Origin of the sequence: Paraburkholderia monticola, from assembly GCF_001580545.1 — a bacterium.
GTDB classification, from domain to species: Bacteria; Pseudomonadota; Gammaproteobacteria; order Burkholderiales; family Burkholderiaceae; genus Paraburkholderia; species Paraburkholderia monticola.
The window spans coordinates 57,452-224,903 of sequence record NZ_LRBG01000011.1 but is presented as its reverse complement, the minus strand read 5'-3'; the positions used below and the strand labels follow the sequence as shown (position 1 = coordinate 224,903).

Sequence of the window (167,452 nt, the reverse complement as noted above, 5' to 3'; positions counted from 1 at the left end):
TTGTTGTCACAGAAAAAAACCCCAAAAGCATGGACGGGTGTCCAACTTTTGGGGTTCATTTCAGTGAGGCGCCGTTTGCATTTCAATGGCGAATCATTCTCCAAGCGTGATGCCGCAATTGCAGCATCACGGCACGCTCAGAACTGATCCTCCGACAAGGCCAGCACGCCCTCGCCGCCCTTCGCGTTGACGATCGCCACTTCGAGCGCCGCCGCCTGCGGCAGCACGTGCTCGGCGTAAAACCGCGCGGTCGCGATCTTTGCGTCGTGGAACGCGGGATCCTCGTCGCGCCGGGCGGCCGCGGCAAGCTGCGCACGTGCCATCTGCCAGCCGCCGAGCACGATACCCGCGAGCTTCAGATAAGGCACGCTGCCCGCGAACACCGCGTTCGGATCGCCCTTCGCATTGGCGACAACGAAATCGACGACCGCGCCGAGCGCGCGTTGGCCCTGCGCGAGCTGCGTCTTCATCGACGCGAACGCCGCGCCCTGCTGCGCGCCAAGCGCCTCGACCGTTTCGGCGATACCGGCAAGCAGTTCCTTCGCGACCTTGCCGCCGTCGCGCAGCGTCTTGCGGCCGATCAGGTCGTTGGCCTGGATCGCGGTCGTGCCTTCGTAGATCGACAGAATGCGCGCGTCGCGGTAGTACTGCGCGGCGCCGGTTTCCTCGATGAAGCCCATGCCGCCGTGCACCTGCACGCCGAGGCTCGTCACGTCGATCGACAGCTCCGTGCTCCAGCCTTTCACGATCGGCACCAGGTATTCGTAGATCGCCTGATGCCGCGCGCGCGTCGCCTCGTCCGGATGACGATGCGCGAGGTCGCAATGCGAAGCCGCGACATACGCGAGCGCGCGCGACGCCTCGGTGAGGCTGCGCATCGTCGACAGCATGCGGCGCACGTCCGGGTGCTGGATGATCGCGACCGACTGCTTCGCGGAGCCATCCACTGGACGGCTCTGCACGCGCTCCTTCGCATACGCGACCGCCTTCTGATACGCGCGATCCGAGATCGCGACACCTTGCATGCCGACCGCGAAACGCGCGGCGTTCATCATGATGAACATGTACTCGAGGCCGCGATTTTCTTCGCCGATCAACTGACCGATCGCGCCGCCGTGATCGCCGAACTGCAGCACCGCGGTCGGGCTCGCCTTGATACCGAGCTTGTGCTCGATCGACACGCAATGCACGTCGTTGCGCTCACCGAGCGAGCCGTCCTCGTTGACGAGGAACTTCGGCACGAGGAACAGCGAAATGCCCTTCACGCCTTCGGGCGCGTTCGGTGTGCGCGCAAGGACGAGATGGACGATGTTCTTCGCCATGTCGTGCTCGCCCCAGGTGATGAAGATCTTCGTGCCGAACAGCTTGAACGAACCGTCGCCCTGCGGCTCGGCGCGCGTGCGCACGAGCGCGAGATCGGAGCCCGCTTGCGGCTCGGTCAGGTTCATCGTGCCGGTCCATTCGCCCGAGATCAGCTTCGGCACGAAGGTTTGTTTCTGCGTTTCGCTGCCGGCCGTGAGCAGCGCCTCGATCGCGCCATCCGTCAGCAGCGGACACAACGCGAACGACAGGTTCGACGCGTTCAGCATCTCGATGCACGCCGTCGCGATCAGCTTCGGCAGCCCCTGCCCTTCGTAGTCGAGCGGATGCTGCACGCCTTGCCAGCCGCCCTCGGCGAACTGGCGGAACGCGTCCTTGAAACCGGGCGTCGCGGTGACGACGCCATCCTTCCAGCTGCTCGGATTGCGATCGCCGTCGACGTTCAGCGGCGCGAGCACTTCGCCGCAGAGTTTCGCCGACTCGTCGAGCACGGCTTGCGCGGTGTCGAGGTTCGCGTCTTCGAAGCCGGGCAGCTTCGCGATGTCTTCGAGTCCGGCCAGTTCTTTCATCACGAACAGCATGTCCTTGATGGGTGCCGTGTAGCTCATTTCCGTTCTCCTCCCTTGATATAAAAAAAGGGCGCGGGACTTGGTCGGTCCTGCGCCCTTCGCTTGCTGTCGGCGACTTCTGCGAGCCGCCGCGGCGCTTAGCCGAGTTCGCTCACGAGCTCCGGCACGACGGCAAACAGATCACCGACGAGGCCGTAGTCCGCCACGCTGAAAATCGGCGCTTCCGGATCCTTGTTGATCGCGACGATGACCTTCGAGTCCTTCATGCCGGCGAGGTGCTGGATCGCGCCGGAAATGCCGACCGCCACGTACAGTTGCGGTGCGACGATCTTGCCGGTCTGGCCGACCTGATAGTCGTTCGGCACGAAGCCCGCGTCGACGGCCGCGCGCGATGCGCCCAGCGCCGCGTTCAGCTTGTCGGCCAGTGGCTCGAGCACCTTCGTGTAGTTTTCGCCATTGCCCAGACCACGGCCACCCGACACGATGATCTTTGCGCTCGTCAGTTCCGGACGATCGAGCTTCGTCACTTCGCGGCTCACGAACTGCGAGATGCCGGCATCCGCTGCCGCTTCGATCTTTTCGACCGCTGCGCTGCCGCCTTCGGCCGCTACCGCGTCGAAGCCCGTCGAGCGCACCGTGATGACCTTGATCGGATCTTGAGATTGAACCGTCGCGATCGCGTTGCCCGCGTAGATCGGACGCTCGAACGTGTCGGCGGAATCCACTGCGGTGATGTCGCTGATCTGCGCGACGTCGAGCTTCGCGGCGATCCGCGGCGCGATGTTCTTGCCGTAGGCGGTCGCCGGCGCGAGGATGTGCGTGTAGTTCTTCGCGATGTTCAGCACCGTGGCTTCGACGTTTTCCGCAAGGCCCGCTTCGAGCTGCGGCGCGTCCGCGAGCAGTACCTTGCTCACGCCAGCGATCTTCGCTGCGGCATCGGCCGCGGCCTGCGCGTTGTGACCCGCGACCAGCACGTGAATGTCACCGCCGATCTTCTGTGCCGCTGCGATCGTGTTCAGCGTCGCGGCCTTGATCGAGGCGTTGTCGTGTTCTGCAATTACCAGGTTCGTCATTTGCTCTGTCTCCGCGTTCTACTTAAAGCACCTTCGCTTCGGTCTTCAGCTTCTCGACCAGCGTCTTCACGTCCGGCACCTTCACACCGGCGGAGCGCTTCGGCGGCTCGACCACTTTCAGCGTCTTCAGACGCGGCGTGACATCGACGCCGAGGTCTTCAGGCTTGATCGTTTCCAGCGGCTTTTTCTTCGCCTTCATGATGTTCGGCAGCGTCACGTAGCGCGGCTCATTGAGGCGCAGATCGGTCGTGACGACAGCCGGCAGCGTCAGCGACAGCGTTTCCGCGCCGCCGTCCACTTCACGCGACACCGTCGCCTTGCCGTCAGCAACAACGACCTTCGAAGCAAACGTCGCCTGCGGCAGGTTAGCCAAAGCCGCGAGCATCTGGCCAGTCTGATTGGAGTCGTCGTCGATGGCCTGCTTGCCGAGGATCACCAGTTGCGGCTGCTCCTTATCGACCAGCGCTTTCAACAGCTTCGCGACCGCCAGCGGCTGCAGATCTTCACCCGATTCGATCAGGATCGCGCGATCCGCGCCGATTGCCAGCGCGGTGCGCAGCGTTTCCTGCGCCTGCGTCACACCCGCCGACACGGCGATCACTTCGGTCGCGACGCCCGCTTCCCTCAGACGCACGGCTTCTTCAACCGCGATTTCGTCGAACGGATTCATCGACATCTTCACGTTGGCGATGTCGACGCCCGTGCCGTCCGATTTCACGCGGACCTTCACGTTGTAGTCGACCACTCTTTTCACTGGCACCAGAATTTTCATGCACACGCTCCAAAGTTACGAATACGTCAACCCGACGAACATTATAGCGACTGCCCTCGTGACAGCCCTGTCGCGGGCGCTTTGCGGGAGGATATCGCTCCTCAGCGGCGTGACGGCAATATCGAACGATCGTTCTATTTTAATCTCGAAAAAACCCGGGAGACAACCCCGGGTTCCGACTCAGACCTCTAATTTCGCATTGCCGTCGTGTTCTGCGAGGTCCGTGGGCCCTTGCCTCACCAGGCGGTGATCACCGAGCCGCCGAATTTGCTGTCGATGAACTGCTTCACTTCCGGCGAGTGGTACGCCGCGACGAGCTTCGCGACCCAAGGCTTATTCCTGTCCGCCTCGCGAATCGCGATGATGTTCACGTACGGACCTTTCGGGTCTTCGATCGCGATGGCATCCTGCTTCGGCTTCAGGCCCGCTTCCATCGCGAAGTTGGTGTTGATCGCGGCGGCGTCGACATCGCCGAGCGAACGCGGAATCTGCGCCGCGTCGAGCTCGACGATCTTCAGCTTGCGCGGATTGTCGACGATGTCGAGCGGCGTCGCCTTCAGGCCCGCATCGGCGCGCAGCTTCAGCAAGCCCAGCTTCTGCAGCAGCAGAAGCGCGCGGCCGCCGTTGGTCGGGTCGTTGGGCACCGCGATCTTCGCGCCCGGCTGCAACTCGGCGAGCGACTTCACCTTCTTCGAATAGATGCCCATCGGGTACGTGACCGTGTCGGCAATACGGATCAGCTTGTAGCCGCGATCCTTCACCTGCGCCTGCAAGTACGGGTCGTGCTGGTAGCTGTTCGCGTCCAGGTCGCCGCTTGCGAGCGCCGCGTTCGGCTGCACGTAGTCGGAGAATTCGACGATCTTGATGTTGAGACCGTTCTTTGCGGCAACCGTCTTCACGACGTCCATGATCTGCGCATGCGGGCCGCCTGTCACGCCGACCTTGATCGTGTCTTCGGCATGCGCCGCAGTGGTGGCGAAGAGCGTTGCCGCGCCAAGCGCGGCGGCCAGCTTGAGAATGAAGCGACGTTGCATGGTGGACCTTTTCCGAATCTCTATGAGCGGGCTTCCGATCGCCCTTGTTTATTTGTGGCTCAAACGACGCACGAGCCAATCCCCGAACGACTGCACCAGTTGCACGAACACGATCAGGATCAGCACGACCGCGAGCATCACTTCCGGCAGGAAGCGCTGATAGCCGTAGCGGATGCCGAGGTCACCCAGACCGCCGCCGCCGATCGCGCCGGCCATCGCCGAATAGCCGACCAGCGACACGAACGTGATCGTCAAACCGGCGATCACACCCGGCAGCGATTCCGGCAACAGCACCTTGAAAACGATCTGGCTGGTGGTCGCGCCCATCGCCTGAGCGGCTTCGATGAGCCCGCGATCGACCTCGCGCAGCGCCGTCTCGACCAGACGCGCGATGAACGGCGCGGCGGCGATCGTCAACGGCACGATCGCCGCCGCGGTACCGATCGACGAACCGACGACGAGCCGCGTAAACGGAATCACCGCGACCAGCAGGATGATGAACGGCGTCGAGCGCACCGCATTGACGATCACGCCCATCACGCGATTCACCGCGACGTTTTCGAGCACGCCCTGGCGGTCAGTCAGATACAGCAGCACACCGAGCGGCACGCCGACCACAGCGCCAATCAGTCCGGAGATGCCCACCATGATGAGCGTCTCCCAGAACGACTGGACGAACATATCGAACATTTCACTCAACATGCGAGAGCTCCTCTACCACGACACCCTGCTCGCGCAGAAACGTGATCGCCTGCGCGACCTGTGCCGGATCGCCGCCCGCGAGCACCGCGAGCGAGCCGAACGCCTGGCCCTGGATCTCGTCGATCTGGCCGTGCAGGATGTTGAAATCGAGCTCGTAGCGGCGAATCGTTTCCGACAGGATCGGCTGATCGACGCCCGAACCGGTGAACGCGAGGCGCAACAGATGGCCGTTGCCGGTCTTCAGGCGCTGCGCGACGCGCGCCTTCATGGCGGGCGGCAGCTCCTGCGCGATCACGTCGCCGATCAGCGCGCGCGTGACTTCATGGCGCGGCTGCAGGAACACGTCGATCACCTTGCCCTCTTCGACGACGCGGCCCGCGTCGAGCACCGCGACGCGATCGCAGACCTGCTTGATCACGTCCATCTGGTGCGTGATCAGCACGATCGTCAGGTTCAGTTCGCGATTGATGCGCTTGAGCAGATCAAGAATGGCGCGGGTGGTTTCGGGATCGAGCGCGGAGGTCGCCTCGTCCGAGAGCAGCACCTTCGGCTTGCTCGCAAGCGCGCGGGCGATGCCGACGCGCTGCTTCTGGCCGCCGCTGATCTGCGCCGGATAGCGGTCCTTCTGCGCCGACAGGCCGACGAGTTCGAGCAGCGGCAGCACGTTCGCCTCGATTTCGTCGCGCTTCATGCCCGCCAGTTCGAGCGGCAGCGCGACGTTCTCGTACACGGTGCGCGAGGACAGCAGATTGAAGTGCTGGAAGATCATGCCGATCTCGCGACGCGCGTCGCGCAATTGCGCGGTGGGCAGCGTCGTCAGATCGCGGCCGTTGACGAGGATGTTGCCCTCGGACGGACGCGTCAGCAGATTGATCGTGCGAACCAGCGTGCTCTTGCCCGCGCCGCTGCGGCCGATGATGCCGAACACCTCGCCGGCCGGAATCGACAGATTGACGTTGTGCAGCGCCTCGACCCAGCCCCGAGGTCCGGCGAAGCGCTGGGAAACATTGCGTATTTCGATCATGGACAAACAAAAACGGCGGAGGCTGCCGGCGAGCATGATGCTCCCGACAAGCGGCCGCCGTTTCTTTTATTGGGATTTGAGGTCGCCATTCTACCGCAGCGGCGACATACCCTTTAATAATCAATTCCGATCTTTTCATAACCTGAGGGCATTAGAGGCATCCCTTGTGAGCAAAGCTCACGCGCCTCGCGCCGCTACGACTATGATCGGGCCACCTTCCTAGCGCACAGACCGCCGCCATGCAGACTTCCCCGGGCCACACCGTGCGCGCGAGCGCCGGCAGTCTCAACAAGGACGCACCGCAGCTCGCCTCGGTCACGACCGCCGATGGCATTTCGTTGCCGCTCTACCGCTGGCGGCCGAGCGGGCCGACACGCGCGACGGTCGCGCTGCTGCACGGGCTCGCCGAGCACGCCGGCCGTTACGCCGCGGTGGCGGGCCGGCTCAACGCGGCGGGCATCGAGCTCGTCGCGATCGATCTGCGGGGCCACGGCCACGCGCCAGGCAAGCGCGCCTATGTGAAACGCTTCGACGACTACCTGCTCGATGCGCAAGCGCTGCTCGACGCCGCCGCGCAAAGCTGCGCGCCGCTCTTCCTGATGGGTCACAGCATGGGTGGCGCGGTGGCCGCGCTGTATGCGATCGAGCGTCTCGACGCGAGCGGCCGGCGCCTGAGCGGCCTGATCCTGTCGAGCCCCGCGCTCGCGCCGGGCCGGGACGTGCCGAAGTGGATGCTCGCGCTAAGCCAGGTGATCAGCCGCCTCTACCCCGGCTTCCCGGCGATGAAGATCGACCCCGCGCTGCTCTCGCGCGTGCAGCCGGTGGTCAATGCCAACCGCAACGATCCGCTCGTGCATCACGACGCGATTCCGGCGCGCACCGGCGCCGAGCTGCTGCTCGCGATGGCGCGCATCGAACGCGGTCGCGCGGGGCTGCGCATGCCGCTGCTCGTGTTTCATGGCACCGCCGACAAACTGACCGAGCCCGACGGCAGCCGCGAGTTCGGCAAGCACGCGGGCTCGCCGGACAAGACGCTCACGCTGCACGAGGGCAGCTATCACGAGACGATGAACGATCTCGATCGGGATCGGGTGATCGAGGCATTGGTCGAGTGGATCGAAAAACGGGCGCTGGGACGCAGTTAGGGACTCAGTGAAGGGCACAGAGCGGGCAGCCGCCCGCTACCGCTTCCACTCCGGCGCGCGTTTGTCGATAAAGGCCTGCACGCCTTCGAGCGCCGAGTCGTCCATCATGTTGCACGCCATCGTCTGACCGGCGAGCTGGTATGCGGCCTCGATGCCCATTTCGAGCTGCCGGTAGAACAGGCCCTTGCCCGCGCTGACCGCTTCGACCGGCTTCGCGCAGATGCTCGCGGCGAGCCGCGCGACTTCGTCGTCGAGCGCATCGGCTGGAGTAACGCGGTTCACGAGCCCCTGCTTGCGCGCTTCGGCGGCGTCGATGAAATCGCCGGTCAGCAGCATTTCGAGCGCGGCCTTGCGCGACAGGTTGCGCGACAGCGGCACCGACGGCGTCGCGCAGAACAATCCCAGGTTCACGCCCGACACGGCGAAGCGCGCGGTATCGGCGGCAACGGCGAGATCGCACATCGCGACGAGCTGGCAGCCGGCCGCCGTGGCGATGCCATGCACGCGCGCGATCACCGGCTGCGGCATGCGCTGGATCGTCATCATCAGCTTCGTGCAGCGCGCGAATAGCTGCTGGTAATACGCGAGCGACGGCGCCGCGCGCATTTCCTTGAGATCGTGTCCCGCACAGAACGCGCGACCCGCGCCGGCAATGACGACCACACGCGCAGCGGTCTTCGCGAGATCGGTCAGGGTCTGCTGCAGTTCGTCGAGCAGCGCTTCGGACAACGCGTTGAACGCATCGGGCCGGTTCATCGTGACGCGCACGACGCCCGGCACGCGATACGCGTCGGGTTCGACCGTAACTAGCGACGCGGCGCCGGTGTTGGCAGGGGTGGCGCTCATGGTTTGCTCGCTCCTCGACCTCAAATCCCGGCCAGTGACCGCACGTGCGCGACCACGCTGCGCCCGAGCGCCGACAGGTTGTAGCCACCCTCGAGACAACTGACGATGCGCCCGCGCGCATAGCGTCGCGCGATCTCGCGCATCTGGTCGGTGATCCACGCGTAATCGTCTTCGACGAGCCCCAGGTTGCCGAGGTCGTCCTCGCGATGCGCATCGAAGCCCGCCGAGATGAACAGCATCTCCGGCCGGAACTCGTGCAGACGCGGCAACCACAGCATATCGACCGCCTCGCGCACGGCCATGCCGTTCGAGCGCGCCGGCATCGGCACGTTGCACATGTTGGGCGCCTGGTTGTCGGCGCCCGTGAACGGATAGAACGGATGCTGGAAGATGCTGCACATCAGCACGCGCGGGTCGCCCGAGAACGCGGCCTCGGTGCCGTTGCCGTGATGCACGTCGAAGTCGATGATCGCCACGCGCGCGAGGCCGTGCGCCTCGAGCGCGTGGCGCGCGGCGATCGCCACGTTGTTGAAAAAGCAAAAGCCCATCGCGCGGGCCGGCTCCGCGTGGTGACCCGGCGGGCGCACGCTGCAGAACGCGTTGTCGTAGCGGCCTTCGATCACCGCGTCGGTGGCGGCGACCGCCGCGCCCGCCGCACGCAAGGCGGCCTGCCACGTGTGCGGGTTCATCGTCGTGTCCGGATCGATTTCGGCGGTGCCCTCGACGGGCGCGCGGCCGCGGATGTAGTCGACATGCGCCTGCGTATGCACGCGCAGCAGCGCGGCCTCGTCGGCGAGCGGCGGCGATTCGCGCTCGATCAGCGCGTCGATGCGGCTCGCGATCAGTTGATCCTCGATCGCCTGCAGGCGCGCGGGACATTCGGGATGCCACTGCCCCATGTCGTGCAGCAGACAGTCGGGGTGGGAATAGAAGCCTGTTGCCATAGTTCGTATTGTGCGTCTCGTCTTCGGCGCGGCGCATGGACTGCGCGCGCGGCGTGTCTCCGTCGAGCGGCGCGCGCCCTGGCGCGCCCACATTCGTCAAGTTACCACACGACGCCACTGTCGCTGATTCGGCACGGTTTTGCGAAAGCCGTCGGGTATACTTCCCCGACCCGTTACTCGCCGTTTCGTTCCTGCCGCTTTCCGACTGCTTCCAGCCTTTCACGCATCGCGCTCACTGCTCACTATGACCGTCAAGCTTGCTCTGTCCGCACGATCCCCACGCAACCGGCTTTACCTCGGCACCCTCGCCGCCTCACTGACCGTCGCATCGTGCATGTTCATCGCAGCAAGTCCCGCGAGCGCCCAAAGCGCCACGAAGAAAGCGCCGCTGCTGGTCGCGCAGAGCCAGCCGCAGCAGCCGGTGCCGCAAGGGCAAACGTTTGAGGAAGAGATCATTCCGCAGCGCTACGCGAACAACGCGAACGTCGATGCGTTCATCAACGAGATGGTCGCGCGCTACGATTTCGACGAAGCGTCGCTGCACGCGCTGTTCGCCCGCGTCAGCTACTCGGCGACCGCGGTGAAGCTCGTCACGCCGTCGCCGACGCCGTCGATCAAGAACTGGCGCTCGTATCAGGCACGCTTCCTGGACCCGGTGCGCATCAATGCCGGCGTGCAGTTCTGGCGTGAAAACCGGGCCACGCTGCAGCGCGCGTATCAGGAGTTCGGCGTGCCGCCCGAGATGATCGTCGGCATTATCGGCGTCGAGACGATCTACGGCCGCTACATGGGCAACTTCCGCGTGCTCGATGCGCTGACCACGCTGAGCTTCGATTATCCGAACACCGCGAATCGCGCGGACCGCCAGGCCACGTTCCGCAAGAATCTCGAAGACTACCTGGTGTGGACGCGCGACGCGCAGATCGATCCGACCTCGGTGCTAGGCTCATACACCGGCGCGATCGGCATTCCGCAGTTCCTGCCGAGCAGCATCGTGCAATACGCGGTCGACTACGAAGGCAACAAGCGCATCGATCTGCGCACGAGCGAGGCCGATGCGATCGGCAGCGTCGCGAACTATCTGCGGCAGAACGGCTGGGAAAGCGGCCGGCCCGTGGTGTGGCGCATCGGCTCGGACGCGGGCAGCCTCGGTGTCGCGCAGGCGGCGGCCAATGGTGAGCCGGAGCCGCACTGGCCGCTCGATCAGTTGCTGCGCGCCGGGCTGGTGCTGAACGAACCGAACGTCGACATTGCTGCCGAAGCGGGCACGCCCGTCACGGTGGTCGATCTGCCGTCGCCGGGACGCGGCACCGAGTTCGTGCTCGGCCTGAAGAATTTCTATGTGCTCACGCGCTACAACCGCAGCTTCTTCTATGCGCTCGCGGTGTACCAGCTCGGTCAGAAGGTCAAGGCGCAGATGGAAGCGATCGATGCCGCAAAGGCGGCCAACAACGGCGGTGCGTCGCAAGGTCAGGCGGATCAGTCGAACTCTGATTCGCAGTGAGTCACGCCGCGAGTCGCTGTGCGCGCCTCGCGGTGAATGAAGTAAAAAAGCGCCGGCTCTGAACAGCACCGGCGCTTTTTTGATTCGCGCGCCTGCGAAGGCGCCCGGCGAGCCGCTTACGCGGGAAACACTCCGGTGGACAGATAACGATCCCCGCGATCGCAGACGACGAACACGATCGTTGCGTTCTCGACCTGACGCGCGATGCGCATGGCGACTTCACACGCGCCGCCCGACGAAATGCCCGCGAAGATGCCTTCGACCGATGCCATGCGGCGCGCCATCGCCTCGGCCGCGGCTTGACTGACGTTCTCCACGCGGTCGACGCGGCTGCGATCGAAAATCTTCGGCAGATACGCTTCCGGCCATTTGCGGATGCCCGGAATACGCGAGCCCTCTTCCGGCTGCGCGCCGATGATTTCGATTTGCTGGTTCTGCGTTTTCAGGTACGTCGACACGCCCATGATCGTGCCGGTCGTGCCCATCGACGACACGAAGTGCGTGATGCGCCCTTCGGTGTCGCGCCAGATTTCCGGTCCCGTGCCTTCGATATGTGCGGCCGGATTGTCCGGGTTCGCGAACTGATCGAGGATGATGCCCTTGCCTTCGCGCTGCATCTGCTCGGCCAGATCGCGCGCGTACTCCATGCCGCCCTTAACCGGCGTCAGAACGATTTCCGCGCCGTAGGCGGCCATGCTCTGACGGCGCTCGACCGACAGATCCTCCGGCATGATCAGCACCATCCTGTAGCCGCGGATCGCGGCGGCCATCGCGAGCGCGATGCCGGTGTTGCCGCTGGTCGATTCGATCAGCGTGTCGCCCGGCTTGATGCGTCCGCGCGCTTCCGCCTTCTTGATCATCGACAATGCCGGACGGTCCTTCACCGACCCCGCCGGATTGTTGCCCTCGAGCTTGGCGAGGATCACGTTGTTGCGGCTGCGGATCTCGTCGTCGGGAAGCCGGACGAGTTGCACGAGCGGCGTATTGCCGACTGTGTCTTCAATCGTTTTGTATGCCATATCGGGTCTATCGATCGATGCGCGAATGAGTGTCTTCAATCTATCGATTCTAAACCACGATGTCCGGCGCTGCCCTGCAGCCCTTCTGTTCGCATGGATGCAGGCGGCTTGGAACGCAGAAAACCCGCGGCTGCGAGCCGCGGGAACTCGTGTGTACCCATCGAGGTAGTGGAGCGTTCGCGAGCCCCGCGCGCCGCAAGCCGCCCGTGGGCGTCGCACACGCAAGGTTCGCGACGGCTTATTTCTTCACCGCCACGGCGGGAGCGCTTTTCTGCGTGGCGGCGGCAGCGGCCGCAGCGGCCGGCTCCCTGTTCGATGCAGTTGCCGCAACTTGCGTGCTAGCAGCCGCGCCAGCCGGTCCGACAGCGAGACCCTCCGCCTGCAGGCGCTCGACGGTATGCCCGCCCATGCCCTTGACGCGCTTGCCGAGATCGCCCGCATCCTTGAATGGGCCGTGCGCGTTGCGTTCGTCGAGAATCGCCTTGGCTTTTGCCGCGCCGATGCCCTTGATACTGCGCAGCGCGTCTTCGTTAGCCGTGTTGACGTCGACCGCCGCATACGCGTGGCCGAAAGCGGCGAGCATCGCCGCGGTAACCAGTACTTTTCGAAACATATTGGAATCTCCCTGTTGCCACTGGCCGGCGACCATCACCGGCCAGGAGATTCCAGTTTAAAGAGGATGCCGTACTAATCACACCTGGCCGAACAGCCAGCGCACGTAACGATCGACCCCTTCCTGCACGCTCAGGAACGGCGCATCGTAGCCGGCGGCGCGCAGCTTCGACTGATCGGCCTGCGTGAAGCACTGGTACTTGCCGCGCAGCGCGTCCGGGAACGGGATGTATTCGATCAGCCCGCGCTGCACCTGATCCGCGAGCGACAGCGCCGGCTCGTTGTTCAGTGCGCGCAGCGTGTTGACCACGGTGCTCGCGATGTCGTTGAACGGCTGCGCGCGGCCGGTGCCGAGATTGAAAATGCCCGATTTCTCCGGGTGATCGAAGAAGAACAGGTTGACCTTGACGACGTCTTCGACCGAGATGAAATCGCGCGTCTGCTCGCCGGCCGCATAGCCGTTGTACTCGCCGAACAGCTTGACCTTGCCCTCGGCCCGGAACTGGTTGAAGTTGTGAAACGCGACCGACGCCATGCGCGCCTTGTGCGTTTCGCGCGGCCCGTACACGTTGAAATAGCGAAAGCCCGCGATCTGGCTCTTCGCGCCCGGCAGCACACGGCGAATCACCTGGTCGAACAGGAACTTCGAATAGCCGTACACGTTGAGCGGCTGCTCGACCTCGCGCTCCTCGACGAAGCGGCTCGAGCCGCCATACGTCGCCGCCGACGACGCGTACAGGAACTGGATGTTCTGCGCGAGGCAGACGTCGAGCACGTCGCGGCTATAGCGGTAGTTGTTGTCCATCATGTAGCGGCCGTCGGTTTCCATCGTGTCCGAGCAGGCGCCTTCGTGGAAGATCGCGCGCACTTTGCCGAAGTCGCCGCGCCTGAAGCGCTCGACGAATTCGGTTTTGTCGAGATAGTCGTCGATCTCGCAGTCGACCAGGTTCTTGAACTTGTCCGCTCGTGTGAGGTTATCGACGGCGATGATGCGTTGTTCGCCGCGCTCGTTGAGCGCCTTCACGAGATTGCTGCCGATAAAACCGGCCGCGCCGGTGACGATGACGGTCATGATGATCCTGCCGTAGTGAGCTTTGTAATGAGCTTCGTTCGATCAACGCCGCGCGGGGGCCGCTGGTCCGTCAGGACGACGGGGCCCGCGGGCTGCATCAGGAAAAGAGTTCGTCGTAGTCGACGGTGGCGGTGCCGAGCTTGCCGACCACGATGCCGGCCGCGCGATTCGCGAGCCCGACCGCGTCGACGAGCGAAAGACCCGCGCCGAGCATCGCGGCGAGTGTCGCGATCACGGTGTCGCCCGCGCCCGACACATCATACACTTCGCGTGCAACGGCCGATGCGTGCAGGATGCCGTCGTCCGAGAACAGTGTCATGCCCTCTTCCGAGCGCGTCAGCAGCAGCGCCTTGAACTGCAGTTCGGCGCGCAGCTTCGTCACGCGCGCGATCAGATCTTCCTCGGACTTCCATTGGCCGACGACCTCGCGCAATTCGGCGCGATTCGGCGTGATCAGCGTCGCGCCGCGATAGCGCTCCCAGTCGTCGCCCTTCGGATCGACGAGCACCGGCTTGCCCGCGGCGTGCGCCTTCGCGATCATCTGCGTGACGTGCGTGAGGCCGCCCTTCGCGTAGTCGGACATCAGGATCACGTCGTGCGACGGCAGCAGTTCGTCGAAACGCGCAAGACCCGCGAGCAGCACCTCGTGCGCCGGCGAGTTTTCGAAGTCGACGCGCAGCAATTGCTGCTGCCGCGACAGCACGCGCAGCTTGATCGTCGTCAGCAAGGCCGGGTCGCGTTCGAGATGTGGCGTGACACCGCTTTCGTCGAGCAGTTGCACGATGCGCTCGCCGGGCTCGTCATGACCGACCACGCACAAGAGACCCGCCTGCGCGCCGAGCGCGACCGCGTTGCGCGCGACGTTCGCCGCGCCGCCGAGGCGATCTTCCTGGCGCTGCACGTGCACGACCGGCACCGGCGCTTCCGGCGAAATACGGTTCACGTCGCCGAACCAGTAACGGTCGAGCATCACGTCGCCGACCACCAGCACGCGCGCCGCGCCAAGCTGGGCGCGCGGCACGACCGTCAATTTCTGCCCCGGCGTGGCGGCGGGCATCGCGGGCTTGACCTCAGGCATCGGCCGGAAGTTCAGAGGGTTGGGCATAGGGGCGTCCAATGGCGTGATAGTCGATACCGAGCTCGGTCATCGCGTCCGGTTCGTACAGATTGCGGCCGTCGAAAATCAGCGGCGTCTTCAGCACCGATTTAAGATGCACGAAATCAGGACTCTTGAACTCCTTCCATTCGGTCACGATCACGAGCGCGTCGGCGCCGGTCAGCGTTTCGTCCTGAGTGCCCGTGAACGTGAGGCGCGCGAGCTGCTCGGGCGCCGCATGCAGATCCATTGCGAACACGCGACGCGCCTCGGTCACGGCGACCGGATCGTACGCGCGCACCTTCGCGCCGCGCGCGAGCAGCTCGCCGATCACGCGGCGGCTCGGCGCCTCGCGCATGTCGTCGGTATTCGGCTTGAACGCGAGCCCCCACACCGCGAACGTGCGGCCGCTCAGATCGTCGCCGAGCTTCGCGGCGATCTTGTTCACGAGCACGTCCTTCTGCTGGTGGTTCACTTCCTCGACCGCTTCGAGAATGCGCAGATTGTGGCCGCTCTCGCTCGCGGTGCGGATCAGCGCCTGCACGTCCTTCGGGAAGCACGAGCCGCCATAGCCGCAGCCCGCATACAGGAAGTGATAGCCGATGCGCGGATCGGAGCCGATGCCGCGGCGAACGGCTTCGATATCGGCGCCGACCTTGTCCGCGAGATTCGACATCTCGTTCATGAACGAGATGCGCGTTGCGAGCATTGCGTTGGCCGCGTACTTCGTGAACTCGGCCGAGCGCACGTCCATATACAGCGTGCGTTCGTGATTGCGGTTGAACGGCGCGTACAGGCGTTTCATCATTTCGCGCGCGCGCATGCCCGGTTCGTCTTCGTCGATGCCGATCACGATGCGGTCCGGACGCATGAAATCGTCGACGGCGGCGCCTTCCTTCAGGAACTCGGGGTTCGACACGACCGAGAAGCGATGCTGCGCGCTGCCGGCGAGCCCGCGCTTCGCGAGTTCTTCGTCGACTACCGCGCGCACGCGTTGCGCGGTGCCGACCGGCACCGTCGATTTGTCGACGATCACCTTGAAGCCGTTCATCGTGCGGCCGATGTTGCGCGCCGCCTCGAGCACGTATTGCAGATCGGCGGAGCCGTCTTCGTCGGGCGGTGTGCCGACCGCGATGAACTGCACGTCGCCGTGCGCGACGCTCGCCGCGACATCGGTCGAGAACGTGATGCGGCCAGCCGCGCGCGTGCGGGCAATCATCTCCTGCAGGCCCGGTTCGTGAATCGGCACGCCGCCTTTGTTGAGGATGTCGATCTTGCGCTGATCGACGTCGAGACAGAAGACGTCGTTGCCGATCTCGGCGAGACATGCGCCGGTGACAAGGCCCACATAGCCGGTGCCGATAATGGTGATTTTCATACGCTTTCCGGTAGATGGTTCCGGTGATGAATGCCGCTCATGAGACCGGCGATAAACTCGTTGCGATATTCACGGGCGGGTGGTTACGTGGCAACGAACACCGACGCGGCCAGCGCCGCCCGTGCGGCGTCAGTTCGACGCGGTAATCGGCTCGATGCGGCGCGGTGCATAGGTTTCCCAGCCGCTGCAACCCGGGCACTGCCAGTAGAAAAGCCGCGCCCTGAAACCGCAATTCTGGCACGTATAGCGCGGCAGATTCTTGGTGCGCTGACGGATCAGCGTGCGCATCAGTTCGAGCTCGCTGCGCCGTGGCTCCTCTGCGACGGCCTGCTGCGCTTCGAGCAGGCGCGTCATGCCGGCCAGATTCGGCGACTTCTGCATCTGCGAGCGCGCGAGCGCATGCGCGGCATCGGTACCGCGCAGTGACGCGACGTGCTGATACGCGACGTCGAGAAGATCGTTGCTCGGATGACGGTCAACCCACGTGGTCAGCAGATCGGCACCCTCCTGCGCGCGACCGAGTGCTTCGTACGCCTTCATGATCTTCTCGGCGACGAGCGGCAGATACGCGGGGTTCTGCTCCTCGACGCGGCGCCATTGCCCGATCGCCGCATCAGGCGCGGCGCCGGCCGCGTCGACATCGCCGAACAGGATCGTCGCGCGGACGTTGGTCGGATTCGCCTTCAACGCGAGACCGAGTTGACGACGCGCTTCGTCGGGCTTCTTCTGCTGCAGCGCTTCCTGCGCAAGTTCGCAATGGAACTGCGCGATTTCCTTGTCGAGCGACGGGGCGCCCATCGTTTCGAGATGGCGTGCGGTATCGATCGACTTGACCCAGTCCTTCTCGATCTCGTAGATCGTCAGCAGCGCGCGTTGGGCGCCCAGTGCGTAATCGCCGGCCTGCAGCGAGCGGAAAGTTTCCTCGGCACGGTCGAGCAGACCCGCTTTCAGGAAGTCCTGGCCGAGCTCGTACAGTGCATGGTCTCGCTCGCTGACTGGCAGGTCCGCGCGGCTCAACAGATTTTGATGCACGCGGATCGCGCGGTCGGTTTCGCCACGCCGGCGGAACAGATTGCCGAGCGCGAAATGCAGTTCGACCGTTTCAGGGTCGAGCTTGACGACTTCGATGAACGCGTCGATCGCCTGGTCGGGCTGCTCGTTGAGCAGGAAGTTCAGGCCGCGAAAATACGAACGCGGCAGGTTGGCGCTTTCGGACAGCAGCGTCTTGAGGTCGTAGCGCGCTGCCATCCAGCCGAACGCGAACGCGACGGGTATGACCAGCAGCCACCAGAAGTCTAGATCCATGCGATTAATGCAAATGTGCGGGAAAGCGGAAACGAAAAGCCGCGCTCAGAGCGCGCGGCGCAAGACATGTCAGATCAGCGGCGGCATCGGCGGCTGCTCGACGACGGCCGGGGTCTCGCGCGCCACGCGCAACTCCCGCCTGAGTCGGCCATTCTCCATACGCAGACGCACGACCGCCGGCATCGCCGACACGAGACCTGCCAGCAAACCGATTACGAAAAACGCCAGGCCAATCAGAATCAGGGGCGCCGACCAGACATAGCCGGCGAGGAAATTCAACGTAGCGGGTTGCGTGTTGGAGAGCGCCAGCACCAGCAGCAGCACGAACACCAGCACACGGATCAGCCAGACGATAAATTTCATGAATAGATCTCTTGACGGCAGTTGCGGGGTGACGCCGGCTTGATGACGCGTCGCGCCACGGTGTTGCCCGCGCCGAAGTGACCCGTATTGTAATGGATGCCCTCGCGGCTGGGCAGCAAGTGGCGGGACACGGCGCTTACCGGCGATTCGCGACAGGCAGCGGCCGCAGCGGCATGCCCCCGAAGCATGGACGAAAAAAAAGCGCCCGAAGGCGCTTTTCCTGGTCTTTTGCCGACTGGCTTTGGCCGCTGACGCTAGCTATGCCACGCTGCAAGACGCACAGCGGACTCTTTAAAGGTCGTCATCCGGCCCCTCGGCCTTCAGCGGCTCGCCCGCACGACTATCCACCCGCTCGCGCAATTCCTTGCCCGGCTTGAAGTGCGGTACGTACTTCTCAGGTACCAGCACCTTCTCGCCCGACTTCGGATTGCGTCCGACGCGGGAGGGACGGCGGTTGAGGCCGAAGCTGCCGAAGCCACGAATTTCAATGCGATGGCCTTTGGCAAGCGCCTCCGACATCGCATCGAGCATCGTCTTCACCGCGAAATCCGCATCTTTGAGAACAAGTTGCGGAAATCGCGCAGCCAGTTGGGCGACCAATTCCGATTTGGTCATACTGCAGCAGACCTCTCAGGCTTACTGGTTCTGGCCGTCGAGCTTGGCCTTCAGCAACGCGCCGAGGTTCGTCGTGCCGGTAGCGGCTGCGCTCGAATCCGAAGCAGCGAGGCCGCGGATGGCTTCCTGTTGCTCAGCCGAATCCTTCGCCTTGATCGACAGGTTGATGCCGCGCGACTTGCGATCGATGTTGATGATCATCGCGTTGACCTTGTCGCCTTCCTTCAGCACGTTGCGAGCATCTTCCACGCGGTCTTGCGCGATTTCCGAAGCACGCAGGTAGCCTTCGACTTCACCCGACAGCTGGACCACAGCACCCTTCGCGTCCACCGACTTGACGGTACCGTCGACGATCGAGCCCTTGTCGTTCATTGCAACGAAGTTGCTGAACGGGTCGCCTTCGAGCTGCTTGATACCCAGCGAAATACGTTCTTTCTCGACGTCGATGCCGAGAACGATCGCTTCCACTTCGTCGCCCTTCTTGTACTTGCGAACGGCTTCCTCGCCGGTTTCGCTCCACGACAGATCCGACAGGTGAACCAGACCGTCGATGCCGCCCGGCAGACCGATGAACACGCCGAAGTCGGTGATCGACTTGATGGCGCCGCTGATCTTGTCGCCCTTCTTGAAGTTGCGGCTGAAGTCGTCCCACGGGTTCGGCTTGCACTGCTTCATGCCGAGGCTGATACGGCGGCGGTCTTCGTCGATTTCGAGAACCATGACTTCGACTTCGTCGCCCAGCTGGACAACCTTCGACGGAGCAACGTTCTTGTTGGTCCAGTCCATTTCCGACACGTGGACGAGGCCTTCGATGCCCGATTCCACTTCGACGAACGCGCCGTAGTCGGTGATGTTGGTGACCTTACCGAACAGACGCGTGCCCGACGGGTAACGGCGCGAGATGCCTTCCCACGGATCGTCGCCCAGTTGCTTGATACCGAGCGAAACGCGGTTCTTTTCCTGGTCGAACTTGAGGATCTTCGCGGTGACTTCCTGGCCAACCGACAGAACTTCGCTCGGGTGACGCACGCGACGCCATGCGATGTCGGTGATGTGCAGCAGGCCGTCGATACCGCCGAGGTCCACGAATGCGCCGTAGTCGGTGATGTTCTTGACCACGCCTTCGACGATCGCGCCTTCCTTCAGCGTTTCGAGCAGCTTTGCGCGCTCTTCGCCTTGCGTTGCCTCGATGACAGCGCGGCGCGACAGCACGACGTTGTTACGCTTGCGGTCGAGCTTGATGACGCGGAATTCGAGGGTCTTGCCTTCGTACGGGGTCGTGTCCTTGACCGGACGCGTATCGACCAGCGAACCCGGCAGGAACGCGCGGATGCCGTTGACCATCACGGTCATGCCGCCCTTGACCTTGCCCGTGATCGTGCCGGTCACGAGTTCGTTGTTGTCCAGCGCCTTTTCCAGCGACAGCCACGAAGCCAGACGCTTCGCCTTGTCACGCGACAGGATGGTGTCGCCATAGCCGTTTTCCAGCGCGTCGATCGCGACGGAAACGAAGTCGCCCGCCTGCACTTCTACCTCGCCCGCGTCATTCAGGAACTCTTCGAGCGGGATGTAGGCTTCGGACTTCAGACCAGCGTTCACGACCACGAAGTTGTGGTCGACACGCACGACTTCGGCGGAGATCACTTCGCCAGCGCGCATGTCCTGCTTGGTCAGCGACTCTTCGAACAGAGCCGCAAAAGATTCGGTATTCGGGGTAGAGGTTTGCAGGTCGGACATAAAAATCAGAGTTTGCATGGTTTTCGCAGCGCCTGGCTCACCGGAATGGTCAGCAACTTCGGCATGAACGCGAATGCCACGCGTGGTTAAAGGGTTAAAAACAACGCTTCGCGACCATCGCGAAGCACCTACCAGCAATGGAACTGCCGCTCTCTGGCCACTGCGGCGTTACTGTGTTCAGTTACGCCTGCTGGACCAGCGCTTCATACCATCGCACCACCTGCTCGACCGCCTGGTCGACCGACAATGCGGAGGTATCAAGCAGTTTTGCATCTGCCGCGGGCTTGAGCGGCGCGGCCGCGCGCTGACTGTCACGCTCGTCGCGCTCACGCAAATCCCGGAGCAAGTCATCTATATTAGCAGAAAATCCTTTTTGGATCAATTGCTTATGCCGGCGCGTCGCGCGGGCCTCGACGCTCGCGGTCATGAACACCTTCAGCACGGCATCCTGGAAGATCACGGTGCCCATGTCGCGCCCGTCGGCGACGAGCCCCGGCTCCTTGCGAAACGCCCGTTGGCGCGCCACCAGCGCGGCCCGCACCGGCGCGTGCACGGCAACCGCCGAGGCCCGGCTGCCCACGTCCTCGGCGCGAATTTCGGTCGATACATCGACGCCGTCGAGCTGCGCCAGTCCCTCGCGGAAGGTGATATGGAGGTCGTCGATCAATTTGACAAGTGCGTCGACGTCATCCGCGGCAATGCCGTAACGCAGGCTCGCGAGCGCCGCGAGCCGGTACAGCGCGCCGCTGTCGAGCAGGTGAAAGCCGAGGTTGGCGGCCACCATCGCGGCCACGGTGCCTTTGCCGGAGGCGCTGGGGCCGTCGATCGCAATGACGGGCGTCTGGTGAAAGGGACGGGTCGGTTTCATCGAAAAAGTCGCACTTCAGGCGATTCGCACGCGAATCTGGGTTGCATCAGGATTGCGCAAGCGCGGTGAAGCGCTCGAAATAATCAGGGAACGTCTTGCCGACGCACTTCGGGTCGTTGATGCGGATCGGCACACCGCCCAGGCTCACGAGCGAAAAGCACATCGCCATGCGGTGATCGTCGTAGGTGTCGATCGCGGCATTCGGGATCAGCTTTTCCGGCGGCGTGACGACGAGAAAGTCCTCGCCCTCCTGAACCTTCGCGCCCACCTTGCGTAGCTCGGTCGCCATCGCGGCGATGCGGTCGGTTTCCTTCACGCGCCAGCTCGCGATGTTGCGCAGTGTGGTCGTACCGTCCGCAAACAGCGCGGCAACGGCGATCGTCATCGCGGCGTCGGGGATCAGGTTGAAGTCCATGTCGATCGGATCGAGCTTGCCGTGATCGTTGCCGACCCCGCGCACTTCGATCCAGTCGTCGCCCATCTGCAGGTTGGCGCCCATCTTGATGAGCGCATCGGCAAAGCCGACGTCGCCCTGAATGCTCGCGCGGCCCACGCCTTCCACTTTCAGCGGGCCGCCGCCAAGCGCGCCCGCAGCGAGGAAGTACGACGCGGACGACGCATCGCCCTCGACCATGATCGTGCCCGGCGACTGGTAGCGCTGCCCCGCCGGCACGACGAACTGGTGCCAGCCGTGACGCTCGACCTTGATGCCGAAACGCTCCATCAACTTGATCGTTATCTCGATGTACGGCTTCGAGATCAACTCTCCGTCGACCTGCACCGTGGTGACGCCGCTTGCGGTGCGCAGCAGCGGCAGCGTCATCAGCAGCGACGTCAGGAACTGGCTCGACACGTCGCCGCGCACGCGGATCGGCGCGTCGGCCGTGATCTGTGCGGGGCGGATGCGCAGCGGCGGATAGCCTTCGTTCTGCTCATAGTCGATCCTCGCGCCGATCTGGCGCAGACCGTCGACCAGATCGCCGATCGGCCGCTCATGCATACGCGGCACGCCGTGGATCCGGTAGTCGCCGCCGTTCACGGCAAGCGCGGCGGTCAGCGGCCGCACCGCGGTGCCCGCGTTGCCGAGGAACAGGTCGGCCGTGCGCGCGGTGAACGCGCCGCGCGTGCCGGTCACGACGCAGGTATCGCCGTCGCGCTTCAATCGCACGCCGAGCTTTTCCAGCGCGTCGAGCATCACGCGGGTGTCGTCCGAATCGAGCAGATTCGTGATCGTCGTGTCGCCTTCGGCGAGCGCGGCGAGCAGCAGCACGCGGTTCGAGATGCTCTTCGAGCCGGGCAGACGAACCGTGCCAGACGCACGGGAAAAAGGTCCGAGATCGAGGAATTCCATGATGAGTCCAGTTTTCCGGTTATTTCGACGCGTCGCTGCCGGCCCCGCCGGCCGCGCGCTGCTCCTGCCACTGACTGCGGGCGACCCGCGAGCGGGCGAACACGGCTTCGAGCGCGGCACCGTCGCCGGCTTCGATCGCCGTGCGCAGGCGCGCGAGCACTGCGGTGTACGCGTCGAGCTCGTCGAGCAGCGCTACACGATTGGCGACGCATACGTCGCGCCACATCTCCGGACTCGACGCGGCAATGCGCGTGAAGTCGCGAAAGCCGCCCGCCGCGAACGAGAACTTCAACGCGGCATCGGGCGAGTTGAGAATCTGTTCGACGAGCGCGAACGACAACACGTGAGGCAGATGACTAACCGACGCGAACACGCGGTCGTGCTGCTGCGGCGTCATGTCCCGCACCAGCGCGCCGGTGGCGCGCCACATCGCCGCGACGCGCTGGACCATTTCGGGCCGGTTCTCCGGCAGCGGGCACAACACGACGTTGCGGTTCACGTACAGATCGGGCAATGCGGCATCGACGCCGCTCGACTCGCGGCCCGCGATCGGATGGCCCGGCACGAATTGACCGATCCGCGCGCCGAGCGCCGCGCGCGCGGCGGCGACCACGTCGGACTTGGTGCTGCCCGCGTCGGTGACGATCGTGTTCGCCTCGAGATGATGTGCGATGCGTTCGAGCAGCGACTGCGTCTGCGCGACCGGCGCCGCGAGCAGCACGAGGTCCGCGCCCGCGAGCGCGTCGCGCAGCGCGAGTTCGTCGTTGAGCGCCGCGGCCCCGTCGATCACGCCGAGCGCCAATGCGCGCTCGCTCGACGCGGAGGTCCGTCCGACGCCAATTACAGTGCGCGCGCCGTCGGCCTCGCCGCGCTCACGCAACGCGCGCGCGAGCGATCCGCCGATCAGGCCGACACCGAAAATCACCAGCTTGTTAAAAGAAAACGCGGCCACGTCGGTCACACAAAATGCGCGCCGCTCCTGCCGGCCGGACGCGCGGGGTCAAGGATTAATGCTTAGGCTGTGGCAGTCTCGGCAAGCGTCTTTTCGAGCGCCGCGAGGAATGCTTCGTTTTCGTCCGGCAGGCCGATCGTGATGCGCAACCACTGCGGCAAGCCGTAGTTGTCGACCGGTCGCACGATCACCGCCTGCTTGAGCAGCGCGAGGTTCACACGGGCGCCGGCTTTGTCGTCGCCGCCGACGCGCACGAGCACGAAGTTACCTTCGGAGGGCACGTATTCGAGGCCGAGCTTGTCGAACGCCTCGGTCAGAAGCCTGTAGCCTTGCGCGTTCAGCGCCGCGCTCTTCTCGAGAAACGCGCTGTCGTCGAGCGCCGCAATCGCCGCGGCTTGCGCGAGCGTATTGACGTTGAACGGCTGACGCAGGCGATTCAGCAAATCGGTCAGGTCGGGCTGCGCGATCGCGAAGCCGATGCGCAGGCCCGCGAGGCCGAACGCCTTCGAGAACGTGCGCGACACCAGCAGGTTCGGATAGCGGCGCACCCAGTCAATCGAGTCGTAGCGCTTGTCCGCCGACAGATATTCGGTGTACGCCTCGTCGAGCACGACGACCACATGGGGCGGCACCCTGGCGAGAAACGCCTCGAGCGTCGGACCGTCGATGAACGTGCCGGTCGGATTGTTCGGATTCGCGACGAACACGAGACGCGTGTCGTCGTCGATCGCGGCGAGCATCGCGTCGAGGTCATGACCATAGCGCACGGCCGGCACGACGATCGCGCGCGCGCCGACGCCCTGCGTCGCGAGCGCATAGACCGCGAACGAATACTGCGAGAACACGACCGCCTGACCCTGCTCGACGAACGCATGCGCCGCGAGTTCGAGGATGTCATTGCTGCCGTTGCCGAGCGTGATCCACGCGGCCGGCACGCCGTAGCGCGCGGCGAGCGCCGCCTTCAGCTCGAAGCCGTTCGAGTCCGGATAGCGGCCGAGATCGGCGATCGCCTGCGCCATCGCACGTTGCGCCGACTCCGGCATGCCGAGCGGATTCTCGTTCGATGCCAGCTTCACGATGCTCGCCTCGTCGAGACCGAACTCGCGGGCCACTTCCGAAATCGGCTTGCCGGCAATGTACGGCGCAATCGCACGCACATGGGAGGGGCCGAAAGACGCTGTCATGAAAAATCTCCGAACGACGATGGATGGTGAAATATGCGCTCGGGCAGCACGCGGTGCCGCCCGGACTCCGCTAGCCGCCCCTAGCGGGCGCGCGGATATGAGCCGAGTATCTTCAGGAACGCGGCCTTCTCGCCGAGTCCGGCGAGCGCGGCGGCCACGGCCGGGTCGTCGCGATGGCCTTCGACGTCGATATAGAAGTAGTACTCCCACGTGCCGACACGCGCCGGACGCGATTCGAAACGCGTCATCGACACGCCGTGGCGCGCGAGCGGCTCGAGCAGCTTGACCATCGCGCCCGGCTCGTTGACGACCGACACGATCAGCGAGGTCTGGTCGTAGCCGCTCGGACCGGTCGGCTCTTTGCCGATCATCACGAAGCGCGTGCGGTTGTGCGGATCGTCCTGGATCAGCGCGTTGGTGACCTGCAAGCCGTAATGGATCGCGGCGCGATCGCCCGCGATAGCCGCGACGCTCGGATCTTCGGCCGCCATGCGCGCGGCTTCCGCATTGCTCGACACCGCCTGGCGCTCGAGATGCGGCGCGTTGGTCGACAGCCAGCGCTGGCACTGCGCGAGCGCCTGCGCATGCGCGCACACGCGCGTGACGCCCTCGAGCCCGTTTTGCGTGAGCAGATTGTGATGGATCGGCAGCGCGAGTTCGCCGCCGATGGTCAGTTGCGTTTGCAGCAGCAAATCCAGGGTGCGCGACACCGCGCCTTCGGTCGAATTCTCGACCGGCACGACGCCGTAGTCGGCGGCGCCCGCCTCGACCGAACGAAACACTTCGTCGATCGACGGACACGGCAGCCCTTCGATCGACTGACCGAAGTACTCGTGCATCGCCTGCTCGCTATAGGTGCCGACGGGTCCGAGGTACGCGGCCTTGATGGTCCTTTCGAGCGCGCGGCTTGCCGCCATGATCTCGCGCCAGATCGCACCGATGTGTTCGTCCGCGAGGGGGCCCTCGCTCATTTCCTGCAGGCGCGCGATCACCTGCATCTCGCGCTCGGGCCGGAACACTGGCGCGTTGAAGTGCTTCTTGACCTCGCCCACTTCCAGCGCAACCGACGCGCGTTGGTTCAGGAGCGCGATCAGCTGCGCGTCGAGCGCGTCGATACGATCGCGCAGAGGTTTGAGTCGTGTATTGAGTTCGTCGTCCATGCGTGAAAACGGCCCTGCCGGGTAACTGCTGGAAAAGATGCGCGCGCCTGCCGATCAGTGTGACTCAGGCGCTGCGCTGCTCGAATTCCTTCATGTATTCGACGAGCGCTTTGACGCCTTCGAGCGGGACGGCGTTATAAATCGACGCCCGCATGCCGCCGACGGACTTGTGGCCCTTTAGCTGCACCAAGCCCCGCGCTTTCGCGCCGGACAGGAAATCTTCGTTGCGCGACTCGTCGGCGAGGAAGAACGGCACGTTCATCCGCGAGCGCGAGCTACGCTCGACCTTGTTCAGATAGAAGCTGCTCGCGTCGATCGTGTCGTACAACAGCTTCGATTTTTCGAGGTTGCGCGCCTCGATCGCCGTGAGGCCGCCCTGCTTCTTCAACCACTTGAACACGAGCCCGGCGATATAGATCGCATAGGTGGGCGGCGTGTTGTACATCGAATTGTTTTCGGCGACGGTCTTCCATTCGAACGCCGACGGGCAGATCGGCATGGCGCGGTCGAGCATGTCCTCACGGACGATCACGACCGTGACGCCGGCCATGCCGATATTCTTCTGCGCGCCGCCGAACAGCACACCGTATTTGGCGATGTCCATCGGACGCGACAGGATATGCGACGACGCGTCCGCGACAAGCGGAATGTCGCCGAGGTCCGGAATCTCGAACGTTTCGACGCCGTGAATGGTCTCGTTCGTGCACAGGTGCACGTAGGCCGGATCGTCCGAGAGCTGCCATTCCGAGTGCGCCGGGGCGCGGGTATAGCCCTCGGCCGTCTTGCCGGTCGCGGCCAGATGCACGCTGCCGTACTTCTCCGCTTCCTTGAACGACTTCTGGGACCACGAGCCGGTCACGACGAAATCCGCGCGCGGTTTCGAGCCGAGCAGATTCATCGGCACGATCGCGTTTTCACCGAGGCCGCCGCCCTGCAGGAACAGGATGCGGTGGCTTGCCGGCACCTGCAGTAGTTCGCGCAGGTCGGTCAGCGCTTCCTCGTGAATCGACATGAATTCCTTGCCGCGATGGCTCATTTCCATCACGCTCATACCGCTACCATGCCAGTTCAGCATCTCGTCGGCTGCCTGGCGCAGCACTTCTTCGGGCATGGCCGCCGGGCCGGCGGAGAAATTAAAGACGCGCATGTGATTTCCTGGAAGCGGGCGCGAGAAAACGGAGTCGCGCGAAAATCGGCGAAAAGTGTTGCGAAATAATTCGCCGAAAAAAGAAAATGGCCGTCTGCGCCAGTGCGCAAACGACCATTATCGCATTGTCGCCGCCAACCCGCCACGCCGGGCGGCCCGGTGGGTGCGGCGGCAGGCTCGCTGTAATCAGCGCAGCCCGCGAGCGGAATTTACTTGGCAGCCGGCTTGACCGATGCGACTTCCTTGTCGGCCTGGTCACGCGTTGCCTTGATCGATTCCGGCATGTACTTCTGCATCAGGCCATTCACGACGTCGCGGCCAACCTGGTCTTGCACCTGGATGAACTTGCGGCCGGTCGGGCTCTTGTAGAACGCCGTCAAATCCTTGATTTCCGACGTGCTGTAGTACTTCGCGTACGCGTCGTACTGAGCTTGCATCGCGTCCTGACGGAATGCGTCGGTCGCGAACACCTGGCCCGCGCCGTCGACCAGCTTCGGTACCGCGTTCTTCTGCAACGTCGGGACAGCCGCCTGCTTCTGCTTGTCCGTCATCGTTTTGTTCTCGGTCAGCGCGTCCGACAGGATTGCCGGCACGAGCTGCTTGGCCTGCATCTGCGCGCTGTTGCCGATTGCACCAACCAGCTTCTGCGCGTCGATGGCGTCGAGCAGGTCCTTGATGGCTGCCTGCTTGGCCGGATCAACCGGTGCTGCTGCGGCAGCCGGAGCTGCAGGCGCCTGGTTCTGCAGCGCTTGAGCCATGGCGAAGGTCGGCACGATGGCAGCCAGCAACATCAGTTGTTTGAATCGTTTTTGCATCATTACTCCCTAAGAGAAATTAACTTGAACTGCACGCCGCACGGGAAAGCGTACCGACCCGATACGCGGTGACCCGCAGCGTAGCTTCAACTAATTAACTGAGACTGAAAGCTGCAGGCACGGATCAAGCCGCGCCGCCACTCTCGCCGCCGTTATCACCTTCAGCGGAGCCGTCGGAATCGCTTTCCGACTCACCCTCGGCCTCAGCAACCTGTTGCAGACCAGACAGCTTGGTCCCTTCGTCAAGGCTGATGAGTGTAACACCTTGCGTTGCGCGTCCCATTTCGCGAATTTCCGACACGCGCGTGCGAATCAGCACGCCCGTCGTGGTAATCAGCATGATCTGCGCTTCCTGGTCGACCAGCGTCGCGGCGACCACCCGGCCATTACGCTCCGAGGTCTGGATCGCGATCATGCCCTTGGTGCCGCGGCCGTGACGGGTGTATTCGGTGATCGGCGTGCGCTTGCCGAAGCCGTTTTCGGTTGCAGTGAGCACCGACTGTTGCTCGTCGCCGGCCACCAGCAACGCGATCACGTTCTGGCCGTCCTCGAGTTGCATGCCACGCACGCCGCGCGCCTCGCGGCCCATCGGACGCACGTCGTTCTCGTCGAAGCGCACTGCCTTGCCCGAATCCGAGAACAGCATCACGTCGTGCTGACCGTCGGTGATCGCAGCGCCGATCAGGTAATCACCCTCATCGAGACCGACCGCAATAATACCCTTGCGCAGCGGCCGGCTGAATGCTTCGAGCGGCGTCTTTTTTACCGTTCCTAGCGCGGTCGCCATGAACACGAACTTGTCGGCCGAGAATTCCTTGACCGGCAGCACGACCGTGATCTTTTCGCCTTCCAGCAACGGGAACATATTGACGATCGGCCGGCCGCGCGAATTGCGCGAGCCCTGCGGCACTTCGTAGACCTTGACCCAGTACACGCGGCCGCGGTTCGAGAAGCACAGGATGTGGTCGTGCGTATTGGCGATGAACAGCGTGTCGATCCAGTCGTCTTCCTTCATGGAAGTGGCCTGCTTGCCACGACCGCCGCGCTTCTGAGCCCGATATTCGGACAACGGCTGCGATTTTACGTAGCCCGCGTGCGACATCGTCACGACCATTTCCTGCGGCGTGATCAGGTCTTCGGTGTTCAGTTCGGTGGCGTTCAGCTCGATCTTCGAGCGGCGCGCATCGCCGAATTCCGACTTGATCGACGTGAGTTCCTCGACGATGATCGCCGAAATGCGTTCCGGGCGGGCCAGAATGTCCAGCAGGTCGGCGATTTGCGCCATCACTTCGCGGTATTCGCCGATGATCTTGTCCTGCTCGAGACCAGTCAGGCGCTGCAGGCGCATCTGCAGGATTTCCTGCGCCTGGGTGTCGGAGAGACGGTAAAGTCCGTCGGCCTGCATGCCGAACGACGGATTCAGGCCCTCCGGACGGTAGGCTTCACGACCACCTGCCGTCGCATTCTCCGACTCGGCACGCGACAGCATTTCGCGCACGAGCGACGAATCCCACGCGCGCGCCATCAATTCCTGCTTGGCGATAGGCGGCGTCGGCGCGGCCTTGATGAGCGCGATGAACTCGTCGATGTTCGCGAGCGCGACCGCGAGGCCTTCGAGCACGTGGCCGCGTTCGCGCGCCTTGCGCAGTTCGTAGACCGTGCGCCGCGTCAGCACTTCCCGGCGATGCGACAGGAAGCACGTCAGCATTTCCTTCAGATTCAGCAGCTTCGGCTGGCCGTCGACGAGCGCGACCATGTTCATGCCGAAGGTGTCCTGAAGCTGGGTCGCCTTATACAGATTGTTCAGTACGACTTCCGGCACTTCGCCGCGCTTCAGCTCGATCACGACGCGCATGCCGCTCTTGTCGGACTCGTCGCGAATGTCGGAAATGCCTTCGAGCTTTTTCTCGTTGACGAGCTCGGCGATGCGCTCGAGCAGCGAGCGCTTGTTCACCTGATACGGCAGCTCATCGACGATGATCGCCATGCGCTGGCCGCGGTCGATTTCCTCGAAGTGCGTGAGCGCGCGCATGACGACGCGCCCGCGACCGGTGCGATAGCCGTCGCGCACGCCGGCCACGCCATAGATGATGCCGGCGGTCGGGAAATCGGGCGCGGGGATGATCTCGATCAGCTCGTCGATCGTCGCCTCGGGGTTCTTCAGCAAATGCTGACAGGCGTCGACGACTTCGTTGAGGTTGTGTGGCGGGATGTTGGTCGCCATGCCGACCGCGATGCCGGACGAGCCGTTGATCAGCAGGTTCGGGATGCGCGCGGGCAGGATGGCCGGTTCGTTTTCGCTGCCGTCGTAGTTCGGTACGAAGTCGACCGTTTCCTTGTCGATGTCGGCCAGCAGCTCGTGGCCGATCTTCGCCATGCGGATTTCGGTGTAACGCATCGCCGCGGCGTTGTCGCCGTCGACCGAACCGAAGTTGCCCTGGCCGTCGACGAGCATGTAGCGCAGCGAGAAGTCCTGCGCCATCCGGACGATCGTGTCGTAGACGGCCGTGTCGCCGTGCGGGTGGTATTTACCGATGACGTCGCCGACGATACGCGCCGACTTCTTGTACGCGCGATTCCAGTCGTTGTTCAGCTCGTGCATCGCGTACAGCACGCGCCGGTGCACCGGCTTCAGGCCATCGCGGACATCGGGAAGCGCTCGCCCTACGATCACGCTCATCGCGTAATCGAGATACGAACGGCGCATTTCCTCCTCTAGGGAGATTGGCAGAGTCTCTTTGGCGAATTGATCCATTATCCGTATCTTTTACGTGCGAAGGCGGGAGGTTCGCCGCATCTTCGCGTAAGCATTGCAGGCGCAACGCATCACGCGATTCTAACATGCCGCGCATCCGCCCCCGACGGAGCTACGTATACATATTAGAGGGGCACCCGCCAACACCTCGCCAATCGCTCATTTTGCACACCATCAGGCTCGATTCCTGCGTGGGGCCAATTCGCCGCTCAGCCAGAGCCGGCGGACCGCTCAGCCGAAAACATTTGTTGCGCATGCACCACAATTGGAAGGGGATTTGATAGGGGACAGATTTTTTTTTCGTCGGAGGGGAACGATATGGCAAAATGCCAACGCACAAAGAGTCAGACATTGCTCGAAGTCTACACAGACGGTTTTTGTTCCGCACCAATGTTATACTCCGAGCAATGTATGACTTGTCTTCGTCAACAGGCTCGCAGTAAACCTGCGGTAATCTCAATTTCGAGAGGAGAAATATGAATAAACTTTCAAAGCTCGCGTTCATTGCAGCTACCGCGGTTATGGCTGCATCCGCCATGGCGCAGTCGGTGCCGGCGTCGCGACAAGCTACCAACGACAACTGGGTGAATGGTACTGGCGAATACGTGTGGATGAACGGCACGAACGAGCTTTGCTGGCGCGATGCATTCTGGACGCCCGCAACGGCTAACGCCAAGTGCGACGGCGCTCTGGTTGCTCAGGCTCCGACCCCGCCGGCTCCGGTCGCTCCGCCTCCGGCTATCTCCAGCGAAAAGATTACGTATCAAGCTGACGCGCTGTTCGATTTCGACAAGGCAATCCTGAAGCCGGCTGGTAAGGAACGCCTGAGCGAACTGGCATCGAAGATCCAGGGGATCAACCTCGAAGTCGTCGTCGCAACGGGCCACACCGACCGCATCGGTTCGGACGCCTACAACGACCGTCTGTCGCTGCGTCGTGCTCAAGCTGTGAAGGCCTTCCTGGTCAGCAAGGGCGTCGAAGCCAACCGTATCTACACGGAAGGCAAGGGTCGTCGCAACCCGGTTACCACCGGTTGCAACCAGAAGAACAAGAAGCAACTCATCGCCTGCCTCGCACCGGACCGTCGCGTGGAAGTCGAAGTTGTCGGTACGCCGAAGCAGTAAGCTGCAAATTACCGCAGAATCGAAAGCCCCGCTCCGGCGGGGCTTTTTTTATGCACGGCCGCCGCGTCGAATGCGTGACGCGCGATGGCCGCTCGCAGATTGCGTCGGCGCCGGCTGTCCGCCGCGTTTTTGCCGCCCTTTCTCTCGCCCTATATACTCAGGGTTTATCCTCGAGCGTCCGCTCACCGCTTTCATCGAGGCAGCCTTCGCCATGACCAACGCCGATCCCCACGAACTACAGAAATTCAGCGACCTCGCACATCGGTGGTGGGACCCGAACGCCGAATTCAAACCGCTGCACGAACTGAATCCGATTCGGCTGAGCTGGATCGACGCACACGCGCATCTGGCCGGCAAAAAGGTGCTCGATATCGGCTGCGGCGGCGGCATTCTGTCGGAATCCATGGCAGGTTTGGGTGCCCATGTGAAGGGCATCGACCTGTCGACGCAGGCATTGGGCGTCGCCGATCTTCACAGCCTTGAAAGCGGTGTAACCGTCGATTACGAAGAAATCGCCGCCGAGGCGCTCGCCGCGCGCGAGCCGGGCACCTACGACGTGGTCACCTGCATGGAAATGCTCGAGCACGTACCCCAGCCGGGCGCGATCGTCGAGGCCTGCAAGAACCTCGTGAAGCCAGGTGGCTGGGTGTTTTTCTCCACGCTGAACCGCAACGTGAAGTCGTATCTTTTCGCGGTGATCGGCGCCGAATACATCGCGCGCATGCTGCCGAAAGGCACGCACGACTACGCGCGCTTCATCCGCCCGTCCGAACTCGCCAGCTTTGTGCGCGACGCCGACCTGCGCACGGCCGACATCAAGGGCATCGTGTACAACCCGCTCAGCAAGCATTTCGCGCTGTCGTCCGACACGAGCGTCAACTATCTGCTCGCCTGCCGCCGCGACGCCTGAACTGCCAAAACCGCCCGCCCCCGCATCCGACACGAACAATGAGCGACCCGACTCCCCTGCCCCAACGCGAAGACAACGACGACGCACTCGGCTTTTGCCTCGCCGTGCTTTTCGACCTCGATGGCACCTTAGCCGACACGGCGCCGGACCTTGCGGCCGCCGTCAACAAGATGCGCCATGACCGCGGACTCGAGATGGTGCCGCTCGAAAAGCTGCGCCCGCTCGCTTCGGCGGGGGCGCGCGGACTGATCGGCGGCGCGTTCGGCATTGGGCCCGATCATCACGAATTCGCGTCGATGCGCGAGGAGTTCCTCGCGAACTACGAAGCGGATCTGTGCATTGAAACGACGCTCTTTCCGGGCATCGCGGAGGTGCTCGACGAACTCGACGCGCGCGACGTGCGCTGGGGCATCGTCACGAACAAGGTCGCGCGGCTCACCGAGCCGCTCGTCGCGCAGCTCGGGCTCGAGGAACGCGCCGGCTGCGTGGTCAGCGGCGACACGACCCCGCATTCGAAGCCGCACCCTGCGCCGCTGTTGCACGCGGCGCGTGAGCTGGACGTGCCGCCGGAGCGTGTCGTCTATATCGGCGACGATCTGCGCGATGTGCAGGCGGGTTTTGCCGCCGGCATGAAGACCGTCGCCGCGGCGTATGGATATTGCGGCGACGACATTCCGCCGACACGGTGGCACGCTCAGCACGTCGTGCAATCGCCTGCCGAGTTACTGACGCTGCTGCGCGACATCGGCTGAAAGGCGCGTCCCGCACCTTCTAACCAACTCAAATGATTCCACGGCCACCGAAGACTCACGACGCAGCCGTCGATCTATTGTAAAATCCCCGTTGGCTCATAGATATCTGAGCAACGAACCGCGGGGGCGACCTGGTTTCGACAGGGGTTGCGAAGCGGCTAGGGCATGTCGAGGACCCGTCACCTCGTTAATCAATGGGAAAAACGTAACTGCAAACGACGATACGTTCGCACTGGCAGCCTAAGGGCCGCCGTCCTCTGCCTAGTTCACTGACGGGCTAGTGTCGCAAGACCGGTAGCAATACCGACAGAGGTCATATACGTCAGTTAAGCCTTGGCGGCGTCACGACGTCCGGGTCGAAAAATTAGTGAATCGCCGTAGTGCAGCGTGTTCGTCCGCGTCGCTGCGGTTAAATCAAAAGACAGAACTAAACATGTAGAACTGGTCGTAGAGGACTTCTGGACGCGGGTTCGATTCCCGCCGCCTCCACCAAACACTTGGGACGTTCGCGATGAACGCCCCCAAGAAACCCCGGCAGCTGGCGCTGCCGGGGTTTTTTATTTTGGCGTCGTCCGCAACGCCCCGTGGACGAGACGAGTGCCACCTTCACCCGGCCGCACTCACGACCCCCACCAGCAAAACGGCCTCCCCTGCCTATACTCGAAGCGCGTCGTCGCTCGTCAACCACGCCGTCAACAAGGGAGCCCGCATCATGCGCAAGACAATCGCCTTAGTGGCCCCGCTCGCGCTGGCCGCGCTGCACGCCAGCGCCTTCGCCGATCCGCCCAAACTGTCCGACGGCCGCTTCGTCACCGCCGACGGCATGACGCTCTACACGTTCGACAAGGACACCACGCCCGGCGTCAGCGCCTGCACGGGCGGCTGCATGAGCAACTGGCCGGCGGCCACGGCATCGCCGACCGACAAGCCGACGGGCGACTGGACGCTGATCCCGAGCGCGGACGGCAAGCAGCAATGGACGTACAAGGGCCATCCGCTGTATCGCTACGCCGCCGACAAGCAGACGGGCGATACAAAAGGAGACGGCTTCAAGGAGATCTGGCACATCGCCAGACCTTGAGGAATCGAACCAACCGGCCGAAATAGACCATATCTCGGCGCCGTAAAGCACAACGCCGACCCAAGGGTCGGCGTTGCGTCAAACCTCGAAGCTCGAGCAAGCTCGAGCGGAGCTTTATTCGTCTTTCGGGCACTGCAGATTACAGCCGTTCGGATCGCCCATGTCCCCGCGCTTGCGCGCGTCCGAACGTTGGCCGTGCTGATACTTGGCCGACGGCGCGGATGCGGCGAACGGCATCTGCGGATGCTCGTTCAGGCGGAATTCGTCGTTCAGGATGCCGCCTGGCACGCCAGGCGAATTTTGCGCGAAAGCGACGGAGACGGTGGCGCAGAGCACACCAGCCGCGGCAGCGGCGGCACATGCGTGGAGAAGAGCTTTCATGTCGGTTCAGCGCGGTTTGGCGCGCGGTTAAGGCGGAAGCGAAGCCAAGAGAGTAGCCGAAACCGGCGCGCCGCGCAGCGGCGTGCGCCGAGCGCCAGCGCTTTTCTGATTACAGGCTCTTACGCCGACGTTACGCGAGCGTGCCGCTGAGCCCCTCGTCCAGGTCGACGAGCCTGCCGCAGTAGCGCGGATCGTAGCCGGCGAGCTGTTCGACGCGATGGTGAAACGCACTGCCGCGCAGCAGCTCGATGACCGTCGCGAGCGGCGCGCGCGACAGATACGCGCGATCGCACGCGAAGAAATAGTCTTCGTCGACGATCGGAATGAAGTCGAGCCCGAAATGATGCGCGGCCGGCTCCACGCCGAAGCCCACGTCGGCCATGCCGCTCGCGACGAACGCCGCGATCGCCGAGTGCGTCAGTTCGGTCGACGCATAGCCGTTCACGCGATCCGGGTCTACGCCCAACTGTCGCAACGCGAGATCGAGCAGCATGCGCGTACCGGAGCCCGGCTGGCGGTTGACGAAACGGATGTCGTCGCGCGCGAGATCGCCGAGCCCGATGATCCGCTTCGGATTGCCCTTGCCGATGAACAGCCCCTGCTTGCGCCGCGTCAGATGCACGAGCACATGGCGCTGCGGATCGAGCCAGCGCCGGTAGGTATTGGCGCAGGTCGCGCGAAACTCGTTGAGCGGCAAATGAAAGCCCGCCAGATCGCACTCGCCGCGAGCGAGCGCGCTGACCGCATCCGCGCTGTCGCGATACTTGATTTCGACCGGCAGATCGGTGGCGACCAGCGCGGTCACGAGCGCGGCCACCGCATAACCGTGTGACGCGTGGATGCGCAAGTCGTCGGTGGGCCGTGCGAGCCAGCGGTTCAGTTCGCTCGCCACTTCGCTCGCGAGCGCCTGCAGATTGCCGTCGAGCCGCTCGCCGCAGAGCCGCTGCCCGCGCAGCACCGCGTGACCGAGTTCGGACAGCACCGAGCCGCGCCCGCGCTCTTTCGAGATCAACGGACCGCCGAGCCGCTCCTCGATGCTGCGCAGCAAACCCCACGCATGCCGGTAGGACAAACCCTTAAGCGTCGCGGCCTGCGCAATGCTGCCAGATTGGTCGACGAGCGCGAGCAGCGGCACCACGTCCGACAGGCTGGCCTCGCGGCCGTCGGCGCCCTTCACCATCAGCTCCACCTGACACTCGATCCTGACCATATATGTTTGGTTGTTTCCTATTGCACGCGCCGGTTGGCCCGCCTATCTTTCGGGCATACCATATCGAATAAGCGAAGCATACGTGCACGTATTATGAATAACAAGTGCATATATCGCTTTGGAGGAGCCCCACATTGGACGATTCTCACGCCACGGCGCCGGATCAGCTCGTGCAGCGTCACGCGCAGCCGGGCCGCTCGCTCATCGCGATCCTGCACGCGATCCAGGACGAACTGGGCTATGTGCCACCCGCCACGGTCGAGCCGCTCGGCCGCGCGCTGAACCTGTCGCGCGCGGAAGTGCACGGCGTCATCACCTACTACCATCATTTCCGCACCACACCGGCGGCGTCCGTCACCGTGCAGCTTTGCCGCGCCGAAGCGTGCCGCAGCATGGGCACCGAGGCGCTCGCGCGGCATATCGAGGGGCACACCGGTTGCCGCTTCGACGCCGGACATGAGGACGGCGCAAAGGTCGAGCTTGAATCGGTGTACTGCCTGGGACAATGCGCGCTGTCGCCGGCGCTGATGCTCAACGGCACGCTGCACGCGCGCATGACGCCGCAGAAGTTCGACACGCTATTCGCCGCGGCTTGCAAATGCGTGGAGGTGCCGGCATGACACGCATCTATGTTCCGCGTGATTCGTCGGCGCTGGCGCTCGGCGCCGACGCACTGGCTGAAGCCATCACGAGCGAAGCCGCGCGCCGCGGCATGGCGATCGAACTGATCCGCAACGGTTCGCGTGGCTTGCTGTGGCTCGAACCGCTCGTCGAAGTCGCCACACCGGAAGGCCGCATCGGCTATGCGAATGTCGACGTGGAAGACGTCGCCGCCTTGTTCGATGCGGGCTTGGTCGACGGCGGCGAGCATGCGCGGCGCGTCGGCGTAGTCGACGAGATTCCTTATCTGAAGAAGCAGCAGCGCCTGACCTTCGCGCGGATCGGCATCACCGACCCGCTTTCCATCGACGACTACGTCGCCCACGGCGGCCTCGAAGGCCTACGCCGCGCTCTGCAAACCGACGGCGACGCCGCCTGCGAAGCCTTGATCGAATCGGGCCTGCGCGGTCGCGGCGGGGCGGCCTTCCCGGCTGGCATCAAATGGCGCACGGTACGTGGCGCGAAGGCCGCACAGAAATACGTCGTCTGCAATGCCGACGAAGGCGATTCGGGCACCTTCTCCGATCGTCTCGTGATGGAAAGCGATCCGTACATGCTGATCGAGGGCATGATCATCGCGGGCGTCGTGACCGGCGCGACCGTCGGCTATATCTATGTGCGCAGCGAATATCCGCACTCGATCGCGACGCTTGAGGCGGCCATCGCCCGGGCGCGTGCAGCCGGCTGGCTCGGCGACAGTGTGCTGTCGAGCGCGCACCGTTTCGAGCTGTTCGTCGCGAAAGGCGCGGGCTCGTATGTGTGCGGCGAGGAAACCGCGCTGCTCGAATCGCTCGAAGGCAAGCGCGGCATCGTCCGCGCGAAGCCGCCGGTGCCCGCGCTCGCGGGTCTCTACGGCCAGCCGAGCGTGATCAACAACGTGATCACGCTCGCCACCGTGCCGATCATCTTCGCGCGCGGCGCGGCGTTCTATAAAGACTTCGGCATGGGCCGCTCGCGCGGCACGCTGCCGTTCCAGCTGGCTGGCAACATCAAGCGAGGCGGCCTCGTCGAACTCGCGTTCGGCGTGACCTTGCGCGAACTGCTCGACGACTTCGGCGGCGGCACCGCGAGCGGCCGCCCGGCGCGTGCGGTGCAGGTCGGCGGTCCGCTCGGCACCTATCTGCCGCAAAGCCAGTGGGACATTCCGATGGACTACGAGGCGTATGCGGCGGTCGGCGCGGTAATCGGTCACGGCGGTCTCGTCGTGCATGACAACACCTCGAATCTCGCCGAGCTCGCCCAATACGCGATGCACTTCTGCGCGCTCGAATCGTGCGGCAAGTGCACGCCGTGCCGGATCGGCTCGACGCGCGGCGTCGAGGTGATCGCACGGATTCGCGATGGCGACACGTCGACGCGTCAGGTGCAACTGCTGCGCGATCTGTGCGACACGATGGTGTCCGGCTCGCTGTGCGCGATGGGCGGCATGACGCCGTTTCCGGTGCTGTCCGCGCTCGATCATTTCCCTGAAGACTTCGGTCTCGCCGCCGATTCCACTGCCGACCACGCCACCAAAGCGGCCGCGGCCTGACTCCAGGAGTTCACCATGTCCGATCACTTCAACTCTCCTGCCGGCGCCCCGAAGGAAGTCCCCTTGGGGGGCGGATGCGGCTCAGGCAACTGCGCGTGCAAGTCGCAAGCCCAGGCACGCGCCGCCAACCCATTCTTCGACGACACCGACTACGGCACCCCCGCCCGTCACTCGGACGTCGACGTGACGCTCGAAATCGACGGCCAGGCGGTGACGGTCCCGGCCGGCACGTCGGTGATGCGCGCGGCGGCCGAGGCCGGCGTCAACGTTCCGAAGCTGTGCGCGACCGATTCGCTCGAACCGTTCGGCTCATGCCGTCTGTGCCTCGTCGAAATCGAAGGACGGCGCGGCTATCCGGCGTCCTGCACGACGCCGGTCGAAGCCGGCATGAAGGTGCGCACGCAGACCGACCGTCTGCAGACGCTGCGCCGCAATGTGATGGAGCTGTACATCTCCGACCATCCGCTCGATTGCCTGACCTGCCCCGCCAACGGCGACTGCGAACTGCAGGACATGGCGGGCGTGACGGGCCTGCGCGAAGTGCGCTATGGCTTCGACGGCGCGAATCATCTGAAGGACAGGAAGGACGAATCGAATCCGTACTTCACGTACGACCCCTCGAAGTGCATCGTCTGCAACCGCTGCGTGCGCGCCTGTGAGGAAACCCAGGGCACATTCGCGCTGACGATCACCGGACGCGGCTTCGAATCGCGCGTCGCGGCCAGCGAGAACCAGCCGTTCATGGACTCGGAGTGCGTGTCGTGCGGCGCGTGCGTCGCCGCGTGCCCGACCGCGACCCTGCAGGAGAAATCCATCGTGATGCTCGGCCAGCCCGAGCACTCGGTCGTCACGACCTGCGCGTATTGCGGCGTCGGCTGCTCGTTCAAGGCCGAGATGAAGGGCAATCAGGTCGTGCGGATGGTGCCGCACAAGAACGGCCAGGCCAACGAAGGCCATGCGTGCGTGAAGGGCCGCTTCGCGTGGGGCTACGCGACGCACAAGGACCGCATCAAGAAGCCGATGATCCGCGCGAAGATCACCGACCCGTGGCGCGAAGTCAGCTGGGACGAAGCGATCTCGTATGCGGCGTCGGAATTCCGCCGCATTCAGGCGAAGCATGGGCGCGACTCGATCGGCGGCATTACGTCGTCGCGCTGTACGAACGAGGAAACCTACCTCGTGCAGAAGCTCGTGCGCGCCGCCTTCGGCAACAACAACGTCGACACCTGCGCACGCGTCTGCCATTCGCCGACCGGCTATGGTCTGAAGACGACGCTCGGCGAATCGGCAGGCACGCAGACGTTCGCCTCCGTCGACAAAGCCGACGTGATCATGGTGATCGGCGCGAATCCGACCGACGGCCATCCGGTGTTCGGCTCGCGTCTGAAGCGGCGCGTGCGCGAGGGTGCGAAGCTGATCGTCGTCGATCCGCGCCGGATCGATATCGTCGATACGCCGCACGTGAAGGCCTCGCACCATCTGCAATTGCGGCCCGGCACCAACGTCGCGATCGTCAACGCGCTCGCGCATGTGATCGTCACGGAAGGCCTGCTCGACGAAGCATTCGTCGCCGAGCGCTGCGAAACGCGCGCGTTCGAGCAATGGCGCGATTTCGTCGTGCTGCCGGAAAACTCGCCCGAAGCGACCGAAGCAGCGACCGGCGTGCCCGCGCAACAAGTGCGCGAAGCCGCCCGCCTCTATGCGAGCGCAGGCAACGCAGCAATCTACTACGGCCTCGGCGTCACCGAACACGCGCAAGGCTCGACGATGGTGATCGGCATCGCGAACCTCGCGATGGCGACCGGCAACGTCGGCCGCGAGGGTGTCGGTGTGAATCCGCTGCGTGGCCAGAACAACGTGCAAGGCTCGTGCGACATGGGCTCGTTCCCGCACGAGTTGCCGGGCTATCGGCACATCGGCGACACGCTCGTGCGCACCCAGTTCGAAAACGCATGGCATGTCACGCTGCAACCGGAGCCGGGCCTGCGCATTCCGAACATGTTCGACGCCGCGCTGCACGGCAGCTTCAAGGGCCTCTACTGCCAGGGCGAGGACATCGTGCAGTCGGATCCGAACACGCATCATGTGGCGGCGGCGCTGTCGTCGATGGAATGCATCGTCGTGCAGGACATCTTCCTGAACGAGACCGCCAAGTACGCGCACGTGCTGCTGCCCGGTTCGTCGTTCCTCGAAAAGGACGGCACGTTCACCAATGCCGAGCGACGCATCTCGCGCGTGCGCAAGGTGATGCCGCCGCTCGGCGGCTACGCGGACTGGGAAGTGACCTTGCTGCTGTCGCGCGCGCTCGGCTACGAGATGGACTACACGCATCCGTCCGAAATCATGGACGAGATCGCGCGGCTCACCCCGACCTTCCACGGCGTGTCGTATCAGAAGCTCGACGAAATGGGCAGCATCCAGTGGCCCTGCAACGAAGACGCGCCCGATGGCACGCCGACGATGCACGTCGATACCTTCGTGCGCGGCAAGGGCAAGTTCGTGATCACGAAGTTCATCGCCTCGCCGGAGAAAGTGACGCGCAAGTATCCGCTGCTGCTGACGACCGGCCGCATCCTGTCGCAGTACAACGTCGGCGCGCAGACCCGTCGCACCGAAAACTCGCGCTGGCATGACGAGGACCGGCTCGAACTGCATCCGCACGACGCCGAGGAGCGCGGCATCAAAACCGGCGACTGGGTCGGCATCGAATCGCGCGCGGGACAGACCGTGTTGCGTGCGAAGGTGACCGAGCGCATGCAGCCGGGCGTCGTCTATACGACGTTCCACTTCCCCGAATCCGGCGCGAACGTGATCACGACCGACAGCTCCGACTGGGCGACCAACTGCCCCGAATACAAAGTGACCGCGGTGCAGGTGATGCCGGTCGAGCAGCCCTCGCAATGGCAGAAAGACTATTCGCGCTTCAGCAGCGAACAGCTCGAACTGCTCAGGCAGGGCGAGTTGGCCAATGCGGCCGCGGCCGTCACTGCGGGCAAGTGAGGCGAGCGATGGATAAACGGAATCTGATCGACATGGCGAACCGGATCGGCGACTTCTTCGAGTCGATGCCCGATCACGAGGAAGCGCTGACCGGCGTCGCCGAACACATCCGCCGCTCCTGGGAGCCGCGCATGCGGCGCGCGTTGCTCGCGACGCTCGACGAAGCGCCGGACACGTATGGCATTGCGCTGTCGGATTTCACGCGCGAGGCGATCGTCAGGTATCGCGAGAAGTTGACGCCGGCGCAGGCGTCGACGGCTTAGCTTCAGGCTCGGGCCGTTTCCCCCGATCAACCCGGCGCGGCGGCGCTGCTCACAAGGTCGCCTGCTCCGGTATCTCTCCCCCCACCGCAAACCACGCCTCGCAGTGCCTCACGAGACCGTGCAGGTCCGAGCCGGTGCGTCCGCGCGCGCTGATATAGCCGTCCGGGCGCACCAGATAAAACGACGGCCGCGTGCGCCCATACGATTCGGACAGCGCCGGGCCGCCATCGCCGCTCGTATCGGTGATGCGCCAGACACGCACCGCGTTCGGCAGCAGCCGCTCGACCTCGGCGGCGAGTTTCTCGACCTCCGGGTCCGGCGGCGGCGCATGCTTCGCGGCGGGATCGAGCGGCGTGTCGTCGACGGGCAGCGGCGGCACCAGCAGGAACAACGAGAAGAACGCCGGATCGTGCAGATCGAAAATGCAGCCGACGCCGGGTGCGCGCCCCAGCGGACCGTCGATCACATGCACGAGCGCGTCCGGCGCGCGCTCGCCCGCGCGCGGGCCGCCGTCGAGCACGCGTTCGAGTGTGAGCGGACTGCGCCGGTACTGGATCGCCAGTTCGCTGATCGTCGCGCGCGCGGCGTCGCGCAGCGGACCGAGCGCGGCCAGCACCGGCATCACGCGCTCGCGCAGCAGCTTCAGCGGACCGTGACCGGCCTCGGCCATCTGCGTGATGAAGCCGGTCTGGCGCAGCACGTCGCGCTCGATCGGATGCCGTTCGGCGTGATACGTATCGAGCAGGCGATCCGGCGCCGCGCCGCCGATCACGCGCGCGAGTTTCCAGCCGAGATTGAGCGCTTCCTGGATGCCGGTGTTCATGCCCTGCGCGCCGGCGGGGCTGTGCACGTGCGCCGCGTCGCCGGCGAGGAAGATGCGGCCCACGCGCAGCCGATCGACCATCCGGCTATTGACGCGGAAATACGACGACCACGCGAGATCGGACACGTCGACGCGCTCGCGCACGCGTCGCGCGATCAGCGCCTTGCATTGCTCGAGCGACGGCTCCGGCGCCGGGTCCAGCGGGGGCTCGGGCGCATGATCGGCGATCAGACGATGACGGCCGTGACCCATTGGAAATAGCGCGACTAGACCGTCGCCCGAGGCGAAGATATGGAACTCGTCGTCGGGCCAGTCGGTTTCGGCGTGCAGGTCGGCGAGCAGGAAGGTCTGCTCGAAGGTCTTGCCCTCGAAGTTCAGGCCGAGGCGACGGCGAATCGAGCTGTGCGCGCCGTCGGCCGCGATCAGATAGGACGGGCGCATGGCTTCCGTGCGGCCGTCCGCGCGGCGCAGCGTCGTTTGAATACTCGCGGAGCCTTGCATGAACGCCATCAGCTCGACACCGCGCTCGACCTTCACGCCGAGCGTCGCCAGATGCTCGGTCAGGAGCCGCTCGGTCACCGACTGGTCGAGAAACAGCAGATACGGATAGCGCGTGTGCAGCGGATCGAAATCGAGTTGCGCAAGCCGCATGCCGTTCGAAAACAGATTCGCAACGCGCGCGCGATGGCCGAGCTCCAGAAACGGTTCGACCAGCCGATGCTGCTCGAGCAGTTCGAGCGTGCGCGCCTGGATGCCGATCGCGCGCGAGTACGGATTCGGCTGCGGCGCTTTGTCGATCAGACGCACGGGGATATGGGCGCGCGCGAGACTCATCGCTGCGGCAAGTCCGGTGGGACCGGCCCCGACGATCAGCACCGGCGACGCGTCATAGGCGGCAGCGTCCATGCGGAACTCCGGAGGCAACAATGCGTTCTAGTGTACGCCGCCGCTCATGGGCACACGGGTGCGCTGCATCAATCGCGCGCCGGGAGAGTCGCACGCGGGTGTGACGCCCGACGTTCACGACAGGCTCACGATCCCCTCAAATCCGGGCCGCTTGCGCAAGTGTGGGAAAATGCGGCCTCAGTCTGATTGATCCGAATGCCCTCCCCGTCATGCAACCTGTATTTGACCGCGCGTTCGCGGCACATCGTGACGGCCGCCTCGACGACGCCGAACGCGACTACCGCGCCACGCTCGACCACGACCCCAGCCACGTCGATGCGCTGCATCTGCTCGGCGTGCTGCGCCATCAGCAAGGCCAGCACGCCGAAGCCGCAGCGCTGGTGCGGCGCGCGGTCGACCTGCGCCCTGAAGACGCCGCGCTGCAGTTGAACCTCGGCAATGCGCTGAAGGCGCTCGGCCAGATCGACGCCGCGATCGAGCAGTTCCGCAACGCACTGACGCTCGCGCCGACGTTCCCGATGGCGCACTACAACCTCGGCAACGCGTACGCGTCGATGGGCCGTCACGAAGACGCCGCCGATGCGTTCGAGCGCTCGCTGCGCCTGCAGCCGAACGACGCGTCGTCGCACAACAATCTCGGCAACGCGCTGCACGCGCTCGGCCGTCACGCGGACGCGATCGCGTCGTTCCGGCGCGCGCTCGAACTGCGCCCCGGTCATGCGGGCGCGCTGAACAACATGGGCATGTCGCTGAACGCGCTCGATCGGCCGGAGGAGGCGATGCCCTGCTTCGAGGCCGCGCTCGCCGCCGAGCCGCGCTTCGTCGCCGCGCACTTCAATCTCGCGAACACGTTCGATGCAACCGGCCGCCATGCGCAAGCGGTCGCGTCCTTCGAAGCGGCGCTGCGTCTGCAGCCGAACCTGCCGCCCGCCATCTACGGCATGGGCAACGCGCTCGCGGCGATCGGCCGGGCCGAACAGGCGCTGCCCTATCTCGAGCGCGCGGTCGGGCTCGATCCGCAATTCGCGCTCGCATGGCTCGCGCTCGGCACCGCGCATCAGGCGCTCGGCGCGCACGCGGCCGCGGTGCGCGCGCTCGATCAGGCGCTGCGGCTGCGTCCCGATCTTGCGTCCGCGCATATGAACCGTGCGCTCGCGTGGCTGGCAATGCGCGACTTCGAGCGCGGGCTGCCCGAATACGAATGGCGCCTGCAAACCGTCGCGGAACCGGCCATCCAGACGCTGCCGCGCTGGCACGGCGAATCGATCGACAAGCACACGCTGCTGATCCATGCCGAACAGGGTCTCGGCGACACGCTGCAGTTCGTGCGCTTCGTACCGCTCGCAGCGCTTCGCGCCGCACGCGTCGTGCTCGAAGTGCAGCCGCAGTTGTTGCCGCTGATCGCGCCGGTCGCGCAGGCGTGGCGTGTATCGCTGATCGCGCAAGGCCAGCCGAGCCCCGCCGCCGATCTGCAGATTCCGCTGCTGAGCTTGCCCTTGGCGCTCGGCACGACCTACGAAACGATTGCCGCCCGCACGCCGTATCTGAACGTGCCGCCGTCCTATAGCCGCAAATGGCGCGGCTCGCTCGGCGGTCAGGCGAAGCGCAAGATCGGACTCGCGTGGTCGGGGCGCATCCAGCGCAACGAGACCCGGACGATGCCGCTCGCCGCGCTCGAACCGCTGTTCGCGCTCGACGGCATCGACTGGATCGTATTGCAGCCCGATCTGTCCGCCGAAGAACGCGCGGCACTCGACACGCATCCGCGTGCGGCCACGATCCATCGCTTCGACGATCGCATCGGCGACTTTGCCGATACCGCGGCGATCGTCGAACGGCTCGACGCGGTGGTGTCGATCGACACCTCGATCGCGCACCTCGCGGGCGCGCTGCGCAAGCCGCTCTGGCTGATGCTGCCGTTCGCCGCCGACTGGCGCTGGTTCGACGGCGATTCGCGCAGTCCGTGGTATCCCGGCGCGACGCTCGTGCGTCAGCCGCAGCCGGGCGCGTGGGAGGAAGTCGTCGAGGTGGTCGCCAACGAATTACGGCACGCTTAGCGACCGCTCACAACGCGCCACGCGCCACCAACAAAAAGCCCCGCTTTCGCGGGGCTTTTTGTTTTCAACAGGAGGCTGAGCCGTCAGGCTGCCCGATACTGATTGCGCGACTCCGGCGTGCGATACAGGAACAGCGTCGCGAGCAGACCGCAGATCGCCGCCACGCCGAGCACCAGACCCGGCGCCGCCTTGTTGCTGGTCACGTGGATCAGCAGCGTGGCGATAGCCGGGGTGAAGCCGCCGACCGTCGTCGCGAGACTGTACGCGAGCGAGAAGCCTGCCGTGCGCACCTCGACCGGCATCACTTCGGTCAGCGCGACGACCATCGCGCCGTTGTAGCTGCCGTACAGGAACGACAGCCACAGCTGCACGGCGAGCAGACGCGCGAACGACGGTTCGGCGACGAGCCATTGCAGCGCCGGATACGCGGTGAGGATCGTCAGGATCGTGAATACGAGCAGCACTGGACGGCGGCCGATGCGATCCGACAGCGCGCCGGACAACGGCAACCAGATCAGGTTCGAGATACCGACGCAGACGGTGACGACGAGCGTGTCGATCGCCGACAGCTTCAGCACTTCCTTGCCGAAGGTCGGCGTGTAGGCGGTGATCATATAGAACGACACGGTCGTCATGATGACCATGCCCATGCCACCCAGCACGATCGGGTAGTTCGCGAGCATCGACTTCATGATCTCGCCCATGCTCGGACGATGCTTGCGCTTCGTGAACTCCTCGGTTTCCTGCAGCGAGCGACGGATGATGAACAGGAACGGCACGATCAGACAGCCGATCAGGAACGGCACACGCCAGCCCCACGCGAACATCTGGTCAGCAGGCAGCAGCTTGTTGAGCATCACGCCGATCAGCGCGGCGAACACCACCGCGACCTGCTGGCTGCCCGACTGCCATGAGCAGTAGAAGCCCTTGTTGCCCTTCGTTGCGATCTCCGACAGATACACGGAGACGCCGCCGAGTTCTACGCCGGCGGAGAAGCCTTGCAGCAGCCGGCCGAGCAGCACCAGCACCGGTGCCACGAGCCCGATGGTCGCGTAGGTCGGTACTACCGCGACCGTCAGCGTGCCGAGCGCCATCAGGCCCAGCGTGAGGATCAGGCCTTTGCGGCGGCCGTGATGGTCGATGTAGGCGCCGAGCACGATCGCGCCGAGCGGACGCATCAGGAAGCCTGCGCCGAACACCGACAGCGACAGCATCAGCGACGCGAAATCGCTGCCGCTCGGGAAGTAGGCCTTGGCAATCGCCGAAGCAAAGTAGCCGTAGACCATGAAGTCGTACATTTCAAGAAAGTTGCCGCTGACGACGCGGAACACTGTCTTGAACTTGGATTCTTCCGTGGTGGAAGCGGCGTGGGTCGCAGTAGACATGACACTCTCGGATAAGCCCGTCGCCCTGTCGGACGGATCGACGCGAACGATGACGAGCGGGCAGTTGAAACGATCCACTGCGTTGGCAAGCGGATGCCGCTGCCGGACGCGCGGCTATAAACGTAGCGCGCCTGGGGGCGCCGCATTTTGCTGCACACGGCGTTTACCCGGTATCAGGGTAAACGCTGTGCTTGTTGCGGAGCCCAAGCCACGTAATGTTACTGCTGATATCGTCTACGCGAAATGCATACAGTCTGTTTACGCGCGCCAGATGCCGGCGGGCGGCGCGGTAGACTGTCCGCGCAAGGCCATTCAGTTGATGACTCCGATGCGAACCACCCCCGCGCTTTCCCTGCGCCCCGCCACGCTCGAGGACGCCGAGCTGATTGCGTCGATCCACAGCGTCAGCTGGCAAGCCACGTATCGCGGCCTGCTGCCCGACGCGTTCCTCGACGGCGAAGTCACGCGCGAGCGCGCGGCCTATTGGGCAGCGCGTCTCGGCGCGCCGGGCGGCGAGCGCCGCATCGTGCTGATCGCCGAGCTGGGCGCCGAGCCGACCGGCTTCGTGTGCGTCGAGCGTCAGCCCGAGTCCGCGTGGGGCGTGCTGCTCGACAACCTGCATGCGCTGCCCGGTTATCAAGGGATCGGCGTCGGCAAAACGCTGATGCGCGCGGCCGTCGAGTGGGCGCGCGAGCTGGGCGAGACGCAGCTCTATCTGTATGTGCTCGAGGGCAATACCGCGGCGATCGGATTTTACGAGCGGCACGGCTGGCAGTTCGTCGGCGCGGAGCCCGACTATATGGGCGGCGTGGACATCACCGCGCTGCGTTATGTGTATCGGTTGAAGCCTTGAGCACAGCGGCGCCCGGTATGGACTCGGCGTACGGTCGCGGCAATTAAGACATGCACTGCCGCATGACGCGGCAGTGCATCAGTGGGATGGAACAGCCGACGCCTAGAACCGCGTCTCCCGCGCGACCCGCAGGAACGTATCGAGCAACGGCGTGCAGTCGAGCAGTTCCGGCCCGCCCGCGCGATGAAACTCCGGATGCCACTGCACGCCCATCACGAACGGCGCGCGCCGGTAGCGCACGGCCTCGATGATGCCGTCCGACGCCGACACCGCCTCGATATTCAGATCGCGGCCCAGCGTCTTGACCGCCTGATGGTGGATCGAATTGACGATCGCGTCGCGCCGCCCGGGGAACATGTTCAGCAGCGTCGAGCCATCCGGAAAGTGCACGCCGTGCCGGTGCTGATCGTATTCCTCGTTGACGTGCGCGTTGGCGGTCGGCACATCGGTTGCGATGTCCTGGTACAACGTGCCGCCGAACGCGACGTTGATCAGCTGGCAGCCGCGGCACACGCCGAGCACCGGCTTGCCCGACTCGATGAACTCGTGCAGCAGCTCGAGCTCGTACATATCGCGCACGCGGTCGCCGGGCCACTCGGGACTCGACGCGATTTCCTGGTACGACTGCGGCGACAGGTCGGCGCCGCCTTGCAGCAGCAAGCCGTCGAGATGCTTCGCGTAGTCGCGCAAACGGATGTTGCTCGGGTGCAGCATGCCCTGATGGCCGACGGTCGGGATCATGAACACCAGCACGTCGCGCGACATCACCCAGTGCGCGACCGACTCTTCCAGATACTGCAGCGTCTTGCCGCGCAAGCCCTTCGCGCCCGGTTCCGGGTGGAAGATGCGCGCCGACACGCCGATGCGCAGCGTGCGCTGCGTGATGCGCTGCCCCGCGCGATCGAACAGCTGCCGCGCGCGCGCCGCGATGATGCGGCCGAACACGCTCCACGCCGAATCGCTCTGGCGCAGATAGCGCGGCGGCGAAGGCGGAAGCGCGTTGGGCGGCGGCGGATTGGTGGCGCTGAAATCGGGTGCCGCGCCGAAGCCGGGCGGCGGCGAGCCGGGCGCGCGCCTGGATGGCGCGGAGGTTTCGTCGGTGGCGATTTCGTCGTCGGTGGCGAGCTCCGCGGCGCCGATGGTGCCTGCGTGCGGCGCGCCGGCGGCCACCGTCGGTTTCACGACCGGCTCGGGCTTCAGCGTCGGCGCGCGGGTGCGTCGCGCTTCGCGTTCGTGCGCCGCCGCTTCCTGCCGCGCGGTCGATTCGGCGGCGGCGCTGCGCGCCTCGGCCGCGTCGCGCAGCCGCGCGGCGCGCGGATCTTCGGGGGTGACTGCCGATGCGCTGAGCGGATCGTCGGTCGACGATCTCACCGTCGCCTCCTCGGCGGCCGGACTCGTGTCTCTGGCGGCCGACTGGATGGCGTCTTCATGCGAAGGAGGAAGCGCCGCGACCGGCTGGACCGGCGCACTGCCCGGCGTGGACGGAGCCGGCTGCGGAGTGCCGGTCGCGCCGGCGTTTTCGGGTTTGTTTTCGCTCATGACTGTCGGACAGGCGCCTTCCCCGCGAACGAATGAATATGCCCTGATTATCCGTCAGCGCGGCAGGCCCGGCAAACCCGCACACAATTGCTCACATTGTTATGCAGCGCCACACCAATCCCGCTGACTCAGGGGACTCAGGGGTCGGGCTGCTCTTCGAAAGTTTCCCGCAAGGCGATCTGCATCGACGCGTGGATCTTCACGCACCAGCGCCAGACGAGCGCGAGCAGCAGCGCCGCACACACGAGCACCGCGACGAGCAGGCCCGTCGGCGGCAGGATGCTGCCCGAGAGCGCCGCCACCAGCAAAAACACGCCGATCATGGAGACGATCGGCACGAGGTCAGCAATCGCGTAACGCAGCGCCCGAGTGAAGCGTCCGGCGGTAGTCGGCTGCACGCTGACTTCCGCGAGCAGCATCGCGAGCGACTTGGTCTTGCGATACACGGCCACGAGGAACGGCAGCGACACGACGAGCGCGACACTCCATTGCACGACGCGTTGCAGCGACTCGTCGGCGAGCCAGTGGGCGAGCAGCCGGCCGCTATACGGCGCGGTATACGACACGGCGAGAAAAATCGCCGCGACGAGCGCGAGATTGACCGCGATCTGCACTACGATGCGCCGCGTCATGCCGACCAGCGTCGGCTCGCCGCGCGCCGCGATCAGGCTGCGCAGCCATTGCCCGTACATGCCGAACGCGTTGGAAAACGTCTCGGGCATCGCGCGCGCGATGCGGCGCGTGAGCGGATCGGCGACGCGAATCAGATACGGCGTCGTCAGCGTGGTCAATGCCGACACGGCGACCGCGATCGGATACAGAAACCCGCTCGTCACCTTCAGCGTCACGCCGAGCGTCGCGATGATGAACGAGAACTCGCCGATCTGCGACACGGTCATGCCGACGCGCATCGAGGTGCGCGCGTCCTGGCCCGACAGAAACGTGCCGAGCCCGCACGACACGATCTTGCCGACGATCACCGCGAGCGTGATCAACGCGATCGGCCATGCGTAGTCGAGCATCACGGACGGGTTCAGCATCAGTCCGATCGTCACGAAGAAGATCGCGGAAAAGGCGTCGCGCAGCGGCGCGATCAGATGCTCGATCCGATGCAGATGACGCGACTCGGCCATGATCGCGCCGATCAGGAACGCGCCGAGCGCGATGCTGTAGTCGAGCTTGACGACCAGCAGACAGAAGCCGAAGCAGAACCCGAGGACGGAGACGAGCAGCATCTCGTCGCTGCCGGTGCGCGCGACGTAATTCAGCGCACGCGGCACCAGCAGCACGCCGACCAGCAGCGACACCGTCATGAACAGCAGCAGTTTGCCGAGCGTGATCGCCGCGAGCCCGGCGGACAGTTGCCCGGTTTGCGCGATGCCGGTCAGCAGCACGAGCATCGCGATGCCGAGAATATCCTCGACGATCAGGATGCCGAACACCAGCTGCGCAAAGCTTTCGCGCTTGAGCCCGAGGTCGGACAGGGCCTTCACGATGATCGTCGTCGACGAGATCGCGAGGATCGCGCCGAGGAACAGCGAGTCCATGGGACTCCAGCCGAACGCGCTGCCGATCTCGTAGCCGATCCACAGCATCAGCACGATCTCGGACAGCGCGGCGACGATCGCCGTCGCGCCGACCTTGAAGAGCTTGCGCAGGCTGAATTCGAGACCCAGCGAAAACATCAGGAACACGACGCCCAGCTCGCCGAGCGTCTGGATCGTCTGTTCGTCGTGGATCAGCTGGAAGGGCGGTGTGTACGGTCCGATGATCACGCCAGCCGCGATATAACCGAGCACCACCGGCTGCTTCAGACGATGGAACAGCACGGTGACGACGCCGGCCAGCGCCATCACGACGGCCAGATCCTGGATGAAGCTGATGCCGTGGTGCATAAGCGCTTTCCTTACAAAACAGTAATCTCAGAAAGCGCAGTGTAACAAACGGACAGGGGCGATTTGCAGGGTTTTCGCACAGGGCGTGGCACCATCCGTCCAGGCAAAACCTTGCTCTACAATGCGGACGGACCTTTCCCGTTGGCTCGACACTGCCCCGCTCATGCGCCCGACCGGCGCTCTACCGGATTCCTACCGACATCATGGCCACCGAATTCGCCCCCTTCCCGCCGCTTACCCAGCTTGCCGCCGATCTCGCCGCCGGGCGCACCACCAGCCGGGCGCTCGTCGAAATCGCGCTCGACCGGATCGCCGACCCGGCCGGCCAGGGCGCGACCGTCTTCATGCACGTCGACGCCGACGCCGCGCGCGCCGCCGCCGACGCGCACGACCGCCTGCGCGCGGCCGGCACCGTGCTGTCGCCGCTCGCCGGCATTCCGGTCTCGGTCAAGGACCTGTTCGACATCGAAGGCCAGGTGACCCGCGCGGGCTCGGTCGCGCTCGCCGGCGCGCCCGTCGCCAAGGCCGACGCGGTCGCAGTGGCACGTCTGAAGCGGGCCGGCGCCGTGATCGTCGGGCGCACCAACATGAGCGAGTTCGCGTTTTCCGGGCTCGGTCTGAACCCGCACTACGGCCATCCGTTGTCGCCGTACCGGCGCGGCGTGAAGGGTGACGAGCGGATTTCGGGTGGCTCGTCCTCGGGCGCGGCGGCCTCGGTCGCCGACGGCATGGCCGCGATCGCGCTCGGCACCGACACCGGCGGCTCGATCCGCATTCCGGCCGCGTTGTGCGGGCTGACCGGCTTCAAGCCGACCGCCGCGCGCATCCCGAAGCAGGGTGGCGTGCCGCTGTCGTCGACGCTCGATTCGTTCGGGCCGATCGGTGTATCGGTCGCGTGCTGTGCGCTGGTCGACCGGATGCTCGCCGGGCTCGAGCCGCGCATCCCGGCGTCGCACCCGCTCGAAGGCGTGCGCCTCGGCGTGCTGACCAACTACGTGACCGACGGCGTCGAGCCCGAAGTCGCGCGCGCGATCGATACCGCGCTCAAGCATCTGGAGGCGGCCGGCGCGATCGTCAGCGAGGTGCGCTTCGCGCCGCTCGACCGCCTGCCGGAGATCAACCGCTTCGGCTTTTCGCCGATCGAGGCGTATGCGTGGCATCGTCCGCTGCTCGAGAAGCATCGCGAGCAGTACGATCCGCGCGTGCTCGTGCGCATCATGAAGGGGCAGCCGGCCAGCGCGGTTGACTATCTGGACTTGGTCGCCGAGCGCGAGGCGATGCTCGACGAAGCCGCGCGCACGCTGTGGCAGCGCTTCGACGCGGTCGTCGCGCCGACGGTCCCGGTCGTGCCGCCGCGCCTCGCCGACCTGCTCGATGACGACGACACGTTCGGCCGCACCAATGCGCTGATCCTGCGCAACCCGAGCGCGTTCAACTTCCTCGATAGCTGCGCGCTGTCGCTGCCGTGCCATCTGCGCGGCGACGCGCCGGTCGGCCTGACGCTGGCGGGCGCCCCGCACGCCGACGACGCGCTGCTTGCGATCGGCCGCGCGGCCGAGGCAGTGCTGAACTCGATCCGCTAACGCGCGGCGGGGCGCGCCGCCCGGCCGTGGCCGTGGCCGCTGCCGCCCCGCGGCACTGGTCAGGCGACAAGCGGCGGGAAAGGGGTTCGCGCTAGAATCGCGGGCACCCTTTCGTCTCCATACAAACGAAGATCCATGAATAACGACTCCGCGATGCTGCGCCGCGAGCGCACCCTGCTGGTTTTGCTCGGCCTGATCTGCCTCGCCCTCGTGGGCGGTGCGTTGTACCTGCAGTTCGGCCTGCGCGAAGACCCGTGCCCGCTGTGCATCATCCAGCGCTATTTCTTCCTGCTGATCGCGATCTTCGCGTTCCTCGGCGCGCGCTTCAACAACTGGCGCGGCGTACGCCTGCTCGAAGCGATGGCGGCGCTGTCCGCGCTCGCCGGCATCGTGACCGCGGCACGCCACGTGTACATCCAGGCGAACCCGGGCTTCAGTTGCGGCTTCGACGCGCTGCAGCCGGTGGTCGATAGCCTGCCGCCCGCGAAGTGGCTGCCGAGCGTGTTCAAGGTCGCGGGCCTGTGCGAAACCGCGTATCCGCCGATCCTCGGTCTGACGCTGCCGATGTGGTCGGGCGTCGCATTCGTCGTCGCGTTCGTCGCGCTGGTGCTGAGCCTCGTGCGCAATCGCCGTCGGGTGGCCTGACGGGGCTCAAGCCTCTCTCCCGTGCGTGGCGAACACCGCTCGACCGCGGACTACCAGGCACGCCGGACTTCACGTCGCCCATGCGGGGACGACCGAAGTCCGGCGTTTTTTCTGCGCGGCGTTCCGCCGATCACGCGCCATCCTCTCCGGTCGCGAGCCCATCCACGCAACTTCCCGCCGCCGCGCGAATCGTAGCTGGATCATGACCCCCGTCGCATAAGCTTCATGTGACGCGGGAAATCTTTTCGGCGCGGCGTAGTGCTATCTTCGGGTATGGATGGCGATCTACGTGCGCGAGGACGGCTTTTGCACCCCCTGCGTAACGCGCGCCCGGTCCGCACTGTCTTTCGATTCGCCATGACAACGCAAACCATCCGCTTCTACCACCAGGGGTCCGTCCGCGAGGTTGCGGGCGTACCGGCGACGCGCACCGTGCTGCAGCACCTGCGCGAGGACCTGCGTTGCACCGGCACCAAGGAAGGCTGCGCGGAAGGCGATTGCGGCGCGTGCACGGTCGTGATCGGCGAACTCGACGCGCGCGGCGGCCTTGCGTTGAAGGCCGTCAACGCCTGCATCCAGTTCCTGCCGACACTCGACGGCCGCGCCCTCTTCACCGTCGAAGACCTGCGCGCCGCGAACGGCGCGCTGCATCCGGTGCAGCAGGCGCTGGTCGACTGCCACGGATCGCAATGCGGTTTTTGCACGCCCGGCTTCGTGATGTCGATGTGGGCGCTCTACGAGAACCAGCCCGCCGGCGCAGGCCTGCCGACCCGCGACCAAATCGACGCCGCGTTATCCGGCAATCTGTGCCGCTGCACGGGCTACCGGCCGATCGTCGAGGCCGCGCAAAAGATGTTCGACTACGCGCAGCATCCGCGTGTCGCGCTCGATCGCGAGACGATCGCGGCCACGCTGCGCACGCTGCAACGCAAGGACACCTTCGAATACAGCGCGCCCGACGCACGCGGCGCCGCGTTCGGCTCGGCCACCTTCCACGCCCCGCTCACACTCGACGCATTCGCGACGCTGCGCGCGCGCCACCCGGATGCACGCATCGTCGCGGGCAGCACCGACGTCGGCTTGTGGGTCACCAAGCAGTTCCGCGATCTCGGCGACCTGCTTTACACGGGCAACGTGGCGGAGCTGAAGACGATCGCGCACGATGCGCAAACGCTGACGATCGGCGCCGCGGTCACGCTCGAAGACGCGTACGCTGCGCTCGCCGCCGACTACCCCGAGCTCGCCGAACTCTGGACGCGCTTCGCCTCGCTGCCGATCCGCAACGCGGGCACGCTCGGCGGCAACGTCGCGAACGGCTCGCCGATCGGCGATTCGATGCCGGCACTGCTCGCGCTCGGTGCCGAGGTCGTGCTGCGCCACGATCGCGCGAGCCGCACGCTGCCGCTCGATGCGTTCTACCTCGGCTATCAGAAAACCGCGCTCGCGGCCGGCGAATTCGTAAGCGCGCTGCGCGTGCCGCGCCCTGCCGGCGCGCTGCGGTTTCGCACCTACAAGGTCGCCAAGCGCTACGACCAGGACATCTCGGCGGTGTGCGCGGCGTTCGCGCTGCACGTCGCGGCAGATGGCACGATCCGCGCGCCGCGCGTCGCGTTCGGCGGCATGGCGGCGACGCCGAAGCGCGCCGCGCACGCCGAAGCCGCACTGAACGACGCGGCGTGGAACGAAGCGACCGCCCTGCGCGCGATGGACGCGCTCGCCGCCGACTACCAGCCGCTCACCGACATGCGCGCGTCGAGCGCGTACCGGCTGAAGGTCGCGCGCAATCTGCTGTGGCGCTTCTACCTCGAAACGCGCGACGACGCGCCGCTCGCGCTCTGCGACGTGAACGCGTTCGCCTTCGAAGCCAACGCCATCGTCGCGAAGGAGTCGCCGTAATGAACCGCACCGATGCCTTTATCGAACGCGCGGACGAGCAAGCGTCGCCGAACGACACCACGAGCGACGCGTCGATCGGCGTGCCGCTGCCGCACGAATCCGCCGCGCTGCACGTGAGCGGCGAAGCGACCTACACCGACGACATCACCGAGCTGCACGGCACGCTGCACGCGGCGCTCGGCCTGTCGCGCCATGCACATGCGCGCATCGTATCGATGGATCTCGACGCGGTGCGCAACGCGCCCGGCGTGATCGCGGTGCTGAGCGCCGACGATATCCCCGGCGAAAACAATTGCGGCCCGGTGCTGCACGACGATCCGATTCTCGCCGACGGCGAAGTGCTGTACCTTGGCCAGCCGGTCTTCGCGGTGATCGCCGAAACTCACGAGCTCGCCCGCCGCGCGGCCGCGCTCGCGAAAAGCGACGACGTGATCCGTTACGAACCGCTCGAGGCGATCCTCACCGCCGCCGACGCCAAAGCCGCCAGGCAGTTCGTGCTGCCGCCGCTGCATCTGCGGCGCGGCGATCCCGACGCGAAGATCGCCGCGGCGCCCCATCGCCTCGCCGGCACGTTCGAGGTCGGCGGCCAGGAGCAGTTCTATCTCGAAGGCCAGATCGCCTATGCGCTGCCGAAGGAAATGGACGGCATGCTCGTCTATAGCTCGACGCAGCATCCGAGCGAGATGCAGCAGGTCGTCGCGCATATGCTCGACTGGCCCGCGCACAACGTCGTATGCGAATGCCGGCGCATGGGTGGCGGTTTCGGCGGCAAAGAATCGCAGTCGGCGCTGTTCGCTTGTGTGGCCGCGCTGGCCGCGCAACGCTTGCGTCGGCCGGTCAAGCTGCGCGCCGATCGCGACGACGACTTCCTGATCACCGGCAAACGTCACGACGCGGTCTACGAATACGAAGCGGGCTTCGACGATCAGGGCCGTCTGCTTGGCGTGCGCGTCGAAATCGCCTTGCGTGCGGGCTATTCGGCCGATCTGTCGGGTGCGGTCGCGACGCGCGCGGTCTGCCACTTCGACAACGCGTACTACCTGTCCGACGTCGATATCGTTGCGCTGTGCTGCAAGACCAACACGCAGTCGAACACCGCGTTTCGCGGCTTCGGCGGACCGCAGGGCGCGCTCGTAATGGAGGTGCTGCTCGACAGCGTCGCGCGCGAGTTGCGGCTCGATCCGCTCGACGTGCGGCTCGCGAATTACTACGGCGTCGGCGAACGCGATACGACGCCCTATGGACAACACGTCGAAGACAACGTCATCGCGCCGCTGACCGACGCGCTGCTCGATTCGAGCGACTATCGCGCACGTCGCGCGGCGCTCGCGGAATTCAACGCGACGAGCCCGGTGCTCAAGCGCGGCCTCGCGTTTTCGCCGGTCAAGTTCGGCATCTCGTTCAACGTGCCGTTCCTGAATCAGGCCGGCGCGCTCGTGCACGTGTACAAGGACGGCTCCGTGCTCGTCAATCACGGCGGCACCGAGATGGGCCAGGGGCTCAACACGAAGGTCGCGCAGGTGGTCGCGAATCAGTTCGGCTTGCCGTTGTCGCGCGTGCGGGTCACCGCGGCCGATACGTCGAAAGTCGCCAACACGTCGGCGACCGCGGCCTCGACCGGCAGCGATCTGAACGGCATGGCCGCCGAAGACGCCGCGCGGACGATCCGCGCGCGGCTCGCCGAACTCGCGGCGCGCCAGCTCGGCGGCGCCGCGAACGAGGTGCGGTTCGCGCACGGCAGCGTGTCGGTGAACGGCGGTGCGCTGCCGTTCGAACAGCTCGTCAACGCCGCGTATCTCGCGCGCGTGCAACTGTGGTCGGACGGCTTTTACGCGACGCCGAAAGTGCATTGGGACGCGAAAACGCTGACCGGTCATCCGTTCTATTACTTCGCCTATGGTGCGGCGGTGTCGGAGGTCGTCGTCGATACGCTGACCGGCGAGTGGAAACTCGTGCGCGCGGACGTGTTGCACGACGCGGGCCAGTCGATCAATCCGGCGATCGATCTCGGCCAGATCGAAGGCGGCTTCATTCAGGGCATGGGCTGGCTCACGAGCGAAGAGCTATGGTGGAACCGCGACGGCCGCCTGATGACGCACGCGCCGTCGACCTACAAGATTCCCGCGGTCAGCGACACACCCGCCGCGTTCCACGTGCGGCTCTACGAGAACAGCAACGCGGAGCCGACCGTGTTCCGCTCGAAGGCAGTGGGTGAGCCACCGCTATTGCTGCCGTTCTCGGTGTTTCTCGCGATTCGCGACGCGATCGCGGCCGCGGTGCCGGGCGCGCCACATGCTCCGCCGTTGCGCGCACCGGCAACGCCCGAGGCGATACTCGATGCGCTGGACGCGCTGCACGACGCCAACCCGGCCGAGCCCGCCGCGCGCCTGCCAGGCGCCGACACCCGCACGCAACCCGCCGCACCAGCACCTCAAGCGGCCACGTATGGAGAATCGCCGGATGCAAGCCTGGCTCACTGACCTGCAACATCTGCTCGCGCACGGCGACGCGGCCGTGCTGGTGACGGTCGCGCGCGTCGAAGGTTCGGCGCCGCGCGAAGCCGGCACGAAGATGATCGTCACGCGCGAGGCGGCCAAACATACGATTGGCGGCGGCCATCTCGAATGGAAGGCGATCGAGACCGCGCGTCAGGTGCTGCGCGACGGCATGCGCGCGCCGCACATGCGGCGGCTCGAACGCTTCGCGCTGGGACCGAGCCTCGGCCAGTGTTGCGGCGGCGCCGTGGTTCTCGCATTCGAGCGGCTCGACGTCGGCGATCTCGGCTGGATCACCTCGCTCGTCAAGCGCCTCGCGGCGGGTCAATCGACGGTGCGTAGCGTATCATTCGGCCCCGCCCCGGATGCGGTGATGCTGTCCGAGCCCGAGCCCGGCATCGACGCCGCCGACTGCCTGCTGTGGGACGGCGCCGGTTTCGACGACAGCAGCGCGCTCCTGACCGAAACGATCGCGCCGGGCGAGTTCGCCGTCGTGCTGTTCGGCGCGGGCCACGTCGGCGCGGCGCTCGTGCGCGTGCTTGCGACACTGCCGTGCACGGTGCGCTGGGTCGACGAACGCGACGCGCAGTTTCCGGCGCTCGATACGCTGCACGCGCCGAACGTGACGATCGACGCGAACGACGCGCCCGACGAGGCGATCGATCAGGCCGCGCCGCACACGTACTTCGTCGTGATGACGCACAACCACGCGCGCGATCTCGAACTGGCCGAGCGCATCCTGCGGCGCCGCGATTTCGCGTTCTTCGGCATGATCGGCTCGCACACCAAGCGCAAGCAGTTCGAGCACCGGCTCGCCGCACGCGGCATCGATCCGGCGTGGATCGCGCGCATGAAGTGTCCGCTCGGCGTCGACGGTATCGTCGACAAGTCGCCCGAGATCATCGCGATCTCGGCGGCCGCGCAGGTGCTGCAGGCCGTCGAAGCGAACGCGGGCGCGCGCCACGCGACCCAGGCGCTCTGACACGCGATTCGTGCCGGTCGGCTACCCCGGCTACCCCGGCTACCCCAATAAACACACAATTCCAAATCACCATGAATACGACAACCGCTACCCCCGTTTCTTCCAGCACGCTCGCCGACAAAACCACGCGCGCGCCGAAGGCCGAACTGCATATCCACATCGAAGGCTCGCTCGAACCCGAGCTGATTTTCGCGCTCGCGCAGCGCAACGGCGTGAAGCTCGCCTACGACTCCGTGGAAGCATTGCGCGCCGCCTATGCGTTCACCGACCTGCAATCGTTTCTCGACATCTACTACGCGGGCGCGAGCGTGCTGCTGCACGAGCAGGACTTCTACGACATGACGATGGCCTACGTCGAGCGCTGTCTCGCCGACAACGTCGTGCATAGCGAAATCTTCTTCGATCCGCAGACGCACACCGAACGCGGCGTGCGGATCGCCACCGTGGTGGCGGGCATCGAACGCGCGCTCGCCGACGCGGAACAGCGCGGCATGTCGAGCAAGCTGATCCTGTGCTTCCTGCGCCACCTGTCCGAGGACGATGCGCTCGCCACCTTCGACGAAGCGCTGCCGCTGTTCGAGCAGTACAAGCACCGGCTGATCGGCGTCGGTCTCGATTCGTCGGAGCGCGGCCATCCGCCGTCGAAGTTCGAGCGCGTGTTCGCGAAGGCGCGCGCGCTCGGTCTGAAGCTCGTCGCGCATGCGGGCGAGGAAGGCCCGCCGTCGTATATCTATGAAGCGCTCGACGTGCTGAAGGTCGACCGCGTCGATCACGGCGTGCGCAGCATCGAGGACCCGGCGTTGGTCACGCGCCTCGCCGACACACGCGTCGCGCTGACCGTGTGCCCGCTGTCGAACCTGAAGCTGTGCGTGTTCGACGACCTGACCAAACACACGCTGAAAGACCTGCTCGATCACGGCGTCGCGGTGACCGTCAATTCCGACGATCCGGCCTATTTCGGCGGCTACGTGAACGCGAACTATCTGGCGACGATCGACGCGCTGAAGCTCGACGACGCCGAGGTCTACACGATCATTCGCAACGGCTTCGAGGCGTCGTTCGTGACGCCCGAGGAACGCGCAACGCTGATCGGCAAGCTCGACGCGCATTGGCGGCAGTAAGCCGCGCGCTGACGGATTTCAACTGACGGGCCTCGACTGACGTCGTCGGCCGCCGGCTTCGCTTCGTTCGGGCCTCGACCACGACCCGAACCGGCGAGCCGTTGCCGCTGGCTTCGTCGCCCAGCTTTTAACATTCGGAGACAGCTTTTCCATGACTGAATCGGCTCATAGCGCGCCAGCGGCACAAACGGCGCAAACGGCATTCCGTGCGCAACTGCTGACTTTCAACGGCGACCCGGCGCATGCGCCGAACGCCGCGGTGTTCCACGAGGACGGTCTGCTGATCGTCGAAAACGGCCGCGTCGTCGCGGCGGACGCGTACGCGGCGCTGGCGCCGCGACTCGCGCCCGGCACCCAGGTCGTGGAGCGGCGCGACAAGCTGATCGTGCCGGGCTTCATCGATACGCACATCCACTATCCGCAGACCGACATGATCGCCTCGCCGGCGCCGGGTCTGCTGCCGTGGCTCGACACCTACACGTTCCCGACCGAGCGCCGCTTCGCCGATCCCGCGCACGCGCGCGACACCGCGAGCTTCTTCGTCGACGAACTGCTCGCCTGCGGCACCACGACCGCGCTCGTGTACTGCACGGTGCACAAGGAATCGGCCGATGCCCTCTTCGCCGAGAGCGAAGCGCGCAATCTGCGCATGGTCGCGGGCAAGGTGCTGATGGATCGCCACTGCCCCGAGTTCCTGCGCGACACAGCGCAATCGGGCTACGACGACAGCGCCGAGCTGATCGGCCGCTGGCACAATCGCGGGCGGCAACTGTACGCGCTCACGCCGCGCTTCGCGCCGACCTCGACCGAAGCACAACTCGAAGCGTGCGGCGCGCTTGCGCAACTTCATCCGGACGTGTTCATCCAGAGCCATGTCGCGGAGAACACCGACGAAGTCAAATGGGTCGCCGATCTGTTCCCCGGCCACCGCAGCTATCTCGACATCTACGATCACTACGGCTTGCTGCGCCGTCGCGCGGTGTACGGCCATTGCATCTACCTCGACGACGAGGACCGCAAGCGCATGGCCCAAACCGGCGCGCTTGCCTCGCACTGCCCGACGTCGAACCTGTTCCTCGGCAGCGGCCTGTTCGACTTCGAGAAGGCCGACTCGGCCGGCATGCCGATCGCGCTCGCGACCGACGTCGGCGGCGGCACGTCGTTCTCGATGCTGCAGACCATGAACGAGGCGCACAAGGTCGCGCGCCTCGGCGGTCATCATCTGACGGCGACGCGGATGTTTTATCTCGCCACAGCCGGCGCGGCCGAAGCACTCGATCTCGCCGATCGGGTCGGCACGCTGAGAGACGGCTCGGAAGCAGACTTCGTCGTGCTCGATCCGCAGGCGACGCCGCTGCTCGCGCGCCGCACGGCGCGGCGCGAATCGCTGGAGGAGTTGCTGTTCGCGTTCGCGTTGCTCGGCGACGATCGCGCGGTGTACGAAACGTATGCGGCCGGCAAACGCGTGCATCGCCGCGACGACGCGCGCCAGCATGTGCCGGGGCGCGCGAAGATCGCGGCGTGACGCTGGTTGGGGCTGAGGCGCGCCTCAGCCCTGCTTGCACACCTCATACAACGTGTTGAGCCGCCGCACCGGGTCCGCGACATACGGATTCGACTCGTCCCACGCATAACCGGCGAGCACCGCGCAGATCATGCGACGGATCGTCGGCGTCTGCTCCGGGTAATAGATGATGTCCTGCAATTCGCCCGTGTACCAGCGCTCGACGAACGCACGGAACGTATCGATGCCCTTGCGCAACGGCGCGTCGTAATCGGCTGACCAGTCGACCGTCTCGCCGTCGAGTTGGCGGTTCAGCGCGCGCGCCGCCAGATGCGCGGAGCGCAGCGCAATCGTCACCCCCGATGAGAACACCGGATCGAGAAACTCGCCCGCATTGCCGAGCAGCGCGTAGCCCGGCCCATGCAGACTCGCGACGTTCGCCGCGTATCCACCGATCTGCCGCACCGGCATCAGGAACGGCGCCTGCCCGATCAGCCGGTTCAGCGTCGGCTCCTGCTGGATCAGCGCGCGCAACGTCGCCTCGCGCTGCGCTTCCGGCACATCGAGAAAGCTCGCCTCGGCGACACATCCGACCGACGAGCGGCCGCCCGCAAGCGGAATCATCCAGAACCACACGTCGCGACGCTCGGGATGCGTCGCGATGCAGATCTTGTTGCGATCGATGTCGTCGAGCGCGAGGCCGTCGCGCACGTGCGTGAAGAGCGCGGCGCGCGTCGGCATGCCGGTCGGCGCTTCCAGCTTCAGCAGGCGCGGCAGCACGCGCCCGAAACCGCTCGCATCGAGCACGAAACGCGCTTCGACCTGATACGCGCTGGCGCTTTCGTCAACCACGTCGAGCACCGGCGCCGCACCCGTCCGCACTGCGCTCACCGTGTGGCCAAACCGCACGTCGGCGCCCTGCCCGGCCGCGCAGCGAATCAGCACGTCGTCGAACAACGCGCGCTCGACCTGATAGGTCGTGCCCCAGCCCGGCGAATGTTTGTCGCGAAAGTCGAACGACGAGCACTGATCGCGATACACGAAGCACGCGCCGTTCTTGTACTGGAAGCCCGCCTCGACGACGGCCTGCAACATGCCGGCCTCTTCGAGATAGGCCATGCTTTGCGGCAACAGGCTCTCGCCGATCGAAAAACGCGGAAAGTGCTGACGCTCGAGCACCAGCACCGAGCGGCCGGCTTTGCGCAACAGCGCGGCGGCCACCGCGCCGGCCGGACCCGCGCCGATGATCGCGACGTCGACTACGGTCCGTCTTGAAGAATCGCTATTCAACTCACTGCTCCAACGGTTTGCATGCGTTGCTGCGACGCATGCGGGGTTTCATGCAGCACGCAACATCGCGCGATGCACGGTCTTGTCGCTACAATCCTGCCTCCACAGCAAGAACAACGTTTCGCCGGGGAGTGCAGCGTGTCGTCATCCGAACAACCCAGCGTGCCCTTCGTGCCGGAGACGGCCTTTGGAATCTGGTTCCTGCGCACGCACACGTGGGAGCACCACGTGTTGCGCGTCGCGATCAATGACCTGAAGCGCCTGATCGATGCGCCCTTGCCCGACGCGCCGGTCATCGTCGATGTCGGCTGCGGGCAAGGTATTTCGTTTCGCCTGCTCGCCGCTGCGTTCAGGCCGCGCCGCATCGTCGGCGTCGATTTTCATGCGCCGTCGCTGGCGCTCGCCGCCCGCGCCGCGCAAGCGTGCCGCGATGCGGTCGCCGACATCGAAGTGATGCACGGCGACTGCGCGCAACTGCCGTTGCCCGATGCGAGCGCCGACATCGTGTTCTGCCATCAGACCTTCCATCATCTCGTCGAGCAGGAACGCGCGCTCGCCGAGTTCCGCCGCGTGCTCAAACCCGGCGGTGTGCTGCTGTTCGCCGAATCGACCGATGCGTACATCAAGTCGTGGGTGATCCGGCTGTTGTTCCGTCATCCGATGCAGGTGCAGAAGAGCGCCGACGGCTATCTCGACATGATCCGTCAGGGCGGCTTCAGCTTCGCTCCTCGCAACGTATCGTTGCCCTACCTGTGGTGGAGCCGCGCGAAAGACTTCGGTCTGCTCGAGCGGCTCGGCCTGTACCGGCCGCAACCCGGCAAGCGTCGCGAGACGCTCGTCAATGTCGCGGCCGTGAAGAAGACCGACGAAGCCTAGCGCAACCTCAACCCGCGTCCAGCACCACCAACTGGCCGCGCACCGCGATCGCGGCCGCGCTCGGGCTCACGCCGCAGGTGAAGTCGGTCGACGAGTTCGTTTCGGTGCTATGAAAGCGCGTCGACACCTCGATCACCGCATTCGCATGACGCTCGCGCGCCGCCGCGCGCAGCTTGCCGACCGCTTCGGCGAGCGCCAGGTGGCACGCTTCATTCTGGTCCGACACCTTGCGCGCGATCCGCACCGAGTACGAGACCTCGCCGAGCCGCGTTTTCACCGGCTGATGATTCTGAGCGCCGAAATACACCGGCACCTCGCCGCGCGATTCGGCCCCCGACGCCGCGAACGGCAGCGACTTCACTTCCGTGGCGCAGCCAGCCTGCGTCAAGACCACCACCGACATCGCTGCCACCAAAGCAAGCTTTTTCATTCTTATCCTCTTCCCTGTTTGCGGATTAGCGGCCGCTTCCATGTTGCGCGGCCAGGTGTCGTGGCGAACCGCCGCGTCCGACTCAAACGCCTCGCCACGTTTCGAACATCAGGCTTGCGCAACTGCCGCCAAAGCCGAATGAAACCGACATCGCCGTGTCGATGCTCGCCGCGCGCGCGGTGCGCACGAGCGGCATGTCGCGCACCTGCGGCTCCGGCGTATCGAGCTGGGCCGTCCCGGCGATAAAACCATCGCGCATCATCAACAGCGTATAGATCGCTTCGTGCGCGCCGCATGCGCCGAGCGAATGCCCGGTCATGCCCTTGGTCGACGAAAACGCGGGCACGCCCTCAGCCGATGCGCCGAACACGTCGCGCAACGCTTGCAGCTCTTCGAGATCGCCAAGCGGTGTGGACGGCGCATGCGTGTTCACGTAGTCGGGACGGCGCCCCGCCGCTTCGAGCGCACCGCGCATCGCGCGCGCGATGCCGGCCGCGCGCGGCGCGACCATGCCCGCGCGATCGGTGCAATCGCCGAAGCCCGTCAGCTCCGCGTGGATGCGCGCGCCGCGCGCGAGCGCGTGATCGAGCGCTTCGAGCACGAGCACGCCGCCGCCCGACGCGATCACAAAGCCGTCGCGCTGCGTATCGTACGGACGCGAGGCGCTGTGCGGCGTGTCGTTGAAACGGCGCGACAGCGCGCCCATCGCGTCGAACATCAGCGTCATGTTGTCGTGCAGCGCTTCGCTGCCGCCCGCCAGCACGATCTGCTGACGGCCGGTCTGGATCAATTGCATCGCCTGCCCGATCGCGAGTGCCGAGGTCGTGCATGCCGACGACGGCGAATAGCTGACGCCTTCGAGCCCGAACATCTGCGCGACGTTCGCCGACGCGGTGCTGCTCATCGCATGCGGCACCGTGTACGGGGGCACCTTGTCGACGCCGCGTGTTTGCGCGATTGCCAGCGCCGCGTCGTAGCTCGCCATCGTGCCGACGCCCGAGCCGATCACGACGCCCGCGCGCGGCGACTGCAGCGCTGCCAATGCGAGCCCCGCATCGTCGATGGCACGTCTCGCCGCGTGGCACGCAAAGCGCGCGGTGTCGCCCATGAAGCGTTCCAGCTTGCGCTCGAACGGCGGCTCGTGCGCAACCGACGCGACGCCCGCGACCTGCGACGCGAACCCGCGCTCGCGCCATGCATCGATACGCTCGACGCGCGAACGTCCTTCACGCAAGGCAGCCGACACTTCGTCGAGCGTATTGCCGAGACACGACACGATGCCCATGCCGGTCACGACCACGCGTTGCAGGCCGACGCTCATCGAACGCGCCGGAAAATCAGCGACGTGTTGATGCCGCCGAACGCGAAGTTGTTGCTCATCACATACTCGGCGTCGATCTCGCGCGCGCCGCCGACGATGTAATCGAGCGGCGCACAGGCCGGATCGATGTGGTCCAGATTCAGCGTCGGCGCGTACCAGTTGCGCTTCATCATCTCGATCGTCCACCACGCCTCGATCGCGCCGCACGCGCCGAGCGTATGGCCGACATAGCTTTTCAGCGAGCTGATCGGCATGCGCGCGCCGAAGGTCTGCGCGGTCGCCTGGCTTTCGGCGATGTCGCCGCGATCGGTCGAGGTGCCGTGCGCGTTCACATAGGCGATCGCCTCGGGCCGCAATTGCGCGTCGCGCAGCGCGAGCTGCATCGCGAGCGCCATCGTGTCGGCGGTCGGCTGCGTCATGTGCGCGCCGTCCGAGTTGCAGCCGAAGCCGACCACCTCGGCGTGAATTCGCGCGCCGCGCGCGAGCGCGTGTTCGTACTCTTCGAGCACGAGCGTCGCCGCCCCCTCGCCGACCACGAGGCCGTCGCGCGCGGCGTCGAACGGACGCGGCGTAAGCTGCGGCTCGTCGTTGCGCGTGCTGGTCGCGTACAGTGTGTCGAACACGGCGACCGCCGGGCCCGACAACTCTTCCGCGCCGCCCGCGAGCATCAGCGTCTGCTTGCCGGCCTGGATCGCCTCGAAGGCGTAGCCGATCGCCTGGCTGCCCGATGCGCACGCGCACGAGGTCGGGATGATGCGGCCTTTCAGATCCCAGAACAGGCTCACGTTGACGGCCGTCGTGTGCGGCATCATCTGCACGTAGCTGTTCGAGGTGACGTTGGTCATCGTGCCGGTTTCGAGCATCGTGCCGAACGCGCGGATCGGCTGCACGGAGCCCGACGACGAACCGTACGCGACGCCCATGCGGCCGTCGGCGATGCTCGGGTCGTCCGCGAGCCCCGCGTCGGCGAGCGCAAGTTCGCTCGCGCGCACCGAGTACAGCGACACGGGGCCCATCGAGCGGACCTTCTTGCGTGGATAGTGCGCGGGCGTCGCGAACGCTGGTAGGGGGCAAGCCAGGCGCGTATGCAGCGACTCGAAGTAGTCCCACTCGGGCATGCGCCGCACCGCGTTCTCGCCGCGTGCGAGGCGCTTCTCGACCGCATCCCAGCTATCGCCGAATGCGGTCACGCCGCCCATGCCGGTAATGACGACGCGCTTCATCAGATCATCCCGCCGTTCACGCCGATCACCTGGCGCGTCACATACGACGCGCCATCCGACATCAGAAAGCTCACGACCGAGGCGACCTCGGCCGGCTGGCCGACGCGGTTCATCGGCACGGTCTTCAACGCGTGATCGAGCGTCATCTGTTCGAGCATGCCGGTTTCGATCAGCCCCGGCGCGACGCAGTTGACGGTGATGTTGCGCGACGCGAGCTCGACCGCGAGCGCCTTGCTCGCGCCGATCAGTCCCGCCTTCGCCGCGCTGTAGTTGACCTGGCCGCGATTGCCCATCACCCCCGACACCGACGCGATCGTGACGATGCGCCCGCCCTGGCGCGCGCGCACCATCGGCATCGTCAGCGGATGCACGACGTTGTAGAACGCGTCGAGGCCAGTTTCGATCACGACGTCCCAGTCTTCTTCGGTCAGCGCCGGAAACGCGGCGTCGCGCGTGACGCCCGCGCTGCACACGATGCCGTAGTACGGACCGTTTGCGGCGACGTCCGCTTCGAGCGCCTCGCGGCACGCGGCACGCTCGCGCACGTCGAATTGCAGCACGCGCGCCGTGCCGCCCTGCGCGGCGATGCCCGTCGCGACCGCGTCGGCTTCGCTGCGTCCCGTGCGGCAATGCACGGTCACGGCAAAGCCGTCGGCGGCCAACTTGTACGCAATCGCGCGGCCGATGCCGCGGCTTGCGCCGGTAACGAGAACTCGCCGGCTCATGAACTGACACTCCCTTCGATGAATGACTGGAAATCGGGTGGTTGAAATACCTTGACGACGGCTTCGGCGCAGCGCGTGTCGCCATCGTCGATCGTGCATTCGTAGGCGGCGTGGCCTGCCTCGCTGCGCAGCAGCTCGCTCACGTGAACGCGCAAACGCGCGCCGCCGCGGAACGCCGGCTGCAGCGCCTGATAGCTGCGCGAGCCGAGCAGCACGCCGGGACGCGCCTGACCGCCGCCGCGCATCGCGACCAGCGCGATTTGCGCGGCGATCGCCTGCGCCATCAGCTCGATGCCGATCCACGCGGGCATCGCGCCGGCCGCGTCGGCATACCATGCGTGCGGGTCGACGTTGGCGAAGGCGCTCAACGTGGTGTCGGCGAACGAATCGATCGCATCGAGCAGCAGCATGCTGCCGCGATGCGGGATGATCGCTTCGATCGGCTGCCGCACGAGTTGCTCGACGGTGAGTGGCTCAGTCGTCATGCGCATCACCGGGCGAGGATCAGGCTGACATTGCTGCCGCCGAATGCGAACGAATTGCTCATGACGTACTGCGTGCCCGTGCCGCGCGGCAGAGCGCGCGCGCCATCCACGAGATCGAGCGCGGGCAGCGCGGGATCGGCCTCGCCGTCCCACAGATGCGGCGGCAGCGTCGAGTTCTCGCGCGCTAGCGTGAGCCACGCGAAGCCGAGTTCGGTCGCGCCGGCCGCGCCGAGCTGGTGGCCCGTCAGCGGCTTGGTGCCGCTCGCGGCGACGCCGTCGGGGAACACGCGCGACATCAGATGCGCTTCCATTTCGTCGTTCTTCTGCGTGGCGGTCGCGTGCAGATTCACATAGCCGACCGCCGAGGCCGCGATGCCCGCGTCCGCCAGCGCCTCGCGCAAGGCCATTTCGCCGCCGACGCCCTGCGGGTCCGGCGACGAGATATGGTGCGCATCGCTCGATTCGCCGAGGCCCGCGAGCCGCACCGCCGCTTCGTCGCGGCTCATCAGGAACACGGCCGCGCCCTCGCCGACGTTGATACCGCGGCGATTGCGGCTCATCGGATTGGTGCGCGCGTTACTGGTCGATTCGAGCGAGGCGAAGCCCTGCACCGTCAACTCGCACAACGAATCGACGCCACCGACCACAACGGCATCGCACAACTGCAATTGCAGCAGCCGGCGCGCCGAGGCGAACGCCTTGGCGCTCGAGGTGCACGCGGTCGAGATCGTGAAGGCCGGGCCCTGCACGCCGAGCGCGGCCGCCGCAAACGGCGCGGCCGTGCCGATTTCCATCTGCCGGTAGTTGAAGCTGCCCGGCAACTCGCCGGCCTGGGCGTGATAGACGAACGCGGTTTCGGCCGCCTCGATGCCCGACGTGCTGGTGCCGAGCACGACGCCGATGCGCTCCGGGCCGTAGCGCTCGCGCGCGGCCTCGAGCGCGGGCGCGATCTGCGCGAGCGCGGCGAGCAGCAAGCGGTTGTTGCGACAGTCGTAGCGGGCGAGATCGGCGCGCGGCGCGAGATCGAGCGGCGCAAGCACGCTGCCGACGAACGCATCGCCGATGCCGGTATGCACGTTACCCATGCCGGGCGAGCGCGCGGCGGCGAGCGCCGGCACGATCTCGTCGACGTCGCCGCCGAGTGCGTTGATCATGCCGAGTGCGTGCAAATAAACTGATGGCGCTTTCATGCCGCCCTCCGTGATTCCGATGGCCTGCCCGCGGTCTTGCCCGCGGTCTTGCCCGATGACTTGCCCGTGGGCATCCCGATAGGTGCGAGCAGCACCGCGACCGCGATGCCGAGCGCGAGCGTCGTGCCGAAGCTTTTCAGCGCGGGCATCGCGCTGATCCCGAGCATGCCGAACGACAACAACGCGGTGGCCGCCGACAACAACACGCCGGTCCACACCGCGCCGAGATCCGCAGCGTCGCGCGCACAGCCTTCGCGCAGAAACACCGCATAGTTTGCGCCGACGCCGAGCACCAGCATCAGCGCGAGCCAGTTGAACAGATTGAGCGTTGCACCCGCGTAGCCGAAGATCGCCAGCGCGACGCCGACCGCGAGCAGCACGGGCAAGGTCGTGGCGACGCCGCCGCGCGCCCCGTAGCGCAGCATCAGCAGCACGCACACGAGCGCGAGCGTGCCGCCGAGCCACCAGCCGGTATCCACGCGATACTCGCCGAACAGCTTCGACACACTCGCGGCCTTGTCGACGAACACGACGCCGGGCAGACCGTGCGCGAGCGCGATCAGCGCGGGCTCGTTGCGCGGCGTCACGCCCTGCGGGATCACGACGGCCGCATACCCTGTAGCCTGCGTTGCATTGGCTTCGCTCGATCCCACCGCGCCGAGCCACAAATGCCGATACGGCTGCGACCAGGGCGCCGCGAGCCAGCGCTCGACGGTGAACGGCACCGGCGGCTTCGCGAAAGCGCCGAGCCACGCGTCGGCCACTTCATCCTTGAAGCCCGCCTGCAGCAGCGTCGCGCGCAAGGCAGCGGGGTCGTTGAACACTTGCCGCGCGAGCAGCGCGCGAGCTTCGCTCTGGCGCTGCGCGGACGGCACGAACTGCACGACCGACTGATAGCCGCCGACGCTATCCGCGGTGCCGTTCAACGCATCGAGCTTGGCGCCGAGCGCTTCGGCGCGTTGCAGCACCGCTTCCTCGGTCGCGCCGCGCACGACGAAAAACTGCGCGCTGTTATCGACGCCGACCGCCGCGCGCACCGTGTCTTCCTGCGCGACCAGCGACGCGTCGCGCTGGATCAGCAGATGGATGTCGTCGTCGCTGGTTAGACGTAGCCAGCCGGGCACGCAGACGATCAGCAGCAGCGCCGCGACGAGCCACGCGCGCTTGCCGCCGAGCGCATGCTGCCAGCGCGCGAGCAGCCACGCCGCGCCCGTGAACAGGCGTCGCGGGTTGCGCTTCGGCGCGCGCGTGAGCAACGCGGGCAGCAGCCACAGCACCGACGCGAACGCGGTCGCGATGCCCACCATCGCGAAGCACCCGATCTGTTTCAAGGCCGGGAAAGGCACCCACATCAGGATTGCGTAGCCGAGCAGGCTCGTCGTCAGCGCGACGCCGAGCGCGGGCCGCACCATGCGCGCGCCGCGCCGCGCATCCCAGTCGCGGCCCGCGCCGAGATAGACGACGAAATACTGGATCGAATAATCGACGGCCTCGCCGATCAGGCTCGCGCCGAACACGAGCGTCAGCAGATGCAGCTTGCCGAAGATCAGCAGCGTCGCCGCGAGCGCACAGACGATGCCGAGCGCGGTCGAGACGAAACCGAGCAGCAATAGACGCGGCGAGCGGAACACCCACATCATCAGCAACGCGATGCCGGCGAGCGAGGCGATGCCGATCACGTGCACCTCGCGTTCGGACGCGCTGCGCGCCGCCTCGGCGTAGAACACGGCGCCGGCGCGCGCGACGGCGAGATCAGGGAACGCCTCGCGCAACGCGCTTTCCGCGTCGGCGAGCGCCGCGTGCACCGCGCGCTGCGTCTTCGTTTCGTAGGCGGAGCCCGGCAGCGTCGCGACGAGCAGCACGCTGGTCGTGTCGCCCTGCGCGTCGTGACGATGCGACACCAGCAGGTTGTCCTCGACGTCGAGATTCGACGTCGCGAGCGGCAGATTGCCGAGCCAGCGTTCGAGCCAGCCGAACGGATCGTCGGCAAGCTGGGTGCTCAGGCCGCCCTGCAGCGGGCTGTAGATGCGTTGCGCGAGCATGTCGTGCAGCGTCGTCGGGCTTGCGTTCGTGAGCGCAGTGCGATCGGCCGGTCCGAGCAGGCCGAAGCGATACGGCTGGTACAGCGCCGCGATCTGCGACAGATCGAACGGCGGCAGCTCGGTCGTCACCGAGGCGAACGCCCCGCTCTTTTGCAACGACGCGCCCAGTTGCTTCGCTGCCGCTTTCGCATGCGCATCGTCGCGGCTCGTGACGAGCAGCACGGTGCGATCCCCGAGCGCGCTCGCGAGCGTGTCGACCGCTTTTTCGGCGACCGGGTCCGCTTCGGTCGCGGGCAGCAGCGCGAGCAGATTGGTTTCGAGCGGCGACGCTCCCGCGAAGCGCCAGCCGCAATAAAGCGCCGCCAGCAGCGCGAGCACGAGCCATGCGGCACGCACGCCCCATGCGCATTTCGCGGATCGCTGCTGCAGCATGTCCATCACGGCGCTCCGAACAGGTTGCGCTCGTCCGGCGTCGGCTCGGCGACGGCCGTGCTGTTGGCGAATTCGAGCTTCGTCACGTCGCCGTTCGCGAGCGTGATGCGCAGGGTTTGCAGAAAATCGCCGCCGCTCATGTCGAGGCCCTTGATCGATTGCGCGAGCTGCGGCTGGTTCGGCGTGAGCCGCAGGCGCCATTGCGCGGCACTGCCTTCGGCGCTCACGTCGAACTGCGAGTACAGCGCCGATAGATCGCCGCCCAGCATCGCGCGCATCATCTTCGAGACCTGGGCGACGCCGCGCGTGCCCTGTGCGCCATGCGTGCTCACGCGATGGCCGCCGGCGTCGACCTGCGCGACGCCCGCATCGGTGATCACGTAGGTGGCCTTGTACGGTGTGTCGATCTGCCAGATCACGCCGCGCTCGCGGAAGAACAGCAACGTGCCGTTGCTGACGAGCGGCTGCTTCATCGCGGCGAGCGTCTGGGTCTGCGTGAATTGCGAGCGCACCCCCTTGGCCTGCGCGAGATGCGCGGCGATCTGCGAGACGAGCGCGGCGTTGGCGTTGGCGTTGTTCGTGCTAGCAGCCGCGTTGCTTGCGGTGGCCGCATCGACCGATGCCGTTGACAATGCAAGCGCTCCGATCACTACCGCGAGCCGCGACACGAGCGCCGTTGCCGCACGCCGATTCATCGTGCCCATACGCGCTCCAGCTTTTCGAATACGACCGGCGGCGACACGAACTGCAATTCCTCGGTGGCGGCATCGACGGCGACCTGGATCGTATAGCCCTTCGTGAGCCGCGCGCCCGATGCGCAATCGACGATTTCATAGCCTATTTTCAGGCGGTTTTCGTATTCGAGCAGTTCCGCGCGCACTTCGAGCTTCTGCCCGTACACGGCCGGCCGCACGTACTTCAGATGCGCCTCGACGATCGGCCACACATAGCCGGACGCCCGCATCTCGCGATAGTCGTAGTCGAACGCGCGCAACAGCGCCGCGCGCCCCATCTCGAAGTACTTCAGATAATTGCCGTGCCAGCACACGTTCATCGCGTCGACGTCGTGAAACGCCACTTCGACGATCGCGCTCGCGACGAGCACGTGCTGAGTTTTCGCGGGCTCGCTCATGCGTCGGCTCCCTGACGATCGTCGTCCATGTCCAGCAGATCGCACGCGGCAATGCGCGCGCACAACGCGCGCAGTTCGCCTTCGAGCGCTCGGTCCTCGTCGACGAAGGGCGAATGCGTGCCCACCTCGTCGATGAATACGCGCAGCGGCGCCGGCACCGGCGTCGTGCCGTCGATGCGCAAGCGCAGCCGCACGGCCTGCACCGTCGCGAGCGTGTGCGCGGCGGCGACCTGCTCCGTCAATTCGAGCACGCGCAGGCAGTCGCGCGCGGCGATCGTGCCCATGCTGACCTTGTCCTGATTGTGCGCCTCGGTCGAGCGCGAAAACACGCTCGCGGGCATCGTGTTCTTCAGCGCCTCGGCGGTCCATGCGGACGACGAAATCTGCACCGCCTTGAAGCCGTGATTGATCGCCGCGCGTGCGGGCGCCGCGCCCGACAGGTTGCGCGGCAAGCCGTTGTTGAAGTTGACGTCGACGAGCAACGCGAGCTGCCGGTCCATCAGATCCGCCAGATTGGCGACGGCGACCTTCAGTGCGTCCATCGCAAACGCGATATGGCCGCCATAGAAGTTGCCGCCGTGCAAGATGCGTTCGTTGTCGGGATCGACGAGCGGATTGTCGTTCGCGCTGTTCAGCTCGTTTTCGACGTCGCGGCGCACCCAGCCGAGCGCATCGCGCGCGACGCCGATCACGTGCGGCGCGCAGCGAATCGAATAGCGGTCCTGCAGACGATGCCCCGGCGTGTCGGCGCGGCCGGCCAGATCGGCGCGGATCCATGCGGCCGCTTCGGCCTGGCCCGCGTGCGGCTTGACCTCGAACAGCGTGGCGTCGAAGTGCGCGGCACGGCCGTCGAGCGCGACGGTCGACAGCGCGGTCAAGCGCGCGGCAAGCCGCGTCAGATGCTCGGCGCGCGCCACCGCGAGACACGCGAGGCCGGTCATCACGGCCGTGCCGTTCATCAGCGCGAGGCCTTCCTTCGGCGCGAGCGTCAGCGGCTCGACACCGAGCTCGCTCCACACGTCGCGCGCCGCGCGCAAGTCACCGGCGTACTGCACGTCGCGCTCGCCCACGAGCGCGGCCGCCACATACGACAGCGGCGTCAGATCGCCGCTCGCGCCGACCGAGCCCTCGGACGGAATGCGCGGCAACACGCGATGATTGATCAAGTCCACGAGGCGTTCGAGCAGCACCGTACGCACGCCCGAAAAACCATACGCGAGCGAATTGAGACGCGCAGCGATCACCGCGAGGGTTTGCATGTCGTCGAGATATGCGCCCATGCCGCAGCCGTGATAACGCGTCAGTTGCAGCGGCAAGGCCTCGACGAGCGCCATCGGCACGTCGACCACGCAGGCGTCGCCGTAGCCGGTGTTGACGCCGTACACGGTCGCGCCGGCGGCCAGCTGGCGGCGCAGGAACGCCGCGCCGCGCTCGATGCGCGCACGCCACGCGGCGTCGTCGCTCAGTGCGACGCACGCACGCTGCCGCGCGATCGCGACGACCTCGTCGATCGTCAGCCGGCGCGCGCCGAAGACCACAGGCGCAAGGTCGGCATCGCCGGCGGTATTCGCCACGACGCCCGCATACCGGGCATCGTTCAGATCATGTTCGGCCATTTGCGCCTCGTTTGGAGCTGGCCCAGAAATCGAAGAAGTTGAACCATTGATAGGGAGCCTTGCGGCAATAGTGTTCGAGGCGCAGCGCGTAGCGTTGCGCCCACGCAGCCAGATGCTGCGCGCGCTCGCGGCGTGGCAGTTCGATGCGCTCCGCGAACGGCTCGAAATACATCCGGTAGCCGTCGCGTTCCTTCAGGCAGAAGAACAGATAGACCGGGCAGCCTAGCGCATGCGCGAGCACATAGGGCCCTTGCGCGAACGGCGCGCTCGCGCCGAGGAACTGCGCGTCGGTGGTGCGTCCCACTTCGCGCGCCGGCACCCGGTCGCCGACGATCACCAGCAGTTCGCCCGCATCGATGCGCTGCTGCATCAGCACCGCGGTCTCGGGACCGAAGTCGCCGACTTCGAGCAGATGCCGCGCGAAGTCGCGATTCGACGACGCCAGCACCTGATTGAAGCGGCGCGCGTGCTCGGTGTAGACGACCGCCGTGACCTTCGCGTGGTCGCCCCGCACGGCGAGCGCGCGCATCATCTCCAGATTGCCGAGGTGCGCGCCGATCACGAGCGCGCCCTTGCCGCTCGCGATCAATGCTTCGAACGCCGAAGGATCGTCGAACGTGACGTCGGTGTCGTCGACGCGGCCGGTCCACGCGGCGAGCTTGTCGAAGCCCGATTGCGCGAACGCGAGCATATGGCGATACGCCGACAGCCAGCCCGGCCGCGGCGTATCCGCGGACGGCGCGACCGCGTGCAGATGCGTAAAGTAGTCGTCCGACGCGGCGCGCGCGGCGCGGCCCGTCAGCAGGAAATACGCGACCACCGGATGCAGCCACAGCGCCGTGAAGCCGCGCCCGAACAGCTTGCAGCTCAGCGCGAGCAGGCTCATGCCGAGATGGCTGCCGCGCTCGGCGATGCGCCACCAGGCTTCGGGGCGTGGCTCGACGGCGCGCTTTTCCGCGCGCTCATTCGCCGTTTCATCCACCACGCCACGGCGCGGCATCACCTTGTGCGCGAGCAGCATCGGCAGACGCCACAGCATCCCGAGCACGAGCCGCGTATGGCTGCGGCTGATGCGCACGTTGTCCCACAGCACGTCGAAATGCGAGACGCCGTCGGCAGCATAAGTCACGCGCGTCGGGATCGAGCGGAACGCGGCGCGCCGCCAGTGGAGACGCACGAGGATCTCGATGTCGAAGTCCATGCGCGTCGGCAATTGCACGCTGTCGATCAGCTCGCAGGCGAGCGCGAGCGGATACAGCCGGAAGCCGCACATCGAATCGCGGATCGTCAGCGACAGCGTCTCGATCCACACCCACACGTGGGTCAGATAGCGGCCATAGAGACGTGCCTTCGGTACGCTGTCGTCATAGACCGGACGGCCGAGAATCACCGCGCCCGGTTCGGCACGCGCGGCATCGATGAAGCGCGGCACGTCGGTCGCGTCGTGCTGGCCGTCGGCGTCGATCTGCAGCGCGTGGGTGTAGCCCGCGGCGCGCGCGGCGCGTAGGCCCGCCATCACCGCCGCGCCTTTGCCGCCGTTTTCAGGCAGGCGCAACAGCGTCATCTGCCGCGCGTACTGCAGCGCGAGCGCGGCGAGCACCTGCTGGGTCGGCGCGTCGCTGCCGTCATCGACGACGAAGATCGGCAGGCCGTGCACCGCGAGATGCGCGACGGTCGCGCCGATCGCGTCCTTGTGGTTGTAGATCGGAATGACGATGCAGGGCGCGAATTTCATCAGGCGTCCTCCCGATGCACCAGCACGCCCGATGCGCATTCGCGTCCGTCGAGCCGGTACGCGAACTGCACGCGCCGGCGCGCGACGTCATAGGCGAGTGTGAGCTCGAGCACCGCACCGGGCGACACCGGCGCCATGAACTTCAACCGATCAACCGACGCCACCTCACGCACCCGCGGCCAATGCCCGGCCGCGAGCCGCACCGCCCAGTCGACCTGGACGACGCCCGGCAGAATCGGCAGGCCCGGAAAGTGACCGGCGAAATGCACCAGCGAGAGCGGCACGCGCAGCACGTAGTGCAGCGTCTCGCCTGCGCGCGTTTCGGCCAGCACCTCCATGCCCTCGGCGCGCGGCGCGAACGCCGCTGCGACCGCGCTCGCGGGCAGCTTGCCGCGCGCGTCGAACGGCAGGCTCACGCGAAAACGCCAGTGACGCGGCAGCACGACCGCATCGAAGTAATTGGCCAGGTGCCGCCGCAGCGTTTTCGCGAGCGCCACGCGGCCTTCGTCGCGCAACGCCGTGCTGCCCGCTTCGGTCAGCGCGACCACCGCGCCGACGCGTTCGCGCGACGCGCCTTCGAGCGCCACCAGCGCCGCCTGCGCAACATACGGATGCAGCGCGAGACGCGCTTCGAGCTCGGGCAGCGAGACACGTTTGCCGCCGAGCTTCAGCACGCGATCGAGGCGCCCCTGCAAACGGAAGCGCCCATCGGCATCGAACGCGATGCGGTCGCCCGTGCGGTGCCAGCCGTCGTGATCGAGATGCGGCGAGCGCACGCACAGCGCGCCATCGTCGTCGCCTCTTACCTCGGCACCGGCGACCGTCTGCCACGCGTCGCCCTGATCCTGGCGCCGCCACGCGATGCCGCCGGTTTCCGTGCTGCCGTAGATTTCGAGCGGCGCCGCACCGAAGGTCTGCGCATAGGGCTGCGCGGCATCGGCCGAGAGCGGACCGCCCGACGAAAAGAACGCGCGCGGCGCGGGCATCAGTGCGGCGAAGCCTGGCAACGCAGGCCAGCGCGACAGTTGCGCGGGCGTCGAGACGATCGCCGTCGCGCCGCATTGCGCGATGCGCGCCTGCAATTGCAACGGCTCCATGCCGATCGCGCGATCGAACGCGCGGCCGGCCGCGAGCGGCCACAACAGGCGAAACAGCAGACCGTAGATATGGTGATGCGGCACGCTCGCGAGCATCGTCGCGTCGCCGATCAAGGCGCCCCACTGCTGTTCCAGCGTGTGGACTTCGGCGTTGAATTGCGCGAGCGTCTTGCGGATCGGCTTCGGCGTGCCGCTGCTGCCGGACGTGTAGAGCGTGAGCGGCGCGTGCGGGTCGATCGGGTAAGCGGTATGGATGGCGGCATGCGCGTGCCCATGCCCCGCCGCGACGAACGGCGGCAGGTCCGCATCCGTCAGCAGGAAGTCGTACGCGCCCGCGAGATCGGCGAGATAGCCCGGCGTTGCGTTGGCTGGAATCACCGGCTCCTTGCCGCACGCGAACAGCGCGAACAAGGCGCACGCGAACTCGAACGGATCGTCGATACACAGTGCGCAGCGCGACGCGTCGTGCGTTTGCACGAGCGCGATCAAGCCCACGACGCGCGCGCGAAACGCCGCCCGATCGAGTAGCACGGCACCGTCGCGGCACACCGGTGCGGCAAGCTCGGCCTCGGCCGACAACAGATCATGCAACGCGATCATGCCGCCCCCGATCCCGTCCGCGCCGCGCGCGGCAGCACGATGAGGCGCCGCCAGACGTACTCGGCCGCCAGCAGCACGCCGATCAGCCCATACGCGATGATGCCGTTGTACAGCGACCAGCTCGCACGGCTCCAATACAGCGCGGTATAAGCGGAAAACGCGCCGTTCAGCACGAAGAACGCGCACCACACCTGCGTGACGCGCCGCGTATAGCGCACCGCGCCCGGCGGCAGATCGGGACTGCCGAGGCGCGCGAATTTTTCGATCATCGACGGCCCGCGCACGAGCGTCGCACCGAACGCGATCAGCAGGCCAAGATTGACGAGCGACGGATAAAAGCGCAGCAGCAGCTCGCTATCGGTGACGACGATCGCCACCGACGCGCCGCTGAGCAGCACCACCACGGCCCAGTCGAGCGCGGAAAACTGCCGCAACGGCATCGCGACCGGACCGCCGCCGACCCAGCGTTGCAGCCACAAAGTCACGAGCAGCAAGCAGCCGACGAGGCGTGGCGCGTCCCAGTGCCAGGCGCACAGAATCAGCGCGGGGTACGCGAGTTTCAGCAGCACCTGCACGACGGTCCTGCTCCAGTGAGGCCGCGAGCCGGATTCGCTGGCGGCGGGATGTGGCTCTGACATTTGCGTGCGCGAGCGCGCGGCCGGCATCAGCCCTGCGCCGCGAGCAGCGATTCGACCGCGCCGATCACGTCGCCGACCGTGCGCACGGTCTTGAAGTCCTCGGGCTTGATGCGGCGACCGGTCATTTCCTGCAGCTTGATCGCGAGATCGACCGCGTCGATGCTGTCGAGATCGAGGTCTTCGAACAGGTGAGCGTCGGGCGTCACGCGCTCCGGCTCGATCGCGAAGTTCTCCTTGAAGATCGCGCGGATGCGCTCAAGAATCTCAGTCTCAGACACGGTTAATCCCCCTTCCTTGTGGTTTCGTTCGCAGCGTGCGTCGCTTCGCGCTGACTCTCGACCAACGCGGCGAGCGTGTTGATCGAGCGAAAGTGCTCGCGCGTGCGATCGTCGTTCGCCGCGATGGTCAGTTGGTATTGTTTGCGCAGCACGATGCCAATCTCGAGCGCGTCGATCGAATCGAGACCGATGCCGTCCGAACCGAACAACGGTGCGTCGTCGTCGATATCGGCGGGGCTCAGGTCTTCGAGATCGAGGGCCTCGATCAGAAGCTTTTTAATTTCCAGTTTTAAAGAATCCATAATCGAACAGGTGCTGGGTAATGTGGGCTTCGACGGCATTCGTCACGCTGCGCGCCGCGATGGCCGTGGTGGTGTCGTGCGCGGCCAGCTCGGCGACGCCAAGCGGCGCGAGCACGTTCACGCGCATCCGGAACGCGCGCGCCGGCACGTTGTACCAGCGCATCTGCCGCGTGAACGCGGGCGGATCGCAATCCATCAACACCGGCACGATCGGCGCGCCGGCCTTGAGCGCCATATGCGCGAAACCGCGCGAAAACGCGTGCAGCCGGTTCGGCGCGGGGCTGCGCGTGCCTTCCGGAAAAATGATCATCGTATAGCCGGCCGCGAGCTGCTTCGCACCCGCCTCGACGAGCGCGATCGCGTCCGCGTTGCTCACGTATTCGGCCGCGCGCACGATGCCCCAGAAACACGGATTGCGCCAGTGCGCGTTCTTCACGACGCAGCATGCGCGCGGCGCAAGCGACAGCAGAACCATCACGTCGAGGTAAGTCGGGTGATTCGCGACGACGATCGCGGGTCGCCCCGCGCGCAACGCCTCTTCACCGGACACCTCGAGCTGCATCACGCCGAGCGCGCGCAGCACCGCGACGAGCGCGCGGAAAAACCGGTGGATCACCGCGGTCACCGCGCGCTGCCGCGACGCGCGATGCGGCCACAGCCACGCGAGCGGAAACACGAGCACCGAAAACAGCACGCCGCACACGCCGAACCCGACAAAGGCGAGACCGGTCGCGGAGAAACGCCAGGCGTAATCAAGCCGCGCGATCATCCCACCTCCAGTGCCACAGCGCGCCGGCACCTTGCCAGCACGCGGGCTGGCCGGTCTCGAGGCAGTGCAGCAGTGCCTGGCTCTGGGTCGGGAAGCTGGCGGCGTCGCTCGCGGCGCTCCGGCTGGCGTCCCGCGGGTCGCCGGCCTCCTCGTGCGCGCGGCTGAGCGAGCAAACGATGTGCCCGGCCGACGCCTCTTTTTGCAGCAACACCGCGATCGCGCCGCCCTGCACTTCGTCCTCGATCGTGCCGTACGCGAGATCGGCCGGCTCGTCGGCATACACGAGCAACACCGGCGCATCGGGCTGGGTCGCGTATTGCGCGTACGCTTCGAGCAGCGCATAGCCGAGCGTTTGCGCGCCGGCCGACACCGCGCTCGCGGCCGAACGGTCGCCGCGAGCAATCCCGAACACCCCGGTCATCGCATTCAACACCGACAGGCTGAACGCCGTCGGCGACACCGGCTCGCCCGCGCTGATGCTGCGCAGGATGTCGGTGGTACGCCGCAGTTCCCCGTGGCGCGACGCGAACACGACGCGCACCGGCTCCTGGGCGACGCAGTCGTGCGCGACCTTGAGCGCCACCTTGGACAGCGTGCTGAGACGCCGCCGCACGATCGGCTCGATAAAGCCGATATCGGGTGCGGCAGATGCGGCAGCCGGCCAGCTAGACCAGCGACCGACCGGAATGGTCCAGTGCAGATCGGGCATACGGTGTTCGCGCGTAGAAACGGGGAAGGGGCTCAAGCGCCTGACGGAATACACAGCCGTCGCGGCGAGCGGCGCCGCGCGGATCGGGAGGTTCCAGCCGGGATCGACCAGTCTTCTTCGTGGGAATACAGGATTATCGGCAATCGGGCCCGATTATTTAGGGGCGCCCCGACTAGACGCCCCGACGATCGGGGTGTCGATTGTGGCTCTCTGGCTCCTTTTGTGGCCGAAATAATACTGAATATTCTGGATTAAATCAGCCACAAAAGACGTATCTATCTGTATCCGCGCCTCTAAAGCAACGGAATTTGACCTTGTTTGACCGAGCTGCCCGCGGCGTCAGGCTGGACGGCGGTTTCGCGCAGGGGCGAAGCGCGGCGGCGCGGCGGCGAAAGCCTCGAAAAAGCTTTCATTTTACCTTCGGGCCAAGTGTTACAGAACGGTACGCCGCGCGTCGCGCGTTTTCACGATTTCTTCGGCGTGGTGGCGGGCACGACGCTCGGCATGATGATCGCAAACGTGCCGGCGATCCTGCCCGGCGCGCTGGCGTTGTTCGGGGTCGGCGTCCGACCTACAGCGCCGCTTTCGGCGCCGATGCCGGCGCGGCGGGCGCGGGCGGCGCACCCGCAGGCAGCGACACCTCGTTCGCCTGCGCACCACCGCCGCCGAGTGGGATCTTCACGGTATGCGCGGCGCCATTCGCCAGCGGGAAGTCAAGCAGCGCGCTGCGCGCCAGATAAGGCATCGCCCGCACCAGCGACGACTCCTCGCCGAAATTGCGCGCCGTCACGTTGTAGACTTCCCGGCCGCTCACGCGCTCGGTGATCCGGATGCCGAGCAGATGCGTGAACACCGGATAGGTGTCGGTCACATACGTCGCCGGGAAAGGCCCCCAAGGTCCCCACGGATCGAACGGCCGGCCCCAGTATGGGCCGGGCCACGGGTTGTAGTAGACCGGCTGCGGGACGGACACGATGTCCGAGCGGATGCCGTAGGCGAGCTCGACCAGATAGCGCGCGTCGTCGCGGGCGACTTCGCGGAACGAGTGCACGGCGAGCTCGTTCGCGACGATCCGCTCGTACGCACTCAGTTCGAGATTGTTCTGCTGATCCGCGCGCCGCGTGAACGCGTAGGTGCGGGTCGCGTCGCTACCGCTCCAGTCGGAGAACGCCGTGACCTGCGTCGTCACGTAGGTCGTGCAGCCGGACAACTGCAGGGCCAGCGCGACGAACAGCAGCGCGACGCGGCGGGTCCATCGATCGATGTTCATGATCTGCCTCGTGGTCTCTCTCTCAAGTGCTGTAGTTAGAACCTTGAATCGAGCGCGATTATTCCGTGACTGTGTCGCCGGCCGGACGCCCGCTCCGGATCTCCACCGCGCGCCGCGCCCGATATTACGCTGACCTTGCCAGCCGGTAAAAGGTTCTGCCCCGGCACCCCAACTCGCCCCGGCTTCCCCCCGCACGATTGCCCGAGGCTTTGTACAATGAGTCGACCAAGCCCGGCTCGCGCGCCGTTTGTGCGCCCGACCGCTCGAGTACTCCACCACAGAACGCCATGGCCGATACCGAAACGCCCAATGTGATCCGCCGCGCCGATTACGCGCCGCCCGCCTTCCTGATCGACACCGTCGCGCTGGAGTTCGATCTGGTCCCCGAACGCACGGTCGTCAGGAATACGATGCGGGTGCGCCGCAACCCGGATGCGTCGCGTGCCGCGCACCTCGAACTGATGGGCGAGCAGCTCGAATTCGTCAGCGCCGTGATCGACGGCAAGCCGTTCCCGAACGCGCATCCGCACGAGCATGGCCTGTTGCTCGACAACGTGCCGGACAGCTTCGAGCTTACGCTCACGAGCATCTGCAATCCCGTGGAAAACACCACGCTGTCGGGCCTGTACGTATCGAGCGGCAACTTCTTCACGCAGTGCGAGGCCGAGGGGTTTCGCCGCATCACCTACTTCCTCGACCGTCCCGACGTGATGGCGAGCTTCACGGTTACGCTGCGCGCGAGCAAGGCCGACTATCCGGTGCTGCTGTCGAACGGCAATCTGCTCGAAGAAGGCGACCTGCCCGACGGCCGCCATTTCGCGCGCTGGGAAGATCCGTTCAAGAAGCCGAGCTATCTGTTCGCGCTCGTCGCGGGCAAGCTCGTCGCGCTCGAAGAACGCGTGAAGACCGGCTCGGGCAAGGAAAAACTGCTGCAGGTCTGGGTCGAGCCGCACGATCTCGACAAGACCCGCCACGCGATGGATTCGCTGATCCACTCGATCCGCTGGGATGAAGAGCGCTTTGGGCTGGAGCTCGATCTGGACCGCTTCATGATCGTCGCGGTCAGCGACTTCAACATGGGCGCGATGGAAAACAAGGGGCTCAACATCTTCAACACGAAGTACGTGCTCGCAAACCCCGAAACGGCCACCGACACCGACTTCGCGAACATCGAGGCGGTGGTCGGCCACGAGTACTTCCACAACTGGACCGGCAACCGCGTGACCTGCCGCGACTGGTTCCAGCTGAGCCTGAAGGAAGGCCTCACGGTGTTCCGCGACCAGGAGTTTTCGGCCGACATGGCCGGCGGCGCCACCGACGAAGCCGCGCGCGCGACCAAGCGCATCGAGGACGTGCGCGTGCTGCGCCAGATGCAGTTCGCCGAGGACGCGGGCCCGATGGCGCATCCGGTGCGCCCGGAGAGCTACGTCGAGATCAACAACTTCTACACGATGACCGTCTACGAGAAGGGTTCGGAAGTCGTGCGGATGTATCAGACGCTGTTCGGCCGCGACGGCTTTCGCAAGGGCATGGACCTGTATTTCAGGCGTCACGACGGCCAGGCCGTGACCTGCGACGACTTCCGTCACGCGCTCGCCGACGCCAACGGCCGCGATCTCGCGCAGTTCGAGCGCTGGTATAGCCAGGCCGGCACGCCGCGCGTGTCGGTACGCACCCGCTACGACGCCGCGCAGCGGCGCTACAGCGTCACCTTGAAGCAGGGCTACGGCGATGGCGTACCGGCCGCGCGCGAAACGCAGAAGGGACCGCTGCTGATTCCGTTCGCGATCGGTCTGATCGGCAAGGACGGCCGCGATCTGCCGCTGCAACTCGACGGCGAGGCGCAGGCATCGGCATCGACCACGCGCGTACTCGAATTCACGCAGACCGATCAGACCTTCACGTTCGTCAACGTCGGCGAGGAGCCGCTGCCGTCGCTGCTGCGCAATTTTTCGGCGCCGGTGATCGTCGAGTACGACTACACGGCCGATCAGCTCGCATTCCTGCTCGCCCACGACAGCGATCCGTTCAACCGCTGGGAAGCCGGCCAGCGGCTCGCGACGCGCGAGTTGCTCGCGCTCGCCGGGCGTGCGGCCACGGGCGCGGCGTTGCAGCTCGACGACTCGGTGGTCGCCGCGTTCGCGCGCGTGCTGACCGACGAGACGCTGTCGCCGGCGTTCCGCGAACTCGCGCTGATGCTGCCGTCCGAAGCGTATCTGGCCGAGCAGATGGCCGAGTCGAATCCGGCCGCGGTCCACGCGGCACGGCAGTTCGTGCGCAAACGCCTCGCCAACGCGCTGCGCGACGACTGGCTCAAGGTCTACGAGCAGCATCGCACGCCGGGCGCGTATGAAGCGACGCCCGAGGCGGCCGGTCATCGCGCGTTGAAGAATCTGGCGCTGTCGTACCTGACCGAGCTCGACGATGCCGCGCACGCCGTGCGTCTCGCGGCCGCGCAATACGAAGCCGCCGACAATATGACCGACCGCGCGGCCGCGCTGTCGGCGCTGCTCAACGCGGCCGCGCCGCAAGGCGGCAGCGCCGAGGCGCAACACGCGCTCGACGACTTCTATCGGCGCTTCGAGAAGGAGCCGCTCGTCATCGACAAATGGTTCGCGTTGCAGGCCACCCAGCGCGGCGGCGCGCAGCATCCGGTGATCGACACGGTGCGCAAGCTGATGACGCATCCTGCTTTCAACCTGAAGAACCCGAACCGCGCGCGCTCGCTGATTTTCAGCTTCTGCGCGGCGAACCCCGCGCAGTTCCACGCGGAAGACGGCTCCGGCTACGCATTCTGGGCCGACCAGGTGATCGCGCTCGACGCGCTCAATCCGCAGGTGGCCGCGCGCCTCGCGCGCTCGCTCGAACTGTGGCGCCGCTTCACACCAACGCTGCGCGACAGCATGCGCGCGGCACTCGAGAAAGTGGCCGCGCAGGTCAAGTCGCGCGACGTGCGCGAAATCGTCGAGAAGGCGTTGGCGTGATGCGTTGCTAAGCGCTTCACTCGCCTCAGGAAAGCCGGCACGCGTTGCCGGCTTTTTTTCGTGTGCGCGCTGCGTTCGCGCGCTCGCGTCGTGCCGTTAGCCGTTTGGCCGACTGTTCATCGGATGTCGCCGGGAAGAGAGTATACGCACTTTCTTAACGGTTTACATTTAACGCAACGCGTTATATCATTCGATGATCACGACATTCGCAGACAAGGCCACCGCAAGAATATTCCAGGGCAGGTTCGTGCATTCGTTGCCTCACTCAATCCAGCTGCTTGCGCATCGCAAGTTACTGATGATCGACGCGGCGCGCTCCATCGCGAATCTGCACGCGCCGCCCGGCAACCGGCTCGAAGCCTTGCAAGGTCAGCGCAGCGGGCAATGGAGTATCCGCATCAATGCGCAGTGGCGCATCTGTTTTCATTTCGTCGGCGAAGACGCGTTGAATGTCGAGATCGTCGACTATCACTGATTATTGGGAGACCGACATGGTCATCAAACGCTCCGCGCTGAAGAGCGTCGATTTCTCGGACATCGACACCGGCGAGGCGATTGCCGAGATCCATCCGGGCGAAATTCTGCGCAGCGAGTTCCTCGAACCGCTTGGCATGTCCGTCAACGCGCTCGCGCTTGCGCTGCGGGTACCGGCGCCGCGCATCAACGACGTGGTGCGCGGCCGCCGCGCGATCTCCGCCGATACCGCGCTGCGGCTCGAGCGCTACTTCGGCGCCAGCGCGCAGTTCTGGCTCAACCTTCAAATCGCCTACGACCTGCGCGTCGCCACCGCCGCCGCCGGCGAGCAGATCGAACGGGAAATCGAGCCGATGCCGCGCGCCGAGCGTCCGAAACTGCCGAGCGTGCCCGCCGGACACGCCCGGGCCGCGGCGCTCGCGGCCAGCGTCAGCGGCACCGTCTCGGCCAGGACGCGCCGCAAGACCTGAACGCGGCGCGGCGTCCTCTCGCGTCATGCGCCCGAGTACGGTCAAAAGCACGGAGCCGACACAACGAACGGTTAAAATCCCAACATTCTTCTAGCCTTCCCGGAGTACAGCAATGTCTTTGCAACGTCGTACCACTCTCTCGAAGTACCTGATCGAGCAGCAGCGCGAAACCAATAACCTGCCCGCCGATCTGCGCCTGCTGATCGAAGTCGTCGCGCGCGCGTGCAAGGCGATCAGCTACCACGTCAGCAAAGGCGCACTCGGCGATGCACTCGGCTCGGCGGGCAGCGAAAATGTCCAGGGCGAAGTGCAGAAGAAGCTCGACATCCTGTCGAACGAGATCCTGCTCGAGGCCAATGAATGGGGCGGCAACCTCGCCGGCATGGCCTCCGAGGAAATGGAACAGTTCTTCCCGATTCCGGCCAATTATCCGAAGGGCGAATACCTGCTTGTGTTCGATCCGCTCGACGGCTCGTCGAACATCGACGTCAACGTGTCGATCGGCACGATCTTCTCGGTGCTGCGTTGCCCGGACGGCCACCAGGCCACCGAGCAGTCGTTCCTGCAGCCGGGCACGCAACAAGTCGCCGCGGGCTATGCGGTGTACGGTCCGCAAACGGTACTCGTGCTGACCACCGGTAACGGCGTGAACTGCTTCACGCTCGATCGCGAGCTCGGCTCGTGGGTGCTCACGCAAAGCGATATGCGCATTCCCGTCGAAACGCGCGAATATGCGATCAATGCGTCGAACGAACGCCACTGGTATGCGCCGGTTCAGCAGTACATCGGCGAACTGAAAGCGGGCAAGGAAGGTTCGCGTCAGTCCGACTTCAACATGCGCTGGATCGCGTCGATGGTCGCCGACGTGCATCGAATCCTGAATCGCGGCGGCATCTTCATGTACCCGGCCGACAAGCGCACGCCGGACAAGCCGGGCAAGCTGCGTCTGATGTACGAAGCCAATCCGATGGCGTTCATCGTCGAGCAGGCGGGCGGCGCCGCGACCAACGGCGAAAAGCGCATTCTCGACATCCAGCCGAAGAGCCTGCACGAGCGCGTCGCGGTATTCCTCGGCTCGAAGAACGAGGTCGATCGCGTGACCCGTTACCACCTCGAAGGGAAAAAATGATCTCGATATAAAAAAATGCAGCGGGGGACTTGCCAAAGCACGGAAGTACTCCCTATAATCTCGCTTCTCCTGATGCCGGAATAGCTCAGACGGTAGAGCAGCGCATTCGTAATGCGAAGGTCGGGGGTTCGATTCCTCTTTCCGGCACCATCAAGTTTCAAGCAAAAAGCCCAGTCCTCGTGACTGGGCTTTTTGTTTTGGCCGTTGCGCGAGGCACTGCGTCGCTCAGGAGGCAGGCGCCATAGGCATCGCCGCTTCTTTTGCCTCCCCTCCCCTGTGGCGCCATGCCTGCGCATTCGCGACGATCGCACGACGCGCCGGCACCTCGACCAGGTAGTAACCGAGCGCACCGCCCGCCACGACCACGCCCAATTCGACGAGCAGTATCAGCATCGCAATGATCGGGTTTTGCGGCACATGCAGCTTTCTGACTACCTGGTTGCAGGCGATCTGCAGAATCGGGTGAATCAGATAGATCGAAAACGAAATCTCGCCGAGAAAAACGGCAACCCGATTGCCGAATAGCGCTCTGCCGATCACGCCACCATTCGCGAGACCTGCGATCACGAGCAGGATCAACGGCAGCAGCAGGACCGGCAACGTGGTCGGCACGCACATCAGGATCATCAGCGCAACGAGACCGACGCACATCGCAAGTTCGCCAACCTTCCACGTCTTGAGGAGCCGGAACAGCCAATATCCGGCGAGGAACTGCGGCACGATCCGCAACGCGCCGAACGTGGTCAGTTCGAGAGCGCCGTCGTTGTACAGGAAGCAGTACAGGCACAACATCAGCCAGCACAAGAGCACGAGCACACCGCAGGTCGCCCGCGACAGCCGGCTCAGCACTTTCGCGCACAGCGGAAACAGAAACAGGTAGGCGAACCATTCAGCGCTGATCGACCAGGACACGAAGTTCCAGCTCAGCTTCCCTTCGAGCCCCCATGCCTGAACGAGCAGCGCGTTCTCGACGGCGGTGCGCGCGGTGTACACCACGTCACTGTGCGCGAACTCATGGCCGATGTGCTTCGCGACGAACCAAAGGCCAACGAACACCAGAAACGTCAGCAGATGCATCGGATAGACGCGCGCGAACCGCTTGACGATGAACGACCGATAGGCGGTCCAGTCGAACGAAGTCTCGCGCGATGGCAGGTAGGTATAGGCCAGAATGAAGCCGCTCAGCACGAAAAAGATGTCGACACCCCAAACCCAGTTATCGACCAGTTGTACGATGCCCAGCGGCATCACCCCTTCGTTGTCGGCAAAGTGATGGACGACGACGAGCAATGCCGCGAACGCACGTAGTCCGGTCAGGTTGTCGATCTTTTTCATTGAAGCTCCCCTGGCGATCACGCAGGCGAGCACGACGCAGCGCCACGCAAACGAGGCGTGGCCACGCGATGCGCGGCTCCCGGCGGCATATTGTGTTGATGCAGCGACGTTGCGAGGCCGACCTACTCGTCTCGCGGAGCCGGCCTTTGCGGTCTCGGCTCTGTAATGACTGATGCGCGTGGTGTTCCGCCTCTCACCCGGCAACGGGTGAGAAGAAAACTGCGACACGGCAATTGCATCGTATTAGTTCGCCGTAAGACGGTGTGTGCGCCAACACACGACGTTGCATGCAAGGTCTCGCCAGAAAGCCGGCGGGGTTGCTTGGCGCAGGTAACCGTCGTTCGCGGCGAGCCTAGTCGGGAACCCGGAGCGGATCGTAAGACGGCGGCATCGCGAGATTGCGCGCGACGACAGTATCCGCCTGCGCGGCCGGCTGCTGGTGTGACGCGCCGTATGCGGCAATCGCGTGCGCGGGTGCCGACGCGAACCACAAGATCCTGCCGGCGCATTCGATGCCGACCTGACGTCCGTTCCAGTAGACAGCGTTTTCCATCGCGCCCCCTCCTCTAACACGAAGACTGTCATCCTCCGCGCCGCTCGTCGCGCGTCCGTCTGCCAACGCACGTTGGGCGATGTTGTTTTGTCACAGGAATGCGCAATTCAGTTTGCGAGGCAACGGACAGCCAGTTAATAACGACGAAAATCTTTAAATAGTGTTTTATGCGGTCAACCCGACGTCGAATGTGCCGTTTACAAAGAATCAGGCCGGAATGTTAAGCAATCGGCAATTTACGAACGTTCAGTTCGGAAAAGAGAAAATCCTGCCGATGCGGCGACGCACAAGATTGTCACGTGTTATTCACATGAACACGTTAGGCATGACCCACAACTATAACGACCGATCGTGCTGAAACCCAGTCAGGGTAAGGCGCAGGAGGGAATAGCGGAGGGAGCGGGATAGAGATGATTTCGCGCGGGATTAAGCAGATCACGAAACCCGAGCGATAGTCAGACGATAAATTCTATTCAATCCCTCTGCTGATGTGTCGGCTTGTGCCGTTAAAGCAACAGACTGTGTATGACTCGCATCGGACGCTGGTGCGAGGCGAGGAACGAGGCCGATAATCGGTTCGCAAAGGAGAAAGATCATGGACGCCAAACCACCGAAGATTCCGACCCCGGACAAAGTGTTTTACCCGGATCCGGAACCCGTGGCCGTCGAGTTTCTGGGAGCCGAACTGCCTGAGCATGTTCGCGCTTTCTTCGACGAACAACGCAAATCGTGCGATCCGAAGTAACGGACTATTGGCGCGGCGCAGCATTCGTGCTCGTTGAATTCACGCGCGGCGAGTGCTCGCGCCCCCATAACGCGTCCGGCGCTTGCGTCGCGACTCTGGATCAGCTCGCCTGATCAGCGCAGCTGCGCTGGGCCACGCGGCCCGAGCGTGAGAATCTGCGCGGCCTTCTCGCGCCCAGACCTACCTTCCCCGTCCTCACAACCCGTGGTAATTGGCGCGCTAGTAGTGCCGTTCGCCGGGCATCATTTATTCTTCTGTTTTTCCGTTAGCGGCCGCCCGGCCACGTTCATCTCATGAATCGTTTGCATCGCTTCGGCGCATCATGCGCGCTCACCCTGGCAGCCACCTTTGCCTTCGCACCCGTCCCGGCCCTGGCCGATGGCGACGACACCGCGCTCACGAACCTGATCGCACTGGTTTCGCAGCGTCTCGCGCTCGCGGAGCCGGTCGCGCGCTGGAAGTGGGCCAACCACCAGCCGATTACCGATACGCCGCGTGAAAACGCACTGCTCGCCGAGGTGGAAAAGCGCGCCGCGGCGGCAAACGTCGACCCGGCATTCGCCCGCGCGTTCTTCCAGGATCAGATCGACGCAAGCAAGGACGTGCAGAACGCGCTCTTCGAGAACTGGCGCCACACCCAGCCACCGCAAGGTCCCGCACCCGATCTCGCGACGAGCACGCGACCGCAGCTCGACAAGCTGACGCAATCGCTGATGACGGGTCTCGTGCGTGTGCAGCCCATGCGCGGGGCGGACGACTGTCCATCGCGCGTCGCGCAATCGCTGGCTAACTGGAAGGCACTGACGCGCTATGACTCTGCGCATTCGAGCGCGTTGACCCGGGCGCTCGGTCACGTGTGCGAGACGGGAGGTGTCGGCGCGACCGGCTGATTCCCGCAACGCCACGGCGCGTGCGCGCCTCCACAAGCGTTACGCGGCGACGCTCGACTCGGGCGTGTCGCGCGACACGCTCAACGGCATCACGCGCAGACCACGCGCCAGATGGCTTTGCAGGATACGGTACGTCGAGAGCTCGAACGCTCCCGCCATCGTCGACGCATGCAACTGCGCAGCCTGCGCGAGCGATGGCGCGTGTCCGAGATAGCGCCAACGGTCGACCACGTGGAAGATGCGCTGCGCTTCCTCACGCTCCTCGAACACGATAGGCCCTTCGAATGGCCACGGCGCGTCCGCCGGATCGCTCTTCGTCACGCGCGGCAACCGGTTGTGGCCCGGCCGCAGCGTTGCGACCCACTGTGCCTCCGCGAGCATCGCGCCAAGTTCGCCGCCAGTCGCGCGCCATTCGACGCGCCGTACCAGCTGCGCGAGCCGGATATCCTTCGACGAGCGCCGCTCGCCGGTCAGATGCGCGCGCAACCGCTGACGCACGCGCACGCTTCGGCCGACGTACAGCGGCGCATCGCCCTCCCCGTAGAACGCGTAGACGCCACAGCCCGCCGGTGCAGTGTCGAGCAGATCCTCGGTGATGTCGCCGGCGAGCCGGTAGCGCCGCGTCGTGCGCTCGATCTGCGCGCGCAGCGCCTCCAGCGGCACGAGCGTCGGCAGTCGCTGCCAGAACTGCCAGATCAGATCGGCATCGGCAAGCGCACGGTGGCGGTCGGACGGCACCAGTGCATGGCGTTCCACGAGCGCATCGAGTCCGTGGCGCTTTTCACCGGGGAATAGCGCGCGCGACAGCCGCACCGTGCACAGTACGTCCGGATCGAACGCGAGCCCTGCGCGGCGAAACTCGCTGCGCAGAAATCCGCGATCGAAACTCGCGTTGTGCGCGACGAACAGCTTGCCATTCAGGCGCTCCAACAGCGCGGGCGCGATCGACTCGAACGTCGGGGCGCCGCGCACCATGTCGTTGGTAATGCCGGTCAGTTGCTGGATGAACGATGGAATCGGCTGCTGCGGGTCGATCAGACTGCTCCAGCGCGACACACCGGCCGGCCCGACTTCGACGACGCCGACCTCGGTAATGCGATGCTCGCTCGTGGAGCCGCCGGTCGTTTCGAGGTCGACGAATACGATGGGTACATCGAGGGCCGGTTCGAGCGAAAACAGTTCAGACATGGGACAAAGGATTCGGACGCGTGAATTTGCGGCAAGTATGCACCAGTTGGGCGTTGAGCATGCAGGTTGCGCCGCGTATGCAAGCGGAGATTGAGTCGAGGTAGCTCGGGAGCATGCGCCGATATCCTGCGGACACCTGAAGCGGACAATTCATCGGCAAACGACTAAGCGCAATTAAAGGCATTATCTTCCGACAATAATGCGGATCGTTGAACCACGCAGTTACTGAAGTTCAATCTGCAAAAATATGCCGAGCGGAAATAAAAAACCCTCGCGCATCGGCGAGGGTCGTTCCTTCCTGAGCGCGCAAACGACACACGCCAGGCGCAGCGCCTTTACAACGGCTGAATGTTGGCCGCCTGCTTGCCCTTAGGGCTGGTCTTGACTTCAAAGGAAACGCGCTGGTTTTCCTTCAGCGACTTGAAGCCCTCACTGCGAATCTCAGAAAAGTGCGCGAACAAATCCTCGCCGCCGGTATCCGACGTGATGAAGCCAAAGCCCTTAGCATCGTTGAACCATTTGACGACACCAGTTTCCATTTCCTGTTTCCCTCTGTGATTTACCCAAAGCGGGCATTGCCCCTGAATCGATCTAACCCCGAATTCAGTTGCCGATATCTGATAGATGGATAAAACCAGAATCAGCCAGTGAAATACGGCTTTGCCGTTATACGGGGAACGGAGAATGGCCGTCAAGTAAACTTTTCATATGCGTTTAGCGTATAAAAGAATAAGACGTCAAATCGTAGGGATATCGATTTGTCCGTCAAATTTACCTGGACGAATTAATTCGCATCGAATAACGGGAAAATTTGCGGGCACATGCAACATGAATGTAACAAAATCTATCTTTGCGTAAGTGTTTGTCCGACTTGTTGCGGCACAGCCCCCCTCGCATGATGCAGATCAGGTGTAGCGATGCGCTTCAGGAGGTTGCCATGCTGTTCCGTGAAATTCGCCGTCTCGTCGCCTGGCTCACTCATTCACATGCAAAGGTCGTACCCGATCAGCCCGCACGAGTCACGGATTCAACTCCCGTTTTCGATTTCGATCCGATGTGGCACGGAGATCACTGGCAGAACCTGCTCTCCTCGCCGATGGATGCGCGCCGCTACGTGATGGAAGACTGGAGCGTCTCCGCCCCCGCGGACTGGGACGACGCTGAAGGTACCGCGCCCGCTCACTAGATCAATCCGCGACGAGGCATCAGCACATAAAAAAAGCGCGACTGGAAGGTCGCGCCGACAAAGGTTTGGAGATCTTTTTCGTCAAGAAAAAGTCTGCTTCGGAAAGCAGAAACTACAGTATAGCGGCCTTATGCAATTTCAATTATTCACATTATTAACAATCGTCTATTGCCGCAATAACAACAATCGCTTTTTCGCATTTTTCCCCGTCGTTTTTTCGCGTCGTTCTGTGTAGCGAATCAGCAACGCACGTCACGAAAATTCCACCGACTGATCCATCGACTCGGACGCAAAGCCTTTATACATAAGGCTCGAATGGCCCTCACCGATCGTTTCTCGCCGCGTAATACTTTATTGCGCGAATCGGAACGCCATCTCCTGGAAGTGTCTCTCTACACTCTGCCTAATCGGAAACCGGCGCGAATCTGGTCAGCGCGCTTCTCACGCGGAATCCGCTTCTCGCAGCAATCGCGTGAAGGTCTCCTAAGCAGGGTTTTATACCTCTCTCGCTCCTGGAGTTATAGCAATGAAGAAGACACTCATGGTCGCAGCCCTGTCGGGCGTGTTTGTAACGGCAGCGCACGCGCAAAGCAGCGTAACGTTGTATGGCTTGATCGACGCCGGCATCACCTATACGAATAACCAACGGGTGAGTGCCACCCAGCACGGCGCCAACGTGGCAATGACCAGTGGCTCGGTGAACGGCAGCCGTTGGGGCCTGCGTGGCGCTGAAGATCTCGGTGGCGGTCTGAAGGCCATCTTCACGTTGGAAAACGGCTTCGGCATCAACGACGGCACGCTCAAGCAGAACAGCCGTATGTTCGGCCGGCAAGCGTTCGTCGGTCTGTCGAGTGACCAGTTCGGCGCTGTCACGCTGGGCCGTCAATATGACAGCGTGGTCGACTACGTCGCCCCGTTGGCGCTGACCGGCACACAGTACGGCGGCACGCAATTCGCACACCCGTTCGACAACGACAACCTGAACAACTCGTTCCGTATCAACAACTCGGCCAAGTACCAAAGCGCGAACTACGGCGGCTTCAAGTTCGGCGCGTTGTACGGCTTTTCGAACCAGGCTGCCGGCTTCGCGAACAACCGTGCATACAGTGCGGGCGCATCGTACAACTGGGGCGGCCTGAACCTCGCCGCCGCATACATGCAACTGAACGCAAACGGCTCGACCAGCGCGGCCGCAGCATTCAATTCGGGCGGCGCGGTATCGGGCGACAACACGTTCTTCGCGCAACGTCAGCAAACGTGGGGCGCAGGCGCCAACTACGCGTTCGGCCCGGCAACGGTCGGCCTCGTGTATTCGCAGACGAACCTGCATGGCCTCGCCGGCATCAGCCAGGCCGCATCGGGCATCTCGGGTGGCATCGGCCTCCCGAGCAACAGCGCCCAGTTCCAGAACTTCGAGGGCAACGCTCGTTACGCCCTGACGCCGGCCCTCAGCATTGCCGCTGCGTACACGTACACCCGCGCGAACCTGTCCAGCCAGCACATTCACTGGAACCAGGTCGATCTGCAAACCGCGTACGCATTGTCCAAGCGTACCGACGTGTACCTGCAAGGCGTGTATCAGGCTGCAAACGAAGACTCGATCGTCCCTGCCTACATCAATGGCGTGGGCAACGCTTCGGGCAACAACAAGCAAGTCGCCGTGACGGCAGGTTTGCGTCACCGCTTCTAAGCTCACAGCGCTGCAGAGTATTAGCAGTCGCAAAGGCGCCGCTCGCGGCGCCTTTTTTATACCCGGGACTTGCGATCCGCCGTGGGTCAACCGCCGGTATCGCGCGACGGATACTTGACGTCGAGAATATCGATCGGCTGCGGACCGGCAGGCGTGAATAGCGTGACCGTATCTCCGACTTTCGCCTTCAGCAGCGCGCGCGCAATCGGCGAGATCCAGCTCACGTGTCCGACGTCCAGATCGACCTCGTCGATACCGACGATCGTCACCTTATGCTCTTCGCCATCCTCAGTCGCGTAGTCGACCGTCGCGCCGAAGAACACCTGATCGACGTTTTCCTGCCGACTGCTATCGACAACCTCGGCCAGATCCAGCCGCTTGGTCAGAAAGCGGATGCGACGGTCGATTTCGCGCAGCCGGCGTTTGCCGTAGATGTAGTCGCCATTCTCCGAGCGGTCGCCGTTCGAGGCCGCCCACGACACGAGTTTGACCACCTCGGGCCGCTCGGCATCGATCAGATGCAACAACTCATCGCGCATACGCCGATGACCGGCGGGAGTCATGTAGTTTTTGGTGCCCGCGGGCACGTCGGGCTGAGCGACGTCGAGATCGTCATCGCTCTCTTCGCTCGACTCTTTGACAAAGGCCTTGTTCATAATGATCCAGTAACAGCAGCTAGCAACAACCTCATAAGAGGTTACACGATCGGGCCCGCGACACAAATCGCCGTGATGGGCTTCCATTTCTCAAATCTGTTGGCTATAATCTCGTTTCTGTGTGCGGCTGTAGCTCAGTTGGATAGAGTACTTGGCTACGAACCAAGGGGTCGTGGGTTCGAATCCTGCCAGCCGCGCCACCTTATTCGAGGGTTTCCCTGCCGGGAGTTCTCAGGTTTTTACCGGTTTTTGCAGTAAGCATCACCGTTTTGCGTGCGGCTGTAGCTCAGTTGGATAGAGTACTTGGCTACGAACCAAGGGGTCGTGGGTTCGAATCCTGCCAGCCGCACCACCCATGAAGGGCCTTCCAATCGGAAGGCCCTTTGTCTTTTCGGACGCACTCTGCGCTGCCCGCGCGCGAGCAACTCATCGCGGCGGTGACTGAATATCCCCAATCTGTCCGTCCGGGTGCGGCAAGTCCTCCAGGACGCCGTCCACCGTTTGCTCGCTGATCGTCTCGGCCCGCATGCCGGTCAGTGCCTGGCGCTCGCGCAGCACGTCGTCGACGGTGTCGCCGAAATGGCTCGCGACGAAGGCTCGCAGCACGGCGATCCGAAGCGACTCCCCCCGCCCTTCCACGGCGCGATGCCCACCGACGAACTCCGCGACGCATACCGCACCGCCCTCGTCCTGCTCGCGCACGTCGAGCCGCCGCGCACGCTCGAGCACGACCGCAGCCGTCTCCCATGACACGGAAGGCGTGAAGCGGCCGTCCCACGGACGACCGCGATCGTTGCCGCGGATCGAGACGGTCTCGCCACTATCGGTAAAGTAGATTTCGCGCACGAATTCGTGCAGGCTGCGCGCCACCCAGTAATCGAGCGCCACGCCAGTGAGGTCGGATACGTTCATCTGCGTTTCTCCCTGAAGTTCAGGTGAGACTTGCCTTCCGTTGTATCCTGAGCCGCACGAAAGATGCCTGGCTGGCGCGATGCGCCGGTCAAAACCGCGTCGACGCCCAGTCAGAAGCCGCTCAGTAGTCAGCGCGCTCGCGATCGATGCGCATCCCACCTTCGTGGCGGTGATGCCCCTCTTCGCTCGGCCGCTCACGCGCGATACGCATCACATCGGGATTCGTACGTACGCGGCGCATCACATTGGCCAGATGCACACGGTCGCTGACCTGAATCACGAAGCGCAGAACCGTGGATTCCTGTGACAGATCTTCGTCCATCGCGATATGAACGATGTTCGCATCCGCCGACGTGATATCGGCCGCCACGCGGGCAAACACGCCCTTGGTGTTCTTGACCAGCACCTTCACCGCGACATCGAACAGACGCCCCGGCTGCGGTGCCCACGCGACGTCGATCCAGCGACCCGGATCACGCCGATGGATACGCTGCGCGACGCGACAGTCGGTGGTATGGATCGCCATGCCGAGGCCAATGCCGATATAGCCCATGATGTCGTCGCCGGGAATCGGACGGCAGCACGCGGACAGCTGCACCGACATGCCTTCGGTGCCGGTGATAACGACCGGCGGCGCATGCGGCGCCGAACCGTGCTCGGAGCGCGAACCGTCGTCGTCGTCGGCGCGCCCGCTCATCAACACTTCGATGCGCTTGGCCATCACCGCGGCGACGCGCCGCCCGAGGCCGATGTCCGCGAAAATTTCCTGACGGTTCTTGTTGCCCGTCCACTGCACGAGCTTTTCCCACGCTTCCGGCGTCACGTCCGATAGCGCGAGGCCATAGCCCTTCAACGCCTGATCAACGAGGCGCTCGCCTAGCTGCACCGACTCGTTCAGCCGCATCGTCTTCAGATAATGACGGATCGCCGAGCGCGCCTTGCCGCTGCGCACGAAGCCGAGCCATGCGGGGTTCGGCTTCGAATACGGCGCCGTAATGACTTCGACGATGTCGCCGCTCTTCAGCTCGGTACGCAACGGCAACAGCTCGTTGTTGATCTTCACCGCGACGCACTGGTTGCCGAGGTCGCTGTGGATCGAATACGCGAAGTCGAGCGCGGTGGCACCGCGCGGCAGCGCCATGATCTTCGACTTCGGCGTGAACACGTAGACCGCGTCCGGGAACAGGTCGATCTTCACGTGCTCGAGGAATTCGCTCGAATCGCCCGCTTCGCTCTGAATGTCGAGCAGCGACTTCAGCCACTGGTGCGCGCGCTTCTGGACGTCGTTCAGATCCGCGCTGCCGTTCTTGTACAGCCAGTGCGCGGCGACACCCGCCTCGGCGATCTCGTGCATCTTGCGCGTGCGCACCTGAAACTCGATCGGCGCACCGAACGGCCCGACAAGCGTGGTGTGCAGCGATTGATAGCCGTTCACCTTCGGGATCGCGATGTAATCCTTGAATTTGCCCGGCACTGGCTTGAAAAGCGCATGGAGCGCGCCGATGCAGGTATAGCACTCGAGCGCGCTCTCGACGACCACGCGAAAACCGTACACGTCGAGCACCTGCGAGAACGACAACTGCTTGTCGCGCATCTTCTTGTAGATGCTGAAGATGGTTTTCTCGCGACCGGTGACTTCGGCGTCGAGCTTGGCGTCCGCGATCGCGCGCTGCACCGATTCGAGAATCTTGCCGACCACCTCGCGACGATTGCCGCGCGCGGCCTTGACAGCTTTTTCGAGCGTCGCGTATCGGTGCGGGTTGAAGTTCGCGAAGCTGAGGTCCTGCAGCTCGCGATAGGTGTTGTTCAACCCGAGCCGGTGGGCGATCGGCGCGTAAATGTCGAGCGTTTCGCGGGCGACGCGGCGACGTTTCTCCGGCGGCACCGCGCCGAGCGTGCGCATGTTGTGCAGCCGGTCGGCGAGTTTCACGAGGATCACACGCACGTCGCGCGCCATCGCGAGCAGCATCTTGCGGAAGTTTTCCGCCTGCGCTTCCTCGCGATTGCGAAACTCCATCTTGTCCAGCTTGGACAACCCGTCGACCAGTTCCGCCACCTTCGCGCCGAAGCGCTCGGCGAGCTCCGCCTTGGTCACGCCCTGGTCTTCCATCACGTCGTGCAGGAGCGCCGCCATGATCGCCTGGGCGTCGAGATTCCAGCCCGCGCAGATTTCCGCGACGGCGACCGGGTGCGTGATGTAAGGCTCGCCGCTCTGGCGATACTGGCCGAGGTGGGCTTCGTCGCTGAAGTGAAACGCCGCCTTGATGTCCTTGATCTCTTCCGGCTGCAGATAGCCGGACAGCGCGGACGTCAGATTGGCGATGGAGACGACGTCATGCCGGCGCGGCTGCTCCGGCGTGGCGGTAGGCCCAAACAGATGGCGAAACGATTGCTCGAGAACCGCGTCGATGTACTTGCGTGCAGACGAAGGTGAGTCGGCGTCGTGTTCCGCTTCCGTGGCGGTGGGCGGGATAGCACTCATAGTCGCCTCCGGTAGCGGTCAGGGTTGGACGCAGTTCTGCACGTTGAGCAATCCGGTGTGGCGAATACCGGACAAGTCGAAAACGAAAAACGTGCGCCTTAGACCGGCACCTTCTTCAGCATTTCGACGCCGACCTGCCCCGACGCGATTTCGCGCAGCGCGAGGACGGTGGGCTTGTCGCGGCTTTCGATCTTCGGCGTGTGGCCTTGAGCGAGCTGACGCGCGCGATAGGTTGCGGCAAGCGCGAGTTCGAAACGGTTCGGGATCTGTTTGAGGCAGTCTTCGACGGTAATGCGGGCCATGTTGGGTTCCTTCTCAGTATGTTGCTTATTCTACCTTATGTGCCTGACAGCACGCCGCGCTCACGCGTGCGGCAAGTGGATGCCGAGCTGCATGAAAAGCTGCGTGTGACGCGCGTACTGCGACGCGAAGCGCGAGCGCGTCGCACCGACGAGGCACTGCAGTTCGGCGAGCGCGCGATCGAAGTTCTCGTTGATCACGACGTACTCCGCTTCGGCCGCGTGCGCCATCTCGCCGCCCGCCGCGAGCAGGCGTCGCGTGATTACGTTCGGCTCGTCCTGGCCGCGCTTTTTCAGACGCTCTTCGAGCGCTTCGAGCGACGGCGGCAGAATGAAAATTTCCACTGCGTTGTGGAACTGCTTCTTCACCTGCTGCGCGCCCTGCCAGTCGATTTCGAGCAGCACGTCATGGCCGTTTTTCATCTGCTCTTCGATCCACACGCGTGACGTGCCGTAGTAATTACCGTGCACTTCCGCGCTTTCGAGGAACTCGCCCGCGTCGTGACGCTGCATGAAATCTTCGACGCTCGTGAAGTGATAGTGCTCACCGTCCTGCTCCTTCGGACGCGGCGGGCGCGTCGTGTACGAGATCGACAGACGGATCGCGTCGTCGCCCGCGAGCAGCGCGTTCACGAGCGTCGACTTGCCCGCGCCCGACGGCGCGACGACCATGAACAGATTGCCGGGATAAGCGCCGGCGTACGGATGGCGCGGCGCGCCGGTTTCGCGTGGGTGGTGGTCGGTCATGATGTGTAGTGCTCCAGCCTTATTCGAGATTCTGTACCTGTTCGCGCATCTGTTCGATCAGCAGCTTCAGCGTCATCGACGAATCCGCGAGCTCCTTCGCCGCCGCCTTCGAGCCGAGCGTGTTCGCTTCGCGGTTCAGCTCCTGCATCATGAAGTCGAGCCGCTTGCCGACCTTGCCGCCCTTCTCGATCACGTGACGCGTCTCGTTCAAGTGCGCGGTGAGGCGCGACAGCTCTTCGGCGATGTCGATGCGAATGCCGTACATCGTCACTTCCTGGCGAATCCGCTCGTTGATCTCTTCGCGCGACACGATCGTCGCGGCCGCGTCCGGCGCGGCGATGCCGAGCGCTTCCTGCAGACGCTCGACGATCTTCTGCTGATGCCGCGCGATCAGCTCCGGCACGAGCGGCGTGATCTTCGTGACGATCGCCTCCATTTCGGTCACGTTGGCGAGCAGCATCGTCGCGAGTTGCGCGCCTTCGCGCGCGCGCACGTCGATCAGGTCCGCGATCGCCTGCTTGCCGCATGCGAGCACCGCGTCGCGCAGCGTCTCGGGCGCGATGCCGCTTTCGGCGAGCACGCCCGGCCAGCGCAGGATTTCACCGGTGCGCAGACGGCCGGACTCAGGGAACGTCTCGAGTACCGTCTGTTCGAGTTGGGCGAGTTGCGCGAGCGCGTCGCGATTGATCGCGCCCGCGTTCGCCGACTGCTCGCTGCGCTGCAAATTGACGCGAATGTCGACCTTGCCGCGCGACAGCTTGTTCATCAGCATCTCGCGCAGCGTCGGTTCGACGACGCGCACGTCTTCCGGCATGCGGAAGTTCAGATCGAGAAAGCGCGAGTTCACCGTGCGCAGTTCGACCGATACGCTGACGCCGCCAGTGCCCGAAGCCGCCACGAGCTCGCGCGTGGCGCTCGCATAGCCAGTCATGCTGTAGATCATCGTATATCTCGCGATTGCGGCCATGCGTTGGACGATGGCCTGAGAAGCGGATCGCCCGGCGTGTACGAGACGCGGGGCGGGGAACCGGCATTATCCCATTTTTGCCGTCGGCATCTCCGTGCGAGCGAGCAGGGATGCGGCCCGGCACGCGGTCGCTTGAGCGCTATGGATTGGCGCTCGTCGTCAAGATGTCCCATGCGTGCTCGCGCCGCGCGCGTCGCCCACAAGTTCGTGCCTCGGCCGTATGGGCGACCGCCCTATCCGATCGGCGGTAAAATTATGGTTTTTCCTCCGCCCCTCTTCCGACCCATCCCGACCCACCCCGACATGACCAACGACACCCAACGCCCCAGCGGCCGCCAGCCCAACCAGTTGCGCGACGTGCGCATCACGCGCCACTACACGAAGCATGCGGAGGGCTCGGTGCTGGTCGAGTTCGGCGACACCAAGGTGATCTGCACCGCGAGCGTCAGCGAGAGCGTGCCGCCGTTTCTGCGCGATCGCGGCCAGGGTTGGCTCACCGCCGAATACGGCATGCTGCCGCGCGCCACGCATACGCGCAGCGACCGCGAAGCCGCGCGCGGCAAGCAGACCGGCCGCACGCAGGAAATCCAGCGGTTGATCGGCCGGGCGCTGCGCTCGGTGTTCGATCTCGAGAAGCTCGGCGCACGCACGATCAATCTCGACTGCGACGTGATCCAGGCCGACGGCGGCACGCGCACCGCGAGCATCACCGGCGCGTTCGTCGCCGCGCACGATGCGGTCGCAAAGCTGCTCGCCACTGGCCGTCTCGAAAGCTCGCCGATCACCGATTACGTCGCCGCGATTTCGGTCGGCGTGTACGACGGCGTGCCGGTGCTCGATCTCGACTACGACGAAGACTCGCAGTGCGACACCGACATGAACGTCGTGATGACCGGCGCGGGCGGCTTCGTCGAAATTCAGGGTACCGCGGAAGGCGTGCCGTTCTCGCGCGAAGAAATGAATGCGCTGCTTGATCTCGCGAACGACGGCATCAGCACGCTGATCGCGAAACAGAAAGCGGCGCTGGGAGTGCAGCAGTGAATCAGGTTCGTCAGGACGGCGGCGCGAACGGCGCTCACGGCGCCACGTCGGGCATGCCGTTGAAGAAAGTCGTGCTCGCGTCGAACAACGCGGGCAAGCTGCGTGAATTCGCGGCGCTGCTCGGCGCGGCCGGTATCGAGTTGATCGCGCAAGGCGAGCTCAACGTGCCGGAAGCGGAGGAACCGCATCCCACCTTCGTCGAAAACGCGCTGACCAAGGCGCGTCACGCGGCGAAGCTCACCGGCCTGCCCGCGCTCGCCGACGACTCGGGTCTTTGCGTGCGCGCGCTGCGCGGCGCGCCGGGCGTCTATTCGGCGCGCTTCGCGCAACTCGTCGGCGGCGAGAAAAGCGACGCGGCGAACAACGCGCGCCTCGTCGACGAACTGCGGGACGTGAGCGATCGCCGAGGCTACTACTACTGCGTGCTCGCACTCGTACGTCACGCGGACGATCCCGAACCGCTGATCGCCGAAGGCCGCTGGCATGGCGAAATTCTCGACGCCCCGCGCGGCGAGCATGGCTTCGGTTACGACCCGTACTTCTATCTGCCGACGCTGAACGCGAGCGCCGCCGAACTCGAGCCGGCCGTCAAGAACGCGAGCAGCCATCGCGCGATCGCGCTGCGGCAACTGCTCGCGCGTCTGTCGGAGGAAGCGTGATTCCGATCCGACCGACGCCGGTGGACATCGGCACAGGTGTCGTCAAGGCGTTCACCTCGCCGGGCAGCATCCGCTTGACGTCGCTGCCGCCGCTTGCGCTGTACGTGCATTTTCCCTGGTGTGTGCGCAAGTGCCCGTATTGCGATTTCAATTCACACGAGTGGAAGGGCGACACGTTCCCGGAGAACGACTACCTCGACGCCTTGCGCGCCGACCTGGAAATGGCCCTGCCGCTGATCTGGGGCCGCCAGGTGCATACGGTATTCATCGGTGGGGGCACGCCGAGTCTGCTGTCGGCGGCGGGGCTCGATCGCATGCTGTCGGATATTCGCGCGCTGCTGCCGCTCGACGCCGACGCGGAAATCACGCTCGAAGCCAATCCCGGCACGTTCGAAGCCGACAAGTTCGCGCAGTTTCGCGCGAGCGGCGTCAACCGCTTGTCGGTGGGCATCCAGAGTTTCAACGAAACGCATCTGAAGGCGCTCGGACGCATTCACGACGCGTCGCAGGCGCGCCACGCGGTCGAAGTCGCCGCGACCACGTTCGACAACTTCAACCTCGACCTGATGTTCGCGCTGCCGAAGCAAACGCTCGCCGAATGCCAGGCCGACGTGGAAACGGCGTTGTCGTTCGCGCCGCCGCATCTGTCGCTGTATCACCTGACGCTCGAACCGAACACGCTGTTCGCCAAATTCCCACCCGCGTTGCCCGACGACGACGCATCCGCGGACATGCAGGACTGGATCCATCAGCGCACCGCCGAGGCCGGCTACGAGCGCTACGAAGTGTCGGCGTATGCGCGGCCGCATCGGCAAAGCAAACACAATCTGAACTACTGGCGTTTCGGCGACTATCTCGGCATCGGCGCGGGCGCACATACGAAGCTGTCGTTTCCGAATCGCATCGTGCGCCAGGCGCGCTACAAACATCCGACCGCGTTTATCGAGCAGGCGAAGGCCGGCGCAAGCGTGCAGGAAGAGCACGAGGTCGGGCCACGCGATCTGCCGTTCGAGTTCATGCTGAATGCGCTACGCCTCGTGGAAGGGTTTCCGGTGCATCGGTTCATCGAACGCACGGGCCTGTCGATCACGACGATCGAAACGGCGCTACAGGAAGCGGAACAGCGCAAGCTGATCACCCGCGACCACGAACGGATCGCGCCGACGCCGCTGGGCCAGGCGTTCCTGAACGACCTGCAGGCGCTGTTTTTGAAGGATCCGCAGTGATGGCGGGTCGCCTGGACTCGGCAGCGAAGTCTTTCCAGGTTACAATTTGCGGCTTGGAGGTGTGGCCGAGTGGTTTAAGGCACCGGTCTTGAAAACCGGCGAAGGAGCAATCCTTCCGTGAGTTCGAATCTCACCGCCTCCGCCAGATCTTGTGACATTGCAACCCCGTCGATTCTCACGAACGACGGGGTTTTGCTTTTGCGGCTTCTCCATCACAAGCTAAACCAGCGCCACCGCCTCAACCTCGATCTTGAACCCATAGTGCAATTGCGGCACCGGCACGACCGCGCGTGCCGGTTTCGCGTCGCCGGCCCAGCGCGCGTAGATCTGATTGAAGCTCGCCCAATGTTCGACATCGACGACATACACGCGCACCTGCACCAGTTGCGCGACGCTGCTGCCGACACCTTCGAGCGCGGCCTTCACATTGGCCAGAACCTGTTCAGCCTGCGCGTCGAATGACGCATCGGCGAGCTTTTCACCTTCCGCGTTGATCGGCAATTGCCCGGACACGAACACGAAGCCATTCGCAATCGCGACATGACTATAGTGACCGCCGGGTTTCGCCAGCGCGGCGGGGTTGTCGGTGTGCGGCAAACGTGGGGCGTGCGTGCTATCGGTCATGAACCACTCCAGAAGTGAAGATCTCGGAGCGGTTCATGCCCATGCACCGTGCTTCATCCAGCGCAAACCCGCGCACGACGCATGGCGTATCACGCGTCCGCCATCTCGAGCTTCTCACGCGCATCCGCACAACGACGATTCAGATCGCGATGCATCAACTGGCCTTCGAGCAAAGCCGATACATCCGTCAAACCGTGATCAAAGCGCAAGACGTATTCGATGTCGGTGTAGTCGTAGTAAGCGCCGCTGTCGGCCAGCCGTTGCGCTTCGGCGAATGCGGCAAGTTGCCGTTCGCCGTTCATCAGGTCTTTGATCGCCATCACTGCCGCTCCGAGGAACAGTGACTTCATCATAGCAATGCAAACCGCGACGCACGGTGGTGCGCGCGCAACACCAGGTGTTTTCCGGAGACGAGCCCGGCGAACTCACGCTTTGGCCAATGCACGCAGCCGGGGTAGCACAAGCGTCACACAGTTTTCACGCCGCTTTCACAGCGCTCGCGCAGTGCTCATGCGCAGTACCCGGACACCGCTCACGACACCGCAACCGGCGTTTTGGTCCCGTGCCAGCGCAACACGAGCTTGCGTCCGACAAAGCACAGGGAGCCCGCGACGCCGACCACGATACCCATGCCCTTCGGCGTGCCGTCCTGCCACAGTCCGACCGCGAGGCTCGACAACGCGCCGAGCGCGAGCTGCACCGCGCCGAACACGGCCGCTGCGGCGCCCGCGTTGACGGGGTAACGATGCATCAGATCGGTCGTGCAGTTGGCCGACAACACGCCCACCACGCTGACGACGAAGAAGAGACCGAACACGATCGACCACAAACCGCCCCACCCGGTCAGCGACACGATGCACACGAACAGGGACGCGACGAAGCTCACGAGCGCCGCGAACGAGATGATCGGCACCGGCCCGAGCCGGCCGACGAGCCGCGTGTTCAGGTAATTGCCGAACATGATGCCGACGATATTCAGCGCGAACAGAAAGCCGTAATGCTGCGCGGACACGTGGAAATATTCGATGTACACGAACGGCGTCGCTGTGATGTACGCGAACATCGACGCGAACGCCATGCCGCCGCACAGCATGTGTCCCCACGCGACCGGATCGCGCAGCAACGTGCCATACGCGCCGAACGACTTCAGCAGCGCCGAGTGCGCGCGCTTCTCGCGCGGCCACGTCTCCGGCACCTTCAGGAATGCGGTCACCGCGCACACGGAACCGAACAGCGTCAGCGCGACGAACACCGTGCGCCAGCCGCCTAACAGCAGCAACTGTCCGCCGATCAGCGGCGCGAGCAGCGGGCCGATCGACGTGACGATCGCGATCATCGACAGCACGCGCGCCGCGTCGCCCGGCTCGTGCGCGTCGCGCGCGATCGCCCGCGCGAGCACCGATGCCGCGCCCGCGCCCAACGCCTGCAGGAAGCGGAAGCCGACCAGCGAGCCGATCGAGAACGACAGCGCGCAGGCGATGCTCGCGAGCGCATACAGGATGATGCCGCCAAGCAGGATCGGCCGACGGCCATACGTATCGGACAACGGACCATAGAGCAGCATGCCGATCGAAAAGCCGAACATGAAGCTGGTGAGCGTCGATTGCGCGGCGCCGGTGCCGACCGCGAAAGCCTGCGCGATGGTCGGCAGGCTCGGCAGATACATATCGATGGAAATCGGCCCGCACGCGGCCAGCGCGCCAAGCAACAGGATCAGCCGGCCATCGGGCCGGCGTTTGACGACGTGAGACATGGGAAATCCGGATGGAACGCCGCGCCGGCATCGGCAACGGAACGGGTGAAGCGGGCATGGCCTACAGCTGACGGGCTCAATTGTACTCGACGGTTAACCGGCCGCTTGCGCTAGCCATGCTGCGCCTGGCCATTGCGCGACAACGCCGCGTAACGTGTGCGCCGCCGATCGGTTAAGCTGCCGCCTGCCCTTCCCCTGACCCCGTTCGAACCCGCGATGACCGCCTTCCTGCTGATCTGGAGCCCCAAGAAATGGCCGTGGCCCGAGTTGCCCGACATCGCAAAACGCGTGACTGCCGGCGAGGCGGTGACCGACGTCTGGGGCTGCGGCTTCGCGCGCGGCATTCTGCCCGGCGATCGCGTGTTCCTGCATCGCGTCGCGCAGGAGCCGAAGGGCATCTTCGGTTCGGGCTACGTGACGCGCGCACCCTACGAAGTCCCCGACGCGTCGACCAAACGCGGCTACCGGCTGTGCATCGACTTCGTCTACGACTGGCTCGTCGATGCGCGTCACGCCCCGGTCATCACGCGCGATCAGCTGCGCGTGCATCCGTTCTCGGTGCAGACGTGGGATGCGCAAAGCTCCGGCACGATCATCAAACCAATCGCCGAAGGCGCGCTGGAGAAACGCTGGGCCGAATTGACCGGCAAGCGCAAGCCGCCGCCGATAACCTGACCGAACAGTCAGGCGAAACCCGCGCCGCCGCGACCGCCCGCCCGCACAGCCCGCCGCCGCCGACTCCGGTACAATTTCTCGATCCATCCCAGCGTCGCGCGAAGGGTCCGCGGAAATCGTCCAAGGCCCTGTGCGCCGCAGCGCAACCCGTATTCCCTATTCCAGCCATCGCCATGTCCAGAAACGAAATCCTCTTCGAACGCGCGCAACGCACGATCCCCGGCGGCGTGAATTCGCCGGTGCGCGCTTTCCGTTCCGTCGGCGGCACGCCGCGCTTCATCGAGCGCGCGCAAGGGCCGTATTTCTGGGACGCGGACGGCCAGCGTTATACGGATTACATCGGCTCGTGGGGGCCGATGATCCTCGGCCACGTTCATCCCGAAGTGCTCGAAGCCGTACAGCGCGTGCTCGCGAAGGGCTTCTCGTTCGGCGCGCCGACCGAATCGGAAGTCGAGATCGCCGAGGAAATCTGCAAGCTGGTGCCGTCGATCGAACAGGTGCGCATGGTGTCGAGCGGCACCGAGGCGACCATGAGCGCGCTGCGTCTCGCGCGCGGCTTCACGAACCGCAGCCGCATCGTCAAGTTCGAAGGCTGCTATCACGGCCACGCGGACAGCCTGCTCGTGAAAGCCGGTTCGGGCCTGTTGACCTTCGGCAATCCGACCTCGGCGGGCGTGCCCGTCGATATCGCCAAGCACACCACCGTGCTCGAATACAACAACGTCGCCGAACTCGAAGAAGCGTTCAAGGCGTTCGGCAACGAGATCGCCTCGGTGATCGTCGAGCCGGTCGCCGGCAACATGAACCTCGTGCGCGCAACCCCCGAATTCCTGCAGGCGCTGCGGCGCCTGTGCACCGAGTACGGCTCGGTGCTGATTTTCGATGAAGTCATGTGCGGCTTTCGCGTCGCGCTCGGCGGCGCGCAGCAGCTCTACGGCATCACGCCGGACCTCACCTGCCTCGGCAAGGTGATCGGCGGCGGCATGCCGGCGGCGGCGTTCGGCGGGCGGCGCGACATCATGGCTCATCTCGCGCCGCTCGGCGGCGTCTACCAGGCAGGCACGCTGTCGGGCAATCCGATCGCGGTCGCGGCTGGCCTGAAGACGCTGCAACTGATCCAGGCACCCGGCTTCTACGACACGCTCGCCGCGCGCACCACGCGGCTCGCGCAAGGCCTCGCGCAGGCGGCACGCGAAGCGGGCGTGCCGTTCGCGGCCGATGCGCTCGGCGGCATGTTCGGCATCTATTTCCGTGAATCGATCCCGACGAGCTTCGCCGAGGTCACACAGAGCGACGTGCCGCGCTTCAACGCGTTCTTCCACAAGATGCTCGACGCGGGCGTGTACTTCGCGCCGTCCGCCTATGAGGCGGGCTTCGTGTCGAGCGCGCACGACGACGCGGTGATCGACGCGACGATCGAAGCCGCGCGCGGCGCGTTCGCAGCGCTGAAGGGCTAACGCCTCGCCTGAAGCACGGACCGCAAACCGCACGACCCAGACACCGCACCCCAACGGACACCGATGTTCTCGCAAACCGATTTCGTCCACATGGAACGCGCGCTCGCGCTCGCGAAGCGCGGCATGTACACGACCGACCCGAATCCGCGCGTCGGTTGCGTGCTCGTCAGAAACGGCGAAGTGATCGGCGAAGGCTTCACGCAGCCGGCCGGTCAGGATCACGCCGAGATTCGCGCGCTGAAGGACGCGCGCTCGCGCGGTCACGACCTGCGCGGCGCAACCGCCTACGTGACGCTCGAACCGTGCAGCCATTTCGGCCGCACGCCGCCGTGCGCGAACGCGCTGATCGAAGCGCAGATCGGCCGCGTGATCGCGGCGATGGAAGATCCCAATCCGCAGGTCTCCGGCCGCGGTCTCGCGATGCTGCGCGACGCCGGTATCGAAGTGCGCTGCGGGCTGCTCGCGAACGAAGCGCGCGAGCTGAACATCGGCTTCGTGTCGCGCATGACGCGCGGTCGTCCGTGGGTGCGCATGAAAGTGGCGGCGTCGCTCGATGGGCGCACCGGTTTGCCGTCGGGCGAAAGCCAGTGGATCACGGGCGCGGCCGCGCGCGCCGACGGCCACGCCTGGCGGGCGCGCGCTTCGGCGATCCTGACCGGCATCGGCACCGTGCGCGAGGACGATCCGCGCATGACCGTGCGCGCGATCGATACGCCGCGTCAGCCGCACCGTGTGCTGATCGACAGCCAGCTCGAAGTGCCGCTCGAAGCGCAGATCCTCGCCGGCGCGCCGACGTTGATCTTCTGCGGCGAGCTCGATGCGCGTCTCGAAGAACGCGCGAGCGCGCTGCGCGAGCGCGGCGCCGAGATCGTGCCGCTGCCGAACGCGTTCGGCAAGGTCGATCTGCCGCGCATGCTGAGCGTGCTCGGCGAGCGCAACGTCAACGAGTTGCACGTCGAGGCCGGCTACAAGCTGAACGGCTCGCTGCTGCGCGAAGGCTGCGTCGATGAACTGCTCGTCTATCTCGCGCCGAGCCTGCTCGGCATGGACTCGATGAGCATGTTCAACCTGGACTCGCCCGAGCTGCTCGAAGACCGCGTGAAGCTGAATTTCCACGCGGTCGAGCGGATCGGCGACGATCTGCGGATCCTCGCGCGCTTCGCGTCGACAGCCGTACCCGGGACCGACGCCGTGTCCCCCACCGTTTCGAAATGATCAAGGACTAGCACGATGTTTACAGGAATCGTCGCGGCAGTGGGCCGCATCGAATCAGTCAAGCCGCTCGGTACCGGCGGCGACGCCGGCGTGCGCCTGAACGTGGAAGCGGGTGGTCTCGATCTCGCCGACGTGCAGCTCGGCGACAGCATCACGATCCAGGGTGCCTGCATGACGGTGGTCGCGAAGACCGCTCATTCGTTCGAGGTCGATGTGTCGCGCGAGAGTCTGAACCGCACGGCCGGTCTCGGCGAAGCCGGCGAGGTCAATCTCGAGAAAGCGCTGCGCGCGCATGACCGGCTCGGCGGGCATATCGTCTCCGGGCACGTCGATGGGCTCGGCACCGTCACGCGTTTCGCACCGGTCGGCGAATCGCACGAGCTGCGTATTCTGGCGCCGCGCGAGATTGGCCGCTATGTCGCGTACAAGGGGTCGATTACCGTCAACGGGGTGAGCCTGACCGTGAATTCCGTCGTCGATCGCGACGATGGCTGCGAGTTTTCGATCAATCTGATCCCGCATACCGTGCAGGTGACGTCGCTCAAGCATCTGCGCGATGGGGTGCGGGTGAATCTGGAGATCGATCTGATTGCGCGCTATGTGGAGCGGATGCTCAACGCGCCGCGCGATGGCGATCAATCGTCGAAGTAACTGCGTTCTGGGCGAATCGCCCGTCTGACACTATCTGACCGTCTTTCGCGGCCGCGTTCTGCGGCCGCATTCCGATTTCCCCTCCGCTCCAATCCTTGCCATGAGGCGGTCATGCACGCGTACCGGCGAGTACGTTGGCGTGCATGCCGACTTTCACCCGGCTGAATGAGCGCATACCGAAACATTCGGTAACTAACTGATCCGCAAGCTCTTTTCAGGGAAAAGACGGTGCACTGCGGTTCTATTTCCCGTCTGGTTCCTGCCCTTGCCTTGATAGCCTGTCGACACTAACGGACGACACGTTCGACGCGCACGCGTGACGTCCAGCACGGGTTCTATCAGGATCGCTCATGACATCGCCGCCCCTCGCCCAAGCCAAAGCGCGCCATCTCGCGGGCGACCTGCCCGGCGCTCGCGCGCTCTACGAAACCGTGCTCGCCGAACAACCCGACAACGCCGACCTCCGGCTGCGCCTCGCCATACTCGAACTGCAGTGCGGCGACGGCGACCGCGCGCTTGCGCAACTCGATCGTGCGATCGCGATCGCCCCTTCCGACGTGCGCCATCGCGCGATGCGCGCACACGTGCTTCACTCGCTCGGCCGCTTCGCACAGGCCGCCGCGGCGCTGCGCGAAGCGATCGCGCTCGATCCGGGCGATGCGGCGCTCCATGCGGCGCTCGGCAATGCGCTGCAGGCGCAGGCCGATCACCGTGCCGCGATCGACGCGTACGCGTCGGCGCTCGCGCGCGATCCGTCGAACGCCGACGTCGCCAGCAATCTCGGCAACAGCCACCGGCAACTGGGCGCGCTGCACGCAGCCGAGCACGCGTACCGGGCCGCCCTCGCCGCACAACCCGCGCATGCGCTCGCGCTCACGCAGCTCGGCACGCTGCTCGACGAACAGGGATGCCACGACGAAGCGCTCGCATTGCTGCGCGAAGCCGTGCGCGTCGATCCACACGCGCCGGCGGCGCTGATCAACCTCGGCGTCGCGCTGTGTGCGAGGCGCGCGTTCGCAGAAGCCGCGCACGTGCTCGCGCAAGCGGTCGCGCACGCGCCATTGAACGCCGACGCCGCCTACAACCTTGGCAACGCGCTGCAGGGCCTCGGCCGGCACACGGACGCCGCGACGCAGTTCCGTCGCGCGACCGCGCTCAGTCCCGGTCATGCCGATGCGTTCAACAATCTCGGCAACGTCTGCACGCTGCTCGGCGAGAGCGCCGCAGCCGCGCACGCCTACGACGCCGCGCTGCGCGCGCGCCCCGGCTTCATCGCGGCCCACAACAACGCCGCGAACCTGCTGCGCTCGCTCGGCCTTTACGATGAAGCCATCGCGCATCTGCATCACGCGCTGGTGCGCGATGCACGTCACTCGGCCACGCACAACAATCTCGGCAACGTGCTGAAGGACAGCGGCGCCCTTGACGATGCGCTCGCGTGCTACCGACAGGCGATCGCCTGCGATCCGCACAATGCGCTCGCGCACAGCAATCTCGTCTACGCGCTGAATTTCCAGGCGGAGAGCGCCGACGTCGTGCTCGCGGCAGCCCTCGACTGGTCAGCGCGGCATGAGACGCGCGTCACCGCTGCGTGCCCCGACGCACAACCGGCGCGCCCGCGCGCGGGCGGCGAGCGCCTGCGCATCGGCTATGTCGGCGCGGACTTCCGCGACCATTGCCAGGCGCTCTTTCTGGTCCCGCTGCTCGCGCATCACGATCGCACGGCGTTCGAGATCACGTGCTATGCGAGCGTCGCGCGCCCCGACGCCCTGACACGGCGGCTCGCGGGCTACACCGAGCATTGGCGCGACGTGCATGGCCTCGACGATGCGCAACTCGCCCGGCAAATCCGCGACGACGGAATCGACGTCCTCGTGGATCTGACGATGCACATGGCAGATGGAAGGCCGGCGCTGTTCGCACGGCGTCCCGCGCCGGTTCAGGCGACATGGCTCGCGTATCCCGGCACCACGGGACTGGCATCGATCGATTTCCGCGTGACCGACCCGCATCTCGATCCGCCAGCACATGAGCACTTCTACCGCGAGCGCTCGATCCGGCTCGCCGACTCGTTCTGGTGCTACGACCCGCTCGCCGACGAACCCGCCGTGGCCGTGCCGCCGGCGCTTGCCGCGGGCCACGTCACGTTCGGCTGCCTGAACAATCCATGCAAACTGACCGACCGCACGCTGCGGCTTTGGGCCGGCGTGTTCGCGCGACTACCCGACGCGCGCCTGATCGTGATGGCGCCGCAGGGGGCGGGGCGCACCCGGCTGATCGAGCGGATGCGTGCGCACGGTATCGACGTGACGCGAGTCACGTGCGTGCCATTCCGGCGCCGCGCCGACTATCTGGCGTCTTATCACGCGATCGACATCGCGCTCGACACGTTCCCGTACAACGGCCACACCACGACGCTCGACGCGCTGTGGATGGGCGTGCCGGTCGTCACGCGCGTGGGGCAAACGGCGGTCGGCCGAGGTGGTCTGAGCCAGCTGACGAATCTCGATCTGCTTGCACTCGCGGCCGACAGCGACACGGGGTTCGTCGAGGCGGCCGTCGCGCTCGCGCTCGACCTGCCCCGTCTGCAGAGCTTGCACGAGGAACTGCGCGGACGGCTCGAGCGCTCCCCGCTGATGGACGGCGCGCGCTTCGCCCGGCAACTCGAAGCGGCCTTCCGACGCATGGCAAACGTCGTATAGCCCCGCGCACGAAGGTATGTCACCATGCCGGGCAAACGTTGACCACCCGTCATCAGAACATGGCGCGACTTGGACCGCCTGCACGGTCCGAACCGACCAACACAATGAAAAAGCCGCCCCTTCTCCGTTGCTGGAATACTTTGCCCGTGCGCGCGACCACAGTGACGCTGGTGCTCGCCGGCATCGCCTGTGCGAGCCCCGCGAGTGCCGCGATCACAGCGAATTTCGATTCGACCCAGCCGCACGCCGATAACGGCACGGCTCGTCCCAGCGCCAGCGCCAGCGTCGCGACAGCCGCGAGCAACCCGGACGCCGCCCATCCGCCGACTATTGCGTCGCCCGCGACCGGTCCTTCGCTGCTCTCGACCGCGCTGCCGTTGCAACCCGGCAAACCGCTAGACGCCGCCGAGCTGGCCAACCACTACGGCATCCCGGCCGACTCATCCAAAGCGAAGCTGCTCGCGGACTGGGTGCAGAAGCTGACAGCCGATCCGGACATTCAGCGTTATTACTTGTCGTCCGATAACGATCCGGCCACGGCGGGTCCCGCCGCGCTCGCCCGCGCGCTCGGCGTGCTGGACGGCATGGCGCGCATCTCGCAGGAAGATCGCGAACAGTTGCTGGGTCTGACGACACGCGCGCTGAACAACGCGCCGCCCGATTGCGGCGGCCTCAGGAATCTGCAGATGATCACGTCGCGCTATCTGTCGATGGCAACGGAAAGCGACGCGGAACTCCAGGCGCAATTGCAGGCGATGTTCAACCTGATCAAACAGTCGACGCAAACCACGCCGCTGCCGCAGGTCACGCCAGGACAACGGCTGCGCGGACAACTGGCGCTGTCGGCATCGATTGCGGACGCGTTGAATCGCGACCCTTCCGAGGCCGACGATCTCGGACTGTTGACGAGCGGCCGCCAGGCGGAGCTTTCGCCTGAGGCGTGGTGCAAGGCGATGCGCCTGTACCGCCAGGCGTTCGATAAAACGCCGCAACCCGCGCGCGAATGGGTCACGCTGGCGGAGCTCGACAGCAGCCGACGCTCGGCGGCGATGCTGATCACGGCGCTGAAGAACTTCACTGCGACAGTGCCTCGACAACCCGCTTCCGCGCCGAAGGTGATCGATTACGCTGACCTCGTCCGGCAGCGCGTGCAGCCCAACATCGTCTGGAATGGCAGGAGCGATCATCGGGAAACCTTGGTCGAAGTGCATTGCACATCGTCAGGCAGTCTCGAATCGGTGAAGATCGTTCGATCGAGCGGCGATCGGGCGTGGGACAAGGCCGCTGTCGAAGCGGTCAAGCGCTCCGATCCGATGCCGCACGATCAAAACGGTGAGACGCCACGGTCGTTCACGATCACGCTCAGACCGGGCATTTGAAAGGCGCTTCAGAGCGATTCCGAGCGCACTTGCGACTTCAGATCGAGCAAGCCTTCTTCATGCGTCGCCAGCGACACTTCGAGACGCCGAGCGAGCTTCATCAGCTGAGCGATCGACGCGCGGCACCGTTGCGCGGCATGGCCGGAAAGTCTCAGCACGCATTCGCGAATCGCATGGGTCAGCGCGGCGTGAAGGCGTCCGTAGTCGACGCCCGCGACCTCGCGCACCGGTCCATGTGCACCCGTGCGCTCGACGACGATGTCGTCGAAAGCCATCTCGCCATCGAGCTTGATGTGCGCGAGCGAAGCGTCGGGCTCGATCAGATAGTCGCCCAGCAGCCGCTCTGCCTCGCGAGCAAACAGTTCGAATAGCGATTGCGACAGCGCGCTGCACAGACCCGTCACGTCATGCGTGGCCGCATGCGCATCGAGCAACGCGGGCAGCGTCGGCACGATGCCGCGCCACACCGCGTTGGCAAGCTGCTGCTGTTGTTGTTCCAATTGTGCGAGCGCCGCTTGCGACGCGTCGCCAAGTTGCTCGAGCAGCGGCAGCACCTCGCTTTGCAAGCTGCCGAGCACGTTTTCTTCCAGATGATGCAGCAGCACCTCGGCCCGCTTGCGCCGCTTATACGCGAGTGCCGGTCCGGTGATATCGAACAACGCGGCGTAGAGCCGCTCGAAGCCCGCCTCGCTCATGGCCGCCGCCGTCTGCCCTGCTTCGCGCGCCACATACGCGGAAATCGACACCGGCGGTTTCAGCAGCGTCTCGTCGACGCCCATCGCCACGAGCTTGTCTTGGGCTCGCGACTTGACGTCGTGCTCCTGCAAGTCACGACGCGGCGCGCTCTTGTTGCGCAGACACTTGACGAGTTCGCCGTCGACTTCATCTTCCTCGTATTCGTCGCTGCGCGTGACGACCGGCAGCAAAGGCTTGTTCCTGTGCAACTCGCGGCCGAGCTCGTCGAGCTCCTGCACCTGGCCGGGCGAGGTGGAGCTCGTCAGCCACAACACACCGTCGGCGCTATCGGTGAAACGTTGCGTCAACGCGGCATTCTCCGGTGTCACCGAATGCAGTCCGGGGGTGTCGAGCAGCACCAGCTTGGCGCCTAGCCGCACGCCTTGCAGCCGCGAGGTCGTCTCCGTCGCGCCTTCCGTGAACGGCTCCGACGTTTCGACGACGCGGCCCGCATCGACATGGAAAAACTGCACGCTGCGGTCGTGCGCGGCGAAGCGCTCGGCGAGGAAATTGCAGAACGAGCTTTTGCCCGCGTTGAACTTGCCGAACACGAGCAGCAACGCCTGATCGTCAAAATAATCGGCGAGGTGTTGAGCCGCTTCGAGGCTCGACCACTGTTGCATCCATGCGCGCACGCTATCGCGCAGCATCGTGTTGATCGCGCCGGCCTCACGCGCCAGTGCGCTGTGTTCGCGCAGGCCGTCGCACCTCAACGCGTCGGTTTGCAGATCGGCGTTCAGCTTCGCGAGCCAGTCGTTCAGCGCATGCAGCAGCGCGTCGATATCCCGAGCGATGAAATCGAATGCATCGACCTCGGCGATGAAGCGTTGCTCGTGGCTCACGTCCGCTTTCATGCTCGCGTCTCCAGTGTCCGCAGCGCAGCCGCGGCGTTGTCCGACGCGGCGATCGCCGCTTCCATGTCCGCGATCTGCGCGGCCAGCGCCTTGCGGTCGGCGGACAGCTCGTAGTAGTGCGTGAACTCGCGTTGCATGCGCTCGCGTCCTGTCGCTTCGCAGAACATCCGGTGCAGGTCCTTGCGAAATTTCACGGACACGCCCATCACCGCGATCATCACCGAGTTCAGGCTTTTCGCCGCGGTGTGCTGCTCCGTCGGCAAACCGATGACGCCGTGTCCGGCCAGCATCGCGTCGATCTCGATGCAGGCGCGCGAGTACGCGATCTGGATGTGCGCGCGCTCGAGTTTGCCCGCGGTGATCGCATAGGCATCCTTTGCGGTATCGGGCACGATCGCGTGATCGGTGCCGAGCGCATTCAACATCGCGTCGATGTCGCCGCTGACCTTGTCGATGACGGCCGCGAGGCTCCGATCGAAGTCCTGCTTTTGCTGTTGCTGTGTTTTGCGCAGCAGGTCCAGCGACGTTTGCCGCGCCGCGCGCAGCTGTTGCAGTTCGTCGCGGATTTCGCCGAACAGCAGTGCGGTTTCGCGTGCGCGCGCATCCGGCACCCGCGCGAGTTCCGCGTGCAGCGCCGCTTGCAGCGCGGGCATGCCGCTCTTTTCCAGCAGCAGTTTCTTGCCACCGTCGAGGCCTTTGCGATGCCGCATCGACGACACCGCGTTCAACGCGATGCCCGGCATTTGCCGGTCGATCGCGTCGCCGATCTTCTGCAACGCGGCGTCGTCGGCGAGCTGGTCGACTTGCGACAGCACGAACAGCGTTTGCCGACCGGTCCTGACGCGGTCGGCGTCGAGTTCGGTCAACAGCAGCAGTTCCTTCGCGTCGAGTTCGCCCTCTTTCGCGGCGTGCACGAACAGGCGAATGTCGGACTTCAGCCACGCGGCGCGCAACGCTTCGAAGTCGTCGCCGCTGCCGACGTCGGCGTCGAGTCCCGGCGCGTCGAGCCAGCACACACCCTGATGCACGCTATCGGACAGGCGCACCGTTTCGCGCCGGTCGGACACCGCGAACGCATCGCGGCCCAACAGTTCGTTGAGCAGGCTGCTCTTGCCGTGGTTGTACTTGCCGACGACGGTGACGACCGGTTCGCTGTCGTCGATCAGAATTTGCAGGCGCGCCAGATCGTGGGCCCGATCCGGCAGCACGCACGCGACATCGTGCGCGGCCTGCTCACGCGTTTTGCTCGGCACCGTCAACTCCTCAACGCTTCCGGGATTCGACCGGCAGACCTGCCGGCCGTTGACAACGAAAAGCGGCGGTCGTGTCGCCACGCCGCCGCCTCGTGCGATTACGCTTCGACCGATGCGCGCGGACGATGGACGAGCTGGTTGTCCTTACCCTGGACCAGCGGCGTGATCGTGAAGTTGAACTCGATGTCCTTGTACGCATCGCCCTTCAGGCCGAGCGCCGCGCCACCGGTTTTCTCGACGACAGGCGGAATCAGTTCTTCGCGCGTGGCGTAGGCGAAGTCGTCCCAAATCAGCGGATCGCCTTCAATGTTGAACTGGGTGGTCAGCTTGCGATGGCCGTCGCTGCTCACGAAGAAGTGCACGTGCGCCGGACGGTTGCCGTGACGGCCCAGCACGTTCAGCAGCTGTTGCGTCGAGCCGTGCGGCGGGCAGCCGTAGCCCACCGGCATCAGCGTGCGGAACTCGTACTTGCCGTCGGCGCCGGTCTTCACCGCGCCGCGCAGGTTGAATTCGCTCTGCGCGCCGGTCGGATCGAAGTGCGAGTAGAAGCCCTTCGAGTTCGCGTGCCAGCATTCGACGAGCGCGCCCGCGACCGGCTTGCCGTCCAGATCCTTGACCGTGCCGCGGATCACGAGCGGGCCCGCGTCTTCGTCCGCGTTGACGTCGATCTTCGACACGCCCTCGCGCACCGTTGCGCCGGCGACGTACAGCGGGCCTTCGATCGTCCGCGGCGTGCCGCCTTCGAGACCGATCTTCTTGTCCTCTGCGTCCATGCGGATGTCGAGATACTTCTCGAGACCGAGGCCGGCCGCGAGCAGCGCCGCTTCGCCGTCCTGGCCCAGCTTGTTCAGATAGTTGACACCGGCCCAGACTTCGTCGGGCGTGATGTCGAGGTCATCGATCGCCTTGAACAGGTCGCCCAGCAGACGGAAAACGATCTGCTGGAAACGTGCGTCGCCGTTGCCGGCATCGACGTTGGAAGCGGCTTTCAGCAGATCCTGCACTTCTTTGGTTTCAAATACTTTGACGCTCACGATGACTGTCTCCAGTTGGTATGTAGGGAAAAGATGGCTTTGGATGCGCTCGCCGTCAAAGAGCGCCTGGCCCCTGGGCTCAGATGTCGTCGTCCCGAATCGACGACGGGTGACGACACAGGGGCGTCACCGAAATCTTCATGTACGGGAACAGAGGCAAGCCGGACAGAATGTCGTGCAGTTCGGCATTGCTCTCTACATCGAAGATGCTGTAATTCGCGTACTCGCCAACGAGGCGCCAGATATGACGCCACTTGCCGCTACGCTGGAGTTCCTGCGAGTAAGCCTTCTCGCGCGTTTTGATTTCGTTGGCCACCTCGGCCGGCATGTCGACCGGCAGGTGCACGTCCATTCGTACATGGAAAAGCATCGTTGAATCCTCTTGATCAGAATCCGTTTAGCGGGTGACCTTCATCAGCCCGTCCCGGGTGAATCGCTTGACCTTCGCCTCGTCGAGCTCGATGCCGAGACCCGGGCCGTTCGGCACGGTCAACTCGAAGTCGCTGTAATCGAGCGGCGTGGTCAGAATCTCTTCGGTGATCAGCAACGGCCCGAACAGCTCGGTGCCCCATTGCAGATTCGCGAAGCTCGCGAACAGATGCGCCGACGCCACCGTGCTGAACGCGCCTTCGAGCATCGTGCCGCCGTACAGCTCGATGCCGGCGGCATCGGCGATCGCGGCCACGCGCTGCGCGGCGAACAGACCACCGCTCTGTTCGATCTTGATCGCGAACACATCGGCGCCGCCGTTCTTCGCGATCTCGAACGCGCTTTCCGGGCCTTGCAGGACCTCGTCGGCCATCAGCGCGACCGGGAAACGGCGCATCAGGCGCGCGAGCGCCGCGGCGGAGGCGACCGGCTGCTCGACCAGATCGCAGCCTGCCTCGGCCAGCGCCGGAATCGCCCACGCGGCCTGCGTCTCGCTCCACGCCATGTTGACGTCGACGCGCACCGCGGCACGCTCGCCGACCGCCTTCTTGATGTCGGCGACGTGCTTGATGTCGGTCTTCAGTTCCTTCGCGCCGATCTTCAGCTTGAAGACCTTGTGGCGGCGCACTTCGAGCATATGCTCGGCTTCGGCGATGTCCTTCGCGGTATCGCCCGAGGCGAGCGTCCACGCGACCGGCAGACGCTCACGACGGCGGCCGCCGAGCAGCTCGCTCACCGGTACGCCGAGGCGCTTGCCCTGGGCGTCGAGCAGCGCGGTTTCGAGCGCGCTCTTCGAGAAATGATTGACCTTGACCAGCTTGCTGAGATGGGCCATCAAAGCCTGAATCCGGGTCGCGTCCTTGCCGATCATTGCCGGCGCGAAGTACGCGTCGATCGCGAGCTTCATCGCTTCGGGGCTTTCCGGGCCGTAGGCCATGCCGGCGATCGTAGTGCCTTCGCCGATGCCGACGATGCCGTCGCTGCAGTACACCTTGACGAGCATCAGCGTCTGCCCGTACATCGTGGCGACCGACAGCTTGTGAGGGCGGATCGTCGGTAGATCGACGAGGCGGGTTTCGATACGTTCGATGGTCGCTTGGGTCATGGCGGCTGCTGCGAGAAGTGAGTTCATTGGATGTTTTTATACCCCTCGCCCGTTTGGCCAGTCCAATACTTTTCCTGTCCTATTTCATACCTGCAGAGTATGGTGAGGCTAGAAAGCCCGGCCTTTCTGGGGATTTCGCATCGCACCATGCACGACGGGCATTGAAAAACAGACTGTTTTTGCGGCGCAAACATGATCTGCGTCAAGCTTCGATGCATGCAGAGCATGTTGTCCGAAGCGTGCATGACCGGTCGCAACGCGCGACGATAGTCCTGGCTGCTATCGGCAGTACACTTGCCCCAGGCGAAATCCGCAAAAAACAATGTCGGCGGACCAAGAAAAACATGGATCTGTTCAATCAGAAAGACCTCGATCTGTCGAAGGTCTCGATTCGAAGGGGCAAGGGTTACACGGCGTTGAGCACGCCATGTAACGTTAGAGGCGCGCTCGTCTTCATGCGCGCGCGCCGCTCGGGGCCGATGTTCTGGCTCGCCCGGGCGCTCGGATTGCAGCAGGCATCGCGCTTCCGGGACGACATCGACGTCTACGGGACCGACAACCTCACGTTGGCACGCCTCCAGGCCGATCCGGAATTCGGCAGCGCGGTGGCCGCGCTATTCGCGAACAAGGCGTCGCGTATCACGCTCGGCGGCAACCGGCTGCGCGCGCAATTTCCCGGCCGGCAGCCTGAAGCACGGGACGAGGCATCGCGGGCGGCGCTGCGTTTCGTGTCGCGGCTCGAACAGTTGAACCCTGTGGAAATCAACGCCGAAACGAGCCTTTCCTGGCTTGCCGCGCCCCTCATCGTGTTCTGCGCTGTCGGATACGCGGCATTCTTCGGTGCAGGCATCCTCACCAGCGACGTGCGCCTGATCACGCCGTTCGGCTTTGCCCCTGTCACCATCGGCATTGCAGTTGCGATCGTGGGTGGTGTGCTGCTTGGCGCGAGTCCGTTTCTGAAAAGACAGGCGCTGGCTGCCGCTGCTTTGCCTCAAATTGTGACCGCGCTCCTTTTCGGCGCGATCTTCGGCTCGGTGGCGCTAAGCGAAATGGCGGACGTCCGGTTGGGCCGTCAGCTCAAGACGGATCAGCTCCTGGTCGTCTCGGCGATGCCGACCCAATCGAACGCGAAGGGGCATCCGTGCTTCATGGAGTTCGAAAGCGCGACCGATGTGCTCGGCCAAACGCGAACCTCGGTGCCGATTTCCTGCAAAGGCTTCAACAAACTTCGCGCGGGAGGCTCGGGCTACGGCCTTTATCGTATTGGGGTGAATCCGGGGTATTTTCAGGGCGGACTGTTCGTCGATAGCATCGAGCGTGTGCCGGGCGCGACCAGTTCGAACGACTCCGGCGCCCTGGCAAGCTTTGCGGACGCAGTGAGAGCGCGCATTCATCGGAACAGCGCGCTGACCATCACGTAGTAGCCATCCGGATCGCGCAGCGCGAACTCCATCGTTCCCGTGTGCGAGTTGATGCGCGGCTCTTCTTCGAACCGGCCGACGAGCGATCGTGCCCGCACGACGCACGGATCGAAATCGTCGACCCGGAAAAACAGCAGCAGGCCATTGCCGGGCTGGCCGTTGCCGGCGCTCATCAACGAAGGATGTTCATGAGCGCCCCACTGATGCAGACACAGCAGCACGGTGCCGTCCGCGTCGAGGATCTGCCCGAAGTCGTCATGAGCGGGCGAACCCGGCGGCTGGCCGAACAGCGTTTGATACCAGCTGAAGCTGCGAGCCACGTCATGCACGCCGATAATCGTCCAGGTACGTTTCATTCGAGCCTCCATCCGGCGCACGATATGAAGCCACCGCTCCCCGCGCACCGCGCCGCCGGCCGCCCTCGCCCACCGTTTCGACGAGCATAGCAACCCCACCCGGCTCATCGCCAGTCGGCCAAACGGCCTATGTCGTCTGGCGGAGGCGACTTGGGCCCGCGCGTGGCGTAAAATACGCGCTTTCCCGAAAAACTCGCCAACATGACGCTCGCCTCCACCCAAGAGATCATCGCCGAACTGAAAGCCGGCCGGATGGTGATCCTCGTCGACGAAGAAGACCGCGAAAACGAGGGCGACCTCGTGATCGCCGCCGAGTTTGTCACCCCGGAAGCGATCAATTTCATGGCTCGCTACGGCCGTGGCCTGATCTGTCTGACGCTGACCCAGGATCGCTGCAAGCAGCTGAACCTGCCGCTGATGACGTACCGCAACGGCACGCAGTACGGCACCGCGTTCACGGTCAGCATCGAAGCGGCCGAAGGCGTGACGACCGGCATCTCGGCGGCCGACCGCGCCCGCACGATCGCCGCCGCGGTCGCGCCGGACGCCAAAGCCGAGCACATCGTGCAGCCGGGTCACATTTTCCCGATCATGGCCCAGCCGGGCGGCGTGCTGGTGCGCGCCGGCCATACCGAGGCCGGCTGCGACTTCACGAGGCTCGCGGGCCTGACGCCGGCCGCGGTGATCTGCGAGGTGATCAAGGACGACGGCACGATGGCGCGCCTGCCCGACCTGATCGAGTTCGGCAACGAGCATGGCCTGAAGATCGGCACGATCGCCGATCTGATCCACTATCGCAGCCGCACCGAATCGATCGTCGAGCGCATCTGCGAACGCACGATGCAAACCGCGCACGGCGCGTTCCGCGCGGTCATGTATCTCGACCAGCCGAGCGGCCAGCCGCATATCGCGCTGGTGCGCGGCACGCCGAGCCCCGAGCACGACACCCCGGTGCGCGTGCACGAGCCGTTGTCGGTGCTGGATCTGCTCGAAGTCGGCGAATCCACCCATTCGTGGACGCTGGATGCGGCCATCAAAGAGATTGCCGAACGCGATCTCGGCGTGGTCGTGCTGCTCAATTGCGGCGACTCGAAAGACCATCTGATCGACGTCTTCAGGGCGTTCGACTCGAAGGAAAAAGCCGACGCGCTGAAGCGCCGTCCGGTCGACTTCAAGACCTACGGCATCGGCGCGCAGATTCTGCGCGAACTCGGCGTGGGCAAGATGCAGGTGCTGTCGAACCCGCGCAAGCTCGGCAGCATGTCGGGTTACGGTCTCGAAGTCACGGGCTTCATTCCGATGCCCGGCAGCAAATCGCAAGCCCCGCAAGCCTGATCCGGCCACTCACGCGCCTCGCGCCCACTCAAACACTACGGAATTCACATGGAAATCGGACAATACCAACCGAATCTCGACGGCGACGGACTGCGCATCGGCATCGTCCAGGCGCGCTTTAACGAACCCGTCTGCAACGGCCTCGCGGACTCCTGCATCGAAGAACTCGAACGCCTCGGCGTGACCGGCGAAGACGTGCTGCTCGTCACCGTGCCGGGCGCGCTGGAAATCCCGCTGGCGCTGCAAAAGCTCGCGGAAAGCGCCCAATTCGACGCGCTGATCGCACTCGGCGCGGTGATCCGCGGCGAGACGTACCACTTCGAACTCGTGTCGAACGAAAGCGGCGCGGGCATCACGCGCATCGGCCTCGACTTCGGCATCCCCGTCGCGAATGCGGTGCTGACCACCGAGAACGACGAGCAGGCCGTCGCGCGCATGACCGAGAAGGGTCGCGACGCCGCGCGCGTGGCTGTCGAAATGGCGAACCTCGCGGTCGCGCTCGAGCAGCTCGGCGGCGATGACGACGACGAAGAAGATGAAGACGACGAGGAAGAGGCATGAAGAGCGCACGCCGACGCTCCCGCGAACTGGCCACGCAGGGGCTTTACCAGTGGCTGCTGTCGGGCTCGTCCGGCAGTGAGATCGACGCGCAACTGCGCGGCGCGCAAGGGTACGACAAGGCCGACCACGAGCACCTGGAGGCGATCCTGCGTGGCGTGATGGGCGATTCCGAGGCGCTCTCCGCCGCAATCGCGCCCTGCCTCGATCGTCCGATCGAGCAGTTGTCGCCTGTCGAGCGCGCGGTGCTGCTGGTCGCCGCGTTCGAACTGAAGAATCACGTCGACATTCCGTACCGCGTGGTCATCAACGAAGCGGTCGAGCTGACCAAGACGTTCGGTGGCTCGGACGGCTACAAGTACGTGAACGGCGTGCTCGACAAGCTCGCGGCGCAAATGCGCGCCACCGAAACGCAGGCAGCCCGCAAGGGCTGAGCGCGGCGTGCGGGGGCCTTGCCATGCATCGGGCCCCAGCCGCACTGCACTGCACAGGGCGAACAATCGAATCGCCCGCAAGGACGCCGCTGCGCACATCGATGAGCGCATCATTCGGTGTGCGGGCGCCGTCCTGCTTCTGAACTGGATCTGACCGTATGAACTCCGTCACCGAACCTCTCGTGCGGCTCGCCGCGCGCGTCGATGCCATCCAGCCTTTCTACGTGATGGAACTGGCCAAGGAGGCCGCGCTGCTCGAGCGCGAGGGGCGCGATATCATCCACATGGGCATCGGCGAGCCGGATTTCACCGCGCCCGAGCCGGTCATCGAAGCAGCCGCGAGCGCGTTGCGCCGCGGCGTCACCCAATACACGAACGCGCTCGGCGTGCACGCGCTGCGTGACGCGATTTCCGCCCATTACGCCGAGTTTTACGGCATCGACGTCGATCCGGCGCGGATCGTGGTCACGGCCGGCGCGTCGGCGGCGCTGCTGCTCGCGTGCGCGGCGCTCGTCGATCGCGACGACGAAGTGCTGATGCCCGACCCGTGCTATCCGTGCAACCGCCACTTCGTGATCGCCGCCGAAGGCAAGCCGGTGATGGTGCCGAGCGGGCCGGCCGAGCGTTTCCAATTGACCGCCGCCGACGTCGAGCGCCTGTGGGGCGAGCGCACCCGCGGCGTGTTGCTCGCGTCGCCGTCGAATCCGACCGGCACGTCGATCGAGCCGGCCGAGCTCGAGCGCATCGTCAAGGCCGTGCGCGCGCGTGGCGGCTTCACGATCGTCGACGAAATCTACCAGGGGCTCAGCTACGACGCCAAGCCCGTGTCGGCCCTGTCGTTCGGCGAGGACGTGGTGACCGTCAACAGCTTCTCGAAGTACTTCAACATGACGGGCTGGCGCCTCGGCTGGCTCGTCGTACCGCCCGCGCTGGTCGGCGCGTTCGAAAAGCTCGCGCAGAACCTGTTCATCTGCGCGTCGGCGCTCGCGCAGCACGCGGCGCTCGCCTGCTTCGAACCGGAGACGATCGCGATCTACGAAGCACGGCGCCTCGAATTCAAACGACGCCGCGACTTCATCGCGCCGGCGCTCGAATCGCTCGGCTTTTCGGTGCCGGTGATGCCCGACGGCGCGTTCTACGTGTATGCGGACTGCCGCGGCGTCGCGCATGCCGCCGCCGGCGACAGCGCGGCACTCACGAAGGCGATGCTGCACGATGCCGGCGTCGTGCTGGTGCCCGGCATGGACTTCGGCACACACGCGCCGAAGGACTACATCCGGCTGTCGTATGCGACCGCGTTTCCGAAGCTCGAAGAGGCCGTCGAGCGGCTCGCGAAGCTGTTCGGGCGGCATTGATGGATTGAGTCGGCGCAAACCGACCGGCCAGATACAAAAAAAGGACACCCTCGGGTGTCCTTTTTTCATTCAGCGCGACAAGATCTAACTCAAGCGCCGATCTCCGACGCCGACGCCACATGGCGCGTCGCACTGCTCGCGTCGTCCTGATCGGCCGGCGGCGTGTGCGTCGCCGGCGTCGCCGAACTCAGCGCGTGGCCGCCTTGCAGCGTCACTTGCACGCGCTTGCCGTTGCTACCGCTCGTCGCCGCGGCCGAGGCCGGCGTGGCCGACGCGGTCAGCACCGGCGCCTGCGGCGCATTGATCGGCACCTTGCGGCCGTGCGCGACGTCGCGCAGACGACCACGTTCGGCCATCACCTTGGCACCGTAGCCGCCGTCCTCCTGCGTGCTCGAGCCGACGTACAGACGCAGACCACCCGGCAGCGAGCCGCCGCGCGCGATGCAATCCTTCAGCACGAGCGCGCCGACCTTGATGTTCGCGAGCGGATCGAGCGCCGCGCTCTGGCCGCCGAAATACTGGAATTTGTCCGAATGCACCTTCGACATCACCTGCATCAGGCCCTGCGCACCGACGCCGCTTTCGGCGTACGGATTGAAGCCCGATTCGATCGCCATCACCGACAGCAGCAGCAGCGGATCGAGGCCGACTTCGCGGCCGGTGTCGAACGCGGCCTTCACGAGCTCGCCGACGGGCTCCTGAGCGACGCGATAACGCCGCGCGAGGTACGACGCGACGAGGTCCTGTTCGCGGCTGGAGACGAGCGCACGGTCATCGCGCGCATCGGCGGACACGCGCTGCTGAGGAATCAGACGCGCGAGCGCGCTGACGCCTTGCATCGTGTGCGGATCGAGGCCGTTGAGCGCCGCGGCGCTGGTGCCCGACGCGCCGGAGCCGTCGAACGCGCCGTCGAAGCTGGTGCTGGCCGAGGTGAGGGTCATGCTGCCGTCGCTCGAACCATCGGTGGGGCTCGGCGTGTTCGTCGGATTGGCCGACAGCGATTCGTCGGTGGACGGGCTGGCGTTTCTCGCCGGACCAATGGCCGGCATCGGATTGCCTTGCAGCAGACGCACCGGACCCGCCTGCACGGCGGCGGAAATGACCGGCATCATGCGCGCGGCAAGCGCGCCGCGCCAGGTCGGCATCAGCCACAGTGCCAGAGCCAGCACCACCGCGATACCGCCGACGATGCTGAACAGGTGATGACTCAATCGCGTCCCGCGGCGTAGCGCACCGCGCACAAGCTGCGCAATACGCTCATCGGGACGCCACGATAACCAGGCGTTCATTCAGATCTCCCATCTTGCATGATCCGCGAACTCCGCCGAGCAACTCAGGCGGTACAGCGCGCTCGCGGAGTCACGACATCGCGTGCTCTCTGGTTGGGCAGCAGCGACGTCGGGAAAACGGTAACAAATACCGTCTGGGGAGCCATCTAAAATAGCCCGCATACTCGATGCATGCCGGGCTCGGCTCCCACGCGAAAAACCAGCGTTCGTGGACGCTGGTGAGGGACTTCAATAAGGCCGTTCCACCCGCAGGGAAGTAAAACGGTGACGCGTTGCGTCTAAGGACCGGGGGCGACGGTAAAAAGGTAAACGCCCTACAACCAATGTCGACGGATTCTATGCACCGTTTTATAGATCGTCAACACTATAGAATGCAAAAACTATAACTATTTGTAATTATGAACAGTGTTCAGTCGCCCGAAAGCCGCGCTCTATGCGCGTTTTCAGCGATCGTGCCTTGACTGTCTGGAATAGCCCATTTAGTTGATCTACGTGCGTTGGCTAACGCAGGTAAAATCGACAATTGTCTTTCAACGCCAGACGACGCTACCGCTGGTCCTGATGTGCTCCCGGTCCTATGCGCCGTGCATGCGACCCCTGAACCGTTACAGATGAAATACAAAGACCTGCGTGATTTCATCGGCCGCCTCGAGACGATCGGTGAACTGCGCCGAATCTCGCAAAAGGTGTCGCCGAATCTCGAAATGACCGAAGTGTGCGACCGCGTATTACGCGCGGGCGGCCCGGCCCTGCTGTTCGAGAACACTGAGCAGCATGCGTTTCCGGTGCTCGGCAATCTGTTCGGCACGCCACGCCGGGTCGCGCTCGGCATGGGCATCGATGCCGAGGCCGGTGCGGGCGACCAGGCGGCGCTCGAATCGCTGCGCGACGTCGGCCGACTGCTCTCCGCGCTGAAGGAACCGGAGCCGCCGAAAGGGCTCAAGGACGCGGGCAAGCTGTTGTCGCTGGCGAAGGCGGTCTGGGACATGGCACCGAAGACCGTCAGCGCACCGCCCTGCCAGGAAATCGTCTGGGAGGGCCACGATGTCGACCTCGCCAGACTGCCCATTCAGACCTGCTGGCCCGGCGATGCCGGACCGCTGATCACTTGGGGTCTGACCGTCACGAAAGGGCCGAACAAGAGCCGACAGAACTTGGGTATCTATCGTCAGCAACTGATCGGGCGTAACAAACTGATCATGCGCTGGCTCGCCCACCGCGGCGGCGCGCTCGATTTCCGCGAGTTCGCGCTGAAGAATCCCGGCAAACCGTATCCGGTCGCCGTGGTGCTCGGCGCGGACCCGGCGACGATCCTCGGCGCGGTCACGCCGGTACCCGACACGCTGTCCGAATACCAGTTCGCCGGGCTGCTGCGCGGCGGGCGCACCGAGCTCGCCAGGTGCATCACGCCGGGTGTCGACGCACTGCAGGTGCCCGCGCGCGCCGAGATCGTGCTCGAAGGCTTCATCTATCCGCAGGAAGGCGCGCCCTCGCCCGCGCCGGCTGGCGCGCCGCCGCGTCCGACCAAGGGTGCCTCGGCGATGTACGAACACGCGCTCGAAGGCCCCTATGGCGATCACACCGGCTACTACAACGAACAGGAGTGGTTCCCGGTCTTCACGGTCGAGCGCATTACGATGCGCCGCGACGCGATCTATCACTCCACCTACACCGGCAAGCCGCCCGACGAGCCCGCCGTGCTCGGCGTCGCGCTGAACGAAGTGTTCGTGCCGTTGCTGCAAAAGCAGTTCACCGAGATCACCGACTTCTACCTGCCGCCCGAAGGCTGCAGCTATCGCATGGCGATCGTGCAAATGAAGAAGAGCTACCCCGGCCATGCCAAGCGCGTGATGTTCGGGGTGTGGAGCTTCCTGCGGCAGTTCATGTATACGAAGTTCATCGTCGTCGTCGACGAGGACGTCAATATCCGCGACTGGAAGGAAGTGATCTGGGCGATCACCACGCGCGTGGACCCGAGTCGCGACACGGTGCTCGTCGACCGCACGCCGATCGACTATCTCGATTTCGCGTCGCCGGTGGCCGGCCTCGGCTCGAAAATGGGGCTCGACGCGACCAACAAGTGGCCGGGCGAAACCGACCGCGAATGGGGCCGCCCGATCGTGATGGACGACGCGGTCAAGCAACGTGTCGATAACTTGTGGAACGAGTTGGGCCTCGGCCTGTAACGCTCGCCGGACAACACAATCAATAAAGGATGGAGCGCTCGCCCGGATGCACGCTTTTTCAATGATGTCGGACGGATTTTTTCTGTCCTTGTCGCTTTGTCTCGATATCGGTCTCGTCAACGTCGCGATCATTTCGCTGACGCTGTCGCACGGCTTCCGGCCGGGCTTCTGGCTCGGCCTCGGCTCGTGCGTCGGCGATCTCATTTACGCGACGCTCGCGCTCGCAGGCATGGCCGCGCTGCTGCAATTCGAGTCGGTGCGCTGGGTCGTGTGGATCGGCGGCGCGGTGATCCTGCTGTTTCTCACGTGGAAGATGGCGCGTGAAGCGATGTTCCCTGCCACGGCGCCCGCGGTTGCCGGCGAAGGCGACGCGAGTGCGCCGCATCTGTCGCCCTGGCGCGGGTTTCTGCGCGGGGTGCTGCTCGCGGTCTCGTCGCCCTCGGCGATTCTGTGGTTCGCGGCGGTCGGCGGCGCGCTGATCGCGAAGGCCGGCGCAACGAGCCCCGCGACCGCGCTGATCTTCCTCGGCGGCTTTTTCCTCGGCGGCCTGTGCTGGACGCTCTTTATCTGCGGGCTCGGCAGCCACGGCCGCAAGCGCGCCGGCGCCGGTCTGCTGCGCGCGTGTCACGTTCTGTCCGCGCTGCTGTTCGCGTATTTCTCGTACAGCGTGATCGTCAATGGGTATCACGACCTGATCGTGCAGAGCACCACGCAAGTGGCAAGCTGAAGCGGCTGACGAACGAGAAAACGGCTCGCCTCGGCGAGCCGTTTTGCCTTCATGCGACCTGGCTTGAACCGCTCAGGCGAGGAACTGCGCGAGCTTCGGCAGATCGACGTTGCCGCCACTCACCACCACGCCCACACGCTTGCCCTTCACCGGCACGATGCCGTTCAGCACCGCCGCCGCCGCGAGGCAACCGGTCGGTTCGACGACGATCTTCATGCGCTGCGCGAAAAACCGCATCGTCTCGATCAGCTGCGCGTCGCTGACCGTTTCGATTCGCGCGACCAGCTGACGGATGATCGCGAACGTGTAGTCGCCCAGATGCGTCGAGGCGGCGCCGTCGGCGATCGTGTGCGGCGCCGCGATATGCACGATCTCGCCGCGCGCGAGCGACTGCTGGCCGTCGTTGCCCGCTTCAGGCTCGATACCGATCACCGTGCAAGCCGGGCTCAGCGCGGCCGCCGACAACGCGCTGCCGCTAATCAAGCCGCCGCCGCCGAGGCACACGAACAGCATGTCGAGCGGGCCGGTTTCGTCGATCAGCTCCTTGACCGCGGTGCCTTGCCCGGCGATCACGTGCGGATGGTCGTACGGGGGGATCAGCGTCATGCCACGCTCTTCGGCGAGCCGGCGGCCGATTTCCTCGCGATTTTCCTTGTAGCGGTCGTAGGTGATCACTTCGCCGCCGTAGCCTTTGGTCGCGGCGACCTTGGCCTCGGGCGCGTCGTGCGGCATCACGATCGTTGCGTGAATGCCGGCGAGCCGCGCCGACAGCGCGATCGCCTGCGCGTGATTGCCCGACGAATAGGTCAGCACGCCCGCCTTGCGCTGCTCCGCGTCGAAATGCGAAATCGCGTTGTACGCGCCGCGGAACTTGAACGCGCCCATGCGCTGGAAGTTTTCGCACTTGAAGAACACCGACGCGCCAGTGCGCTCGTTGAACGTGCTCGACGTCAGAACGGGGGTGCGGTGCGCGACGCCCTCGAGACGCGCGGCGGCGTCGAGGACGTCATCGAAGGTGGGAGCGGGAAGCGCTTGCATCGGCGAAACTCTCCTAAGGCGGTGGCGAAGCGATCATTCTCCCAGCTTCGCCGATGCTTTGGAACGACGCTTGCGCGAAGGCGCGAAACCGGCCGCACAAATAAAGACGGCGTAACCCGGCATGAGCCGGCGTTACGCCGTCGACCTACCCGCGCATCTTATGCGCGCCCCCGTTTAGTGACGATAGTAAGGATGTCCGTAGTAGCCGCGATAGCCGTGGTAGTAGCCACGATAGTACGGGCGGCCATACCCGTAGTAGCCGCCGACCACCACGGGAGCCGGCGCGACCACGACCGGAGGCGCATACACGGGCGGAGGCGGCGGCGCGTAATAGACCGGCGGCGGCGCCGCATAGACCGGATAAGCCGGCGCGACCGGCACCCCAATGCCGATACCGACAGAGACATGTGCCTGAGCAGCCCCGGCGAGCCCCAGGCCGAGTCCGGCTGCAACGACAAACGGAACGATCTTTTTCACTTCTATTCTCCTAGCGCGCCCAACCAAGGTCGCCGACTGCGCATGCCTCGCATGCTGTTGAGTCAATCTATCTAAAAAGCCCCGGCCGAACTGTTCGCATTTGTTGCAAATTGCAATGAGCGAGCGCAGGCGTTTTGCCGAGCGTCGCGGGCACGGGCAGACGCGCCGCCGCGACGTGGGTGAAATGGGCCGGGAATCAAGGGTTTGCGCGCGACCGTCGAGGCGCGCGTCATATGTCTGATCGAGCGCGCGCGTGGGAGTTCGCGAATCGGTAATCTTTAATTACAAATTCGCTTCAATCCTGACAGCCGGAAGGAATTTCCCAATGAAAAATGCCCGGCGAATTGCTTCGAACCGGGCATTTCTCGCCTGTGAAGATCGTGCGTCTAGCCGACCTTCACGTACACGAATTCGCGGGACACGTTCGGCGGCACGTAGGCGCCGCTGATCCGCACGCGCGGCGTCAGGCGCTTTTTCTGATCCCACCAGCGGCGGCGCTGGGCGTGCGTCAGGAATCGCAGGTGCTTTCGGTAAGAAAAAATACTCATCTCGACCCTCCCGAGTTTCTGCCTGAAAACGAAGTAACGACGTTGGAACCGCAACTACACAATCCGCTCATTCGACCACTGATCCTGACACCGACGATTGTGAACAGTTTTCGCACCCACCGGCGTCGCGCCGCCCGATGACCAACCGCGGGTGGTATATCGACCGCAAACTCATCCGACGACAGCTGTCCGACCCTGCAAGGGGCCGGATCGCGCCCACGGTTCGCGGGATGCGCGATACTGCTGCTTTCCCGTTCACACGATCCGTCCGGAGCAGGCGACCATGTCCCAGTCTTCTTTGCCGCGCATCGGCTTCATCGGCGCGGGGCGGCTCGCGCGATGTCTCGCGCTCGCGTTTGCGCGCGCCGGCTATCCGGTCACCGCTGTGGCGAGCCGCTCGGCCGCTTCCGCGCGCCGGCTCGCCAGCCAGATCGAACACTGTGCGGCCTGCGATGATCCACAACAGGTCGTCGAAGCCGCCGATATCGTTTTTTTAGCCGTTCCCGATGACAGCATCGGTACGACAGCGCACACACTCCGGTTTGGAGGCAACGCGGCAAGCCACCACGGTCAGGCCCTCGTGCACTGCAGCGGCGCATCGCCGGTCGAGCAGCTCGCGCCGGCGCGCGCTCAGGGCGCGGCGATCGGCGGCTTTCATCCACTCTATCTGTTTAGCGGCGAGCTCGCCGATCTCGAGCGCATCGCCGGCTGCTCGGTGACGATCGAAGCCGACGGCGCGCTGAAAGAGACACTGACCGCGCTCGCGCTCGCGTTGCGCTGCCATCCGCTGTCGATTCCGCCGGGCGGCCGCATGCTGTATCACGCCGCCGCGCATTACGCGGCGAGCTTCGCGCTATGCAGCCTCGCCGAATGCGTCGCGTTGTGGCGCACGCTCGGCTTCGCCGAAGACGACGCGCTGCGCGCGCTGCTACCGATGCTCGCCGGCACGATCGAGACCGCGCGCGACAAGGGCCTGCCCAACGCGCTCGCGGGGCCGGTTTCGCGCGGCGATACGGGTGTGGTGGAAAAGCAGTTGGCGCTGCTCGAAGGATTCGGCGGCGATCATGCCGCGCTGTACGGTCTGCTGACGCGCCGCGCGGTCAACCTCGCCCAACGCCGTGCCACGCCCCCGGCGACGATTGAAGCGATCTCCGAAGCTGTGGAAGAATCGCTGGGCCGCTCGCTGAATCAGGCCGCGGCAGGTGCAAGCGTCAAGTAAGCCGTGATAATGTGACGTCCGGCGCGCGAGGCGTACCACTTGCGAACCACGCAAGCACCCGCGCCGCGCTTCGGGATCAACAGACGAGAACCCATAATGATCAAGGTCAGCATCCTCTATCCGTATCGGGAAAACGGCCGCTTCGACATGGACTACTACTGCGCGACCCATATGCCGCTCGCGGCGAAGCTGTTCGGGTCGGCGTTAAAGGGCTGGTCGGTCGACGCGGGTCTGAACGCCGGCCCGCCCGGCACGCCGCCGCCGTACGTGGCCGCGGGTCATTTCCTGTTCGACAGCGCGGACGACTTCTATAAAGTATTCAAGCCCGCGTCCGAACAACTGCTGGCGGACATTCCGAACTACACCGACGGCGGCAACGGCACGATCCTGATCAGCGAGGTCCGGATTTCCGTGTGATGCCGGACAGACAGCCATCGGGCGACGGCGCGCAATGACGTCGATCCTCCGGGTGGCTGACCGGGTCAATTCAGGTACAACGCCGGCGCGCACCGATCGGGCGACGCCGGCAGCCCGCGGCCGGCCGGCGGCCGTCATCAGAAGCATAAGGACACGAGATGTTTGGCGATATCGCCCGTTTTCTGCTCAATACCATTTTCACGCTGTTCGGCGCGGCGCTGCTGTTGCGCGCATGGCTGCAAGTCGTTCGCCTGCCGCCGTACAACCCGGTCTCGAACGCCGTGTTGCAGGCGACCAACTGGCTCGTGCTGCCGCTACGACGCATCCTGCCGAGCACGCGCAACATCGACTGGGCGAGCGTGGTCGCGACGCTGATCGCCGCGATCATCTACGTCGTCCTGATGGTCGTGCTCACCGGCGCCGATCCGCTCACGCTGGTGCCGACGCTGCTGATCGTCGCGGTGCTCACCGCGATCAAATGGGCGCTCAACCTGATCATCTGGATGACGATCCTGATGGCGCTGCTGTCGTGGCTCAATCCGCGTTCGCCGGCGATGCCGATTCTCTATCAGCTGACCGCACCGTTTCTGAATCCGCTGCGTCGCGTGCTGCCGAAATTCGGCGGCATCGATCTGTCGCCGATCCTGCTGTTCGTGATCGTGCAGGTGCTGCAGATGGTCGTCACGCGCGCGGCGGTTCAGCTGACTTATTTTGTGATCTGAAGGCGCGGCGCCGAGGCCTTTCCGGTTCCTCGAATAAGCACCCGCCGCCCCTCCCCTATCCTCGATACCCAATCAGGCAACCGGCCGCCACCGCATGCAGGTGCGGCGGCCGGCTGCGTGCGCCACTGCGCCGACTCCGCTTATTGCGGCTTCAGCTGTCCGTAGGCGAGCGTCGCGTTATCCGCGGACTTGATGAGATAGAAAATCGAGCGTGTGTAGAGACTGCTTCCCGAAATCGGCAGGAACTTGATCGCGGCATTGCCCGAATAGGTCGTGCCCGACTGCAGCGTGCAGGTTGCGCTCGTGCCGGTAACGCTCAGCGTATAGAGATTCTTGCTCGACGACGGCGTCGTGAGCAGCAGCGTTCCGGACACCTGACAGCCGCCGAGGTTGCCAGTCAGCGAACCGTCGCCGGCGATCGTCAGAGACGAACCGGTTTCCGCCCACGTGCCCGCGACGCTCGATTGCGTCACCGCGAGCGCATTCGCGGCGTCGTAGATCCACGACAGCGAGGTCGTGCTGCCATTGTCGGTATAGCTGCCGGTGAACGTCTGATTCGCGGCGAACGTGCCTGAACCGGCGGTGGTCGGATAGTAGACATTGCTGATGAATGCCGTGCCCGACGTCAGCGTCCAGTTCGGCGCCGTGCCAGCGAGCACGCCGAAGAATTCCGACACCCCGAATCCGCCGACCGAATTCAGGCTGGAAAGGTTGCCCTGCGGATCGATGAACCCGTTCGTCATACTGACGCCGGACGGCGTCGTCCAGATACCTTCCAGGCCATTGCCGGTCGCGGCGGTCGAGCCGGCCTGCGGACTTGTCAGACTCGGCAGTTGTTCGCCGCTGACAGCGGGCGTCGAAGCGCCGGCGGGCGAACTGGCGCCGGTGGGAGAGCTTGCCGTCGACGGTGCCGACGCATTGCTCGACGAAGTCGGCGCTGGATCGGAGCCCCCGCCCCCGCCGCAAGCCGTCAGAACCAGCGAAGCAAGCAGGGATAGCGTCAACGTAGCTTTGATTTTCATGTTCATTTTTCTTTTTGCGGCGAGTGCGGTCGATCAGGGCCGCCCTTCCATGCCGTTAGTTGGGATTAAACCTCGATGTTTTTCGCGTCACACGCTAATTAAGCTTTTGCAACATTTTGAAATGACGCAAAGATGTATACGGCACGCTTTCACGTGTCTTTAGTTTTCATTCGCGATTTTTTAATGAATGGCGCGAACGCTCATTATTTTTATGCGTAATGAATTGAATTCGCTAAGGGCGAGCCGATGCGACATCGGAAATTGCGCTGGAGATTCAATGAATCGGCGACCTCATGGGTGCCTGAACGATGCCTGAAGCGTAATGAACGCAAGTAGATTTGCGCGGCGTGGGACATCGCTCGCACGCGTTACGGCATCGAAGAATTCGCGGGAAATGACGCGCTCTACGTCTACGACCGTTCTAATTCACGGACGCAAAAAAGGGATCCGGCACACGCAGCAGCATCGCAGACTCGCGGCGCTGAAATTCAAATTGAACTTCAGCGCGATTCGATCCCGCAACGCCTAGGTCCCCTAGGCTGTACTTAGAACGTATTCCAGTCACTATCCACGGTTTCGGCCACGCGCTTCGGCGTCGCGGCCACCCGCTGCGTTTGCGCCGCATTGTTCGCAAGCGCTGCCGCCGGCTGTTTCGGCGTCGGCGCGCGTGAAACGAAACTCCGGCTATCGCCTGTCCGAAACACCGACACCGTCTCCTTCATCTTGCGCGCCTGCGATTCGAGCGATTGCGCGGCCGCCGCGGCCTCTTCGACGAGCGCCGCATTCTGCTGCGTAGTCTCGTCCATCTGCGTGACGGCCTGGCCGACCTGGTGGATGCTGCGGTTCTGCTCCTCGGAGGCCGTGGCGATCTCGCCGACGATATCCGACACGCGGTGAATCGCGTCCTTGATATCCGCCATCGTCGCGCTGACTTCGGCCGCCTGCTGTGTGCCGCCCTCGATGATCGCGGCCGAGGTCGTGATCATCTCCTTGATTTCCTTGGCCGCGCTCGCCGAGCGCTGCGCGAGATTGCGCACCTCGCTCGCGACCACCGCGAAGCCACGACCCTGCTCGCCTGCGCGCGCGGCCTCGACCGCCGCGTTCAAGGCAAGAATATTGGTCTGGAACGCGATGCCCTCGATCACGCCGGTGATCTCCGAGATCTTCGTCGAACTGCCACTGATCTCGCCGATGGTCCGCACCATGCCCTCGACGGCGGTGTTGCCGGTGTTGGCGACCTGCGCCGCCTGAGTCGCGAGCGCACTCGCGTTGCGCGCGTTGTCGCTGTTGCGGCTGACGGTCTGCGTCAACTCCGACATGCTCGCCGCGGTCTGCTCGAGCGAAGCGGCCTGCCCTTCGGTGCGCGCGGACAGATCGATGTTGCCGCTCGCGATCTGCTGCGAGGCGATGCTGACCGACTCGGCGCTTTCACGGATCGAGCCGATCGTCGTCGCGAGACGCTGCTGCATGTGCGCGACCGCGCGCAGGATGCTGCGCCCGTCGGTCAGGTCGGTGTGCAGGCGCTGGCTCAGGTCGCCGCTCGCGATCTGCTCGACGACCTTCGCGACTTCGGCCGGTTCGCCGCCGATCTGTCGCACGACCGCGCGCGTCACCAGCAGCCCGAGGCCGATCGCAATCGCGACGCCGACGACCGCGCAGCTGGCGATCCACCATGTCACCGAACGAACCATCTCGACACCGTTTTCGACGCGCTGTCGGGCCAGTTCGTCGCGCACGTCCGACAGCTTGATCATCAGCGTGCGCAGCTTGACGTGCAGCGGGTCGGTGGTCGATTTGAGCTCGGCGAGCGCGCCGGTCTGATCGCCCTGGTCGGCCAGCGCCATCACTTTGGCGACCGAGCTCATATAGGCGGGATAGGCGGCGTCGAAGTCGCTTAGCAGCTGCTTCTGCGCGTCGGTGGTCGCGTGCTTGCGCTCGTAGTCGAACGCCGAGAGGATCGCCGCTTCACCACCGTGATTCAGGCGCACCGTATCGGCGCGGCCGGCCGGCTCCGGATTCAGGATGTACGAATAGAGACGGCGGAAGTGCGAAGCCGCCTGCCACGCGGCGGTGCCGTCGTCGCGCACCGGCACGAATTCGCGGTCGTACATCTCGGTTTGCATCGTCGCGACTTCGCGCACCTTCAGCACGCCGACCGTGCCGACGATGGCCGTCACGAACGCGCACAGCATCAACGAGCCGACCAGCTTCTGGCTCAGTTTCAGATTGGAAAACCACTGCATCTTGGGAAAGTCTCTCGATCGGAATGGGGAGCGCCGGGGCGTGCTGGCTTGCGGTTGCGAAAGCGCACGGTGTTGGGCGGCACTCGGGTTAACGGCAGGCGCAGACCGGCTCTGAAGGCCAGTGAGGCTCGCTCCGGCGACGCAAAACAAGCGCCGCCAGGACGCCGCATCCGGCCTCACCCCTCCCCAAACGACCCAAAGCCCTGTAAAATCGCGAGTTCTGCGGGCGTCGTATAATGGTAATACCCTAGCTTCCCAAGCTAGAGCCGTGGGTTCGATTCCCATCGCCCGCTCCACTTTCCGGCTGAGGGTTCGGCCGAATCCAGCAAGAGCCGCCTCCCTGCAGGCGGCTTTTTTGTAGTGGCGACGGCCCGGCACAGCGCGCAAGCCGCGCGCCCCTCCCCTTCCAGCATCGACGATGATCCACGATCCCAACGACTCCGGCCTGCCGGACGACTCCCCGACACCGCTCGGCGCATCCGCCGACCAACCCACCGGCAATGAGACGGACCACGTCGAAGGCACGCCAGACGCGACATCGGCGGATACGCTGTATCACCGCCGCATCCGCAGCTTCGTCACACGCGCGGGTCGCGTGTCGACGGGCCAGCGCCGCGCGCTCGACGAGCTCGGCCCGCGTTTCGTCGTGCCCTACGCGCCGCAGCAGCCCGACTGGACCGGCGTGTTCGGCCGGCAGGCACCGCGCATACTCGAGATCGGCTTCGGCATGGGCGCGACCACGGCGGAGATCGCCGCGCACCGTAGCGACGACGACTTCCTCGGCGTCGAAGTCCACGAGCCCGGCGTCGGCGCGCTGCTGAAGCTGATCGGCGAGCAGACGCTGACGAACATCCGCATCATCCAGCACGACGCGGTCGAAGTGCTCGAGCACATGATTGCGCCCGACAGCCTCGACGGCGTGCACATCTTCTTCCCCGACCCGTGGCATAAGGCACGTCATCACAAGCGCCGGCTGATCCAGCCGAAGTTCGTCGCGCTGCTCGTGTCGCGCCTGAAGCCGGGCGCGTATCTGCATTGCGCGACCGACTGGCAGAACTACGCCGAACAGATGCTCGACGTGCTCGGCGCCGACCCGCTGCTCGAGAACACCGCCGATGCCTATGCACCGCGGCCCGACTATCGTCCGGTCACCAAGTTCGAGCGACGCGGTCTGCGCCTCGGCCACGGCGTGTGGGACCTGGTGTTCCGCAAACGCGACCCCGCGTAACTCGACGAAACAGTCAGCCAGCAAAAAGGTCCGCCTAAGCGGACCTTTTTTTCATTGCACGGCCGACCTCAATCGGCCCAGCTCAAGCCGCCGCTATAACCAATCAGCAGAATCAGCAGGCCAAAGCCGATCCGGTACCACGCGAACACGGTGAAGTCGTGCGACGCGACGTAGCGCAGCAGCCAGCGCACGCAGACGAACGCGCTGACGAATGCCGCCACGAAACCGAGCGCGAAGCTGCCGAGCGCATCGGTGCTGAGCAGGTGCCAGCTCTTGTAGAGCTCGTAGGCGGTTGCGCCGAAGAGGATCGGAATCGCGAGAAAGAATGAAAACTCGGTCGCGGTGCGGCGCTCGATGCCGAACAACATGCCGCCGATGATCGTCGAGCCGGAGCGCGAAGTCCCCGGAATCAGCGCGAAGCACTGCGCGAGGCCGACTTTCAGTGCGTCGAGCGGACTCAGGTCGTCGATGCTGCGCACCCGCACTGCCGCGTCGCCGCGCGCACGCTGACGCGCTTCCGCCCACAGGATCACGACGCCGCCCGCCACCAGTGCGAACGCGACCGGCACCGGCGAGAACAACACCTCCTTAATCGATTTTTCGAACAGCAGGCCCAGCACGATCGCCGGAATCGTCGCGATGATGACGTTCAGCGTGAATCGACGCGCCTCGGGCCGGCTCGGCAAACCCACGATCACCTCGCCGATGCGGCGGCGAAACTCCCAGCACACGGCGAGAATCGCGCCGAGCTGGATCACGACATCGAAGGTCTTCGCGTGCTCGTCGGAGAAATCGAGCAGACTGCCGACGACGATCAGATGCCCGGTGCTCGACACCGGCAAAAACTCCGTCAAGCCCTCGACCACGCCGAGAATCAATGCCTTGCAAGCCAGTAGCCAGTCCATCCGTGCCCCTTATCGCGGTAGGTTGACGCAACGAAAAGGGCCGGCACGATCATCGCAAGCATGCACGGCCCTGGCGGCCGCGCGTGCGTGTCATTTTTCGACGATCTGCACGCGTATGCCGTTTGTAAGGATGGTGATTGTACCGGGTTCGTAGTGAACGCCGGCAAATTGCAGTTGCTCGGGTTTGAACGTGTAGATCGGATAGTTGGTCAGCAATTGGGTTGCGAGCAGCGCCGCGGCCGCGTTGATCTGTTGCGTGTACATCTGCGCCTGGCCGTTCACGCTGACGTTGTCGACAGTCGGCGATTTGAGGATCACCGAACGGCTCGCCGCGTCGTACGCAAGTTCGCTCGACAGCGTGAACACGCCATCGACCGGCTGCTGCAGGAGCGGGCTCGCGAAACGCGCGTCGAGCTTCACCGAGACGCGGTTCGCATCGGGCAGCATGCCCACCACCGGATTGCTCAGCGCGACGTCGAACAGTTGCGAGACCGTGCGCTGATACGGGAACTTGCGTTGCACGGCCTCCTGCACCTGCTGCTGCGAGAACGTGTAGTGCGACGGCATGAACGGAAACGTCGGGCTCGCGCAGGCCACGAGCGACAAGGTGATGCCAAGCACGCTGCAGCCGGTCAGCGCTGCGCGCAGAAAGCGGCGCCGGGCGGGCGCTGCGGGTCGAATCATGCGAAATCTCCTGTGGAAGCCCTGGCGGACATCGGCTTGCGTGGACGGATGGGGCGGATGGGACGGATGGGGCGGATGATCGCGCTTATCACGTGCCGCGCGTCATGGCCGGGACGCCGGTTGCGTTTGCGCCTCGAGTTGCGTCAGCCACACCAGCGCTTCGCCGCGCGTCGAGCCGCACATCTCGAGTTGCGGCTGTAGACCCGAGCAGCACGCGGGCCGCTCCGGGCGGCCGAAGATGGCACAGCGCAGATCGTCGCCGAGTTGCACGCAGCGCACACCCGCGGGCTTGCCGTCCGGCATGCCGGGAATCGGGCTCGAAATCGACGGCGCGATACAGCACGCGCCGCAATCGGGACGGCACGCATGACCGTCCAGTGCGCTGTTCAACCTTTGATCCACGTCATCTTTCCTGAACTCAAACCTTGGCAAAGCGTTGCCAGACCCGCATTGTGCCACTGCCCGTTCGTGCGATCTCCTGACCCCCATGCTCATGCCCCCCGCCGACACCTTGTTCCGCCCCGACCTGCTCGCGCGCTACAGCGCGAATGGTCCCCGGTATACGTCCTATCCGACCGCACCGCAGTTCCGCGAATCGTTCGACCCCGCCGACTATCGCCGCGCGACCGCCGACCCCGACGCCGCGTCGACCGATCTGTCGCTGTACTTCCACATTCCGTTTTGCGACACGGTGTGCTTCTACTGTGGCTGCAACAAGGTCGTGACGAAAAACCGTGCGCATGCGCGGCCGTACGTCGAGCGGCTCAAACGCGAAATCGCTTTGCAGGCAGCGTGTTTCGATACGCGTCGGCCCGTGTCGCAACTGCATTGGGGCGGCGGCACGCCGACCTTCCTGTCGCACGACGAGATGGCCGAACTGATGGCCGCGACACGCGAGCACTTCCAGTTGCTGCCCGACGACCAGGCCGAATATTCGATCGAGGTCGATCCGCGCGAGGCGTCGCCCGACACGATCGCGCTTCTGCGCCGCCTCGGATTCAACCGGCTGAGCCTCGGCGTGCAGGACTTCGATCCGCGCGTGCAGCAGGCGATCAACCGCATCCAGCCGCTGGAGATGACTGCGTCGGTGATGCAGGCCGCGCGCCGGCACGGGTTCCATTCGATCGGCGTCGACCTGATTTACGGCCTGCCGCATCAAACGGTCGCGAGCTTCAGCCGCACGCTCGACACGATGCTTGAACTCGCGCCGGATCGCTTGTCGGTGTTCGCGTATGCGCACATGCCGCAGCTCTTCAAGATGCAGCGCCAGCTGGATCCCGCGACGCTGCCGTCGAGCGAACAGCGGCTCGCGCTGCTGCGACGGGTGGTCGAACGGCTGACCGAGGCGGGTTATGTCTACATCGGCATGGACCACTTCGCGCTACCCACCGATGAACTCGCGCGCGCGCAGGCGCAGCGCACGCTGCATCGCAATTTCCAGGGCTACAGCACGCGGGCCGAATGCGATCTGATCGGCTTCGGCGCATCGTCGATCGGCAAGGTCGGCGATGTGTACGCGCAAAACGCGCGGGAACTGCCCGCCTACACCGACGCGATCGACGCGGGCCGGCTCGCGATCGCGCGCGGCATTCGTCTCACCGCCGACGACCGTCTGCGGCGCGACGTGATCACGCAGCTCATGTGCAACCTCGAACTGCGCTTCGACGAGTTCGAAGCGACGTACGGCATCCGCTTCGCCGACACGTTCGCGCCGGAACTCGCGCGTCTGCGTTCATTCGAGGACGACGGGCTGATCTCGCTCGGCGCGCGCAAGCTCGAAGTGCGGATGGCCGGCCGCATGCTCGTGCGCAATCTCGCGATGGTATTTGACCGTTATCTCGGCCAGCAGTCGCTCGAACGGTTCTCGCGCACGGTCTGAGCATCGCTCGCCGCGAACGCGTTGGGGCGGCTCAAAGCGATCGGCTTGCCCGTCGACCGATTTTCGGCCATAATCTGCGTCTTCCTCGCGCGCTGATCTTTCGATGCGCGCACTGCAGTATCTGCCCAGGTGGTGAAATTGGTAGACGCAGGGGACTCAAAATCCCCCGCCGCAAGGCGTGCCGGTTCGATTCCGGCCCTGGGCACCAGATACCCTCCAACCGACTTCAACGGTTCTCGACACAACCCCGCCAGACAAAGCTGAGCGGGGTTTTTGTTTGCTGTCGTCGCCAATGGCTCACCATCGACCGCGACCCCCGTCAGGGGGTTCTTTCGGGGGTTCTCGTGCATCGGGCGCGATGCGGCCAGACAACACCTCCCGCATTAGCGCAAAGCCGGAGGAGCAAACATGGCACGGTCCGACCTCACGATCCGTAACGCCAAGTCGGGGGAAAAACAGCCGAAGCTATATGACGGTGGTGGCCTGCTGCTTGTCACGCCATCGGGGAGCAAGCGATGGATTTTCAAGTACCGCTTCGCTGGAAAGGACAAGAGCCTTGCGCTCGGCGTCTATAAGGACGTGCCGCTTGCCGACGCCCGCGAGAAGCTGGCCGCGAACATTGATCCCAGCGAAGCAAAAAAAGCCGACAAATGCGCCGCCCGCCTGGCCGCATCCAATTCATTTGAAGCCATCGCGCTCACATGGATAGAGGAACGTGCCCAGTCAGTCGAGATTGGCCAGTACGAAAAGACACTGGTGCGCTTCAAGAACGATGCGCTTCCCTGGCTCGGCAAGCGTCTTGTTGCAAAGATTGATGCCCCCGAAATTCTGGCGGTCCTCAAGCGCGGCGGCGCGCGTTTGTTCTTGTTAGCCGTTTTCTCTGGTCACAATAGAGTCGAAGGGTTACACCAAAAGCGCCGTGCCCCTTCCTGGCTTTTACCGTCTGCCACGCGCGAACCGACTAATCTTCCGCAGGTGTAGTTTTGACAAAAGGTTTCATATCGGGGTTGGAGAGGGCAAGCAGGTTAAGTGTGGCAGCCCCAAACCGCTTGGCGAACTCATCGTCCAGAGTGTTGTTGTAGTCGGCAATCGGCAGTTCAAGAGGAAAAAGCCTCTGCGTTACTGCATGCACCTTCTCAGCGGCGAGCGTATACGAGACAAGCGCCTGTTTATCTTCGGACCACATGACCACGACACATCGCCTTTCTGGAATATTCGCCATCAATAGCCTCTGCACTGTTGGTAGTTCTGGAATACTCGCTGCGAACACGCAGCCATAAAGCGTTGACCGCCCTTTGCGCTTCGATAGGCCATGCATTCGGCCATGTGCCTCTCATAGTGCGCAAGACATTCGGCCTCGTGTGCTTCACTCACACCACGCGCCGCCATCGTCGACACGTTACCACTGCTGGCTGAATCGCCAAGCTCGAACGGCTGCGCATCGCTTAGCAGCGTTGAGGCGCCTCGATCGCTAGCCCTGGCTGCGCGCGCACCGGCTAACTGGGCTTGCCAGGTGGCCGGATCGTACTGAACGGATCTCGCGACGAGATTCCTCAACGGCGTACTGCTGTAGGGTGATGGAAACAGGCTCTCGCGCGGGCCTTTAATGGCAAGCCGGACGCCCTTGCGCACATCGTCGAGAAGTGCTTTGATGATCCACCAGCCATCGGTGTCGATGGTTCCAGTTTCGCATACCATGAAATCCCAGCACCTTACGATCAATGAGACGCCTGACCAGCTTCAGGTCCTCCTTCCACCTCCTTTCATTCAGTTCGGCAATACCCAGAAATTCCTGGGTCTCCGCCCTGGCCTTCTCAAGGTCTGCGGCCTTCCCAAGGCACGCCTTGTAGTGCCATTCGTCGCAGATGACATAACAGGCACCCAGCGGGCTCGCACAAAAAAGCCGACTCCCGAGGATCGGCTTGTGCATTCGAGCGAGGCTCTATCGATATTCATCAATCTCAACCGTGCCGCCCATGGCTTCCATCATGGTGCGAATATCGTCGGGCACATCAGGCACGCGGTCGCCGCTCTCGTTATCCCAATAACAGAAGAAACGCATCTGTGCGCCCTTGTCTGCGAGTAGCTGGCGCAAGTCATCTCGCGGCAAATTCAGGCGATCAATAAGATAGCGGAGATGCGGTTCCAGCGAGTCGCTATGAACGGCGGCTTTGCTTCTCAGCCCCCATACGCCGGTACGCCCCGGCACGCTGCTCAATCGCCCCGAGGGAGTCATAAACTGCTTCCCCTTGACTATAGCCGTGTCCGGCGGAACACCGAAATATCTGGTCCAGACCTCAGGATCTAGATCATCCCCGGCTATCGAAAATGATACATGTGCGAGTTGATGTGCGTTCATCGTATGAAGATCAGTTTGCGTAGTCGTGCATATTGCCGATGATGTTTTTTCTAAATTCAACGTCCCCACTATCGTGCCAAATGACATTGTCATCGCCTCGCAGCTTGAGATCATATTTCATCGCATGAACCATGTCGCCAAACGTGTCGCGGTTATACCCCAGCATTTTCGCCGCGTAGTTTGGATTATTCGTGCTCGCGGCGAGTTCAACGACATCGCCGCTCAACGCATCAGGCACATACTCAAACGGCTGCGCGTTGCCGAGCAGCGTTGAGGCGCCTCGATCGCTAGCCCTGGCTGCGCGCGCACCGGCTAACTGGGCTTGCCAGGCGGCCGGATCGTACTGGACGGACCTCGCGACGAGATTCCTAAACGGCGTACTGCTGTAGGGTGATGGAAACAGGCTATCGCGCGGGCCTTTAATGGCAAGCCGGACGCCTTTGCGCACGTCGTCGAGAAGTGCTTTGATGATCCACCAGCCATCGGTGTCGGGGTTCCAGTCTCGCACACCATGAAATCCCAGCACCTTACGACCAATGAGACGCCTGACCAGCGTCAGGTCTTCCCCCCACTTCCTGCGATTCAGTTCGGCGATACCCAGAAATTCCCGAGTCTCCGCCTTGGCTTTCTGAAGGTCTGCGGCCTTTCCAAGGCACGCCTTGTAGTGCCATTCGTCGCAGATGACATAACAGGCACCCAGCGGCCTCTGACAGAACAGTTCCACGGAGTGCATCTCAAATATGGACAAGGACATATGTGTGTCGGCGGTTTATCTGGAGTTGCTGCCCGGATCAGCAGCGATCAGATAAATACCGCGACACGAAATGTCCGTACATGGGCGACAGCCCAAAATCTCCACCGCCTTCGATGAAACAGACTAAAACGCGCCCGCACGCACACGGCGGTTCTGCGCGCCCGCAGTGCGAACGCTCACGGAAAGGACTTGCGCCGCCGATCTACGGCTTTGCCAACCACTGGCGGCACTTGCGCAGCGGCCATGAATGCACACCCCGCCTGTCAACGCTCAGGTCTCGATCAGATGAAGGAACTGCCTGACGCGTGGACTGCTGCCTTCACCAAAGAAGGCTTGCGGTGTCGTGTCTTCCGCGACCACGCCGCCGTCCATGAAAACGACCCGATCCGCGACATCTCGCGCAAACCGCACTTCGTGTGTGACGATCAGCATCGTCATGCCCAGTTTCGCGACGTCGCGCATAACGTTCAGGACATCCTCTCGCAGCGCGGGATCGAGAGCGGAAGTGGGCTCGTCGAAGAATATGACTTCCGGATCCATCGCGAGCGCACGCGCGATCGCTACACGCTGCTTCTGACCTCCGGACAGCCGTGCGGGATACTCGTTGGCTTTTGCCGCCAGGCCAACCTGTGTGAGCAAGCTCATTGCGCGCTCCGCTGCCTGCGCACGGGGAACGCCCTTGACGCTGACAGGACCTTCCATCACGTTTTCCAGTGCTGTCCTGTGTGGAAAGAGGTTGAACGACTGGAACACCATTGCCGTGCGCTGGCGGATCGCGCGAATCTTCTTCTGATGCTCGCGTGACGGTTTCGATGAACCGGCGCATTCGACGTCAATGCCACACACAGTCACGGTGCCGGCATCCGGCATTTCGAGGAAATTCAGTGAACGCAGCAGCGTGGTCTTGCCCGAGCCGGACGGCCCCATTACAACGACAACTTCGCCCTTCGATACACTGAAGTCGACGCCGCGCAATACCGGGTTGCCGCCGAAGGCCTTCGAAAGTCCGCGAACTTCGATTGCCCTGATATCCGTATTCATACAAAACGCCTCGACGAGCGATTCTCGAGGATCGTCTGGACAATCGTGAGAATCTGGTTGATGCCCCAGTAAATGAGGCCGACCATCAGGAACATTTCCATGTAGCGGAAGGTGGATGCGCCGACCTGGTCGGCCACGCGGGTCAGTTCTACGACGGTGATGGTCGAGGCGAGCGACGTATCCTTGATGAGTGCAATGAGGCGGCTGCCGACGGGTGGAATGGCGATGCGTAGGCCCTGAGGGAGGATAACCCGCGACATGGCTTTCCGATAACCCATGCCCAGCGACATCGCAGCTTCCCACTGGCCCTTGTCCACTGCGTTGATGCCGGAACGGAAGTTCTCGCTCAGATACGCTGCCGAGAACAGCGTTAGTGCAAGAAGCGCGGCAGGAACCGGGTCAAGTGTCAGTCCGTAGCGCGGCAAGCCGAAATAGATCAGCAGCATCTGCACGAGCAGCGGCGTGCCACGGAAGATGGAGACGAATGCGAATGCAAACGTGCGCAGTGCGCCTATGCTCGAGACACGGGCCAGCGCGACGAGCAGCCCCAGCGTCGAACCAAGCACGAACGAGGTTAAGCCGAGAAAGAGCGTCATCAGCACCGCGCTGCGCAACAGCGGCAGGGAGCGCATGAAAAGTTCGATCACGATTACTCCTTCTGCGCCTTGGCTTTGGCGATCGTGCCGGCCATGTCGTAATCGCGCCCGACCCACTTCTTCGCAATGGTCTGGATCGTCCCGTCAGCCATCATTTCCGCGATCGCCTTATTGATGGCTGCGCGTAAGGCCGGTTGGCCTTTCACCATAGCCGGCGCTGATAGCTGATAGATCAAGGGTTCGCCTACTTCCTTCACGGGTAAGTGGTTGACGTTGGCGTACTTCATGCCGCCGAAGTGAGAAATGATCACCGCGTCGATGCGCCCACTGCCGAGATCGTTGAAAATGAGCGCCCCATTGTCGTAGGAACGGATATCCGAGTCATTCAGGTGTGCTCGTGCCCATATTTCATTGCTGGAGCCGGTGACCACGCCCACCCGTTTGCCTTTAAGCGAGTCTTTTCCCTTGATGTCGGTGTTGCTCGCGGGTACGAAAATGCGGAAATCCTCCACGCCGTATGGATCGCCGAAATCAACCTGTTGCTCGCGTTCAGGCGTCGGTGTGAGATCGTTCATGACCAGGTCGTACTTACCCGTCTTCAACCCTTCCACGAAGTTCTTGAACGAATCGGCGACGAATACGACATTCGGCACGCCAATGCGCTTGCCGACTTCCCTTGCAATTGCGACGTCATAGCCGACAGGATTATTGCTTTCGTCAAGCATGCTCCATGGTGGACTGCTCTGCGTGTTGGCCACCCGCAATGTGCCGTTCGCCTTCGCCTGAGCCAGCATGTCGGCCGCTCGCACAGTAGCGGGAAAGCTGAACGCTGCGCAAAGCGCCACGAAACTCGCTATCGTGAGAGCGGGTCTCCATCCATCGGTTGTTTTCATCTCGTACTCACTAGTCCAGGTCAGTTGAACGGAAAAATTTCAGGCACCGGTTGCGCGGGTTCGTCTGAATGCGTCGAGACCGCCACACAGGTCTTCAAGCAGCATCGCCGGGTCCTCCAGCCCGATCGAAAGACGCACGATCGGCCGGTCGGTCAGCGGGAACGCGCGCTCGGCCTGCAACGGGGCCGGATAGTAGGCAGCGAGGCTATGCACGCCTCCCCAGCTTGCACCGATGGCGAATAGCTGGAGCGCATCGAAGAACGCGCTGAACGCTGCCTCCGGCGCGGGCTGGAGAATCAGGGAGAAGAGACAACCGCTGCTCGAAAAGTCCCGCTTCCAGATGGCGTGGCCGGCATCCGACAGTAGCGCCGGGAACAGTACCTTGCTCACTTCAGGATGGCGTTCGAGCTCCCTCGCAATCTGCAGCGTCGAGGCGCTCTGGGCGGCGAAGCGGACCTTGAGGGTTTCCAAACCGCGCATCACGAGGAAGCAGTCGTCTGGACTGGTCTGCTGGCCGAGAATGCTCTGCGTCTCGCGCACGGCCGCGTAGTACTGCGCGTCGTTCATGCTGATGCAGCCCATCAGCAAATCCGAATGGCCACCGAAGAATTTCGTCGCTGCTTCAATGCTGAAGTCCACACCGTGTTCGAGCGGCTTGAAAGCAAGCGGACTTCCCCATGTGTTGTCCATCATCGTCAATACACCGTGACGTTTCGCGGCTTCCACGATCGCCGGGATGTCGGGCATCTCCATCGTCACCGTGCCCGGCGACTCGATGCAGATCATGCGGGTGTTGGGCTTGATGTAGTCGCTGATCTCAGCCCCGATGGCAGGCGGATACAGTTCGACTTCGACGTTGAAGTGCGCCAGCCACTTGTCCGCGAACGTCTTCAACGCGCCGTAGCAGGCAGCAGACACGAGCAGGTGATCGCCACCGCGCACGAATCCCATCACGGTCGTCATCAACGCGGACTGACCAGAGGGCGTCACCACGCAATGCGCACCGCCTTCGAGTTCGGCGATACGCTGCTCCAGTTGGCGAGCCGTTGGGGTTCCGGTGATGCCATAGCTGTAACCGTCCGGCTGCCGCTCTTTACGGTGCGCAAACTCGGCCAGAGAATTGAATACGACCGTGGATGCCCGCATCACGGCTGGGGACAGACTGCGGAACGGCTGCGGCGCTTTCTGGTTTTGTCTTGTCATCATGCTCTCGGTGATTGCCTGGCGGCGTATTGACGACTGCAGTTTACTTTCGCCCGAGCTTGCATCAACATCGGAAATAATTAGGTCAATAAGTACAGGTTATGAGGATCAGGGATATCGAAGTGTTCAGGGCGGTCATGACCGCGGGAAGCACGAGCAAAGCGGCTGCCCTGCTCGGCATTTCGCAACCGGCTGTGAGCCAGGCCATCAGGCGTCTGGAAACCATGGCGGACTTCGCGCTGTTCGAGCGGGTACGCAGCCGGCTCGTTCCTACCCAGGAAGCCGTCGCCCTGATGCGGGAGGTAGACCAATATTTCCGCGGATTCGAGGTCATCGAGCATCGAATTCGTAGTTTGCGATCCTACGGATTGGGGCGGCTGGCGGTCGCCTGTCTGCCGGCACTCGGCACAGGTTTTCTGCCTCGCGTCATCGCGGCGTTCGATGCTCCGTCGAAAAACGTGCAAATATCGCTACAGGTAATGAGCTCGCGCGAAGTGCATGAGAAGGTCTCGGCGGGCCAGGTGGATTTCGGCCTGATGTCCGACGAAATGTCGATGGCCGGCCTGGAGCACTCGGTATTCGCGCGTATGCCGGCTGTCGCAGTGATGAACCGGCATCACCCTTTGGCCGCTCGTCCGTTCATTGCAGTCGAGGACCTCCCTGAATTTCCCTTCATTGCGCTGAATCCCGAAGACAGCACGAGGCTTCGCCTGGAAACACAGCTCACAGCGCGCGAGATCCGCCTCAAGCCGGTCGTCGAGACGCCGTATTCGCACACGGTCTGTGAACTGGCGCTCGCGGGAGTGGGTATAGGCATCGCTCATCCGATCGTGACGCTGGACTTCGAGGCCCGAGGTCTCGTCGTGAAGCCGATTGACGTCGAGGTCATGTTCACAGGAGTCCTGGTGTTTCGCCCCGGCACCCCACTCACGGAAACCGCGAGGCAGTTCATGCGGCACATGAGAATGCAGCTTGAACGTGACCAGAAGGCGCTCAAACTTGCGCGAAGCGCTGCGGCGACAGAGAAGGATGAAGCCGCCGTTCGCAAGCGCAGTCGCCAGCATGCCGGGCGGCGAGTCTCCCAAAGCTGCTAGCGCTCTGGCGGCCGATTCTGCGTGTAGCATAGCTACGCTGACCACGGCCGAGTGACATCCGTTTCCTGTTGAGGGAGCCAGGCATGCGACTTTCAGACTTTATCTTGCGAGATCTGGAGCCGATTTCGAAACAATGGGAGGCGTTTGCGGCCACCCTTTTACCGGCTGCGGAACATATGGAATCGCCGGAGCTGCGCGAGCAGGTGGCGGCGATCCTGCAAGATGCTGCAAAGGATATGAGTACCTCGCAATCGCGCGAAGCCCAGCGCGAAAAATCCATGGGTCGAGGTACCGGCCTGATCGATCCAACAGAAGAAACAGCCGCGCAAAAGCACGGCGTTCTGCGCGCACGGGCGGGCTTCAACCTGAACCAGCTCGCCGCCGAATATCGCGCCTTGCGCGCCAGTGTGCTTCGCCTGTGGATGGATGACTGCGAGCCGGCAGTGCCCGATCTGAACGACGTCATCCGCTTTAACGAAGCGATCGATCACGCCCTCGCCGAATCGGTCACCTCCTTCAACGCGCAGATCGAGCAGAACCGCAACCTTCTGCTGGGCATGCTGGGGCACGACATCCGCAGCCCTCTGCAAGCGATTCAGGTCACCGCGTCGTATTTGTCGCTACTCAACGCGGGGGAGCAGGTATCCAGGGCCGCTGGCCGCCTGATACGCAGTGGGGCCCGGATTCAGGCGTTACTTGACGACCTCACCGAATTCAATCGAACCCGACTTGGCCTCGGCATCAACGTCATCCCTACCCATATCAATCTGGCGGATGTGCTTGCTGACGAAGTCGAGGAGTTGCGCGCAATTCATCCTGACAGGCAGATCGATTTTGACGCGAGTGGTGACTCGCAGGGAGACTGGGATGGTCCACGCCTGCAGCAACTGCTTGGCAATCTCGTACTCAATGCCCTCAAGTATGGAGCGCAAGACAAGCCGGTGCGCGTGACGGTAACTGGTGAGGCAACGAATGTCCGTATCGATGTCAGCAACCGTGGAGCTGCGATCGGAAGCGCAACGCTGGCCCGCATCTTCGATCCTCTGATGCGAGGACCGGATCGACAAGGTGAAGATGAGCGGATCGGCAACCTCGGATTGGGGCTGTATATCGCAAGCGAAATTGCCAAGGCTCACCATGGTGCTATCGAAACGCGCTCCGACGATACGGAGACAACTTTTTCCGTGTCTTTGCCGCGGTGAACGTGGCACGTGAAAGAGTGAATGAACCGGTACCCGCGCCCGGTGGTCTGCGGCGATCAGCCGAGGCGTGAACCTAGTCCGAATAGAAGCCCGAACCCACCAGGCCTGGCACGCCGTCGATCTTGACTGCCTTCACATAGGTCCATTTATGCGATGGTTGAGTCTGACCGGGTCTCAGGAACATGTAATCGACCCAGCCCGACCCCTTCGTTTGAACCGCCTGGATCATCGCGTCATGAAACGCCTTGCCATTGGTATCTTTCTGACCGTGGACATTGGTCCCCTCCCGGGCTGGGAAGGCTGCGTTCAACAATACATTTGCCTTCAGATCGTACGCGAATAGATACGTGTCCCCATGCAGCCACTCGCTGTCTTTGACTCTGAACTCGGAAAACGCAGCCTTGCCTTTGCTGTCAATCAATGCGGCGGCTTTGTCGACCAGCGCTTCGGTCTGCTTCGCAGTCTCGGACGTCGGGGGCGCCGACTGAGAAAATGCGGACAGCTCGGGGCCGATGAATCCAGCCAGCAGCAAGACCGTGGCAACCAGAGCTTTACCGTTCATAGCCGAATCTCCAACCGCTGCGCTCAGCGCTTTGCATGCTAAAGACTAGTGCACGTAGCGCAGCCTGCCTAGGGTGAACTCAGCGTGACTACCGCAACTGCTCCTCGATTGTCCGGGTCAGCGGCGACTCGACGTCGCCTGTGTGCTTCGTCTGCACGGGCTCGATCAGGACGATCCAGCATTCCTCGTCGGCAACCGGATTGTGCAGCTTGCCGCGCGGCACCACGTGCATCGAACCGGCCGGCAGATCGACGCTACGACCGCCTTCATATTCGATCCTGAGGTGGCCCCGCACGACGAAGAACAGTTCGTCTTCGTGCGCATGATCGTGCCAGACGAGCTGTCCGCGCACTTTCGCGACCTTCACATATTGGTCGTTGATCTGGGCCACGACTTTGGGCGACCAGTATTCCGACACATCGCCGAATGCGGCTTCGAGGTCGAATGATTCGGCAAACAGATGAGCAGACACGGCTATCTCCAGGTCGGGATGACTGATACGGCCAACAACGCGCCCATGGCGAAGTTGAAAATGCGCCAGTGGCGCGGCGTTCGAAAGAGCCCCGCGAGAACCACCCCGAGCGCACACCACAGCGCGAGCGAGGCGCAGGCGGCAAGTCCGAACGACGCGCCGAGCAGCATCGCGAGCCGGTTCGGACTGCTGGAGAGCAGCGCAAACGACGCCGCGGCAGCAACCGTCATCGCCCAGCTTTTCGGATTGAGCCACAACAGCAGGATGCCGTTGACGAGGCTGACCGGCCGCGCTGGGCCGCTGCCCGCGTTCGGCGCCCCGCTCCGCGCGATGCGCCACGCGAGCCACAGCAGATACGCGGAACCGAGCGCTTTCACGATGGTTTGCAACGCAGGCATCGCGAGCAGCAGCTTGCCGAGCCCGAGCGCGGCAACGGCAGCAAGCACGGCGAGACCCATGGCGATGCCGAGCATCAGCGGAATCGAGCGCGCAAAACCGAAGCGAGCTCCCGACGCGGTGGCCAGCGTGGTTGCGCCGCCGGGCGTCACGGTCGCGACGGCGACGAACAGAAAAAGCGGAAAGATGGAGGAAGTCATCGGCGCGCATTCGAGTGTTCGACGCTTGCACTGTATGGAACAGCAGCGCATTATGAAAGCGAATAGTGTTGATGACTTTCATTAGGCAGCGTAATGCGTCAATGACTCGAAACTTCGATCTCGATCTGATCCGTACGTTCGTCGCCGTTGCGGATAGCGGCAGCATGACCGTCGCCGCGAATCAGTTGCACATGACTCAAGGTGCCGTCAGTCAGCAGGTGAAACGCCTCGAAGACTTGCTGGACTGCCTGCTGTTCGTGCGTAAGACGCGCAAGCTGGAACTCTCACGGCAAGGCGAGCAGTTTCTCGTCAAGGCGCGCGAACTGCTGCGACTGAACGACGAAATCTGGGCCGACATGATGAGCGAATCGCTGCGCGGCAGCTTGCGCGTCGGCGTGCCCTACGATCTCGTCACACCGCTCGCGCCCGCGATGAAAGCGTTCGCCGAAGCGCATCCACACGTGGAGATTTCGCTGGTGTGCGCGGCATCGCCGGAACTGGGCGAAGCGGTGAATAACGGCCGCATTGACGTGTCGCTGGTCGAATACGTCGCGAGCGAAGCCGAAGGTGAAGTGGTTCATATCGAGCCGCTGGTGTGGGTAAAGGGCCGCGGCAGCGACGCGTGGCAGAAGCGGCCGTTACCGCTTTCGATGGTGGACGAACGCTGCGCATTCCGTCCCGTGGTACTCGGCGCTCTCGCGGACGAAGGCATTGCCTGGCGCACCGTATTCGAGAGCGGCAACATCGAGGCGACCGCCGCCACCGTGCGAGCGGGACTCGCGATCACGGCCTGGCTCGCCTCGACGGTGCCGGCAGACCTGGAAACGCTCTCGCCCCACCCGGCCGGCTTGCCCGCGCTGCCGCCATTCGCCATCTGTCTGCGCTTGCCCAGGACGGCCCAGCCGGCGGCACTGGAGTTCGCGCGCTGCGTGCGTGAATCGATGTCGAAAGACGCAGCCTCCCGTGGCCAGTTCGCGAAAGTCGCGTGACGTTACGGGGTGAGGCGCACCTACGTCATCTTAAGAATCCCATCGTCGATTATCTCGGGATATTCAGGAGCCCAATCAGTTCATCCGGCGAGATGTCGTCGGTGTTCTTCGCGTCGACTGAGCTGTTCGTGCGCAGAGGAACGGCGACTAAGAGAAGGTCCTTGCTGAGCACACCTTGCTGAGTCATCGCGGTGACCTGCGATGCCAGTTGCTTTGCGATGGTCTCGATCGACTCCGGACCGCGCGTATTTGCAATGCCAACGGCAATGCCGCTGCAACCGAACTGGCGGGCAAGCGCAGCGCCCAGGCCGCTGGAGCCGATCGTGGAATAGGTCATGGTGAGTTCCTTCAAGTGAAGTCGGAGTTATCGTCTCGGCCACCGGGTGCAGTGACTAACGCAAGGTGGCAAACGCGGTCGGCGTGAAGTCCGCAATCTGGTCGAGGCGATTTCGCCGTACCTTCTCGAGCCAGGCGGGGTCCTGCAACAACGCGCGTCCGACTGCCACCAGATCGAACTCGTCGCGCTCCAGCCGCGCGAGCAGTCCGTTTAGCGACGTGGCTTGGGCGCTCTTGCCCGCAAGGGATTCGTACACGTCGCCAGACAAACCGACGGCGCCGACGGTGATCGCGGTCACGCCCGTGAGCTTCTTTGCCCAGCCGGCGAGATTCAGCTCTCGGTCGATCTCAGGGAAGGCGGGCTGCCAGAATCTTGGCTGCGACAGATGGAAGGCGTCCGCGCCGCCCTCGACGAGCACGGTCAGCCACTGTTCCAGCGCCTTCGGCGTCTCGGCAAGCCGTGCATTGAAGTCTTTCGGCTTCCACTGCGAGAGACGAACAATCACCGGGAAGCCGGGGGAGACCACCGTCCGGACCGCCTTCAGAATCTCGACCGCGAACCGGGAGCGTTCGACGAGCGTCGCGCCGCCATATCCGTCGTTGCGCAAGTTCAGATGGTCGTAGAAGAACTGATTGATGAGGTAGCCATGCGCGCCCATCAGTTCTATTGCATCGAACCCGAGCCTTTCGGCATCCGACGCTGCACGCGCGAAGGCGTCGATCGCATCGGCCACATCGGATTCGCTCATCGGCTGGCTGATGCGCTCGCCTGTCACTGACAACCCCGAAGGGCTTTCATACGGCGCGGATGGCGTCCAGTCGGGTGTCAGGTTCGAGCGCTTGTGTCCCACATGAACCAGTTGCGGCGCGATGCGCCCACCCGCCGCGTGAACCTCGTCCACCACCTTCTTCCAGCCTGCGAGCGCCGCTTCGCCATGGAAGCGGGGCATATCGGGCTCATTGAGCGCGGCCGGACGGCCGATCCCCGCCGCCTCCGTGATGATGAGACCGACGCCCTTCTCCGCGCGGCGGCGATAGTAGCTGGCGACTTCGGCGCTCGGCACGCCGTCCGGAGACCTGGAGCGAGTCATCGGCGCCATGACGACGCGGTTCGGCAAGTCGAGGGCGTTCAGCCGGTAGGAACTAAACAGCACGTCGAAGTTGGCCATGCGATGTCTCCGCGATCAGACTTGCCCAATGCCACCATCGGCCATCAGATCGGCACCCGTAACGTACGAACTCTCGTCGGACGCGAGGAACAGCGCGGCACTCGCAATCTCCCCGGCGCGGGCTAGCCGACCGAGCGGCACCATGCTCTGGTACATGTCGATCAGCTCATCGCGTGGCGCCGACTGCGAGTCGAGAATGGGCGTGTCGGTAACGCCGGGGCTGAGCATGTTGACGCGAATGCCGCGATCCTTGAATTCCGCGGCCCAGGTGCGGGCGTAGGAACGCAACGCCGCCTTCGTCGCCGCGTACGCGGTGTGGCCCGGAATGCCCATGACGTGCATGGCCGACGACACCAGCACGATCGAGCCACGGTCTTTCATCATCGGCAGCAGCTTCTGCACGAGGAACACGGGGCCGCGCGCCATCAGATTGAACGCCTTGTCGAAATGCTCGGGCGTGAGCGTGTCGATCGAGGCCTGCTCCGTATAGCCCGCGTTCGACACGACGATGTCGACGCGCCCCGTTTTGTCGCGCACTGCCGCGGCGACACGATCAAGGTCGGCGAGGTCCGCGGCGTCAGCCCGGATCGCGGTGACGTCGTGTCCGAGCAGTTCGGCCGCCGCGTCGAGCTGTGCTTGCCGACGGCCGAAAATAAACACGTGCGCGCCTTCGGAAACGAAGCGCCGGGCAATCGCCAAACCGATACCGGTCGTTGCGCCGCTAATGACAGCAATCTTGCCTGCGAGCGTGGACATTGAAACCCTCTGTCTGTGTGAATGACAGAACCATCCTAATTGCGGTCGCCGAAAATGATAATCCGCGGATTTCTCATAAGATCTATTCTTGGAAAGAATGGATCAAACGCGGGGAACGCAATGGATCGGTTTCATGAATTGAACGCTTTCATCGCCGTCGTCGAAGCAGGCGGTTTTTCCGCCGCGGCGCGCAGAACCGGCGATTCGCAGTCCGGCATCAGCAAGGCCATCGGCGCGCTGGAAAAACGCCTCGGCGTGAGGCTATTCAATCGCAGCACGCGTAGCGTGACGCTGACGGATCAGGGGCAGCGATACTACGAGCGGACCAAACCGCTGGTCGAGGAGATGGATGAAGTCGACGGCGAACTGACGAGCAGTACGCGCAATCCCTCGGGGCTGATCAGGATCGCCACGTCCGGGACGTTTGGCCGTCTGCACGTGCTTCCGCTGATACCCGAGCTGTTGTCACTGAACCCCGGTCTTCAGGTCGACCTTGTTCTTTCGGACTTCGTACGAGATATGGTGGAAGACCGGATCGATCTGGCGATCCGGGTGGGCCCAGTGAACGACCCTGATGCGGTGGTGCGGCGCGTGGCCAGCACCCCGCTCGTATGCGTGGGCTCGCGGCGCTACTTCGAGCAGCACGGCATACCGAAGACCCCCGCTGAACTCGTCGATCACAATTGCCTTTTATATGGCGGCCTCGTGGAGTCGGTGAATTGGCCGTTCGTCGGACCCGAAGGTCGATTCAGCGTAACCGTGCGCGGCAATCTGTCGTCCAATAGTGTCGAAACGATCCGGGCCGGGGTGCTGGCCGGCGTCGGCATCGGCCTGTTCGCCAAGGTTTCTCTCGCCGACGAACTGCGTGATCCGGACGTGATCACGATACTCGATGAATTTATCCGCGAGGTCAGAGACGTCAGCCTGATCTGGCCGAAACGTCGCTTCGTACCGGCGCGGGTGCGCCGCGCGACGGAGTTTTTCGCCAAGGCTCTGCCACAGCGAGTTTAGGCAGACGGAATGATTGTCCCGGCCGGATCGACTGATGCGCGCAGGCGCCTCGATCGCTCATCCAGCCCGATAAGCTTGCTGCCGCCCCAGTGCCACCGGCGGAAAGTACCTTGCGACACAAAGCCCGTAGATGATCAGCGCCGCGACGGTATAGGACACGAACTTCGCCGCGAAGAACAGCAGGACCACCACCACGGCCGCGAACAGCATCTCCCATCTCGGCGCGAGCGCCGACAGTTGCTCGCCGCGCGCTTCGAACGCGGTGCCCAGCAGGATCAGCAGCGGGATCAACGCGAGCACCATATGGATCGGCTCGAGAATCGGATAGGCGACGAGCATCGTCATCGCGGCGAGCGCGTAGTCGATGCGGTTGTCCCGATGGCGGCGGAACACCAGATACGCGGACAGCGCGCAGGCCGCCGCCACCAGCGCGTGCGAAGCGATAGAGAGCAGCGCGGCGGACATCGGCATGCCGAAGGTCGTCGATAGCGTCTGCATCGCGCCCCGCACGGCATTGTTCATCGGCGCGCCGCCACCGCTCATGGCGAGCGCCATGCCGTTCAGCCGCGGCATGTCCGACACGACGTAATGCCACAACACATCGAAGCCGAGGCGAGCGCCGGTGATCAACGTCAGCGCAATCGCGACCACGCTCGCGATCACGAACGTGCGCCATTCGCGTCGCAGCAACAGCAAGCCGGCGACAGCCACCGGCGTGAGCTTGATCGCCATCGCGAAGCCAAGAAAGAGGCCCGCGGCATAGCCTTTGCCACGCTCGACCAGCGCGAAGGTCGCAACCAGCAGGAAGAACAGTAGTTCGTTCGATTGGCCGTCGTAGGTATCCTCGACGAGCGGAAAGCTCAGCAGAGCGACCGCCACCAGCAGCAGGCCGACGCCGCGCTCGCCGCCGCGGTACGCCATCCTGATGAGGAGGTACAGGCCCACCGCGAACAGCACGACCGACACGGACACCCAGACGATCTTCGCGGCGAGCGGCGTCAATTGCGCCAGCGGCGCGAACATCAGCGCAAACTGCGGCGGATAGGCGTAGAAGATGTCGTCGCCCGTCGAGCGCGCGCCCATACCCTGCAGAAACGCGATCAGCGCATCGTGGTCGTAAAGGCGTGCCGGGTCGTGCAGCACGACGCTGAAGGCGTACAGGTAGAAATTGAAGTCGCCGAAGGCGTCGGGCGCATGGCCGCGAAACTTCGCCACGACGTGCAGGATGCGCAGCGCGAGGCAGGCGATCGCGATCAGCAGAAGGAGCGCGGCACCCACGCTGAGGTTCGACCTGGTACGTACGGTGCTTGCGTTGAACATGGCGATCCTCTGTCGATCGGACAGAGGTTACCGGTTCGCAAAAATCGATCTGTGCGCTCGCCCACACCCGGCCGACCTATGTCGGGAACGCCGGGCGTGCAGGCCAGGGTTTATCGGCTCACGGCCCCGACGCCAGCGCGCGCCAGCTCGCGCCGGCGCTTGATCACGTAGCCGACCCACATCAGCACGAGCCACGCCGGCACCAGCCACACCGAGACCGACAAGCCCGGCGTCAGCGCCAGGATCACGAGGATCAGCGCCATGAACGCGAGGCAGATCCAGTTGCTGACCGGGAACCAGAACGAGCGGAACACCAGCGTTTCGCCCGCGGCCACCATCGCCTTGCGCGACTTCAGATGCGTGAGGCTGATCAGCGCCCAGTTCAGCACCAGTGCGGCGACCACGAGCGACATCAGCAGGCCGAGCGCTTCGGCCGGGATCAGGTAGTTGATGATCACGCACGCGAACGTCGCGAGCGCCGACAGGCCGATCGCCAGATACGGCACGCCGCGCCGGTCGACCTTCAGCAGCGCGCGCGGCGCGTTGCCCTGCTCGGCGAGACCGTACAGCATGCGGCTATTCGCGTAGACGCCGCTGTTGTAGACCGACAGCGCCGCCGTCAGCACCACCACGTTCAGCACGTTGGCGGTCAGTGTCGAGCCGATCTGCGAGAAGATCATCACGAACGGGCTGCCGCCCGCCGCCACCTCGTTCCACGGATAGAGCGAGAGCAGCACCGCGAGCGAGCAGATATAGAAAATCAGAATCCGCAGGATCACCTGATTCACCGCCTTCGGAATGCTTTTCTGCGGTTCCGCGGCTTCGGCGGCCGTGATGCCGATCAGCTCCAGCCCGCCGAACGAGAACATGATCACGGCGAGCATCATGAAGAGCCCGTGAAAGCCGTGCGGGAAAAAGCCGCCGTGGCTCCACAGGTTCGCGACCGACGCCTGCGGGCCGCCATGACCGCTAATCAGCAGATAGCCGCCGAACACGATCATGCCGATCACCGCCACGACCTTGATGATCGCGAACCAGAACTCGGTTTCGCCGTAGGCCTTCACGTTGGTGAGATTGATCGCGTTGATGAGCGCGAAGCACACCAGCGCCGACAGCCAGGTCGGCACGCCCGGCCACCAGAAATGCACGTAGGTGCCGACCGCGGTCAACTCGGCCATGCTGACGAGCACATACAGCACCCAATAGTTCCAGCCCGACAGGAAGCCCGGAAAGTCGCCCCAGTACTTGTAGGCGAAGTGGCTGAACGAGCCGGCGACCGGCTCCTGCGCGACCATCTCGCCGAGCTGGCGCATGATCATGAACGCGATCACGCCGCCGATCGCGTAGCCGAGGATCATCGACGGACCGGCGGCCTGCAGAACGCTGGCGGAGCCGAGAAAAAGCCCCGTGCCGATCGCGCCGCCCAGCGCGATCAACTGGATGTGGCGATTCTTGAGCCCGCGCTTCAGGCCCTCTTGCTGCTGTGCACTATTCATGACGCCCTGCTGTGTGGAGATCGCCGCGCAAGGCAGCGCCTTGGCGGCACCCTGGCGAATCAGTCGGGCGGACGGCAAGGTCCGGCCCGGCAAAACCCATAATTTTACCCCGGCCGATATTCCTCTGACATGCGGACCCGCCGCGTTCGTTCTGCGCCGCACTTAACTCCGCGGATTGTGATTGTCATGAGAATCGCGCCTGGGTATGTTGCCGAAGTCCACTCTCAGCCCGGGAGCTTCAACATGTTGCCCCATCGTCAGTTGCGCGCCGCCGTGTTGTGCCTCTGTTTCGCGGGCGTGAGCACGTCCGCGCTGGCGCAAACGGCGCCTGCCGCGCCCCCCATGCAACCGGCGCCGGCCGAAGCGCCCACCGTCCAGCAACCGGCCGGCGACTCCGCCTCGCAGGCAACCGGCCAGCCAGCGCCGGCGCCCACCGCCGCTGCGCCCAATCCGTCACCTGCCGCCATGCCCGGCGGGCCGGTGCGCAATATCGTGCTCGTGCATGGCGCGTTCGTCGACGGATCGAGCTGGAACGGCGTGGTCGCGAAGCTGCAACAGAAGGGTTATCACGTCAGTTCGGTGCAGAACCCGCTGACCTCGCTCGCCGACGATGTCGCCGCGACCCGCCGCGTGCTCGCGCGCGAGAACGGTCCGGTGCTGCTGGTCGGGCATTCGTGGGGCGGCGTCGTGATCACCGAGGTCGCCGCGAATGCGCCGAACGTCGCCGGTCTCGTCTATGTCGCCGCGCTCGCGCCGCAACTGCACGAATCGGCGATGGATGCAATGAAGGGAAACGGGCCAATGCCGGCCGACACGGCCCTCAGTAAGGACGCGAACGGCTTTCTGTGGGTCGACCGTGCGCGCTATCACGCCGACCTCGCCGCCGACGTGCCCGAGATCGTGGCCCGCGTGCTCGCCGCCGCCCAGGTGCCGATCGCCGCGAGTGCATTCGCCGAACCGGTCGATCAGGTCGGCTGGAAAGACAAACCGTCGTGGTACGTGGTGACGACGAAAGACCGCGCGGTGTCGCCCGATCTGCAGAAAGCGATCGCCGCGCGAATCGGCGCGAAGGTGGTGCCGATCGCGTCGAGCCATCTCGCGCCGGTGTCGCACGCCGGCGCGGTGGCGGAAGCGATCGATCACGCGGCGCGCGAGTTGAGCCGGCAGCAGCAGTAAGCCGCTGCGGCAATCTGTTGCCAGCGGCTCGACGTAAGGCGCTTCAGCGCAACATGAACGACATCGCCGACAGGCAGTTCAGCATCCGCACCGCATGCTCGGCCGACGCGGCGCTAAAGCGCAGCGTCACGCCATCGATGCGCGTGAGCGTCGGCCATTGGCAGAACAGATCGGCGAGCCCGCTCGTTTGCACCCGCAGTTCGCAGTCGACCGCTCGCGGCTGCGCGCGCGTCGCGGCCGGCGCACGGCCCGCTTCGACATGCTGATGGACCACGTCGCGCGCGGCCGCTTGTAGCGCCTCGCGCACGCTCGCGGGCGAGAGCGTGACGCCGCTCGCCTGGCCGGTCGCCGTCTTGGTGACGACGAAGCGCGCGCCCGGAAAACGCGGCGCGGTTTCCTCGGCGAATACATCGTCGCCCGATAAAAGCGCGACCCGCGCGCCGTATTCTTCGGCGAGCGCGCCGTACAGCCCCGCTTCACCCAGCTCGACACCGTTGAACGCGACGCGCGCGAACGCGAAACTGTTGACCGTGTGCGCGAGGATGCCGCGCGTTTGCGCCTTCGCGTGATAGCCGATCATGAAGACGAGCGACGCGCCGTATTCGAGCCCGGCCATCATGCCGAGCGTGCGCGGCTTGCCCAGCACGAGCTGGGCGCGCGGATCGAGCAGATCGGGCAGCAGGTTGCGAAAGCCGCCGTGCGAATCGTTGACCCATACGTCGCTCGCACCGCCCGCGAACGCGCCTTCGATGGCGGCGTTGGCTTCGAGCGTCATCCAGCGGCGCGCGGCTTCGTATTCGCCGTTGCCCGCGCGCGTTTGCTCGGCATGGAAGACACCGGCGATGCCTTCGATGTCGGTGGAGATCAGGACTTTCATCGAGCAGGGTTCCTTAGCAGTTCGGCAAGGTCCGGCACCGCGTCGCGCAGCGACAGGCGCCGATGGCCGTCACGGCCGGTGACGGATTCGGCGCTCCACAACGCATCGAGGATCGCCTGCTCGACGCTGTCGGCGCAGGCGCGAAACAGCGGGTCCAGACCGTGATCGGCGACGAGCGGCGGCAGCGCGACGAAGTCCGCGCCATGCGGCACCGTGTAGGCGGTCGAAAACGCCAGCGCGATATCGCCACTGCCGTGGCCGTACACCGAGCCCGTGCGCGCGAGACCGGCCGCCGCACGCAGCGACAAGCGTTTCAGCTGACGCGCGTCGAGCGGCGCATCGGTCGCGACGATCATGATGATCGAGCCTTGCTCGGGTTTGCCGGCGCTTGCATTGGCGTCGGCGCGAGCCGCTGCATCGGCCGCCTCGGCCTGCGCCGCGCGCGCCGCTAGCGTGCGGCCGAGCGGCGTGCCGTCGATCGTCAGCATCGGCAGACGGCCGAAGTTCGCGAGCACCAGCGCGCCGACGGTGTAGTCATGCCCCGCCGTATTCACGACGCGCGACGCCGTGCCGATCCCGCCCTTCAGATCGAAGCACGACATGCCGCGCCCCGCGCCGACCGCACCGCCCGCGACATCGCTACTCGCGGCATCGAATGCTTCGTCGAAATGCTGTCCGGTGATGGCGAGCGCCTGAATATCGTTCAGATAGCCGTCGTTGCATTCGAACACGAGCGGATTGACCGTCGACCATTCTCGGCCGATGCGCGGATTCGCGCGAATCGCCGCACGAATCTGCGCCTCTACGAGCGCGCCGACGCCGAACGTGTTGGTCAGCGCGATCGGCGTCTCGAGCGTGCCGAGTTCGTCGAGCTGCACGAGCCCAATGCTCTTGCCGAAGCCATTGATCACCGACGCGGCGGCCGGGACCTTGTCGACGAACGGATCGCCGCGATGCGGCCGGATCACGGTCACGCCGGTCTGGTGCGCGCCTTCAGCGAGCGTGCAGTGCCCGACGCTGACACCGTCCACATCCGCGATCGTGCCGAGCGGACCAGCCGGCAAGGTGCCGATATGCGGCGCCTGCTCGCCTGAATAGTGACTCATGCCCATGGTCGAACTCACGGCCGGTCCAGCTTCGGATCGAGCGCATCGCGCAGACCGTCGCCGAGCAGGTTGAACGCAAGCACCGTCAGAAAGATCGCGAGACTCGGAAACAGCGCGATGTGCGGCGCGGTCACCATGTCGGCGCGGGCTTCGTTGAGCATCGCGCCCCACTCGGGCGTCGGCGGCTGCGCGCCGAGGCCGAGAAACGACAGGCTCGCCGCCGTGATGATCGAGGTGCCGATGCGCATCGTCAGGTACACGATGACCGAGGAAATCGTGCCCGGCAGAATATGCCGCACGATGATCGTCCAGTCCGATGCGCCGATGCTGCGCGCCGCCTCGATATAGGTGAGCTGCTTGAGCATCAGCGTATTGCCGCGCACGAGCCGCGCGAATGCCGGAATGCTGAAGATCGCGACCGCGCAGATCACGTTGATCATGCCGTTGCCGAGAATCGCGACCACGCCGATCGCGAGCAAGATGCCGGGGAACGCGAACAGCACGTCGGCGACGCGCATCGTGATGCGATCCCACCAGCCCTCGTAGTAGCCGGCAAGCAGTCCGAAGAACGTGCCGATCAGCGCGCCGATCGCCACCGAAAGAAAGCCCGCCTCCAGCGAAATCCGCGAACCGGCGAGGATGCGGCTGAAGATATCGCGGCCCAGCGAATCGACGCCGAACCAGTGCGCGGCCGACGGCCCCGCGTTCAGCGCATCGTAGTCGAAGAAATTCTCGGGGTCGTACGGCACGATATGCGGCGCGATGATCGCGACCACGATCAGGAGCAGCACGAACACGCCGGCGGCCATCGCGACATGCTGCTTGCGGAACTTGCGCCAGAACTCGTTCCACGGCGTACGGATCGCGCGTTCGGCGGCAGCGGGATTGGCCTCATTCGGCCCGGTGGCAGTGGTGCTCATGCGGGCCTCACTTGAAACGGATGGTCGGGTTGATCACCGCGTACATCATGTCGACGATCAGATTGATGATGACGAATTCGAGCGAGAACAACAGCACCAGGGCCTGGATGATCGGATAGTCGCGCATCGCCACCGCATCGACGAGCAAACGGCCCAGGCCCGGCCAGTTGAACACCACCTCGACGACGATCGAGCCGCCGAGCAGAAAACCGAACTGCAGGCCCATCATCGTGACGACGGGGATCAGCGCGTTGCGCAGGCAGTGCTTGAGGATCACGAGCCGCTCCGGCACGCCCTTCGCGCGCGCGGTGCGCACGAAGTCCTCGTGCAGCACTTCGACGAACGACGCCCGCGTAAAGCGCGCCATCACCGCCGCGACGGCCGCGCCGAGCGTCAGCGACGGCAGCACGTAGCTGCGCCACGAACCGTCGCCGACGATCGGCAGCCAGCCGAGCTGCACCGAGAAGATCTCCATCAGCAGCATGCCGAGCGCGAACGCCGGAAACGAAATGCCCGAAACCGCGAGCGTCATGCCGAGCCGGTCCGGCCAGCGGTTGCGCCATACGGCCGAAGCGATGCCGATCGCCATGCCGATCACGACCGCCCACACCATGCTCGCGATCGTCAGCCACAGCGTCGGCATGAAGCGTTCCGCGATCTCCTGGCTCACCGGCCGCTTGCTGCGCGTCGAGGTACCGAAGTCGCCATGCGCCATCCGCCAGAAGAAACGCACGAACTGCTGCGGCAGCGGCTTGTCGAGGCCGAGGTCGGTGCGCACCAGTGCGACGGTCGCCTCGTCCGCTTCGGGACCGGCGGCGAGCCGCGCCGGATCGCCCGGCAGCAGATGCACGAACAGGAACACCAGCACGGCGACGATGAAGAGCGTCGGCAGCAGGCCTAGAAGACGTTTGGCGAGGAAGTTCAGCATGAAACCAGTCCGGCAGATGAGCGGCGGATGAGCGGCCAATGAGGATTCGTGTGCAGCGGCGCAGACGGTGGCGCGAACCGCCGCCTGCGCATGCCGCCTCGTCAGCGCATCACTTGATCGCGATCTCGTCGAAGTTGAACGAGCCGTCCGGCGCGACGTAAGCACCCGACAAGCGCTTGCTGCGCGCGTACACGACCTTCTCCTTGACGAGGAAGATCCACGGCGCGTCGGCCCAGATGTGCTTCTGCGCGTCGGTGTAGAGCGCAGTCTTCTGCGTGCGGTCGGTGGTTTCGAGCGCCTGCTTCAGATCGTTGTCCACCGTGTCGTTCTTGTAGTACGAGGTGTTGACCATCTTCGGCGGGAACGAGTAGCCCGCGAGCAGCGGGCTGATCGCCCAGTCCGCTTCACCGGTCGACGACGACCAGCCCGCGTAGTACATGCGCACCGGCGCGGTCGCCGGGTCCTGCGCGGTTTCGACCTTGGCGACGCGCTGACCCGCTTCGAGCGCCTCGACGCTCGCCTTGATGCCGACCTGGGCGAGCTGCTGCTGCACGAACTGGATCACCTTCTGCGCGGTCGAGTAGTTATAGGCCGACCACAGCGTCGTTTCGAAGCCGTTCGGGTAGCCCGCTTCCTTCAGCAGTTCGCGCGCCTTCGCCGGATCGTACGGCCAGGGCCCGAGCTTCGCCGCGTAATCGACGCCTTCGGGCACCACGCCATCGGCCGGCGTCGCATAACCGGCGAACGCGACCTTCGTCAGCGCCTCCTTGTTGACCGCGTAGTTCAGCGCCTGACGCACCTTCGGATTGTCGAAGGGCTTCTGGTTCATGTTCATGCTGATATAGCGCTCGATGATCGACGGTGCCGCGATCAGATCGACCTTCGGGCTCGACTGCAGTTGCGCGGCCTGCTCGAACGGCACCTGGAACGCGAAGTCCGCTTCGCCGGTGCGCATCAGCGCGGCACGCGTGTTGTTGTCGACGACAGGCTTCCAGTCGATCGCATCGATCTTCGGATAACCCTTCTTCCAGTAGCCGTCGAATTTCTTCACGGTCAGGTCGCCGGCCGGGTCCCACTTCACGAGTTCGAACGGACCCGTGCCGACCGGATGAAAGCCGATGTCCTTACCGTACTTCTTCATCGCGTCCGGCGAGATCATCACCGCCGACGGATGCGCGAGCACGTTGATGAACGCCGAGAACGGCGCCTTCAGCGTGATGCGCACCGTGTACGGATCGACGACCTCGGTCTTCTCGATGCGGCTGAACATGTTGTAGCGCTTGAGCTTGTTCGCCGGATCGGTCACGCGGTCGAAGTTCGCCTTCACCGCGGCCGCGTTGAAGTCGGTGCCGTCCTGGAACTTCACGCCATGGCGCAGCTTGATCGTATAGACGCGCGCGTCGGGGCTCGCCTCATAGCTCTCGGCGAGCACGTTGCCGAGCTTCATGTCCTTGTCGAAGCCGAACAGCCCCTGGTAGAACGACTTCGCGACCGCTTGCGAGAGCGTGTCGTTCGCGTCGTACGGATCGAGCGACGTGAAGGTCGACGCGACGGCCATCACGGCCGTGGTTTCGGCGTGCGCCAGATTGCCCGCGAGCATCGCGAACACCACCGCGCCGCCGCTGACCAGCGCGCGCAAACGAAACGGAGAGGACGGAAACAGCAGGTTCATGAGCTTGCTCCAGGCTGCGAGTTAAGGGTGTGACAGGGTCGTTATGGTTGGCTTGTGCTTCGCTTGCGGATACTGCGGGTTGTGCTTCGATGGGGCGCCGCGCTCAATAAGCACCGCCGACGCGATGCCGGGCGACGAAGTGATCCGGTCCCACCGCGACGAGCGGCGCGACGAGCGGCTCGTCGTGCAGCGCGCGGATCGGGCTCGGAATATCGTCGGCGGCCAGCACGCGTCTGGCGTGACGGCGCGCCGGATCGGCGACCGGCACCGCGCTCATCAGCTTCTTCGTGTACGGATGCTGCGGCGCCTCGAACACCGCGCGACGCGGCCCGATCTCGACGATCTGGCCGAGATACATCACCGCGACGCGATGGCTCACGCGCTCGACCACCGCCATGTCGTGCGAGATGAACAGATACGCGACGCCGAGTTCGCGTTGCAGATCGAGCATCAGATTGACGATCTGCGCCTGCACGGAGACGTCGAGCGCGGATACGGATTCGTCGGCGATCACGACTTTCGGATTCAACGCGAGCGCGCGCGCAATCGCGATACGCTGACGCTGCCCGCCCGAAAACTCGTGCGGATAGCGGCGCGCGGCCTCGGCCGGCAAGCCGACCTTCTCGAGCAGCCACGCGACGCGCGCCTGCGCTTCGGCACCTTGTGCGACGCCATGCACGAGCAGCGGTTCCATGATCGAGAAACCGACCGTCAGGCGCGGATTCAGCGAGGCGAACGGGTCCTGGAAAATAAACTGGATGTCGCGCCGCAACGCCTGCAACGCGGGCCCGCTCAGCGAGCTGATTTCCTTGCCGGCGAATTCGATGGAGCCACTCTGACTTTCGACGAGCCGCAGCAACGAGCGGCCCGTGGTCGACTTGCCGCAGCCCGATTCGCCGACGAGCGCGAGCGTCTCGCCGGGCCGCAGATCGAAGCTGACTTTTTCGACCGCGTGCACGCGGCCCGTCATGCGGCCGAACAGGCCGCTGCGAACCGGAAAGCGCGTGACCAGATCGCGCACCCGCAGAATCGGCGGCGTGTCCTCGCGCACGAGCGGCTGGGCTTCTTCGGCAACCGCCGCGGCCGGCTGGACCGCGGCATCGGCGCCGTTCGCGCCGGCCTGCTCGACCGTCAGGATCGGAAAGCGCGCGGGCTGATCGGTGCCGTGCATCGAGCCGAGCCGCGGCACCGCCGCGAGCAGCGCCTTCGTGTACGGATGCGACGGCGCGGCGAACAGCGCATCCGATGCGCCCTCCTCGACCTTCTCGCCGCGATACATGACGAGCACGCGGTCGGCCACTTCGGCGACCACGCCCATGTCGTGCGTGATGAAGATCACGCCCATGTTCATCTCGTCCTGCAAGCCGCGGATCAGTTGCAGGATCTGCGCCTGGATCGTCACGTCGAGCGCGGTGGTCGGCTCGTCGGCGATCAGGAGCGCGGGCCTGCACGACAGCGCCATCGCGATCATCACGCGCTGGCGCATGCCGCCCGATAGCTGATGCGGATAACGCGCGGCGACGCGCTTCGCCTCGGGAATCCGCACGAGTTCGAGCAGACGCAAGGTTTCGGCGCGCGCGGCCTCGTGGCTCTTGCCCTGGTGCAGCGCGATCGCCTCGCTGATCTGGTCGCCGACCGTGAAGACCGGGTTGAGCGAGGTCATCGGCTCCTGAAAGATCATCGCGATGTCGGCGCCGCGAACCGTGCGCATCGTGCCGGATGAAGCCTTCGCGAGATCGAGCACGCTGCCGTCGCGGCGCCGGAACGCGATGCTGCCGCCGGCCAGACGGCCGCCGCCATGCTCGATCAGGCGCATCAGCGCCAGCGACGTGACCGACTTGCCCGAGCCCGATTCGCCGACGATCGCGAGCGTCTCGCCGCGCTCGACCGTGAACGACAGATTGCGCACCGCGTTGAAGGTCGAGTCGCCGCCGCGGAACGCGACCGTCAGATCGTCGACCGCGAGCACGCGCTGCGGCGGCAGGGTTTCGATGAGCGTGCTGGCGGTGTGCGAGGAAGTCGGCACGGTGATTCCTTTGCTTTGAATTCGAACGCGGCTAAGGGGGTTTAGCCGGCGACGCGCGCCGACCGCTAGCGATAGATCGCCGTCACCGGCGCCTCGCCCAACCGCGCGAAGCCGCGGTACATGCCCTCGGTATTGAATGGCAGCGTCACGTTGCCGTGCACGTCGACGGCGACGAGGCCGCCGCGTCCGTCGATCTTCGGCAGGCGGTTCATCACGACGTCGTGCGCGGCTTCTTCGA

156 protein-coding genes, 6 tRNA genes, 1 other RNA gene and 1 pseudogene (1 of these 164 only partly in view) are annotated in these 167,452 nt (G+C 64.6%); 63 read left to right on the top strand and 101 right to left on the bottom strand.

Annotated features, from left to right (window positions below):
- Positions 1-137: 137 nt before the first annotated feature.
- From CI15_RS14695 to CI15_RS14670, 6 genes are all read right to left on the bottom strand, one after another.
- Positions 138-1,928, bottom strand: a complete 1,791-nt coding sequence (locus CI15_RS14695) for an acyl-CoA dehydrogenase (RefSeq protein ID WP_062128940.1) — start codon at positions 1,926-1,928, stop codon at positions 138-140.
- Positions 1,929-2,026: 98 nt separating this feature from the next.
- A complete protein-coding gene (locus CI15_RS14690; RefSeq protein WP_062128938.1) occupies positions 2,027-2,962 on the bottom strand; it encodes an electron transfer flavoprotein subunit alpha/FixB family protein in 936 nt (311 codons plus the stop codon).
- 22 nt (positions 2,963-2,984) lie between these two features.
- A complete protein-coding gene (locus CI15_RS14685) occupies positions 2,985-3,734 on the bottom strand; it encodes an electron transfer flavoprotein subunit beta/FixA family protein (RefSeq protein WP_062128936.1) in 750 nt (249 codons plus the stop codon).
- Between the two features lie 236 nt (positions 3,735-3,970).
- Positions 3,971-4,768: a MetQ/NlpA family ABC transporter substrate-binding protein gene (locus tag CI15_RS14680; protein WP_062128934.1), complete on the bottom strand. Its 798-nt coding sequence runs from the start codon at positions 4,766-4,768 to the stop codon at positions 3,971-3,973.
- A 48-nt stretch (positions 4,769-4,816) separates the two neighbouring features.
- The gene (locus CI15_RS14675; protein ID WP_062128933.1) at positions 4,817-5,470 is read right to left on the bottom strand and encodes a methionine ABC transporter permease; all 654 of its coding nucleotides are present in this window, start codon (positions 5,468-5,470) and stop codon (positions 4,817-4,819) included.
- Positions 5,460-6,494 carry a methionine ABC transporter ATP-binding protein gene (locus CI15_RS14670; protein ID WP_062128972.1) on the bottom strand — a complete coding sequence of 345 codons (1,035 nt, stop codon included), beginning with the start codon at positions 6,492-6,494 and terminating at the stop codon, positions 5,460-5,462. Before CI15_RS14670 ends, CI15_RS14675 begins: the two co-directional genes overlap by 11 nt.
- Before the next feature lie 239 nt (positions 6,495-6,733).
- Between CI15_RS14670 and CI15_RS14665 the strand changes: the two genes are divergently transcribed.
- Positions 6,734-7,639 carry an alpha/beta hydrolase gene (locus CI15_RS14665; RefSeq protein WP_062128932.1) on the top strand — a complete coding sequence of 302 codons (906 nt, stop codon included), beginning with the start codon at positions 6,734-6,736 and terminating at the stop codon, positions 7,637-7,639.
- A gap of 36 nt (positions 7,640-7,675) precedes the next feature.
- Here CI15_RS14665 and CI15_RS14660 read toward each other — a convergent pair whose 3' ends face one another.
- Both CI15_RS14660 and CI15_RS14655 read right to left on the bottom strand, forming a co-directional pair.
- Complete coding sequence (locus CI15_RS14660) at positions 7,676-8,485, bottom strand: enoyl-CoA hydratase (protein WP_062128931.1); 810 nt, start codon at positions 8,483-8,485, stop codon at positions 7,676-7,678.
- Positions 8,486-8,505: 20 nt separating this feature from the next.
- Positions 8,506-9,429, bottom strand: a complete 924-nt coding sequence (locus CI15_RS14655; protein ID WP_062128929.1) for a histone deacetylase family protein — start codon at positions 9,427-9,429, stop codon at positions 8,506-8,508.
- A 334-nt stretch (positions 9,430-9,763) separates the two neighbouring features.
- Between CI15_RS14655 and mltB the strand changes: the two genes are divergently transcribed.
- Positions 9,764-10,933: a lytic murein transglycosylase B gene (gene mltB, locus CI15_RS14650; RefSeq protein WP_062128928.1), complete on the top strand. Its 1,170-nt coding sequence runs from the start codon at positions 9,764-9,766 to the stop codon at positions 10,931-10,933.
- Between the two features lie 116 nt (positions 10,934-11,049).
- Here mltB and cysM read toward each other — a convergent pair whose 3' ends face one another.
- The 17 genes from cysM to gyrA all read right to left on the bottom strand — a co-directional run bounded on the left by cysM (position 11,050) and on the right by gyrA (position 30,362).
- A complete protein-coding gene (cysM, locus tag CI15_RS14645; RefSeq protein WP_062128926.1) occupies positions 11,050-11,952 on the bottom strand; it encodes a cysteine synthase CysM in 903 nt (300 codons plus the stop codon).
- Between the two features lie 238 nt (positions 11,953-12,190).
- Positions 12,191-12,565 (bottom strand): ComEA family DNA-binding protein, encoded by a 375-nt coding sequence (locus CI15_RS14640; RefSeq protein ID WP_062128970.1) that lies wholly within the window; start codon positions 12,563-12,565, stop codon positions 12,191-12,193.
- A 78-nt stretch (positions 12,566-12,643) separates the two neighbouring features.
- A complete protein-coding gene (gene rfaD, locus CI15_RS14635; RefSeq protein ID WP_062128924.1) occupies positions 12,644-13,636 on the bottom strand; it encodes an ADP-glyceromanno-heptose 6-epimerase in 993 nt (330 codons plus the stop codon).
- A gap of 97 nt (positions 13,637-13,733) precedes the next feature.
- Complete coding sequence (rfaE1, locus tag CI15_RS14630; RefSeq protein WP_075643703.1) at positions 13,734-14,741, bottom strand: D-glycero-beta-D-manno-heptose-7-phosphate kinase; 1,008 nt, start codon at positions 14,739-14,741, stop codon at positions 13,734-13,736.
- Positions 14,707-16,110, bottom strand: a complete 1,404-nt coding sequence (locus tag CI15_RS14625; RefSeq protein ID WP_062128920.1) for a UDP-glucose dehydrogenase family protein — start codon at positions 16,108-16,110, stop codon at positions 14,707-14,709. Before CI15_RS14625 ends, rfaE1 begins: the two co-directional genes overlap by 35 nt.
- A 129-nt stretch (positions 16,111-16,239) precedes the next feature.
- Positions 16,240-17,415 carry a lipopolysaccharide assembly protein LapB gene (gene lapB, locus CI15_RS14620; protein ID WP_062128918.1) on the bottom strand — a complete coding sequence of 392 codons (1,176 nt, stop codon included), beginning with the start codon at positions 17,413-17,415 and terminating at the stop codon, positions 16,240-16,242.
- A gap of 69 nt (positions 17,416-17,484) precedes the next feature.
- Positions 17,485-17,778, bottom strand: coding sequence for a LapA family protein (locus CI15_RS14615; RefSeq protein WP_013090140.1), 294 nt, complete (start codon positions 17,776-17,778; stop codon positions 17,485-17,487).
- A gap of 291 nt (positions 17,779-18,069) precedes the next feature.
- Positions 18,070-18,393: an integration host factor subunit beta gene (locus CI15_RS14610; protein WP_062128916.1), complete on the bottom strand. Its 324-nt coding sequence runs from the start codon at positions 18,391-18,393 to the stop codon at positions 18,070-18,072.
- Positions 18,394-18,414: 21 nt separating this feature from the next.
- Entirely contained in the window at positions 18,415-20,148 is a 1,734-nt protein-coding gene (gene rpsA, locus CI15_RS14605; RefSeq protein WP_062128914.1) for a 30S ribosomal protein S1, read from the bottom strand.
- Positions 20,149-20,311: 163 nt separating this feature from the next.
- Positions 20,312-20,998: a (d)CMP kinase gene (gene cmk / locus CI15_RS14600; RefSeq protein WP_062128913.1), complete on the bottom strand. Its 687-nt coding sequence runs from the start codon at positions 20,996-20,998 to the stop codon at positions 20,312-20,314.
- A gap of 46 nt (positions 20,999-21,044) precedes the next feature.
- Positions 21,045-22,349 (bottom strand): 3-phosphoshikimate 1-carboxyvinyltransferase, encoded by a 1,305-nt coding sequence (gene aroA, locus CI15_RS14595; RefSeq protein WP_062128911.1) that lies wholly within the window; start codon positions 22,347-22,349, stop codon positions 21,045-21,047.
- Positions 22,350-22,368: 19 nt separating this feature from the next.
- Entirely contained in the window at positions 22,369-23,310 is a 942-nt protein-coding gene (locus CI15_RS14590) for a prephenate dehydrogenase (protein WP_062128909.1), read from the bottom strand.
- 53 nt (positions 23,311-23,363) lie between these two features.
- Complete coding sequence (gene hisC / locus CI15_RS14585; RefSeq protein WP_062128907.1) at positions 23,364-24,485, bottom strand: histidinol-phosphate transaminase; 1,122 nt, start codon at positions 24,483-24,485, stop codon at positions 23,364-23,366.
- Positions 24,486-24,565: 80 nt separating this feature from the next.
- The gene (gene pheA / locus CI15_RS14580) at positions 24,566-25,645 is read right to left on the bottom strand and encodes a prephenate dehydratase (RefSeq protein WP_062128905.1); all 1,080 of its coding nucleotides are present in this window, start codon (positions 25,643-25,645) and stop codon (positions 24,566-24,568) included.
- A gap of 64 nt (positions 25,646-25,709) precedes the next feature.
- Positions 25,710-26,792 carry a 3-phosphoserine/phosphohydroxythreonine transaminase gene (gene serC, locus CI15_RS14575; RefSeq protein ID WP_062128904.1) on the bottom strand — a complete coding sequence of 361 codons (1,083 nt, stop codon included), beginning with the start codon at positions 26,790-26,792 and terminating at the stop codon, positions 25,710-25,712.
- Positions 26,793-27,001: 209 nt separating this feature from the next.
- Positions 27,002-27,607, bottom strand: coding sequence for a DUF2059 domain-containing protein (locus CI15_RS14570; protein ID WP_062128968.1), 606 nt, complete (start codon positions 27,605-27,607; stop codon positions 27,002-27,004).
- 124 nt (positions 27,608-27,731) lie between these two features.
- Positions 27,732-30,362 carry a DNA gyrase subunit A gene (gene gyrA / locus CI15_RS14565; protein ID WP_075643702.1) on the bottom strand — a complete coding sequence of 877 codons (2,631 nt, stop codon included), beginning with the start codon at positions 30,360-30,362 and terminating at the stop codon, positions 27,732-27,734.
- A gap of 476 nt (positions 30,363-30,838) precedes the next feature.
- Here gyrA and ompA point away from each other — a divergent pair, with 476 nt between their 5' ends.
- The 5 genes from ompA to CI15_RS14540 all read left to right on the top strand — a co-directional run bounded on the left by ompA (position 30,839) and on the right by CI15_RS14540 (position 34,229).
- Positions 30,839-31,486 carry an outer membrane protein OmpA gene (gene ompA, locus CI15_RS14560; protein WP_062128900.1) on the top strand — a complete coding sequence of 216 codons (648 nt, stop codon included), beginning with the start codon at positions 30,839-30,841 and terminating at the stop codon, positions 31,484-31,486.
- 211 nt (positions 31,487-31,697) lie between these two features.
- The gene (gene ubiG, locus CI15_RS14555; RefSeq protein ID WP_062128898.1) at positions 31,698-32,396 is read left to right on the top strand and encodes a bifunctional 2-polyprenyl-6-hydroxyphenol methylase/3-demethylubiquinol 3-O-methyltransferase UbiG; all 699 of its coding nucleotides are present in this window, start codon (positions 31,698-31,700) and stop codon (positions 32,394-32,396) included.
- Between the two features lie 38 nt (positions 32,397-32,434).
- On the top strand, positions 32,435-33,148 hold the full coding sequence (locus CI15_RS14550) for an HAD family hydrolase (RefSeq protein WP_062128889.1): 714 nt from the start codon (positions 32,435-32,437) through the stop codon (positions 33,146-33,148).
- 122 nt (positions 33,149-33,270) lie between these two features.
- Positions 33,271-33,640, top strand: a transfer-messenger RNA (tmRNA) gene (ssrA, locus tag CI15_RS14545).
- 220 nt (positions 33,641-33,860) lie between these two features.
- Complete coding sequence (locus CI15_RS14540; RefSeq protein WP_062128887.1) at positions 33,861-34,229, top strand: COG4315 family predicted lipoprotein; 369 nt, start codon at positions 33,861-33,863, stop codon at positions 34,227-34,229.
- A 114-nt stretch (positions 34,230-34,343) separates the two neighbouring features.
- Here the strand turns inward: CI15_RS14540 and CI15_RS14535 are convergent, their stop codons facing one another.
- Together CI15_RS14535 and CI15_RS14530 are read right to left on the bottom strand one after the other, a co-directional pair.
- Positions 34,344-34,610 (bottom strand): hypothetical protein, encoded by a 267-nt coding sequence (locus CI15_RS14535; RefSeq protein WP_062128884.1) that lies wholly within the window; start codon positions 34,608-34,610, stop codon positions 34,344-34,346.
- 130 nt (positions 34,611-34,740) lie between these two features.
- Complete coding sequence (locus CI15_RS14530; RefSeq protein ID WP_062128882.1) at positions 34,741-35,820, bottom strand: substrate-binding domain-containing protein; 1,080 nt, start codon at positions 35,818-35,820, stop codon at positions 34,741-34,743.
- Positions 35,821-35,954: 134 nt separating this feature from the next.
- Here CI15_RS14530 and CI15_RS14525 point away from each other — a divergent pair, with 134 nt between their 5' ends.
- The 4 genes from CI15_RS14525 to CI15_RS14510 are packed head-to-tail and all read left to right on the top strand — an operon-like array spanning position 35,955 to position 41,274.
- Positions 35,955-36,440, top strand: a complete 486-nt coding sequence (locus CI15_RS14525; RefSeq protein ID WP_062128880.1) for an NAD(P)H-dependent oxidoreductase subunit E — start codon at positions 35,955-35,957, stop codon at positions 36,438-36,440.
- Positions 36,437-38,011 carry a formate dehydrogenase beta subunit gene (locus CI15_RS14520; RefSeq protein ID WP_062128878.1) on the top strand — a complete coding sequence of 525 codons (1,575 nt, stop codon included), beginning with the start codon at positions 36,437-36,439 and terminating at the stop codon, positions 38,009-38,011. The genes CI15_RS14525 and CI15_RS14520 overlap by 4 nt, the downstream gene beginning before the upstream one ends.
- Before the next feature lie 15 nt (positions 38,012-38,026).
- On the top strand, positions 38,027-41,011 hold the full coding sequence (fdhF, locus tag CI15_RS14515) for a formate dehydrogenase subunit alpha (protein WP_062128876.1): 2,985 nt from the start codon (positions 38,027-38,029) through the stop codon (positions 41,009-41,011).
- 8 nt (positions 41,012-41,019) lie between these two features.
- Positions 41,020-41,274 (top strand): formate dehydrogenase subunit delta, encoded by a 255-nt coding sequence (locus tag CI15_RS14510; RefSeq protein ID WP_062128874.1) that lies wholly within the window; start codon positions 41,020-41,022, stop codon positions 41,272-41,274.
- Between the two features lie 49 nt (positions 41,275-41,323).
- Here the strand turns inward: CI15_RS14510 and CI15_RS14505 are convergent, their stop codons facing one another.
- Entirely contained in the window at positions 41,324-43,003 is a 1,680-nt protein-coding gene (locus tag CI15_RS14505; RefSeq protein WP_062128872.1) for an FAD-dependent monooxygenase, read from the bottom strand.
- A 209-nt stretch (positions 43,004-43,212) separates the two neighbouring features.
- Between CI15_RS14505 and CI15_RS14500 the strand changes: the two genes are divergently transcribed.
- Positions 43,213-45,060, top strand: a complete 1,848-nt coding sequence (locus tag CI15_RS14500; protein WP_062128870.1) for a tetratricopeptide repeat protein — start codon at positions 43,213-43,215, stop codon at positions 45,058-45,060.
- A gap of 83 nt (positions 45,061-45,143) precedes the next feature.
- On the opposite strand, the gene tcuC is transcribed toward CI15_RS14500, so the two are convergent.
- Positions 45,144-46,445 (bottom strand): MFS transporter, encoded by a 1,302-nt coding sequence (gene tcuC / locus CI15_RS14495; RefSeq protein WP_062128965.1) that lies wholly within the window; start codon positions 46,443-46,445, stop codon positions 45,144-45,146.
- Positions 46,446-46,773: 328 nt separating this feature from the next.
- Between tcuC and CI15_RS14490 the strand changes: the two genes are divergently transcribed.
- A complete protein-coding gene (locus CI15_RS14490; protein ID WP_062128964.1) occupies positions 46,774-47,298 on the top strand; it encodes a GNAT family N-acetyltransferase in 525 nt (174 codons plus the stop codon).
- 102 nt (positions 47,299-47,400) lie between these two features.
- Here the strand turns inward: CI15_RS14490 and CI15_RS14485 are convergent, their stop codons facing one another.
- Positions 47,401-48,837 carry a type 1 glutamine amidotransferase gene (locus CI15_RS14485; RefSeq protein WP_062128868.1) on the bottom strand — a complete coding sequence of 479 codons (1,437 nt, stop codon included), beginning with the start codon at positions 48,835-48,837 and terminating at the stop codon, positions 47,401-47,403.
- A 137-nt stretch (positions 48,838-48,974) separates the two neighbouring features.
- On the bottom strand, positions 48,975-50,732 hold the full coding sequence (locus CI15_RS14480; RefSeq protein ID WP_062128866.1) for a cation:proton antiporter: 1,758 nt from the start codon (positions 50,730-50,732) through the stop codon (positions 48,975-48,977).
- 203 nt (positions 50,733-50,935) lie between these two features.
- On the opposite strand from CI15_RS14480, the gene CI15_RS14475 reads away from it, so the two are divergent.
- The 7 genes from CI15_RS14475 (at position 50,936) to guaD (ending at position 60,979) form a co-directional block, all read left to right on the top strand.
- Positions 50,936-52,315 carry an amidase gene (locus tag CI15_RS14475; protein ID WP_062128864.1) on the top strand — a complete coding sequence of 460 codons (1,380 nt, stop codon included), beginning with the start codon at positions 50,936-50,938 and terminating at the stop codon, positions 52,313-52,315.
- 135 nt (positions 52,316-52,450) lie between these two features.
- Entirely contained in the window at positions 52,451-52,960 is a 510-nt protein-coding gene (locus CI15_RS14470) for a disulfide bond formation protein B (protein ID WP_062128862.1), read from the top strand.
- A 357-nt stretch (positions 52,961-53,317) separates the two neighbouring features.
- A complete protein-coding gene (gene xdhA / locus CI15_RS14465; RefSeq protein ID WP_062128860.1) occupies positions 53,318-54,856 on the top strand; it encodes a xanthine dehydrogenase small subunit in 1,539 nt (512 codons plus the stop codon).
- Positions 54,856-57,336 (top strand): xanthine dehydrogenase molybdopterin binding subunit, encoded by a 2,481-nt coding sequence (xdhB, locus tag CI15_RS14460; protein ID WP_062128858.1) that lies wholly within the window; start codon positions 54,856-54,858, stop codon positions 57,334-57,336. The genes xdhA and xdhB overlap by 1 nt, the downstream gene beginning before the upstream one ends.
- Positions 57,317-58,333, top strand: a complete 1,017-nt coding sequence (gene xdhC, locus CI15_RS14455) for a xanthine dehydrogenase accessory protein XdhC (RefSeq protein WP_062128856.1) — start codon at positions 57,317-57,319, stop codon at positions 58,331-58,333. The genes xdhB and xdhC overlap by 20 nt, the downstream gene beginning before the upstream one ends.
- 71 nt (positions 58,334-58,404) lie before the next feature.
- The gene (locus tag CI15_RS14450) at positions 58,405-59,454 is read left to right on the top strand and encodes an adenosine deaminase (protein ID WP_062128854.1); all 1,050 of its coding nucleotides are present in this window, start codon (positions 58,405-58,407) and stop codon (positions 59,452-59,454) included.
- Between the two features lie 151 nt (positions 59,455-59,605).
- Positions 59,606-60,979, top strand: a complete 1,374-nt coding sequence (guaD, locus tag CI15_RS14445) for a guanine deaminase (RefSeq protein ID WP_062128852.1) — start codon at positions 59,606-59,608, stop codon at positions 60,977-60,979.
- A gap of 24 nt (positions 60,980-61,003) precedes the next feature.
- Here guaD and CI15_RS14440 read toward each other — a convergent pair whose 3' ends face one another.
- Entirely contained in the window at positions 61,004-62,248 is a 1,245-nt protein-coding gene (locus CI15_RS14440) for an NAD(P)/FAD-dependent oxidoreductase (protein WP_062128850.1), read from the bottom strand.
- 138 nt (positions 62,249-62,386) lie between these two features.
- Between CI15_RS14440 and CI15_RS14435 the strand changes: the two genes are divergently transcribed.
- Entirely contained in the window at positions 62,387-63,124 is a 738-nt protein-coding gene (locus CI15_RS14435; RefSeq protein WP_062128848.1) for a class I SAM-dependent methyltransferase, read from the top strand.
- A gap of 7 nt (positions 63,125-63,131) precedes the next feature.
- Here the strand turns inward: CI15_RS14435 and CI15_RS14430 are convergent, their stop codons facing one another.
- The 17 genes from CI15_RS14430 to CI15_RS14350 all read right to left on the bottom strand — a co-directional run bounded on the left by CI15_RS14430 (position 63,132) and on the right by CI15_RS14350 (position 79,848).
- Positions 63,132-63,554: a hypothetical protein gene (locus CI15_RS14430; protein WP_062128844.1), complete on the bottom strand. Its 423-nt coding sequence runs from the start codon at positions 63,552-63,554 to the stop codon at positions 63,132-63,134.
- 82 nt (positions 63,555-63,636) lie between these two features.
- Positions 63,637-64,875 (bottom strand): beta-ketoacyl-[acyl-carrier-protein] synthase family protein, encoded by a 1,239-nt coding sequence (locus tag CI15_RS14425; protein WP_062128842.1) that lies wholly within the window; start codon positions 64,873-64,875, stop codon positions 63,637-63,639.
- Positions 64,872-66,098 (bottom strand): beta-ketoacyl-ACP synthase, encoded by a 1,227-nt coding sequence (locus CI15_RS14420; RefSeq protein WP_062128841.1) that lies wholly within the window; start codon positions 66,096-66,098, stop codon positions 64,872-64,874. The genes CI15_RS14425 and CI15_RS14420 overlap by 4 nt, the downstream gene beginning before the upstream one ends.
- A complete protein-coding gene (locus tag CI15_RS14415) occupies positions 66,098-66,823 on the bottom strand; it encodes a 3-ketoacyl-ACP reductase FabG2 (RefSeq protein ID WP_062128839.1) in 726 nt (241 codons plus the stop codon). Before CI15_RS14415 ends, CI15_RS14420 begins: the two co-directional genes overlap by 1 nt.
- Positions 66,820-67,314 carry an ApeP family dehydratase gene (locus CI15_RS14410; protein ID WP_062128837.1) on the bottom strand — a complete coding sequence of 165 codons (495 nt, stop codon included), beginning with the start codon at positions 67,312-67,314 and terminating at the stop codon, positions 66,820-66,822. The genes CI15_RS14415 and CI15_RS14410 overlap by 4 nt, the downstream gene beginning before the upstream one ends.
- A complete protein-coding gene (locus tag CI15_RS14405) occupies positions 67,314-68,498 on the bottom strand; it encodes a beta-ketoacyl-[acyl-carrier-protein] synthase family protein (RefSeq protein WP_062128835.1) in 1,185 nt (394 codons plus the stop codon). The genes CI15_RS14410 and CI15_RS14405 overlap by 1 nt, the downstream gene beginning before the upstream one ends.
- Positions 68,495-70,978 carry an MMPL family transporter gene (locus CI15_RS14400; protein WP_062128833.1) on the bottom strand — a complete coding sequence of 828 codons (2,484 nt, stop codon included), beginning with the start codon at positions 70,976-70,978 and terminating at the stop codon, positions 68,495-68,497. The genes CI15_RS14405 and CI15_RS14400 overlap by 4 nt, the downstream gene beginning before the upstream one ends.
- A complete protein-coding gene (locus CI15_RS14395) occupies positions 70,978-71,676 on the bottom strand; it encodes a LolA family protein (RefSeq protein ID WP_062128831.1) in 699 nt (232 codons plus the stop codon). Before CI15_RS14395 ends, CI15_RS14400 begins: the two co-directional genes overlap by 1 nt.
- Positions 71,664-72,104: an acyl-CoA thioesterase gene (locus tag CI15_RS14390; protein ID WP_062128829.1), complete on the bottom strand. Its 441-nt coding sequence runs from the start codon at positions 72,102-72,104 to the stop codon at positions 71,664-71,666. The genes CI15_RS14395 and CI15_RS14390 overlap by 13 nt, the downstream gene beginning before the upstream one ends.
- On the bottom strand, positions 72,101-73,720 hold the full coding sequence (locus CI15_RS14385) for an HAL/PAL/TAL family ammonia-lyase (RefSeq protein WP_062128828.1): 1,620 nt from the start codon (positions 73,718-73,720) through the stop codon (positions 72,101-72,103). Before CI15_RS14385 ends, CI15_RS14390 begins: the two co-directional genes overlap by 4 nt.
- Positions 73,707-75,455 (bottom strand): glycosyltransferase family 2 protein, encoded by a 1,749-nt coding sequence (locus tag CI15_RS14380; protein WP_062128826.1) that lies wholly within the window; start codon positions 75,453-75,455, stop codon positions 73,707-73,709. The genes CI15_RS14385 and CI15_RS14380 overlap by 14 nt, the downstream gene beginning before the upstream one ends.
- Positions 75,455-77,152, bottom strand: a complete 1,698-nt coding sequence (locus CI15_RS14375; RefSeq protein WP_062128825.1) for an ApeI family dehydratase — start codon at positions 77,150-77,152, stop codon at positions 75,455-75,457. Before CI15_RS14375 ends, CI15_RS14380 begins: the two co-directional genes overlap by 1 nt.
- On the bottom strand, positions 77,149-77,817 hold the full coding sequence (locus tag CI15_RS14370; protein ID WP_062128823.1) for a COG4648 family protein: 669 nt from the start codon (positions 77,815-77,817) through the stop codon (positions 77,149-77,151). The genes CI15_RS14375 and CI15_RS14370 overlap by 4 nt, the downstream gene beginning before the upstream one ends.
- Entirely contained in the window at positions 77,817-78,068 is a 252-nt protein-coding gene (locus CI15_RS14365) for an acyl carrier protein (protein WP_062128821.1), read from the bottom strand. The genes CI15_RS14370 and CI15_RS14365 overlap by 1 nt, the downstream gene beginning before the upstream one ends.
- Before the next feature lie 2 nt (positions 78,069-78,070).
- Positions 78,071-78,370: a phosphopantetheine-binding protein gene (locus CI15_RS14360; RefSeq protein ID WP_062128962.1), complete on the bottom strand. Its 300-nt coding sequence runs from the start codon at positions 78,368-78,370 to the stop codon at positions 78,071-78,073.
- Positions 78,345-79,139: a lysophospholipid acyltransferase family protein gene (locus tag CI15_RS14355; protein ID WP_062128819.1), complete on the bottom strand. Its 795-nt coding sequence runs from the start codon at positions 79,137-79,139 to the stop codon at positions 78,345-78,347. Before CI15_RS14355 ends, CI15_RS14360 begins: the two co-directional genes overlap by 26 nt.
- Positions 79,123-79,848 carry a beta-ketoacyl synthase chain length factor gene (locus CI15_RS14350; protein WP_062128817.1) on the bottom strand — a complete coding sequence of 242 codons (726 nt, stop codon included), beginning with the start codon at positions 79,846-79,848 and terminating at the stop codon, positions 79,123-79,125. The genes CI15_RS14355 and CI15_RS14350 overlap by 17 nt, the downstream gene beginning before the upstream one ends.
- Before the next feature lie 453 nt (positions 79,849-80,301).
- Between CI15_RS14350 and CI15_RS37690 the strand changes: the two are divergent.
- Positions 80,302-80,388: pseudogene (locus CI15_RS37690) on the top strand (TMEM165/GDT1 family protein); the annotation flags it as partial.
- Positions 80,389-80,419: 31 nt separating this feature from the next.
- Here CI15_RS37690 and CI15_RS14345 read toward each other — a convergent pair.
- A complete protein-coding gene (locus tag CI15_RS14345; protein ID WP_062128815.1) occupies positions 80,420-81,118 on the bottom strand; it encodes a DUF4136 domain-containing protein in 699 nt (232 codons plus the stop codon).
- Positions 81,119-81,405: 287 nt separating this feature from the next.
- On the opposite strand from CI15_RS14345, the gene pepN reads away from it, so the two are divergent.
- From pepN to CI15_RS14320, 5 genes are all read left to right on the top strand, one after another.
- Positions 81,406-84,102, top strand: a complete 2,697-nt coding sequence (gene pepN, locus CI15_RS14340; protein ID WP_062128813.1) for an aminopeptidase N — start codon at positions 81,406-81,408, stop codon at positions 84,100-84,102.
- Between the two features lie 193 nt (positions 84,103-84,295).
- Positions 84,296-84,577, top strand: a complete 282-nt coding sequence (locus CI15_RS14335) for a type II toxin-antitoxin system RelE/ParE family toxin (protein WP_062128811.1) — start codon at positions 84,296-84,298, stop codon at positions 84,575-84,577.
- A 16-nt stretch (positions 84,578-84,593) separates the two neighbouring features.
- The gene (locus tag CI15_RS14330; protein ID WP_062128809.1) at positions 84,594-85,046 is read left to right on the top strand and encodes a HigA family addiction module antitoxin; all 453 of its coding nucleotides are present in this window, start codon (positions 84,594-84,596) and stop codon (positions 85,044-85,046) included.
- 112 nt (positions 85,047-85,158) lie between these two features.
- On the top strand, positions 85,159-86,175 hold the full coding sequence (locus CI15_RS14325) for a class 1 fructose-bisphosphatase (RefSeq protein ID WP_062128807.1): 1,017 nt from the start codon (positions 85,159-85,161) through the stop codon (positions 86,173-86,175).
- Positions 86,176-86,249: 74 nt separating this feature from the next.
- Positions 86,250-86,325 (top strand) — tRNA-Thr (locus tag CI15_RS14320).
- A 75-nt stretch (positions 86,326-86,400) separates the two neighbouring features.
- Here the strand turns inward: CI15_RS14320 and CI15_RS14315 are convergent.
- Both CI15_RS14315 and CI15_RS14310 read right to left on the bottom strand, forming a co-directional pair.
- Positions 86,401-87,510: an acyltransferase family protein gene (locus CI15_RS14315; RefSeq protein WP_062128805.1), complete on the bottom strand. Its 1,110-nt coding sequence runs from the start codon at positions 87,508-87,510 to the stop codon at positions 86,401-86,403.
- A gap of 352 nt (positions 87,511-87,862) precedes the next feature.
- Positions 87,863-88,063 carry a hypothetical protein gene (locus CI15_RS14310; RefSeq protein WP_062128803.1) on the bottom strand — a complete coding sequence of 67 codons (201 nt, stop codon included), beginning with the start codon at positions 88,061-88,063 and terminating at the stop codon, positions 87,863-87,865.
- Between the two features lie 595 nt (positions 88,064-88,658).
- On the opposite strand from CI15_RS14310, the gene CI15_RS37295 reads away from it, so the two are divergent.
- The gene (locus tag CI15_RS37295; RefSeq protein WP_008921206.1) at positions 88,659-88,808 is read left to right on the top strand and encodes a hypothetical protein; all 150 of its coding nucleotides are present in this window, start codon (positions 88,659-88,661) and stop codon (positions 88,806-88,808) included.
- A 293-nt stretch (positions 88,809-89,101) separates the two neighbouring features.
- Positions 89,102-89,698 carry a chorismate mutase gene (locus tag CI15_RS14305; protein WP_062128801.1) on the top strand — a complete coding sequence of 199 codons (597 nt, stop codon included), beginning with the start codon at positions 89,102-89,104 and terminating at the stop codon, positions 89,696-89,698.
- Between the two features lie 39 nt (positions 89,699-89,737).
- On the opposite strand, the gene CI15_RS14300 is transcribed toward CI15_RS14305, so the two are convergent.
- Both CI15_RS14300 and CI15_RS14295 read right to left on the bottom strand, forming a co-directional pair.
- Positions 89,738-90,886 (bottom strand): exonuclease domain-containing protein, encoded by a 1,149-nt coding sequence (locus CI15_RS14300; RefSeq protein WP_062128799.1) that lies wholly within the window; start codon positions 90,884-90,886, stop codon positions 89,738-89,740.
- Between the two features lie 335 nt (positions 90,887-91,221).
- On the bottom strand, positions 91,222-91,425 hold the full coding sequence (locus tag CI15_RS14295; protein ID WP_062128797.1) for a cold-shock protein: 204 nt from the start codon (positions 91,423-91,425) through the stop codon (positions 91,222-91,224).
- Between the two features lie 398 nt (positions 91,426-91,823).
- Here CI15_RS14295 and CI15_RS14290 point away from each other — a divergent pair, with 398 nt between their 5' ends.
- Both CI15_RS14290 and CI15_RS14285 read left to right on the top strand, forming a co-directional pair.
- The gene (locus CI15_RS14290; protein ID WP_062128959.1) at positions 91,824-92,072 is read left to right on the top strand and encodes a hypothetical protein; all 249 of its coding nucleotides are present in this window, start codon (positions 91,824-91,826) and stop codon (positions 92,070-92,072) included.
- 526 nt (positions 92,073-92,598) lie between these two features.
- Positions 92,599-93,762, top strand: coding sequence for a porin (locus tag CI15_RS14285; protein WP_062128795.1), 1,164 nt, complete (start codon positions 92,599-92,601; stop codon positions 93,760-93,762).
- Between the two features lie 86 nt (positions 93,763-93,848).
- Here CI15_RS14285 and greB read toward each other — a convergent pair whose 3' ends face one another.
- Complete coding sequence (gene greB / locus CI15_RS14280; protein ID WP_062128793.1) at positions 93,849-94,418, bottom strand: transcription elongation factor GreB; 570 nt, start codon at positions 94,416-94,418, stop codon at positions 93,849-93,851.
- 123 nt (positions 94,419-94,541) lie between these two features.
- Here greB and CI15_RS14275 point away from each other — a divergent pair.
- Positions 94,542-94,618 (top strand) — tRNA-Arg (locus tag CI15_RS14275).
- A gap of 75 nt (positions 94,619-94,693) precedes the next feature.
- Positions 94,694-94,770: transfer RNA gene (locus CI15_RS14270), tRNA-Arg, on the top strand.
- Positions 94,771-94,844: 74 nt separating this feature from the next.
- On the opposite strand, the gene CI15_RS14265 is transcribed toward CI15_RS14270, so the two are convergent.
- From CI15_RS14265 to CI15_RS14245, 5 genes are all read right to left on the bottom strand, one after another.
- Positions 94,845-95,330, bottom strand: a complete 486-nt coding sequence (locus tag CI15_RS14265) for a phage protein NinX family protein (protein ID WP_062128791.1) — start codon at positions 95,328-95,330, stop codon at positions 94,845-94,847.
- Positions 95,331-95,451: 121 nt separating this feature from the next.
- A complete protein-coding gene (locus tag CI15_RS14260; protein ID WP_062128789.1) occupies positions 95,452-97,812 on the bottom strand; it encodes a RelA/SpoT family protein in 2,361 nt (786 codons plus the stop codon).
- A 98-nt stretch (positions 97,813-97,910) separates the two neighbouring features.
- Positions 97,911-98,114, bottom strand: a complete 204-nt coding sequence (rpoZ, locus tag CI15_RS14255; protein ID WP_008921215.1) for a DNA-directed RNA polymerase subunit omega — start codon at positions 98,112-98,114, stop codon at positions 97,911-97,913.
- Between the two features lie 60 nt (positions 98,115-98,174).
- Positions 98,175-98,858 (bottom strand): guanylate kinase, encoded by a 684-nt coding sequence (gene gmk, locus CI15_RS14250; RefSeq protein ID WP_062128787.1) that lies wholly within the window; start codon positions 98,856-98,858, stop codon positions 98,175-98,177.
- A 19-nt stretch (positions 98,859-98,877) separates the two neighbouring features.
- Positions 98,878-99,801: a YicC/YloC family endoribonuclease gene (locus tag CI15_RS14245; RefSeq protein ID WP_062128785.1), complete on the bottom strand. Its 924-nt coding sequence runs from the start codon at positions 99,799-99,801 to the stop codon at positions 98,878-98,880.
- Positions 99,802-100,128: 327 nt separating this feature from the next.
- On the opposite strand from CI15_RS14245, the gene rph reads away from it, so the two are divergent.
- The 4 genes from rph to CI15_RS14225 all read left to right on the top strand — a co-directional run bounded on the left by rph (position 100,129) and on the right by CI15_RS14225 (position 102,896).
- Positions 100,129-100,866: a ribonuclease PH gene (gene rph / locus CI15_RS14240; protein WP_062128783.1), complete on the top strand. Its 738-nt coding sequence runs from the start codon at positions 100,129-100,131 to the stop codon at positions 100,864-100,866.
- Positions 100,867-100,919: 53 nt separating this feature from the next.
- Positions 100,920-101,525 (top strand): RdgB/HAM1 family non-canonical purine NTP pyrophosphatase, encoded by a 606-nt coding sequence (rdgB, locus tag CI15_RS14235; RefSeq protein WP_420915861.1) that lies wholly within the window; start codon positions 100,920-100,922, stop codon positions 101,523-101,525.
- Complete coding sequence (hemW, locus tag CI15_RS14230) at positions 101,522-102,751, top strand: radical SAM family heme chaperone HemW (RefSeq protein ID WP_062128778.1); 1,230 nt, start codon at positions 101,522-101,524, stop codon at positions 102,749-102,751. Before rdgB ends, hemW begins: the two co-directional genes overlap by 4 nt.
- Positions 102,752-102,806: 55 nt before the next feature.
- Positions 102,807-102,896, top strand: a tRNA-Ser gene (locus CI15_RS14225).
- 74 nt (positions 102,897-102,970) lie between these two features.
- Here CI15_RS14225 and CI15_RS14220 read toward each other — a convergent pair.
- The 3 genes from CI15_RS14220 to CI15_RS14210 form a co-directional block, all read right to left on the bottom strand.
- Complete coding sequence (locus tag CI15_RS14220; RefSeq protein WP_062128776.1) at positions 102,971-103,375, bottom strand: RidA family protein; 405 nt, start codon at positions 103,373-103,375, stop codon at positions 102,971-102,973.
- Between the two features lie 89 nt (positions 103,376-103,464).
- The gene (locus CI15_RS14215) at positions 103,465-103,695 is read right to left on the bottom strand and encodes a hypothetical protein (RefSeq protein WP_062128774.1); all 231 of its coding nucleotides are present in this window, start codon (positions 103,693-103,695) and stop codon (positions 103,465-103,467) included.
- Positions 103,696-103,907: 212 nt separating this feature from the next.
- Positions 103,908-105,128 carry a Bcr/CflA family multidrug efflux MFS transporter gene (locus CI15_RS14210; protein ID WP_062128772.1) on the bottom strand — a complete coding sequence of 407 codons (1,221 nt, stop codon included), beginning with the start codon at positions 105,126-105,128 and terminating at the stop codon, positions 103,908-103,910.
- Positions 105,129-105,344: 216 nt separating this feature from the next.
- On the opposite strand from CI15_RS14210, the gene CI15_RS14205 reads away from it, so the two are divergent.
- The 6 genes from CI15_RS14205 (at position 105,345) to CI15_RS14180 (ending at position 113,207) form a co-directional block, all read left to right on the top strand.
- Positions 105,345-105,803, top strand: a complete 459-nt coding sequence (locus CI15_RS14205) for a hypothetical protein (RefSeq protein ID WP_062128771.1) — start codon at positions 105,345-105,347, stop codon at positions 105,801-105,803.
- A 173-nt stretch (positions 105,804-105,976) separates the two neighbouring features.
- Positions 105,977-107,260 carry a glutamate-1-semialdehyde 2,1-aminomutase gene (gene hemL / locus CI15_RS14200; RefSeq protein ID WP_062128769.1) on the top strand — a complete coding sequence of 428 codons (1,284 nt, stop codon included), beginning with the start codon at positions 105,977-105,979 and terminating at the stop codon, positions 107,258-107,260.
- Positions 107,261-107,323: 63 nt separating this feature from the next.
- Positions 107,324-108,475, top strand: coding sequence for a bifunctional diaminohydroxyphosphoribosylaminopyrimidine deaminase/5-amino-6-(5-phosphoribosylamino)uracil reductase RibD (gene ribD, locus CI15_RS14195; protein WP_062128767.1), 1,152 nt, complete (start codon positions 107,324-107,326; stop codon positions 108,473-108,475).
- A gap of 15 nt (positions 108,476-108,490) precedes the next feature.
- A complete protein-coding gene (locus CI15_RS14190) occupies positions 108,491-109,126 on the top strand; it encodes a riboflavin synthase (RefSeq protein ID WP_062128765.1) in 636 nt (211 codons plus the stop codon).
- 350 nt (positions 109,127-109,476) lie between these two features.
- Positions 109,477-111,828: a tetratricopeptide repeat protein gene (locus CI15_RS14185; RefSeq protein WP_062128763.1), complete on the top strand. Its 2,352-nt coding sequence runs from the start codon at positions 109,477-109,479 to the stop codon at positions 111,826-111,828.
- A 146-nt stretch (positions 111,829-111,974) separates the two neighbouring features.
- On the top strand, positions 111,975-113,207 hold the full coding sequence (locus CI15_RS14180; protein WP_241495839.1) for an energy transducer TonB: 1,233 nt from the start codon (positions 111,975-111,977) through the stop codon (positions 113,205-113,207).
- An 8-nt stretch (positions 113,208-113,215) separates the two neighbouring features.
- Here CI15_RS14180 and CI15_RS14175 read toward each other — a convergent pair whose 3' ends face one another.
- The 5 genes from CI15_RS14175 to CI15_RS14155 all read right to left on the bottom strand — a co-directional run bounded on the left by CI15_RS14175 (position 113,216) and on the right by CI15_RS14155 (position 118,617).
- Complete coding sequence (locus CI15_RS14175; RefSeq protein ID WP_062128762.1) at positions 113,216-114,796, bottom strand: GTPase; 1,581 nt, start codon at positions 114,794-114,796, stop codon at positions 113,216-113,218.
- Positions 114,793-116,049 carry a GTPase gene (locus CI15_RS14170; protein WP_062128957.1) on the bottom strand — a complete coding sequence of 419 codons (1,257 nt, stop codon included), beginning with the start codon at positions 116,047-116,049 and terminating at the stop codon, positions 114,793-114,795. The genes CI15_RS14175 and CI15_RS14170 overlap by 4 nt, the downstream gene beginning before the upstream one ends.
- Before the next feature lie 98 nt (positions 116,050-116,147).
- Positions 116,148-117,083 (bottom strand): catechol 1,2-dioxygenase, encoded by a 936-nt coding sequence (gene catA, locus CI15_RS14165; protein ID WP_062128760.1) that lies wholly within the window; start codon positions 117,081-117,083, stop codon positions 116,148-116,150.
- Positions 117,084-117,162: 79 nt separating this feature from the next.
- A complete protein-coding gene (gene catC / locus CI15_RS14160) occupies positions 117,163-117,453 on the bottom strand; it encodes a muconolactone Delta-isomerase (RefSeq protein ID WP_026225988.1) in 291 nt (96 codons plus the stop codon).
- Positions 117,454-117,480: 27 nt separating this feature from the next.
- Positions 117,481-118,617: a muconate/chloromuconate family cycloisomerase gene (locus CI15_RS14155; RefSeq protein ID WP_062128758.1), complete on the bottom strand. Its 1,137-nt coding sequence runs from the start codon at positions 118,615-118,617 to the stop codon at positions 117,481-117,483.
- A gap of 161 nt (positions 118,618-118,778) precedes the next feature.
- Between CI15_RS14155 and CI15_RS14145 the strand changes: the two genes are divergently transcribed.
- Positions 118,779-120,038, top strand: coding sequence for a hypothetical protein (locus CI15_RS14145; protein ID WP_153041108.1), 1,260 nt, complete (start codon positions 118,779-118,781; stop codon positions 120,036-120,038).
- On the opposite strand, the gene CI15_RS14140 is transcribed toward CI15_RS14145, so the two are convergent.
- On the bottom strand, positions 120,008-120,394 hold the full coding sequence (locus tag CI15_RS14140) for a VOC family protein (protein WP_062128753.1): 387 nt from the start codon (positions 120,392-120,394) through the stop codon (positions 120,008-120,010). The genes CI15_RS14145 and CI15_RS14140 overlap by 31 nt on opposite strands.
- Positions 120,395-120,595: 201 nt before the next feature.
- On the opposite strand from CI15_RS14140, the gene ribBA reads away from it, so the two are divergent.
- From ribBA to CI15_RS14120, 4 genes are all read left to right on the top strand, one after another.
- Complete coding sequence (gene ribBA, locus CI15_RS14135) at positions 120,596-121,729, top strand: bifunctional 3,4-dihydroxy-2-butanone-4-phosphate synthase/GTP cyclohydrolase II (RefSeq protein ID WP_062128751.1); 1,134 nt, start codon at positions 120,596-120,598, stop codon at positions 121,727-121,729.
- A gap of 48 nt (positions 121,730-121,777) precedes the next feature.
- Entirely contained in the window at positions 121,778-122,290 is a 513-nt protein-coding gene (ribH, locus tag CI15_RS14130) for a 6,7-dimethyl-8-ribityllumazine synthase (RefSeq protein ID WP_062128749.1), read from the top strand.
- Positions 122,287-122,721: a transcription antitermination factor NusB gene (gene nusB / locus CI15_RS14125; protein ID WP_062128741.1), complete on the top strand. Its 435-nt coding sequence runs from the start codon at positions 122,287-122,289 to the stop codon at positions 122,719-122,721. Before ribH ends, nusB begins: the two co-directional genes overlap by 4 nt.
- A 158-nt stretch (positions 122,722-122,879) precedes the next feature.
- Positions 122,880-124,076 (top strand): pyridoxal phosphate-dependent aminotransferase, encoded by a 1,197-nt coding sequence (locus CI15_RS14120; RefSeq protein WP_062128739.1) that lies wholly within the window; start codon positions 122,880-122,882, stop codon positions 124,074-124,076.
- A gap of 89 nt (positions 124,077-124,165) precedes the next feature.
- Here CI15_RS14120 and CI15_RS14115 read toward each other — a convergent pair whose 3' ends face one another.
- Positions 124,166-125,365 (bottom strand): transglycosylase SLT domain-containing protein, encoded by a 1,200-nt coding sequence (locus CI15_RS14115; protein ID WP_062128737.1) that lies wholly within the window; start codon positions 125,363-125,365, stop codon positions 124,166-124,168.
- 611 nt (positions 125,366-125,976) lie between these two features.
- Here CI15_RS14115 and CI15_RS14110 point away from each other — a divergent pair.
- Both CI15_RS14110 and CI15_RS14105 read left to right on the top strand, forming a co-directional pair.
- A complete protein-coding gene (locus tag CI15_RS14110) occupies positions 125,977-127,551 on the top strand; it encodes a UbiD family decarboxylase (RefSeq protein ID WP_062128734.1) in 1,575 nt (524 codons plus the stop codon).
- A 46-nt stretch (positions 127,552-127,597) separates the two neighbouring features.
- Positions 127,598-128,278 (top strand): LysE family translocator, encoded by a 681-nt coding sequence (locus CI15_RS14105; protein WP_062128732.1) that lies wholly within the window; start codon positions 127,598-127,600, stop codon positions 128,276-128,278.
- A 72-nt stretch (positions 128,279-128,350) separates the two neighbouring features.
- Here CI15_RS14105 and CI15_RS14100 read toward each other — a convergent pair whose 3' ends face one another.
- The 3 genes from CI15_RS14100 to CI15_RS37290 form a co-directional block, all read right to left on the bottom strand.
- A complete protein-coding gene (locus CI15_RS14100; RefSeq protein WP_062128731.1) occupies positions 128,351-129,316 on the bottom strand; it encodes a threo-3-hydroxy-L-aspartate ammonia-lyase in 966 nt (321 codons plus the stop codon).
- Positions 129,317-129,490: 174 nt separating this feature from the next.
- On the bottom strand, positions 129,491-129,793 hold the full coding sequence (locus tag CI15_RS14095) for a hypothetical protein (protein ID WP_062128729.1): 303 nt from the start codon (positions 129,791-129,793) through the stop codon (positions 129,491-129,493).
- A gap of 386 nt (positions 129,794-130,179) precedes the next feature.
- Complete coding sequence (locus tag CI15_RS37290) at positions 130,180-130,341, bottom strand: hypothetical protein (protein WP_013090236.1); 162 nt, start codon at positions 130,339-130,341, stop codon at positions 130,180-130,182.
- 283 nt (positions 130,342-130,624) lie between these two features.
- On the opposite strand from CI15_RS37290, the gene CI15_RS14090 reads away from it, so the two are divergent.
- From CI15_RS14090 to CI15_RS14080, 3 genes are all read left to right on the top strand, one after another.
- Positions 130,625-131,560 (top strand): Rossmann-like and DUF2520 domain-containing protein, encoded by a 936-nt coding sequence (locus CI15_RS14090; RefSeq protein WP_062128728.1) that lies wholly within the window; start codon positions 130,625-130,627, stop codon positions 131,558-131,560.
- Between the two features lie 96 nt (positions 131,561-131,656).
- Positions 131,657-131,977, top strand: a complete 321-nt coding sequence (locus CI15_RS14085) for an EthD family reductase (protein WP_062128726.1) — start codon at positions 131,657-131,659, stop codon at positions 131,975-131,977.
- A gap of 158 nt (positions 131,978-132,135) precedes the next feature.
- A complete protein-coding gene (locus CI15_RS14080) occupies positions 132,136-132,699 on the top strand; it encodes a YggT family protein (RefSeq protein WP_062128724.1) in 564 nt (187 codons plus the stop codon).
- Positions 132,700-132,839: 140 nt separating this feature from the next.
- Here the strand turns inward: CI15_RS14080 and CI15_RS14075 are convergent, their stop codons facing one another.
- Positions 132,840-133,721, bottom strand: coding sequence for a hypothetical protein (locus CI15_RS14075; RefSeq protein ID WP_420915860.1), 882 nt, complete (start codon positions 133,719-133,721; stop codon positions 132,840-132,842).
- 545 nt (positions 133,722-134,266) lie between these two features.
- Complete coding sequence (locus CI15_RS14070; protein WP_062128721.1) at positions 134,267-135,964, bottom strand: methyl-accepting chemotaxis protein; 1,698 nt, start codon at positions 135,962-135,964, stop codon at positions 134,267-134,269.
- Positions 135,965-136,186: 222 nt separating this feature from the next.
- Between CI15_RS14070 and CI15_RS14065 the strand changes: the two genes are divergently transcribed.
- Together CI15_RS14065 and trmB are read left to right on the top strand one after the other, a co-directional pair.
- A tRNA-Gly gene (locus tag CI15_RS14065) sits at positions 136,187-136,260 on the top strand.
- Between the two features lie 122 nt (positions 136,261-136,382).
- Positions 136,383-137,192 (top strand): tRNA (guanosine(46)-N7)-methyltransferase TrmB, encoded by an 810-nt coding sequence (gene trmB, locus CI15_RS14060; protein ID WP_062128719.1) that lies wholly within the window; start codon positions 136,383-136,385, stop codon positions 137,190-137,192.
- A 68-nt stretch (positions 137,193-137,260) separates the two neighbouring features.
- Here the strand turns inward: trmB and CI15_RS14055 are convergent, their stop codons facing one another.
- The 3 genes from CI15_RS14055 to CI15_RS36080 all read right to left on the bottom strand — a co-directional run bounded on the left by CI15_RS14055 (position 137,261) and on the right by CI15_RS36080 (position 139,183).
- A complete protein-coding gene (locus tag CI15_RS14055) occupies positions 137,261-138,097 on the bottom strand; it encodes an undecaprenyl-diphosphate phosphatase (RefSeq protein ID WP_062128717.1) in 837 nt (278 codons plus the stop codon).
- 90 nt (positions 138,098-138,187) lie between these two features.
- A complete protein-coding gene (locus CI15_RS14050) occupies positions 138,188-138,781 on the bottom strand; it encodes a DUF1439 domain-containing protein (RefSeq protein WP_062128716.1) in 594 nt (197 codons plus the stop codon).
- A gap of 102 nt (positions 138,782-138,883) precedes the next feature.
- Positions 138,884-139,183 (bottom strand): YkgJ family cysteine cluster protein, encoded by a 300-nt coding sequence (locus CI15_RS36080; protein WP_062128714.1) that lies wholly within the window; start codon positions 139,181-139,183, stop codon positions 138,884-138,886.
- A 91-nt stretch (positions 139,184-139,274) separates the two neighbouring features.
- On the opposite strand from CI15_RS36080, the gene hemN reads away from it, so the two are divergent.
- The 3 genes from hemN to CI15_RS14030 all read left to right on the top strand — a co-directional run bounded on the left by hemN (position 139,275) and on the right by CI15_RS14030 (position 141,641).
- Entirely contained in the window at positions 139,275-140,660 is a 1,386-nt protein-coding gene (gene hemN, locus CI15_RS14040) for an oxygen-independent coproporphyrinogen III oxidase (protein ID WP_062128955.1), read from the top strand.
- 123 nt (positions 140,661-140,783) lie between these two features.
- Positions 140,784-140,868: transfer RNA gene (locus CI15_RS14035), tRNA-Leu, on the top strand.
- A 200-nt stretch (positions 140,869-141,068) separates the two neighbouring features.
- Positions 141,069-141,641: a tyrosine-type recombinase/integrase gene (locus CI15_RS14030; RefSeq protein WP_062128712.1), complete on the top strand. Its 573-nt coding sequence runs from the start codon at positions 141,069-141,071 to the stop codon at positions 141,639-141,641.
- Here CI15_RS14030 and CI15_RS14025 read toward each other — a convergent pair.
- The 8 genes from CI15_RS14025 to metC all read right to left on the bottom strand — a co-directional run bounded on the left by CI15_RS14025 (position 141,622) and on the right by metC (position 147,506).
- Positions 141,622-141,846 (bottom strand): hypothetical protein, encoded by a 225-nt coding sequence (locus CI15_RS14025; protein WP_161950038.1) that lies wholly within the window; start codon positions 141,844-141,846, stop codon positions 141,622-141,624. The genes CI15_RS14030 and CI15_RS14025 overlap by 20 nt on opposite strands.
- 35 nt (positions 141,847-141,881) lie before the next feature.
- The gene (locus tag CI15_RS37685) at positions 141,882-142,358 is read right to left on the bottom strand and encodes a hypothetical protein (RefSeq protein ID WP_241495838.1); all 477 of its coding nucleotides are present in this window, start codon (positions 142,356-142,358) and stop codon (positions 141,882-141,884) included.
- Positions 142,359-142,602: 244 nt separating this feature from the next.
- Complete coding sequence (locus tag CI15_RS14015; RefSeq protein ID WP_062128709.1) at positions 142,603-143,019, bottom strand: DUF4279 domain-containing protein; 417 nt, start codon at positions 143,017-143,019, stop codon at positions 142,603-142,605.
- Between the two features lie 10 nt (positions 143,020-143,029).
- Positions 143,030-143,752: a hypothetical protein gene (locus tag CI15_RS14010; RefSeq protein WP_241495840.1), complete on the bottom strand. Its 723-nt coding sequence runs from the start codon at positions 143,750-143,752 to the stop codon at positions 143,030-143,032.
- A 291-nt stretch (positions 143,753-144,043) separates the two neighbouring features.
- Positions 144,044-144,814: an amino acid ABC transporter ATP-binding protein gene (locus tag CI15_RS14005; protein WP_062128704.1), complete on the bottom strand. Its 771-nt coding sequence runs from the start codon at positions 144,812-144,814 to the stop codon at positions 144,044-144,046.
- Entirely contained in the window at positions 144,811-145,461 is a 651-nt protein-coding gene (locus tag CI15_RS14000; protein ID WP_082814212.1) for an amino acid ABC transporter permease, read from the bottom strand. Before CI15_RS14000 ends, CI15_RS14005 begins: the two co-directional genes overlap by 4 nt.
- A gap of 2 nt (positions 145,462-145,463) precedes the next feature.
- Entirely contained in the window at positions 145,464-146,303 is an 840-nt protein-coding gene (locus tag CI15_RS13995) for a transporter substrate-binding domain-containing protein (RefSeq protein WP_063910537.1), read from the bottom strand.
- Between the two features lie 39 nt (positions 146,304-146,342).
- Positions 146,343-147,506, bottom strand: a complete 1,164-nt coding sequence (gene metC / locus CI15_RS13990) for a cystathionine beta-lyase (protein ID WP_062128702.1) — start codon at positions 147,504-147,506, stop codon at positions 146,343-146,345.
- Positions 147,507-147,607: 101 nt separating this feature from the next.
- Between metC and CI15_RS13985 the strand changes: the two genes are divergently transcribed.
- Positions 147,608-148,600, top strand: a complete 993-nt coding sequence (locus CI15_RS13985) for a LysR substrate-binding domain-containing protein (RefSeq protein WP_241495837.1) — start codon at positions 147,608-147,610, stop codon at positions 148,598-148,600.
- Positions 148,601-148,683: 83 nt separating this feature from the next.
- Positions 148,684-149,802 (top strand): sensor histidine kinase, encoded by a 1,119-nt coding sequence (locus CI15_RS13980; protein ID WP_062128701.1) that lies wholly within the window; start codon positions 148,684-148,686, stop codon positions 149,800-149,802.
- A 73-nt stretch (positions 149,803-149,875) separates the two neighbouring features.
- Here CI15_RS13980 and CI15_RS13975 read toward each other — a convergent pair whose 3' ends face one another.
- The 3 genes from CI15_RS13975 to CI15_RS13965 form a co-directional block, all read right to left on the bottom strand.
- Entirely contained in the window at positions 149,876-150,364 is a 489-nt protein-coding gene (locus CI15_RS13975) for a cache domain-containing protein (RefSeq protein ID WP_062128699.1), read from the bottom strand.
- Between the two features lie 88 nt (positions 150,365-150,452).
- A complete protein-coding gene (locus CI15_RS13970; protein WP_062128697.1) occupies positions 150,453-150,836 on the bottom strand; it encodes a cupin domain-containing protein in 384 nt (127 codons plus the stop codon).
- Between the two features lie 2 nt (positions 150,837-150,838).
- Positions 150,839-151,432 carry a LysE family translocator gene (locus tag CI15_RS13965; protein ID WP_062128695.1) on the bottom strand — a complete coding sequence of 198 codons (594 nt, stop codon included), beginning with the start codon at positions 151,430-151,432 and terminating at the stop codon, positions 150,839-150,841.
- 101 nt (positions 151,433-151,533) lie between these two features.
- On the opposite strand from CI15_RS13965, the gene CI15_RS13960 reads away from it, so the two are divergent.
- On the top strand, positions 151,534-152,421 hold the full coding sequence (locus CI15_RS13960; RefSeq protein WP_062128694.1) for a LysR substrate-binding domain-containing protein: 888 nt from the start codon (positions 151,534-151,536) through the stop codon (positions 152,419-152,421).
- A gap of 49 nt (positions 152,422-152,470) precedes the next feature.
- Here CI15_RS13960 and CI15_RS13955 read toward each other — a convergent pair whose 3' ends face one another.
- The 3 genes from CI15_RS13955 to CI15_RS13945 are packed head-to-tail and all read right to left on the bottom strand — an operon-like array spanning position 152,471 to position 154,682.
- Positions 152,471-152,758: an NAD(P)-binding domain-containing protein gene (locus CI15_RS13955; RefSeq protein ID WP_062128691.1), complete on the bottom strand. Its 288-nt coding sequence runs from the start codon at positions 152,756-152,758 to the stop codon at positions 152,471-152,473.
- A 55-nt stretch (positions 152,759-152,813) separates the two neighbouring features.
- A complete protein-coding gene (locus CI15_RS13950) occupies positions 152,814-153,926 on the bottom strand; it encodes an NADH:flavin oxidoreductase (protein ID WP_062128689.1) in 1,113 nt (370 codons plus the stop codon).
- A 15-nt stretch (positions 153,927-153,941) separates the two neighbouring features.
- Positions 153,942-154,682, bottom strand: a complete 741-nt coding sequence (locus CI15_RS13945; protein WP_062128688.1) for an SDR family NAD(P)-dependent oxidoreductase — start codon at positions 154,680-154,682, stop codon at positions 153,942-153,944.
- Between the two features lie 120 nt (positions 154,683-154,802).
- Between CI15_RS13945 and CI15_RS13940 the strand changes: the two genes are divergently transcribed.
- Positions 154,803-155,693 (top strand): LysR family transcriptional regulator, encoded by an 891-nt coding sequence (locus CI15_RS13940; RefSeq protein WP_062128686.1) that lies wholly within the window; start codon positions 154,803-154,805, stop codon positions 155,691-155,693.
- Positions 155,694-155,750: 57 nt separating this feature from the next.
- Here the strand turns inward: CI15_RS13940 and CI15_RS13935 are convergent, their stop codons facing one another.
- Both CI15_RS13935 and CI15_RS13930 read right to left on the bottom strand, forming a co-directional pair.
- The gene (locus CI15_RS13935) at positions 155,751-157,013 is read right to left on the bottom strand and encodes a glycosyltransferase family 87 protein (RefSeq protein ID WP_062128684.1); all 1,263 of its coding nucleotides are present in this window, start codon (positions 157,011-157,013) and stop codon (positions 155,751-155,753) included.
- A 110-nt stretch (positions 157,014-157,123) separates the two neighbouring features.
- Positions 157,124-158,509 carry an amino acid permease gene (locus CI15_RS13930; protein WP_062128949.1) on the bottom strand — a complete coding sequence of 462 codons (1,386 nt, stop codon included), beginning with the start codon at positions 158,507-158,509 and terminating at the stop codon, positions 157,124-157,126.
- 243 nt (positions 158,510-158,752) lie between these two features.
- Here CI15_RS13930 and CI15_RS13925 point away from each other — a divergent pair, with 243 nt between their 5' ends.
- Positions 158,753-159,685 carry an alpha/beta fold hydrolase gene (locus CI15_RS13925; protein ID WP_062128683.1) on the top strand — a complete coding sequence of 311 codons (933 nt, stop codon included), beginning with the start codon at positions 158,753-158,755 and terminating at the stop codon, positions 159,683-159,685.
- Between the two features lie 43 nt (positions 159,686-159,728).
- On the opposite strand, the gene CI15_RS13920 is transcribed toward CI15_RS13925, so the two are convergent.
- The 7 genes from CI15_RS13920 to CI15_RS13890 form a co-directional block, all read right to left on the bottom strand.
- Positions 159,729-160,562: a M55 family metallopeptidase gene (locus CI15_RS13920; protein WP_062128681.1), complete on the bottom strand. Its 834-nt coding sequence runs from the start codon at positions 160,560-160,562 to the stop codon at positions 159,729-159,731.
- Positions 160,559-161,668, bottom strand: coding sequence for a DmpA family aminopeptidase (locus tag CI15_RS13915; protein ID WP_062128947.1), 1,110 nt, complete (start codon positions 161,666-161,668; stop codon positions 160,559-160,561). Before CI15_RS13915 ends, CI15_RS13920 begins: the two co-directional genes overlap by 4 nt.
- Before the next feature lie 14 nt (positions 161,669-161,682).
- Positions 161,683-162,588, bottom strand: coding sequence for a glutathione ABC transporter permease GsiD (gene gsiD / locus CI15_RS13910; RefSeq protein WP_062128679.1), 906 nt, complete (start codon positions 162,586-162,588; stop codon positions 161,683-161,685).
- Positions 162,589-162,595: 7 nt separating this feature from the next.
- Positions 162,596-163,516, bottom strand: a complete 921-nt coding sequence (gene gsiC, locus CI15_RS13905) for a glutathione ABC transporter permease GsiC (RefSeq protein ID WP_062128677.1) — start codon at positions 163,514-163,516, stop codon at positions 162,596-162,598.
- A 109-nt stretch (positions 163,517-163,625) separates the two neighbouring features.
- Positions 163,626-165,188 (bottom strand): glutathione ABC transporter substrate-binding protein GsiB, encoded by a 1,563-nt coding sequence (gsiB, locus tag CI15_RS13900; protein ID WP_062128675.1) that lies wholly within the window; start codon positions 165,186-165,188, stop codon positions 163,626-163,628.
- Positions 165,189-165,291: 103 nt separating this feature from the next.
- Complete coding sequence (locus CI15_RS13895; protein WP_062128673.1) at positions 165,292-167,214, bottom strand: dipeptide ABC transporter ATP-binding protein; 1,923 nt, start codon at positions 167,212-167,214, stop codon at positions 165,292-165,294.
- A gap of 65 nt (positions 167,215-167,279) precedes the next feature.
- Positions 167,280-167,452, bottom strand: partial view of an isoaspartyl peptidase/L-asparaginase family protein gene (locus CI15_RS13890; RefSeq protein ID WP_062128671.1) — the 3' portion only. 817 nt of this gene lie beyond the right edge of the window; the window shows 173 of its 990 coding nt (coding positions 818-990); its start codon lies beyond the right edge, outside the window — the gene reads right to left on this strand; its stop codon occupies positions 167,280-167,282.

Excerpts from the sequence above, each read along its gene's own strand:
- CI15_RS14695 (WP_062128940.1), bottom strand. The coding sequence starts at position 1,928 with ATGAGCTACACGGCACCCATCAAGGACATGCTGTTCGTGATGAAAGAA.
- CI15_RS14690 (WP_062128938.1), bottom strand. The coding sequence starts at position 2,962 with ATGACGAACCTGGTAATTGCAGAACACGACAACGCCTCGATCAAGGCC.
- CI15_RS14685 (WP_062128936.1), bottom strand. The coding sequence starts at position 3,734 with ATGAAAATTCTGGTGCCAGTGAAAAGAGTGGTCGACTACAACGTGAAG.
- CI15_RS14680 (WP_062128934.1), bottom strand. The coding sequence starts at position 4,768 with ATGCAACGTCGCTTCATTCTCAAGCTGGCCGCCGCGCTTGGCGCGGCA.
- CI15_RS14675 (WP_062128933.1), bottom strand. The coding sequence starts at position 5,470 with ATGTTGAGTGAAATGTTCGATATGTTCGTCCAGTCGTTCTGGGAGACG.
- CI15_RS14670 (WP_062128972.1), bottom strand. The coding sequence starts at position 6,494 with ATGATCGAAATACGCAATGTTTCCCAGCGCTTCGCCGGACCTCGGGGC.
- CI15_RS14665 (WP_062128932.1), top strand. The coding sequence starts at position 6,734 with ATGCAGACTTCCCCGGGCCACACCGTGCGCGCGAGCGCCGGCAGTCTC.
- CI15_RS14660 (WP_062128931.1), bottom strand. The coding sequence starts at position 8,485 with ATGAGCGCCACCCCTGCCAACACCGGCGCCGCGTCGCTAGTTACGGTC.
- CI15_RS14655 (WP_062128929.1), bottom strand. The coding sequence starts at position 9,429 with ATGGCAACAGGCTTCTATTCCCACCCCGACTGTCTGCTGCACGACATG.
- mltB (WP_062128928.1), top strand. The coding sequence starts at position 9,764 with ATGTTCATCGCAGCAAGTCCCGCGAGCGCCCAAAGCGCCACGAAGAAA.
- cysM (WP_062128926.1), bottom strand. The coding sequence starts at position 11,952 with ATGGCATACAAAACGATTGAAGACACAGTCGGCAATACGCCGCTCGTG.
- CI15_RS14640 (WP_062128970.1), bottom strand. The coding sequence starts at position 12,565 with ATGTTTCGAAAAGTACTGGTTACCGCGGCGATGCTCGCCGCTTTCGGC.
- rfaD (WP_062128924.1), bottom strand. The coding sequence starts at position 13,636 with ATGACCGTCATCGTCACCGGCGCGGCCGGTTTTATCGGCAGCAATCTC.
- rfaE1 (WP_075643703.1), bottom strand. The coding sequence starts at position 14,741 with ATGCCCAACCCTCTGAACTTCCGGCCGATGCCTGAGGTCAAGCCCGCG.
- CI15_RS14625 (WP_062128920.1), bottom strand. The coding sequence starts at position 16,110 with ATGAAAATCACCATTATCGGCACCGGCTATGTGGGCCTTGTCACCGGC.
- lapB (WP_062128918.1), bottom strand. The coding sequence starts at position 17,415 with ATGGATCTAGACTTCTGGTGGCTGCTGGTCATACCCGTCGCGTTCGCG.
- CI15_RS14615 (WP_013090140.1), bottom strand. The coding sequence starts at position 17,778 with ATGAAATTTATCGTCTGGCTGATCCGTGTGCTGGTGTTCGTGCTGCTG.
- CI15_RS14610 (WP_062128916.1), bottom strand. The coding sequence starts at position 18,393 with ATGACCAAATCGGAATTGGTCGCCCAACTGGCTGCGCGATTTCCGCAA.
- rpsA (WP_062128914.1), bottom strand. The coding sequence starts at position 20,148 with ATGCAAACTCTGATTTTTATGTCCGACCTGCAAACCTCTACCCCGAAT.
- cmk (WP_062128913.1), bottom strand. The coding sequence starts at position 20,998 with ATGAAACCGACCCGTCCCTTTCACCAGACGCCCGTCATTGCGATCGAC.
- aroA (WP_062128911.1), bottom strand. The coding sequence starts at position 22,349 with ATGGAATTCCTCGATCTCGGACCTTTTTCCCGTGCGTCTGGCACGGTT.
- hisC (WP_062128907.1), bottom strand. The coding sequence starts at position 24,485 with ATGACAGCGTCTTTCGGCCCCTCCCATGTGCGTGCGATTGCGCCGTAC.
- pheA (WP_062128905.1), bottom strand. The coding sequence starts at position 25,645 with ATGGACGACGAACTCAATACACGACTCAAACCTCTGCGCGATCGTATC.
- serC (WP_062128904.1), bottom strand. The coding sequence starts at position 26,792 with ATGCGCGTCTTTAATTTCTCCGCCGGCCCGGCGGCCATGCCCGAAGAA.
- CI15_RS14570 (WP_062128968.1), bottom strand. The coding sequence starts at position 27,607 with ATGCAAAAACGATTCAAACAACTGATGTTGCTGGCTGCCATCGTGCCG.
- gyrA (WP_075643702.1), bottom strand. The coding sequence starts at position 30,362 with ATGGATCAATTCGCCAAAGAGACTCTGCCAATCTCCCTAGAGGAGGAA.
- ompA (WP_062128900.1), top strand. The coding sequence starts at position 30,839 with ATGAATAAACTTTCAAAGCTCGCGTTCATTGCAGCTACCGCGGTTATG.
- ubiG (WP_062128898.1), top strand. The coding sequence starts at position 31,698 with ATGACCAACGCCGATCCCCACGAACTACAGAAATTCAGCGACCTCGCA.
- CI15_RS14550 (WP_062128889.1), top strand. The coding sequence starts at position 32,435 with ATGAGCGACCCGACTCCCCTGCCCCAACGCGAAGACAACGACGACGCA.
- CI15_RS14540 (WP_062128887.1), top strand. The coding sequence starts at position 33,861 with ATGCGCAAGACAATCGCCTTAGTGGCCCCGCTCGCGCTGGCCGCGCTG.
- CI15_RS14535 (WP_062128884.1), bottom strand. The coding sequence starts at position 34,610 with ATGAAAGCTCTTCTCCACGCATGTGCCGCCGCTGCCGCGGCTGGTGTG.
- CI15_RS14530 (WP_062128882.1), bottom strand. The coding sequence starts at position 35,820 with ATGGTCAGGATCGAGTGTCAGGTGGAGCTGATGGTGAAGGGCGCCGAC.
- CI15_RS14520 (WP_062128878.1), top strand. The coding sequence starts at position 36,437 with ATGACACGCATCTATGTTCCGCGTGATTCGTCGGCGCTGGCGCTCGGC.
- fdhF (WP_062128876.1), top strand. The coding sequence starts at position 38,027 with ATGTCCGATCACTTCAACTCTCCTGCCGGCGCCCCGAAGGAAGTCCCC.
- CI15_RS14510 (WP_062128874.1), top strand. The coding sequence starts at position 41,020 with ATGGATAAACGGAATCTGATCGACATGGCGAACCGGATCGGCGACTTC.
- CI15_RS14505 (WP_062128872.1), bottom strand. The coding sequence starts at position 43,003 with ATGGACGCTGCCGCCTATGACGCGTCGCCGGTGCTGATCGTCGGGGCC.
- CI15_RS14500 (WP_062128870.1), top strand. The coding sequence starts at position 43,213 with ATGCAACCTGTATTTGACCGCGCGTTCGCGGCACATCGTGACGGCCGC.
- tcuC (WP_062128965.1), bottom strand. The coding sequence starts at position 46,445 with ATGTCTACTGCGACCCACGCCGCTTCCACCACGGAAGAATCCAAGTTC.
- CI15_RS14490 (WP_062128964.1), top strand. The coding sequence starts at position 46,774 with ATGCGAACCACCCCCGCGCTTTCCCTGCGCCCCGCCACGCTCGAGGAC.
- CI15_RS14485 (WP_062128868.1), bottom strand. The coding sequence starts at position 48,837 with ATGAGCGAAAACAAACCCGAAAACGCCGGCGCGACCGGCACTCCGCAG.
- CI15_RS14480 (WP_062128866.1), bottom strand. The coding sequence starts at position 50,732 with ATGCACCACGGCATCAGCTTCATCCAGGATCTGGCCGTCGTGATGGCG.
- CI15_RS14475 (WP_062128864.1), top strand. The coding sequence starts at position 50,936 with ATGGCCACCGAATTCGCCCCCTTCCCGCCGCTTACCCAGCTTGCCGCC.
- CI15_RS14470 (WP_062128862.1), top strand. The coding sequence starts at position 52,451 with ATGAATAACGACTCCGCGATGCTGCGCCGCGAGCGCACCCTGCTGGTT.
- xdhA (WP_062128860.1), top strand. The coding sequence starts at position 53,318 with ATGACAACGCAAACCATCCGCTTCTACCACCAGGGGTCCGTCCGCGAG.
- xdhB (WP_062128858.1), top strand. The coding sequence starts at position 54,856 with ATGAACCGCACCGATGCCTTTATCGAACGCGCGGACGAGCAAGCGTCG.
- xdhC (WP_062128856.1), top strand. The coding sequence starts at position 57,317 with ATGCAAGCCTGGCTCACTGACCTGCAACATCTGCTCGCGCACGGCGAC.
- CI15_RS14450 (WP_062128854.1), top strand. The coding sequence starts at position 58,405 with ATGAATACGACAACCGCTACCCCCGTTTCTTCCAGCACGCTCGCCGAC.
- guaD (WP_062128852.1), top strand. The coding sequence starts at position 59,606 with ATGACTGAATCGGCTCATAGCGCGCCAGCGGCACAAACGGCGCAAACG.
- CI15_RS14430 (WP_062128844.1), bottom strand. The coding sequence starts at position 63,554 with ATGAAAAAGCTTGCTTTGGTGGCAGCGATGTCGGTGGTGGTCTTGACG.
- CI15_RS14425 (WP_062128842.1), bottom strand. The coding sequence starts at position 64,875 with ATGAGCGTCGGCCTGCAACGCGTGGTCGTGACCGGCATGGGCATCGTG.
- CI15_RS14420 (WP_062128841.1), bottom strand. The coding sequence starts at position 66,098 with ATGAAGCGCGTCGTCATTACCGGCATGGGCGGCGTGACCGCATTCGGC.
- CI15_RS14415 (WP_062128839.1), bottom strand. The coding sequence starts at position 66,823 with ATGAGCCGGCGAGTTCTCGTTACCGGCGCAAGCCGCGGCATCGGCCGC.
- CI15_RS14410 (WP_062128837.1), bottom strand. The coding sequence starts at position 67,314 with ATGCGCATGACGACTGAGCCACTCACCGTCGAGCAACTCGTGCGGCAG.
- CI15_RS14405 (WP_062128835.1), bottom strand. The coding sequence starts at position 68,498 with ATGAAAGCGCCATCAGTTTATTTGCACGCACTCGGCATGATCAACGCA.
- CI15_RS14400 (WP_062128833.1), bottom strand. The coding sequence starts at position 70,978 with ATGGACATGCTGCAGCAGCGATCCGCGAAATGCGCATGGGGCGTGCGT.
- CI15_RS14395 (WP_062128831.1), bottom strand. The coding sequence starts at position 71,676 with ATGGGCACGATGAATCGGCGTGCGGCAACGGCGCTCGTGTCGCGGCTC.
- CI15_RS14390 (WP_062128829.1), bottom strand. The coding sequence starts at position 72,104 with ATGAGCGAGCCCGCGAAAACTCAGCACGTGCTCGTCGCGAGCGCGATC.
- CI15_RS14385 (WP_062128828.1), bottom strand. The coding sequence starts at position 73,720 with ATGGCCGAACATGATCTGAACGATGCCCGGTATGCGGGCGTCGTGGCG.
- CI15_RS14380 (WP_062128826.1), bottom strand. The coding sequence starts at position 75,455 with ATGAAATTCGCGCCCTGCATCGTCATTCCGATCTACAACCACAAGGAC.
- CI15_RS14375 (WP_062128825.1), bottom strand. The coding sequence starts at position 77,152 with ATGATCGCGTTGCATGATCTGTTGTCGGCCGAGGCCGAGCTTGCCGCA.
- CI15_RS14370 (WP_062128823.1), bottom strand. The coding sequence starts at position 77,817 with ATGCCGGCCGCGCGCTCGCGCACGCAAATGTCAGAGCCACATCCCGCC.
- CI15_RS14360 (WP_062128962.1), bottom strand. The coding sequence starts at position 78,370 with ATGGATTCTTTAAAACTGGAAATTAAAAAGCTTCTGATCGAGGCCCTC.
- CI15_RS14355 (WP_062128819.1), bottom strand. The coding sequence starts at position 79,139 with ATGATCGCGCGGCTTGATTACGCCTGGCGTTTCTCCGCGACCGGTCTC.
- CI15_RS14350 (WP_062128817.1), bottom strand. The coding sequence starts at position 79,848 with ATGCCCGATCTGCACTGGACCATTCCGGTCGGTCGCTGGTCTAGCTGG.
- CI15_RS14345 (WP_062128815.1), bottom strand. The coding sequence starts at position 81,118 with ATGAACATCGATCGATGGACCCGCCGCGTCGCGCTGCTGTTCGTCGCG.
- pepN (WP_062128813.1), top strand. The coding sequence starts at position 81,406 with ATGGCCGATACCGAAACGCCCAATGTGATCCGCCGCGCCGATTACGCG.
- CI15_RS14335 (WP_062128811.1), top strand. The coding sequence starts at position 84,296 with ATGATCACGACATTCGCAGACAAGGCCACCGCAAGAATATTCCAGGGC.
- CI15_RS14330 (WP_062128809.1), top strand. The coding sequence starts at position 84,594 with ATGGTCATCAAACGCTCCGCGCTGAAGAGCGTCGATTTCTCGGACATC.
- CI15_RS14325 (WP_062128807.1), top strand. The coding sequence starts at position 85,159 with ATGTCTTTGCAACGTCGTACCACTCTCTCGAAGTACCTGATCGAGCAG.
- CI15_RS14315 (WP_062128805.1), bottom strand. The coding sequence starts at position 87,510 with ATGAAAAAGATCGACAACCTGACCGGACTACGTGCGTTCGCGGCATTG.
- CI15_RS14310 (WP_062128803.1), bottom strand. The coding sequence starts at position 88,063 with ATGGAAAACGCTGTCTACTGGAACGGACGTCAGGTCGGCATCGAATGC.
- CI15_RS37295 (WP_008921206.1), top strand. The coding sequence starts at position 88,659 with ATGGACGCCAAACCACCGAAGATTCCGACCCCGGACAAAGTGTTTTAC.
- CI15_RS14305 (WP_062128801.1), top strand. The coding sequence starts at position 89,102 with ATGAATCGTTTGCATCGCTTCGGCGCATCATGCGCGCTCACCCTGGCA.
- CI15_RS14300 (WP_062128799.1), bottom strand. The coding sequence starts at position 90,886 with ATGTCTGAACTGTTTTCGCTCGAACCGGCCCTCGATGTACCCATCGTA.
- CI15_RS14295 (WP_062128797.1), bottom strand. The coding sequence starts at position 91,425 with ATGGAAACTGGTGTCGTCAAATGGTTCAACGATGCTAAGGGCTTTGGC.
- CI15_RS14290 (WP_062128959.1), top strand. The coding sequence starts at position 91,824 with ATGCTGTTCCGTGAAATTCGCCGTCTCGTCGCCTGGCTCACTCATTCA.
- CI15_RS14285 (WP_062128795.1), top strand. The coding sequence starts at position 92,599 with ATGAAGAAGACACTCATGGTCGCAGCCCTGTCGGGCGTGTTTGTAACG.
- greB (WP_062128793.1), bottom strand. The coding sequence starts at position 94,418 with ATGAACAAGGCCTTTGTCAAAGAGTCGAGCGAAGAGAGCGATGACGAT.
- CI15_RS14265 (WP_062128791.1), bottom strand. The coding sequence starts at position 95,330 with ATGAACGTATCCGACCTCACTGGCGTGGCGCTCGATTACTGGGTGGCG.
- CI15_RS14260 (WP_062128789.1), bottom strand. The coding sequence starts at position 97,812 with ATGAGTGCTATCCCGCCCACCGCCACGGAAGCGGAACACGACGCCGAC.
- rpoZ (WP_008921215.1), bottom strand. The coding sequence starts at position 98,114 with ATGGCCCGCATTACCGTCGAAGACTGCCTCAAACAGATCCCGAACCGT.
- gmk (WP_062128787.1), bottom strand. The coding sequence starts at position 98,858 with ATGACCGACCACCACCCACGCGAAACCGGCGCGCCGCGCCATCCGTAC.
- CI15_RS14245 (WP_062128785.1), bottom strand. The coding sequence starts at position 99,801 with ATGATCTACAGCATGACTGGCTATGCGAGCGCCACGCGCGAGCTCGTG.
- rph (WP_062128783.1), top strand. The coding sequence starts at position 100,129 with ATGACCAACGACACCCAACGCCCCAGCGGCCGCCAGCCCAACCAGTTG.
- rdgB (WP_420915861.1), top strand. The coding sequence starts at position 100,920 with ATGCCGTTGAAGAAAGTCGTGCTCGCGTCGAACAACGCGGGCAAGCTG.
- CI15_RS14220 (WP_062128776.1), bottom strand. The coding sequence starts at position 103,375 with ATGACCGATAGCACGCACGCCCCACGTTTGCCGCACACCGACAACCCC.
- CI15_RS14215 (WP_062128774.1), bottom strand. The coding sequence starts at position 103,695 with ATGGCGATCAAAGACCTGATGAACGGCGAACGGCAACTTGCCGCATTC.
- CI15_RS14210 (WP_062128772.1), bottom strand. The coding sequence starts at position 105,128 with ATGTCTCACGTCGTCAAACGCCGGCCCGATGGCCGGCTGATCCTGTTG.
- CI15_RS14205 (WP_062128771.1), top strand. The coding sequence starts at position 105,345 with ATGACCGCCTTCCTGCTGATCTGGAGCCCCAAGAAATGGCCGTGGCCC.
- hemL (WP_062128769.1), top strand. The coding sequence starts at position 105,977 with ATGTCCAGAAACGAAATCCTCTTCGAACGCGCGCAACGCACGATCCCC.
- ribD (WP_062128767.1), top strand. The coding sequence starts at position 107,324 with ATGTTCTCGCAAACCGATTTCGTCCACATGGAACGCGCGCTCGCGCTC.
- CI15_RS14190 (WP_062128765.1), top strand. The coding sequence starts at position 108,491 with ATGTTTACAGGAATCGTCGCGGCAGTGGGCCGCATCGAATCAGTCAAG.
- CI15_RS14185 (WP_062128763.1), top strand. The coding sequence starts at position 109,477 with ATGACATCGCCGCCCCTCGCCCAAGCCAAAGCGCGCCATCTCGCGGGC.
- CI15_RS14175 (WP_062128762.1), bottom strand. The coding sequence starts at position 114,796 with ATGAAAGCGGACGTGAGCCACGAGCAACGCTTCATCGCCGAGGTCGAT.
- catC (WP_026225988.1), bottom strand. The coding sequence starts at position 117,453 with ATGCTTTTCCATGTACGAATGGACGTGCACCTGCCGGTCGACATGCCG.
- CI15_RS14155 (WP_062128758.1), bottom strand. The coding sequence starts at position 118,617 with ATGACCCAAGCGACCATCGAACGTATCGAAACCCGCCTCGTCGATCTA.
- CI15_RS14140 (WP_062128753.1), bottom strand. The coding sequence starts at position 120,394 with ATGAAACGTACCTGGACGATTATCGGCGTGCATGACGTGGCTCGCAGC.
- ribBA (WP_062128751.1), top strand. The coding sequence starts at position 120,596 with ATGACGCTCGCCTCCACCCAAGAGATCATCGCCGAACTGAAAGCCGGC.
- ribH (WP_062128749.1), top strand. The coding sequence starts at position 121,778 with ATGGAAATCGGACAATACCAACCGAATCTCGACGGCGACGGACTGCGC.
- nusB (WP_062128741.1), top strand. The coding sequence starts at position 122,287 with ATGAAGAGCGCACGCCGACGCTCCCGCGAACTGGCCACGCAGGGGCTT.
- CI15_RS14120 (WP_062128739.1), top strand. The coding sequence starts at position 122,880 with ATGAACTCCGTCACCGAACCTCTCGTGCGGCTCGCCGCGCGCGTCGAT.
- CI15_RS14115 (WP_062128737.1), bottom strand. The coding sequence starts at position 125,365 with ATGAACGCCTGGTTATCGTGGCGTCCCGATGAGCGTATTGCGCAGCTT.
- CI15_RS14110 (WP_062128734.1), top strand. The coding sequence starts at position 125,977 with ATGAAATACAAAGACCTGCGTGATTTCATCGGCCGCCTCGAGACGATC.
- CI15_RS14105 (WP_062128732.1), top strand. The coding sequence starts at position 127,598 with ATGCACGCTTTTTCAATGATGTCGGACGGATTTTTTCTGTCCTTGTCG.
- CI15_RS14100 (WP_062128731.1), bottom strand. The coding sequence starts at position 129,316 with ATGCAAGCGCTTCCCGCTCCCACCTTCGATGACGTCCTCGACGCCGCC.
- CI15_RS37290 (WP_013090236.1), bottom strand. The coding sequence starts at position 130,341 with ATGAGTATTTTTTCTTACCGAAAGCACCTGCGATTCCTGACGCACGCC.
- CI15_RS14090 (WP_062128728.1), top strand. The coding sequence starts at position 130,625 with ATGTCCCAGTCTTCTTTGCCGCGCATCGGCTTCATCGGCGCGGGGCGG.
- CI15_RS14085 (WP_062128726.1), top strand. The coding sequence starts at position 131,657 with ATGATCAAGGTCAGCATCCTCTATCCGTATCGGGAAAACGGCCGCTTC.
- CI15_RS14080 (WP_062128724.1), top strand. The coding sequence starts at position 132,136 with ATGTTTGGCGATATCGCCCGTTTTCTGCTCAATACCATTTTCACGCTG.
- CI15_RS14075 (WP_420915860.1), bottom strand. The coding sequence starts at position 133,721 with ATGAAAATCAAAGCTACGTTGACGCTATCCCTGCTTGCTTCGCTGGTT.
- CI15_RS14070 (WP_062128721.1), bottom strand. The coding sequence starts at position 135,964 with ATGCAGTGGTTTTCCAATCTGAAACTGAGCCAGAAGCTGGTCGGCTCG.
- trmB (WP_062128719.1), top strand. The coding sequence starts at position 136,383 with ATGATCCACGATCCCAACGACTCCGGCCTGCCGGACGACTCCCCGACA.
- CI15_RS14055 (WP_062128717.1), bottom strand. The coding sequence starts at position 138,097 with ATGGACTGGCTACTGGCTTGCAAGGCATTGATTCTCGGCGTGGTCGAG.
- CI15_RS14050 (WP_062128716.1), bottom strand. The coding sequence starts at position 138,781 with ATGATTCGACCCGCAGCGCCCGCCCGGCGCCGCTTTCTGCGCGCAGCG.
- hemN (WP_062128955.1), top strand. The coding sequence starts at position 139,275 with ATGCCCCCCGCCGACACCTTGTTCCGCCCCGACCTGCTCGCGCGCTAC.
- CI15_RS14030 (WP_062128712.1), top strand. The coding sequence starts at position 141,069 with ATGGCACGGTCCGACCTCACGATCCGTAACGCCAAGTCGGGGGAAAAA.
- CI15_RS14025 (WP_161950038.1), bottom strand. The coding sequence starts at position 141,846 with ATGTGGTCCGAAGATAAACAGGCGCTTGTCTCGTATACGCTCGCCGCT.
- CI15_RS37685 (WP_241495838.1), bottom strand. The coding sequence starts at position 142,358 with ATGGTATGCGAAACTGGAACCATCGACACCGATGGCTGGTGGATCATC.
- CI15_RS14015 (WP_062128709.1), bottom strand. The coding sequence starts at position 143,019 with ATGAACGCACATCAACTCGCACATGTATCATTTTCGATAGCCGGGGAT.
- CI15_RS14010 (WP_241495840.1), bottom strand. The coding sequence starts at position 143,752 with ATGCACTCCGTGGAACTGTTCTGTCAGAGGCCGCTGGGTGCCTGTTAT.
- CI15_RS14005 (WP_062128704.1), bottom strand. The coding sequence starts at position 144,814 with ATGAATACGGATATCAGGGCAATCGAAGTTCGCGGACTTTCGAAGGCC.
- CI15_RS13995 (WP_063910537.1), bottom strand. The coding sequence starts at position 146,303 with ATGAAAACAACCGATGGATGGAGACCCGCTCTCACGATAGCGAGTTTC.
- metC (WP_062128702.1), bottom strand. The coding sequence starts at position 147,506 with ATGACAAGACAAAACCAGAAAGCGCCGCAGCCGTTCCGCAGTCTGTCC.
- CI15_RS13985 (WP_241495837.1), top strand. The coding sequence starts at position 147,608 with ATGAGGATCAGGGATATCGAAGTGTTCAGGGCGGTCATGACCGCGGGA.
- CI15_RS13980 (WP_062128701.1), top strand. The coding sequence starts at position 148,684 with ATGCGACTTTCAGACTTTATCTTGCGAGATCTGGAGCCGATTTCGAAA.
- CI15_RS13975 (WP_062128699.1), bottom strand. The coding sequence starts at position 150,364 with ATGAACGGTAAAGCTCTGGTTGCCACGGTCTTGCTGCTGGCTGGATTC.
- CI15_RS13965 (WP_062128695.1), bottom strand. The coding sequence starts at position 151,432 with ATGACTTCCTCCATCTTTCCGCTTTTTCTGTTCGTCGCCGTCGCGACC.
- CI15_RS13960 (WP_062128694.1), top strand. The coding sequence starts at position 151,534 with ATGACTCGAAACTTCGATCTCGATCTGATCCGTACGTTCGTCGCCGTT.
- CI15_RS13955 (WP_062128691.1), bottom strand. The coding sequence starts at position 152,758 with ATGACCTATTCCACGATCGGCTCCAGCGGCCTGGGCGCTGCGCTTGCC.
- CI15_RS13950 (WP_062128689.1), bottom strand. The coding sequence starts at position 153,926 with ATGGCCAACTTCGACGTGCTGTTTAGTTCCTACCGGCTGAACGCCCTC.
- CI15_RS13945 (WP_062128688.1), bottom strand. The coding sequence starts at position 154,682 with ATGTCCACGCTCGCAGGCAAGATTGCTGTCATTAGCGGCGCAACGACC.
- CI15_RS13940 (WP_062128686.1), top strand. The coding sequence starts at position 154,803 with ATGGATCGGTTTCATGAATTGAACGCTTTCATCGCCGTCGTCGAAGCA.
- CI15_RS13935 (WP_062128684.1), bottom strand. The coding sequence starts at position 157,013 with ATGTTCAACGCAAGCACCGTACGTACCAGGTCGAACCTCAGCGTGGGT.
- CI15_RS13930 (WP_062128949.1), bottom strand. The coding sequence starts at position 158,509 with ATGAATAGTGCACAGCAGCAAGAGGGCCTGAAGCGCGGGCTCAAGAAT.
- CI15_RS13925 (WP_062128683.1), top strand. The coding sequence starts at position 158,753 with ATGTTGCCCCATCGTCAGTTGCGCGCCGCCGTGTTGTGCCTCTGTTTC.
- CI15_RS13920 (WP_062128681.1), bottom strand. The coding sequence starts at position 160,562 with ATGAAAGTCCTGATCTCCACCGACATCGAAGGCATCGCCGGTGTCTTC.
- CI15_RS13915 (WP_062128947.1), bottom strand. The coding sequence starts at position 161,668 with ATGAGTCACTATTCAGGCGAGCAGGCGCCGCATATCGGCACCTTGCCG.
- gsiD (WP_062128679.1), bottom strand. The coding sequence starts at position 162,588 with ATGAGCACCACTGCCACCGGGCCGAATGAGGCCAATCCCGCTGCCGCC.
- gsiC (WP_062128677.1), bottom strand. The coding sequence starts at position 163,516 with ATGCTGAACTTCCTCGCCAAACGTCTTCTAGGCCTGCTGCCGACGCTC.
- gsiB (WP_062128675.1), bottom strand. The coding sequence starts at position 165,188 with ATGAACCTGCTGTTTCCGTCCTCTCCGTTTCGTTTGCGCGCGCTGGTC.